This window comes from Streptomyces sp. NBC_00012 (assembly GCF_045040875.1).
Lineage (GTDB): Bacteria > Actinomycetota > Actinomycetes > Streptomycetales > Streptomycetaceae > Streptomyces.
This window is the reverse complement of record NZ_CP108309.1, coordinates 5,835,246-6,065,931: the sequence shown is the minus strand read 5'-3', so window position 1 is coordinate 6,065,931 and position 230,686 is coordinate 5,835,246. Positions and strand designations below refer to the sequence as shown.

At 70.5% G+C, this 230,686-nt stretch carries 194 protein-coding genes, 7 tRNA genes and 2 pseudogenes (2 of these 203 only partly in view); 73 read left to right on the top strand and 130 right to left on the bottom strand.

All coding sequences use genetic code 11. From position 1 onward, the window contains the following. The 4 genes from OHA19_RS27830 to OHA19_RS27815 form a co-directional block, all read left to right on the top strand. Positions 1-378, top strand: partial view of a DUF4429 domain-containing protein gene (locus tag OHA19_RS27830; protein ID WP_405712314.1) — the 3' portion only. Its footprint begins 591 nt before the window's first position; 378 of the gene's 969 nt are visible here — the last part of the coding sequence; the start codon falls outside the window, past its left edge; the stop codon is at positions 376-378. A 130-nt stretch (positions 379-508) separates the two neighbouring features. Further along, the gene (locus tag OHA19_RS27825) at positions 509-1,852 is read left to right on the top strand and encodes a sensor histidine kinase (RefSeq protein ID WP_405712316.1); all 1,344 of its coding nucleotides are present in this window, start codon (positions 509-511) and stop codon (positions 1,850-1,852) included. Then, the gene (locus tag OHA19_RS27820) at positions 1,849-2,532 is read left to right on the top strand and encodes a response regulator (RefSeq protein WP_405752058.1); all 684 of its coding nucleotides are present in this window, start codon (positions 1,849-1,851) and stop codon (positions 2,530-2,532) included. Before OHA19_RS27825 ends, OHA19_RS27820 begins: the two co-directional genes overlap by 4 nt. Before the next feature lie 157 nt (positions 2,533-2,689). After that, positions 2,690-3,736, top strand: coding sequence for an alpha/beta hydrolase (locus OHA19_RS27815; RefSeq protein WP_405712319.1), 1,047 nt, complete (start codon positions 2,690-2,692; stop codon positions 3,734-3,736). 19 nt (positions 3,737-3,755) lie between these two features. Here OHA19_RS27815 and OHA19_RS27810 read toward each other — a convergent pair whose 3' ends face one another. Next, positions 3,756-4,772, bottom strand: a complete 1,017-nt coding sequence (locus OHA19_RS27810; RefSeq protein WP_405752055.1) for an aldo/keto reductase — start codon at positions 4,770-4,772, stop codon at positions 3,756-3,758. Further along, on the bottom strand, positions 4,772-5,233 hold the full coding sequence (locus OHA19_RS27805; protein WP_405752052.1) for a MerR family transcriptional regulator: 462 nt from the start codon (positions 5,231-5,233) through the stop codon (positions 4,772-4,774). Before OHA19_RS27805 ends, OHA19_RS27810 begins: the two co-directional genes overlap by 1 nt. Before the next feature lie 327 nt (positions 5,234-5,560). On the opposite strand from OHA19_RS27805, the gene OHA19_RS27800 reads away from it, so the two are divergent. Then, the gene (locus tag OHA19_RS27800) at positions 5,561-6,163 is read left to right on the top strand and encodes a GNAT family N-acetyltransferase (protein ID WP_405721422.1); all 603 of its coding nucleotides are present in this window, start codon (positions 5,561-5,563) and stop codon (positions 6,161-6,163) included. A gap of 34 nt (positions 6,164-6,197) precedes the next feature. On the opposite strand, the gene OHA19_RS27795 is transcribed toward OHA19_RS27800, so the two are convergent. Together OHA19_RS27795 and OHA19_RS27790 are read right to left on the bottom strand one after the other, a co-directional pair. Further along, complete coding sequence (locus OHA19_RS27795; protein WP_405712325.1) at positions 6,198-6,368, bottom strand: hypothetical protein; 171 nt, start codon at positions 6,366-6,368, stop codon at positions 6,198-6,200. Positions 6,369-6,559: 191 nt separating this feature from the next. Further along, on the bottom strand, positions 6,560-7,405 hold the full coding sequence (locus OHA19_RS27790; RefSeq protein ID WP_405712327.1) for an SDR family oxidoreductase: 846 nt from the start codon (positions 7,403-7,405) through the stop codon (positions 6,560-6,562). Positions 7,406-7,492: 87 nt separating this feature from the next. On the opposite strand from OHA19_RS27790, the gene OHA19_RS27785 reads away from it, so the two are divergent. Both OHA19_RS27785 and OHA19_RS27780 read left to right on the top strand, forming a co-directional pair. Continuing rightward, positions 7,493-8,098: a TetR/AcrR family transcriptional regulator gene (locus OHA19_RS27785; protein WP_405712329.1), complete on the top strand. Its 606-nt coding sequence runs from the start codon at positions 7,493-7,495 to the stop codon at positions 8,096-8,098. Positions 8,099-8,239: 141 nt separating this feature from the next. Beyond that, complete coding sequence (locus OHA19_RS27780) at positions 8,240-9,061, top strand: serine hydrolase domain-containing protein (protein ID WP_405752050.1); 822 nt, start codon at positions 8,240-8,242, stop codon at positions 9,059-9,061. Here OHA19_RS27780 and OHA19_RS27775 read toward each other — a convergent pair. Next, positions 9,021-9,509: an ATP-binding protein gene (locus OHA19_RS27775; protein ID WP_405752047.1), complete on the bottom strand. Its 489-nt coding sequence runs from the start codon at positions 9,507-9,509 to the stop codon at positions 9,021-9,023. The genes OHA19_RS27780 and OHA19_RS27775 overlap by 41 nt on opposite strands. An 85-nt stretch (positions 9,510-9,594) precedes the next feature. On the opposite strand from OHA19_RS27775, the pseudogene OHA19_RS27770 reads away from it, so the two are divergent. From OHA19_RS27770 to OHA19_RS27745, 6 genes and pseudogenes are all read left to right on the top strand, one after another. Continuing rightward, positions 9,595-10,436: pseudogene (locus OHA19_RS27770) on the top strand (helix-turn-helix transcriptional regulator). Beyond that, positions 10,396-10,662 carry a DUF397 domain-containing protein gene (locus OHA19_RS27765; RefSeq protein ID WP_405712338.1) on the top strand — a complete coding sequence of 89 codons (267 nt, stop codon included), beginning with the start codon at positions 10,396-10,398 and terminating at the stop codon, positions 10,660-10,662. Before OHA19_RS27770 ends, OHA19_RS27765 begins: the two are co-directional and overlap by 41 nt. A 109-nt stretch (positions 10,663-10,771) precedes the next feature. After that, a complete protein-coding gene (locus OHA19_RS27760) occupies positions 10,772-11,380 on the top strand; it encodes a GNAT family N-acetyltransferase (protein WP_405752045.1) in 609 nt (202 codons plus the stop codon). A 200-nt stretch (positions 11,381-11,580) separates the two neighbouring features. Further along, entirely contained in the window at positions 11,581-12,081 is a 501-nt protein-coding gene (locus OHA19_RS27755) for a GNAT family N-acetyltransferase (protein ID WP_405712341.1), read from the top strand. Between the two features lie 135 nt (positions 12,082-12,216). After that, entirely contained in the window at positions 12,217-14,235 is a 2,019-nt protein-coding gene (locus OHA19_RS27750) for an alpha/beta fold hydrolase (RefSeq protein ID WP_405752042.1), read from the top strand. Between the two features lie 61 nt (positions 14,236-14,296). Beyond that, positions 14,297-14,698: a hypothetical protein gene (locus OHA19_RS27745; RefSeq protein WP_405712344.1), complete on the top strand. Its 402-nt coding sequence runs from the start codon at positions 14,297-14,299 to the stop codon at positions 14,696-14,698. Positions 14,699-14,719: 21 nt separating this feature from the next. Here the strand turns inward: OHA19_RS27745 and OHA19_RS27740 are convergent, their stop codons facing one another. Next, on the bottom strand, positions 14,720-15,376 hold the full coding sequence (locus tag OHA19_RS27740; RefSeq protein WP_405712346.1) for a pirin family protein: 657 nt from the start codon (positions 15,374-15,376) through the stop codon (positions 14,720-14,722). A gap of 116 nt (positions 15,377-15,492) precedes the next feature. Between OHA19_RS27740 and OHA19_RS27735 the strand changes: the two genes are divergently transcribed. From OHA19_RS27735 to fabF, 5 genes are all read left to right on the top strand, one after another. Next, on the top strand, positions 15,493-16,692 hold the full coding sequence (locus OHA19_RS27735; RefSeq protein ID WP_405712348.1) for a PucR family transcriptional regulator: 1,200 nt from the start codon (positions 15,493-15,495) through the stop codon (positions 16,690-16,692). An 89-nt stretch (positions 16,693-16,781) separates the two neighbouring features. Beyond that, positions 16,782-17,696 carry an ACP S-malonyltransferase gene (locus OHA19_RS27730; protein ID WP_405712350.1) on the top strand — a complete coding sequence of 305 codons (915 nt, stop codon included), beginning with the start codon at positions 16,782-16,784 and terminating at the stop codon, positions 17,694-17,696. Between the two features lie 11 nt (positions 17,697-17,707). After that, positions 17,708-18,709: a ketoacyl-ACP synthase III gene (locus OHA19_RS27725; RefSeq protein WP_405712352.1), complete on the top strand. Its 1,002-nt coding sequence runs from the start codon at positions 17,708-17,710 to the stop codon at positions 18,707-18,709. A gap of 63 nt (positions 18,710-18,772) precedes the next feature. Then, entirely contained in the window at positions 18,773-19,021 is a 249-nt protein-coding gene (locus OHA19_RS27720) for an acyl carrier protein (RefSeq protein ID WP_405712354.1), read from the top strand. Positions 19,022-19,098: 77 nt separating this feature from the next. Next, positions 19,099-20,361 (top strand): beta-ketoacyl-ACP synthase II, encoded by a 1,263-nt coding sequence (gene fabF, locus OHA19_RS27715; protein ID WP_405712356.1) that lies wholly within the window; start codon positions 19,099-19,101, stop codon positions 20,359-20,361. Between the two features lie 108 nt (positions 20,362-20,469). On the opposite strand, the gene OHA19_RS27710 is transcribed toward fabF, so the two are convergent. Beyond that, positions 20,470-20,964, bottom strand: a complete 495-nt coding sequence (locus tag OHA19_RS27710) for a DUF3145 domain-containing protein (RefSeq protein ID WP_405712358.1) — start codon at positions 20,962-20,964, stop codon at positions 20,470-20,472. Between the two features lie 351 nt (positions 20,965-21,315). On the opposite strand from OHA19_RS27710, the gene OHA19_RS27705 reads away from it, so the two are divergent. Continuing rightward, positions 21,316-22,224, top strand: coding sequence for an SGNH/GDSL hydrolase family protein (locus OHA19_RS27705; RefSeq protein WP_405752039.1), 909 nt, complete (start codon positions 21,316-21,318; stop codon positions 22,222-22,224). A gap of 11 nt (positions 22,225-22,235) precedes the next feature. Continuing rightward, positions 22,236-23,234: an aldose epimerase family protein gene (locus OHA19_RS27700; RefSeq protein WP_405752036.1), complete on the top strand. Its 999-nt coding sequence runs from the start codon at positions 22,236-22,238 to the stop codon at positions 23,232-23,234. 66 nt (positions 23,235-23,300) lie between these two features. Here OHA19_RS27700 and OHA19_RS27695 read toward each other — a convergent pair whose 3' ends face one another. After that, positions 23,301-25,772, bottom strand: a complete 2,472-nt coding sequence (locus OHA19_RS27695; protein WP_405752033.1) for a beta-glucosidase — start codon at positions 25,770-25,772, stop codon at positions 23,301-23,303. Positions 25,773-25,923: 151 nt separating this feature from the next. On the opposite strand from OHA19_RS27695, the gene OHA19_RS27690 reads away from it, so the two are divergent. Further along, a complete protein-coding gene (locus OHA19_RS27690) occupies positions 25,924-26,520 on the top strand; it encodes a TetR/AcrR family transcriptional regulator (protein ID WP_405752030.1) in 597 nt (198 codons plus the stop codon). 164 nt (positions 26,521-26,684) lie between these two features. Continuing rightward, positions 26,685-28,640: an FAD-dependent oxidoreductase gene (locus OHA19_RS27685; RefSeq protein ID WP_405752027.1), complete on the top strand. Its 1,956-nt coding sequence runs from the start codon at positions 26,685-26,687 to the stop codon at positions 28,638-28,640. Between the two features lie 21 nt (positions 28,641-28,661). On the opposite strand, the gene OHA19_RS27680 is transcribed toward OHA19_RS27685, so the two are convergent. The 4 genes from OHA19_RS27680 to OHA19_RS27665 form a co-directional block, all read right to left on the bottom strand. Continuing rightward, entirely contained in the window at positions 28,662-29,270 is a 609-nt protein-coding gene (locus OHA19_RS27680) for a LysE family translocator (RefSeq protein WP_405712368.1), read from the bottom strand. Positions 29,271-29,292: 22 nt separating this feature from the next. Then, positions 29,293-30,078, bottom strand: a complete 786-nt coding sequence (locus OHA19_RS27675; protein WP_405752024.1) for an EI24 domain-containing protein — start codon at positions 30,076-30,078, stop codon at positions 29,293-29,295. 117 nt (positions 30,079-30,195) lie between these two features. Next, positions 30,196-30,624 carry an organic hydroperoxide resistance protein gene (locus OHA19_RS27670; protein ID WP_405712372.1) on the bottom strand — a complete coding sequence of 143 codons (429 nt, stop codon included), beginning with the start codon at positions 30,622-30,624 and terminating at the stop codon, positions 30,196-30,198. A gap of 89 nt (positions 30,625-30,713) precedes the next feature. Next, positions 30,714-31,733 (bottom strand): NADP-dependent oxidoreductase, encoded by a 1,020-nt coding sequence (locus OHA19_RS27665; RefSeq protein WP_405752021.1) that lies wholly within the window; start codon positions 31,731-31,733, stop codon positions 30,714-30,716. A gap of 148 nt (positions 31,734-31,881) precedes the next feature. On the opposite strand from OHA19_RS27665, the gene OHA19_RS27660 reads away from it, so the two are divergent. From OHA19_RS27660 to OHA19_RS27645, 4 genes are all read left to right on the top strand, one after another. Further along, positions 31,882-32,325 (top strand): MarR family winged helix-turn-helix transcriptional regulator, encoded by a 444-nt coding sequence (locus OHA19_RS27660; RefSeq protein WP_405712376.1) that lies wholly within the window; start codon positions 31,882-31,884, stop codon positions 32,323-32,325. A gap of 67 nt (positions 32,326-32,392) precedes the next feature. After that, positions 32,393-32,959 (top strand): hypothetical protein, encoded by a 567-nt coding sequence (locus OHA19_RS27655; RefSeq protein WP_405712378.1) that lies wholly within the window; start codon positions 32,393-32,395, stop codon positions 32,957-32,959. Between the two features lie 148 nt (positions 32,960-33,107). Beyond that, positions 33,108-34,145, top strand: a complete 1,038-nt coding sequence (locus tag OHA19_RS27650) for a rod shape-determining protein (RefSeq protein ID WP_405712380.1) — start codon at positions 33,108-33,110, stop codon at positions 34,143-34,145. A 50-nt stretch (positions 34,146-34,195) separates the two neighbouring features. Continuing rightward, complete coding sequence (locus tag OHA19_RS27645) at positions 34,196-35,827, top strand: GAF domain-containing protein (protein ID WP_405752018.1); 1,632 nt, start codon at positions 34,196-34,198, stop codon at positions 35,825-35,827. On the opposite strand, the gene OHA19_RS27640 is transcribed toward OHA19_RS27645, so the two are convergent. Continuing rightward, positions 35,805-36,236 carry an Lrp/AsnC family transcriptional regulator gene (locus tag OHA19_RS27640; protein WP_124717831.1) on the bottom strand — a complete coding sequence of 144 codons (432 nt, stop codon included), beginning with the start codon at positions 36,234-36,236 and terminating at the stop codon, positions 35,805-35,807. The two genes, OHA19_RS27645 and OHA19_RS27640, sit on opposite strands and share 23 nt — an antisense overlap. 147 nt (positions 36,237-36,383) lie before the next feature. Between OHA19_RS27640 and OHA19_RS27635 the strand changes: the two genes are divergently transcribed. Next, positions 36,384-37,592: a nitrate/nitrite transporter gene (locus OHA19_RS27635; protein WP_405712383.1), complete on the top strand. Its 1,209-nt coding sequence runs from the start codon at positions 36,384-36,386 to the stop codon at positions 37,590-37,592. Between the two features lie 197 nt (positions 37,593-37,789). On the opposite strand, the gene OHA19_RS27630 is transcribed toward OHA19_RS27635, so the two are convergent. Further along, positions 37,790-39,028, bottom strand: coding sequence for an IS4 family transposase (locus OHA19_RS27630; protein ID WP_405752015.1), 1,239 nt, complete (start codon positions 39,026-39,028; stop codon positions 37,790-37,792). A 150-nt stretch (positions 39,029-39,178) separates the two neighbouring features. Here OHA19_RS27630 and OHA19_RS27625 point away from each other — a divergent pair, with 150 nt between their 5' ends. Continuing rightward, positions 39,179-40,642, top strand: a complete 1,464-nt coding sequence (locus OHA19_RS27625; protein WP_405712385.1) for an acyl-CoA synthetase — start codon at positions 39,179-39,181, stop codon at positions 40,640-40,642. After that, the gene (locus tag OHA19_RS27620; RefSeq protein WP_405712387.1) at positions 40,635-41,987 is read left to right on the top strand and encodes a carboxyl transferase domain-containing protein; all 1,353 of its coding nucleotides are present in this window, start codon (positions 40,635-40,637) and stop codon (positions 41,985-41,987) included. Before OHA19_RS27625 ends, OHA19_RS27620 begins: the two co-directional genes overlap by 8 nt. A gap of 100 nt (positions 41,988-42,087) precedes the next feature. Here OHA19_RS27620 and OHA19_RS27615 read toward each other — a convergent pair. From OHA19_RS27615 to OHA19_RS27600, 4 genes and pseudogenes are all read right to left on the bottom strand, one after another. Next, positions 42,088-42,575, bottom strand: a pseudogene (locus OHA19_RS27615) (MFS transporter); the annotation flags it as partial. A 106-nt stretch (positions 42,576-42,681) separates the two neighbouring features. Next, positions 42,682-44,565 (bottom strand): ABC transporter ATP-binding protein, encoded by a 1,884-nt coding sequence (locus OHA19_RS27610; RefSeq protein WP_405712388.1) that lies wholly within the window; start codon positions 44,563-44,565, stop codon positions 42,682-42,684. A gap of 130 nt (positions 44,566-44,695) precedes the next feature. Continuing rightward, positions 44,696-44,890, bottom strand: coding sequence for a hypothetical protein (locus OHA19_RS27605; RefSeq protein ID WP_405712390.1), 195 nt, complete (start codon positions 44,888-44,890; stop codon positions 44,696-44,698). 893 nt (positions 44,891-45,783) lie between these two features. Next, positions 45,784-46,416, bottom strand: a complete 633-nt coding sequence (locus OHA19_RS27600; protein WP_405712392.1) for a TetR/AcrR family transcriptional regulator — start codon at positions 46,414-46,416, stop codon at positions 45,784-45,786. A 152-nt stretch (positions 46,417-46,568) separates the two neighbouring features. Between OHA19_RS27600 and OHA19_RS27595 the strand changes: the two genes are divergently transcribed. From OHA19_RS27595 to OHA19_RS27585, 3 genes are all read left to right on the top strand, one after another. Continuing rightward, positions 46,569-48,125 carry an acyl-CoA synthetase gene (locus OHA19_RS27595; protein ID WP_405712394.1) on the top strand — a complete coding sequence of 519 codons (1,557 nt, stop codon included), beginning with the start codon at positions 46,569-46,571 and terminating at the stop codon, positions 48,123-48,125. Between the two features lie 69 nt (positions 48,126-48,194). After that, positions 48,195-49,364, top strand: coding sequence for an acyl-CoA dehydrogenase family protein (locus OHA19_RS27590; protein WP_405712396.1), 1,170 nt, complete (start codon positions 48,195-48,197; stop codon positions 49,362-49,364). Between the two features lie 45 nt (positions 49,365-49,409). Next, on the top strand, positions 49,410-50,765 hold the full coding sequence (locus tag OHA19_RS27585; protein ID WP_405712398.1) for an MFS transporter: 1,356 nt from the start codon (positions 49,410-49,412) through the stop codon (positions 50,763-50,765). Positions 50,766-51,202: 437 nt separating this feature from the next. Here OHA19_RS27585 and OHA19_RS27580 read toward each other — a convergent pair. The 3 genes from OHA19_RS27580 to OHA19_RS27570 all read right to left on the bottom strand — a co-directional run bounded on the left by OHA19_RS27580 (position 51,203) and on the right by OHA19_RS27570 (position 51,660). After that, positions 51,203-51,276 (bottom strand) — tRNA-Ile (locus tag OHA19_RS27580). A 233-nt stretch (positions 51,277-51,509) separates the two neighbouring features. After that, a tRNA-Asn gene (locus OHA19_RS27575) sits at positions 51,510-51,582 on the bottom strand. Between the two features lie 5 nt (positions 51,583-51,587). Continuing rightward, positions 51,588-51,660 (bottom strand) — tRNA-Asn (locus OHA19_RS27570). A 180-nt stretch (positions 51,661-51,840) separates the two neighbouring features. Here OHA19_RS27570 and OHA19_RS27565 point away from each other — a divergent pair. The 4 genes from OHA19_RS27565 (at position 51,841) to OHA19_RS27550 (ending at position 57,586) form a co-directional block, all read left to right on the top strand. After that, positions 51,841-52,140: a YtxH domain-containing protein gene (locus OHA19_RS27565; protein WP_405712400.1), complete on the top strand. Its 300-nt coding sequence runs from the start codon at positions 51,841-51,843 to the stop codon at positions 52,138-52,140. A gap of 113 nt (positions 52,141-52,253) precedes the next feature. Then, positions 52,254-53,699, top strand: coding sequence for an FGGY family carbohydrate kinase (locus OHA19_RS27560; RefSeq protein WP_405712402.1), 1,446 nt, complete (start codon positions 52,254-52,256; stop codon positions 53,697-53,699). A gap of 216 nt (positions 53,700-53,915) precedes the next feature. After that, positions 53,916-55,649: an ABC transporter ATP-binding protein gene (locus tag OHA19_RS27555; protein ID WP_405712404.1), complete on the top strand. Its 1,734-nt coding sequence runs from the start codon at positions 53,916-53,918 to the stop codon at positions 55,647-55,649. Then, positions 55,649-57,586 (top strand): ABC transporter ATP-binding protein, encoded by a 1,938-nt coding sequence (locus tag OHA19_RS27550; protein ID WP_405712406.1) that lies wholly within the window; start codon positions 55,649-55,651, stop codon positions 57,584-57,586. The genes OHA19_RS27555 and OHA19_RS27550 overlap by 1 nt, the downstream gene beginning before the upstream one ends. Before the next feature lie 67 nt (positions 57,587-57,653). Here the strand turns inward: OHA19_RS27550 and OHA19_RS27545 are convergent, their stop codons facing one another. The 5 genes from OHA19_RS27545 to OHA19_RS27525 all read right to left on the bottom strand — a co-directional run bounded on the left by OHA19_RS27545 (position 57,654) and on the right by OHA19_RS27525 (position 64,292). After that, positions 57,654-58,748: an RNA polymerase sigma factor gene (locus tag OHA19_RS27545; RefSeq protein WP_405712408.1), complete on the bottom strand. Its 1,095-nt coding sequence runs from the start codon at positions 58,746-58,748 to the stop codon at positions 57,654-57,656. A gap of 204 nt (positions 58,749-58,952) precedes the next feature. Further along, entirely contained in the window at positions 58,953-60,863 is a 1,911-nt protein-coding gene (dnaG, locus tag OHA19_RS27540; RefSeq protein ID WP_405712410.1) for a DNA primase, read from the bottom strand. A 301-nt stretch (positions 60,864-61,164) separates the two neighbouring features. After that, positions 61,165-62,424, bottom strand: coding sequence for an NAD(P)/FAD-dependent oxidoreductase (locus tag OHA19_RS27535; protein WP_405712412.1), 1,260 nt, complete (start codon positions 62,422-62,424; stop codon positions 61,165-61,167). Positions 62,425-62,624: 200 nt separating this feature from the next. Further along, positions 62,625-63,953 carry a deoxyguanosinetriphosphate triphosphohydrolase gene (locus tag OHA19_RS27530; RefSeq protein ID WP_405721425.1) on the bottom strand — a complete coding sequence of 443 codons (1,329 nt, stop codon included), beginning with the start codon at positions 63,951-63,953 and terminating at the stop codon, positions 62,625-62,627. Positions 63,954-64,079: 126 nt separating this feature from the next. Continuing rightward, on the bottom strand, positions 64,080-64,292 hold the full coding sequence (locus tag OHA19_RS27525; protein ID WP_405712414.1) for a hypothetical protein: 213 nt from the start codon (positions 64,290-64,292) through the stop codon (positions 64,080-64,082). Between the two features lie 213 nt (positions 64,293-64,505). Between OHA19_RS27525 and OHA19_RS27520 the strand changes: the two genes are divergently transcribed. Beyond that, positions 64,506-65,216 (top strand): vancomycin high temperature exclusion protein, encoded by a 711-nt coding sequence (locus OHA19_RS27520; RefSeq protein WP_405712416.1) that lies wholly within the window; start codon positions 64,506-64,508, stop codon positions 65,214-65,216. A 28-nt stretch (positions 65,217-65,244) separates the two neighbouring features. Here OHA19_RS27520 and cutA read toward each other — a convergent pair whose 3' ends face one another. Further along, positions 65,245-65,583: a divalent-cation tolerance protein CutA gene (gene cutA, locus OHA19_RS27515; RefSeq protein ID WP_405712418.1), complete on the bottom strand. Its 339-nt coding sequence runs from the start codon at positions 65,581-65,583 to the stop codon at positions 65,245-65,247. 84 nt (positions 65,584-65,667) lie between these two features. Then, positions 65,668-66,294, bottom strand: a complete 627-nt coding sequence (locus tag OHA19_RS27510) for an NADPH-dependent FMN reductase (RefSeq protein ID WP_405712419.1) — start codon at positions 66,292-66,294, stop codon at positions 65,668-65,670. Between the two features lie 134 nt (positions 66,295-66,428). Between OHA19_RS27510 and OHA19_RS27505 the strand changes: the two genes are divergently transcribed. The 3 genes from OHA19_RS27505 (at position 66,429) to OHA19_RS27495 (ending at position 69,303) form a co-directional block, all read left to right on the top strand. Next, a complete protein-coding gene (locus tag OHA19_RS27505) occupies positions 66,429-67,229 on the top strand; it encodes an aminotransferase class IV family protein (protein WP_405712421.1) in 801 nt (266 codons plus the stop codon). 601 nt (positions 67,230-67,830) lie between these two features. Beyond that, positions 67,831-68,580: a hypothetical protein gene (locus OHA19_RS27500; protein ID WP_405753382.1), complete on the top strand. Its 750-nt coding sequence runs from the start codon at positions 67,831-67,833 to the stop codon at positions 68,578-68,580. Positions 68,581-68,679: 99 nt separating this feature from the next. After that, positions 68,680-69,303 carry a class F sortase gene (locus OHA19_RS27495; RefSeq protein ID WP_405712423.1) on the top strand — a complete coding sequence of 208 codons (624 nt, stop codon included), beginning with the start codon at positions 68,680-68,682 and terminating at the stop codon, positions 69,301-69,303. Positions 69,304-69,367: 64 nt separating this feature from the next. Here the strand turns inward: OHA19_RS27495 and OHA19_RS27490 are convergent, their stop codons facing one another. Further along, the gene (locus OHA19_RS27490; RefSeq protein ID WP_405712425.1) at positions 69,368-70,156 is read right to left on the bottom strand and encodes a sulfite exporter TauE/SafE family protein; all 789 of its coding nucleotides are present in this window, start codon (positions 70,154-70,156) and stop codon (positions 69,368-69,370) included. 172 nt (positions 70,157-70,328) lie between these two features. Between OHA19_RS27490 and OHA19_RS27485 the strand changes: the two genes are divergently transcribed. Then, complete coding sequence (locus tag OHA19_RS27485; RefSeq protein WP_405712427.1) at positions 70,329-71,258, top strand: oxidoreductase; 930 nt, start codon at positions 70,329-70,331, stop codon at positions 71,256-71,258. Between the two features lie 46 nt (positions 71,259-71,304). On the opposite strand, the gene OHA19_RS27480 is transcribed toward OHA19_RS27485, so the two are convergent. The 4 genes from OHA19_RS27480 to dusB all read right to left on the bottom strand — a co-directional run bounded on the left by OHA19_RS27480 (position 71,305) and on the right by dusB (position 77,785). Further along, the gene (locus OHA19_RS27480) at positions 71,305-71,718 is read right to left on the bottom strand and encodes a VOC family protein (protein WP_405712429.1); all 414 of its coding nucleotides are present in this window, start codon (positions 71,716-71,718) and stop codon (positions 71,305-71,307) included. A gap of 134 nt (positions 71,719-71,852) precedes the next feature. Next, positions 71,853-72,827: an ArsR/SmtB family transcription factor gene (locus tag OHA19_RS27475; RefSeq protein WP_405712431.1), complete on the bottom strand. Its 975-nt coding sequence runs from the start codon at positions 72,825-72,827 to the stop codon at positions 71,853-71,855. Between the two features lie 458 nt (positions 72,828-73,285). Next, positions 73,286-76,033, bottom strand: coding sequence for a pyruvate, phosphate dikinase (gene ppdK / locus OHA19_RS27470; protein WP_405712433.1), 2,748 nt, complete (start codon positions 76,031-76,033; stop codon positions 73,286-73,288). Between the two features lie 603 nt (positions 76,034-76,636). Next, positions 76,637-77,785, bottom strand: coding sequence for a tRNA dihydrouridine synthase DusB (gene dusB / locus OHA19_RS27465; protein WP_405712435.1), 1,149 nt, complete (start codon positions 77,783-77,785; stop codon positions 76,637-76,639). A gap of 70 nt (positions 77,786-77,855) precedes the next feature. Here dusB and OHA19_RS27460 point away from each other — a divergent pair, with 70 nt between their 5' ends. Continuing rightward, positions 77,856-79,340 carry a DHA2 family efflux MFS transporter permease subunit gene (locus OHA19_RS27460; protein ID WP_405712437.1) on the top strand — a complete coding sequence of 495 codons (1,485 nt, stop codon included), beginning with the start codon at positions 77,856-77,858 and terminating at the stop codon, positions 79,338-79,340. On the opposite strand, the gene OHA19_RS27455 is transcribed toward OHA19_RS27460, so the two are convergent. After that, complete coding sequence (locus OHA19_RS27455; protein WP_405712439.1) at positions 79,313-80,230, bottom strand: helix-turn-helix domain-containing protein; 918 nt, start codon at positions 80,228-80,230, stop codon at positions 79,313-79,315. The genes OHA19_RS27460 and OHA19_RS27455 overlap by 28 nt on opposite strands. 101 nt (positions 80,231-80,331) lie before the next feature. On the opposite strand from OHA19_RS27455, the gene OHA19_RS27450 reads away from it, so the two are divergent. Further along, on the top strand, positions 80,332-81,801 hold the full coding sequence (locus OHA19_RS27450; protein WP_405752012.1) for an MFS transporter: 1,470 nt from the start codon (positions 80,332-80,334) through the stop codon (positions 81,799-81,801). 89 nt (positions 81,802-81,890) lie between these two features. On the opposite strand, the gene OHA19_RS27445 is transcribed toward OHA19_RS27450, so the two are convergent. Both OHA19_RS27445 and OHA19_RS27440 read right to left on the bottom strand, forming a co-directional pair. Then, positions 81,891-82,127, bottom strand: coding sequence for a DUF6243 family protein (locus OHA19_RS27445; RefSeq protein WP_405712443.1), 237 nt, complete (start codon positions 82,125-82,127; stop codon positions 81,891-81,893). 251 nt (positions 82,128-82,378) lie between these two features. Further along, positions 82,379-83,761 (bottom strand): glycine--tRNA ligase, encoded by a 1,383-nt coding sequence (locus OHA19_RS27440; RefSeq protein ID WP_266733155.1) that lies wholly within the window; start codon positions 83,759-83,761, stop codon positions 82,379-82,381. Between the two features lie 206 nt (positions 83,762-83,967). Here OHA19_RS27440 and OHA19_RS27435 point away from each other — a divergent pair, with 206 nt between their 5' ends. The 4 genes from OHA19_RS27435 to OHA19_RS27420 all read left to right on the top strand — a co-directional run bounded on the left by OHA19_RS27435 (position 83,968) and on the right by OHA19_RS27420 (position 87,138). Then, positions 83,968-84,921, top strand: a complete 954-nt coding sequence (locus tag OHA19_RS27435; RefSeq protein ID WP_405752009.1) for a metal ABC transporter substrate-binding protein — start codon at positions 83,968-83,970, stop codon at positions 84,919-84,921. Positions 84,922-84,959: 38 nt separating this feature from the next. Beyond that, entirely contained in the window at positions 84,960-85,742 is a 783-nt protein-coding gene (locus tag OHA19_RS27430; RefSeq protein ID WP_405712448.1) for a metal ABC transporter ATP-binding protein, read from the top strand. A gap of 2 nt (positions 85,743-85,744) precedes the next feature. Beyond that, positions 85,745-86,638, top strand: coding sequence for a metal ABC transporter permease (locus OHA19_RS27425; protein ID WP_405712450.1), 894 nt, complete (start codon positions 85,745-85,747; stop codon positions 86,636-86,638). A 65-nt stretch (positions 86,639-86,703) separates the two neighbouring features. Further along, positions 86,704-87,138 carry a Fur family transcriptional regulator gene (locus OHA19_RS27420; protein ID WP_405712452.1) on the top strand — a complete coding sequence of 145 codons (435 nt, stop codon included), beginning with the start codon at positions 86,704-86,706 and terminating at the stop codon, positions 87,136-87,138. 39 nt (positions 87,139-87,177) lie between these two features. Here OHA19_RS27420 and OHA19_RS27415 read toward each other — a convergent pair whose 3' ends face one another. The 5 genes from OHA19_RS27415 to leuA all read right to left on the bottom strand — a co-directional run bounded on the left by OHA19_RS27415 (position 87,178) and on the right by leuA (position 92,097). After that, entirely contained in the window at positions 87,178-87,711 is a 534-nt protein-coding gene (locus OHA19_RS27415; protein ID WP_405712454.1) for a YcxB family protein, read from the bottom strand. A 23-nt stretch (positions 87,712-87,734) separates the two neighbouring features. Beyond that, complete coding sequence (locus OHA19_RS27410) at positions 87,735-88,559, bottom strand: isoprenyl transferase (protein WP_405752006.1); 825 nt, start codon at positions 88,557-88,559, stop codon at positions 87,735-87,737. A 35-nt stretch (positions 88,560-88,594) separates the two neighbouring features. Beyond that, positions 88,595-89,341 (bottom strand): DNA repair protein RecO, encoded by a 747-nt coding sequence (gene recO / locus OHA19_RS27405; protein ID WP_405712456.1) that lies wholly within the window; start codon positions 89,339-89,341, stop codon positions 88,595-88,597. 45 nt (positions 89,342-89,386) lie between these two features. After that, a complete protein-coding gene (locus OHA19_RS27400; protein ID WP_405712458.1) occupies positions 89,387-90,064 on the bottom strand; it encodes a TerB family tellurite resistance protein in 678 nt (225 codons plus the stop codon). 239 nt (positions 90,065-90,303) lie between these two features. After that, positions 90,304-92,097, bottom strand: a complete 1,794-nt coding sequence (gene leuA, locus OHA19_RS27395; RefSeq protein ID WP_405752004.1) for a 2-isopropylmalate synthase — start codon at positions 92,095-92,097, stop codon at positions 90,304-90,306. Between the two features lie 294 nt (positions 92,098-92,391). Between leuA and OHA19_RS27390 the strand changes: the two genes are divergently transcribed. Then, a complete protein-coding gene (locus OHA19_RS27390) occupies positions 92,392-93,468 on the top strand; it encodes a M4 family metallopeptidase (protein WP_405712461.1) in 1,077 nt (358 codons plus the stop codon). Positions 93,469-93,499: 31 nt separating this feature from the next. Then, positions 93,500-93,766 (top strand): protealysin inhibitor emfourin, encoded by a 267-nt coding sequence (locus tag OHA19_RS27385; RefSeq protein ID WP_266733137.1) that lies wholly within the window; start codon positions 93,500-93,502, stop codon positions 93,764-93,766. Positions 93,767-93,789: 23 nt separating this feature from the next. On the opposite strand, the gene era is transcribed toward OHA19_RS27385, so the two are convergent. The 9 genes from era to OHA19_RS27340 form a co-directional block, all read right to left on the bottom strand. Beyond that, entirely contained in the window at positions 93,790-94,764 is a 975-nt protein-coding gene (era, locus tag OHA19_RS27380) for a GTPase Era (protein WP_266733136.1), read from the bottom strand. A gap of 62 nt (positions 94,765-94,826) precedes the next feature. Beyond that, positions 94,827-95,771: a WxL protein peptidoglycan domain-containing protein gene (locus OHA19_RS27375; protein WP_405712464.1), complete on the bottom strand. Its 945-nt coding sequence runs from the start codon at positions 95,769-95,771 to the stop codon at positions 94,827-94,829. An 83-nt stretch (positions 95,772-95,854) separates the two neighbouring features. Then, positions 95,855-97,210 (bottom strand): beta-xylosidase, encoded by a 1,356-nt coding sequence (locus OHA19_RS27370; protein WP_405721428.1) that lies wholly within the window; start codon positions 97,208-97,210, stop codon positions 95,855-95,857. A 210-nt stretch (positions 97,211-97,420) separates the two neighbouring features. Further along, the gene (locus tag OHA19_RS27365) at positions 97,421-97,774 is read right to left on the bottom strand and encodes a cytidine deaminase (RefSeq protein ID WP_326765522.1); all 354 of its coding nucleotides are present in this window, start codon (positions 97,772-97,774) and stop codon (positions 97,421-97,423) included. A gap of 41 nt (positions 97,775-97,815) precedes the next feature. Beyond that, the gene (locus OHA19_RS27360) at positions 97,816-98,169 is read right to left on the bottom strand and encodes an MmcQ/YjbR family DNA-binding protein (RefSeq protein WP_405712466.1); all 354 of its coding nucleotides are present in this window, start codon (positions 98,167-98,169) and stop codon (positions 97,816-97,818) included. Further along, positions 98,166-99,458: a hemolysin family protein gene (locus OHA19_RS27355; RefSeq protein WP_405712468.1), complete on the bottom strand. Its 1,293-nt coding sequence runs from the start codon at positions 99,456-99,458 to the stop codon at positions 98,166-98,168. Before OHA19_RS27355 ends, OHA19_RS27360 begins: the two co-directional genes overlap by 4 nt. After that, the gene (ybeY, locus tag OHA19_RS27350) at positions 99,455-99,952 is read right to left on the bottom strand and encodes an rRNA maturation RNase YbeY (protein ID WP_405712470.1); all 498 of its coding nucleotides are present in this window, start codon (positions 99,950-99,952) and stop codon (positions 99,455-99,457) included. The genes OHA19_RS27355 and ybeY overlap by 4 nt, the downstream gene beginning before the upstream one ends. A 9-nt stretch (positions 99,953-99,961) precedes the next feature. After that, on the bottom strand, positions 99,962-100,993 hold the full coding sequence (locus OHA19_RS27345; RefSeq protein WP_405712472.1) for a PhoH family protein: 1,032 nt from the start codon (positions 100,991-100,993) through the stop codon (positions 99,962-99,964). Positions 100,994-101,139: 146 nt separating this feature from the next. After that, positions 101,140-102,246 carry a carbohydrate kinase family protein gene (locus OHA19_RS27340; RefSeq protein WP_405752001.1) on the bottom strand — a complete coding sequence of 369 codons (1,107 nt, stop codon included), beginning with the start codon at positions 102,244-102,246 and terminating at the stop codon, positions 101,140-101,142. Between the two features lie 339 nt (positions 102,247-102,585). Between OHA19_RS27340 and OHA19_RS27335 the strand changes: the two genes are divergently transcribed. Further along, positions 102,586-103,941: an MFS transporter gene (locus OHA19_RS27335; protein ID WP_405751999.1), complete on the top strand. Its 1,356-nt coding sequence runs from the start codon at positions 102,586-102,588 to the stop codon at positions 103,939-103,941. Here the strand turns inward: OHA19_RS27335 and OHA19_RS27330 are convergent. The 9 genes from OHA19_RS27330 to hrcA all read right to left on the bottom strand — a co-directional run bounded on the left by OHA19_RS27330 (position 103,905) and on the right by hrcA (position 114,490). Beyond that, on the bottom strand, positions 103,905-104,897 hold the full coding sequence (locus tag OHA19_RS27330) for an adenosine deaminase (protein WP_405751996.1): 993 nt from the start codon (positions 104,895-104,897) through the stop codon (positions 103,905-103,907). The genes OHA19_RS27335 and OHA19_RS27330 overlap by 37 nt on opposite strands. A gap of 91 nt (positions 104,898-104,988) precedes the next feature. Continuing rightward, entirely contained in the window at positions 104,989-105,897 is a 909-nt protein-coding gene (locus OHA19_RS27325; RefSeq protein WP_405751993.1) for a ribonuclease Z, read from the bottom strand. Between the two features lie 15 nt (positions 105,898-105,912). Further along, positions 105,913-106,272 carry a histidine triad nucleotide-binding protein gene (locus OHA19_RS27320; RefSeq protein WP_405712482.1) on the bottom strand — a complete coding sequence of 120 codons (360 nt, stop codon included), beginning with the start codon at positions 106,270-106,272 and terminating at the stop codon, positions 105,913-105,915. A gap of 189 nt (positions 106,273-106,461) precedes the next feature. Next, entirely contained in the window at positions 106,462-109,698 is a 3,237-nt protein-coding gene (locus OHA19_RS27315; protein WP_405712484.1) for a S41 family peptidase, read from the bottom strand. 79 nt (positions 109,699-109,777) lie between these two features. Then, positions 109,778-110,311, bottom strand: a complete 534-nt coding sequence (locus OHA19_RS27310; RefSeq protein WP_405712486.1) for a hypothetical protein — start codon at positions 110,309-110,311, stop codon at positions 109,778-109,780. A gap of 84 nt (positions 110,312-110,395) precedes the next feature. Continuing rightward, a complete protein-coding gene (locus OHA19_RS27305; RefSeq protein ID WP_405712488.1) occupies positions 110,396-111,142 on the bottom strand; it encodes a 16S rRNA (uracil(1498)-N(3))-methyltransferase in 747 nt (248 codons plus the stop codon). After that, entirely contained in the window at positions 111,139-112,212 is a 1,074-nt protein-coding gene (locus OHA19_RS27300; RefSeq protein ID WP_405712490.1) for a nitronate monooxygenase, read from the bottom strand. The genes OHA19_RS27305 and OHA19_RS27300 overlap by 4 nt, the downstream gene beginning before the upstream one ends. Before the next feature lie 124 nt (positions 112,213-112,336). Further along, a complete protein-coding gene (dnaJ, locus tag OHA19_RS27295; RefSeq protein ID WP_405712492.1) occupies positions 112,337-113,473 on the bottom strand; it encodes a molecular chaperone DnaJ in 1,137 nt (378 codons plus the stop codon). Next, on the bottom strand, positions 113,474-114,490 hold the full coding sequence (gene hrcA / locus OHA19_RS27290; RefSeq protein ID WP_405712494.1) for a heat-inducible transcriptional repressor HrcA: 1,017 nt from the start codon (positions 114,488-114,490) through the stop codon (positions 113,474-113,476). A 199-nt stretch (positions 114,491-114,689) separates the two neighbouring features. Between hrcA and OHA19_RS27285 the strand changes: the two genes are divergently transcribed. Together OHA19_RS27285 and OHA19_RS27280 are read left to right on the top strand one after the other, a co-directional pair. Next, positions 114,690-115,412, top strand: coding sequence for an MBL fold metallo-hydrolase (locus OHA19_RS27285; RefSeq protein WP_405712496.1), 723 nt, complete (start codon positions 114,690-114,692; stop codon positions 115,410-115,412). A 119-nt stretch (positions 115,413-115,531) separates the two neighbouring features. Further along, the gene (locus OHA19_RS27280) at positions 115,532-116,398 is read left to right on the top strand and encodes a DUF3097 domain-containing protein (RefSeq protein ID WP_405712498.1); all 867 of its coding nucleotides are present in this window, start codon (positions 115,532-115,534) and stop codon (positions 116,396-116,398) included. Positions 116,399-116,434: 36 nt separating this feature from the next. Here the strand turns inward: OHA19_RS27280 and hemW are convergent, their stop codons facing one another. The 4 genes from hemW to lepA all read right to left on the bottom strand — a co-directional run bounded on the left by hemW (position 116,435) and on the right by lepA (position 124,067). Continuing rightward, positions 116,435-117,676, bottom strand: a complete 1,242-nt coding sequence (gene hemW, locus OHA19_RS27275) for a radical SAM family heme chaperone HemW (RefSeq protein WP_405712500.1) — start codon at positions 117,674-117,676, stop codon at positions 116,435-116,437. A gap of 72 nt (positions 117,677-117,748) precedes the next feature. Beyond that, entirely contained in the window at positions 117,749-119,674 is a 1,926-nt protein-coding gene (locus OHA19_RS27270) for a SpoIIE family protein phosphatase (RefSeq protein WP_405721431.1), read from the bottom strand. Between the two features lie 186 nt (positions 119,675-119,860). Next, on the bottom strand, positions 119,861-121,750 hold the full coding sequence (locus OHA19_RS27265) for an AMP-dependent synthetase/ligase (protein WP_405712502.1): 1,890 nt from the start codon (positions 121,748-121,750) through the stop codon (positions 119,861-119,863). Between the two features lie 442 nt (positions 121,751-122,192). Next, a complete protein-coding gene (gene lepA, locus OHA19_RS27260; protein WP_405712504.1) occupies positions 122,193-124,067 on the bottom strand; it encodes a translation elongation factor 4 in 1,875 nt (624 codons plus the stop codon). A 215-nt stretch (positions 124,068-124,282) separates the two neighbouring features. Here lepA and rpsT point away from each other — a divergent pair, with 215 nt between their 5' ends. Beyond that, positions 124,283-124,549: a 30S ribosomal protein S20 gene (gene rpsT / locus OHA19_RS27255; RefSeq protein WP_072483588.1), complete on the top strand. Its 267-nt coding sequence runs from the start codon at positions 124,283-124,285 to the stop codon at positions 124,547-124,549. Between the two features lie 253 nt (positions 124,550-124,802). Here rpsT and holA read toward each other — a convergent pair whose 3' ends face one another. Next, positions 124,803-125,789 (bottom strand): DNA polymerase III subunit delta, encoded by a 987-nt coding sequence (holA, locus tag OHA19_RS27250; protein ID WP_405712507.1) that lies wholly within the window; start codon positions 125,787-125,789, stop codon positions 124,803-124,805. A gap of 246 nt (positions 125,790-126,035) precedes the next feature. Here holA and OHA19_RS27245 point away from each other — a divergent pair, with 246 nt between their 5' ends. Together OHA19_RS27245 and OHA19_RS27240 are read left to right on the top strand one after the other, a co-directional pair. Beyond that, positions 126,036-127,019: an aldo/keto reductase gene (locus OHA19_RS27245; protein WP_405721434.1), complete on the top strand. Its 984-nt coding sequence runs from the start codon at positions 126,036-126,038 to the stop codon at positions 127,017-127,019. Between the two features lie 51 nt (positions 127,020-127,070). Beyond that, positions 127,071-127,316, top strand: coding sequence for a hypothetical protein (locus OHA19_RS27240; protein ID WP_405712509.1), 246 nt, complete (start codon positions 127,071-127,073; stop codon positions 127,314-127,316). Positions 127,317-127,424: 108 nt separating this feature from the next. Here OHA19_RS27240 and OHA19_RS27235 read toward each other — a convergent pair whose 3' ends face one another. The 9 genes from OHA19_RS27235 to OHA19_RS27195 form a co-directional block, all read right to left on the bottom strand. Further along, positions 127,425-128,309: a YceI family protein gene (locus OHA19_RS27235; RefSeq protein ID WP_405712511.1), complete on the bottom strand. Its 885-nt coding sequence runs from the start codon at positions 128,307-128,309 to the stop codon at positions 127,425-127,427. A 172-nt stretch (positions 128,310-128,481) separates the two neighbouring features. Continuing rightward, positions 128,482-131,112: a ComEC/Rec2 family competence protein gene (locus OHA19_RS27230; protein ID WP_405751991.1), complete on the bottom strand. Its 2,631-nt coding sequence runs from the start codon at positions 131,110-131,112 to the stop codon at positions 128,482-128,484. Beyond that, positions 131,109-131,783 carry a helix-hairpin-helix domain-containing protein gene (locus OHA19_RS27225; RefSeq protein ID WP_405751988.1) on the bottom strand — a complete coding sequence of 225 codons (675 nt, stop codon included), beginning with the start codon at positions 131,781-131,783 and terminating at the stop codon, positions 131,109-131,111. Before OHA19_RS27225 ends, OHA19_RS27230 begins: the two co-directional genes overlap by 4 nt. Before the next feature lie 765 nt (positions 131,784-132,548). Next, positions 132,549-133,394 (bottom strand): DegV family protein, encoded by an 846-nt coding sequence (locus tag OHA19_RS27220; RefSeq protein ID WP_405712516.1) that lies wholly within the window; start codon positions 133,392-133,394, stop codon positions 132,549-132,551. A 108-nt stretch (positions 133,395-133,502) separates the two neighbouring features. After that, positions 133,503-134,267, bottom strand: a complete 765-nt coding sequence (locus OHA19_RS27215) for a hypothetical protein (RefSeq protein WP_405712517.1) — start codon at positions 134,265-134,267, stop codon at positions 133,503-133,505. 163 nt (positions 134,268-134,430) lie between these two features. Beyond that, a complete protein-coding gene (gene leuS / locus OHA19_RS27210) occupies positions 134,431-137,304 on the bottom strand; it encodes a leucine--tRNA ligase (RefSeq protein WP_405751985.1) in 2,874 nt (957 codons plus the stop codon). 355 nt (positions 137,305-137,659) lie between these two features. Then, positions 137,660-137,732, bottom strand: a tRNA-Ala gene (locus tag OHA19_RS27205). A 140-nt stretch (positions 137,733-137,872) separates the two neighbouring features. Next, the gene (locus tag OHA19_RS27200) at positions 137,873-138,106 is read right to left on the bottom strand and encodes a hypothetical protein (RefSeq protein ID WP_093897076.1); all 234 of its coding nucleotides are present in this window, start codon (positions 138,104-138,106) and stop codon (positions 137,873-137,875) included. A 212-nt stretch (positions 138,107-138,318) separates the two neighbouring features. Further along, on the bottom strand, positions 138,319-139,770 hold the full coding sequence (locus OHA19_RS27195; RefSeq protein ID WP_405751983.1) for an MFS transporter: 1,452 nt from the start codon (positions 139,768-139,770) through the stop codon (positions 138,319-138,321). A 261-nt stretch (positions 139,771-140,031) separates the two neighbouring features. On the opposite strand from OHA19_RS27195, the gene OHA19_RS27190 reads away from it, so the two are divergent. Further along, positions 140,032-140,811, top strand: coding sequence for a helix-turn-helix transcriptional regulator (locus OHA19_RS27190; RefSeq protein ID WP_405751980.1), 780 nt, complete (start codon positions 140,032-140,034; stop codon positions 140,809-140,811). A gap of 60 nt (positions 140,812-140,871) precedes the next feature. Here the strand turns inward: OHA19_RS27190 and OHA19_RS27185 are convergent. The 7 genes from OHA19_RS27185 to OHA19_RS27155 form a co-directional block, all read right to left on the bottom strand. Then, a tRNA-Ala gene (locus tag OHA19_RS27185) sits at positions 140,872-140,944 on the bottom strand. Between the two features lie 105 nt (positions 140,945-141,049). After that, a complete protein-coding gene (locus tag OHA19_RS27180; RefSeq protein ID WP_405721437.1) occupies positions 141,050-141,703 on the bottom strand; it encodes a histidine phosphatase family protein in 654 nt (217 codons plus the stop codon). Continuing rightward, positions 141,700-142,131, bottom strand: coding sequence for a ribosome silencing factor (gene rsfS, locus OHA19_RS27175; protein WP_405712525.1), 432 nt, complete (start codon positions 142,129-142,131; stop codon positions 141,700-141,702). Before rsfS ends, OHA19_RS27180 begins: the two co-directional genes overlap by 4 nt. A gap of 114 nt (positions 142,132-142,245) precedes the next feature. Next, on the bottom strand, positions 142,246-144,021 hold the full coding sequence (locus OHA19_RS27170) for an LCP family protein (protein ID WP_405712527.1): 1,776 nt from the start codon (positions 144,019-144,021) through the stop codon (positions 142,246-142,248). 19 nt (positions 144,022-144,040) lie between these two features. After that, entirely contained in the window at positions 144,041-144,658 is a 618-nt protein-coding gene (gene nadD / locus OHA19_RS27165; RefSeq protein ID WP_405712528.1) for a nicotinate-nucleotide adenylyltransferase, read from the bottom strand. Between the two features lie 38 nt (positions 144,659-144,696). Next, a complete protein-coding gene (locus OHA19_RS27160) occupies positions 144,697-144,861 on the bottom strand; it encodes a hypothetical protein (protein ID WP_352275268.1) in 165 nt (54 codons plus the stop codon). Between the two features lie 84 nt (positions 144,862-144,945). After that, entirely contained in the window at positions 144,946-145,098 is a 153-nt protein-coding gene (locus tag OHA19_RS27155) for a hypothetical protein (protein ID WP_405712530.1), read from the bottom strand. 110 nt (positions 145,099-145,208) lie between these two features. Between OHA19_RS27155 and OHA19_RS27150 the strand changes: the two genes are divergently transcribed. After that, the gene (locus OHA19_RS27150; protein WP_405712532.1) at positions 145,209-146,354 is read left to right on the top strand and encodes a M48 family metallopeptidase; all 1,146 of its coding nucleotides are present in this window, start codon (positions 145,209-145,211) and stop codon (positions 146,352-146,354) included. Here OHA19_RS27150 and OHA19_RS27145 read toward each other — a convergent pair. The 5 genes from OHA19_RS27145 to proB form a co-directional block, all read right to left on the bottom strand. After that, complete coding sequence (locus OHA19_RS27145; protein ID WP_405712534.1) at positions 146,266-147,408, bottom strand: hypothetical protein; 1,143 nt, start codon at positions 147,406-147,408, stop codon at positions 146,266-146,268. The genes OHA19_RS27150 and OHA19_RS27145 overlap by 89 nt on opposite strands. 366 nt (positions 147,409-147,774) lie before the next feature. Continuing rightward, positions 147,775-148,374, bottom strand: a complete 600-nt coding sequence (locus OHA19_RS27140) for a hypothetical protein (RefSeq protein ID WP_405712536.1) — start codon at positions 148,372-148,374, stop codon at positions 147,775-147,777. 89 nt (positions 148,375-148,463) lie between these two features. Further along, on the bottom strand, positions 148,464-149,747 hold the full coding sequence (locus OHA19_RS27135; protein WP_405712538.1) for a glutamate-5-semialdehyde dehydrogenase: 1,284 nt from the start codon (positions 149,745-149,747) through the stop codon (positions 148,464-148,466). A gap of 96 nt (positions 149,748-149,843) precedes the next feature. Next, positions 149,844-150,344 carry a hypothetical protein gene (locus tag OHA19_RS27130; protein ID WP_405712540.1) on the bottom strand — a complete coding sequence of 167 codons (501 nt, stop codon included), beginning with the start codon at positions 150,342-150,344 and terminating at the stop codon, positions 149,844-149,846. A 143-nt stretch (positions 150,345-150,487) separates the two neighbouring features. Beyond that, positions 150,488-151,573 carry a glutamate 5-kinase gene (gene proB, locus OHA19_RS27125; protein ID WP_405721440.1) on the bottom strand — a complete coding sequence of 362 codons (1,086 nt, stop codon included), beginning with the start codon at positions 151,571-151,573 and terminating at the stop codon, positions 150,488-150,490. A gap of 430 nt (positions 151,574-152,003) precedes the next feature. Between proB and OHA19_RS27120 the strand changes: the two genes are divergently transcribed. Beyond that, a complete protein-coding gene (locus tag OHA19_RS27120; RefSeq protein WP_405751978.1) occupies positions 152,004-154,043 on the top strand; it encodes a glycosyltransferase family 2 protein in 2,040 nt (679 codons plus the stop codon). A gap of 86 nt (positions 154,044-154,129) precedes the next feature. Next, a complete protein-coding gene (gene rfbC, locus OHA19_RS27115; RefSeq protein ID WP_405712543.1) occupies positions 154,130-154,729 on the top strand; it encodes a dTDP-4-dehydrorhamnose 3,5-epimerase in 600 nt (199 codons plus the stop codon). Positions 154,730-154,805: 76 nt separating this feature from the next. Here rfbC and OHA19_RS27110 read toward each other — a convergent pair whose 3' ends face one another. The 10 genes from OHA19_RS27110 to rplU form a co-directional block, all read right to left on the bottom strand. Continuing rightward, positions 154,806-155,600 carry a class I SAM-dependent methyltransferase gene (locus tag OHA19_RS27110; RefSeq protein WP_405712545.1) on the bottom strand — a complete coding sequence of 265 codons (795 nt, stop codon included), beginning with the start codon at positions 155,598-155,600 and terminating at the stop codon, positions 154,806-154,808. Positions 155,601-155,756: 156 nt separating this feature from the next. After that, positions 155,757-156,605, bottom strand: a complete 849-nt coding sequence (gene rfbD, locus OHA19_RS27105) for a dTDP-4-dehydrorhamnose reductase (RefSeq protein ID WP_405721443.1) — start codon at positions 156,603-156,605, stop codon at positions 155,757-155,759. A gap of 32 nt (positions 156,606-156,637) precedes the next feature. Beyond that, positions 156,638-157,624, bottom strand: coding sequence for a dTDP-glucose 4,6-dehydratase (gene rfbB, locus OHA19_RS27100; RefSeq protein WP_405712547.1), 987 nt, complete (start codon positions 157,622-157,624; stop codon positions 156,638-156,640). Continuing rightward, a complete protein-coding gene (locus OHA19_RS27095) occupies positions 157,621-158,691 on the bottom strand; it encodes a glucose-1-phosphate thymidylyltransferase (RefSeq protein ID WP_405721446.1) in 1,071 nt (356 codons plus the stop codon). Before OHA19_RS27095 ends, rfbB begins: the two co-directional genes overlap by 4 nt. A 135-nt stretch (positions 158,692-158,826) precedes the next feature. Beyond that, a complete protein-coding gene (locus tag OHA19_RS27090) occupies positions 158,827-160,053 on the bottom strand; it encodes a glycosyltransferase family 2 protein (protein ID WP_405712549.1) in 1,227 nt (408 codons plus the stop codon). Positions 160,054-160,194: 141 nt separating this feature from the next. After that, a complete protein-coding gene (locus OHA19_RS27085) occupies positions 160,195-162,225 on the bottom strand; it encodes a hypothetical protein (RefSeq protein ID WP_405751975.1) in 2,031 nt (676 codons plus the stop codon). A gap of 146 nt (positions 162,226-162,371) precedes the next feature. After that, positions 162,372-163,871 carry a D-ribitol-5-phosphate cytidylyltransferase gene (locus tag OHA19_RS27080; protein WP_405712552.1) on the bottom strand — a complete coding sequence of 500 codons (1,500 nt, stop codon included), beginning with the start codon at positions 163,869-163,871 and terminating at the stop codon, positions 162,372-162,374. A gap of 349 nt (positions 163,872-164,220) precedes the next feature. Beyond that, positions 164,221-165,657: a GTPase ObgE gene (gene obgE, locus OHA19_RS27075; protein WP_405751973.1), complete on the bottom strand. Its 1,437-nt coding sequence runs from the start codon at positions 165,655-165,657 to the stop codon at positions 164,221-164,223. Between the two features lie 162 nt (positions 165,658-165,819). Beyond that, entirely contained in the window at positions 165,820-166,077 is a 258-nt protein-coding gene (rpmA, locus tag OHA19_RS27070; protein WP_018103204.1) for a 50S ribosomal protein L27, read from the bottom strand. Between the two features lie 14 nt (positions 166,078-166,091). After that, positions 166,092-166,412 (bottom strand): 50S ribosomal protein L21, encoded by a 321-nt coding sequence (rplU, locus tag OHA19_RS27065; RefSeq protein ID WP_030921216.1) that lies wholly within the window; start codon positions 166,410-166,412, stop codon positions 166,092-166,094. Positions 166,413-166,686: 274 nt separating this feature from the next. On the opposite strand from rplU, the gene OHA19_RS27060 reads away from it, so the two are divergent. From OHA19_RS27060 to OHA19_RS27045, 4 genes are all read left to right on the top strand, one after another. After that, positions 166,687-167,964 (top strand): hypothetical protein, encoded by a 1,278-nt coding sequence (locus tag OHA19_RS27060; protein WP_405751970.1) that lies wholly within the window; start codon positions 166,687-166,689, stop codon positions 167,962-167,964. Beyond that, entirely contained in the window at positions 167,939-169,531 is a 1,593-nt protein-coding gene (locus OHA19_RS27055) for a glycosyltransferase (RefSeq protein WP_405751967.1), read from the top strand. The genes OHA19_RS27060 and OHA19_RS27055 overlap by 26 nt, the downstream gene beginning before the upstream one ends. Positions 169,532-169,533: 2 nt before the next feature. Next, complete coding sequence (locus OHA19_RS27050; protein WP_405712560.1) at positions 169,534-170,136, top strand: acyltransferase; 603 nt, start codon at positions 169,534-169,536, stop codon at positions 170,134-170,136. Between the two features lie 164 nt (positions 170,137-170,300). Beyond that, positions 170,301-171,455, top strand: a complete 1,155-nt coding sequence (locus OHA19_RS27045; RefSeq protein WP_405712562.1) for an acyltransferase family protein — start codon at positions 170,301-170,303, stop codon at positions 171,453-171,455. Between the two features lie 112 nt (positions 171,456-171,567). On the opposite strand, the gene OHA19_RS27040 is transcribed toward OHA19_RS27045, so the two are convergent. The 20 genes from OHA19_RS27040 to OHA19_RS26945 all read right to left on the bottom strand — a co-directional run bounded on the left by OHA19_RS27040 (position 171,568) and on the right by OHA19_RS26945 (position 203,067). Next, positions 171,568-172,851, bottom strand: coding sequence for a nucleotide sugar dehydrogenase (locus OHA19_RS27040; protein ID WP_405712563.1), 1,284 nt, complete (start codon positions 172,849-172,851; stop codon positions 171,568-171,570). A gap of 2 nt (positions 172,852-172,853) precedes the next feature. Continuing rightward, positions 172,854-174,488: a glycosyltransferase family 2 protein gene (locus OHA19_RS27035; protein WP_405712565.1), complete on the bottom strand. Its 1,635-nt coding sequence runs from the start codon at positions 174,486-174,488 to the stop codon at positions 172,854-172,856. Then, on the bottom strand, positions 174,485-176,062 hold the full coding sequence (locus OHA19_RS27030) for a glycosyltransferase family 4 protein (protein ID WP_405712567.1): 1,578 nt from the start codon (positions 176,060-176,062) through the stop codon (positions 174,485-174,487). The genes OHA19_RS27035 and OHA19_RS27030 overlap by 4 nt, the downstream gene beginning before the upstream one ends. Positions 176,063-176,085: 23 nt before the next feature. Continuing rightward, the gene (locus OHA19_RS27025) at positions 176,086-178,674 is read right to left on the bottom strand and encodes a glycosyltransferase family 4 protein (protein WP_405712568.1); all 2,589 of its coding nucleotides are present in this window, start codon (positions 178,672-178,674) and stop codon (positions 176,086-176,088) included. Between the two features lie 104 nt (positions 178,675-178,778). Next, complete coding sequence (locus OHA19_RS27020) at positions 178,779-179,789, bottom strand: Gfo/Idh/MocA family protein (RefSeq protein ID WP_405712570.1); 1,011 nt, start codon at positions 179,787-179,789, stop codon at positions 178,779-178,781. Beyond that, entirely contained in the window at positions 179,786-180,904 is a 1,119-nt protein-coding gene (locus OHA19_RS27015) for a DegT/DnrJ/EryC1/StrS family aminotransferase (RefSeq protein ID WP_405712572.1), read from the bottom strand. The genes OHA19_RS27020 and OHA19_RS27015 overlap by 4 nt, the downstream gene beginning before the upstream one ends. A 386-nt stretch (positions 180,905-181,290) precedes the next feature. Then, entirely contained in the window at positions 181,291-185,277 is a 3,987-nt protein-coding gene (locus tag OHA19_RS27010; protein ID WP_405751964.1) for an Rne/Rng family ribonuclease, read from the bottom strand. Between the two features lie 231 nt (positions 185,278-185,508). Then, the gene (locus OHA19_RS27005; RefSeq protein ID WP_405712576.1) at positions 185,509-186,291 is read right to left on the bottom strand and encodes a TIGR03936 family radical SAM-associated protein; all 783 of its coding nucleotides are present in this window, start codon (positions 186,289-186,291) and stop codon (positions 185,509-185,511) included. A gap of 122 nt (positions 186,292-186,413) precedes the next feature. Then, complete coding sequence (locus tag OHA19_RS27000) at positions 186,414-187,436, bottom strand: hypothetical protein (RefSeq protein ID WP_405712578.1); 1,023 nt, start codon at positions 187,434-187,436, stop codon at positions 186,414-186,416. Positions 187,437-187,526: 90 nt separating this feature from the next. Beyond that, positions 187,527-189,452, bottom strand: a complete 1,926-nt coding sequence (locus OHA19_RS26995; RefSeq protein WP_405712580.1) for a TIGR03960 family B12-binding radical SAM protein — start codon at positions 189,450-189,452, stop codon at positions 187,527-187,529. 50 nt (positions 189,453-189,502) lie between these two features. Beyond that, entirely contained in the window at positions 189,503-191,101 is a 1,599-nt protein-coding gene (locus OHA19_RS26990; RefSeq protein WP_405712582.1) for a CHAD domain-containing protein, read from the bottom strand. A 51-nt stretch (positions 191,102-191,152) separates the two neighbouring features. Next, positions 191,153-192,343 carry a rod shape-determining protein RodA gene (gene rodA / locus OHA19_RS26985; RefSeq protein ID WP_405712584.1) on the bottom strand — a complete coding sequence of 397 codons (1,191 nt, stop codon included), beginning with the start codon at positions 192,341-192,343 and terminating at the stop codon, positions 191,153-191,155. Next, positions 192,343-194,508 carry a penicillin-binding protein 2 gene (gene mrdA / locus OHA19_RS26980; RefSeq protein ID WP_405712586.1) on the bottom strand — a complete coding sequence of 722 codons (2,166 nt, stop codon included), beginning with the start codon at positions 194,506-194,508 and terminating at the stop codon, positions 192,343-192,345. Before mrdA ends, rodA begins: the two co-directional genes overlap by 1 nt. 61 nt (positions 194,509-194,569) lie before the next feature. Beyond that, on the bottom strand, positions 194,570-195,232 hold the full coding sequence (gene mreD, locus OHA19_RS26975; RefSeq protein WP_405712587.1) for a rod shape-determining protein MreD: 663 nt from the start codon (positions 195,230-195,232) through the stop codon (positions 194,570-194,572). An 11-nt stretch (positions 195,233-195,243) separates the two neighbouring features. Beyond that, positions 195,244-196,296: a rod shape-determining protein MreC gene (gene mreC / locus OHA19_RS26970; RefSeq protein WP_405712589.1), complete on the bottom strand. Its 1,053-nt coding sequence runs from the start codon at positions 196,294-196,296 to the stop codon at positions 195,244-195,246. 101 nt (positions 196,297-196,397) lie between these two features. Continuing rightward, on the bottom strand, positions 196,398-197,417 hold the full coding sequence (locus OHA19_RS26965; protein WP_317860288.1) for a rod shape-determining protein: 1,020 nt from the start codon (positions 197,415-197,417) through the stop codon (positions 196,398-196,400). Between the two features lie 290 nt (positions 197,418-197,707). Continuing rightward, positions 197,708-198,121 (bottom strand): nucleoside-diphosphate kinase, encoded by a 414-nt coding sequence (gene ndk / locus OHA19_RS26960; RefSeq protein WP_388579522.1) that lies wholly within the window; start codon positions 198,119-198,121, stop codon positions 197,708-197,710. A 96-nt stretch (positions 198,122-198,217) separates the two neighbouring features. Then, positions 198,218-198,577: a DUF4233 domain-containing protein gene (locus OHA19_RS26955; protein WP_405751961.1), complete on the bottom strand. Its 360-nt coding sequence runs from the start codon at positions 198,575-198,577 to the stop codon at positions 198,218-198,220. 4 nt (positions 198,578-198,581) lie between these two features. After that, positions 198,582-200,114, bottom strand: a complete 1,533-nt coding sequence (locus OHA19_RS26950; protein ID WP_405712593.1) for a bifunctional folylpolyglutamate synthase/dihydrofolate synthase — start codon at positions 200,112-200,114, stop codon at positions 198,582-198,584. Positions 200,115-200,445: 331 nt separating this feature from the next. Next, positions 200,446-203,067 (bottom strand): valine--tRNA ligase, encoded by a 2,622-nt coding sequence (locus OHA19_RS26945; RefSeq protein ID WP_405712595.1) that lies wholly within the window; start codon positions 203,065-203,067, stop codon positions 200,446-200,448. Positions 203,068-203,207: 140 nt separating this feature from the next. On the opposite strand from OHA19_RS26945, the gene OHA19_RS26940 reads away from it, so the two are divergent. Continuing rightward, positions 203,208-204,254: a hypothetical protein gene (locus OHA19_RS26940; protein ID WP_405751959.1), complete on the top strand. Its 1,047-nt coding sequence runs from the start codon at positions 203,208-203,210 to the stop codon at positions 204,252-204,254. Positions 204,255-204,479: 225 nt separating this feature from the next. Continuing rightward, positions 204,480-204,731, top strand: coding sequence for a hypothetical protein (locus OHA19_RS26935; protein ID WP_405712599.1), 252 nt, complete (start codon positions 204,480-204,482; stop codon positions 204,729-204,731). 1,004 nt (positions 204,732-205,735) lie between these two features. Here the strand turns inward: OHA19_RS26935 and clpX are convergent. The 5 genes from clpX to OHA19_RS26910 all read right to left on the bottom strand — a co-directional run bounded on the left by clpX (position 205,736) and on the right by OHA19_RS26910 (position 210,519). Beyond that, positions 205,736-207,034 (bottom strand): ATP-dependent Clp protease ATP-binding subunit ClpX, encoded by a 1,299-nt coding sequence (gene clpX / locus OHA19_RS26930; protein ID WP_072483632.1) that lies wholly within the window; start codon positions 207,032-207,034, stop codon positions 205,736-205,738. A 157-nt stretch (positions 207,035-207,191) separates the two neighbouring features. Then, complete coding sequence (locus OHA19_RS26925) at positions 207,192-207,872, bottom strand: ATP-dependent Clp protease proteolytic subunit (RefSeq protein WP_093898221.1); 681 nt, start codon at positions 207,870-207,872, stop codon at positions 207,192-207,194. Between the two features lie 77 nt (positions 207,873-207,949). Further along, on the bottom strand, positions 207,950-208,555 hold the full coding sequence (locus tag OHA19_RS26920; protein ID WP_329202714.1) for an ATP-dependent Clp protease proteolytic subunit: 606 nt from the start codon (positions 208,553-208,555) through the stop codon (positions 207,950-207,952). Between the two features lie 265 nt (positions 208,556-208,820). After that, on the bottom strand, positions 208,821-210,230 hold the full coding sequence (gene tig, locus OHA19_RS26915) for a trigger factor (RefSeq protein ID WP_405712601.1): 1,410 nt from the start codon (positions 210,228-210,230) through the stop codon (positions 208,821-208,823). A gap of 212 nt (positions 210,231-210,442) precedes the next feature. Continuing rightward, positions 210,443-210,519, bottom strand: a tRNA-Pro gene (locus OHA19_RS26910). A 165-nt stretch (positions 210,520-210,684) separates the two neighbouring features. Between OHA19_RS26910 and OHA19_RS26905 the strand changes: the two genes are divergently transcribed. Beyond that, a tRNA-Gly gene (locus OHA19_RS26905) sits at positions 210,685-210,758 on the top strand. Between the two features lie 119 nt (positions 210,759-210,877). On the opposite strand, the gene OHA19_RS26900 is transcribed toward OHA19_RS26905, so the two are convergent. Beyond that, entirely contained in the window at positions 210,878-211,072 is a 195-nt protein-coding gene (locus OHA19_RS26900; RefSeq protein WP_266733056.1) for a hypothetical protein, read from the bottom strand. 501 nt (positions 211,073-211,573) lie between these two features. Here OHA19_RS26900 and OHA19_RS26895 point away from each other — a divergent pair. Continuing rightward, complete coding sequence (locus tag OHA19_RS26895) at positions 211,574-212,728, top strand: acyltransferase family protein (RefSeq protein WP_405712603.1); 1,155 nt, start codon at positions 211,574-211,576, stop codon at positions 212,726-212,728. 80 nt (positions 212,729-212,808) lie between these two features. On the opposite strand, the gene OHA19_RS26890 is transcribed toward OHA19_RS26895, so the two are convergent. The 3 genes from OHA19_RS26890 to OHA19_RS26880 are packed head-to-tail and all read right to left on the bottom strand — an operon-like array spanning position 212,809 to position 216,650. Next, the gene (locus OHA19_RS26890; protein WP_405712605.1) at positions 212,809-213,315 is read right to left on the bottom strand and encodes an HD domain-containing protein; all 507 of its coding nucleotides are present in this window, start codon (positions 213,313-213,315) and stop codon (positions 212,809-212,811) included. 9 nt (positions 213,316-213,324) lie between these two features. Then, positions 213,325-215,805 carry an ABC transporter permease gene (locus OHA19_RS26885; RefSeq protein ID WP_405712606.1) on the bottom strand — a complete coding sequence of 827 codons (2,481 nt, stop codon included), beginning with the start codon at positions 215,803-215,805 and terminating at the stop codon, positions 213,325-213,327. Further along, positions 215,805-216,650: an ABC transporter ATP-binding protein gene (locus OHA19_RS26880; RefSeq protein ID WP_405712608.1), complete on the bottom strand. Its 846-nt coding sequence runs from the start codon at positions 216,648-216,650 to the stop codon at positions 215,805-215,807. The genes OHA19_RS26885 and OHA19_RS26880 overlap by 1 nt, the downstream gene beginning before the upstream one ends. A 296-nt stretch (positions 216,651-216,946) precedes the next feature. Here OHA19_RS26880 and OHA19_RS26875 point away from each other — a divergent pair, with 296 nt between their 5' ends. Then, entirely contained in the window at positions 216,947-218,140 is a 1,194-nt protein-coding gene (locus OHA19_RS26875; RefSeq protein ID WP_405721450.1) for a cation:proton antiporter, read from the top strand. 78 nt (positions 218,141-218,218) lie between these two features. Here the strand turns inward: OHA19_RS26875 and OHA19_RS26870 are convergent, their stop codons facing one another. Next, on the bottom strand, positions 218,219-219,364 hold the full coding sequence (locus tag OHA19_RS26870) for a PP2C family protein-serine/threonine phosphatase (RefSeq protein WP_405712610.1): 1,146 nt from the start codon (positions 219,362-219,364) through the stop codon (positions 218,219-218,221). A gap of 105 nt (positions 219,365-219,469) precedes the next feature. Between OHA19_RS26870 and OHA19_RS26865 the strand changes: the two genes are divergently transcribed. After that, positions 219,470-220,702 carry a GNAT family N-acetyltransferase gene (locus OHA19_RS26865; protein WP_405751956.1) on the top strand — a complete coding sequence of 411 codons (1,233 nt, stop codon included), beginning with the start codon at positions 219,470-219,472 and terminating at the stop codon, positions 220,700-220,702. 19 nt (positions 220,703-220,721) lie between these two features. Here the strand turns inward: OHA19_RS26865 and OHA19_RS26860 are convergent, their stop codons facing one another. Next, positions 220,722-221,531 carry an Fpg/Nei family DNA glycosylase gene (locus OHA19_RS26860; protein WP_405751954.1) on the bottom strand — a complete coding sequence of 270 codons (810 nt, stop codon included), beginning with the start codon at positions 221,529-221,531 and terminating at the stop codon, positions 220,722-220,724. Between the two features lie 91 nt (positions 221,532-221,622). Further along, positions 221,623-222,111, bottom strand: coding sequence for a ribose-5-phosphate isomerase (locus OHA19_RS26855; RefSeq protein WP_405751951.1), 489 nt, complete (start codon positions 222,109-222,111; stop codon positions 221,623-221,625). Positions 222,112-222,380: 269 nt separating this feature from the next. Between OHA19_RS26855 and OHA19_RS26850 the strand changes: the two genes are divergently transcribed. Beyond that, positions 222,381-223,862, top strand: coding sequence for an amino acid permease (locus OHA19_RS26850; protein WP_405712617.1), 1,482 nt, complete (start codon positions 222,381-222,383; stop codon positions 223,860-223,862). A 72-nt stretch (positions 223,863-223,934) separates the two neighbouring features. Next, positions 223,935-225,239 (top strand): FAD-binding oxidoreductase, encoded by a 1,305-nt coding sequence (locus OHA19_RS26845; protein WP_405712619.1) that lies wholly within the window; start codon positions 223,935-223,937, stop codon positions 225,237-225,239. Here OHA19_RS26845 and OHA19_RS26840 read toward each other — a convergent pair. Then, positions 225,220-225,816, bottom strand: a complete 597-nt coding sequence (locus tag OHA19_RS26840; protein ID WP_405712620.1) for a biotin transporter BioY — start codon at positions 225,814-225,816, stop codon at positions 225,220-225,222. The two genes, OHA19_RS26845 and OHA19_RS26840, sit on opposite strands and share 20 nt — an antisense overlap. Before the next feature lie 508 nt (positions 225,817-226,324). Between OHA19_RS26840 and OHA19_RS26835 the strand changes: the two genes are divergently transcribed. Next, positions 226,325-227,743: an amino acid permease gene (locus tag OHA19_RS26835; RefSeq protein WP_405751948.1), complete on the top strand. Its 1,419-nt coding sequence runs from the start codon at positions 226,325-226,327 to the stop codon at positions 227,741-227,743. Here the strand turns inward: OHA19_RS26835 and OHA19_RS26830 are convergent. Further along, entirely contained in the window at positions 227,733-228,374 is a 642-nt protein-coding gene (locus OHA19_RS26830; protein WP_405751945.1) for a histidine phosphatase family protein, read from the bottom strand. The two genes, OHA19_RS26835 and OHA19_RS26830, sit on opposite strands and share 11 nt — an antisense overlap. 34 nt (positions 228,375-228,408) lie before the next feature. Beyond that, positions 228,409-229,836, bottom strand: a complete 1,428-nt coding sequence (locus OHA19_RS26825; protein ID WP_405721453.1) for an FGGY-family carbohydrate kinase — start codon at positions 229,834-229,836, stop codon at positions 228,409-228,411. Between the two features lie 157 nt (positions 229,837-229,993). Here OHA19_RS26825 and OHA19_RS26820 point away from each other — a divergent pair, with 157 nt between their 5' ends. Continuing rightward, positions 229,994-230,686: the 5' portion of an ABC transporter substrate-binding protein gene (locus OHA19_RS26820; protein ID WP_405712625.1), read on the top strand. It continues 729 nt past the right edge of the window; the window shows 693 of its 1,422 coding nt (coding positions 1-693); the start codon lies at positions 229,994-229,996; its stop codon lies off the right edge, out of view.

Below are 230,686 nucleotides of genomic sequence, written 5' to 3'. Positions count from 1 at the left end.
GTCCCGGGACCGGGCGCGGGCGCGTCTCCCGACCCGGGCGGTGCTTCGGGCCTGGTCGCGGATCCGGGTGCCGTGTACGGCCGGCAGCCGATGACGCCCCGCCCCACCCGCGCCGATCAGGACCCCGCCGCGGTGGTCTTCGGCCTCGGCTACGGCCCCGTGCACGAGTCGCTGCCGTTCGCCGCGGCCGTGCTGGAATCGGTGCGCAGGAACCATTCCTCAGCCGCCACGCCCGCGTCCGTCCTGGCGGGCGCGGGGCGGCGCGACCCGGCGGACATCGCGGAGCGGATACGGCACCTCGGGGAGCTGCACCTGGCCGGGCTGGTGACGGACGACGAGTTCAGCGCCAAGAAGGCCCAGCTGCTCGCCGAGCTGTAGGGCCTTTCCGCGAAGTCCTGCCCGGCTCGCGGATCGGGCCGGGTAGTACTCCCGTACGAGAAGCCCGGCCGCGGGCCGAAACCCGGGTACGACGCCACCGGGCCGGTCCGCTGCCTACGCTGATGCGGCCATGACCACTTCCCCGCCCCGCACTCCGGCCGAGACACCGCGCCCGCAGCCCGCCGCCGACGGCCTGGTGAGCGCCGCCCGCCGCAACCTGCGCAAGAGCGCCCACGGCCTCTCCCACCCGTCCCATCCCCCGGTCCCGCCGCTCGCGGGCGCGCGCAAGCGGTGGCGGAGGCTGGTGCCGTACGTGGTCGTCCTCGCCCTCACGGCGCTCTTCCTCCCGGTCACGCTCACGGTGCTGACCAACCAGTACGGAGTGGCCGACGCGCTGGCGGGCCTGCTGGCCGTCGCCCAGACGGCGCCGCTGCTGATGCTGGCGCACCGCCCGTTGCAGGCGTGGTGGATCATCTTCCCCGCCGACATCCTGGGCGCACTGGTACTGCTCGGGTACCCGTCCCAGCCGATGGGCATCTGGCCGTGGCCCCCGCCCACGCTGATCTGCTACTTCTTCGTGATGCTGGCGGTGGCCCTGCGCGAGACCCGGCGGACCGTGATCTCCGTCTGGGCGCTGACCGCCGCGGCGAGCCTGGTCCTGCACCTGAGCGCCACGGACCGCAGCAACGGCACCTCGGCACTGCTCCCGGCGTTCAGCGCGGTGTTCATGGTGATCGGTGCGGTGATACGGGAACGGGGCGTCGCACAGCGCCGGCTCGCCGAGCAGGAGACCATCAACGAGGCCGAGCGGGCGCAGCGCACGCTGCTGGAGGAGCGCACCAGGATCGCCCGTGAGCTGCACGACGTGGTCGCGCACCACATGTCCGTGATCACGGTCCAGGCCGACTCCGCGCCCTACCGGATCAGCGGGCTGCCGGAGCAGGCGCACGAGGAGTTCGCCGCGATCGCGGCGAGCGCACGGGAGTCGCTGACGGAGATGCGACGACTGCTGACGGTGCTGCGCAGCGACGGCACGGAGGGCGAGCGGGCACCGCAGCCCGGACTCGACCGGGTGCAGCAGTTGGTGGAGGCGACGGTGCGGGCGGGGCTGCCGGCCGAGCTGTCGCTCTCCGCCCGACTGCCTGACGTACCGCAGGCGGTGGACCTGTCCGCGTACCGGATCGTGCAGGAGGCCCTGGCCAACGTGCTCCGCCACGCGCCCGGTGCGCGGACCCGGATATCGATCACGTCCGACGGCGCGCATCTGACCGTCCTGGTGGTCAACGACCGGGCGGAGCAGCCCGATTCACCGCTGGAGGCGACCGGGACGGGGCACGGGCTGGTCGGTATGCGCGAACGCGTACGGTTGACCGGCGGCACGCTGGACACCGGACCGCTGCCCGACGGCGGCTTCCGGGTGGCGGCGCGGCTGCCCCTCGACCCTGCTACGCCCCCGGCCCCGGAGGACTCTTGACCATTCGCGTGATCATCGTCGACGACCAGGCCATGGTGCGGGCGGGGTTCGCGGCGCTTCTGGCGGCGCAGAGCGACATCGATGTGGCCGGTGAGGCAGCGGACGGGCGCCGGGGCATCGAGGTGAGCCGGAGCGTCCACCCCGACGTGGTCCTGATGGACGTCCGGATGCCCGAGATGGACGGCCTGGCGGCGGCCCGCGAGCTGCTGAACCCGCCGGCCGGGGTAGTGCACCGGCCGAAGGTCCTGATGCTCACCACGTTCGACGTGGACGACTACGTGTACGAGGCGCTGCGCGCCGGGGCGTCTGGTTTCCTGCTGAAGGACGCACCGCCGGCCGACCTGATCTCGGCGGTGCGGGTGGTCGCGGCGGGCGAGGCGCTGCTCGCGCCGTCCGTGACGCGCCGCCTGATCGCCGACTTCGCCCGGCAGGGCCCGACCGGGGCCACCCGCAGCGGCCAGTCGCTGCGGGTGAACGGGCTGACTCCGCGCGAGACGGAGGTGCTCGAACTGATCGCGCGGGGCCTGTCCAACCAGGAGATCGCGGGGAAGCTGGTGCTGGCCGAGCAGACGGTGAAGACCCACATTGGCCGGGTACTGGCCAAGCTGGACCTGCGGGACCGGGCACAGGCGGTGATCTTCGCGTACGAGGCGGGGGTCGTAGTGCCCGGCGAGGGGTGAGGGTCCGGTCCCACTCCGCCTACCCGGGTATGACTGCGCACTTGGCTCCCTGGTGTGACGCCCCCGCATCGTTCCTCTTCCTACCTTCCTCCTCGTCGCGCCGGACGGCGCACGGGAGCCGGGTCAACCGGATCAGCCGGAGAGGGAGGACGACGGGATGCGCCGTTACGCGAGGACGCTGGTCGCGTTCGCACTGGCCACCACCGTGGTGGCGGGCACGGCCGGATGGGCGTCCGGGAACGCGCAGCAGGCCCTCACCGGGCCGCCGCCGGGCACCGCGGCCTGGCGCGCCGATCACGTACTGGGGCGGGAGCTGCCCGATCCCGGGCGGAGCACACCGGCCGAAGTGGCCGCATTCTTCCGGGGGTTGACCGGAACGCAGCAACAGGCCCTGGCCGTACGCCATCCACTCGTCGTCGGCAACCTGGACGGCGCTCCGGTCGAGTTGCGCTACCGGGCCAACGCCCTTTCCCTGCGGGCGAGTCACGATCCCCGGTACGCGCACCTCAAGGGGGCCCAGGGGCGGCAGATCCTCGCGTTCGACCCGCGCGGACGCGGCCAGGTCGCCGAGGTCTTCGGGGACCTGAGCACCGCACGCCAGGTCGCGGTCGTGGTGCCGGGCTCGGACATCGACGCCGGGAACTCCGACCGTACGAACGATGTGTACGGAACTCCGTCCGGCATGGCGAAGGCCCTGTACGCGCGGACCGGGTCCGGCAGCGCCGTCGTCGCCTGGGCCGGGTACACCACCCCCGTGGGCCTCGGCGTCGACGCCGCGACGGGCTCGCTCGCCGAGGCGGGGGCCGGTCGGCTGACCCGGTTCACGGACGGGCTCGCGGCGGTGGGCGTGCCCGAGCCCGCCGTGTTCTGCCACAGCTACGGCTCCGTCGTGTGCGGGCTCGCCGCACCCCGGCTGCGCGCCCGGGACCTGGTGGTCCTCGGCTCGCCCGGGATGCGCGCGGACAACGTCGCCGATCTGCACACCGACGCCCGGGTCTGGGCCGCGAAGAACGCCACGGACTGGATCGACGACGTGCCGAACATCGCGGTGGCGGGGCTCGGCCACGGCCCCGACCCGGCCGCGCCGGAGTTCGGCGCACGCCGCGTCCCGGCCGACGACGCCCGCGGGCACACCGGTTACTTCGCCCCCGGCACGGACTCGCTCCGCGCCTTCGCCGCGATCACCGAGGAGCGGGCGCGATGAGCTCCGGGGCAGCGCGCGGCTACTCGCGCGCGGCGGACGTCGAGCTCATGTCCGGGTAGCGGTCCCCCGCCACCTGCCCCGCGATCGGCTCCAGCTGCGCCAGTTCCCCATCGGTCAGCGTGAGCCGGGTGGCGGCCACGTTCTCCAGCAGCCGGCTGCTCTTGCGGGTGCCCGGGATCGGCACCACGGTCAGCCCGTGCACCTGGGCCCGCTGCTGCACCCAGGCGAGCGCCACCTGCGCGGCCGACACCCCGTGCGCCGCCGCGATCTTGTGGACGGGCTCCAGCAGGGCGGCGTTCGTCTTCGCGTTCTCACCGGTGAAGCGGGGCTGGAACTTGCGGAAGTCGCCCTCCGACAGCTCCTTGGCCGCGTCCGTGAACGCCCCGGTCAGGAACCCCCGCCCGAGCGGCGAGTACGGCACGACGGTCACCCCGAGCTCGACGGCGGCCGTTACGGCGCTGCGCTCGACGTCCCGGCTGAAGAGCGACCACTCCGACTGGAGGGCGGCGATCGGGTGCACCGCGTGCGCCTCGCGCAGCTCCGCACCGGTCACCTCGCTCAGCCCGAGCTGCTTGACCTTGCCCTGCTGGACCAGCTCGGCCATCGCACCGACGGACTCGGCCAGCGGGACGGCCGGGTCGCGGCGGTGCATGTAGTAGAGGTCGATGACGTCGGTGTCCAGCCGTCGCAGGCTGTCCTCCACGGCCTTACGGATGTACGCGGGGTCGTTGCGCACGCCCCGGTAGTGCGGGTCGTCGTCCCTGCGCTCCATGGCGAACTTCGTGGCGAGGGTGATCTCGTCCCGGTGCGCCCCGACGAACGGGGCGAGGAAGGTCTCGTTGGCGCCGCTGCCGTAGATGTCGGCCGTGTCGAAGAGGGTGACGCCAGCCGCCAGCGCCGTCTCCAGCGTCTCGCGGGCGGCGGACTCGTCGGTGTCGCCGTAGAACTCGCTCATGCCCATGCAGCCGAGTCCCTGCACGCCGACCTGCGGGCCGCCGTTGCCGAGCTCCACGGCGGTGATCTTGTCGCCATTCATCAGGCACTGGGCCTTTCCGGCGCCCGTCGGGCGCCCGCATAGAAGTCGATCTTGTGGTCGAGCACGGCGAGGGTGTCCTGGAGCTCCGCGATCCGCGTCCTCACGTCGCGGCGGGTCGCCTCCAGCAGCTCCTGCCGTTCCTCGAAGGTGTGCTCGCCCTCGCGCAGCAGCTCCGCGTACCGCACCATGTCGGCGACCGGCATCCCGGTCAGCCGCAGCTTGCCGACGAAGGCCAGCCAGTCCAGGTCGCGGTTGGTGAAGCGGCGCTGGCCGGTGTGGGACCGGTCGACGTGCGGCATCAGCCCGATCCGCTCGTACCAGCGCAGGGTGTGCGCGGTGAGCCCGGTGAAGGCCGCGACCTCGCTGATGGTGTACCGGTCCTGACCCTCGGGACGCGGATGCGCCTGCGGGGCCGTGGCGCAGACGTCCACCTTCGCTGAAGTGCTCTCCATCACCGTCATGCCCTCCACGCTAGAACCTTGGAGTGCACTCGAAGCAAGCGCGATCGGGAACGGAATCGGCGTGCCGGCGCGAGAGCGGCCTCGAACTGCGGCCGGACGCGGACGCGGGTGCTGATCTTCTCGGAGAACACCTTGTCGCGCGGGATGCCGTGCTGGGCGAGGGCATCCGGCGCGAGGGCAAGCGGGACGGGAGTGCCGGGGCGCCACGGCCGGCCGAGCCCGCGGTCGGCGGGGGTCCCGGCGCTCCGGGCTGGGGCGTCTGGCACGCTCCCCTGGTCAAAACGCGTTGGCGAGGGATTCACCCGGTGTCAGGATGGCTCGGTGAACATGGCACAGAACCACAAGGCCCCTGTCGTACGTACCATCACCGACGCCGACATTCCCACCGCGGTCGATACCCTCGCCCGTGCCTTCGCCGACTACCCCTACACGCGGCACGTGATCGCAGCGGACGATCACGTGAAGCGGATCCGGCGGTTCCAGGAGCTGTGCCTGACCCGCATCGGCATGGTGTACGGCCGAGTCTGGGTCGCCGACGAAGGCCGCGCCGTGGCTGTCTGGGCCGTTCCCGGCCAGGATCCCTCGCCCGCCTTCGCCGAACTCGGGCCGATCCTCGGCGAACTCAGCGGCGACCGGGCCGCCGCGTCCGCGGCCGCGGACGCGGCCATTGCCCCGTACCGGCCCCAGGAGCCGGGATGGTTCCTGGAAACCGTGGGAACCGCCCCCGAGGCCCAGGGGCAGGGCCTCGGCAGTGCGGTGCTGATTCCCGGCGTCCAGGAGGCCGAGCGCGCTGGGCATCCAGCGTTCCTGGAGACCTCCAGCGAGGCGAACGTGCGATTCTACGAGCGCCTCGGCTTCAAGGTCACAGCCGATGTCCAGCTCCCCGACAACGGCCCCCGCACGTGGTGCATGCGCAGGGACCCGCGCTGAGAACCTGAAACCTCACCTTCGACGGGGGCCGTGCTCAGACCACCTCGTCGGCCTCGTCCGACTCCGGCGCATCCGGATCGCTTCCCGCTGCCTCGGCCTCCAAAAGACCCACCTGGAACACGTCTTCTCCGCCGTTGCGCTCAACCTCATCCGCCTCGATGCCTGGTGGAACGGCCAGCCGCTCGACCGCACCCGCGTCAGCCACCTTGCCCGCCTCGGCCTCCCCCTCGCCGCGTGACCGAATAAGCCGGCAGGATCGTCGTCAGCCGCAAACGGCGGTGTATCAGTCCTCTGAACTGGAGGGTCGGGGCAGTTCTGCCGTGTTGGTCGACCCTCCTGGATGGAGCGCCGGTCCGCCCTGAGCGGGCACCGTCTTCCGCGCGCCCAGGACGGGCTCTACTGGAAGGCCGGCAGATTGCGCGCGACCCATGCACCGAAGGGGCCGGCCGGACGGCGGAGGACGTTCTCCACGTCGGGGCTGATCTCCCGCTCGGCCGGCAGCGGGACGCCGAGGATGTCCAGGGTGCCGCCGATGACCTCCTCGGGCATGAACTGCGCCATGCGGGCATGGGCCTCCCCCCGGGAGAGTTCCACCAAGGCCACCTCCTCGCCCAGAGCCTCGGAGATCACCGCGGCCTGCCCGCTCGGGCTGATGGCCTCGGGGCCGGTCAGCTCGTACGTACGGCCCGCGTGGCCGTCCTCGCGCAGCGCGACAGAGGCGACCTCGGCGATGTCCGCCGGGTCGATGACGGGCAGTGCCACATCCGCGAACGGGGCGAAGACGGTGCGCTGGGTACGGACCGGCTCGGCCCAGGCGAAGGCGTTGGAGGCGAAACCACCCGGGCGCAGGATGGTGAAGTCCACTCCGGACGCGTGCACGGCGGCCTCGAACTCGCGCAGGCGGGCGTGCGAAAGGGCGTCGGGGCGGGTGGAGTTGATCTGGGAGGACAGCAGAACGACCCGCTTGACCCCGGCGGCCCCGGCCGCGTCCAGCAGGGCCTTCGGGCTCTCGCCGTGGCCGTTGAGCTCGCCGCCCAGCAGGATGAAGAACGCTTCGGCGCCATCGAGGACCGGCCGCATGCTCGCGGCGTTCCCGACGTCGGCCCGCGCGTGCCGGACGCCGGCCGGGAACCCGGCGGGCTGCGGCTGCCGCGAGACGGCCACGACCTCCTCGCCCACCTCGGTCAGCAGTGGCACCAGCGTCCGTCCGATGTTGCCGGTCGCCCCCGTCACAACGATCATCGCGATCCCCTGAGTTAGTTAGTTAGTTGGCTGACTCAGAAGGACCCTAGCACGGGCCTTCCGGGTGCTGTCTATATAGTTAGTCGGGTGACTGACTCAGTGAAGCCCCGGGCGGCACGGGCCAACGACAAGCGCCGACGGCTCACCGCCGCGGCAGCCCAGGTCCTGCACGAGCAGGGCGTCGAGCGGACCACCCTCGCCGACATCGCCCGCGTGGCCGACGTCCCGGTCGGAAACGTCTACTACTACTTCAAGACCAAGGACGAGCTGGTCCACGCCGCCCTGTCCGAGCACAGTGCACACCTGGACCAGCTCACCAGCCGGCTGGACCGGCTGCCCGACCCCCGCGACCGCCTCAAGGCCCTCGTCGAAGCCTGGGTCGGCCAGCGCGACATCGCCGCCCGCTACGGCTGCCCCACCGGCACCCTGGCCGTCGAGGTCGACAAGCGCGCGGACGGGACCCTGGACGCGGAAGCCGGCGCGGTGATCCGGCGGCTGCTCGACTGGGCCGGGCACCAGTTCCGCGCCCTGGGCCTACCCGACCCGGACGACCTCGCCGTCACCCTCATCTCCGGCTACCAGGGCATGTCGCTCCTCGCCAACGCACTGCGCGACCCGGACATCATGACCCGCCAGGGTGCCCGCCTCCTCCATTGGGTCGACTCCCTGAGGACTCCCGACCAGACCCCCTGACCCGGCGAGCAACCATTGGCCGGGCTCACGCGTCCGTACGCCCCCCGACCGGTTCCCGGCCGTCCGGCTCGTCCGAGGTGCGAAAGGAAGTGGCCGAGGCGGGGACCGAGGCGTTCGACCGTGCCCGTTACGCTCGTACGCATGCAGAGCCTGGCGATGATCGACAACTGGCCCGTCCCCACCGCGGCGGCTGCCGTCGTACGAGCGGACGGCACCGTCGTCGGTACGCACGGCCCGACCGCGCACCGCTTCCCGCTCGCCTCCGTCACCAAGCCGATCGCGGCCTACGCGGCGCTCGTGGCGTACGAGGAGGGCGCGGTCGAGCTGGACGAGCCGGCGGGGCCGGAGGGGTCCACCGTCCGGCACCTGCTCGCGCACACCAGCGGGCTCGCCTTCGACGAGCACCGTACGACGGCCGCGCCCGGCACCCGCCGCCTCTACTCCAACGCGGGCTTCGAGGTGCTCGGCGATCACATCGCCAAGGCCACCGGCATCCCGTTCCCGGAGTACGTGCGCCAGGGCGTACTGGAACCGCTCGGCATGACGGCGACGACGGTGGACGGCTCGCCCGCCAAGGACGGCGTCTCGACCGTCGACGACCTCGTGCGGTTCGCGGCGGAGGTGCAGGCGCCCCGCCTGCTCGACCCGCGTACGGTGCTGGCCGCACAGACCGTCGTACACCCCGGCCTGAAGGGCGTGCTGCCGGGCTACGGCCACCAGAACCCCAACGACTGGGGGCTCGGCTTCGAGATCCGGGACTCCAAGTCCCCGCACTGGACGGGCAGTTCCTCGTCCCCCGCGACCTTCGGGCACTTCGGGCAGTCGGGGACGTTCCTGTGGATCGACCCGGTCGCGGGCGCGGCGTGCATCGCGCTCACCGACCGGGCCTTCGGCCCGTGGGCGGCCGAGGTGTGGCCGCCGTTCACGGACGCGGTGCTCGCGGAGCTCCGTTCCGGTCACTGAGAGAGATCGCCTCGTCCGCCGCCCCGGCGGCGGCCAGGCACTCGAACCACACCGTCTTGCCACGGCCGTCCCGGCGCGGCTCCACGCCCCACTTGTCGGTAACGGCGTCGACCAGCACCAACCCGCGCCCGCCCTCGTCGAGTTCGTCCCCCACGGCCATCCTCGGCACGTCGGGGCAGCTGTCCGCGACCTCCACGCGCACGCCACCGGCCGCGAGCAGGAAGATGAACGTCTGACAGCGACGGCCGGGCACGTAGCGCACGACGTTCGCGATCAGCTCGGTCAACGCCAGCTCGGCCGCGTCGGCCACTTCGAGCAGGCCCCAGCCGGTGAGGTACAGGCGCAGGATGCGGCGCAGATGCCGGGCCGAGTGCTCGCCCATCGCGAAGTCGGCATGGTAGGTCGGCTCCACCACATCTCCGGCCCGTGGATCAAATACGTGATTCATGTCACCAGCGTGCAGTGGACTGATTACCCTCGGCTACGTGCGGAAACGAACGCTGCGAGGCGTTGAACGCCGGAGGTGCCCCGCCGTGGCCAACATCCAGACACTCGATCCCAACGCCTCCCCACTGGACTACTACGGCTGGGAGTTACGCCGTCAGCGCGAGGCCAACAACCTCAAGCAGGGCCAGCTCGGCGACATCATCTTCTGCACCGGCTCGCTGATCGGTCAGATCGAGACGACGAAGAAGATCCCCACCCGCGACTTCTCCGAGCGGGTGGACTCGGCACGGACGGCGTGTTCTCGCGACTGGTCGGCCTGGTCCTGCGCAGCCAGCTGCCCACCTGGTTCCAGCCGTACGCGGACATGGAGGCGAAGGCGACGTACATCTCCACGTACCAGGCGCAGTTGGTGTACGGGCTGTTGCAGACGGAGGAGTACGCGCGGGCGCTGCTCGGCGTCGATCACCCGGAGAAGACCGACGAAATGGCGGCGGCCCGCCTGGATCGCCAGAGGATTCTGCGGGGCGAGAATCCGCCCGCGCTGTGGGTCGTCCTGAGCGAGGCGGCGCTGCTCCAGGAGGTCGGCGGACGCGACGTCATGCGCGCCCAACTGGCACGGCTGTTGGGCTTCCGCGACGACCCCTGGGTCCAGATCCAGGTGCTTCCGTTCTCCGTCGGCCAGCACACGGGAATGATGGGCTCGTTCACCCTTCTCAGGTTCGAGGACGACCCCGACCTGTTCTACGTGGAGAGCTACGACCAAGGGCACATGACCGCCAATCCCCAGGTGATCAAGGAACGTTCGGTCGGCTACGCTCGATTGCAAGCCACAGCCCTCTCCCCCGAGGACTCGGCGACATTGATCGCTCGTGTGATGGAGGAACGCTATGGGGACCAGTCAGAATCTGACCGGAGCACAGTGGCGTAAGTCGTCGTACAGCGGCACCAACGGAGGCGAATGCGTCGAGTGCACCGTCACCGGTGGCGCGGCTTGGCGCAAGTCCAGTTACAGCGGCACCAACGGAGGCGACTGCGTCGAGGTGGTCGACGGCCTTCCCTGCGCCGTGCCCGTGCGCGACAGCAAGAACCCGGACGGCCCTGTCCTGGTCGTCGGGGCCGACGCCTGGCGGGCGTTCGTGGGCGGGCTCGTCTGACGTCACCGCGAAAAAGGCCGTACGGCGAAGGGGGTTCGGGGCGACCGACGGTCGTCCCGGACCCCCTTCGCAACACCGGCCGATGCGACACCCGCTACTCTCCTCGGCCATGGCCGACATAGTCCGCGCTACCGCGACCGACGTCCCCGCCCTCGCCGCCGTGCTCGCCAGTGCCTACGCCGAGGATCCCGTCTGGAGCTGGCTGATGCCGCACAACCGGGACCGGCGGCTGCGGCTGCTGTTCACCGCGCATCTGGCCCAGCAGGTCCCGGCCGGCCGGGTGTGGACCGATCCGGATCGCACGGTCGCGGCAGTGTGGGCGGAGCCCGGGAAGTGGAAGCTGCCAGTGACGTACCTGCTGCGCAACGCGGGTCCGCTCCTACGCGCGACGGGGGCCCGACTCCCGCGTACCGCAGGCCGGTTGTTCGCGATGGAGCACCGCCATCCGGCCGGTCCCGAGCACTGGTACGTCGAGTACATCGGCACCCGTGCGGACGCGCGGGGCACGGGGCGCGGGGCGCGAGTGCTCGGCGGGCTGCTGGAGCAGGCGGACGCGGACGGGCGGCCGGTCTTCCTGGAGTCCAGCAACCGCCGCAATCTCACCTTCTACCAGCGGCACGACTTCGCCGTGCACGAGGAGATGACGTTCCGCACCGGGCCGCCGATGTGGTCGATGTGGCGCCGGGACACCGGCCGCCAGGGCGTGTTTCGAGAGTAGCGCTGTCCGCCCGGAGGGCGGTCCCCGCAGCCTTCGAAACACGCCCTCGGCGCCCTTCCCCGCAGTGTTCGCCGCCGTCGCTCCCCCTCGCCGTTCAACGGCCGTTACGGATGCCGCGCGTTCAGGAGGGCGATGCCCATGTCCGTCCCAGGTGGTCTCAGTCGCCCCGGCTCGGGGAGCGGCGTCGATAGGGTGTCGCCATGCCGTATTCGCCGATGCCGCTCCAACTCGACACCGCTCGGCTGACGTTACGTCAGTGGACCGAGCCCGACATCGATGCCCACCGCGTGCTCGTCGCCGAACGGGGTGGCTGCATGCCGTCGATCGAGGACAACCATCGGATGATCGAGAATCAGCGGGCTGCGTCGGCGCTGACAGGGATTGCTCTGCTGCCTGTCATCCGTCGCGATGTGGGCGACTTCATCGGGTACTGCGGGCTCACTGTCGGTCGGGCTTCTGTCGACGAGCCGGAGATCGCCTATGAGCTGTTCCGGCGCGTGCACGGACAGGGCTATGCGACCGAGGCGGCTTCCGCGGTGCTCGATGCCGCGATCGCGACCGGACGGAAGCGGCTCTGGTCGACGGTGCGTTCCTGGAACGCGCCGTCCTTTCGCGTCCTCGACAAGCTTGGGTTCGAGCGCGACCACGTCTCGACCGATGACCGCGGCGAACTGGTGTGGCTCACCCGTTCTCTGCCGTAGGAGACGCGCTGCGGTCAGTTCGAAGTGGCTCCGCCACGTCAAAGGCACCACCGCCGAGCCGGTTCTCCTCGCCCTGGTCCCCTCAGGTTGTCGGACCCCTGTCACGGTTCGGGGACGGCGGGCAGGATGATCGTCATGATCCGCGCCTTGGATGATGCCGCCTCGTTCCACGACCTGTTCGCCACACACCCTCGCCTGACCGACTTGGTCCTGGCGCCCGACGGAACGCACTTGATCGCGTCCGTGCAGAGCATCAACGACCAGGGCACCAGGCGCGTTTCGAGGTTGTGGGAGGTGGACCCCTCAGGCGAGCGCGAGAGCCGTCCCGTGGCCCGGTCCGTGCAGGGTGACTTCGCTCCCGCTTTCGCCGCCGACGGCACACTGCTGTTCCTCCCCGGCCGCGCGAACACCGATTCCGCCGCTGAAAAGAACGAGAGCCAGGGCGTGGGCTTGTGGGCACTGCCGGACCGCGGCGAGGCCATGCAGATCGCCCACCACCCGGGAGGCATCACCGCCTTCGCCGTCGCCAAGGATGCCCGCACGGTCGCCTACACCGCTGATCTGCTGCCTGGCGCGGTGAGTGCCGAGGCATACGCCGGACTCCGCCGTGAGCGCGAGAGCGCCATGGTCAACGCGGTTCTGTACGAGGCGACCACAACGTATGGCTTTGGTGCAGGCCTCAGCCCTGACGAACCCCACACCTTCGTCCTGCACGCCGACGGGGCTCCGGTGAACGCCGGCAGCCAGGGCCTGACGGGGGCAGGAGATATGGCGCTGTCGCCGGACGGATCGCTGGTGGCCTACACGCGGGCCGCGACGGGCCGCGTTCCCGGGATGAATGTCGTGGTGGTCGCCGACGCTGCCACTGGATTCGAGCACCACACATTCTCGCGCACCGGTCAGCAGTACTACCGCCCGGCGTTCACGGCCGATGGCTCGGCGTTGGTCTGCCAGCGCCAGCGAGAGGAAACCTACGACAGTGAGTGGCGAGTCACGCTGGTCGCGTTCGACCTGGCGTCGGGTGAAGAGACCGACCTCCTGCCGGAGTTCGACAACTGGCCGTGGCCGGGACGGGCGGCCCTCTCGCCGGTCCATGGGAATGCCACGCTGTGGTTCACCGGTGACGAGCGGGGCCACTGCCCGGTCTTCCGCCGCGACGCGGACGGCACGATCACCCGCCTGACCGCATCCGGCGCCTACGCCGCGCTCTGCGTGTCGCCCGATGGGACCACCCTCTACGCACTGCGCAGCACAATCGACAGCCCGCCTCGAGTGGTCCGGCTGGATGCCGTCACAGCCGATCAAGAACCCGCCTTCCTCAGGGCCCCCGGCGACCTCGACCCGCTTCCCGGCACGCTGACCGAGGTGCACGTCGAGGCGGACGACGGTTTCCCGTTGCACGCCTGGCTCGCGCTGCCCGAGGGTGTCTCGGCCGAGCGCCCAGCGCCGCTGATCATCGCCCCGCACGGTGGACCACAGATGTCCTGGAACGCCTGGACCTGGTTGTGGAACCCATGGCCGTTCGCGGCCCGCGGCTACGCGGTGCTGCTACCGGATCCGGCGCTGTCCACCGGCTACGGGCGACGCATGCAGGAGCGCGGCCGGGGCCAGTACGGCGGTCGGCCCTACCGTGATCTCATCGCGCTGACGGACGCGGCGCTGGCACGTGACGACCTCGACGCGACCCGGACCGGCCTCGCCGGCTGGTCCTACGGCGGCTACCTGGCCAACCGGGCCGCGACCCTCACCGACCGCTTCAGGGCGATCGTCACCCACGCCGGGATGTGGAACCTGGAGGCGTTCCAGGTCGACACGGACATGCACGACTATTTCCGGAAGATCTTCGGCGACCCGCGGACGCAGCGCGAACGGTACGAAGCCAACTCGCCCCACTTCCACGCCGCGAAGGTGACGACGCCGATACTGCTCGTGCACGGCGGCAAGGATCACCGCGTCCCGATGGGCCAGGCACTGAGCCTGTACAGCGATCTGCAGAGGCTCGGGACGCCCGTCAGCTTCCTGCACTTTCCGGACGAGGGCCACGGGATCGGAGTGCCGAACCACATTCGCCTCATGTACGAGACGGTGCTGGACTTCCTCGACCACCATGTCCTCGGACAGAGTTGGGACGGCCCTCGCACGGGCACCACCTGAGCGGGGCTCGGGCCGACGAGGCACAGTGGGGCATCTGCGCGCGCTGCTAGATTCGGCCGCCATGCGATCACGTGAGTACGACCTCGACTTCCGCGACCGGGCCACCCGGATACGGGCCTGGGGCATCGGTCTGCTGTCTCTCGCCGCGCTGCTGTGGGCCTGGTGCGCCGTACTGCTGCTGACGCCGTACGAGGTGGACAGGAAGCCCGACGACAAGTACCCCGCAGAGTGTCAATCGCGGCTGTTCACCGAGTACGGCACGGCCAACCAGGGCGTGCAGCGCGGGGACTACTGCGCGGACGAGCGCGACTGGCCCGAGGCGGTGGCCGTGCTCGGGCTGTCCCTGCCGGTGTCCATCGTCGGTGTGGCGCTCTTCACCAGCGCCAGTCTGAGCCGCCGGATGAGCGCCCACTCCGAGGCGATGCGCGAGCTGGACAAATTCACCGACGCCCCGAGGGCGTAGCCCGCACCCGCACCCCTGCTCTCAGGCACCGAGTTCCCAGAGCAGCACCTCGGCCGCCCCCTCCGCGACCAGTTCCAGCCCCTTCTCGCCGGTGATCCGCACCGAGTCGCCCGGCCCCAGCTCCTCGTCGCCGAGCAGCACCGACCCGGCCACCACATGGACGTACACCCGCGCCGCGTCCGGCACCGCCACCCGCTCCCCCGCGCCCGGCCGCCGCACATGCAGCACCGCACCGGCCGCCGGGAGGGCGTACGGGGTCGAGTCGGCGATGCCGGGGACGGTCGTGTACGAGGGTTCGCCGCCCGGTTCGAGCGGGGCCAGCCACATCTGGATGAACGTCAACGGGGCGTCGCCGTCGTTGCGTTCGACGTGGCGCACGCCGGAGGCGGCGCCGAGGTGCTGGAGGTCACCGGGCCGTACGACCGTGGCGTGGCCGGTGGAGTCGCGGTGGGTCAGCTCGCCCTCGACGACCCAGGTGACGATCTCCGTGTGGCTGTGCGGGTGTTCGTCGAAGCCCGCACCGGGCTCCAGCCGCTCCGAGTTGCAGGCCATGATCGCGCCGAAGCGCAGATTGTCCGGGTCGTAGAAGCCGCCGAAGGAGAAGGCGTGCCGGGACAGGATGCCTGCGTCCTGGTCGCCGCCCTGGAAGCGGTCTTCGGCGCGGTGTACGGAAATCACCCGCCCACGGTAGCCGGGCCGGCGGACCGCCAGATCCCCCGGCCGCTACCCGTCGGTACGACCCGCGGTCGCCCCGGCCCTCCGTGCACGTCGCCCGATAAGGCAATCTTGTCTCCGTGCCCCGACCCGATCCTGAGCAGCCCGCTGCGAACGCCGCCCACCTGCATGCCGCGACCCTGAAACGGCTGGAGCAGTCCTCCGGCCGGCTCGCCGCGAACGCGATCGCCCGTATGGACGAGTCGCTGCCGTGGTACCGGGCGATGCCACCGGAGAACCGGTCCTGGATCGGACTGGTGGCCCAGGCCGGTATCGCGGCGTTCACCGAGTGGTTCCGGCACCCGGAGACCCCGCAGGCCATCTCCACCGATGTGTTCGGCACGGCTCCGCGTGAGCTGACCCGGGCGATCACCCTGCGGCAGACCGTCGAGATGGTGCGTACGACGATCGAGGTGATGGAGGCCGCGATCGAGGAGGTCGCCGCGCCCGGCGACGAGTCGGTGCTGCGCGAGGCGCTGCTCGTCTACGCCCGGGAGATCGCCTTCGCGACCGCCCAGGTGTACGCGCAGGCCGCCGAGGCGCGCGGCGCCTGGGACGCCCGGCTGGAATCGCTCGTCGTCAACGCGGTGCTGTCCGGCGAGGCCGACGAGGGCGCCGTGTCACGCGCCGCGGCGCTCGGCTGGAACTCCCCCGAACACGTCTGCGTGGTGCTCGGCACCGCCCCGGACGGCGACAGCGAGCTGACCGTGGAGGCGATCAGGCGGGCCGCCCGGCACGCCAAGCTCCAGGTCCTGACCGGGGTGCTCGGCAACCGCCTGGTGGTCATCGCGGGCGGCAGCGACAGCCCGCTCCACGTCGCGAAGGCGCTGATCGGCCCGTACGCGGCGGGTCCCGTCGTCGCCGGCCCGGTGGTGCCGGACCTGCTGGCGGCCACCCGGTCCGCGCAGGCCGCGGCCGCCGGGCTCAAGGCGTGCGGCGCCTGGCAGGACGCCCCCAGGCCGGTGCTCGCCGACGATCTGCTGCCGGAACGCGCGATGGCGGGCGACCCCGCCGCACGGGACCAGTTGGTGGAGGAGATCTACAGACCGCTGGAAGAAGCGGGCTCCGCGCTCCTGGAAACACTGAGTGTCTATCTGGAACAGGCAAGCAGTCTGGAAGGCGCGGCCAGGATGCTCTTCGTCCACCCGAACACCGTGCGCTACCGGCTCCGACGTGTGACAGACGTCACCGGATGGTCACCGTCCGATGTCCGCTCGGCGTTCACGCTGCGGATCGCCCTGATCCTGGGGCGCTTGGCCGCGAGAGATCCTCAATCCTAGACTTTTGTCGGACATCAACAATTCCCCATACGGTTCTTCGTCCCTGTCCCCACGGGTGTTCGGGACCGTTCACAAGAGAGAGTGTGAGGGTGCTCGTACTCGTCGCTCCCGGCCAAGGCGCTCAGACGCCCGGCTTCCTGACTCCCTGGCTCGACCTCCCCGGTGCTGCCGACCGCATCGCGGCCTGGTCCGATGCCATCGGGCTCGACCTCGTCCACTACGGCACCAAGGCCGACGCGGACGAAATCCGTGACACCTCGGTGGCGCAGCCGCTGCTGGTGGCCGCCGGTCTGCTCTCCGCCGCCGCGCTCGACGCGTCGCCGGACGTCGTCGCAGGTCACAGCGTTGGCGAGATCACCGCTGCGGTCTTCGCCGGAGTCATCGGCGAAGAGGCCGCGCTGCGTCTCGTACGTACCCGCGGGCTCGCCATGGCCGAGGCCGCCGCAGTCACCGAGACCGGTATGGCGGCGCTGCTGGGCGGCGACCCCGACGTGTCGATCGCGCACCTGGAGAAGCTCGGGCTGACCCCGGCGAACGTCAACGGGGCCGGCCAGATCGTCGCCGCGGGCACCGCCGAGCAGATCGCCGCGCTGACCGAGGACATGCCCGAGGGTGTGCGCCGCGTGGTGACCCTCAAGGTCGCCGGAGCCTTCCACACGCACCACATGGCCCCCGCCGTCGACCGGCTGCGCGAGGCCGCCGCGGAGCTGAAGCCCGCCGACCCGGCCGTGACATATGTCTCGAACGCCGACGGGAAGGCCGTCGCCACCGGCGACGAGGTCATCTCCCGGCTGGTAGGCCAGGTGGCCAACCCGGTCCGCTGGGACCTGTGCATGGAGACCTTCAAGGAGCTGGGCGTCACGGCTCTCATCGAGGCATGCCCCGGCGGAACCCTCACGGGCCTCGCCAAGCGCGCGCTGCCCGGTGTGAAGACGCTCGCGCTCAAGACCCCCGACGACCTCGACGCGGCACGCGCGCTCATCTCCGAGCACGCGGGCGTCTAAGGAGCCCGAGAATGTCGAAGATCAAGCCCAGCCAGGGCGCCCCGTACGCACGGATCATGGGCGTCGGCGGCTACCGCCCGACCCGTGTCGTGCCCAACGAGGTGATCCTCGAGACGATCGACTCGTCCGACGAGTGGATCCGTTCGCGCTCCGGCATCGCCACCCGCCACTGGGCCTCCGAGGAGGAGACCGTGGCCGCGATGTCCGTGGAGGCGGCCGGCAAGGCCGTCGCGGACGCCGGGATCACGCCCGAGCAGATCGGCGCCGTGATCGTCTCCACCGTCTCGCACTTCAAGCAGACCCCGGCCATCGCGACCGAGATCGCCCACAAGGTCGGCGCGGGCAGGCCCGCCGCCTTCGACATCTCGGCCGGCTGCGCGGGCTTCGGCTACGGGCTGACCCTCGCCAAGGGCATGATCGTCGAGGGTTCGGCGGAGTACGTGCTGGTCATCGGCGTGGAGCGGCTCAGCGACCTCACCGACAAGGAGGACCGCGCGACGGCCTTCCTGTTCGGTGACGGCGCCGGTGCGGTCATCGTCGGCCCCTCCAAGGTGCCGGCCATCGGGCCGACCGTCTGGGGCTCCGAGGGCGACAAGTCCGAGACCATCAAGCAGACGGTGGCGTGGGACGAGTTCCACGCCGAGCGCCCGGAGAAGTTCCCGGCCATCACCCAGGAGGGCCAGGCGGTGTTCCGCTGGGCCGTCTTCGAGATGGCGAAGGTCGCCCAGCAGGCGCTGGACGCGGCCGGGATCTCCCCGGAAGACCTGGACGTCTTCATTCCGCACCAGGCCAACATGCGGATCATCGACTCGATGGTGAAGACCCTGAAGCTGCCGGAGAACGTCACCGTCGCCCGCGACGTGGAGACCACCGGCAACACCTCCGCCGCCTCGATTCCGCTCGCTATGGAGCGGCTCCTGGCGACCGGTCAGGCGAAGAGCGGCGACACCGCGCTCGTCATCGGCTTCGGGGCGGGTCTCGTCTACGCCGCGACGGTCGTTACCCTCCCCTAGGCACACCGGGCCATTTCGGCCCGCACGCCCCAACCTGCAGATAAACATCGAAGGAGCGCCAACATGGCCGCCACTCAGGAAGAGATCGTCAAGGGTCTCGCCGAGATCGTCAACGAGATCGCCGGTATCCCGGTCGAGGACGTCCAGCTGGACAAGTCCTTCACCGACGACCTGGACGTCGACTCGCTGTCCATGGTCGAGGTCGTCGTCGCCGCCGAGGAGCGCTTCGACGTCAAGATCCCCGACGAGGACGTCAAGAACCTCAAGACGGTCGGCGACGCCGCCGGCTACATCCTCAAGCACCAGGGCTGATCAGGCCTGTACCTGTGTCGCCACCCGGCGGTGGCGCCGCTGATTCACGACCCCCTACACGTGGAGAAGATTTTCCAGTGAACTCGACCAATCGCACCGTGGTCGTCACCGGTATCGGCGCAACCACTCCGCTGGGTGGCGACTCGGCGTCGACCTGGGAAGGTCTGATGGCCGGTCGTTCCGGCGTCAAGCCTCTCGAGGGCGAACGTTTCGCCGAACTGCCCGTCCGGATCGCCGCCCTCGCGGCCGTCGACCCGGGCGACGTCCTGCCCCGCCCGCTCGCCCGCAAGCTGGACCGCTCGGCGCAGTTCGCGCTGATCGCTGCCCGTGAGGCCTGGTCCGACGCCGGTTTCACCGGCAAGGCCGGCGAGGACGAGAAGATCCGGCCCGAGCGGCTGGGCTCGGTCATCGCCTCCGGCATCGGTGGCGTGATCACCCTGCTCGACCAGTACGACGTGCTGAAGGAGAAGGGCGTACGCCGCGTCTCCCCGCACACCGTGCCCATGCTCATGCCCAACGGCCCGGCGGCCAACGTCGGCCTCGAGGTCAATGCCCAGGCCGGGGTCCACACTCCGGTCTCCGCCTGCGCCTCGGGCGCCGAGGCGATCGGGTACGCCGTCGAGATGATCCGCACCGGCCGTGCCGATGTGGTCCTCGCCGGTGGCACCGAGGCGGCGATCCACCCGCTGCCGATCGCCGCGTTCGCCAACATGATGGCGATGTCCAAGAACAACGACGATCCCCAGAAGGCTTCGCGTCCGTACGACACCGGCCGTGACGGCTTCGTGCTCGGCGAGGGCGCCGGGGTAGTCGTCCTGGAGTCCGCGGAGCACGCCGCGAAGCGTGGCGCCAGGGTCTACTGCGAGGTGCTGGGTCAGGGGCTGTCCGCGGACGCCCACCACATCGCGCAGCCCGAGCCGACCGGGCGCGGCATCGCAGCCGCGATGCAGAACCTGCTGGACCAGACGGACCTCAAGCCGTCCGAGGTCGTGCACCTCAACGCGCACGCCACGTCGACGCCGCAGGGCGACGTCGCGGAGCTGAAGGCGCTGCGCAAGGTCCTGGGTGACGACCTCGACCATGTCGCGATCTCCGCGACGAAGTCGATGACCGGTCACCTCCTCGGTGGCGCCGGCGGCATCGAGACCGTCGCGACGGTCCTGGCGCTGCACCACCGGATGGCTCCGCCGACGATCAACGTGGAGCACCTCGACGAGGCGGTGGAGGCGGACATCGTGCGCGATGCGCCCCGTCCGCTGCCGGAGGGTTCGATCGCCGCGATCAACAACTCGTTCGGGTTCGGCGGGCACAACGTGGTCCTGGCGTTCCGCAGCGTCTGACCCGCGGTCCGCGGCCCCGGTACGGCGATGCCGCCTTCCCTTCGGGGGAGGCGGCATCGTGCGTTGCGCGGGGCGCTCCCCCGCTTCCCGGGCCGGGGCCGGAATTCGTCACACCACCTGGTGCAGCCACCGCACCGGCGCGCCCTCGCCCGCGTGGCGGAAGGACTCCAGCTCGTCGTCCCAGGGCTTGCCGAGCAGTTTGGCGATCTCGGCCTCCAGGTCGCTCTCGCCGCGCGCGGACCGTGCCAGCGCGGCCCGCAGCCGGTCCTCGGGCACCAGGATGTCGCCGTGCATGCCGGTGACGGCGTGGAAGATGCCGAGGCCGGGCGTGGAGCTGTAGCGCTCGCCCTCCGACGTGGGGCTCGGCTCCGCCGTCACCTCGAAGCGCAGCAGGTCCCAGCCCCGCAGCGCAGAGGCGAGCTTGGACGCCGTGCCGGGGCGGGCCTGCCAGGAGAACTCCGAGCGCCAGGTGCCGGGCGCGGCGGGCTGTCTGATCCAGTCCAGTTGGACCCGCACACCGAGGACACCGCCCATCGCCCATTCGACATGGGGGCAGAGCGCGCGCGGTGCGGAGTGAACGTACAGAACTCCACGTGTCGTCACCGGGACCTCCAGTGTGGGACGAGGTTCGCCTTCCCCAGCGGCTTCGCGACCGTACCGTCTCTTCTCGGCCGGATCCCGAGGTTGTCATCAGTAAACAGCATCGGGGTGAAACTCCTGAAAAGGGACAGTATGTGACGTGATGTGATTTACGGAAAGCCACCCGAGTGGAGCCGGGCGGGGGAAACGCGCCGCTGGTTCGACGAGGAAAAGCTACCGCGCGGCGGAGGCCCAGGTGTGACGTACGGTCGGTCCCGGGCCCTTCATTCGCTCAGCTTTCACCCGCCGGGGCGGCCGGGCCTTCCGACCGGTGCCACCAGGGGTTGCCGGGGGCATAACCGAGGGGACCAAGGGATGCAGGATCGTTTCGCCCGCCGCCGTTCGCGTACTGCGGCCACCGTCCTGGCGGCGCTCTCATTGCTCGGCACGGCCGTTCTGGCCGGCTGTGACTCCGGCCCGGAAGGGACCACGAAGGGGGCGGCCGCGCAGCCGTCGGCCAGGCCGGGCCCGGTCTGGGACCGCGAGCCGGGCTCGGTGGCCGCCGTCGGCGACTCCATCACCCGCGGTTTCGACGCCTGTTCGGTGCTGGCGGACTGCCCGGAGGTCTCCTGGGCGACCGGCACCGACAGCGGGGTGCGCAGCCTCGCCGTGCGGCTGCTCGGTGCGTCGGGGGCCGCCGCGCGCAGCTGGAACCACGCCGAGACGGGGGCCCGGATCGCGCAGCTGCCGGAGCAGATGGCGTCGGCCGCGAAGGAGAGGCCGGATCTGGTGACGGTGATGATCGGCGCGAATGACGCCTGCCGGGACTCGGCGCGGTACATGACCCCGGTGGCCGATTTTCGTGCGTCGTTCGAGGCCTCGATGCGTCAACTGCGTGCCGGGGCGCCCAAGGCGCAGGTGTACGTGTCGAGCGTGCCGGATCTCCAGCGGCTCTGGTCGACGGGGCGCGGCAACGCACTGGGCAAGCAGATCTGGAAGCTGGGGATCTGCCGGTCGATGCTGGGCGACGCGGACGACATGGGCGCGCCCGCGACGGCCCGGCGGGCATCGGTGCGGGAGCGGGTCGTGGCGTACAACGAGGTGCTCCGGGAGGTCTGCGCGAAGGACCTGCGCTGCCGGTACGACGGCGGGGCGGTCTTCGACTACCCGTTCACCGGCAAGCAGCTCAGCCAGTGGGACTGGTTCCATCCGGGGCGCGACGGGCAGGCACGGCTGGCGGAGATCGCCTACCGCAATGTCACCGCGACCCGGCCCCCCGCGTAGGCTCCGTGATCATGATCACTGGTCCGGGCACGGCGATGCGTACGGAAGAGTTCGGCACCCTCGCGGACGGCACCCGGGTGCATCGCTGGACGCTGGAGCGGGACGGTACGCGGGTGCGGGTGCTGACGTACGGCGGCATCGTGCAGTCGGTCGAGGTGCCGGACCGGGACGGGGCGCGGGCGGGGATCGCACTCGGGCTGCCGGATCTCGCCGGGTACCAGGAGTTCTCCGGCCCGTACTTCGGCGCGCTGGTCGGGCGGTACGCGAACCGGATCGGCGGGGCCCGCTTCGAGCTGGACGGGCGAACGCACCGGTTGACGGCCAACGAGGGCCGCAACCAGGTGCACGGCGGGACCGTGGGCTTCGACAAGCGCGTGTGGCGGGCGCGGGAGGTGACGGACGGTGTCGAGCTGTCGCTGGTCTCCGAGGACGGCGAGGAGGGCTTCCCGGGCCGTCTGGCGGTGTCGGCGGCCTACACCCTGGACGAGGGCGGGGCGCTGCGGATCACGTACCGGGCGACGACCGACGCCCCGACGGTGCTGAACCTGACGCACCACACGTACTGGAGCCTCGCGGGCGACGACAGCGGCAGCGCGCTCGGGCAGCTGCTGCGGATCGCGGCCGGGCGGATCACTCCGGCCGACGCCGAATCACTGCCCACGGGCGAGTTCCTGCCGGTGGAAGGAACCCGGTTCGACTTCCGTGCGCCGGCGCCGGTCGGCGCGGGCTACGACCACAACTTCGTGCTGGACGGGGCGGGCACGGGCCCGGCGGCCGAGCTGTACGACGCGGCCTCGGGGCGCGTGCTGACGGTGACCACGACGGAGCCGGGGCTCCAGCTGTACACGGCGGACCACTTCGACGGCCGGCCGTTCGGACCGTGCGCCGGGATCGCCCTGGAGACCCAGCACTTCCCCGACTCCCCGAACCGGCCCGCGTTCCCGAGCACGGTGCTGCGGCCGGGCGAGGAGTTCGTCTCGACGACCGTGTACGGATTCTCGGTGCGCTGACGGGGTGGCGGGGGGACGAGGGCTGCCCCGTCCCCCCGGACCTGGGGACGGGGGTGCCCCCAGGGTCTAGTTCTTGATCTCGACGGCCTCCGTCCGGCGTACGTCACCGAGCGAGTGGGCCGCCTGCACCTCGTACGTGCCGGGGACGACGACCCAGTCGTACGCCTCCTCGTCCCAGATCTCGTAGGCGCGCCGGTCCAGCGCGACCACGGCCTCGGCGCTCTCGCCGGGCGCCGCCTCGACCCGTGCGAAGCCGGCCAGCCTGCGGGCCGGGCGGTCGGCGGTGTCGTCCCGGGGCGCGACGTAGATCTGGACGGTCTCGGCGCCGGGGCAGGTACCGGTGTTGCGGACGCGGACGGTGGCGGAGTCCGGGCCGGTCTCCAGGCTCTCGTACTCCCAGGTGGTGTAGCCGAGTCCGTGGCCGAAGGGGTAGGCGGGCGCGGTGCCGGCCTTCTCCCAGGCCCGGTAGCCGACGAATACGCCCTCGTCGTAGTGGAGTTCGCCGTCGGTGGGGACGGTGTTCGAGACCGGGACGTCGGCGAGCGTGGCCGGCCAGGTGGTGGGGAGGCGGCCGCCCGGTTCGTCCGCGCCGAGCAGGACGTCCGCCAGCGCGTGGCCCGCCTCCTGGCCGGGGAACCAGCCGAGCAGTACTGCGGCGACCTCGTCGCGCCACGGGAGCTCCACCGGGGAGCCGGAGTTGACGATCACGACGGTGTCCGGGTTGACCGCGGCGACGGCCCTGACCAGGTCGTCCTGGTGGCCGGGGAGCCTGAGATCGGTGCGGTCGAAGCCCTCGGACTCGACGCGTTCGGTGGTGCCGACGACCACGATCGCGGTGTCGGCGGAGCGGGCCGCCTCGACGGCCTCCGCGATCAGCTCCTGGGGGTCGCGACGCGGGCCGAGGTGGCAGAGCGAGAACGAGACGCCGAGGACCGGCTGGTCGTCGCCCAGGGTCTCGGGGACCTGCCGCAGCGAGACCTCGACGGGTTCGCCCGCGGTGAGGGTGATCCGGCCGCGCTCCAGCGGGTTGCCGAAGAAGGCCTCGCCGGGGTCGGCGGAGCCGGTGACCCGGTGGATCTCGTCGTACAGGGTCTCGCCCGCGACGGTGAGGGTGAGCGCGCCGGTCCCGCGGGTGCCGAAGACGTGCTCGCCGCCGTCGCGCGGGACGAAGGTGCCGGTGATCTCGACGCTGTGCAGCGTGGCGCGGGTGACGCCCTCGGGGAGGTCGTCGCCGATCCACTGGACGGTGCCGCCGCGCAGCGGCGCGGTGCCGATGACGGTGCCGGCCTCGTCGTAGCAGACGGCCCTGAGGTCGAAGCCCTTCTCGGCGGGGACGAGTTCGGTGTTGGGGTCGGCGCCGACGCGGTAGTCGACGACGCCCTCGGGGAGGGCGGCGACGAGGCCGTCGAGCGGGGAGACGATGTGGTGCGGGAAGACCTGGGCGGAGCCGCCGCCGAGGACCCGGGCGTCCCGGGCGAGGGCGCCGCTGACCGCGACCTTGCGGACGGCCGCCGGGCCGATGGGGAGGGCGGCGCGTTCATTGCGTACGAGGACGAAGGAGCGGCGGGCGATCTCGCGGGCCAGGGCCTCGCCGTCGACGGCCGCGGGGCGGGCGGCCTCGTCGACGACGGGCGGGGCGCCGTCCAGGATGCCGACGCGGGCGGCCAGCCGCAGCACATTGCGTACGGCGCCGTCGACGACGGACTCCTCGACCTCACCGGCCCGTACGGCGTCGGCGAGCGCCTTGCCGTACACCGTCTTCGGGCCGGGCATCGCGACGTCGAGGCCGCCGTTGGCGGCGGCGACGGTGGAGCGGGCGGCCAGCCAGTCGGAGACGATGTAGCCGTCGAAGCCCCATTCGCCGCGCAGCACCGCGTTCTGCAGGTAGCGGTGCTCGGTCATGGTGGCGCCGTTGACCCTGTTGTAGGCGGCCATGATGCCCCAGGGGTGGGCGTTCTTGACGATCCGTTCGAACGGGGCGAGGTAGATCTCGCGCAGGGTGCGCGGGGCGACGATGTTGTCGACGGTGAAGCGGTCGGTCTCGGCGTCGTTGGCGACGAAGTGCTTGACGGTCGTGCCGACCCCGCCGTCCTGCACCCCGAGCACATAGCCGGTGCCGATCTCGCCGGTGAGGTACGGGTCCTCGCTGTACGTCTCGAAGTGGCGCCCGCCGAGCGGGGACCGGTGGAGGTTCACGGTCGGGGCGAGGAGGACGTGCACCCCCTTGCGGTGTGCTTCCTGGGCCAGCAGCCGGCCGGCCCGGCGGGCCAGCGCCGGGTCCCAGGTCGCGGCCAGCGCGGTGGGCGAGGGCAGTGCGACGGACGGGTCGTCGGCGCTCCAGGCGACGCCCCGGACCCCGATCGGTCCGTCGGACATCACCAGGGAGCCCAGCCCGACGGCGGGGAGCGCGGGCAGCGACCACATGTCCTGGCCGGCCAGCAGCCGTGCCTTGTCGTCGAGCCCCAGTGCGGCGAGCGCCGCGTCGACCACGGCCTCGCGGGCCGCATCGGGATTGGTGGGTGTGGACGCGTCTGCCACGGCCGTTCCTCCTCGTCGGATCTGGACTGAATGCCTCCATACTGGCCCCATCACAGGTAGAGCAGTAGGTTTCGTTATCGTTCCGTGATATTCGGGGATGCCGTACGGTCCCCAGTGCGGGACCGATGAAGCACCGAAAGGGGCCGGGGCGATGGTGCGGGCCAGAAGTACGGAACGCCGGGCGGAGATCGTCCGGGCCACGCTCGAAGTGATCGCCGAGCGCGGCTATCGCGGCGCCTCGCTGAGTGCCGTCGCCGAGCGGGTCGGCCTCAGCCAGCAGGGGCTGCTGCACTACTTCCCGACCAAGGAGGCTCTGCTCGTCGCCGTGCTGGAGGAGCGCGACCAGTGGGACACCGGGGGCGGCACCAGGAGCGACGGCGTCTGGCGGATCGAGCTGCTGGCCTCGCTGGTGGAGTACAACGCGATGCGGCCCGGCATCGTCCAGACGTTCTCGGCGCTGCTCGGCGAGAGCGTGACGGAGGGGCACCCCGCGCGGGAGTTCTTCACCCGCCGCTACACCCAGGTCCGGTCGAGCATGGCGGCGATACTGCGCGCGGAGTACGGCGAACGGCTGCCGGGCGGGCTGACCCCGGAGCGCGCGGCGCCGCTGCTCGTGGCGGTGCTGGACGGGCTCCAGTACCAGTGGCTGCTGGACCCGGACTCTGTGGACATGCCCGCGGCGTTCGGGGACTTCCTGGCGCTGTTGCAGCCGGCCGGGCCCGGGGCTCCGGAGAGCCCCCAACCATGAGCCGTCCCAAGGCAGCAAGGGCTTCGGAAAACCCGCAATCATGACATGACCTGCGCCTGAGCAGGCGTGAACCTGATCATTCAGGGTCTCCTGCGGGTGATTTCGGGACGGTCTACGCGCGTCCGGGCACAGGGCACCCTCCGGCGCGGCCCAGGGTTGGCCGCATGACTTCCAAGCCCGCCGGGTCTTCCTCCGGCCTGCCCTCCCGCCGCACCCTGATCACGAGCGCCACCGCCGGTGCCGCGGCCCTGGCCGTCTCCGCCGCCGGAGCCGCGAGCGCCGCCGCGCCCGGCACCGCCGGATCCGCCGCCACGTCGGGCACCGCGCTCGCCCCCGCGGCCACCGGCTCGGACTGGAACGCCTGCCTGACCGTCGCCCGCGCCATCCTCGTACGCGACGAACAGGACCAGCCGCTGGTCCCCGGCTACCGCGACATCCTGCTGTCCAAGGGCCTGCCGCGCAGCCGCAAGCCCCCCAAGAAGGTGCTGATCGTCGGCGCCGGGCCGGCCGGGCTCACCGCCGCCCATCTGCTCCGCGAGGCCGGGCACACCGTCACCGTCATCGAGGCCAACGGCAACCGCGTCGGCGGCCGGATCAAGACCTTCCGCCAGGGCGGTCATGAGAACGCGAAGGCGCCGTTCGCCGACCCGAAGCAGAACGCCGAGGCCGGCGCGATGCGCATCCCCGATAGCCATCCGCTGGTCACCGGCCTGATGGACAGCTTCGACCTGAAGCGTCGCCCCTTCTACCTGGTGGACGTCGACGCCGAGGGCAATCCCGTCAACCACACCTGGATCCACGTCAACGGCGTCCGGATGCGCAAGGCCGACTACGCGGAGAAGCCCCGGGCGATCAACCGCTCGTTCGGGGTGCCGGCCGAGTTCGAGAACAAGACCGCCGCGTCGATCGTGCGCGAGGCGTTCGCGCCGGTGCGCAAGGAGTTCGAGGGCAAGGAGGGCCGGGAGCTCGTCGAGGGCTGGGCGCGGGTGATCCAGCGGTACGGGCACTGGTCGATGTTCCGCTTCCTGACCGAGGCGGCCAAGCTCGACGAGCGCACCATCGACCTCATCGGCACGGTCGAGAACCTCACCTCCCGGCTCCATCTCGCCTTTGTGCACAGCTTCATCGGGGCCTCCCTGATCAGCCCGGACACCGCGTTCTTCGAGCTGCCGGGCGGCACGGGCGTCCTCGCCGACGCGATGTACAAGCGGGTCAAGGACCTGGTGCGGCTGGACCGCCGGGCCACCAGGATCAGTCACGGCACCGACGGCGTCGAGGTCGAGACGATCTCCGAGGGCCGCGACGGCAAGCCGCTGGTGCGTCAGACCTTCCGCGGCGAACGGGCGATCATCACCGTGCCGTTCTCCGGGCTGCGCCACATCCCGGTCACGCCCGCGCTCTCGTACGGCAAGCGCCGGGCCATCACCGAGATCCACTACGACGCGGCGACGAAGGTGCTGCTCGAATTCAGCCGCCGCTGGTGGGAGTTCGAGGAGAAGGACTGGAAGACCGAGCTGGAGAGGATCAAGCCCGGTCTGTACGACGCCTACCAGCTGGGCAAGGCGCCGGCCGACGGTTCGCTGCTGGGCTCCCACCCCTCCGTACCGGCCGGCCACCTCCCGCCCAACCAGCGGGTGCACTACGCGGCGTACCGGGCCACCGCCCGCAACCAGCCCGAGGCCGCACACGTCATCGGCGGCGGATCGGTCACCGACAACCCCAACCGCTTCATGTTCCAGCCCTCGCACCCGATCAAGGGCAGCGCGGGCGGCGTCGTCCTCGCCTCGTACAGCTGGTCCGACGACGCGCTGAAGTGGGACTCGCTGAACGACGACGAGCGCTACCCGCACGCCCTGGGCGGGGTGCAGGACGTGTACGGGCAGCGCGTCGAGGTGTTCTACACGGGCGTCGGCGCCACCCAGTCGTGGATGCGCGACCCGTACGCGTACGGCGAGGCGTCGGTGCTGCTGCCGGGCCAGCACACCGAACTCTTCGCCGATGTGCGCTCGGTCGAGGGGCCGCTGCACTTCGCCGGCGACCACACCTCGATCAAGCCGGCCTGGATCGAGGGGGCACTGGAGTCGGCGGTCAGGTCGGCGCTGGAGGTGCACACCGGCTGACCCGGGTCCGGCGGGCGTCGCTCAGCGGGCCAGACCCAGGGTGACGCCCAGTCCGACGAGCACCGACCCGATGCCCCGGTTGAGGGCCTTCTGCCACTTCAGCATCGAGGTGCGCAGGCGCGAGTTCGAGAAGAACAGCGCGACCAGGGCGAACCAGCCGAAGTGTGCGGCGGACATGAACAGCCCGTAACCGGCCTGCTGCCACACACTCGTTCCGGGCCCGACGACCTGGGTGAAGGTGGACACGACGAAGAGCGTGGTCTTGGGGTTCAGCGCGTTGGTGAGGAAGCCGGTGCGCAGGGCCCCGAACCGCGTCAGCTGCGGCTTGGACTCCAGGTCGACGTCGAGATCGCCGCGGGCGAAGAAGGTCCGCAGCCCGATATAGACGAGATAGGCCGCGCCGACCAGCTTGATCGCGGTGAACAGGGCGGTGGACGAGGCGATCAGCAGCCCGACACCGAGCATCGTGTACGTGACGTGGACGAGCACGCCCGCGGCGACTCCGACGGCGGCCATGAGTCCCGTCGTGCGGCCGTAGAGGTAGCTGTTGCGGATGACCATCGCGAAGTCCGCGCCCGGACTGATGACGGCCAGGACGGTGATGACTGCGACAGCGATGAGCTCGGTCATGGGCGGATGATCTCCTCGGTCCTCAGTCCTTGTCGAGGGTGTACGGAGTGGGGGCGTCGTCCTCGTCCCCGCCCGACGGCACCAGATCGCGCGCCAGCAGAGTGGCTCCGGCGACGGCACCCGGCATCAGGAACACGGCGACGAACGGGATCAGGAAGGCGAGCCCCAGCGGCACGCCGAAGCCGAGGGTCAGCAGCCGGCGGCCGCGCAGCAGCGCGAGCCGGTTCTTCAGCGCCATGCCGCGGCGCTGGAGCGCGACGGCGGTGAGCTCCTCGGCGAGGAAGTAGCCGGTGACGCAGAAGCCGATCACCGGGACGACGGTCTGGCCGACGACCGGGATGAATCCGAGGGCGAAGAGCAGCACCGAGTAGAGCCCCACCCGCACCAGGATGCGGACGCTGTCGCGGGCGGAGATCCACAGCTCCCGCCAGAGCGGCAGCCCGGACTCGGGGACCTCACCGCCCTCGGTGCGGTCGACCTGCTCGGAGAGCGACTCGTAGAAGGGCTGGCCGACCAGCAGCGTCACGGCGGTGAACGTGATCACGGCGAGGAAGAGCCCGAGGCCGAAGACCAGCACGGTCAGGGTGTTGCGGAGCAGGGCTAGCCAGGGCGAGGACCAGTCGTCGGCGAACGGGGTCGCCCAGTCCACGAAGTCGTCGGCGCCGTAGCCGAGACCGGTGAGCGCCGCCGCGTACAGGACGAGTGTGACGAGTCCGGGCAGCAGCCCGAAGCCGAACCAGCGTCCGTGCCGGCCGACCCAGCGCTGTCCCTTTATCAAGTAGCCGAAGCCCGCCCCTAGATCACGCATGGCGTCAGCGTACTGGTGGGGAAGGGGTGCCGTCGGGCGGGTGGTTGTCGCGGACACGGCGGAGGGCCGCACCCCTTCGGGAGTGCGGCCCTCGACCTGTCGCGGGTGGGCGGACGGTCAGGCGACCGACAGCTCCACCTTGATGTTTCCCCGAGTGGCGTTCGAGTACGGGCACACCTGGTGGGCCTTCTCGACCAGCGACTGCGCGGTGGCCTTGTCGACGTTCGGGATGGTGGCGCTGATCGCCACCTCCAGGCCGAAGCCGCCCTCGGCCGTCTTGCCGATGGAGACCTCGGCGGTCACCGTGGAGCCGGTGATGTCCGCCTTCTCCTGGCGGGCCACCACGCCGAGCGCGCCCTGGAAGCAGGCGCTGTAGCCGGCCGCGAAGAGCTGCTCCGGGTTGGTGCCCGTGCCGCTTCCGCCCATGGCCTTCGGCGGGTTGACGATGACGTCGAGGTTGCCGTCGTCGGACGAGACTCGGCCGTCACGGCCGTTCTCGGCGGTGGCGACGGCGGTGTAGGCAACGGTTATGTCCTGAATGGTCATGCTGGGTGTTCCTCCTGCTGTGCGCCGCGACTCGCGCCCACGATCGCGACGGCCTGTGGGTGAGCCTAACCGGTCCGCCGGAGCAGCCGTCAGGCGAGGGAGACGATCATCTTTCCGGTGTTCTCGCCGCGCAGCAGACCGAGGAAGGCGTCGAAGCCGTTCTCGATGCCCTCGACGAAGGTCTCGCGGTACTTCAGCTCGCCCGAGGCCAGCCAGCCGGCGACGTCCTGGACGAACTGCGGCTGGAGGTCGGCGTGGTCGCCGACGAGCATGCCCTGGATGCGCAGCCGCTTGCCGATGACCAGGGCGAGGTTGCGCGGGCCGGGGGTCGGCTCGGTCGCGTTGTACTGGGCGATCATTCCGCAGACGGTGACGCGGCCGTGCAGGTTGAGCGAGGAGATCGCCGCTTCGAGGTGCTCGCCGCCGACGTTGTCGAAGTAGACGTCGATGCCGTCGGGGGCGGCCTCGCGCAGCTGGTCGGCGACCGGGCCGTTCTTGTAGTTGAAGGCGGCGTCGAAGCCGTACTCCTCGACGAGGAGCTTGACCTTCTCGTCGGAGCCGGCCGAGCCGATGACCCGCGAGGCGCCCTTGAGCTTCGCCATCTGGCCGACCTGGCTGCCGACCGCGCCGGCCGCGCCGGAGACGAAGACGGCGTCGCCCGCCTTGAAGGAGGCGACGTCGAAGAGGCCCGCGTAGGCGGTGAGCCCGGTCATGCCGAGCACGCCGAGGTAGGCGGAGAGCGGGGCGAGCGAGGCGTCGACCTTCACGGCGTGCTTGGCCGGGACGTCGGCGTACTCGCGCCAGCCGAGACCGTGCAAAACGTGGTCGCCGACCGCGAAGCCGTCGGCGTTCGAGGCGATGACCTCGCCGACCGCGCCGCCGTCCATGGGGTGGTCGAGCTTGAAGGGCGGGGTGTACGACTTCACGTCGTTCATCCGGCCCCGCATGTACGGGTCGACCGAGAAGTGCAGATTGCGGACGAGGACACGGCCCTCGCCGGGAGCGGCGACCGGGACCTCACGCAGCGCGAAGTCCTCGGCCTTCGGCCAGCCGTGGGGGCGGGCGACGAGGTGCCATTCACGGCCGGACGTGGGAAGTGCTGCTGACATGGGCTCGGGTTCTCCTCAATGTCCTACGAGGTGGGGGAAGCTCCGGCCGGGCGGTGGGGGCCGCACCGGGAGCGAAATACTTCAGGTGGTGAAACAACCATGCTCCTGAATATTTCATGTTGTCAAGCAACCGGCTATCCTGAGTGTCATGGCCACTTCCCGCACAGACCCTCTGACCCTCGAAGTCGTCGAGCTCATCGGTACCGTCGTGGCGCGCTACTACGAGGAGTACGACGAGGCGGCGGCAGCCCACTCGCTCACCGGTGCGCAGGCGCGGGTGCTGGGGCTGCTCTCGCTGGAGCCGATGCCGATGCGCAGGATCGCCCAGAAGCTGAAGTGCGAGCCGTCGAACGTCACCGGCATCGTCGACCGGCTGGAGATCCGCGGCCTGGTGGAGCGCAGGCCGGATCCGGCCGACCGGCGGGTCAAGCTGGCCGCTCCCACGGAGCTGGGCGCGCGGACCGCGCACCAGCTGCGCGATTCGCTCACCTTCGCCCGGGAGCCGCTGGCCGAGCTGTCGGACGAGGACCGGACGATGCTGCGGGACCTGCTGCGCCGGATGCTGGGCGAGCCGGGTTCCGCGGCCGGGTGAGGACCGGGCCCCGCCTGCCGGGAGGTGAGCCGGGCCCCTCGGGCCGCGGTGTGGAACCGTTGCACCCATGACCGCGCCCGCGCCCTTCGGCCCCCGTGAGTTCCAGCTGGTCCTGCTGCGCCGGATGGCCGACCACCAGCCCGGCCTCGTCGAGGACGCCCGGCACGAGCTGAGCGCCTCGGCCGCCGAGATGCGCGAGGCCAACCGCCGCTGGCAGGCCATGGTGCGGGCGCCCGGCGGACGGGGCGCGCTGCGCCGCTACCGTTCGGTGCTCGGCGAACCCGTGTCGTCCGTCCGCCGCGCCGTCGGTGACCTGGAGTGCGACGCGCTGCGCTGGCGGACGGTGCTGTGGCCGGACCTGTGGTTCGAGGTGATGGTCGCGCCGGGCGGCGCGGTGTGGAACGAGTGGCTGGTCCGGGCGCCGGGGGCGCCGGGCCCCGAGCTGCGCACGGTCGAGGATCTGCGGCCCTGGTCGGGCACGGTCGACGAGGTCGCGCGGGCCTTCGCGCCGGCCCGCCCGATGGAGGGCGGCGCCCCGGCCCGGTGGGCGCTCGCGATCACCGCTCCGGGGACGGGCGAGCCGTACGTCGCCGAGTTCACCTGGGGGCTCCTCCAGCGGCTGCTGCCCGGCTGATTCCCGCGTACCGGGCCTTCTGCCGGCCCGTCAGCCCGGTCCCTCCTACAGCGCATCCCAGCGCGCGCCACGACTCCGAACGGCGCACGATTACGGGACGGCACCGGCTGCCGCCGGTGCCACCGTCCGCGCTCTCGGGAGACCTGCCGTGACCGTCAGTCTTGAGCAGTTGCGCCGCTGCCATGTCGCCGTCGACCTCGGGGCCGCCCGGACCCGGGTGTATGTCAAGGGCCTCGGGCTCGTCGTCGACGAGCCGAGCGTCGCCGCGGTGAACACCCGTACCGGGTCGCTCATCGCCGTCGGCGCGCTCGCCGAACAGATGACGGGCCGCACCCCCGACTACATCCGGGTGGCCCGGCCGGTCACCGGCGGGACCGTCGTCGACATCGAGATGGCCCAGCGCATGCTCCGCCATCTGCTCGGCGAGAAGCTCCGCCGCCAGCTGCGCCGCAAGCCGCGGCTGCGGGCCGCCGCCTGCACCCCGCACGACAGCGATCCGCTCGCCCAGCGGGCCGCCGTCGAGACGATGGTCGGGATCGGTGCCCGGCGGGTCGAGCTGGTCGACACCCTGATCGCGGCGGCCGTCGGCTGCGGACTGCCGGTCGAGCAGCCGACCGCCACCATGATCATGGTGTGCGGGGCGGCGACCACCCAGATCGCGGTGCTCTCGCTCGGTTCGATCGTGAGCGCCGTACGCATCCCCGTGGGCGGCGACGCCATCGACCACGCGGTGATCCAGCATCTGCGTCAGCACCATGAGCTGATGCTGCCGAGCCAGTCCGTGCGCCCGCTGCAACTGGCGCTCAGCGGCGGCGGCCTGACCTCGAAGGGGCCCGCCACGACCGAGATCCACGGCCGTGACGTGGCGACCGGCCTGGCCCGCTCGGTGCAGGTGGACACCACCGCGATGCGGCAGGCCATCCACGCCCCGCTCACCGCGGTGCTCGACGGGCTCGGCAAGATCCTGCGCGACTGCCCGCCCGATCTGGTGGCCGATCTGGCGGACTGCGGAATCATGATGGTCGGCGGCAGCGCGCTGCTGCCCGGTCTCGACCAGATGCTGAGGGACGCCACGGGGGTGCCGGTGCACATCGCGGAGCGGCCGGACATCTGCGCGGTGCTGGGGCTCGGCGCCATGCTGGACGGGCAGATCGAGCCGCTGGTCCTCGACCCCCTCGCCTGCTGAGCGCCGCGGGCGTACGGCGCATGAGGGACGAGACCGCAGACATACGGCACATGACCGACGAGACCGCGAACATACGGCGCACAACCGACGAGACCGCGGACGCCGGACCGTCCGGGGCGGCCCCGGCGGCGACTCCCGTCCCGGAGAAGCCGCCGCTGTCGGCCCTCCTGGAAGCCGTGCTCGGCATCGGCGCCGATCTCGAACTGCGGGTCATGCTCCAGCAGATCGTGGACACCACGACGACTCTGACCGGGGCCCGGTACGGTGCGCTCGGCGTGCTCGACCCGGAGCGCGGCACCATCGGCGAGCTGTACACCTCGGGGCTCGACGACACCGAGCGGCAACGCATCGGCCGGTTTCCGGACGGGCATTCGGGAATGCTCGGCGCTCTCGCCGACGAGCCGGGGCCGTTGCGCCGCGACGATCTGACCGCCGATCCGCGGGCCGGCGGGGTGCCGCCCGGCCATCCGGCGACGCGTTCCTTCCTCGGGACACCGATCCGCGTCCACGACCAGGTCTTCGGCAACCTCTACCTCACCGAGAAGCACACCGGCCGCTTCACCGATTCGGACGCGGCGGTGCTGAGGGCGCTGGCCGCCCAGGCCGGCATCGCCATCGCCAACGCCCGGCTGTACGCGGCGGCCCGGCAGCGGGAGCGCTGGATCGAGGGGGCCGCCGCCGTCACCACCGCGCTGCTCACCGGCGGGAGCGCGGCCGACGCGCTGATGACCGTCGCCGAAGGGGCCAGGACGCTCGCCGACGCCTGCGCCGGGGTCATCCTCCAGCCGAACGAGGAGGGCGGAATGGAGATCGTCACCGCGTCCACGCTCGACGACCCGGCCGGGATCGTCGGTACGGCCATCGCCCCCGGCTCGGCGGTGCTGGTCCAACTGCTGGGCGGGGAACCGGTGTTCATCGAGGACTCGGCGACCGATCCGCGGATGACGACGCATGTGCGGTCGCGGTTCGGGCCCAGCATGATGCTGCCGCTGCAGAGCGGCGGGCGGCTGATCGGCACCCTCGCCCTGCCCCGGCGGCGCGGCGACCGCCCGTACACGGCCGTGGACCGGCTGCTGGCCACGCAGTTCGCCTCGCAGGCCGCGCTGGCGCTGGTCCTGGCGGACGCCCGGCACGACCGGGAGCAGCTCGCGGTGTACGAGGACCGGGACCGGATCGCCCGTGATCTGCACGACCTCGTGGTCCAGCGGCTGTTCGCGACCGAGATGATGCTGGAGTCGACCCGCCGCAGGGCCGCCGCCCCGGACACCGACGAGCTGCTCGGCAGGGCCGTCGACGAGCTGGACTCCACCATTCAGGAGGTGCGGACGGCGATCTTCGCCCTCCAGCAGCCGCCGGCCGAGGCCCCCGCCACCTTCCGCGGCCGGGTGCTGCGGGAGACCGCGGGCGCCGCCGCCGCGCTCGGCTTCCCGCCGTCGGTGCACTTCACCGGGGCGGTCGACGCGCTGGTCCGGGATCCCGTGGACCGGCAGCTGCTCGCCGCGCTGCGGGGCGCGCTCGCCACCGCGCACCGGCGGGCCGGGGTGTCGGCGATCGAGGTGGCGGTGGACGCGACGGCCGAGCTGCCGGACGGTCGGGCCGCGGTCCGGCTGACGGTCGCCGACGACGGCCGCGAGGAGGACGGCTCGCGCTCGCCGACCGTCACCTGGCAGGCGCCGCTCTGAGCGCGACCCGGGTGTTGGAGTGGGCGACCCCGGCCTCCCGCTTCAGCCTGCGCAGCAGCCCGTCCAGGGCGGCGGTGTCGGCGACGGTGGCCCGTACGAGATAGTCGTGGCCGCCGGTCACGTGGACCACCTCGGTGATGCCTGGCAGGGCGAGCACCGCCCGCTCGAACACCTCGTTGGTCGTGTCGATCCGCAGCGTGACATCGATGAAGACGACGAGGCCGGTACGGGTGTCCGCGGCCGGGTCGATGATCACGGTGAAGCCGCGGATGACACCGTCGCGGCGCAGCCTGCGCACCCGGTCGGCCGCCGCGTTGGCGCTGAGCCCGACCCGTACACCCAGATCGCGGTACGAGATCCGGGCATCCTCCTGGAGGATGCCGAGGATTTCCCTGTCCAGACGGTCCATACTGCGATTGTCGCAGCTTTGCCCGGTTCGCGACTGTGCAAGTCACGCCCACCGGTACCCCGTCCCCGTATCCGGCCCCGGCCGGCGGGGGACCCGTATGGCGCATTCCGGCAGGCCCGGGCATCCCTCCCGCCCTTGACTGAAGGGGTGGATACAGCCGTCAAGCAGTCCCCCTCCACGATCGACGCGCCGTCCTCGGCCGCCTATCGCAACCTCGTGATGGCCACGATCGGCTTCGGGCTCACCTTCTGGGCCTGGAACCTGATCGCGCCGCTGTCGGGGGACTACAAGGAACGGCTGGGTCTGAGCTCGTTCGAGCAGTCGCTGCTGGTGGCGGTGCCGGTGCTGGTCGGTTCGCTGGGCCGGATCCCGGCGGGAGCGCTCACCGACAAGTACGGCGCCCGGCTGATGTTCCCGCTGGTCTCGGCGCTCACCATCGTGCCGGTGCTGCTGCTGATCCCGGCGCGGGACTCCTACGGCGCGATGCTCGCCGTGGGCTTTCTGCTGGGCCTGGGCGGCACCACGTTCGCGATCGGCATCCCGCTGGTCAACTCGTGGTTCCCGCCCGCCAAGCGGGGTCTGGCGCTCGGGATCTTCGGCATGGGGATGGGCGGAGTCGCGCTGTCCGGGTACTTCACCCCGAGGATCGCCGGGCACGGCGACAACCTGCCGTACCTGGTGGTCGCGGCGGCGCTCGTGGTGTACGCGGCGCTGGCCGCGGTGCTGGTCAGCGACCGGCCGAGCCGCCCGGTGCCGACCGACTCGCTCGGCCACCGGCTGGCCGACGCCGGACGGCTGAGGGTCACCTGGGAGCTGTCCGCGCTGTACGCGATCGGGTTCGGCGGAATCGTCGCGTTCGGCGTCTACCTCCCCACGTATCTGAAGACCTGGTACGACCTGTCACCCACCGACGCCGGCACGAAGGCCGCCGGGTTCGCCCTGGTCACGGTCGTCTTCCGGCCGATCGGCGGCTGGCTCTCGGACCGCGTCCACCCGGCCGTGGTCACGGCGGCGGCGCTCGGCCTGGCCGCCCTGATGGCGATCGTCCAGGCCTTCGACCCGCCACTGGCCCCGGGCGGCACGATCGCGCTGCTCTGCATGGCGGCGGGCCTGGGCACCGCGAGCGGCAGCGTCTTCGCCCTGGTCTCGCAGGTGACACCGCAGGCGAAGGTGGGCAGCGTGACCGGGATCGTCGGCGCGATGGGCGGCCTGGGCGGCTTCGTCCCGCCGCTGGTCATGGGCGCGATCTACAGCGCGAAGGGGTCGTACTCGATCGGCTTCATGCTGCTGTCGGACCTGGCGCTGGCGGGGTGCGTGTACGCGTACGGCCGCATGCGCGGGCTCAAGCGGGCCTAGGGCCAATACCGGTGCTTTAGTGCTTAATTCGTGGGTTTGGGGATGTTTTGGTGGGTTCGACGAGGGTGACGGCGGGGGTGGCCGGGCGAGGTGGGTTGTTGTGTTCGGTGCGTTTGAGTGCCCAGTTGGACATTTTGCGTTTGATCACACGCGGGTTGGACCGTAACCGCCGTGGTTCCAGGAGGCGTTCGGTGATTTCACGCAGGGTCTGCTTCAGTGCCCGGGTGAGCCGGGAGGGGGGAAAATCCCGCCTGGCTGGTGGTCTGCCGGCGGACGACGCGCAAGGTGCGGGTGAAGGACATCCGGTCCGGATCCTCCCTCTCCTGCCGGGCGGCCTGGTGCATGAGGTCGCGCAGGGCGTGGTGCACCAGGAGGAACCCGAAGATCTCCTGCTCGGCCCCGACCGGATACTGGGAGCGCAGGACGAATCCGGGTCCGCCCAGGTGGATCTTGATCTCGTCGAGGGTGGTCTCGATCTCCCAGCGCTCGGCGTAGAGCGCGGCGAGCTCCACGGCCGGTGCGGTGGCCGGGTCCAGGAGCGTGGTGACCAGCCGGTAAACGGCGCCCTCCCCACCTGGGCCCAAGGCGTATTCGATGACGCGAACCTGTGCCGGGTCGGCCCGCCGGTTCTTGTCCCGGGCGGCAACGATCTCCGACAGATACGAGCCATCGGGCAGCGCGGCCACCACGGGCAGGACCGCGTTGCTCCGGACCCGCCACAACAGGTCCGCGCCGGTCGACGCGGCGGCCCGCCACAGATCGAAGCCGAGGAAGCCCCGATCCGCCAGGAGCAGCATTCCTCTGGTCAGCGAGGGGAACAGACGGCGGGCCAGGGCCGTCTCATGCACCGCCAGTGGCGCGACGTCGGCGGCGAACACGGCGTGGGTACCGCACTCGACCAGGGCCACGGCCCTGGCCTGCGGATACGCGCTCCTGCCCTGGCCACGCCCCGTTCCCGGCCGTCCGAAGAAGGCGGCGTTGGCCTGCGTATCGGGAAGGTCGAAGGTCGTCCCGTCCACCGACACCAACCGCAGACCCCGAAACCACGCTCCCGTCGTCGCCGGGAGCGCCACGGGCCGACAGACTCTGGCGAACAACGTCTTCATCGGTTCCGCCCCCAGCCGCAACCGGGCCCGTCCGATCGCCCCGCTGGTGGGCACCCGCCACGTCTTCGACCAGCGGCGTTCGCGTTCCAGGCCCTGGGTGAGGAGCCGTCCGACCTCCTCATACCCCTGCCCCGAGAACAGGCACATCGCCAGCACGAAATACATCACCACCCGAGCGGGAAGCAGACGCTGACGTTCCTCGGTGCGTCCGCACTCCGCCACCACCTCATCCACCAACTCCGGCGGAAACGCACGCGTGAGCACTCCAAGGGCGATGCGATCCGAAAACCGATCGCCCTCAACTACCTTCAACTGTCCGGGCCTTGGCACACCAACTCAACGAGCCAGCATTACCAAAGTCACCGGTATTGGGCCTAGGGCCTCTCGTTCGGACCATGCCGGGCTCGCGTGCCCCGGTGCCTGATCCGCCCTGATCCAAACGAAAGACCCCAGGCCCCCTCTTCCGGATCAGCCCTTAGGGTGCGGTGGGTGACTCCTCTTCTGTTTGTGCCGGATGACGGTTCGACCCGGGAAGCCACCCGGTTCGGCGAACACACCATGACCTACGAGCGGTTGGCCACCGCCTCCGCCGCGCTCGCCGGGCGTCTCGCCGGCGCCGGGCGGGTCGCGGTCTGGGCCACCCCCACCCCCGAGACGGTGGTCGCCGTCGTGGCCGCGCTGCGTGCCGGGGTGCCGGCGGTTCCGCTCAACCCGAAGACGGGGACGCGCGAACTCGCCCACATCGTGGCCGACAGCGAACCGACCGCGGTGCTGGCCGGGGCGGGCGACACGCTCCCGCCGGTGCTGGAGGCGCTGGACCGCATCGACGTCGACACGGCCGCGGAGGGCACCCGCGCCACGCTCCCCGAGCCCTCCCCCGAGTACCCCGCGCTGATCGTCTACACCTCCGGCACCACGGGCCCGCCCAAGGGCGCGATCCTGCCGCGGCGGGCGATCGCCGCCTCGCTCGACGCGCTGGAGGACGCCTGGCAGTGGACCGGCGACGACGTGCTCGTACACGCCCTGCCGCTGTTCCATGTGCACGGCCTGATCCTGGGCGTGCTGGGGCCGCTGCGCCGGGGCGGATCGGTGCGCCACCTGGGCCGCTTCTCCACCGAGGGGGTGGCCCGGGAGCTGTCGTCCGGCGGCACCATGCTCTTCGGCGTGCCCACGATGTACCACCGGCTGGCCGAGGCCCTCGACGGCCCCGGGTCGCAGGGGCTGGCGAAGGCGCTGGCCGGCGCCCGGCTGCTGGTGTCCGGGTCGGCCGCGCTGCCGGTGCACGACCACGAGCGGATCGCCGCGGCCACCGGCCGCCGGGTCATCGAGCGGTACGGCATGACGGAGACCCTGATGAACACCGGCGTCCGGGCCGACGGCGAGCCGCGCCCCGGAACGGTCGGCGCGCCCCTGCGCGGCGTGGAGCTCCGCCTGGTCGAGGAGGACGGCACCGTCCTCACCGGGGACAGCACCAGCCCCGACGCGATCGGCGAGATCCAGGTCCGCGGCCCGAACCTCTTCACCGGCTATCTGAACCGCCCCGACGCCACGGCCGCCGCGCTCACCGGGGACGGCTGGTTCCGCACCGGGGACATGGCTACCCGGGACGCCGACGGCTACGTACGGATCGTCGGGCGCAAGGCCACCGACCTGATCAAGAGCGGCGGCTACAAGATCGGCGCCGGGGAGATCGAGAACGCGCTGCTGGACCACGCCGGTGTCCGCGAGGCCGCCGTCACCGGTGAGCCGGACCCGGACCTGGGCGAGCGGATCGTCGCCTGGGTGGTGCCGGCCGACCCGGCGGCACCGCCGTCCGAGCAGGAGCTCGCGGACCATGTGGCCGCCCAGTTGTCCCCGCACAAGCGCCCGCGCACGGTCCGCTACCTGGACGCGCTGCCCCGCAACGACCTCGGCAAGATCATGAAGCGGTCGCTCCATGGCTGACCGGATGGGCGCGAGGGCGGCGATCGCGGCCGTCACCGCCGAGTTCGAGGAGCTGACGGAGACCGCCGCGCCCGGCCCGGACAGCGCCGGGGACGGGCCGCTCTCCTGGGCCGGGTACGCGGACTCCAGGGGCCGTGCCGCCGCCCGGACCGGCGAGGACGAGTCCGTCGTGTACGGCCTCGCCCCGGTCGGCGGGCAGCGCTGTGTGCTGGTCTCGTTCGAGTTCGGGTTCCTGGGCGGTTCGCTGGGGCAGCGCACCGGGGACCGGCTGGAGGCCGCGTACGAGGCCGCCCGGATACGGGCGCTGCCGCTGGTCTCGCTCATCGCGACGGGCGGCAGCCGGATGCAGGAGGGCATGGTCGCCCTGACCCAGCTCCAGCGGGTGGCCCGTGCCTCGGCGCGGCTGCGGGCGGCGGGCCCGGCCCAGCTCGCGGTCCTGCGCGATCCGACGACGGGCGGCGGCTGGGCCACGCTGGGGGCGGGCGCCGATGTGATCCTGGGGCTGCCGGGCGCCCAGGTCGGGTTCGCCGGTTCCCGGGTACGGCCGCCGGACGCGGACCCCCACGCGTACACCGCCGAGGGCCAGCTGGCCGCGGGCCAGATCGACGCCGTCGTCCCGCCGGACGAACTCCCCGGGACGGTGGCCCGCTGGCTGCGGGCGCTGCACACCCCGGACTCCCCCGCGCCGCCCGCCCCGGTGCCGGACGCCCTGTCCGCCACCGGCCTCCCGGCGACCGGCTGGGACGCGGTGCGGCAGGCCCGCTCGGCCGCCAGGCCGCGCGCCGAGGCATATCTGGACGCGTACTTCGACCACCGCCTCCCGCTCGTCGGCGACCGCTGCGGGGGTACGGACCCGGGGCTGCTCTGCGGTTTCGGGCGGCGCGACGGGCGCTCGATCGCGTACGTGGCCCAGTGCGGCACCGCGACCCGCCCCAGCGGCTACCGCACGGCGGCACGGGTGATCCGGCTGGCCGGCCGGCTCGGCGTCCCCGTGCTCACCCTGATCGACACCCCGGGTGCCGCGAACGACGCGGCGGCGGAGCGGTCGGGCGCGGGCGCCGCGATCGCCGACGCCTTCGCGGCGATGGCCGAGGCCCCGGTCCCGGTCACCACCCTGGTGATCGGCGAGGGCGGTTCGGGCGGCGCACTGGCGCTCGCGGCGCCGGGGAACACCCATGTCACCCGGGACAGCTACTTCTCGGTCATCGCCCCGGAACTGGCGGCGGCGATCCTGAAGCGCGCCCCGGACGAGGTACGTGCCACGGCCGACCAGTTGCGGCTGCGCCCCCAGGACCTGGTGGAACTGGGCTTCGCCCGCTCGGTGGTGGGACCGGCGCGGGAGTGAGGCGGGGGCGGGAGTGAGGCGGGGCGTCCGGGCTGCGGGGGTCTCAGGGCTGCGGGTTCCGCGCGTCGTACCGGGCGAACCCGCGCCACCGCAGCCCCATCCCGGTGGTGCTGGTCATCGAGGTGAGGGCGTTGGCGGCGGGCAGCTGCCCGGCCGGCAGCAGCCGGGCGATCATCGAGCTGCGGGCCGGTGAGTTGACCGCGAAACAGGCCGCCTGGAGGGCGACGATCGCGTACAGCAGCTCCACCTGCTCCACCCCCGCGACGGTGCTGGCGACGAGGGCGACGGAGAGCACGAACGACCCGGCGGAGCCGGCCAGGCCGAGCTTCCGCCGGTCGATGGTGTCGGCGACGGCACCGCCGTACAGCCCGAAGACGACCAGCGGCAGGAACGAGCAGAACCCGATCAGCCCGACCGCGAAGGCGGACCCGGTGATGTCGTAGACCTGGAGCGACACGGCGAGCGATGTCATCCCTGCCCGATCCAGGAGACCGTGTTCCCGAACCAGAGCCGCCGGTAGTCGGGGGAGATCCGCAGGGGCGTCAGGTCGGCGAGTATGCGGGTGCGAGGGGCGGGTCCTTCGGTCACAGCGGATGGTAACCACCGGGTTCACCGGCGGTGCCGGGCCACCGTCGGGAACCGGCCGTCCCGGCGGCGCCGTGCGGTGTCCGTACCGCCGGCCGGCTGCCTCTGGCTACCTCCAGTGGATCCCTGACGGCCGGGCGGACTTGTACACCGTTCCGTTGTGCGGCTGCACGCGGCGCTCGAAGAGCGTGGCGTACAGGCCGCTCCTGCCGAGAAGTTGGGTGTGCGTGCCGGATTCCACCAGGCGCCCCTCGTCCAGTACGAGGATGCGGTCGGCGTCCGCGGCCAGGGCCAGGTCGTGGGTGATCACGATGGTGGTGCGGCCGCGGGCCAGCCGCCGCAGGGGCTCCAGGATGCGTTCCGCGGCCAGCCGGTCCAGTCCGGTGGTGGGCTCGTCGAGGAGGAGCACGGGTGCGTCGCGCAGCATGGCGCGGGCGATGGCGATGCGCTGCAACTGACCGCCGGAAAGCCGGGAGGTACCGGTGGATATGACGGTGTCATATCCCTCCGGGAGGACCTCGATGAAGGCGTGGGCGTCGGCGGCCCGCGCGGCCCGCACGACGTCGTCATGGTTCGCGCCGAGGCTGCCGCAGGCGATGTTCTGCTCGATGGTGTCGTGCAGGACGAGGGTGTCCTGCGGCAGCAGCGTGATGTTGCGGCGCAGATACGTCAGCGGCATCCCGTCCACGGACACACCGTCCAGCCGTACGCTGCCGGCGTCCGGGTCGTAGAACCTGAGCAGCAGCGCGGCCAGCGTCGACTTGCCCGCACCGCTGGGCCCGGTGATGACCAGCAGTTCGCCGGGACTTGCGGTGAACGAGAGGTCGCGGAGCACCTGCTCGCTGCTGCCGGGGTAGTGGAAGGACACCTGACGCGCCTCCACCTCGCCGAGTGCCCGGCCGCGCTCCGGCACCGGCACAAAGTCGCCGGGGTCGGTGACGGAGGGCTCGGAGTCGAGGATCTCCAGCAGTCGTTCGGCGCCCGCGGTCGCGGCGGTGGCCGTCAGACCGAGCTGGCCCAGCGAGCGGATCGGCGGGTAGAGGTAGCCGATGAAGGCGGCGAAGGCCAGCAGCTGCCCGAGGGTCATCCGGCCCGCCGAGATCTCCCACGCCCCCAGACCGATGATCGTGAGGACGCACAACGTTTCGAGGACTTCGATGAATTGCTCGTAGAACTCGGTGAGGCGGACGGCCTTCACCGCGGTCCTCAACCGGAGCCGCGCCTTGCTGCTGAGCCGTTTCTCCTCGTCCTGCTGCCTGTTGTACGCCTGGGTCATGACGACGTTGACCAGGGTCTCCTCGACCACGGCGGTGATGGCGCCGTCCGCCGCCCGACCGCGCCGGGACACCGCGCGCAGGGGCTTGGCGAACCCGCGGGTGACGACCACCAGGACCGGAACCATGAGGAAGGTGGCGAGGGCCAGGTCCCAGCGCAGCAACAGGGCCGCGCCGGCGTAGAAGATGGTGCCGAACAGTGCCGACGCCGTCCCCACGATGCCTGATACCACCAGCGCCTCGATGGCCTCCACGTCGCCGGTCAGCCGCTCCACCAGGTCGCCGCGGCGATTGCGCTGGAAGAAGTGCGGCGGGAGCTTCTGGAGATGGCTGAAGACGCGGGCCCGCAGCCGTAGTACGAAGCGTTCGGCGGTCCAGACCGCGAGCGAACTGCCCAGGTACCCCACTACGGCACCGGCGACCGCCACGGCGAGCCACTGCGTGGCGGGTTTCCAGAAGGCACTGACGTCGCCGGTCTGCAGCGCCTTGTCGGTGAGTTCGGCGAACAGCAGGACGGTGACGGTCTCGGCGAAGGCGGCCAGGACCGCACAGAGGAAGATGACGACGAGCCAGCGCCGGTCGCCTCTGGTCAATGGCCAGAAGCGCCGGAAGGACGCCAGGATGCTGACGGGGTCGGTACGGATCGGAACATCCGTCACCGGGTCCTCGGGCGGCTCTTCGGGACGGGCTGAACTCTGGAGCGGGCTGCGAAAGCGCATGGGCATCACGTCACAGAGGTGCTCGGGTCAGGGACCGTAGCCATGGAAATGGGCCCAAACGACGAGGCCGACCCGCGCGGTGTGCGCGAGCCTGCCTCGAGTTGGGGTCAAGGATCGGGGATGAGGGGTGTCAGCAGCCCCAGCCACGTCCACGCCCACGACCGCCATAGCCGTAGTCGTCGAAGTAGCCGCCGTAACCGCGTCCGCCGTAACCGCGTCCGCCGTATCCGCGTCCGCCGTAACCGCCACGGCCACCGTAACCGCCACGGCCACCGTATCCGCCGTGGCCCCTGTCCCTGTGGTCGAAGATGCTGCGAACCTTCATCTTCGCCTCCTCTGGAGGAGTTCACTGTGCCGCTCCTTGCTCTTGCTGCGGCACCTCCGACACTACGTCCGACCCCTGCGGCCAACAAGTCGTAGAAGCCGTAATCAAGGATTAAAAGTGACGAAATACCCCAATCCTTCGGAGCGTTGTCATAGGTGACTCTCCGGACATGACGCATCGACAAGAAACGGGCGGGCCCCGGGCCGCACTTCACCGGGACGACCCACCGGGCCGAGGCGCGGCCGTCTGATCGTGCGACGAGGCCGCGGCGAGGGCCCCACGGAATCCATGAGGGCCCTGATACCTACGTATGCGCAGGTCATGACGGGCCCGGGACCGGGGAGTGCCACTTCTCGCAGTTCAGCCGAGACCGACGGATCACGCATCTCGAAGGAGGCCGGACCGGACCCGCCGACCGGCTGGTCGCATGGCGATCGGCGTCAGCCCCGCATCGCCTCCCACTTCCCGGACTCAAGATCGAACTCAGCCCTGAAGGTGGGCGCCGATCTTGAGAAACGCCTGGTTGAGGGGTGGGTAGGGCGCCGCCGGGGAGACGATCCGGGAGGCGTAGTGGACGACGACCAGGTCGAGCGCGGGGAGACGAAGAGGCGCTGGCCGTGGATGCCGCCGGCCATGAAGGAGCCATAGGAGTCGTTCGGGATCCACCACAGGTCGTGGGAGGAGAGGGTGGCGGGCGTGTCGGGGGTGCCGCGGGGAAGCGGACACGGCGCCCGCAGCCGTCCGGCACGCCGGAGACGATCGTGGAGGCGGCGGCCTCGGGAACGATCTGCATGCATCCGCTGCGCTCGTGATCGATGTCCATCACCAAGCTCGATACCGTACACAGTGTCCGGTAAATCAGCCAGAGGGGGCGCGGGGCGATACGTGCGTCTTCATGGGGCGAGGTCGAGGGCTCCGGGGGCGTCGGACGGGGTCAGCCCGGTCGCCCAGACGCGGCCGTAGACGGACAGGTCGCGCAGGTGGGCGGTGATCTCGGCGGCGCTGTACCCGGTGTCGTTCTCGACCCACCAGGTGAGCAGGCCGATGAGTTCGCCGGTCCACGCCCGGGCGACGACATCGAGCGGGATCCTCGGCGCGACCCCGAGCTCTTCGGTGCGCGCACGGAACGCGGCCTCGGCGTGCGCACAGACGAGGCCGGTGAACTCGCGCAGGGCCCGTCCGTCCCCCTCGCCCCGCAGGACGACCCGGTAGACGGGTTTCTCCTGCTCGGCGTGTTCGAAGATGTACTTCACCGGCAGCCCGGTGAAGCCCTCGGTGCGCGCCTGCTGGAGTGCCGGCAGAAGGCGTTCGCGGTCCTCCGCGAGGTCCCGGACGATGCCGATCAGCAGGTCCTCCTTGTCGCGGTAGTGCGCGTAGAAGGTGGCGCGGCCGACGTCGGCGCGTTCGGCGATCTCCTCGACGGTGATCGCCTGGAACCCCCTGTCCAGGACCAGTTCGACCAGGGCCTGGCGCAGTGCGGCCCGCGTCCTGCGGACGCGGCGGTCTCCCGCGGGCTTCGTGTCCACTTCGCTTCCTTCTTGTCCGGTCTGTCCGGACCTCTTCGGCCCGTCCGACTCCTCCGGCCCTCCGGACCGTTGACCTGACCCTAACGCTGCCCTTACGTTGCCGCACACAAAGATTGTTACTGGACACAGTGTTCGGAAAGTTTGGAGACGCGATGAATCTCGGGCGGTACGTGCGCAGGACAGCCGACCATCAACCCGATGCCGAAGCCGTGGTGTGCGGCCCCGTCCGGCTGACCTACGCGGAACTCGACGACCACAGCGACCGCCTCGCTGCCGCACTGCGCCGCCTGGGCCTGGACCGGGGTGACCGCGTCGCCACCCTCGCCGCCAACCGCGCCGAGCTGGTCGTCACCGAAGTCGCCCTCTACAAGGCCGGTCTGACCCGCGCGCCGATCAACGCACGGCTGGGCACCGCGGAAGTCGGTCAACTGCTCACGGAGTCGGACGCCCGGGTCCTGCTCACCGACGCCGCCCACCTGGACGCCGCCCGCGCCGCGGTCCCCGGCACCGGGGTGAAGACCGTGCTCGGCTACGACGGGCCGAGCGATCTCGGCCCCGGCTACGCGGAAACGCTCGCGGCCACCGCACCCGAACCCGTGGAAGCGGACTGCTCCGAGACCGACATCGCGGTCCTGCACTTCACGTCCGGCTCCACCGGCAAGCTCAAGGCGGCAATCCAGACGTACGGCAACCGGCTGGCGCTGCTGCGCAAGTCGGTGATGAGCGCCGCCACCCGGGTCGGCCACGGCGACCGGCAGATCCTCGCGGGCCCCGTCACGCACGCCTCGGGCATGCCGCTCCTCGGCATCTTCTTCGCGGGGGGCTGCGCGGTCGTACTGCCGCGCTGGGACGCCGAGGAGTTCCTCGCGACCATCCAACGCGAGCGTGCCACGCACGCGTTCGTCGTCCCCACGATGGTCAATACCGTCCTCGCGCTGCCGACCGCGCGGGACTACGACATCTCCAGCCTGCGCCAGCTCACCTACGGCGCGGCACCCATGTCACCGGCCCGGATCCGGGCGGCATGGGACCTGTTCGGGCCCGTGCTCTCGCAGGGCTTCGGATGCGGTGAGACCACATCGGGCGTGCTCTTCCTCTCCACCGAGGACCACCGGCGGGCGATCGAGGACGGGGACGAGGAGCTGCTGCTTTCCTGCGGCCGCCCGCTCGCGGAGGCGGAGGTGCGGATCGTCGACGACAGCGGCGCACCCGTCGCCGACGGAGAGATCGGCGAGATCGCCGTCCGCGGGCCCGATGTCGTCCCCGGCTACCACAACGCACCGGACCTCACAGCCGAGTCCTTCCACGACGGCTGGTTCCACACCGGAGACCTCGCTCGCCGCCGTTCCGACGGATACGTCTTCATCGTCGACCGCAAGAAGGACATGATCATCTCCGGCGGGTTCAACATCTACGCCGTAGAGGTCGAATCCGTCCTGCACCAGCACCCCGGCGTGTACGAGGCCGCCGTCGTCGGCGTCCCCGACGAGCAATGGGGCGAAGCCGTCCACGCCGTCGTCGTGCCACGCGACGGCGCTCCCCTCGACGGCCCCGGGCTGATCGCCTTCTGCGCCGAACACCTCGCCCGGATGAAGAAGCCCCGCACCGTCGAGATCGTCGACGCCCTGCCCCACAACCCCAACGGCAAGATCGACCGCCGCGCGATCCGCGAGCGGTACTGGACGGGCATCGAGCGCCGCGTCCACTGACCCCCTGACCTCGGCCTCCGGTCCGAGCCGCAGGAACAGGAAGAGAAAGAGAGAAGAGGAACCCGAATCATGCCCTACACCCTCGAACCCTCCTACGACGACAACCCTCGCCTCAAGGAACTCGTCGGCCGGCTGCGTACGTACCTGACCGACGAACTCCTCCCCTACGAGCAGGCGAACGGCATCACCGCCGAGAGCGCACTCGACCGTCCCACGCTGGAGCACGTCTGGAAGCGCAGCGCGGAACTCGGCTTCTACGGCATCAGCCTGCCTCCCGAACTCGGCGGCCAGGGCCTGGACTTCACCGAGCTGTGCGCGCTGAAGGAGGAACTCACAGCCTCCGGGGCCGCCCTGTCCCACTCGGTACTGGGCGACCTGGGAGGGCCGCTGCGCGTCGGCGCGATCGTGAAGTACGCCACCGAGCACCAGCTCGAGAGGTATCTGATGCCCGTCGTCCGCGGCGAACTCGCCTGCTGTTTCTCGATCACCGAGCAGGACGCGGGCTCCGACGTCCGGAGTATGCGCACCACCGCGACGCCGGACGGCGACACCTACGTCCTCGACGGGCACAAGGTGTTCTCGTCCGCCGCGCCCTTCGCCGACTTCGCGATCGTCGTCGCGCGCATGGCCGGCACGGAGGAGGCGTACAGCGCGTTCCTCGTCGACCTCGACACTCCCGGCTGCCGGGTTCTCGAGGGCGAAGTGCCCATGTCCGGGCAGCGGATGGAAGGCGATCTGGTCTTCGAGAACTGCCGGATCCCCGCCGCGAACCTGCTCGGCGAGATCGGCCAGGGCCTGCGCATCGGCATCGGCCGCATCACTCTCAACCGGCTGTTGCACTGCCCCTCCCTGATCGGCGCCGCCCGCCGTGCCTGGGACCTGTCCGTCGCGTACTCCAAGGAACGCGTCGCCTTCGGGCAGCCGCTGCTCGCCCTCCAGGCCATCCAGCACAAGCTCGCCGACATGGCCACCGAGCTGTACGCCGCCCGCTCCATGGTCATGGCCACCGCCGCGCGCGCCGACCGGGGCGAGAACATCGCGGTCGAGGCCAACATGTGCAAGCTCTTCACCTCCGAGGCCTGCTTCCGCGTCGCCGACCAGGCCGTACAGATCCACGGCAAGGCCGGGCTGACCCGCGGCCACGAGGTCGAGCAGATCTTCCGCACGCTGCGCATGTTCCGGATCGTCACCGGCACCACCGAGATCCACAAGAACGCCATCGTCAAGGCCCTCGTCTGAGCCGGACCCCCGTACGGAGTCAGGCCCTACCCGCAGGAGTCACCCATGGCTTCCCAGCCTTCCGCGCCGCCCGCCGGTCTCCTCGGCGAAGAGGCAGTCGTCCCTCCACCGTACGACCGGGTCCGGGCCTGGCTCGTCACCGCGCTGATCGTCACCTTCATGGTCATCAACTTCGCCGACAAGGCCGTTCTCGGCCTCGCCGCCGTCCCGATCATGGATGAGCTGGAGATCAGTCACGGCACCTACGGACTGATCTCCAGCTCCTTCTTCCTGCTGTTCAGCCTCACCGGACTCGTCGTCGGCTTCGTCTCCTCCCGCGTCAGCAGCCGCACCCTGCTCTTCGTCATGACGCTGACGTGGGCCGTCGCCCAGCTGCCTGTACTCGTCGTGGCGGCCGTCCCCACACTGATCGCGGGCCGCGTCCTCCTCGGCGCCGCCGAAGGCCCGGCCGCGTCCATGTCCATGCACGCCCTCTACAAGTGGTTCCCTCCGCACCGGCGCGGGCTCCCCTCCGCCCTGCAGATCGGCGGCGCCGCCCTGGGGACCCTCGTCTCCGCGCCCGTACTCACCTGGCTCATCACGGACCACGGCTGGCGCTCCGCCTACGTCGCGCTCGCCGCCGCCAGCGCGGCCTGGGCGCTGATCTGGTGGCACGTCGGTCACGACGGTCCCTTCGACGACGCACCCGCGGCACACACGGGGAAGCGGGGGCAGCGCAGTCCCCGGGCAGCCGCCGCCCCACGCCTGCCCTACCGCAGACTGCTGCTGACCGGCACTGTCCTGGGCAGCATCTCCAGCGCCTTCGGCGCCTCTTGGGCACTGTCCCTCAGCCAGGCCTGGCTGCCGTCCTACCTCCGGACCGAGCTCGGCATGGCCCCCGGGGACGCCGCGAGCACCATCAGTGCCATCGCCGGCTTCAGCCTCGTCCTGCTCCTCACGGTGTCCCCGCTCATGGACATGCTGAAGGCCCGCGGCGTCACCAGCCGCTGGTCCAGCGGCGCCACGCAGGGCATCGCGGTCTGCCTGGCGGGCTGCGCCATGGCCATGCTTCCCTTCACCGACTCGGCCGTCCCCCGGCTCCTGCTGATCGGACTGGCCTTCGGTACCGGCGCCGTCGCCGTTCCCCTCCACTACATGACCACCGCCGAGGTCGTGCCCACCGCGCAGCGTGGTGCGCTCTTCGGCATCGTCGCCGCCACCGGCACCCTCCCCGGTCTCGTCGCCCCCGCCCTCACGGGCTACCTCATCGACGCGGCGGACTCGACGGCCTCCGGCTACACGACCGCCTTCCTCATCAGCGCCCTCGTCATGATCCTCACCGGGCTGCTCGCCGTCGCCTGCATCCGCCCGGAGCGCGACGCCGAACGCCTCGCGGCCGGCTTCTCGGGAATGAAGCCCTGACTGCGGGTAGTACCTCTCCGGTCATGAGGCCGCCGGCTCCCGCGTTTTCCGGGTCATCCGTCGGCTGAGGCCACCCCTGACGGTCGAACCCGCTGCCCGCCCTGCCGAGGCAGTGGAACGGCTGCGGATCGCGGAAGGCACCCTGACCCCGGTCCGGGACCGATCGAACGGTTCAACCTGGCCTTCGCCGCAGCCCCGTTGACGGATGCGGTGGGGTTGGGCGGAGTGCGACGTCTCTCTCAACGGCCGCGGGACCGTTCCACGGCGCTCCCCACGGCGGCATCGCTGCAAGGCCCCGGGTCGGAGCCGTACAGAACTCGCCTTCAATGTGCGAGGACTCGCGTTCGCCACACCCCCGCGAGGTGTCCGCAGCACGCGTAATGCCCCACAGAAACGCGTTTCCCCAGGCCGAAACGATTCTGCCTGGGGTCGCTCGGTGGGGCGGGTGGGACTCGAACCCACGGCCGACGGATTATGAGTCCGCTGCTCTAACCGGCTGAGCTACCGCCCCTTTTCGGCGTGGCGCGTACAAGTGTGCGCGCCGTCTGCCGCAGCATAGCCGGTCATACGATCTCTCGCTCCGGATGGTCGGCTTCGCATGACCATGAAGACCTCACCGCCGGTCGTCCGGTTCCGGATCGAGCGAAGTGCACGCGAAAGAGTCACATGCATCCCGCACGCACCACGGTGGCGACCGTCGGCGGGCATACGAAAAAGGACCCCTCGGGGTCCTCTTCCGTTCCGCTCCCCCGACTGGACTCGAACCAGTAACCCTCCGGTTAACAGCCGAATGCTCTGCCAATTGAGCTACAGGGGATCGCGCTCCCCCGACTGGACTCGAACCAGTAACCTGCCGGTTAACAGCCGGCTGCTCTGCCAATTGAGCTACAGGGGATTGCTGCGTGTGCACCGAACCCTACCTACCTGGCTGCTGCCGGGCGGCGCGCGTTCGCTGCGACACATACATTAGCGCAAGCAGGGGGGTGCTTTGCCAATCGGTATCCCCCGGGGTGATCTCAGGTGCCCGCGGGTAGGTCGGGCAGCACACGTCGCACTGCAAGGAAGGGTGGCAGCCATGCGGTACCGGCTCACGTTCATCGCCGGACTGGCCCTCGGATACGTGATCGGGACACGGGCCGGACGCGAGCGCTACGAGCAGCTCAAGAAGTCCGCACGCCAGTTCGCCCAGAATCCGGCCGTGCGCAACACCGCGGAGTCCGCGGCGCAGAGCGGCCGCGACCTGGCCGGCAAGGCGTACCACGCGGTGAGTGACAAGGTCGGTGAGAAGGTCCCGGCCTCGGTGACCGACCGGGTGCGCTCGCTGCGGGACCGCGGCCGGAACGGCGAGGACGACTGGGGCACCAGCAACACCTAGGGCCTCTCGTTTGGATCATGCCGGGCTGATCCAAACGAAAGACCCAAGGGCCGCCCCAGCCACTGCCGCTCCACCGGTACGGAAAGGTCCGGCGGTGCGGCAGAATCTTGGGCATGGGGATAGTCGCCGGCTTGGACAGTTCTTCCGCCTTCACACACATCGTCGTCTGCGATACGGACACGGGCGCGGTGCTGCGCCGGGGGTTCGCCGCACACCCCGTCGAAGCGAAGGCCACCGAGGTGGACCCGCAGGCGTGGCTGCTCTCGCTCGGCGAGGCCGCCGGTGGCGGGCTGCTCGAAGGGGTGCAGGCCATCGGTGTCTCCGCCCAGCAGCACGGGCTGGTACCCCTGGACCACCAGGGCAATCTCGTACGCCCGGCGCTGGTCGGCAACGACAAGCGGGCGCAGGCCGCCGCGGCCGATCTGGTCGACGGCCTCGGCGGGCGGCAGGCCTGGGCCGAGGCGGTCGGGGCGGTGCCGCAGGCCGCGCAGCCGGTGGCGAAGCTGCGCTGGCTGGCGCGGACCGAGCCGGAGGCGGCCCAGCGGGTGGCCGCGGTGCTCCAGCCGCACGACTGGTTGGTGTGGCAGCTGCTGGGGCGTCCCGCCCGGCGGACCACCGACCGGGGTGCCGCGTCCGGCACCGGCTACTGGTCGGCCGACACCGGCTCGTACCGGCCCGACCTGGTGGAGCTCGCACTCGGGCACCAGGCGGCGCTGCCCGAGGTGCTCGGTCCCGCCGACGCGGCCGGGAAGACGCCCGAGGGGCTGCTGATCTCCGCGGGGACCGGCGAGACGATGGCGGCGGCGTTCGGGCTCGGGGTCGGGGCCGGCGACGCGGTGGTCTCGCTGGGTGCGTCCGGCTCGGTCATGGCGGTGCACCACGAGGCGCTGTCCGATCCGGCCGGGATGATCACTTCGTTCGCGGACGCGACCGGAAAGCATCTGCCGGTGGTTCACACGTCCAACGCGGTACGAGCGCTGCGCGGGACCGCCGAGATGCTCGGCGTGGAGGGACTGGAGGAGCTCTCGGCGCTGGCGCTGAAGTCCACGCCGGGCTCGTCCGGGCTGGTGCTGCTGCCGTATCTGGAGGGCGAGCGGACACCGCGGCTGCCGCACGCCGCGGGGACGCTCTGCGGGCTGCGGCGCGAGTCGATGAAGCCGGAGCATCTGGCGCGGGCGGCGTTCGAGGGGATGCTGTGCTCGCTGGCCGACGCGCTCGATGTACTGCGCGGCCGGGGCGTCGAGGTGCGCCGGGTGTTCCTGCTGGGCGCGGCGGCCGAGCTGCCCGCCGTACAGGGACTGGCGCCCGCGCTCTTCGGTACGCAGGTGGTCGTGCCGCAGCCCGCCGAGTACGCGGCGCTGGGCGCGGCCCGGCAGGCGGCCTGGGCACTGGGGGTCTCGCAGGGGACCGGCGATCCGCTCACTCCCCCGGCCTGGCAGGGCGCCGCGGCGCAGGTGCTGGAGCCGGGCGAGGAGCTGGCCGTCGGACAGGCGGTGCGCCAGCAGTACATGGCGACGCGGGACCAGATCCACCCGGGCGCGTTCGACTCCGCGAGCTGAGATCCCGGTCGGGTGGCCTTCGGTCGGAGGCCACCCGACGGGCTCTCGGCCGTACGCCGGTGCGACAGGGCCGAGTACACCGAGCGAGGCGAACCCCTCCACTTGTGTACTCGGTCTGTTTTTTGACCTGGTCTTGAGTAAAATCGCTCGCAGTCACGGCCGCCGGTGCCGGAAAATGGGTCGACCCCTGCCTTCTGCCGACTCCGAGAGACACGCGTGCTCATAAAACTCCTGCGGGCCTATCTCGGTCCGTACAGAAAACCCATCCTGCTGCTGGTCCTCCTCCAACTGCTGCAGACCTGCGCCAGCCTCTACCTGCCCACACTGAACGCCGACATCATCGACAACGGTGTCGTGAAGGGTGACACGGGTTACATCCTGGAGTTCGGCGGCATCATGATCGCCGTCAGCATCGCCCAGGTGGTCTGCAACATGGGGGCCGTTTACTACGGCGCCCGTACCGCGTCCGCCCTCGGCCGTGATGTGCGGGCGTCGGTCTTCGACCGGGTGCAGTCGTTCTCGGCGCGCGAGGTGGGGCGCTTCGGGGCACCCTCGCTGATCACCCGTACGACCAATGACGTCCAGCAGGTCCAGATGCTGGTGCTGATGACGTTCACGCTGATGGTGTCGGCTCCGATCATGTGCGTCGGCGGCATCATCATGGCGCTCGGCCAGGATGTCCCGCTGTCCGCGGTGCTGCTCGCGGTGGTGCCGGTGCTCGGCATCGCGGTGAGCCTGATCGTGAGGCGGATGCGCCCGCTGTTCCGCACGATGCAGGAGCGGCTCGACACGGTGAACCGGGTGCTGCGCGAGCAGATCACCGGCAACCGCGTCATCCGCGCCTTCGTCCGGGACGGTTACGAGGAGGAGCGGTTCCGCGGCTCCAACCAGGGGCTGACGGACGTGGCGCTGTCCACGGGCCGGCTGATGGCGCTGATGTTCCCCACCGTTATGACGGTCGTGAACGTCTCGTCGATCGCGGTGATCTGGTTCGGTGCCCACCGCATCGACAGCGGGGGCATGGAGATCGGAGCGCTGACCGCGTTCCTGGCCTATCTGATGCAGATCGTCATGTCGGTGATGATGGCCACCTTCATGTTCATGATGGTGCCGCGCGCCGAGGTCTGTGCCGAGCGCATCCAGGAGGTCCTGGAGACCGAGTCCAGCGTGGTCCCGCCCGTCAAGCCGGTCCGCAAGCTGCTCGCCCGCGGTCATCTGGAGGTGCGCGGCGCGGACTTCCGCTACCCGGGCGCCGAGGAGCCGGTGCTGCGGTCGGTGGACCTGGTGGCCCGCCCCGGCGAGACCACCGCGATCATCGGGTCGACGGGCAGCGGGAAGTCGACCCTGCTCGGTCTCGTACCGCGGCTGTTCGATGTGACGGACGGCCAGGTGCTGGTGGACGGCACGGATGTGCGGACGCTGGAGCCGGGGCTGCTGGCGAAGACCGTGGGTCTCGTTCCGCAGAAGCCGTATCTGTTCTCCGGGACGGTCGCGACGAACCTGCGGTACGGAAACCCGGACGCGACCGACGAGGAACTGTGGCACGCGCTGGAGGTCGCACAGGCCAAGGAGTTCGTCACGGCGCTGGAGCACGGTCTGGACGCGCCGATCTCGCAGGGCGGCACCAATGTGTCGGGCGGGCAGCGGCAGCGTCTGGCCATCGCCAGGACGCTGGTGCAGCGCCCGGAGATCTATCTCTTCGACGACTCGTTCTCCGCCCTCGACTACGCCACCGACGCCGCGCTGCGCGGGGCGCTCTCGCACGAGACGGCCGAGGCGACCGTGGTGATCGTGGCGCAGCGGGTGTCCACCATCCGCGACGCGGACCGGATCCTGGTGCTGGACGAGGGCCGGGTGGTCGGCTCCGGCACCCATCACGAGCTGATGGACGGCAATGAAACGTACCGGGAGATCGTGCTCTCCCAGCTGACGGAAGCGGAGGCCGCGTAATGGCCGGGCCTGGCGGACGCATGATGGCGGGCGGGGCGCCGACCGACCGGTCCATGGACTTCAAGGGGTCATCGAAGCGGCTGCTGAAGCGCTTCGCGACGGAGAAGACCTCGCTGTACGTGATGCTGGTGGCCTGCGCCCTGAGCGTCGGCCTGTCGGTGGTCGGGCCGAAGATCCTCGGCCGGGCGACCGACCTGGTCTTCGCCGGGGTCATCGGCCGGAGCCCGGAGATACCGAAGGGGACGACCAAGGAGCAGGCCGTCGACGGCCTGCGCGAAAGCAACAGCGGCCTGGCCGACATGCTCTCCAAGGTGGACTTCGTCCCCGGTCACGGCATCGACTTCGGCGCGGTGGGCGACGTACTGCTGGTGGCGCTGGCGGTCTATGTCGGGGCCGGTCTGCTGATGCTGGTGTCGACCCGGCTGTCGATCCGGATCATCAACCGGGTCGTGTTCCAGCTGCGCGAGGACATCCAGACGAAGCTGTCGCGGCTGCCGCTGTCGTACTTCGACCGGGCCAAGCGCGGCGAGGTGCTCAGCCGGGCGACGAACGACATCGACAACATCTCGCAGACCATGCAGCAGACGATGGGCCAGCTCATCAACTCCCTGCTCACCATCGTCGGCGTGCTGATCATGATGTTCTGGGTGTCGCCGCTGCTGGCGCTCGTCGCGCTGGTGACGGTGCCGCTCTCGGTGGTCGTGGCCACCAAGGTCGGCAAGCGCTCGCAGCCGCAGTTCGTGCAGCAGTGGAAGGTGACGGGCAAGCTCAACGCCCACATCGAGGAGATGTACACCGGGCACACCCTGGTGAAGGTCTTCGGCCGGCAGGAGGAGTCCGCGCGAGACTTCGCCGAGCAGAACGAGGCGCTGTACGAGGCCGGTTTCAAGGCGCAGTTCAACAGCGGGATCATGCAGCCGCTGATGATGTTCATCTCCAACCTGAACTATGTGCTGATCGCCGTCGTGGGTGGTCTGCGGGTAGCTTCGGGCGCGCTGTCGATCGGTGATGTGCAGGCGTTCATCCAGTACTCGCGGCAGTTCTCGATGCCGCTGACGCAGGTCGCCTCGATGGCGAACCTGGTGCAGTCGGGCGTCGCCTCGGCCGAGCGGATCTTCGAGCTGCTGGACGCCGAGGAGCAGGGCGCCGACCCCGTGCCCGGCGAGCGGGAGCGTCCCGAGGAGCTGCGGGGCAGCGTCTCGCTGGAGAAGGTGTCGTTCCGTTACGACCCGGAGAAGCCGCTCATCGAGGATCTGTCGCTGAACGTCGAGCCGGGTCACACCGTCGCGATCGTCGGTCCGACCGGGGCCGGCAAGACCACGCTCGTCAATCTGCTGATGCGGTTCTACGAGGTGACGGGCGGCCGGATCACGCTGGACGGGGTCGACGTGACGAAGATGTCGCGCGACGAACTGCGCCAGGGCATCGGCATGGTCCTCCAGGACACCTGGCTGTTCGGCGGTTCGATCGCGGACAACATCGCGTACGGCGCTTCGCGCGAGGTCACCCGCGAGGAGATCGAGGAGGCGGCGAAGGCGGCCCATGCCGACCGGTTCATCCGCACCCTGCCGGACGGTTACGACACGGTGATCGACGACGAGGGCTCCGGCGTCAGCGCGGGCGAGAAGCAGCTGATCACCATCGCGCGGGCGTTCCTGTCCGACCCGGTGATCCTGGTGCTCGACGAGGCGACGAGCTCCGTCGACACCCGTACCGAGGTGCTGATCCAGAAGGCGATGGCGCGGCTGGCCCACGGCCGTACGAGCTTCGTGATCGCGCACCGGCTCTCCACCATCCGGGACGCCGACATCATCCTGGTGATGGAGAACGGCTCGATCGTCGAACAAGGCACCCACGAGGAGCTGTTGGCCGCCGAGGGCGCCTATGCCCGGCTGTATTCGGCGCAGTTCGCGCAGGCGGTCGCCGAAGTCGACTAGGAGTAAAGCTCGTTCGTACGTACGCGAGGGCCCGTACCGCTGTCCGGCGGTGCGGGCCCTCGCGGCGTCAGTCGAGGTAGCCGCGGAGCTGGTCGGCGAAGGCGTGGTCCCGCAGCTTGCTGAGGGTCTTGGACTCGATCTGGCGGATGCGTTCGCGGGTCACGCCGAAGATCCTGCCGATCTCCTCCAGGGTGCGGGGCCGCCCGTCGTCCAGCCCGTAGCGCAGCTGGACCACCTTGCGTTCGCGCTCGCCCAGGGTGGAGAGCACCGCTTCCAGGTGCTCGCGCAGCAGCAGGAACGCGGCGGACTCGACCGGGGACGCGGCGTCGCCGTCCTCGATCAGGTCGCCGAGGGCGACGTCGTCCTCCTCGCCCACCGGGGCGTGCAGCGAGACGGGCTCCTGGGCGAGCCGCAGGATCTCGCCGACCCGCTCGGGGGTGAGGTCGAGCTGGCCGGCGACCTCCTCCGCGGTCGGCTCGTAGCCGCGCTCCTGGAGCATCCGGCGCTGGACGCGTACGACGCGGTTGATCAGTTCGACGACATGCACCGGGACCCGTATGGTCCGCGCCTGGTCGGCGAGGGCGCGGGACATGGCCTGGCGGATCCACCAGGTCGCGTACGTGGAGAACTTGTAGCCCCGGGCGTAGTCGAACTTCTCCACGGCCCTGATCAGCCCGAGGTTTCCCTCCTGGACCAGGTCGAGCATGGTCAGCCCGCGGCCGACGTAGCGTTTGGCGACGGAGACGACGAGGCGGAGGTTGGCCTCGATGAGCCGGCGTTTGGCCATCCTCCCCATGACCACCAGCCGGTCGAGGTCGACGGCCAGCCGGGTGTCCGGGTCGGGGGTGCTCGCGAGCCGTTCCTCGGCGAAGAGCCCGGCCTCGACGCGGCGGGCGAGCTCCACCTCGTCGGCGGCGCTGAGCAGGGGGATCCGGCCGATCTCCCGCAGGTACTGGCGGAAGAGGTCGGAGGACGGACCGGCGGTCTCCGGGCGGCTCCGCGGCCCGGCTGCCCGGGTCGGCTCCTCCATGAGCACCTCGGGCGGGTCGGGCGGGTCGTTCGGTATCGGCGGCTCCACCTCGGCCTCCGGATGGCGCACGGCCCGGTTCTGCGCGGGGATGGCCGAGACGTGCTCGGTTTTGGTCAGGGTCCGGGTCTGCACGGGGGCGACCTCCAGGTGATCGCTGCCGGACCGCGGGGATGGAGGACCATCGTTCGATGGACCGGCCGCGCTCCGATGTCTCAGGCACCGCACCCCAGTGTGGGGTAAGACACATCGTCGCCACGAGGGGCGTGCGGGCACTTTCTGAGTCCGGTCCGTGACCGGGCGGTTACGCGGGGCCGCTCCCGCCGCCGGGCCGGCGCGTCAGAGCGCGTCGGCTCCGTTGTTGCGCAGGGACTGGGCGTACTGCTGGAGGACCCAGACCTCGTTCTGTGCCGCCGCCAGGTGGTCCGGGGCGACATTGCTGCCGAGGCGGGCGAGGCTGCCCTGTACGTCGTCGATCCGGCGGTCGACGGCGCGCAGCCGGACCTGAACGAGCTGCATGCCCGCGTAGGTCTCGTCGATGGTCTTGCCGTGGAAGACCTCGACGGCGAGCTCGGTGACCAGGTTGCGCACGGTGTCGTTGGGCGCCGCGTCCAGGACCTGGACCAGGTATTCGCGGGTTTCGGGGACGCCCAGCTCGGCGCCGCCGGCCTCCGCGATGCACTGCCGGACGGCGGCGTACGGCGGGGCGGTGAACTCGTCGGCCCCGTAGGCGTCGAACGCCGGGGAGACCAGGGCGGGCTTCTGCAGGGCGAGCTTCAGCAGCTCGCGCTCGGTGCGGTGGGCGGGGCTGCGGAGGTTGAGCGCGGGGCCGGAGGGGGCGGGGGCCGGTGCCTGGGCCTGCTGGTGTCGGGGGCCCCCGCGGGAGGGGGTCTGGCCGGGGCCTCGCTGGTCGCCCCGCTCGCGGGCCCATCGGGCGAGCTGGCCGACACGCTTGACGACGAACTGGGTGTCCAGGATGCCGAGCATGCCGGCCAGTTGGACGGCGACCTCGTGCTGCGAGGAGCTGTTCTTGATCCGGGCGACGACGGGTGCCGCCTCGTCGAGCGCGGCGCCCCGGCCGGCCGGGGTCTCCAGGTCGTACCGTGCGACGATCTGGCGGAGCGCGAACTCGAAGAGCGGGGTGCGGGGTTCGACCAGGTCACGGACCGCCTCGTCGCCCTTGACCAGGCGCAGATCGCAGGGGTCCATGCCGTCCGGGGCGATCGCGATGTAGGTCTCGGCGGCGAACTTCTGGTCGTCCTCGAAGGCGCGCAGGGCGGCCTTCTGTCCGGCCGCGTCACCGTCGAAGGTGAAGATCACCCGGGCGCTGCCGTTGTCCATCAGGAGCCGGCGGAGGATCTTGATGTGGTCGCCGCCGAAGGCCGTGCCGCAGGTGGCGATGGCGGTGGTGATCCCGGCGAGATGGCAGGCCATGACGTCGGTGTAGCCCTCGACGACCACGGCCCGGCTGGCCTTCGCGATGTCCTTCTTGGCGAGGTCGATGCCGTAGAGCACCTGGGACTTCTTGTAGATCGCGGTCTCGGGGGTGTTGAGGTACTTCGGTCCGTTGTCGTCGTCGCGCAGCTTGCGGGCGCCGAAGCCGACGACATCGCCGGAGGTGTCGCTGATCGGCCACATCAGACGGCCGCGGAAGCGGTCGATGGGGCCGCGCCTGCCGTCCTGGGAGAGGCCGGAGGCGATCAGCTCCTTGTCACTGAAGCCCTGACCGCGCAGATAGCGGGTGAGGTGGTCCCAGCCGGCCGGACTGTAGCCGACGCCGAAGTGGGCGGCGGCCGCCTGGTCGAAGCCGCGCTCGGCGAGGAACTTCCGGCCGATCTCGGCCTCGGGCCCGTCCAGCTGCTCGACGTAGAACCGGGCGGCCACCTTGTGCGCCTCGACCAGCCTGATGCGCTCGCCGCGCTGGTGGGAGGGGTTGTAGCCGCCCTCCTCGTACCGCAGGGTGATGCCCGCCTTGGCGGCGAGCCGCTCGACGACCTCCGCGAACGTCAGATGGTCGATCTTCTGCACGAAGGCGATCGTGTCGCCGCCCTCCTGGCAGCCGAAGCAGTGGAAGAGACCCTTGCTCGGGCTCACCTGGAAGGAGGGGGACTTCTCGTCGTGGAACGGGCAGAGTCCCTTGAGGTTGCCACCGCCCGCGTTGCGCAGCTGGAGGTACTCGGAAACGACGGCGTCGATCGGGACCGCGTCCCGTACCGCCTTCACATCGTCGTCATTGATCCTGCCAGCCACGGGTGAAGTCTACGGGTGGGCTACGACAGCCGTGGAGCGCGCCGATGTGATCCGTGGAACCGGTGGGGCGGTGCGGACCGGCCGGGTCGTCCCGTCCGGGAGCCCGGGGCGGGACGGCCGGGCCGGTCCGGGCACGGCTCAGAGCCTGTCGGGTGACGTCTGACCGGGCGGCCACGCCCTGGCACGCACGCTTCCGGCGTTGCCGAAATGCCCTGGTAGCTCCGTTACGAGGGCATCCCGGCGCCTTGGAACCGCAGCACCATGCCGCGTCCGCTCTCCGATCGAAGGTCACCCGACAGGCTCAGCCAAGGGATTCCAGCGGTACCGACGGGTCCGCCAGCGCGTCCGGGTCGATCTGCCGGCCGGACCGGATCAGCCCCTGCACGGTCTCGGTGACGTCCCACACGTTGACGTTCATCCCGGCCAGCACCCGGCGGTCCTTCAGCCAGAAGGCGATGAACTCCCGCTTCCCCGCATCGCCCCGGATGACCACCTGGTCGTAGCTGCCCGGCGGTGCCCAGCCCGAGTATTCGAGGCCGAGGTCGTACTGGTCGGAGAAGAAGTACGGCACCCGGTCGTAGCTGACCTCCTGGCCGAGCATGGCGCGGGCCGCGGCCGGGCCGCTGTTCAGCGCGTTCGCCCAGTGCTCCACGCGCAGCCGGGCGCCGAGCAGCGGGTGGTCCACGTTGGCGACGTCCCCGGCCGCGAAGATGTGCGGGTCGCTGGTGCGCAGGGAGGCGTCGACGGCGATGCCGCCGCCGTCGGCTCGGGGGGCCATGGCGAGCCCGGCGGTCTCGGCGAGGGCGGTGCGGGGCGCGGCGCCGATCGCGGCGAGCACGTCGTGGGCGGGGTGCTCCTCGCCGTCGTCGGTGCGGACGGCGAGGACCAGGCCGTCCTGGCCGATGATCTCGGTGAGGCGGACGCCGAAGTGGAAGCGCACCCCGTGTTCGCTGTGCAGATCGGTGAAGATCTGGCCGAGTTCGGGGCCGACGACCTGGTGCAGCGGGGTCGGCTCCGGTTCCACGACGGTGACCTCGGCGCCGTACCCGCGGGCCGCCGCCGCGACCTCCAGTCCGATCCAGCCGGCCCCGGCGATCACCAGGTGGCCGTTGTCGCGGCCGAGTGCGGCCAGCACGTTGCGCAGCCGGTCGGCGTGGGCGAGGCGGCGCAGATGGTGGACGCCGGCCAGGTCCGTGCCCGGGACGGGAAGGCGGCGCGGCTCGGCCCCGGTGGCGAGCAGCAGCTTGTCGTAGTGGACGACGGTGCCGTCGCCGAGCTGTACGGCGCGGGCCTCCCGGTCGAGCGAGGTGACGGGCTGCCCCAGGTGCAGCTCGATCTCGGCGCCCGCGTACCAAGCGGTCTCGTGGACGAAGACGCTGTCGCGCTCCTCCTTGCCGGTGAGGTAGCCCTTGGAGAGCGGAGGCCGTTCGTACGGATGGTCGCGTTCGTCGCCGAGCAGGATCACCCGGCCGCTGAAACCCTCCGTCCGGAGCGTCTCGGCCGCCTTCGCTCCAGCCAGTCCTCCGCCCACGATGACGAACGTCCGATGTGCGTCGACCACTTGATGCCTCCTCGGTGCTTGCTTCGCGGCGCCGCCAACTGCGAGCGTCCCGCACGCAGCGTGATGGCGAAAGAGGGTGTACCCCGATCAGGTCACACCCAGTGGCCGGGACCAGTCTGCGCGGCGCGGCCCGCGGCATGCGGCACGGCTCGCAGACGGGGTGGAAACGGGTCCGGCCGGACCCGTTCTCCCGCGGCCGGTCATCGGCGGCGTGCGGTGAGCGCCGCGTGCAGCGAGCGGGCCGAGGCGTCGGTCAGGGCGGCGATCTGGTCGACCAGGACCCGCTTGCGGGCCCTGTCGTCGCGGGCGGCGTCGAACAGCGCCCGGAACTGCGGCTCCAGTCCCTCCGGGGCACGCGCGGTCAGGGCGGCAGCCAGCTCGGCGATGACGATGCGCTGGTCGGCGCGGATCGCCTCCTGCTCGGCGCGCTGCATGACGTACCGGTCGGCGACGGCCTTGAGCACCGCGCATTCGTTGCGGGCCTCGCGTGGGACGACCAGCTCGGCGGCGTACCGGCCGAGGCGGCCGGTCCCGTACGCCTGCCGGGTGCTGGTCTCGGCAGCGAGGCAGAACCGGCCGATCAGCTGGCTCGTCGCGTCCTTCAGCCGGGCCTGGGCGACGGCGGATCCGTCGTAGCCGTGCGGCCACCAGTCCTGGGCGATGAGCCGGTCCAGCGCGTCGGCCAGCTCCTGGGGCTCGGTGTCCGCCGGTACGTAGCGGCCGATGGCGACCGCCCAGATCGCGTTCCGCTCCGGCTCGGCGCAGAGGCGGTCGGGGTCGATGTGCCCGGCGTGCAGCCCGTCCTCGAAGTCGTGCACGGAGTAGGCGACGTCGTCGGACCAGTCCATGACCTGGGCCTCGAAGCACTTGCGGTCCCTCGGTGCCCCCTTGCGGGCCCATTCGAAGACCGGCAGGTCGTCCTCGTACACCCCGAATTTCGGCGAGCCGGGGTCGGTGGGGTGCGCGCCGCGCGGCCACGGGTACTTGGTGGCGGCGTCCAGGGCGGCCCGGGTCAGGTTGAGTCCTACGCTGACCAGCTCGCCGGTGCGGGTGTCGGGCACGAACCGCTTCGGTTCGAGCCTGGTCAGCAGCCGCAGCGACTGGGCGTTGCCCTCGAAGCCCCCGCAGTCCGACGCGAAGTCGTTGAGCGCCTGCTCGCCGTTGTGGCCGAACGGCGGGTGGCCCAGGTCGTGGGCGAGGCAGGCGGTCTCGACGAGGTCGGGGTCGCAGCCGAGCGCGGCCCCGAGCTCGCGGCCGACCTGGGCGCATTCGAGGGAGTGGGTGAGCCTGGTCCGGGGGCTGGCGTCCCAGGCGTGGCTGCGGGTGCCCGGGGTGACGACCTGGGTCTTGCCGGCGAGCCGCCGCAGCGCGGCGGAGTGCAGCACCCGGGCGCGGTCGCGCTGGAACGCGGTGCGGCCCGGCCGTTTGTCCGGCTCGGTGTCCCAGCGCTCGGCGTCGGCCGCACCGTAGGGGCCGGTGCCGTGGTCCTGTGCGCCGTGCGTGCCGTGCGTGCCGTGCGTGCCGTTCATGCCGTTCATGCCGTTCATGCCGTCCATGGTTCCGACAGTAAACGGCCGGACCGACAGTACGGCTCAGGCAGCCGCCCGGAAATGTCCGTTCATCAGGTTTCTCCCGGCGACCGGGCGCGGCCCGGCTCACCGGGGCCGCCGGGCCGCCCGCTCCGCAGCCGCGTGCCACCACCCCGGGGGCGAGGGGGACGTGGGGCGGGAGGTGGGCTGGTCGGGGTGGAGGCCCAGGGGGCGCAGTGCCGAGGCTCGGACGCGGACGGTGATCCAGCCGTGCCAGCGGCCGTCCGGTCCCGGGCCGCACGCCAGGTCGCAGAGCAGTTCACCGGCGGGTATCGGCATCCAGTCGATGCCCCGGTCCCGCAGTCAGGCGCGGGCGGCGGCCGCCGGGTGCAGGGCGCCCTTCACGTTCTCATACGCGGCGATCGTCACCCAGTCGTCCTCTGATCCGGTTCGGTTCATGGCATTCATCCTGCCCGTTCGAGAACCCTTTCGGCCTGTGAATCGTCCGATCAAGTGGGACGACGGGGCACGGCACGGAAAGAGGGAGCTCCCATGCGGGTGAAGTGGCCGGGACGGCAGTCGCTCGGGCGGCTGCGGCCGCGGTGGCCGCGCACACGGCGCGGGCAGCGGCGGGCCGTGCAGGCGGTGATGCTCGCGTGCGTGGCCGGGCTGGCGCCCATGACCTGGATGTACTCCGTCGCCGACGCCCGGGTCAGGACGACCGCGGACGCGCCCGCGCAGCAGGTGGCCATGGTGTTCGGGGCGGGGCTCTGGCGGGGCAGACCGTCGCCGTATCTCGCCAACCGGCTGAAGGCCGCCGCCGAGCTGTACCGGGACGGGAAGGTGAAGGTCGTGCTCGTGACCGGTGACAACAGCCGGAAGGAGTACGACGAGCCGGAGGCCATGCGCACCTATCTCCGGGAGCAAGGGGTGCCGGACGAGCGGATCGTGAGCGACTTCGCGGGGTTCGACACCTGGGACTCGTGCGTGCGGGCCAAGAAGATCTTCGGGGTCGACCGCGCGGTGCTGGTGAGCCAGGGGTTCCACATCCGCCGGGCGATCGCCCTGTGCCGGTCCGCGGGGATCGACGCGTACGGGGTGGGCGTGGACGCCGTGCACGACGCGACCTGGTACTACGGCGGGACGCGGGAGGTGTTCGCGGCGGGGAAGGCGGCACTGGACGCCGTCTTCAAGCCCGATCCGCACTTCCTGGGGCCCCAGGAGCCCGGGATCGGGGAGGCGCTGGCGGCCCGGGAGCCGTAGGCCCCCGCAGTCCCGGAGAGGCCCGGGGCTACAGGGACGTGACCGGAGCGGTCTCGGCCGAGACCCAGGCGAGGTAGCCGGCGCTGCCCCCTACGACCGGGATCGCGATGATCTCCGGGGTCTCGTAGTCGTGCGCCGCCCGGAGATGGGCCTCCAGTTCGTCGTACCGCTCCGCTGTCGTCTTGAGGAGCAGCTGCCACTCCTCGGTGGTCTCGATGGCGTTCTGCCAGCGGTAGACCGAGGTGACGGGCGCGGAGATCTGTACGCAGGCGGCGAGCCGCGCCTCCACCGCGCCCTGCGCCAGGGCATGGGCCTTCTCCTCACTGTCCGTCGTGGTCAGTACGGTCAGCCATGCCTGCGTCGTCACCTTCGGCTCCTGCGGGGTCGGTTGCGGGGTGTCCCGTACCCGACGATTGTCGGGGACGTCGCGGCGCGGCGCAGCGCTCCCGGGTCAGACGCCGTACGGGCGGACCGCCTTGGCCTCGCGCAGGGCGTGCCCCCACCAGACCAGCTGGTCGAGCAGCACCTTGGCCGCCGCGTCGCAGCCCGCCGGGTCCCGGTGCCTTCCCTCGTCGTCGAACAGGGCGCCCGCGTTGTGGAAGGACACGGTCTCGCGGATGCCGACGGTGTGCAGCTCGGCGAAGACCTGCCGCAGGTGCTCCACGGCGCGCAGCCCGCCGGAGACCCCGCCGTACGAGACGAAGGCGACGGGTTTGGCCTGCCACTCGTCGCGGTGCCAGTCGATGAGGTTCTTCAGCGGGGCCGGGAACGAGTGGTTGTACTCGGGGGTGACGACGACGAAGGCGTCGGCCGCCGCCAGCCTGGACGCGACGGCCGCGAGCCGGGCCCGCGACTCGTCGTCGGGCCGGTAGGAGAGGGCGACCGGGAGGTCGAGCTCCGCGATGTCGATCACGTCGGTCTCGATGTCGGGGCGGTCGGCGGTATGGGAGAGGAACCAGCCGGAGATGACGGGGGCGAACCGCCCCTCGCGGTTGCTGGCAACGATGACCGCGACCTTCAGGGGCGCGGTGGAGCCGGTCGCGGAAACGGTGGTTACGGGTGCTGCGGTGAGTTCCATGCGAAGAGACTCGTATGTCAACCATGGTTGAGGTCAACCCCGTTCGAGCAGGGTCCACGAAATCCCCTCTCCCCGTCCCCGGCCCCTGTCCCCGGGGCCGTCGCGTCGTTCTTCGCCGGGCCTACGGTGGAGGCATGACGACTCCCCCGCACCAGCCCTTCCCGTACGCCGAGTTCGACGGGCGCCCGGCCACCGAGGAGGATCTGCGGATTCCGGCCTTCCTCGGCTACGGCCATTTCACCGCCATGCAGGTCAGGGACGGGAAGGTGCGCGGCCTCGCGCTGCATCTGGCCCGGCTGGACGCCGCGAACCTGGAGTTGTTCGAGCGTCCGCTGGACGGGGAGCGGGTCCGCGGGCTGGTCCGGCACGCGCTGGACGGTGCCGGGGTGCGGGACGCCTCGGTCCGGGTGCACGGCTTCCTGTCCCCGGGCGACGCGGAGACCACCGTCATGGTGACGGTGCGCGGACCGGCGCGGAAGTCCGCCGAACCGCACGCCCTGATGTCCGTCCCGTACGCCCGTACCGTGCCGCACATCAAGCGTCCCGGGGAGTTCGGCCAGACGTACTACGCACGGCTGGCCGCACGCGCCGGGTTCGACGAGGCCCTGCTGACCGCGCCGGACGGCACGGTGACGGAGGGTGCGATCACCAACATCGGCTTCTGGGACGGCACTTCGGTGGTCTGGCCCGACGCACCGTGCCTGATCGGCATCACCATGGCGCTGCTGGAGCGGGAACTGCCGGGCGCCGGACTCCGATCCGTACGGCGTCCGGTGACGCTGGACGGGCTGGGCGCGTTCCGGTCGGCGTTCCTCACCAACTCGCAGGGCATCGCGCCGGTCGGACGGATCGACGACACGCGATTCGCGGTGGACGAGGAGCTGATGCGGCGGATCGGGCGGGCGTACGACGGTGCGCGGTGGGACACCGTCTGACACCACGGCCCGGCAGTAGAAGTCGCACAGGTAGCGGGCGCCGAACGGGTCCATGGAGCGGTTGCCGGACAGGAAGGGGTCGAACCTGCGCTCGCTCGGAACTTCGAGAAGTCCGCCGCGTCGGCCTTCCTGGTGAGGACCTCGGAATACTGCCGCAGCATTCAGCCACCGAAGGTTACGGAGCGTGCGCGATCGGGCGCCGTCCGCTCCCACCCCGCACCCGCTCCCCCCTCTGCCCTCCGCGCGAATCCGCCCTCACCGGGCCCAGGGGGGGTGGGCCCGGTGAGGGCGGTGGCCGGGGGCGGCCTCGTGCACCGTCCCGTGGGGGGTGTCAGACGTGTGCCCGACACTCGCGAGGTCATGCGTGTGACGTACGCCACTCTCCCCCCGGGCGCCGTCACTCGATCGGCACCGGGCGGCGGGAGGCCGGCCGCACCCGTACCGATCACCGCGCTGACCTGCGCGATCACCCCTTGGCAAGGAGGACGCGCCGGTCCGTTCGAGTGAAAGCTGACTTTGCGTCAGCAGGCATGGGTGGCGGGCCGCCCGTTAGCTCAGGGGCAGGACACACCTACTCGCGCCATCGCCGGAGGAACCCCCCATGCGTCCTGTCCGCATAGTGACCGGTACCGCCGCATCCGCGGTCACCATAGCCACCCTCGGCTTCCTCACCGCCGGGCCCTCCGCGTACGCGGACGATGCCGGCGCGCAGCGGATCAGCTCGGCCGATGCCGTGTCGCGGACCGCCGGTGGCCTCGGTACGCGGGCCACCGACGACGAGGCCTCGGGGGACGGGGCCGGGTCGGGATCCGACTCCGGTTCGGGTACGGGCACCCCGTTCAGCCTGGACAACCTCTCCGGCCTCATCGCGCCCTCGCTGCTCGACTCCGCCTCCGCCTCCGCCTCCGCCTCCGCCTCCGCCTCCGGACGCGACACCACGGGCGGGGACGAGGACACGGACCGGGGCGAGAGCGCCGGCCGCGGCGAGGGCACGGACCGGGGCGACAGTTCGTCGTCCGGGAACGACAACTCGTCCTCGTCCGGACACGAAAGCTCCGGCGGACGCGAGAGCTGGAGCCCGTCCGAGAAGGGCTCGGGCAAGCACGACGGCTCGTCGTCCGGAGATGACAGCTCGTCCTCGTCGGGGCACGACAGCTCGTCCTCCGGGCGCCGCCCCTCGGACTCCGGTGGCCCCACCGGCCCCACCGGGCACGTGAAAACCGGAGTCGGCGGCAGCGTCCGGCCCGACACCACCCAGATCGCGGCGGGCGCCGGCGTTCTCGCCGCGACCGCCGTCGGCGGAGCCTGGCTCCTGCGTCGCCGGGCGAGCGGCACGCAGGGAGCCGGCTGACGGAGACGGATTCACGTCTCCGTACCGCCTGGTTTCCGTCCCGGTGGCCGCGCGCCACCGGGACGGGACCGTCCCCGTTCCGTCACCCGGAGGACGACCGTGACCCAGAAGGCCAAGGGCTGGCTGCTGGTCATCGCAGCGCTGGCCGGTGTCTGGCTGATCCGCAACGGCGCCGGCACCCAGCTGGTCCCGCCCCGGCCGGCCGCCGCCCAGGCGTTCACCGGCGGCCCGGAGCCCCAGCCGGGATCGCCGGTCGCCGAACCCCTGAAGCCTTCCGCCCCCGTGCGCATCCGCATCCCGAGCATCCGGGTGGACGCCCCGATGATGCGTCTGGGTCTGGGGGCCGACGGCAGTCTCGACGTGCCCCCGGCCGGCAATCGCAACGTCGTCGGCTGGTACCGGGACGGCACTCCCCCGGGCTCCAAGGGCAGCGCGATCGTCGCCGGCCACGTGGACAACGCGCAGGGGCGGTCGGTCTTCTACGACCTGGGCGCCCTGCAGAAGGGCAGCACGGTCGAGGTGGTCCGCCAGGACGGGCACACCGCCGTCTTCTCCCTGGACGCGATCGAGGTCTACGAGAACGAGAACTTCCCCGACGAGCGGGTGTACGGCGCCGCGCCCTTCCCCTCACTGCGGCTGATCACCTGCGGCGGCGGCTTCTCGAAGGGGACGGGGTACGAGGGCAACGTGGTGGCGTACGCGCACCTGACCTCCGTGCGGTGAACAGGGCCGCCGCGCATGAGTCACCTGGCCGCTGCCCCGAGCCACCTGGCCGCGCGTGGGCCGCTCAGGCCGTCCACTGGTCGAAGGCCAGCTTCGCGACCAGCGAGAAGACCACGACCAGCAGCACACCGCGGACGAACTCGCTGCCCTTGCGGAGCGCCATCCGCGCCCCGATGAGCCCGCCCGCCAGGTTGAACACCGCCATCAGCGCGGCCAGTTGCCACAGCACGCTGCCCTGGTAGGCGAACATCGCCAGCGCACCGCCGTTGGTGCAGACGTTGACGATCTTGGCGGTGGCGGACGCCGTCACCAGGTCGAGGTGGAGCACCGCGGTCAGCGCCAGCACCAGGAACGTGCCCGTGCCGGGGCCGAACAGCCCGTCGTAGAAGCCGATGCCGCCACCGACCAGCACGATCGCGGTGACGGTGCGGGCCCGGGTGACCTGCTGCCGCGCGCCGTCGCCCGTGTCCTTGCCGAACGAGGGCCGCAGCATCACGAACGCCGCGACGGCCAGCAGCACCACCATGATCACCGGTCGGAGCACCTCGCTGCTGATCCCGGCGGCGAAGAACGCACCGGCCATCGATCCGGCCAGCGCCGCCATCCCGATCCGCAACGCGGTCCCGATCTTCACCGGAGCCTTGCGCACGTACGCCACGGCGGCCCCCGACGTACCGACGATCGCGACCGCCTTGTTGGTGCCGAGCACCTGCGCGGCCGGGACGTGCGGCAGGCCCAGGAGCAGCGCGGGCAGCAGAAGCAGTCCGCCGCCGCCGACCACCGCGTCGATCCAGCCCGCCGCGGCCGCCGCGAGGCAGAGGATGATCAGGGTGGTGATTGCTATGTCCGGCATGATCACGACTTTATGGACGCGATCTCGGCGCCGTCCAACCTCTCCGGCCGGATCACGGAAAAGTTGAGCGACTTCTGAGGTTCGCGCGCCCCGCGCCGCCGGGGCTCACCGGTCCCGGATCCGGACCGGCCCGACCGGTCCGGGCTGCACACCGCGGTCGTACGCTGGGCGCATGAGCCACGGCTGGAACGCGAACGACATCCCGGACCAGAGCGGCCGCACGGCCGTGGTCACCGGAGCCAACAGCGGCCTCGGCCTGCACACCGCGCGGGAGTTGGCCCGGCACGGTGCGCGGGTCCTGCTCGCCTGCCGTGACGAGGCGCGCGGCAAGGAGGCCGAGTCCCGTATCCGGAAGGCGGTGACCGGCGCGGACGTGGCGTTCGTACCGCTCGATCTGGCCGATCTGGGCTCGGTGCGCGAGTTCGCCGCGGCCCGTGCGCCCGAGCGGATCGATCTGCTGATCAACAACGCGGGCGTGATGGCTCTCCCTTACGGGACGACGGCCGACGGCTTCGAGAGGCAGTTCGGCATCAACCACCTGGGGCACTTCGCCCTGACCGGGCTGCTGCTCCCCCGCCTCCTCGACACCCCCGGGGCACGTGTGGTGACCGTCTCCAGCGGGATGCACGCGCTGTCCGACATCGACATGGGGGATCTCAACAGCGAGCGCCACTACCGCCGCTGGATCGCCTACGGCCGCTCCAAGACCGCCAATCTGCTCTTCGTCCACGAGCTGGCGCGACGGCTCACGAAGGCGGGCTCCCGGCTGGTGGCCGCCGCCGCGCACCCGGGATACGCGGCGACCAACCTTCAGTCCGCCGCCGCCCGGATGGAGAACCGGCGGACGATGGAGCGGGTCTTCGAACTCGGCAACCGGATCGTCGCCCAGCCCGCGTCGTCCGGTGCGCTGCCCACCCTTTACGCCGCCACCGCGCCCGGCGTGCGCCCCGATTCGTTCGCCGGGCCGGGACTGCTGGGCTGGCGCGGCGCCCCCGCCCCGTCCTGGCGCGCGGGCTGGACCCGGGACGATGTCACGAGCGAGCGGCTCTGGGTGGCGTCCGAGCAGCTCACCGGTGTGACGTATCCGGGCCTCGCCCCTTGAGGTCCGGATACGTCACGGGCGGTCGACGGGCCGGCGGTCGACGGGCTCAGCCCTGCTGACCCTCCACGGCGGCCGGGTCCATCCACATGACCTCCCAGATGTGGTGGTTCGGGTCCTGGAAGGAACGGCCGTACATGTGGCCGTAGTCCACCGGCTCGTTGGCGGGCGATCCGCCGGAGGCGAGAGCGGTGTCGACCAGCTCGTCCACCTTCTCCCGGCTCTCGGCGCTCAGGGCGAGGATCACCTCGGTGGACTTCGAGGAGTCGGCGATCTCCTTCTTGGTGAACTCCTTGAAGCGCGGCTCGGTGAGGAGCATCGCGAAGATGGTGTCGCTGATGACGAGACAGGCGGTCTTCTCGTCGGAGAACTGCGGGTTGCACGAGAAGCCCAGCTTGCCGAAGAAGGCCTTGGTCGCTTCGAGGTCCTTGACCGGCAGGTTGACGAAGATCATCTGAGGCATGACCGCTTCGCTCTCTCTGTTGTTCGAACGTGTACGACAGGTAGACGACGGGGCCTGTGAGAACTCATCGCTCTGCGGGCGAAAAACTTTCGCCCGCCTCGCCGCCCGGCCCCTGGACCACCCTGCCCCAGCTCTCACGACAGGGCGAGCGGGGCGCCGCCCCGGAGCAGCGACCCGCCCAGCGGCGTCAGCGTGTGCAGGACCGAGCCACCGTGCCGCAGGGTGTGTATCAGGCCCGCCTCGCGCAGTACACAGGCATGCTGGCTCGCCGATGCGAGGGACACCCCGGCCCGCAGCGCGAGCTCGCTGGTCGTGCAGCCGTCCCCTATGGCGCTCAGGACCGTCGAGCGGGTGCTGCCGAGGAGTCGGCCGAGCCAGGGGCCCGGTTCGGCGAAGACCGGGGCGCAGGAGTGGGTGACCGGGTAGACGAGGACCGGCGGGAGCCTCGGGTCGCGGTAGACGACCGGGGTGACGCGGCAGAAGAACGACGGCTGGAGCAGCAGCCCCCGTCCGTCCAGGCGGATCTCCCGGTCGACGGGGTAGTCCGCCTCCAGCACGGGGGCCCGCCAGCGGATCATCGGCGGTAGGGAGGCCAGCAGTTCGTGCGCGCCGCCGTCCAGGAGGGCGCGGCCTCGTACGGCGCGGTCGGCCTCGACGCTGGCCCGGATGTGCGGCCAGTACGGCTCGATGGCGGCACGGTGGTAGCTGCGCAGCGCGTCGACGAGGCGGCCGAGCGGTTCGGCGCGGGCGTCCGGGGAACGGCACGCGTCCCGGCGTTCGGCACCGAGCAGGGCCAGTTCGGCCCTGACCCTGCCGGGCGGGGTCTCGCGCAATGCCTGCATTCCCGCGTCGATGCCGTACGGCTCGCCGCTTTCCTGAGAAGGCGTCAGGAAATCCGGGAAATAGCCGCGCGGTGGAATCACGGCGGACAGCAGGCGTACTTCGCCATTCAACCGAGGCCGGGTTTCCGTACGCCATTTCCCGAACACCGCGGAACCGCGCCGGTCCCGCAGCCGGTGGAAACTCAGAGCGGTTTCCCACAGCGCGTCGGGCCGGGTGGCCATCCGCACCTGGGAAAGGTCCACTCCGGACATATGGATACGCAGCACCGATCCCCCACCTGTTGCACCTGCAATTACCCCCACCCCAGGGTAGGTGATCCGTAACAGCACGTCACCACGGGGTTTCGGCCAGAGGTGAAACGCCTCGCACCCGCACACCGTGACCCGAAAAGCTGTACGGCGTCGGGTACGAATCCGGCGCCACCGGAAGGGTGAGTGAAGGCCGTGGGGGGTTTCGCTCGCCCGGCGACGGTGGACGACGGTGCGGCTCCGTGCCCGATGGGGGTAACCCGGGTGCGGCCCATGGATGGGGATCCATGGGCCGCATCCCGGTCCGTTCCAGGCCCGGTCTTTGCGTATTGAACGAACTTTGCGTAATGCGCGAAGGAAAGGCACAAGCCCGCACAACGATTTTCCCCAGAACAAAACCGGACGGCGGCACCCCCGCACAGGGTGCCGCCGTCTTCGGGTCGAAAGGTCACGGAGTCAGGCAGTCCGGTGCCGGGTCAGCGGCTGTCGCTACCGGTCGAACCCGCCGCCGCACGGCCCGCTTCGAGCCGGGCCACGGGGATGCGGAACGGGGAGCAGGAGACGTAGTCCAGACCCACCTCGTGGAAGAAGTGCACCGACTCCGGGTCTCCGCCGTGCTCGCCGCAGACGCCGAGCTTCAGGTCCGGGCGGGTGGCCCGGCCGGCCTCGACGGCGCTGCGGACCAGCGAGCCGACGCCGTCCTTGTCGATCGTCTCGAACGGCGACACACCGAAGATGCCCTTCTCCAGGTACGCGGTGAAGAAGGAGGCCTCCACGTCGTCACGGGAGAAGCCCCACACCGTCTGGGTCAGGTCGTTCGTACCGAAGGAGAAGAACTGCGCGGCCTCGGCGATCTGGCCGGCGGTCAGCGCGGCGCGCGGCAGCTCGATCATCGTGCCGATGGTGAGCTTCAGCCGGGTGCCGGTGGCGGCCTCGACCTCGGCGATGACCTGGTCGGCCTCCTCGCGGACGATCTCCAGCTCCTGGACCGTGCCGACGAGCGGAATCATGATCTCGGCGCGCGGGTCGCCCTTGGCGTTCTTGCGCTCGGCCGCGGCCTCGGCGATCGCCCGTACCTGCATGGCGAACAGGCCGGGGATGACGAGACCGAGGCGCACACCGCGCAGGCCGAGCATCGGGTTCTGCTCGTGCAGCTTGTGCACGGCCTGGAGCAGGCGCAGGTCGTTCTCGTTGGCGTCCTTGCGGGACTCGGCGAGCGCGACCCGTACCGAGAGCTCGGTGATGTCGGGCAGGAACTCGTGCAGCGGCGGGTCGAGCAGCCGTACGGTGACGGGCAGTCCGTCCATCGCCTCGAACAGCTCGATGAAGTCGGCCTTCTGGAGCGGGAGCAGCTCCTCCAGCGCGGTCTCGCGCTCGGTGTCGGTGTCCGCGAGGATCAGCTTCTCGACCATCTCGCGGCGCTCGCCGAGGAACATGTGCTCGGTGCGGCACAGGCCGATGCCCTGGGCGCCGAAGCGGCGGGCCCGCAGCGCGTCCTCGGCGTTGTCGGCGTTGGCCCGCACCCGCAGCCGGCGCACCCGGTCCGCGTACGCCATGATCCGGTGCACGGCGGCGACCAGCTCGTCGGCGTCGTCGGCGCCGGCGTGCATCCGGCCCTCGAAGTACTCGACGACCGGGGACGGCACGACGGGGACCTCACCGAGGTACACCTTGCCGGTGGAGCCGTCGATGGAGACGACGTCGCCCTCCTCGATGACCCGGCCGCCCACCGTCATCCGGCGTCGCTTGGTGTCGACCTCCAGGTCCTCGGCACCGCAGACACAGGTCTTGCCCATGCCTCGGGCGACGACGGCGGCGTGCGAGGTCTTGCCGCCGCGCGAGGTCAGGATGCCCTCGGCCGCGATCATGCCGTCGAGGTCGTCGGGGTTGGTCTCGCGGCGGATCAGGATGACCTTCTCGCCGGACCGGGACCACTTGACCGCGGTGTACGAGTCGAAGACGGCCTTGCCGACCGCGGCGCCCGGGGACGCGGCGATGCCACGGCCCAGCATCTCGGTCTTCGCGTCGTCGTCGAAGCGCGGGAACATCAGCTGCGCGAGCTGCGCGCCGTTGACGCGCTGAAGGGCCTCGGCCTCGTCGATGAGCCCCTGGTCGACGAGCTGGGTGGCGATCCGGAACGCCGCGCCCGCGGTGCGCTTGCCGACCCGGGTCTGGAGCATCCACAGCTGGCCGCGCTCGATGGTGAACTCGATGTCGCAGAGATCCTTGTAGTGGGTCTCCAGCGTCTCCATGATCTGCATCAGCTGGTCGTACGACTTCTTGTCGATCGACTCCAGCTCGGCGAGCGGCACCGTGTTGCGGATACCGGCGACGACGTCCTCGCCCTGCGCGTTCTGCAGGTAGTCGCCGTACACGCCCTGGTGACCGCTGGCCGGGTCGCGGGTGAACGCGACGCCCGTGCCGGAGTCGGGGCCGAGGTTGCCGAAGACCATCGAGCAGACGTTGACCGCGGTGCCCAGGTCGCCGGGGATGCGCTCCTGGCGGCGGTAGAGCTTGGCCCGGTCGGTGTTCCACGAGTCGAAGACGGCCTTTATGGCCAGGTCCATCTGCTCACGCGGGTCCTGCGGGAAGTCGCGTCCGGCGTCCCGCGCGACGATCTTCTTGAACTGCTTGACCAGCTTCTTCAGGTCGGCCGCGTCGAGGTCGACATCGACGGTGACGCCCTTGGCCTCCTTCGCCGCCTCCAGCGCCTCCTCGAAGAGGTCGCCGTCGACACCGAGGACGGTCTTGCCGAACATCTGGATGAGGCGGCGGTAGGAGTCCCACGCGAACCGCTCGTCGCCGGCCTGGGCGGTGAGACCGACCACGGACTCGTCGGAGAGGCCGATGTTGAGAACCGTGTCCATCATGCCGGGCATCGAGAACTTCGCACCGGAGCGGACCGAGACCAGCAGCGGATCGTCGGCCTGGCCGAGCTTCTTGCCCATCCGCGCCTCAAGGGCGTCGAGGTGCGCGCTGACTTCGGAACGGAGTGCGGCCGGCTCCTCGCCGCTCTCGAGGTAGACCTTGCACGCCTCGGTGGTGATGGTGAATCCCGGAGGGACAGGAAGCCCGAGGTTGGTCATCTCGGCGAGGTTCGCGCCCTTGCCGCCGAGGAGATCCTTCAGATCCTTGTTGCCCTCGGTGAAGTCATAAACGAACTTCTCGCCCTTGAGCTCCGGGGATTCCGGGGTGGCTACGTGGGGATCTTTGTTTTCCGACACGGGTCTCGACTCCTCGAGGACGCGGTGGCTGCCCTGACGGCGAGGAACATACCCAGATCGAAGGTGTCTGGGTACGTCCACTTGCGCGTCATGAGGCCTCAACCACCCGTCCGCCAGCAGATCGAAAGTGACGGGACCTTTGGCCCGAGGGGCAAGATTCGTTCATTTCTTGAACACATAAATACCGAGAGCTACAGACCTTCGCCTGTTTGATGACACTGCGCAACGGAAGCGTCGATCGATCAAAGTGGAGACCCTTGGCACCCAGTGCCACCATTTGAGAAATGCAGCCCTTGGAATTTCGCTCATCTGAGCGCATCGACTCTCAGGGTGGCGAGAATCACTCTACGGTCGGCGCTCAGATGTCACCATCCGGACGCCCGATCGGCGACTGCCCGTCACGCCTTGATCACCTAAGCGCACTCAAGGCGGGGTCGAGTTGCCGCGCGATGCCCGTTCCGACTCGTTCGAGCCACCAGCCGACCGAACCGCCACCGAATCCGACCGAATACGGCGCTCAGATGAGCAAGGCAAAAGAAGAGGCACGCGGTGCCTGTGGCGCCGCGTGCCCGTGCGAGCCCGGAGGACCGGGCCGACAGCCTCTCAGCCGCCCGAGGTGTCCAGCTCCGCGTCCGGGCTCACGCCCGCACAGTCGTACGGGTCCTTCAGCCAGCCGTCCGGCAGCACCACGCGGTTGTTGCCCGAGGTGCGCCCGCGCGGCCCGTCCGCGCCGTCCGGCCACGGCTGGTCCAGGTCCAGCTCCCGCAGCTGCCCGCCGAGCTCCTCCAGCGACGAGGTGATCGCGAGCTTCTTGCGCATCTCCGAGCCGACCGCGAAGCCCTTGAGGTACCAGGCGACGTGCTTGCGGAAATCGATCACGCCGCGCGTCTCGTCGCCGATCCACTCCCCCAGCAGCGTCGCGTGCCGCAGCATCACGTCGGCGACCTCCCGCAGCCCCGGCGCCTGCCGCGTCCCCGAGCCCTCGAACTCGCTCACCAGGTCACCGAAGAGCCAGGGACGGCCCAGGCAGCCGCGGCCCACGACCACACCGTCGCAGCCGGTCTCGCGCATCATCCGGCGGGCGTCGTCCGCGCACCAGATGTCGCCGTTGCCCAGGACGGGGATTTCCGGGACGTGCTCCTTGAGGCGGGCGATGGCATCCCAGTCGGCGGTGCCGCCGTAGTGCTGGGCGGCCGTCCGGCCGTGCAGGGCGACGGCCGTGACACCCTCCTCGACCGCTATCCGGCCCGCGTCGAGGTAGGTCATGTGGTCGTCGTCGATGCCCTTGCGCATCTTGATGGTGACCGGCAGATCGCCCGCGTTGGAGACCGCCTGGTTGAGGATCGCGCGCAGCAGCGGCCGCTTGTACGGGAGCGCCGAGCCGCCGCCCTTGCGGGTCACCTTGGGGACCGGGCAGCCGAAGTTGAGGTCGATGTGGTCGGCGAGGTCCTCGTCGACGATCATGCGGACGGCCTTGCCGACGGTGACCGGGTCCACTCCGTACAGCTGGATCGAGCGCGGGGTCTCGCTCGCGTCGAAGTGGATCAGCTGCATGGTCTTCTCGTTGCGCTCGACCAGCGCCCGCGTGGTGATCATCTCGCTGACGAACAGCCCCTTGCCGCCGGAGAACTCCCGGCACAGGGTGCGGAACGGGGCGTTGGTGATGCCGGCCATGGGGGCGAGCACCACCGGCGGCTGCACCGTGTGGGGGCCGATCCGGAGCAGTGGGAGCGAGGGGGCGAGCGTGGTCATTGCTCCATTGTCGCGTACCGGGCGGGGCTCCCCGGCAGCGGAGTTCGTTAGTTAACCGTACTATCCATGTATGCCCGAGCTCAGTCACCGCCGACGGCAGTTGGTACTGGCGATCTGCTGCATGAGTCTGCTGATCGTCAGTCTCGACAACACCGTGCTCAATGTCGCCCTTCCGTCCATCCAGAAGGAACTGCACGCCACTGTCGCGGGCATGCAGTGGACGATCGACGCGTACACCCTGGTCCTGGCCTCGCTGCTGATGCTCGCCGGCTCCACCGCCGACCGGATCGGGCGCCGGAAGGTCTTCAAGACCGGGCTCGTCCTGTTCACCCTCGGTTCGCTGCTCTGCTCCGTGGCGCCGAACCTGGAGTCGCTGGTGGCGTTCCGGATGGTGCAGGCGGTGGGCGGCTCGATGCTCAACCCGGTCGCGATGTCGATCATCACCAACACCTTCACCGACCCGCGCGAGCGGGCCCGCGCCATCGGGGTGTGGGGCGGTGTCGTCGGCATCTCCATGGCCGCCGGACCGGTGGTCGGCGGTCTGCTGGTGGACTCGGTGGGCTGGCGTTCGATCTTCTGGGTCAATCTGCCGGTGGGCCTCGCCGCCCTCCTTCTCACCTGGCGCTACGTGCCCGAGTCCCGCGCCCCGAAGCCGCGCCGCCCCGACCCGGTGGGGCAGCTGCTGGTGATCGGGCTGCTCGGTTCGCTGACGTACGCGATCATCGAGGCGCCCTCGGCCGGGTGGACCTCGGCGCGCATCCTGTCCTTCGCAGCGCTCGCCGCCTGCTCGCTCGCCGGCCTGCTGCTGTACGAGCGCCGGCGCACCGAGCCCCTCATCGATCTGCGCTTCTTCCGCAGCGCCCCGTTCAGCGGTGCCACGGTCATAGCGGTCTGCGCCTTCGCCGCACTGAGCGGGTTCCTCTTCCTCAACACCCTGTACCTGCAGAACGTGCGCGGGCTGAGCGCGCTGGACGCCGGTCTGTACATGCTGCCGATGGCGGCCCTCACCTTTGTCTGCGCGCCGCTGTCCGGGCGGCTCGTCGGCAGCCGGGGGCCCCGGCTGTCGCTGCTCGTGGCGGGCGTGGCCATGACGGCGTGCGGGCTGCTGTTCGCCGCGTACGACGCGGAGACGGACAACGCCCTGCTGTTCACCGGCTATGTGCTCTTCGGCCTCGGCTTCGGCATGGTGAACGCGCCGATCACCAACACGGCCGTCTCCGGCATGCCGCGTTCGCAGGCCGGGGTGGCGGCCGCGGTGGCCTCGACCAGCCGGCAGATCGGCGGGACGCTCGGGGTCGCCGTGATCGGCGCGGTGCTGGCGGCCGGGGTGGCCGGCACCGGGTCGCCGCGCGGCGCCGCCTACGCCGAGGCCTTCGTGGACGCGAGCAAGCCCGCCTGGTGGATCCTCGCCGGGTGCGGGCTGTGCGTCCTGCTGGTGGGGGCGCTGACGAGCGGGCGCTGGGCGCGGGAGACCGCGCGCCGGACCGCCGAGCGGCTGGAGCGGCAGGCGGACGTCCCGGCCGGGGGTCAGGCGGCGGCGGGCTCCAGGGCCTGAAGACGCACCAGTCGCTCCCTGGTCTCCTCGTCGGCGGGGGCGTACGTCACCATGCGCGGCCCGCTCGACGGGCCCAGCCACAGGTCGGTGTGTTCGAGGCGGAGCAGTCCGACGTGGGCGTTGCGGAAGATCTTGGTCCGGCCGCCCGCGCCCACCACCTCGTGCCGGGCCCAGATCTCCCGGAACTCGGCGGACGACTCCTCCAGCCGCGCGAGGAGCGCCTTCCAGGCGGGCTCGGCCAGATGCTCGGCCATCGCCCTGCGGAACTTGGCGGCCATGAGCCGGTTCACCTCGGGGAGGTCGACCAAGGCGGAGCGCCACTGTGCGTTGGTGTAGGCGAGGATCATGCAGTTGCGGTCCTCGGGGGCGACCGTGTCCAGATCGCAGAGCAGCCTGCCGTAGGTCCGGTTGTACGCGAGGATGTCGTACCGGCTGTTCTGGATGCAGGCCGGGATGGGGTCCAGCTGCCGCAGCAACTCGCGCAGCCCCGGCGTCACGCTCGGGCAGTCCGCGTTCGGCGACGGGTCGACGGCGCCGGCGAGCGAGAAGAGGTGGCCGCGTTCGCTGCGGTCGAGCAGCAGGGCGCGGGCCAGCGCGTCGAGCACCTGGGGCGAGACCTGGATGTCGCGGGCCTGTTCGAGCCAGGTGTACCAGGTGACGCCCACGGCGGAGAGCTGGGCGACCTCCTCGCGGCGCAGGCCGGGGGTGCGCCTGCGGCGGCCCCGGGGCAGGCCGACCTGTTCGGGGGTGATCCGTTCGCGGCGGCTGCGCAGGAAGTCCGCGAGTTCGTGCCGCCGGACATCGGGCTCGGAGGGCTCCCGCCGCCCAGGAGCCGGCGGGACCCCGGGCACCACTCGTACCTCGGGCAGTTCGCTCGCCACAGTCGTCATGCCTCCAGCCTGCCGAGCCGCCCGGCGCTCTGCCAGGTGCTCCTTGTACCAGGATAAAGACACTCTGGTACCAGGCTGGGACGGCGGCGATTCTCGATGGCGTGAGTGAATCAACTGTACGGACGCAAGCGACCACCACCGCCGACGCCGTGGTGCGGCACGACCACCCCGCTCCGGTGCTCGGCGCTCTCGGGCTGTTCACGGTGCTGCTCGGGGCGGCGCTGCCGCTCATCGACTTCTTCATCGTGAACGTCGCCCTGCCGACGATCGACCACGACCTGGACGCGGGCCCCGCCCTGCTCGAACTGGTGGTCGCGGGTTATGGCCTCGCCTACGCCGTGCTGCTCGTCCTCGGCGGCCGGCTCGGCGACATGGCCGGGCGGCGCCGGCTCTTCCTGCTGGGCATGGCCGCCTTCGGGATCACCTCGCTCGCCTGCGGCCTCGCCCCGGACGCCTGGACGCTGGTGGGGGCGCGGGTGGCGCAGGGCGCGGCCGCCGCGCTGATGCTGCCGCAGGTGCTCGCGACCATCCAGGCGGCCACCTCGGGCCACCGGCGGGCCCGTGCGATGGGCCTGTACGGGGCGACGGCCGGGCTCTCCATGGTCGCGGGCCAGATCCTCGGCGGCGTCCTCGTCGCCGCCGCGCCGCTGTCGTCGGTGTTCGGCGAGAGCGCGGGCTGGCGTTCGGTGTTCCTGGTGAACGTTCCGGTGGCGGCGGCGGGGCTGGTGCTGGCCGCCCGCGTCGTGCCGGAGACCCGCTCGGAGCGGCCCGCGCCGATCGACGTACCGGGCACTCTGCTGCTGACCGTGTCGCTGGTGACGCTGCTCGCCCCGCTGACGGAGGGGCGCGCCGCGGGCTGGCCGGTGTGGACCTGGGTCTCGCTGGCCCTGTTCCCGTTCGCCGCGTACGCCTTCTACCGGGTCGAGCGCCGGGCCGACCGTCGCGGGCTGACCCCGCTGGTGCCGCCGAGCCTGCTGCGGCTGGAGTCGCTGCGTCGCGGGCTGGCGCTGGTGGTGCCGTTCTCGATCGGCTTCGGCGGCTTCATGTTCGTCATCGCGGTCGCCCTCCAGCAGGGGCTGGAGCTGGGTCCGGCCGCGGCCGGACTGTCGATGGCGCCGATGGCGGTGGCGTTCTTCGTGGCGTCGCTGGCCGGTCCGCGGCTGATCCTGCGGTACGGGAGCCGGGTCGTGACGGCCGGCGGGCTGATCCAGGCGGTGGGCGTGCTGGTGCTGGCGCTCACCGTATGGCGCGAGTGGTCCGGCCTCGGGCCGCTGGGGCTGCTGCCGGGCGTCGCGATCGCGGGGTTCGGGCAGGGGCTCCAGCTGCCCGTCCTGTTCCGGATCGTGCTCTCCGACGTACCGGCCGCGCGTGCCGGAGTGGGCGGCGGGGTGATGACGACGACTCAGCAGGCCGCGCTGGCCCTGGGGGTGGCCACGCTCGGCACGCTGTTCCTCTCCCTGGTCCCGGGCGCGGGCATGCGGGACGCGCTGGCCGTGACACTGCTGGTGCAGTTGGCCGCGGTGGCGCTGACGACGCTGCTCAGCCTGCGGCTGCCGCGCGGGGTGGCGTGAGCGCGGGACGGCGACGGGGCGCGGACATGGGCGTGGGCCCGGATCACGGGGTGATCCGGGCCCACGGCCGTACGGTGGGTGAGGAAGCGTCAGCTCTGTGCCGGGGCGTCCTGCTCGGGCGCGTCCGCGGCACCGTCGGCCGGGGCCGCCTCGGGGGTGGTGCCGGACTGCGCACGCTCACGCATCTTGCGCAGCAGCTCCTGCTTCTGGTCGGCCGCCGCCTTGCGGTCGGTGGTGCGGGCGGCGCCCACGCCCTGCTGATCGGCGCGGGACAGCTTCTTGCGCTGTCCGCCCACACCGAGAAGGTTGTTACGGCTCTTGGCCACGGCGTTCTCCCGTTCGTATTGCGAGGTGAGGTCTGAAGCGACCTGGGTCGGTCCGGTGGGCGGCGGGTGGTCGGACCCGCCGCGCTCTCACTCGTAGATCTGGAAGAACGAATACATGCCGGAACCGTACCCCGGCCCGGTCTGTCCCCGCACCCGATTTCGGGGCCGGCCCCCGCGCCCCGGCGCCGGGGCGCGGCGAGGCCCCCGGTTCCGTACGGTGAACCGGGGGCCTCGTCAGTACGAGCGATACGTCAGCAGCCGAGCAGGCGGGCGCCGAGGTAGGCCTGGATCTGGTCCAGGGAGACGCGCTCCTGCTTCATGGTGTCGCGCTCGCGCACGGTCACCGCGTTGTCGTCGAGGGTGTCGAAGTCGACGGTGACGCAGAACGGCGTGCCGATCTCGTCCTGACGGCGGTAGCGGCGGCCGATGGCGCCCGCGTCGTCGAACTCGATGTTCCAGTTCTTCCGCAGGTCGGTCGCGAGGCCCTTGGCCTTCGGCGACAGCTGCGGGTTCCGGGACAGCGGCAGGACGGCGACCTTGACCGGCGCGAGGCGCGGGTCGAGCCGCATCACGGTGCGCTTCTCCATGACGCCCTTGGCGTTGGGAGCCTCGTCCTCGATGTAGGCGTCGAGGAGGAAGGCGAGCATCGCGCGCCCGACACCGGCCGCCGGCTCGATGACGTACGGGGTCCAGCGCTCGCCGGCCTCCTGGTCGAAGAAGGACAGGTCGGTGCCCGAGGCCTTGGAGTGCGCCTTGAGGTCGTAGTCCGTGCGGTTGGCGACGCCCTCCAGCTCACCCCACTCGCTGCCGCCGAAGCGGAAGCGGTACTCGATGTCGGCGGTGCGCTTGGAGTAGTGGGAGAGCTTCTCCTTCGGGTGCTCGAACCAGCGCATGTTCTCCTCGCGCATGCCGAGCTCCGTGTACCAGTTCCAGCGCTGGTCCATCCAGTACTGCTGCCACTCCTCGTCCTCGCCCGGCTTGACGAAGAACTCCATCTCCATCTGCTCGAACTCGCGGGTGCGGAAGATGAAGTTGCCCGGAGTGATCTCGTTCCGGAAGGACTTGCCCATCTGGGCGATACCGAACGGCGGCTTCTTGCGCGAGGTCTGCAGCACCTGGCCGAAGTTGGTGAAGATGCCCTGGGCGGTCTCGGGACGCAGATAGGCGACCGAGCCGGAGTCCTGGGTCGGGCCGAGGTGGGTGGAGAGCAGACCCGAGAACTGCTTGGGCTCGGTGAAGGTGCCCTTGTTGCCGCAGTTGGGGCAGTTGAGCTCGGTCAGGCCGTTCGCGGGCGCGTGGCCGTGCTTCTCCTCGTACGCCTCCTCCAGGTGGTCGGCGCGGAAGCGCTTGTGGCAGGAGGTGCACTCGGTCAGCGGGTCGGTGAACGTGGCGACGTGACCGGAGGCGGACCAGACCTCGGGAGCGAGGATGACCGACGAGTCGAGACCGACCACGTCCTCGCGCGAGGTGACCATGTAGCGCCACCACTGGCGCTTGAGGTTCTCCTTCATCTCGACGCCCAACGGCCCGTAGTCCCAGGCGGCCCTCTGGCCACCGTAGATCTCACTGCACGGGTAGACGAAGCCACGGCGCTTGCTCAGGCTGACGATGGAGTCGATCTTGTCGGCGGCCACGGTGCTCTCTTCATTACGACGAAACTGGACAGGGGCGGCGCGAAGCGCCTCGGTGGGGGGACGGCAGTCGGGAGACGGGTGCGCGAATGCCTCAGATTACCGGCGGGCACGGCCCCTGGATCAAATCGGTATCGGCACGGTCGGCCGCGAAGTCATCTCATAAGCCTTGTTGACAATCGTTTCCAGTTTTGTTGAAAATGACTGTCATGAACGTCAGCCGCCTCATACCCACCGCCGCCGTCGCCGGAGCAGTCGCCCTCGGCCTCACCGCTCTCACCGCCTGCTCCTCCTCGGACGGCGCGGACCGCAAGAACGGCGACAAACTGGACGTGGTGGCCTCGTTCTACCCGATGCAGTTCCTGGCCGAGCAGATAGGCGGGAAGCACGTCTCCGTCACCACGCTGACCAAGCCGGGCCAGGAGCCGCACGACCTGGAGCTCAGCCCGCGGCAGATCGGCGGGCTCACGGACGCGGGCCTCGTCCTGTACCTCAAGGGCATCCAGCCCGCCGTGGACGACGCCATCGTGCAGTCCGGCGCGAAGCACGTCACCGACGCCTCGAAGCTCACCACGCTGGAGGACCACGGCACCGAGGCCGGCGCCGACGAGCACGGACACGAGCACCACGGCGACGAGGCCGGCGCCGACCCCCACGTCTGGCTGGACCCGGTGAAGTACGCCGAGGTCGCCAAGGGCGTGGGCGCGTCCCTGGAGAAGGCCGACCCCGGCCACGCCGCGGACTACCGGAAGAACACGGACGCGCTGGTCACCGAGCTCGACGGTCTGAACACGGCGTACGTGAACGGGCTGAAGAACACCGCCACCAAGACGTTCATCACCACCCACTCCGCCTTCGGGTACCTCGCCGAGCGCTACGGCCTCACCCAGGAGGGCATCGCCGGCGTCGACCCCGAGGCCGAGCCCAGCCCCGCCCGGATCAGCGAGATCCACACCATCGCGGAGAAGAACAAGGCCACCACCGTGTTCTTCGAGACGCTCGCCAGCGACAGGACCGCGAAGACCGTCGCCAAGGACACCGGACTGAAGACCGACGTCCTGGACCCGCTCGAAGGAATCACGCCCAAGTCCAAGGGCACCGACTACATCGAGGTCATGCGGTCCAATCTCGCCGCCCTCCAGAAGGCGCTCGGCGCGAAGTGACCCCCGTAACACCCGCCACAGCGACATCGGAGGCGCACATGCCCGAGACCGGGAGCACCACGACCGACCCCGTGATAGCCCTGCGGGGCGCCACGGCCACGCTCGGCGCGCGTCCGGTGCTGCGCGGCATCGACCTGACCGTGCACCGCGGCGAGGTCGCCGCCCTGCTCGGTGCCAACGGCTCGGGCAAGTCGACCGCCGTGCGCTCCGTCATCGGCCAGGTCCCGCTCACCGGCGGCTCCGTCGAACTGTTCGGCACCCCGCTGCGCCGCTTCCGCTCCTGGGCACGGATCGGATACGTGCCCCAGCGCACCACGGCGGCCGGCGGCGTCCCCGCCACGATCCGTGAGGTCGTCACCTCCGGCCGGCTGTCCCGGACCGGGCTGGGCCTGCTCCGCAGGGCCGACCGGGCCGCCGTCGACCGGGCCATCGAGCTCGTCGGCCTCGCCGACCGCGCCGGGGACCCGGTGGACGCGCTCTCCGGCGGACAGCACCAGCGGGTGCTGATCGCCCGCGCGCTGGCCGCCGAACCCGAGCTGCTGATCATGGACGAGCCGATGGCCGGCGTCGACCTGGCCAGCCAGGAGATCCTCGCCACGACCCTGCGCGAGCAGGTCGCGGCCGGCACCACGGTGCTGCTGGTACTGCACGAGCTCGGCCCGCTGGAGCCGCTGATCGACCGCGCGATCGTGCTGCGCGACGGCTGTGTGATGCACGACGGGCCGCCGCCGAAGGCGCTGGGCCAGCACGCCCTGCCCGGACACGACCACGTACACCCCCACGCGGCCTCCGAGCCCGTCCGGACGGGACTGCTGAGCTGACCATGGAATTCCTCAACCCTCCCTTCATGCAGCGGGCCCTGCTCGCCGCCGTGCTCGTCGGCGTCATCGCCCCCGCCGTCGGCATCTACCTGGTCCAGCGCCGCCAGGCCCTGATGGGCGACGGCATCGGCCACATCGCGATGACCGGTGTCGGGCTCGGTTTCCTGCTCTCCACCAGCCCGGTCTGGATGGCCACGGCGGTCGCCGTCGCCGGTGCAGTCGTGATGGAGCTGATCCGCTGGTACGGACGCACCCGCGGCGACATCGCACTGGCCATGCTGTTCTACGGCGGCATGGCGGGCGGTGTGCTGCTGATCAACCTCTCCGACACCGGCTCCAACGCCAACCTCACCTCGTACCTCTTCGGCTCCCTGTCCACGGTCTCCTCCGAGGACATCACCTCGATCTGCGTGCTGGCCGCCTTCGTGCTGCTGGTGACACTGGGGCTGCGCCGCCAGCTGTTCGCGGTCAGCCAGGACGAGGAGTTCGCCCGGGTCACCGGGCTGCCGGTGCGCGCGCTGAACCTGCTGGTCGCCGTGACCGCGGCGGTGACCGTCACCGTCGCGATGCGGGTCGTCGGGCTGCTGCTGGTCAGCGCCCTGATGGTGGTGCCCGTCGCGGCCGCGCAGCAGATCTCCCGGTCCTTCAAGGTCACGTTCGTGCTGTCGGTCGTCATCGGTACGGCGGTGACCCTGGCCGGCACCGTCACCTCGTACTACCAGGACGTCCCGCCCGGCGCGACGATCGTGCTGCTAGCCATCGCGGTCTTCGTCGCCCTGACGCTGCTGGCGACCCCGCTGGCCAGAAGCCGCGCCCGTCGCAGCGAAGCCGCGTCCGAGGAGTGCACCCTTGAGGTACCGGCCTCCCGCCCGGCCCCGGACGAGCTCCGGGTTTGACCGTGGCGCCGGGACGGGCTGGCACAATGGCCCGACACAAGTACGGGCGACACGAGGAGGCTGCTGTGGCGACGGCGCCGATCAGTGGAACGAACGCGGCCCCGGTACGTGGCCGGTCGACCCGGCAGCGGGCGGCGGTGGCGGCGGCGCTCGACGAGGTGGACGAGTTCCGCAGCGCCCAGGAGCTGCACGACGTGCTCAAGCACCGCGGCGACTCGGTCGGGCTCACCACCGTCTACCGCACCCTCCAGTCCCTGGCCGACGCCGGCGAGGTCGACGTGCTGCGCACCACGGACGGCGAGTCCGTGTACCGCCGCTGCTCGACCGGGGACCACCATCACCATCTGGTGTGCCGGATGTGCGGCAAGGCCGTGGAGGTCGAGGGGCCCGCGGTGGAGCAGTGGGCGGAGACCATCGCCGCCCAGCACGGGTATGCGAACGTGGCCCACACGGTGGAGATCTTCGGTACCTGCGCGGAGTGCGCGGACGCGAAGAAGTGACGGCCCGGGGGCGGCGCGCCCCCGGGCCTCACTCCCGTCTCAGAGCCTTTGTACGTTGCGGTCGAGCACGTCGCGCAGCCGGTCGAGATCGTCCGGCTGCCGCACGCCGCGCTTGGGCAGCATGGTGACCCCGGTCGCCTGCTTGTCGCCGCTGAACAGCACGAAGAGCTGCGGCGTCTCCCGGTAGCGGGGCACCATCGCCCAGTTGACGGTCGTGGTGCTGTGGTCAGTGGCCACCTCTATGCCGGTCTCGCGCACCACCGTGCGGCAGGTGCCCTGGCGCGCGGCGAACCGGTACAGCTGCCGGCCCTGCAGCCAGGGTGTCAGGACCACGCCCAGCATCACGAAGACGAGCCCCACCCAGACGGGCGCCCCCGGGCCGTGCCCACCGCGCGCGATCGTGATTCCCATCAGCACGGCCAGCGCCGGCATCAGGATCAGCAGCTTGCGCTGCCTGCGGCCGCTCGTACTGATCTTCGCGCGGGCGTTCAGCGCCTCCGCGAAATCGGCCGTGGTCGGCTGGTACTCCAGCTCGACCACGGCCCCCACTTCGTCCCACCCCTGAGTCGTCATGGGGCGGAATCGTAATGGCAGGGTCAGACGGCCGGTCCGGCGGTACCCGCCTCCACCGCGCCGCCGAAGCGCCGGTCGCGCTGGGCGAACTCCAGGCAGGCGCGCCACAGGTCACGGCGGTCGAAGTCCGGCCAGAGCACGTCCTGGAAGACCATCTCGGCATAGGCGCTCTGCCAGATCAGGTAGTTGGACGTGCGCTGCTCGCCGCTGGGGCGGACGAAGAGGTCCACATCCGGCATGTCCGGGTAGTAGATGTACTTCGCGAAGGTCTTCTCGTTGACCTTGGACGGGTCCAGCTTCCCGGCCGCGACGTCCTGGGCGATCCGCTGCGCGGCGTCGGCGATCTCGGCCCGGCCGCCGTAGTTGACGCAGAAGTACAGCGTCATCTTGTCGTTGTCCTTGGTCTGCTCCTGGGCGACCTGGAGCTCCTGGACGACGGACTTCCACAGCTTGGGCATGCGGCCGACCCAGCGGATCCGGATGCCGAGTTCGTCCATCTCGTCGCGTCGGCGGCGGATCACGTCCCGGTTGAAGTTCATCAGGAACTTCACCTCCTCCGGGGACCGCTTCCAGTTCTCGGTGGAAAACGCGTACAGCGAGAGGTTCTTGACGCCCATCTCGATGCAGCCCTTGAGGACGTCCATGACGACGCCCTCGCCGACCTTGTGGCCCTCGGTGCGCGGGAGGCCGCGTTCCTTGGCCCAGCGGCCGTTGCCGTCCATCACGACGGCCACGTGCTTGGGCACCAGCTCGCCGGGGATCTTCGGGGGCGTGGCACCGGAGGGGTGCGGCTCCGGGGTCTTGTAGTCGCGCCGGTTACGGCCGCCGAGGATTCCGCGTACTGCCATGAACTGTCTCGCTCCCTGTACCTGATCTGCCTGAGTCACTTCTCTACGTACCGCAGTGAGCGCAGCCCGCGCTCCAGATGCCAGTGCAGATAGGCGGACACCAGCCCGCTCCCCTCCCTGGCATGCCGCGCCTCGCACGCGTCCGCCGTCTCCCAGTCGCCGCTGAGCAGCGCGCTCAGCAGCGTGACGGCCTCAGCCGAGGGTACGACGCTGCCGGGCACCCGGCAGTCGCCGCATATGACGCCGCCCGCCGCGACCGAGAAGAACCGGTTGGGTCCGGACATTCCGCACTTGGCGCAGTCCTCGAAGCTGGGTGCGTAGCCGTTGACGGCGAGCGAGCGCAGCAGGAACGCGTCGAGGATGAGATGCGGCTCGTGTTCGCCGCGGGCGAGGGTGCGCAGCCCGCCGACGAGCAGCAGGTACTGCTGGACCGCGGGCTCGCCCTCGTGGTCGGTGAACCGCTCGGCGGTCTCCAGCATCGCGGTGCCGGCGGTGTAGCGGGCGTAGTCGGTGACGATGGAGCCGCCGTACGGGGCGATCGTCTCGCTCTGGGTGCAGAGCGGCAGCCCGCGGCCGACCAGTTCGCTGCCCCGGGCGAAGAACTGCACGTCGACGTGGGAGAAGGGTTCCAGCCGTGCCCCGAACTTGGACTTCGTGCGGCGCACCCCGCGCGCGACGGCGCGCACCCGGCCGTGGCCGCGGGTCAGGATCGTGATGATCCGGTCGGCCTCGCCCAGCTTCTGCGTGCGCAGCACCACGCCGTCGTCCCGGAACAAGCTCATACGGCCATTGTCCGGTACGGGGGCGGCGGGCGGGCCCCCGGCCGGTCAGGAAGGCGTGCGCGCGGCCTCGGCGAGCAGTCGGGCGGTGTCCTGGGCGCAGAGCTGGAGCGCGCCGCCGACCGTGGTCAGCACCTCGCGCTCCGACTGTCCGTACGGGCCGTCGGCGAGGGCGATCCGGGCACCCTGGAGCAGAATCGATTCGCGTCCGGCGGGGGCCAGGTGCGGGGCGAGGGGTTCCAGCGCCTCGTGCAGTTCGATGGCGAGGGCGGCTCCGCACGCCTCGGCCGCGGGGTCGAAGGCGGAGCCGTGCCCGGTATCGGCGGCGAGAACCTCGACGACGGTGCAGAGCTGTTCCTCGGTGCAGTCGTCGAACCCGGCGCCGCGCACGATGGCGGCCGCGGTCTCCAGCACCGTGCGGGAGGTGGTGCCGCCGGCCGCGAGGACGCCGAGCGCGACGGTGTGGACGGCGTCCCGGAGCATGGCGGAGAGCCGGGTGGTGGTGGGGTGGTCGAGCGCGTCGGTGCCGAAGTGCTCCCGGCAGGCGGCGCACTCGACGACGGGGCCCACGGTGCCGCGCCGCAGCATCGGCACGCCGAGCACCGCGAAGCGCCGACGTCCGGTGAGCCGGCGGTAGTTGCGGTCGCCGCCGCAGCCGGGGCAGAAGAACTCCCCGTCGCCGACGGCGTCCCAGACGGTGCGGATGCCGCAGATACGCAGCTTCATGGCGCGATGTCCCAGGGCTGACCGCACGTCGCACACCTCCGTAACTCCCCCGTGGCCCCAAGGGCACGGGAGGTGCCCCCTCCGGCAACACTGCCGTGTGAACGTGATGTTAACCACAGTCATGATGTGGCGTCAGTACCTCGCTCGTCACAACCGTCCGGAGATGGCCGAACCCCGCCCCCCGGAAGCGGGTGGACGGGGTCCGTGGCCGTGCGATCGGTGCCCTCGCGGGCGCCGGATCAGCGGGTGGCGCGGTTGACCGCGGAGACGACGGCCTTCAGCGAGGCCCGGGTGGTGTTGGCGTCGATGCCGATGCCCCACAGGACCTTTCCGTCGATCGCGCACTCGATGTACGAGGCGGCCTGGGAGCTGGCCCCCTCGCTCATGGTGTGCTCGGTGTAGTCCAGCAGCCGGGCGTCGATGCCGATGGCCTGCAGCGCTTCGAAGAACGCGGAGATCGGTCCGTTGCCGGTGCCGGTCAGCACGGTGTCCGTGCCGTCCACGGTCGCCTCGACGGTGATCGTGTCCTTGCCGTCGGAGCCGGTCGTGCTCTGGCCGGTGCGGATCTGTACGCGGCCCCAGGCGTTCTCCGGGTTCGGCAGGTACTCGTCGCGGAACGTGGACCAGATCTGCGTCGGCGTGACCTCGCCGCCCTCGGCATCCGTCTTGGCCTGAATGATCCGGGAGAATTCGATCTGCATCCGGCGGGGCAGGTCCAGCTTGTGGTCGTTCTTCAGGACATAGGCGATACCGCCCTTGCCGGACTGCGAGTTGACCCGGATGACGGCCTCGTAGCTGCGGCCGACGTCCTTCGGGTCGATCGGCAGATACGGCACCGCCCACTCGAGATCGTCTACGGTCACACCCCCGCCCTGGGCCGCCGCGTCGGCCTCCATGGCGTCGAAGCCCTTCTTGATGGCGTCCTGGTGGGAGCCGGAGAAGGCGGTGTAGACCAGGTCGCCCGCGTAGGGGTGGCGCGGGTGAACCTCCATCTGGTTGCAGTACTCGCTGGTGCGGCGGATCTCGTCGATCTGCGAGAAGTCGATCTGCGGGTCGACGCCCTGCGAGAACAGGTTCATGCCCAGGGTCACCAGGTCGACGTTGCCGGTGCGCTCGCCCTGGCCGAACAGGCAGCCCTCGATCCGGTCCGCACCGGCCATGACGGCCAGCTCGGCCGCGGCGACGGCGGTGCCGCGGTCGTTGTGCGGGTGGACCGACAGGCAGACGAACTCGCGGCGCGTCAGATTGCGCGACATCCACTCGAACCGGTCCGCGTGCGTGGACGGCGTCGAACGCTCCACGGTGGCGGGCAGGTTGAGGATGATCTCGCGGCCCTCCTCGGGCTGCCAGACGTCGCAGACCGCCTCGCAGACCTCCAGGGCGAAGTCCAGCTCGGTGTCGGTGAAGATCTCGGGGCTGTACTGGTAGCCGAAGATCGTCTCCGGGCCCAGCAGCTTCTCCGCGTACTCCATGACCAGCCGGGTGCCGTCCACGGCGATCTGCTTGATGTCGTCCTTGGAGCCGCGGAAGACGACCCGGCGGAAGGTGGGCGCCGTCGCGTTGTACAGGTGCACGGTGGCGCGGCGGGCGCCGACGATGGACTCGACGGTCCGCTCGATCAGGTCCTCGCGGGCCTGCGTCAGGACGGAGATCGTCACGTCCTCGGGGATCGCGCCCTCTTCGATGATGGAGCGGACGAACGCGAAGTCGGTCTCGCCGGAGGACGGGAAGCCGACCTCGATCTCCTTGTAGCCCATGCGTACGAGCAGATCGAACATCTCGCGCTTGCGGGCCGGCGACATCGGGTCGATCAGGGCCTGGTTGCCGTCGCGCAGGTCGGTGGAGAGCCAGCGGGGCGCGACGGTGATCCGGTTGTCCGGCCACGTGCGGTCCGGAATGTCGACGGCCTCGTAGCTGCCGTACTTGTGGATCGGCATCCCGGACGGCTTCTGCAGCTGAGTCGCGTTGGTGATCGGCGTCGGACGGCCGACAGCGGTTTCAGCGGGGAACTGCGCGGGATTTGCGGCGGTCATGACGTACGGCTCCTCGGGGTCCAACCAGGGGGACGGCCGACTGTGTCACTGCAACACCAGACTCCGCGGGGAGGGGGTCGGCCTACGACTACAGGCCCTCGCCGCGGCAGCTAAGAAGAAGCAGCCCGAAACGCATGATGCGACGAGACTAACCGAGGGGCGCCTGATACGTCGGTCCCGTATCAGTATGCGGGACCGGGCGCAGGAAACGCCCAACCGTGATCGATCACTCCATTTCGTCAATCCCGATCGCAACCAGTGACATCGCGATTACCTGCTGCCACAGTCGGCGGTATGCACCCTCAGTCACAGCACGGATTCCAGCCCGTCCACTGCACGATCGTGCCGCCTCATGTCCTCGACAAGCTGTCTCAGTCCGACAACCCCGATCTCGCCGGGCCCTCCCGTCGCACCCTGGAGGGCGACGCGGCCCGCCGCACCCGCCGGCAGATGGCCACGGTCGTCACCGTGCCCGTCGCCCCGGCGTCCGACGGGGAAGTCTCCGACAAGCCCGAGCGCGTCCTGTACGACTGCCGCAACGGCACCCGGCTGCCCGGCACCAAGGTCCGCTCCGAGGGCCAGGACCCGACGAAGGACTCGAGCGTCAACCGCGCGTACGCGGGACTCGGCGCCACCTTCGAACTGCTGCTCAAGGCGTACGGCCGCCGTTCGATCGACGGCAACGGACTGCCGCTGGTCGGTTCCGTCCACTACGACGAGAAGTACAACAACGCCTTCTTCGACGGTGAGCAGATGGTCTTCGGCGACGGGGACGGCGAGATCTTCCTCGACTTCACCGTCGCCATCGACGTGATCGGCCACGAGCTGACCCACGGCCTGACCCAGTACACCGCCAATCTGAGCTACTACGGCCAGTCCGGAGCGCTCAACGAATCCATGTCCGACGTCTTCGGCTCCCTGGTCAAGCAGTACTCGCTGGGCCAGAGCGCCGACCAGGCCGACTGGCTGATCGGCGCCGGGCTGCTCGCACCCCGCGTCCAGGGTGTCGCGCTGCGCTCGATGAAGGCTCCGGGCACGGCGTACGACGACGACGTGCTGGGCAAGGACCCGCAGCCCGCGAAGATGGAGGACTACGTCCACACCAGCGAGGACAACGGCGGGGTGCACCTCAACTCGGGCATCCCGAACCGCGCGTTCTATCTGCTGGCGACGGCGCTCGGCGGCAATGCGTGGGAGCGGGCCGGCCAGCTCTGGTTCGATGTGCTCACAGGTGGTCAACTGGCCGTGGACGCGGACTTCGCGTCCTTCGCCCGGCTGACGGTCGCCGCGGCCCGCAGCCGCTTCGGCGAGGGCGACGAGGCGGAGGCCGTCCTGAAGGCGTGGTCGGAAGTGGGCGTACCGACCGCGTAGGGGCACGGACGTCCGGCGTTGGAGGCATCGCATGCGGATTCAGGTCAGCAGGACCGGCGGCTTCGCCGGCATCGCACGCCACAGCGAGGTCGACACCGCCGGGCGGGACGACGCCCCGGAGTGGGAGGCGCTGGCCGAGTCCGCGCTGGCCGCGGGCCACGACACCCCGCCCAAGGGGGTGCCGGACGGCTTCCGGTACCGGATCACGGTCGGCGACCGCACGGTCCACTGCGCGGACCCGAGGCTGACCGACGCCCAGCGGGCACTGGTCTCACGCGTCCTGAAGGAGGGCGCGTGAGACCGGTCGCCCGGTGACCCGCCTCAGAAGCCCAGCTTGCGCAGCTGCTTGGGATCGCGCTGCCAGTCCTTCGCGACCTTCACATGGAGGTCCAGGAAGACCGGTGTGCCGAGCAGGGCCTCGATGTGCTTGCGGGACTTGGTGCCGACGTCCTTCAGCCGCTTGCCCTTCGGGCCGATGATGATGCCCTTCTGGCTCGGGCGCTCGATGTAGACGTTGGCGTGGATGTCGAGCAACGGCTTGTCCGCCGGGCGGCCCTCGCGCGGGAGCATCTCCTCGACGACGACCGCGATCGAGTGCGGCAGCTCGTCGCGTACGCCTTCGAGCGCGGCCTCGCGGATCAGCTCCGCGACCATGACCATCTCGGGCTCGTCGGTGAGGTCGCCCTCCGGGTAGAGCGGCGGGCTCTCCGGCAGCAGCGGGGCGATCAGGTCGCCCAGCAGATCGACCTGCGTGTCCTTGACCGCGGAGACCGGAATGATCTCCGCCCACTCGAAGCCGAGCTCCTCGCCGAGGCGGGAGACGGCCAGCAGCTGTTCGGCGAGCTGCTTGGAGTCGACCAGGTCGGTCTTGGTGATGATGGCGATCTTCGGGGTCTTCTTGATACCCGCGAGTTCCTTGACGATGTACTTGTCGCCGGGGCCGAGCTTCTGGTCGGCCGGCAGGCAGAAGCCGATGACGTCGACCTCGGCCCAGGTGGTCCGCACGACGTCGTTGAGCCGCTCGCCCAGCAGCGTGCGCGGCTTGTGGAGGCCGGGCGTGTCGACCAGGATCAGCTGCGCGTCGTCGCGGTGCACGATGCCGCGCACGGTGTGCCGGGTGGTCTGCGGCCGGTTGGAGGTGATCGCCACCTTCTGGCCGACCAGAGCGTTCGTGAGGGTGGACTTGCCCGCGTTGGGGCGGCCCACGAAGCAGGCGAAACCGGCCCGGTGGGGGGCTTTGCCCGCGGCCTGCTGCGCGGCGGCATCTGTGTCAGGTCGAACGCTCATGGCGCCCATTGTCCCCGATCCCGGCGGCCCCGCCGCACCAAGGGCCGCGGCGGGGCCTGTCGGATGTCGCCTCAGGCGGTGCGGGTACGGCCGCGGCGGGCCCGAATCCACATCCCCGTACCCCCGCCGACGATCACCAGCAGGATCCCGGCCACCAGCCAGGGCAGGGCGAAGAACGAGGCGGTCGCGGACTCGCGGGTCTCGCGGGCGCTCGCGGTCAGCCGGATCTCGCCCCATTCCAGCTGGGGCGCGCCGGCCCACTGCTCGGTCAGCCGGACCTGCTGGCGGGGCAGCAGCTCGGAGGGGATCTTCTTCAGGTCGCGGGCGAGCAGGGTGCGGCCGAAGAGTCCCTCGGCCTTGAGGGCGACCTTGGGGCTGAGGGTGACATTGCCCCGGTTGTGGAGCGTGTACGAGATGACGGCCCGGCTCTTCCCGGTGCCGGGGACCAGCGGCTGGGTGTGCTCGACGCGAATGTCGTCCACGGAGAGGGCGGGCATGGTCGGACCGTTCACCCGCAGATAGATCCGGGCGCCGACCGCCTTCTGGATGCCGACGGCGACGGCACCGGCGTCGGCGGGGTCGATGCGCTCGTCGAGCGCGACGAGCGCGCCGGGGTGGTCGCCCGGCTCGGCGTTCTCGGGGACGGTGATGGTGACCGGGACGGTGACCGAGCCGTGCGGCTTCACGGTGACCCGGTCGCGGCCGGTCCTCGCCCAGGCGCCGACCGAGCGCTGCTTCTCGTCGCGGGTCCGTACGGCGAAGCCCCCGTCGCGGGCGGTGTTGTAGGCGTCGGCGGCGTACAGCCGGAAGGTCTGCGGCCGGTCCGTCTTGTTGGTGACGGTGACCTTGTCGCGGAGCGTGGCGCCCGGGTCGGCCGAGAGGTAGAAGTACGGGCGCTGACCGGCCCGTTCGGTGGCCGGGTAGACCGACCAGCTGCCGTTGTCCGCGGCGCCGGCGACGGGCGCGCCGATCAGCAGGAGGACGCCGGCCAGGAGCAGTACGTAGATGTTGCGCACGGTGCGGAACCCCCGGGTGGTGGTCGGGACGGACGGTCCGGGCGGGTGCGCGCCCGGTCCGCCGGTTGCTCGGGAGCGCTCGGTCAGGTGAGGGTGAGGGTGAGCACGCCGGAGTACGCGCCGGGGGCGGTGTACGCCGGTACGTTCAGTGCGAGCCGGGCGTCGACGGTGAACTCGCCGCCGGTGACGGTCCCGTTCGGCGTGGACGCCAGCGTGGCGCCCGCGCTGCCGACCGACCCCTCGGAACCCGCCGCGCAGGTGCTCGGGCTGCCGGGCTTCGTCGCGCAGACCGGAGTCCAGCCGAGTGCGGACGCGCCGATCGTCGCGCCGCCGGGGCCCTGGAAGTCGGTGACCTTTCCGGTCAGGGACCAGCCCGCGGGGCCACCGCGGTAGTCCTCGACCGTCACCGTCTGCAGGGAGCCGCGGGAGGCGCCGCCCCGCCCGAAGTCGACCGCCGACATCTCGACGGTGTCCCCGGCCTGGAGCATGGAGAGCGTGCCCGCCTTGATGGAGGTGTTGAGCTTCTGGCTGCCGTCCGGGGTCTCGCCGCCGCCACCGGTGACGGTGTAGGCCTGCGGGCCCGCACCCTTGGCCGGGTCCCAGGCGCCGCCCTCGTAGGCGACGATGCCGGTGGTCGCCGGGTCGGCGACGGTGAGCCGGCCGCTGAAGCCGCCCGAGCCGTCCGCCTTCACGGTGGCCGTGTCGGCGGTCTGGGTGTCACCGGCCCGGCCGGCGAGGGTGATGTCCGCGCCCGGGGTGAACTTCGACCCGGTGACGGCGACCTCGTCGCCCGCCTTGCCGGACGCGGCCCCGAGCTGAATGGCACGCTCGTTGACCTGGCCGCCGCCGTCCGTCGCGATGATCGTCTCGGAGACGGGGGCGGGCGGGTCCGTCACGGTGCAGGGCGTGTCCAGCTCCATGATGTAGCTGGTGTGGATGTTGTAGTCGCCGGGCGACAGGGTGATCGAGCCGGGCGCCGTGACCGTGAAGGTGCCGGTCATCGAGAACGACGGGAAGGCGCCCTTGCCGGGTACCGGGTCGTTCTTCTTCGGGCCCGCGACGGTGACGCTCGCGGTCTGCGCACCGCCGACGGTGACCTTGCCGGTCGGTGTCATGATGTCGGCGGGCAGCGCCAGATCGACCGGGTTGCCCGCGGCCGGCTCGACGACGGTGTACGTGACCGTGACCGTGTCGCCCACCTTCGGGGCCGCGTTGTCGACGGTGATCTCGGCCTTCGTCGTCCCGTCGATCGGCGGGATGCCCGCGATGGCCGGCGGGATGCAGTGGGTGGGGAAGTCCACCGGCACCGAGGCGGTGACCATGGCCTGCGCGGGGCCCGCGAGCCCCGCTCCCCCGGCCACGACGAGCGCGCCGACGCCCAGCGCGGCGGCCCAGCGGTGGCGGTGTCCGTGCTGTCTTCGGGCGCCGGATCTTCGCATGCTGATTCTTCGGACGGTCGGACGCATGGAGCCCCCTCCTGCGGATGCGGCGCAGCGGCTCTCCGCGCCGACGGGGGCCCATTGACGGCTCCGGCCCCGAAGAAGTCAATGGGAGCGGAACGCATCGGCTGATGACCCATCAGATGCTGTCAAGATCCGCACCCGGCGTACGGACGCCGGGTGCGGATCCTGCTGCGGGGCCGGGGCGGGTCAGCCCGCCGTCACGCTGACCCGCAGGGTGCCGTCGGGCCCGGCGAGCAGGACGGGGGTGTCCGGGCCGCCCAGGTCCCGAACCGCGGCACGGTCCTCGTCCGACGGGGTCTCGGCCTCGGAGACGACCGCGGCCGCCTCCAGGGAAGTGGCCCCGCTGGCCACGGCCATCGCCACGGCGGTCTGCAGCGCGCTGAGCTTCAGCGACTCCAGCCGTACGGTGCCCGCGACGTACGTACGTCCGGTCTCGTCCCTCACGGCCGCGCCCTCCGGCACGCCGTTGCGGGCGCGGGCGCTGCGCGCCAGCGTGACGATCTTGCGGTCCTCGGGGCCGAGGTCGGTGCTCTCAGTCATGTGCCGAGCATACGAACCGGGCCCGTCCGCCCGCGCACCGCCTACAGCCGGTCGAGCCGGAGCCGGTCCGCCTTCGGCAGCCCCGCCACCACCAGGTCGTAGGAGTCCTCGATCAGCTCGCGGAGCACCCGGTCCGGCACCCCGGACACGGTCACCGTGTTCCAGTGCCGCTTGTTCATGTGCCAGCCGGGCACCACCGCGTCGTACTTCTCCCGCAGCCGCACCGCCTCGTCCGGATCGCACTTCAGGTTCACCGTCAGCGGCCGGGCGTCCAGCGCGCTGAGTGCGAACATCTTGCCGAGCACCTTGAAGACGGAGGTCTCGGGGCCGAACGGGAACTCCTCGGCGCTCGCGTTGAACTCCAGGCAGAACGCCCTCAGCTGCTGCGGTGTCATCCCTCGTCCTCCCCCGGTGCCGCCACGGGCTCCACCAGCACCGTGACGATCTTGTTGCGGCGGCCCGCCGGGGACTCCGCGGTCAGCCGCAGCCGACGGCCGTCCGGCAGTTCGATGACGGCCGACGCCCCGGCGATCGGGACCCGCCCCAGCGCCTTGGCCAGCAGTCCGCCGACGGTCTCCACGTCCTCGTCGTCGTACTCGTCGAGGCCGAACAGCTCCCCGAGGTCGCCGATGTCGAGGCGCGCGGTCACCCGGAAGCAGTCGTTCTCCAACTCCTGGACGGGCGGGAGTTCGCGGTCGTACTCGTCGGTGATCTCGCCGACGATCTCTTCGAGGATGTCCTCGATGGTGACGATGCCCGCCGTGCCGCCGTACTCGTCGATCACGACGGCGACATGGTTGCGTTCCTGCTGCATCTCGCGCAGCAGGTCGCCGGCGTTCTTGGTGTCGGGCACGAAGGAGGCCGGCCGCATCGCGGTGGAGACCAGATCGGCCTCCGATTCGCGGTTGATGTGGGTCTTGCGGACCAGGTCCTTCAGATACACGATGCCGACGATGTCGTCCTCGTTCTCCCCGGTGACCGGGATCCGCGAGAAGCCGGAGCGCAGGGCCAGCGTCAGCGCCTGCCGGATCGTCTTGTAGCGCTCGATGCAGACCAGGTCCGTCCGCGGCACCATGACCTCGCGCACGAGCGTGTCACCGAGCTCGAAGACGGAGTGCACCATGCGGCGCTCCTCGTCCTCGATCAGCGACTCCGCCTCGGCGAGGTCGACCATCGCGCGCAGTTCGGCCTCGCTGGCGAACGGGCCCTTGCGGAACCCCTTGCCCGGGGTCAGCGCGTTGCCGATGAGGATCAGCAGCTGCGGGATCGGGCCCATGACCCGGGCCAGCGGCAGCAGGACGTACGCCGCGGCCGTGGCCGTGTTCAGCGGGTGCTGGCGGCCGATGGTGCGCGGCGACACCCCGATGGCGACGTAGGAGACGAGGACCATCACGCCCATGGCGACGGCCAGCGCCTGCCAGGTCTCCGGGAACTCCTTCAGACAGGCGTACGTGACGAGCACCGCGGCCGACATCTCGCAGGCGACCCGCACCAGCAGGGCGACGTTGAGATAGCGGGTCGGGTCCGCCGCGACCTGTTCCAGCTTCCCGCTGCCGCGCCGCCCGGAGCGGACCGCCTCGGCGGCCCGGAAGCTGGAGACCCGGGCGATGCCCGCCTCCGCGCAGGCCGCCAGCCAGCCGACGACGACCAGCAGCACGGCCCCCAGGACGAGAGGAACGCTCACGAGACGGTGGGAGCAGGCGACGGGCCGGTCAGTCCGTGCTCGGCGCGCCAGCCGTCGACGATCGCGGCCTGGAGCCCGAACATCTCGGCCTTCTCGTCCGGCTCCTCGTGGTCGTACCCGAGGAGATGCAGCACTCCGTGGACCGTGAGGAGCTGGAGCTCCTCGTCCATGGAGTGCCGCGTCTCCGCGTCCTCGCCCTGCTTCTTGGCGACCTCCGGGCAGAGCACGATGTCACCGAGGAGCCCCTGCGGGGGCTCCTCGTCGTCCTTGGCCGGCGGACGCAGCTCGTCCATGGGGAAGGACATGACATCGGTCGGGCCCTCGAGGTCCATCCACTGGATGTGGAGCTGCTCCATGGCGTCGGTGTCCACCACGATCACCGAGAGTTCGGAGAGCGGGTGGATCCGCATCCGCGCGAGCGCGTAGCGGGCGATGTCGAGGATCGCCTGCTCGTCGACCTCGGTTCCGGACTCGTTGTTGACGTCGATCGACATGGTGCGCTGCTACTGCTTCCCGTTGTGGCTGTCTCGGTTGTCGTACTTCTCGTACGCGTCGACGATACGGCCGACGAGCTTGTGCCGGACGACATCCTGGGAGGTGAGCCGGGAGAAGTGCACGTCCTCGACGCCGTCCAGGATCTCCTGGACCTGGCGCAGACCGCTCTTGGTGCCGTTCGGCAGGTCGACCTGGGTGACGTCACCGGTGATGACGATCTTCGAGTCGAAGCCGAGCCGGGTCAGGAACATCTTCATCTGCTCGGCGCTGGTGTTCTGCGCCTCGTCGAGGATGATGAAGGCGTCATTGAGGGTCCTGCCCCTCATGTACGCCAGCGGCGCCACCTCGATCGTGCCCGCCGCCATCAGCCGCGGGATCGAGTCGGGGTCGAGCATGTCGTGCAGCGCGTCGTAGAGCGGGCGCAGGTACGGGTCGATCTTCTCGTAGAGCGTGCCGGGCAGGAAGCCGAGCCGCTCGCCCGCCTCGACGGCGGGCCGGGTCAGGATGATCCGGTTGACCTGCTTGGACTGCAGGGCCTGGACGGCCTTCGCCATGGCGAGATAGGTCTTGCCGGTACCGGCGGGGCCGATGCCGAAGACGATCGTGTGCTTGTCGATCGCGTCGACGTACCGCTTCTGGTTGAGCGTCTTGGGGCGGATCGTGCGACCGCGGCTGGAGAGGATGTTCTGCGTGAGCACCTCGGCCGGGGTCTCCTGGCCGTCCCCCTCGCCGCTCTCCGCCGCCTTGAGCATGGCGATCGAGCGTTCCACTGCGTCCTCCGTCATCGGCTGACCGGTGCGGAGCACCAGCATCATCTGGTCGAACAGGCGCTGGATCAGCGCGACTTCGGTCGCGTCTCCGGCGGCGCTGACCTCGTTTCCCCGGACGTGGATGTCGGCCGCCGGGAAGGCCGTCTCGATCACGCGCAACAAGGAGTCGCTCGAGCCCAGAACGGTCACCATCGGATGGTTGGCAGGGACGGTGAAGTGGGCTCGCGCCTGCCTCGGCGCAGGGGTCTGGGCTGTGGGTGTCTGAGTCATGGGCCGGCTCTGTGGCCTGCACATACCTCCCGTTGCAAGGTCCTCGCCGATCGACAACCTCTCGGATTACCAAGCCTACGACTCCGCACCGACAACACCGAGGTTTTTTTCGCACAGGCTCACGAGCGGGCGGGCGGGCCCGCCGGTCAGGCGGGGTGGCGGAAGCCGATCGTCGGGACCGCCCGGCGCAGCGGCCAGGGCCGGGATGCGGCGGGCAGCAGTTCGTCCAGGAAGGCGTACCGCTGGAGCGCGGCGGGGTCCTGGTCGGTGAGGGTGCGGATCTGCTGCCACCAGGCGGCGATCTCCGCCCAGCCCGGCGCCGACAGCGATCCGCCGAACTCCTGGACCGAGAGCGCCGCGGTCAGTCCGGCGAAGGCCAGCCGGTCGGCCAGCGGCCAGTCCGCGAGGGTTCCGGTGACGAATCCGGCGACGAAGACGTCGCCCGCGCCGGTCGGGTCGAGCGCCTCTACCTCGATCGCGGGCACCTCGGCGCTCTCCCCGGTCGCCGAGTCCACCGCGTAGGCGCCCTCCGCGCCCAGGGTGACCACGGCGAGCGGCACGCGCTCGGCCAGGGCGTGGGCGGCGGCGCGCGGGCAGTCGGTGCGGGTGTAGCGCATCGCCTCCTCGGCGTTGGGCAGGAAGGCCTGGCAGTGCTCCAGGTCGGTGAGGGCGTCCAGGTCCCAGCGGCCGGTCTCGTCCCAGCCGACGTCGGCGAAGATCCGGGCGCCGTTGCGGGCCGCGGTGGCGACCCAGGCATCGCTGCGGCCGGGGGCGAGCGAGGCGACGGCGGCCCGGGCGCGGGGCGGGCAGCACGGGAACGCGGGTTCCCCGGCGGGGACCGCGGGGCCGGGGGCCTCGTGGCCGTGCGAGACCATCGTCCGCTCGCCCTCGTACGCCATCGAGACGGTCACCGGCGAGTGCCAGCCGGGGACGGTGTGCGACATGGACAGGTCGATGCCCTCGCCCTGTTCCAGGGCGTCCCAGCAGTACTCCCCGTAGTGGTCGTCCCCGAACGCGGCGGCCAGCGAGGTGTGCAGCCCCAGTCTCGCCAGGGCGGTCGCCATGTTGGCGACCCCGCCGGGGCTGGAGCCCATGCCGCGCGCCCAGGACTCGGTGCCGCGCACCGGGGCGCTGTCGAGGCCGGTGAAGATGATGTCGAGGAAGACCGTGCCGGTGAGGAAGACGTCGCAGGCCGGGTCCTGCGGGGCGCGCAGCCCGTCCAGTGGGTCGATGCCTGGAATGTCCGTACTCACCTTGCACTCCCCGGTCGTGGCAGATCTGGCCAGTGTGCCCGATTCGCCGCCGTATCCGGAGAGTGCGCGCCGCCTGTCAACCAGGGCCCGTTCCGACGCCTCATACATGTGCTCCGACCTGCACAAACATGCGCTGCTACCCGGACCCTCGGAAGGTAAACCAACATGTGACCCAGATCACATCGAGGCGGCTTTCGGTCGACTGGCCGCAGTTGATACAAATTGGCCCGCGAGCCCCGTCGGTGACAGTTGCCGAAGAGTGGCGCGAATTCCCCGTATTTCCCGCATTGCCCTCCCCTGCCTTCTCTGCCTGTCTCAGGCATGTCTTCAGGAACGCCCATGTCCTCGCGCCCTCGCGCCGCGTGGCCCCTGGTCGCCGTGTTCACCGCCGGTTACCTCGCCGCCTATCTGCTCCCCACCATCGTCGGGCGGCTCTCCGTCCATCTCGGCCTCAGTACGGCGCAGGCCGGCCTGGTCGGCAGTGCCCTGCTGCTGAGTTCGGCGACCGCCGGATTCACGCTGGCGGGCCGGGTCGAGACGTACGGGCCGCGGCGGCCGGCCCGGATCGGGCTGGTGCTGGCCATGGTGGGGTACGGCTGCGCCGCCCTGGCCGGGTCGGTGCCGCTGGTGGTCATGGGCACGGTGATCGGCGGCTTCGGCTCCGGTACGGCGACCGCGGTGGCCGCCGCGGGCATCGCCGCCCAGCGCGATCCGCACCGGACCTCGTCGCTCGGGCTGCTCAGCGTCTCGGCGACGGCGGGCGCCCTCTATCTGACGATCCCGCACCTCGGCGGCGGCCACCGGCTGCCGTTCGCCTCGATCGCCCTGGTCGCCCTGCTCGTCTGGCCCGCCACCGCACGGCTCGGCGGCGTCACGCCCACCGGCCCCGCCACCCCGGCAGCCGGCCGGCTGCCGCACCGCCGTTCCGGTCTGGTGCTCGCGGGCGGCATGCTCGTCTGGTCGATGGCGCAGAACGCGCTGTGGGGTGTCAGCAGCCGGATCGGGGTGGACCGGGTCGGGCTCTCCGAGGTCACCATCGGCGCGGTGTTCGCCGCCGCGCTCGGTGCGGGTCTGCTCGGGGTGATGGGCGCCGGGATGCTGGGCGCCAGGCTCGGCCGGGCGGTGCCGATCGGTCTGGGCACCGTGATCATCTCGGCGAGCATCGTGCTCAGCTCGTCGGCCGGGAACCTCGGCTCGTTCGCGACCGGCGAGATCCTTTGGAACACCGTCTACCCGGTGGTCCTTTCGTACCTGATCGGCCTCGCCGCCTCACTGGACGTACGCGGCCGCTGGGCGGTCCTCGCGGGCTCCGCCTCGTCCGTCGGGGTGGCCTGCGGACCGGTCCTGGGCAGCGTGCTGTCCGAGCAGGCCGGCTACCCGGCCATGGGCCTGATCCTGGGCGCCGTCACGCTCCTGGTCGCGGCCCCGGTCACGGCCGTCGCCCTGCACACCGGCGGCCGTCCGCTGGTGCCGGGATCGGTGCGCCGCAGGGGCGGCGCCCCGGCCGCGCTGCTCGCCGTCACCACCGGAGCGGTGCCCGGCGCCGTACCCAGGCTGGGCTCGCCCGAGCAGGCCGTCGCGGAGATCAGCCTGCCGGTGCGCCGCAGGCGCCCGGTCAGGGCCGCGTTCCGGACGGCCGGCCCGGCGGGCGGGGCCGGTCAGTCGAACGCGTACGCCTCGACCTCGGACAGATAGCGCGCCCTGCGCTCCTCGTCGTGGTCGAGGAAGGCCGCCTCGAAGGAGTTGCGGGCCAGGGTGCGCAGCCGCTCCTGGTCCAGGGCGAGTGCCTCGCGGACGGCGTGGAAGGTGTCCCCGACGTATCCGCCGAAGTAGGCCGGGTCGTCGGAGTTCACCGTGCAGAGCAGTCCGGCGTCCATCATGGCCCGCAGCGGATGCTCCTCCAGGGTGTCGATGGCGCGCAGCCGTACGTTGGACAGCGGGCAGAGGGTGAGCGGCACCCGGTCCGCGACCAGCCGCTCCACCAGCTCAGGGTCCTCCATGCAGCGCAGTCCGTGGTCGATGCGCTCGACCCCGAGGACGTCCAGCGCCTCCCGGATGTACGCGGGCGGGCCCTCCTCGCCGGCGTGGGCGACCTTGCGGAGCCCGAGGGCCCCGGCAGCCTCGTACACCTCGCGGAACTTGACGGGCGGGTGGCCGACCTCCGCCGAGTCCAGGCCGACCGCGCTGATCCGGTGCAGATACGGCTTCGCCGCCTCCAGCGTCTCCAGCGCCGACTCGGCGGACTCGTCGCGCAGGAAGCACATGATCAGCTGGGTGGAGATGCCGTGCTTCTCCTCGCTGCGGTCCAGCGCCCGGCCGAGCCCCTCGACGACGGTGCCGATCGGGACGCCGCGGGCGGTGTGCGCCTGCGGGTCGAAGAAGATCTCCGCGTGCCGGACGCCCTGCGCCGCGGCGCGGGCGAGGTAGGCGTCGGCGAGCTCCTCGAAGTCCTGCTCGGTCCGCAGCACCGCCATCAGCGCGTAGTACAGGTCGAGGAAGCTCTGCAGGTCGTCGAAGAGGTAGGCGGTGCGCAGCGCCTCGGTGTCCGCGTACGGCAGCTGAACGCCGTTGCGTGCGGCGAGCGCGAAGGCCAGCTCGGGTTCGAGGGTGCCTTCGATGTGGAGGTGGAGTTCGGCTTTGGGGAGGGGCACGGGTTTTTCACGCTCACAGACGGTGGTACTGATGTGTTCCGGCGGTGCGGGGTGGTGCTTCGGTGGCGCCGGGCGATGCTCCGGCGGTGCTTCAGAGGTGCCTGCTGGGCACCGGGACCCGGCCGAGGTCCTGGGCGACGGTCAGTTCGCCCTCGAACCCCGCGGCGCGGGCCTGGGCCTCGAAGGCGGCCGGGTCGTCGTACCGCTGCGAGAAGTGCGTCAGCACGAGGTGCCGCACGCCCGCGTCCCGGGCCACCCGGGCCGCCTGTCCGGCGGTCAGATGGCCGTGGTCGGTGGCGAGCCGTTCGTCCTCGTCGAGGAAGGTCGACTCGATGACCAGCAGGTCGCAGCCCTCGGCGAGCACCAGCACGCCGTCGCAGAGCCTCGTGTCCATGATGAACGCGAACCGCTGGCCGCGCCTGCGCTCGGAGACGTCGTCCAGCGTGACGGAGCCGATGGCGCCCTCGCGCTGGATCCGGCCGACGTCGGGCCCCTTGATGCCGTGCTCGGCCAGTTTCGCGGGCAGTATGCGCCGCCCGTCGGGTTCGACGAGCCGGTAGCCGTACGACTCGACGGGGTGCGAGAGCCGGTGGGTGCTGAGCGTGTACGCGTCGGTGGTGGCGAGCACCCCGTCGGCGGCGACCGGGGCCTCGGTCAGCTCGACGGACTCGCGGTAGGCGGTGGCGTACCGCAGCCGCTCGAAGAAGTGCTGCCCGCTCGCCGGGTAGTGCGCGGTGACCGGGTGCGGGACCTGGTCGAGGTTGATCCGCTGGATCACCCCGGCCAGGCCCAGCGAGTGGTCGCCGTGGAAGTGCGTGACGCAGATCCGGTCGATGTCGTGCGCGGCGACGCCGGCCCGCAGCATCTGGCGCTGGGTGCCCTCACCGGGGTCGAAGAGGATGCCCTCGCCGTCCCAGCGCAGCAGATAGCCGTTGTGGTTGCGGTGTCGGGTCGGGACCTGGCTGGCGGTGCCGAGGACCACGAGTTCGCGTACGGACACGGTGTGCGGGCCGCTCTAGCCGGGGGGCCACTGCAGTCCGCGGCCGCCCAGGACGTGGGCGTGCGCGTGGAAGACGGTCTGGCCGGCGCCGGAGCCGGTGTTGAAGACGACCCGGTAGCCGGTGTCCACGATCTTCTCGTCGATGGCGATCTGCCCGGCCTCGCGCAGTATGTCGGCGGCGACGGCCGGCTCGGCGGCGGCGAGCGCGGCGGCGTCCGGGTGGTGGAGGCGGGGGATGACGAGCACGTGGGTGGGGGCCTGCGGGTTGATGTCCCGGAAGGTGACGGTGGTCTCGGTCTCGCGGACGATCGTTGCCGGGATCTCACCCGAGACGATCTTGCAGAACAGGCAGTCGGGCTGCGGTTCTCCCGCCATGGGGTGGCTCCTCGGTAGGTGGTGACCGTTGTGTTGATCGTTGTACGGCATGGTATCGGGCCGACGATCCAGCCCCTCCGGCGATTGAGGAGCGGGGGTCCGGGGGCGGAGCCCCCGGTTACGGGAAGGGGCGGGCAGGGGCAAGAAGCCCGCCGCAGGCGCACTCCACCCGCACTCCGCCCCGCTCCCCTACGCCTCCGGCAGCCCCGGCAGCTCCGGCGCCCGCTTCGCCGGCGTCCCGGCCAGTGACTCCAGCGCGATCCGGATCGCCTCGTCCAGCTGCGGATCCCGGCCCGCCGCATGGTCCTGCGGCGTCACCACGACCTCGACGTCGGGATCGACCCCATGGTTCTCCACGCCCCAGCCGTAACCCTCGAACCAGAACGCGAACTTGGGCTGGGTGACCGACGTGCCGTCCACCAGCCGGTACTTGCTGTCGATACCGACCACGCCGCCCCAGGTCCGGGTGCCGACGACCGGCCCGATGCGCAGCGCCTTGATCGCGGCGTTCACGATGTCGCCGTCCGAGCCGGAGAACTCGTCGGCCACGGCGACCACGGGGCCGCGCGGCGCGTCCTGCGGGTAGCTGAAGGGCCGCCTGCCGCGCGGCATGTCCCAGCCGACGACGCGGCGGGCGAGCTTCTCCACTATCAGCTGCGAGGTGTGGCCGCCGCGGTTCTCCCGGACGTCCACGACCAGCCCCTCGCGGGCCACCTCGATCCGCAGGTCCCGGTGGAGCTGCGCCCAGCCCGAGCCGACCATGTCGGGGACGTGGAGGTAGCCGAGACGACCGCCGGAGTGCTCGTGCACATAGGCCCGCCGGTCGGCGACCCAGTCGTGGTAGCGCAGCGCCTCCTCGTCGGCGATCGGTACGACGACGACATGGCGGGGGTCACCGCCGTCCACCGGCGAGACGGTCAGCTCGACCGGCTTGTCCGCCGAGCCGGTGAGCAGCGGTCCGGGCCCGGTCACCGGGTCGACCGGGCGGCCGTCGACGGCGATGATCGCGTCCCCGGCGCGCACCGCCACACCGGGCGCGGCGAGCGGGGAGCGGGCCTCCGGGTCGGAGGTCTCGGACGGCAGGATCCGGTCGATCCGCCAACTGCCCTCATCCGTACGGGAGATGTCCGCACCGAGCAGCCCCTGCCGGGTCGAGTCGTCGCCCCATCCGCCGGACGGCCTCACATAGGCGTGCGAGGTGCCGAGCTCCCCCTGCACCTCCCAGAGCAGGTCCATCAGGTCGTCGTGGGTGGCGACCCGCTCCAGCACCGGGCGGTAGCGGTCCAGGACCCCGTCCCAGTCGAGACCGCCCATGTCGGGGCGCCAGTAGTTGTCCCGCATGATGCGCCCGGCCTCGTTGTACATCTGGCGCCATTCGGCGGCCGGTTCGAGGGTCCGCCGGATCCGGGAGAGGTCGACGGTGACGCCGCCGTCGCTGCCGCCGTCGTCGTCATCGGCCGCGACACGGCTGTCGGACGGTACGACGCGCAACTTGCCCCGGGTCTGCATGACCACCCGCTTGCCGTCCCCGCTGACCGCGAAGTCCCTGACACCGGAGGCCAGTTCCTCGCAGCGCAGCTTCTCCAGGTCGTACCGCTCCAGGACCGTCTCGGGCCGCCGGGAGTCGGGGGTGGGTCCGCTCGTACCGAGCACGCCGGTCACCGGGTGGCTCAGCCACAGCAGCCCGTCCTTCACGGCGCGCAGGGTGGAGTAGCTGGCGGCCTCGACGGGCAGCGGCACGATCCGGTCGGCGAGTCCTTCGAGGTCGATCCGGGTGACGGGGAGCGCGGTCGGGTTGTCCTGGTCGCCCTCGCCGCCGCTCCTGTCGGTCGGGCGGCCGTGGCGCTGCGGCCCGAACGGGGAGGGCGTGGTGGCGGCGAGCGTCAGCAGGTGCGGGCGGCAGGCGCCGATGAACGCCAGGTCGAAGACATGGGCGTCGTAGACCGGGTCGAAGGAGCGCTCGGAGAGGAAGGCCAGGTGTTTGCCGTCGCCGGTGAACGCGGGGGCGAAGTCGCGGAAGCGCAGCGGGGTGGCCTCGGTGACCGATAGGTCGGCGAGGTGTGCGAGCTTGAGCTGGCTGAGCGGCTCGGGCCCGGGGTGGGACCAGGCGAGCCAGGAGGAGTCGGGCGAGAAGACGAGGCCGGAGGCTTCGCCGTGCTCGCTGCGGTCCACCTCGTGGACCTCGCCGCTCTCCCGCTCGACGATCAGGATGCGCCCGTCGTGCGCGGCGACGGCGAACCGGCTGCCGTCGGGGGCCGGGGCCAGGTCGAGGACCCGGCCGATACGGCCTGCGGCGAGGCGGCGCGGTACGGCGCCCGGGGCGGTTCCGGTGGCGGGTGCGCACTCCAGGGCATCGTCGCCCTCGGCATCGGTGACCCAGACGGCCTGCTGGTCGCCGTCGGCCTGGAAGGCGCGGGGCAGCCTGGCCCGTACACCCGGTTCGACGGCGAGCGCGCGGGCCGGGCCCTCGCTGTGGGTGACCCAGTGGACGGCGCCGCGCGTCCCGACGGCGCTGCCGCGGCCGGTACGGTCCGGGGACGCGGAGTCGAGATGGCTGCCGGCGTGCACGGGGTGCGGCTGGAGGTCGGCGCGCTGGCCGCCGAGCCGGATGTCGATGCGGCGGGGCGCGTCGCCCCCGAGGCCGTCCAGCAGCCAGAGCTCACCGGCCGAGGCGTAGACGACGCGGGTGCCGTCGGTGGACGCGTGACGGGCGTAGAAGCCCTCGATGCCGGTGTGGCGGCGCAGATCGGAGCCGTCGGGGAGCGAGGAGTAGAGCGCGCCGACGCCTTCGTGGTCGGAGAGGAAGGCGACGCGCTCGCCCACCCACATCGGGCATTCGATGTTCCCGTCGAGGTCGGCGTGCAGCCGTACGAACTCCGCCGGGCCGTCCGCCGGGGACTCCTGCTCGATCCACAACTTGCCCGCCGTGCCGCCCCGGTAGCGCTTCCAGGCGGCGGCCTCGCGCCCCATGGTGACCGAGAGCAGCAGGACCCGGCCGCCGGGCCCGTACGCGAGCGAGCCGACCGGCCCGTACGGCAGGGTCCGGGCGGGTCCGCCGTCGGCCGGGACGGCCCTGGCCCAGGTGCGCCGGAGCGAGGCCTGCCCCTGGGAGCTGATGACCAGCACCTCGCCCTCGGGCGTCCAGCCGTGCACGGCGGTCCGTGCGTCGCCCCAGTGGGTGAGCCGCTGGGAGGGGCCGCCGTCGGCCGGTGCGATGTGCACTTCGGGGGCCCCGTCCCGGGTGGTGGTCCAGGCGACCAGGGTTCCGTCGGGCGATATCCGGGAGCCGGCGACCGGCCGGTTGTCGGCACTGACGCGCCAGGCTCGGCCGCCGTCCAGCGGCGCCAGCCAGACATCGTCCTCGGCGGTGAAGGCGATCGAATCGCCCTGGACATGGGGGTATCGGAGGTAGGCAGACTGCGTCACACCGGTCACCCTAGGTCGCGGTCCAGCTCCGCGTAAGCGGGTTGGCCGGAGTTCGACGGGCCACCGCGGGCGGCCCCGTTCACTTGCCCGCAGGTGTCTCGGTCACCGTCACGGTGACGGTGACCACCGGTCGGACATCCTGGCCGCCGCCGGCCGGCAACGGATTCACCACGTCGGCCGTCGCGGCGGCGTCGCAGTTGCCGAGCACATCCGCCCGGAAGACGGCCTTCCCACCCGTCCTCGCGGTCAGGTCGCCCCGCACGCAGCGCCCGCCGAGCTCCTGGGTCACCTTTCCGGTGAGGGTGATGGGCTCGCCCTTCCCCGACTTGCCGGTGCAGTCGACCTCCGCGATCCGGCGCGCGGAGGCGGCCGGCGAGGCGGCCCCGATCCTCTCCCCGTCGACACCGGCGGTACAGCTCAGCCACCGCACGTCGACCCCGTTGCGTTCCAGTGCGCCGGTGCCGACCCGGTCGGTGGTCACGGCGATGGACGCGGAGTTCAGCCCGCCCTGGGGGTCACAGGCGGAAGCTCCCGCGACCGCCGCGACCACGAGTGCGGACGCGGCCAGAAAGCGCCGTTCTCTTCCCTGACCCCATGCCCTTGATGTCCCCATACGGGCAGCTTCCCACCGTTGCCCCACCGGGCGGTAGACGGCGTGCGGGCCCGGTGCGGATGGCGCCGGAGCGCGCGAGGGGGCTCACGACCAACGACCAGTACGCCCCAGCAGCAGTGCGGCAGCTGCCGTGCCCGCCGTGGAGGTGCGCAGCACGCTCGCGCCGAGCCGGCAGGTCCGGGCGCCCGCCGCGGCGAACGCCGCCAGCTCCTGCGGCGACACCCCGCCCTCGGGACCCACGACGAGCACGATCTCGCCCCGTACGGGGAGCTGGACGGTGGCCAGCGGTTCGCTGTCGTGCCCCCGGTCCTCGTGCAGGACGGCGGCGAAGTCCGCCGCGGCGACAAGGGCGGCCGCCTGCTTGGTCGTCATCGCGTCGGCCACCTCGGGGAAGCGCACCCGGCGGGACTGCTTGCCCGCCTCCCGAGCGGTGTTGCGCCATTTCGCGAGGGACTTCAGGCCGCGGTCGCCCTTCCACTGCGTGATGCAGCGCGACGCCTGCCAGGGCACGATCGCGTCGACGCCGGTCTCCGTCATCGTCTCCACGGCGACCTCGCCTCGGTCGCCCTTGGGCAGGGCCTGGACGACTGTGATGCGGGGAGCGGGCGGGGGCTCCTCCCGGATCCCGGTCAGATCGGTGAGGACGAGCCGGTCCTTGCCCTCGGCGGCCAGGACGACGCCTTCCGCCCAGTGGCCGCACCCGTCGGTGAGCACGACGTCCTCACCGGCGCGCAGCCGCTTCACCGACACGGCGTGCCGGCCCTCGGACCCCTCCAGGACGAACTGGGGCCCGCCGGGGACCTGTTCGACGACGAAGACCGGTGCGGTCACTGCGTACTCCCTGTGCTCACTGCCGTCCGTGCGGCGTCCAGCTCTTCGGCGAGCAGCCTGACCAGCCGGCCGGCCGGCAGCTCGCGTGCCATCCGGTGTCCCTGGCCCGCCCACAGCGCCATGCCCTGCGCGTCCCCGGCCTTCGCCGCCGCCTTGCGCAGCCCGGCGGTCAGATAGTGGACCTGCGGATAGGCGGCGGGGGCGTACGGTCCGTGCTCGCGCATGAACCGGTTGACCAGACCCCGGGCCGGGCGGCCGGAGAACACCCGGGTCAGGGCGGTCCGTACGAACAGCGGGTTGGTCAGCGCCTGCTTGTGCAGCGGGCTCGCCCCCGACTCGGGGCAGACGAGGAACGCCGTACCGAGCTGCGCCGCCTCCGCGCCCGCGGCGAGGACCGCGGCGATCTGGGAGCCGCGCATCAGCCCACCCGTGGCGACGATCGGTATCTGCACGGTCTCGCGGACCTGGGACACCAGTGAGAGCAGCCCGATCCCGGTGCCGTCGGTCTGCGGGTCGTCGCGGTGGGTGGACTGGTGGCCGCCCGCCTCGATGCCCTGGACACAGAGCGCGTCGGCGCCCGCCCACTGGGCGGTCTGGGCCTCCTCGGGCGTGGTGACCGTCACGACGGTGTACGTGCCGACGCCGGCGAACGCGTCCAGGGTGTCGCGGGTCGGGCAGCCGAAGGTGAACGAGACGGCCGGGACCGGGTCGTCCAGGAGGACGGCGAGTTTGGCGTCGTAGTTGTCGTCGCCGCCGGTGTCCGGGTCGCCGAGCGGGGTCTCGTACCAGGCGGCCTCGCCCGCGAGCTGGTGCCGGTACACCTCGACGGCGCTGGGGTCGGCGAGCGCCGGCTGCGGCATGAAGAGGTTGACGCCGAAGGGCTGCCCGGTCAGCCCGCGCAGCTGCTTGATCTCGTTGTACATGCCGTCCGCCGTCTTGTACCCGGCGGCGAGGAAACCGAGCCCGCCCGCTTCGGAGACGGCCGCGACGAGCTGTGGACAGGATGCGCCCCCCGCCATCGGGGCCTGCACGATCGGATACCGGCAGAGATCGGTCAACGCGGATGACATGACCGCATCGTGTCACGTCCGGCGCGGCGCGGGGCGCGCGGGACGGGGTCCGCTTTGTACTCAAACGCCGGACGGGCCCGCCGAGCGGGTCCGTCCGGCGTCCGGAAACGGTGTGCAGGACCGGTCAGCGGCCGTTGAAGGCGTCCTTCAGCCGGGAGAACAGCCCCTGCTGGCCGGGCTGGAACTGGCCGGTGGGCCGCTCCTCGCCACGCATCTTCGCCAGGTCGCGCAGCAGTCGCTCCTGCTCCGGGTCCATCTTCGTCGGGGTCATCACCTCGACGTGCACGATCAGGTCACCGCGCCCGCCGCCCCGCAGATGCGTGATGCCGCGGCCGTGCAGCGGCACCGACTGGCCGGACTGGGTGCCCGGCCGGATGTCGACCTCTTCCAGGCCGTCGAGCGTCTCCAGCGGCACCTTGGTGCCGAGCGCGCCCGCCGTCATGGGGATGGTGACCGTGCAGTGCAGGTCGTCGCCGCGGCGCTGGAACACCGCGTGCGACAGCTCGTGGATCTCCACGTACAGATCGCCGGCCGGGCCGCCGCCGGGGCCGACCTCGCCCTCGCCCGCGAGCTGGATGCGGGTGCCGTTGTCGACACCGGCGGGGATCTTCACGGTGAGCGTGCGCCGCGACCGGATGCGGCCGTCACCGGCGCACTCCGGGCAGGGGGTCGGCACGACTGTGCCGAAGCCCTGGCACTGCGGGCAGGGCCGCGAGGTCATGACCTGGCCGAGGAAGGACCGGGTGACCTGGGACACCTCGCCGCGGCCGCGGCACATGTCACAGGTCTGGGCGGAGGTGCCGGGTGCGGCACCCTCGCCACTGCAGGTCGTACAGACGACGGCCGTGTCGACCTGGATGTCCTTGGTGGTGCCGAACGCCGCCTCGGCGAGATCGATCTCCAGACGGATCATCGCGTCCTGGCCGCGCCGGGTGCGCGAACGGGGTCCGCGCTGCGACGACGTGCCGAAGAACGCGTCCATGATGTCGGAGAAGTTGCCGAAGCCACCTTGTCCGAATCCGCCCGCGCCACCGCCGCCGGAAGCGGACAGCGGGTCGCCGCCGAGGTCATAGACCTGCTTCTTCTGCGGGTCCGAAAGCACCTCGTAGGCGGCGTTGATCTCCTTGAACCGCTCTTGGGTCTTCGGATCGGGGTTCACATCCGGGTGCAGCTCGCGGGCGAGCCGCCGGAATGCCTTCTTGATCTCGTCCTGGGATGCGTCGCGGCGCACGCCGAGTACGGCGTAGTAGTCCGTGGCCACTTACGACTCCGCCAGGATCTGTCCGACGTAACGTGCCACTGCGCGTACCGCTCCCATCGTTCCGGGGTAGTCCATGCGGGTCGGTCCGACCACGCCGAGTTTGGCGACTGCCTCGTCGCCCGAACCGTAGCCGACCGCGACGACGGACGTGGAGTTGAGCCCCTCGTGGGCGTTCTCGTGCCCGATACGTACGGTCATGCCCGAGTCCTTGGCCTCGCCGAGCAGCTTCAGCAGCACGACCTGCTCCTCCAGTGCCTCCAGCACCGGCCGGATCATCACCGGGAAGTCGTGCCCGAAGCGGGTGAGGTTGGAGGTGCCGCCGATCATCAGCCGCTCCTCCGTCTCCTCGACGAGGGTTTCGAGCAGGGTGGAGAGCACGGTGGACACGGTCCCCCGGTCCTCGCTCTCGAAGGATTCCGGCAGGTCCTGCACCAGCTGCGGGACGTCCGCGAAGCGGCGTCCGACGACCCGGCTGTTGAGCCGGGCCCGCAGATCGGCGAGAGAGGTCTCGCCGAACGGGGCGGGGCAGTCGATCATGCGCTGTTCGACCCGGCCGGTGTCCGTGATGAGCACGAGCATCAGCCGGGCGGCTGCCAGCGACAGCAGTTCCACATGCCGCACCGTCGACCGGGTCAGCGAGGGGTACTGCACGATGGCGACCTGCCGGGTCAGCTGCGCGAGCAGCCGTACGGTGCGGCCCACGACGTCGTCGAGATCGACCGCGCCGTCGAGGAAATTGTGAATGGCGCGACGTTCCGGCGACGAGAGGGGCTTGACCCCCGCGAGCTTGTCGACGAAGAGCCGGTAGCCCTTGTCCGTCGGGATGCGTCCCGCACTGGTGTGGGGCTGGGCGATGAAGCCCTCGTCCTCCAGTACCGCCATGTCGTTGCGGACGGTCGCCGGGGAGACCCCCAGCTTGTGCCGCTCGGTGAGCGCCTTGGAGCCGACTGGCTCCTCCGTGCCGACATAGTCCTGGACGATGGCGCGAAGCACTTCGAGTCTGCGTTCGCCGAGCATCGCGCACACCTCCAGCTGTGTTTCCTCGTTGGTTCTCGGGTCGTTCTTGTTTCTCTGCCCAGGAATCCGCCTGGCACTCTGTCATCGCGAGTGCCAGCAACCCCCCGGCCAGTGTACGGCGGCCGAGTGGGGACCTAGCAAGGGCGACCGGCCACGCTACCGCGAGACCTCGCAGGTGGTTTGCCGATAGCGTCACGATATGGATGCCTCTTGGGAAGAGTTCGGCTGGGAACGACTCGGTCACGGAGTGGGCCGGCGGCGCCTTCCCGGGTGGGACGCGACGGTGGCGCTGGTGGCCGGGACGGACGGAGTGCTGCTCTACGACACCGGATCGACGCTCCTCGAGGGCGCCGAGGTGCGGGCCCAGGCGCAGGCTCTGCTCGGCCGGAGGGTGACGCATATCGCACTCAGCCATCCCCATTTCGACCACGTGCTGGGCACCGCCGCGTTCTCCGGCGCCCAGGTGTACGGGGCGGTCGGCATGACCGGGCTGCTGAAGAACGGGGCGGACGATCTGCACACCTCGGCCGTGCGCCACGGGGTCGGCGAGCACGACGCGGCGGAGGCCGTCGACGCGCTGGTCGCACCGCACCACGAGGTGTGCGGCGAGTGGACGCTCGATCTGGGCGGCGGACGCGAGGTGCTGCTGGCCGACGTGGGCCCCGCGCACAGCGGCCACGACCTGGTGGCGGTCGTCCCCGGCTCCCCCGCGATCGTGCTCTGCGGCGACCTGGTCGAGGAGTCCGGCGTACCGCAGGCGGGCCGGGACGCGTTCCCCGCCCGCTGGCCGGCCGCGCTGGACCGGCTGCTGGCACTGGGCGGCGAGGACGCGGTGTACGTACCGGGGCACGGGGCGGTGGTGGACGCGGCGTTCGTACACGATCAGCGCGAACAACTGGCCGTGCGCTTCGGCGTGTCGTGACCCGCAGGACCTGCCCGGCGGATCCTGGCCGGGGTCACGACGCCTGGTGCGGCACCGGACGCCGCGCCCTGTCCGACCCTGATCCGCCGGACAGGCCCTGGTCGTCCTATCGTCGTCCGATGCGCAGCTACCAGCCGGACCTGACCCCGCCGTGGAAGAGGTCCGCCCCCGTTCCCGAGGTCCCCGCCGAAGCCGATCTGGTCGTGGAGGAGGTCTCCACCGGATTCTGCGGCGCGGTGATCCGCTGCGAGAAGACGGCCCAGGGGCCGACGGTGACCCTGGAGGACCGCTTCGGCAAGCACCGGGTGTTCCCGATGGAGCCGCGCGGCTTCCTGCTGGAGGGCCGGGTGGTCACCCTCGTACGTCCCTCGGCCGCCGCTCCGGTGCGGCCCGCACGGACGGCCTCGGGTTCGGTCGCGGTGCCCGGGGCGCGCGCCCGGGTCGCGCGGGCGGGCCGGATCTACGTGGAGGGCCGGCACGACGCGGAGCTGGTCGAGCGGGTCTGGGGCGACGACCTGCGGATCGAGGGCGTGGTCGTCGAATATCTGGAGGGCATCGACGACCTCCCCGCCATCGTGCGCGAGTTCTCCCCCGGCCCGGACGCCAGGCTGGGCGTCCTGGTCGACCACCTGGTCCCCGGCTCCAAGGAGTCCCGGATCGCCGACCGGGTCACGGACGAGAACGTGCTGGTGGTCGGCCACCCCTACATCGACGTGTGGGAGGCGGTGAAACCGTCGTCCGTGGGCATCACGGCCTGGCCGGTGGTACCGCGCGGCCAGGACTGGAAGACGGGCGTGTGCCGGGCCCTGGGCTGGCCGGAGAACACCGGCGCGGCCTGGCAGCACATCCTGTCCAAGGTCCACTCGTACCGCGACCTGGAACCGGCCCTGCTGGGCTCGGTGGAGCACCTGATCGACTTCGTGACGGCGCCCGAGCAGCCCGCCGCCAGCCACTCCGGCGGACTCTCAAGCCCCTCCGGCGATTGAGGAACGGGGGTTCGGGGGCGAAGCCCCCGCCCACCCTCAGTCCACCAGATCCCGCACCACCGCATCCGCCAGCAACCGCCCCCGCAGGGTGAGCACCGCCCGCCCCCGCTCGTACGGCGCCGCCTCCAGGAGCCCGTCCGCCAGAGCGCGGCGGGACGCGGCCAGCCCGGCCGGGGCCAGGATGCCGAGCGGGCAGCCGTCCACGAGCCGGAGCTCCAGCAGGATCCGCTCCACCCGCCGGTCCTCCTCGGAGAGGATCTCGCGCCCGGCCCCCGGCGACCGCCCCTCGGCCAGCGCCTGCGCGTACGCGCCCGGGTGCTTCACGTTCCACCAGCGCACCCCGCCGACATGGCTGTGCGCCCCGGGCCCGGCACCCCACCAGTCGGCTCCGCGCCAGTACAGCTCGTTGTGCAGGCAGCGGCCTTCCGGCGTACGGGCCCAGTTCGACACCTCGTACCAGGAGAAGCCCGCCGCGGCCATCGCCTCGTCCGCGATCAGGTACCGGTCCGCGTGGGCGTCGTCGTCGGTCATCGGGATCTCGCCGCGCCGGATCCGGCGGGCCAGCTGCGTGCCCTCCTCGACGATCAGCGCGTACGCCGACACATGGTCCGGCCCCGCGCCGATCGCCGCGTCCAGCGAGGCCCGCCAGTCGTCGTCGGACTCCCCCGGCGTGCCGTAGATCAGGTCGAGGTTGACGTGCTCGAAGCCCGCCTCCCGGGCCTCGGCGACACACGCCTCGGGCCGCCCCGGTGTGTGCGTACGGTCGAGGATCTTCAGGACGTGCTGCCGGGCGCTCTGCATCCCGAAGGAGATCCGGTTGAAGCCGCCCTCCCGAAGTTCGGCGAGGTACGCCGGAGAGACGGACTCCGGATTGGCCTCGGTGGTGATCTCGGCACCGTCCGCGAGCCCGAACTCCTCGCGGATCGCCCCCAGCATCCGGACCAGGTCCGCGGCGGCCAGCAGGGTCGGCGTACCGCCGCCGACGAAGACCGTGCGGACCGGGCGCGGATCGTCCCCGAGGACCTTGCGGGCCTGGCGGACCTCGCCGATCAGATGCTCGGCGTAGTTGTCCCGGGAGGCCAGCGCCCCGCCGGAACCGCGCAGCTCGGTCGCGGTGTAGGTGTTGAAGTCGCAGTAGCCGCAGCGGGTCGCGCAGTACGGCACGTGCAGGTAGAAGCCGAGCGGCCGGCCGGCCGCGCCTTCCAGGGCGTGGCGGGGCAGCGCCCCGTCGTCGGGTACGGGTTCACCATCGGGCAGTACGGAAGGCATACCGCCCATTGTCGCTCGCCGCCGGGGAACCCCCGGCCAGGCCCATGATCGCGGGGGCCGCCCGTGCCCCGACGCGGGTCCTCATCCGGCCTGGAGCACCAGCAGCGCGAGGTCGTCGTCGGGCGGCCGCTCGGCGAATTCGTGCACCGCCCGCTTGATCCGGTCCGCGATCCCGTCCGCCGACAGCCCGGTGCAGCCGGCCAGCGCCTGGGACAGCCCGTCCCCGTCGTCGAACATCAGCGGCCCGCAGCGCCGCTCCGTCACACCGTCCGTGACGCACAGCAGGCTGTCGCCGGGCGCCAGCTCGAAGCTCTGGCTCTCGTAGGCGACGTCGTCGAAGATCCCGAGCAGTATCTGCGGCTCGGCGGCCGGGCGCACCTCGCCGTCGGGCCGCAGCAGCAGCGGCAGCGGGTGGCCGGCGCTGGCCAGGGTGCAGCGCACGCCGCCGCCGGGCAGCGGTACGAGTTCTCCGTACAGCAGGGACAGGAAGCGGGACTGCCCGGTGTCCGGGGTCTGCTGGCCGCCGGCCGCGGCCACCATGAGCGCGGCCGCCTCGGCGGCCTCCATCGCGTCGTCGAGGAGCAGCCGGTTCAGCCGGTCCAGCACCTCGCCGACGCCGAAGCCCTCGCGGGCCAGCAGCCGCAGCCAGGGGCGGGCGAGGCCGGTGACGACGGCGGCTTCGGGGCCGCTGCCCTGCACATCGCCCAGTACGAAGCACCAGCGGTCGCCGGGGCAGGGGAAGATGTCGTAGAAGTCACCGCCGACGACGCCGTCGTCGCTGGGTTCGTACACCAGTGAGCTGGTGACCCCCGGTATGTCGGCGACCTTGCCGGGCAGCAGGGCGCGCTGCAGGATGCGGCTGATGGTGGCCTGCCGGGTGTACTCGCGGGCGGCTCCCACGGCCAGACCGACCCGGCGTACGAAGTCCTCGATGAGCGCGGTCACCTCGTCGGGGACGCGGGCGAGGCCCTCCCGGCCGAGGAGTACGGCGCCGAGGGTCCGGCCGCCGGAGGTGATCCGGTAGGCGAGGGCGGACGCGGCGGGCTCGTCGGCCTTCGCGCCCTCCTCCTCGCCCCCGGGCCACGGCATGGAGACGGGCCCGGTCCCGACCCGCTCGGGGAGCCGGATCGGGTCCTGTTCCAGCAGGGTGCGCAGTTGCCCGGTCTCCGCCTCGTCCCGATGCCAGACGCTGGCGAGCCGGGGTACGGCGGAGGGGCCGCCGTTCTCGGGTTCCAGCCAGATCGCGCACCAGTCGGCGAGTCTGGGCACCAGTAACTGCCCGGAGAGCGCCGCCACGATGTCCTCGTCGAGCTGGCCGGCGAGCAGGTCCGAGGCCTCGGCGAGGAAGGAGAGCGCGCCGCGGCCGGCCCAGTCCGCGTCGTCGCGCAGCGCGCGCCGGGCGGAGGGGGCGAGCAGCTCGGCGGCGCGCAGGCCCTGCTGGAACCCGGGCTCGGCCGCCGGTTCCGGGAAGGGGTTCCAGTCGTCCACGGGGAGCCTGGCCCAGACGGTCTTGAGGCCGGTGCGGTAGGTGATGCCCCAGCGTTCGGCGAGGGTGCCGACGAGCTGGAGCCCGCGACCGTACTCGGCGGGCTCGTCGGGGCCGACGAGGCTGGTGCCCTCCGCGGCGTCGGCGGCGCTTCCGGACTCCGGACGGTCGCTGCGCACGGCGCGGGCCGGGTGGTGGTCCGAGACCTCCAGCACCAGGGCCGCGACCTCGTCCTCGGCGGCCTCCTCCAGCCGGGCGAGCACCTCCACATTGGTCCCGGCGTGCACGACCGCGTTGGTGACCAGCTCGCTGACGACGATTTCCGCGTCCTCGGCCACGCGCTCGCTGAAACCCACGGCCGCGGGCAGCCCGAGCCCGGCCCACTCGCCGAGCGCGGCCCGGACGAACCGGCGGGCGGCGGAGGGTGCGAGGAGGTTCCCGGGCAGGGACGTATGGGCGGCCGGCCGCGCATCCGCACGGCCTGCTGGATCACCGGGACGCTGAACTACGTCCCGCTGCAAGGGAATGGGCCCCACGGTGCAGCTCCTGACCTGTTCTCGCTCTGTCTGTTCTCGTTGCTGTCTGTCTGTTCTCGTTGGGCGGCGCTGACGACACCGACAGAGTGACAGATGGACCATGCCCATAAGCAACGAGTTGCCGAAGTGAGCAGAGAAAATGAGCGGGGAGGAACACCGTGGGGACAGGCCCTATGCCTCGCGTGTGCCCGCGTACATGTCGTCGATGAGGCCCTTGTACGCGCGCTCGACGACCGGCCGCTTCAGCTTGAGACTGGGCGTCAGTTCGCCGTGCTCGATGTCCAGGTCGCGGGGCAGCAGCCGGAACTTCTTGATGGTCTGCCAGCGTTGCAGGCCCTCGTTGAGCCGCTTCACGTAGCCCTCGATGAGCTCGACGGCCTGCGGGGAGGCCACCACTTCGGCGTACGGCTTCCCGCCCAGGCCGTTCTCGGCGGCCCAGCCGAGGATGGTCGGCTCGTCGAGTGCGATCAGGGCGGTGCAGAAGTTACGGTCCGCGCCGTGCACCAGGATGTTGGAGACGAACGGGCAGACCGCCTTGAACTGTCCCTCGACCTCCGCCGGGGCGATGTACTTGCCGCCGGAGGTCTTGATCAGGTCCTTCTTGCGGTCGGTGATCCGGAGATAGCCGTCCACGGACAGCTCGCCGATGTCGCCGGTGTGGAACCAGCCGTCCGACTCCAGCACCTCGGCGGTCTTCTCCGGCTGTCCGTGGTAGCCCTCCATGATCCCGGGGCCGCGCAGCAGGATCTCGCCGTCGTCGGCGATCCGTACCTCGGTGCCGGGGAGCGGCTTGCCGACGGTGCCGGTGCGGTAGGCCTCGCCCGGGTTGACGAAGGACGCGGCGCTGGACTCGGTGAGTCCGTAGCCCTCCAGGATGTGGATGCCGACGCCCGCGAAGAAGAGGCCGATGTCGGGGGCGAGCGCGGCGGAGCCGGAGACACAGGCGCGCAGCCGGCCGCCGAAGGCCTCGCGGATCTTGGCGAAGACGAGGGTGTCGGCGACCTTGTGCTTGGCACCGAGCGCGAACGGGACCGAGGCCCTACCGGTGCGCCGGAAGTTGTCCTGCGAGACCGTCGCGTACTCGCGGGCGACCCCGGCCGCCCACTGGAAGATCTTGTACTTGGCCCCGCCGCCGGCCCGCGCCTTGGCGGCGACACCGTTGTAGACCTTCTCGAAGATGCGGGGCACGGCGGCCATGTACGTCGGCTGGACCACCGGCAGGTTCTCGATGATCTTGTCGACCCGGCCGTCGACGGCGGTGACGTGGCCGACCTCGATCTGGCCGGAGGTGAGGACCTTGCCGAAGACGTGCGCGAGCGGCAGCCAGAGGTACTGGACGTCGTCGGAGTTGATGAGGCCGGTCGCCACGGTGGCCTTGGCCATGTACGACCAGTTGTCGTGCGGCAGGCGAACGCCCTTGGGACGGCCGGTGGTGCCCGAGGTGTAGATCAGGGTGGCCAGCTGGTCGGCCGTGATGGCGGCGACCCGCTCCTTGATCGCCTCGGGGTGCTGTGCCAGGTACTCGGTGCCGCGGGCCTCCAGCTCGGCGAGGGTGAGCACCCAGCCCTCGGGGTCGCCCTCGGCGGGGCCGGCGCCCTCGGGGTCGATGACGACGACATGGGCGAGGTCCGGCAGCTCCGCGCGGCGTTCGCGGGCCTTGGCCAGCTGGGCGGCGTCCTCGGCGATGAGCACCCGGCTCTCGGAGTCGGAGAGGATGAACGCCGACTCCTCAACATTGGTCGACGGGTAGATCGTGGTGGTGGCGGCACCCGCGCACATCACACCGAGGTCGACGAGGATCCATTCCACCCGCGTGCCGGCGGCGAGCGCGATCCGCTCCTCCGGCCGCACGCCCAGACCGATGAGCCCGGCCGCGACGGCGTAGACCCGCTCGGCGGCCTGCGCCCAGCTCAGCGACTTCCACTCATCGGGACCCTGACCGGCGGCCGAGGGTACGGGGTAGCGGTAGGCCTCCCCGTCCGGGGTGGCCGCCACGCGGTCGATGAAGAGGTTCGCCACGGAGGGCGGTCGGTTCTCGATCAAGGTCAGTGTGTCGCTCACGACGTCCTCCGGGCCTGCGGCAGTGCTTCACGACCGGCTGCTGGTTGCTGCTTGTTCCTGCGGGTGTCTGCGTGCTTGATCCTGCGGCGCTCGTCCTGCGGGGCTGGTTCCGCTGTCCTGCGGGCTTGCTCCGCGCGGGGCTTGTTTAACTGGCGAGTAACTACGAAGCCGTGATCAGGGTAGAGCGCCCGCGTCCACCGCGTAAGAGGCAACGGGCCGCCGCTTCATAACAAACGGGCCCCTGCGTCGCGAGGTACTGCGACACAGGGGCCCGTTCGGACTACCACCGGGCGGGGGCGGACTGAACCCGGCTTCGGTTCCACGGCGGCTGCCGGGTCCGGGGTCACCGCGGCGGCCGGGGTCAGGGTCACGGCCGGGACCCCGGTCACGGCCTCGGCCGGGACCCAGGCTCGCGGCCCCGGCCGGGGCAGGCTCGGGCGGGCTACTTCTTGCCCTTGCCCTCGCCACCCGACTCGTCCGTGGACAGCACGGCGATGAAGGCCTCCTGCGGCACCTCCACGTTGCCGACCATCTTCATCCGCTTCTTGCCCTCCTTCTGCTTCTCCAGCAGCTTCCGCTTACGGGAGATGTCACCGCCGTAGCACTTGGCGAGGACGTCCTTGCGGATGGCGCGGACGGTCTCACGGGCGATGACCCGGGAGCCGATGGCGGCCTGGATCGGCACCTCGAAGTTCTGCCGCGGGATCAGCTCGCGCAGCTTGGCGACGAGCCGGACGCCGTACGCGTACGCCTTGTCCTTGTGGGTGACCGCGGAGAACGCGTCGACCTTGTCGCCGTGCAGCAGGATGTCGACCTTGACGAGCTGGGCGGTCTGCTCGCCGGTGGGCTCGTAGTCGAGCGAGGCGTAGCCCCGGGTCTTGGACTTCAGCTGGTCGAAGAAGTCGAAGACGATCTCGGCGAGCGGCAGGGTGTAGCGGATCTCGACGCGGTCCTCGGAGAGGTAGTCCATGCCGAGCAGGGTGCCGCGCCGCTGCTGGCAGAGCTCCATGATCGCGCCGATGAACTCGCTGGGGGCCAGGACCGTGGCGCGCACGACGGGCTCGTGCACCTTGTCGATCTTGCCCTCGGGGAACTCGCTCGGGTTGGTGACGGTGTGCTCGGTGCCGTCCTCCATGTCGACGCGGTAGACCACGTTGGGGGCGGTGGCGATGAGTTCGAGGCCGAACTCGCGCTCCAGCCGCTCCCGGATCACGTCGAGGTGGAGCAGTCCGAGGAAGCCGACGCGGAAGCCGAAGCCGAGGGCCGCGGAGGTCTCCGGCTCGTACACCAGGGCGGCGTCGTTGAGCTGGAGCTTGTCCAGCGCCTCGCGCAGGTCCGGGTAGTCCGATCCATCCAGCGGGTACAGACCCGAGAACACCATCGGCTTGGGGTCCTTGTAGCCGCCCAGCGCCTCGGTCGCGCCCTTGCTCAGGGAGGTGATGGTGTCACCGACCTTGGACTGCCGGACGTCCTTCACACCGGTGATGATGTAGCCGACCTCGCCCACGCCGAGGCCGTCGGCCGGGGTCATCTCCGGGGAGGAGACCCCGATCTCCAGGAGCTCGTGAGTGGCGCCGGTGGACATCATCTTGATGCGCTCGCGCTTGTTGAGCTGGCCGTCGACCACTCGGACGTACGTGACGACGCCGCGGTACGAGTCGTAGACCGAGTCGAAGATCATCGCGCGGGCCGGGGCGTCCGCCTGGCCGATCGGGGCCGGGACGTCCCTGACCACCCGGTCGAGCAGCGCGTCCACGCCGATGCCGGTCTTCGCGGAGACCTTGAGCACGTCCTCCGGCTGGCAGCCGATGAGGTTGGCCAGCTCCTCGGAGAACTTCTCGGGCTGCGCGGCCGGCAGGTCGATCTTGTTGAGCACCGGGACGATGGTGAGGTCGTTCTCCATCGCCAGGTAGAGGTTGGCCAGGGTCTGGGCCTCGATGCCCTGCGCGGCGTCGACCAGCAGGACCGTGCCCTCGCAGGCGGCGAGCGAACGGGAGACCTCGTAGGTGAAGTCCACGTGGCCCGGGGTGTCGATCATGTTGAGGACATGGGTGCGGCCCTGGCCTTCGCCCGTGGTGGGCGCCCAGGGCAGCCGCACCGCCTGGGACTTGATGGTGATGCCGCGCTCGCGCTCGATGTCCATCCGGTCGAGGTACTGAGCACGCATCTGCCGCTGGTCGACCACACCGGTCAGCTGGAGCATCCGGTCGGCAAGGGTCGACTTGCCGTGGTCGATGTGCGCGATGATGCAGAAGTTGCGGATCAGCGCCGGGTCGGTACGGCTCGGCTCGGGCACGTTGGTAGGAGTCGCGGGCACGCAGGGTCCTGATTCTTGAGACGCCGAACGCCGTGTCTCGGGTCGATGTCGGGTCGGTCGGATCGATACGTAGCCTCCATCGTCCCATGGTTGCGGGGCGGAGGCCGGTTTGGGCCGGTCGGAGTGGGGCTGGTACCGTTGACAGCTGTGCCTCGCGACTCTCTCAGGCCGTGGGGCGCACATCGAAGATCCAACGAACCTGAAAAGGCTCTTTCGTGGCGAACATCAAGTCCCAGATCAAGCGGAACAAGACGAACGAGAAGGCGCGCCTGCGCAACAAGGCCGTCAAGTCCTCGCTCAAGACCGCTATCCGCAAGGCCCGTGAGGCTGCCGCCGCCGGTGACGTCGAGAAGGCCACCTCGGCCGCTCGCGACGCCTCCCGCGCGCTCGACAAGGCCGTCTCGAAGGGTGTCATCCACAAGAACGCCGCCGCCAACAAGAAGTCGGCGCTGGCGTCCAAGGTTGCCTCCCTCCAGGGCTGAGCATTCTGATGTGATCGCCGGGACGGACCCAACGGGCCCTCTCTCCCGTTCCTGACCGGCACCCCGCGCCGCACACCGAACCTGCGTTCGCCACGCGGGTGCGGCGCACCAAGCGTGAACCGAAGGCCCCGCCCTCAGCTCTCCCCAGAGCGAGGACCGGGGCCTTCGGCGTACGCACGCGAGAGCGGGAGCGACGCGAGGGCCGGAACGGCCGTGGGGAGCGGCCGAGGGGAGCGGCTCGAACGGCCGAGGGCTACCGCCCCGCCCGTGCGGCCCGCGCCACCGCGACCACGGCCTTCTCAAGGGCGTACTCCGGATCGTCTCCGCCACCCTTGACCCCCGCGTCCGCGTCCGCGACCGCCCGCAGCGCGAGGGCCACCCCGTCGGGTGTCCAGCCACGCATCTGCTGCCGCACCCGGTCGATCTTCCACGGCGGCATGCCCAGCTCGCGGGCGAGGTCGGCGGGCCGCCCGCCGCGGGCCGAGGACAGCTTGCCGATCGCCCGTACGCCCTGCGCCAGCGCACTGGTGATCAGCACCGGCGCCACTCCGGTCGACAGCGACCAGCGCAGCGCCTCCAGCGCCTCCGCCGCCCGGCCCTCCACCGCGCGGTCGGCGACCGTGAAGCTCGACGCTTCGGCGCGGCCCGTGTAGTAACGGGCGACGACCGCCTCGTCGATGGTGCCCTCGACATCCGCGACGAGCTGAGAGACCGCGCTCGCCAGCTCCCGCAGATCGCTGCCGATGGAGTCGACCAGCGCCTGGCACGCCTCGGGCGTCGCCGAACGCCCCAGCGCCCGGAACTCGGACCGTACGAACGAGAGCCGCTCGGCCGGCTTGGTCGTCTTCGGGCACGCGACCTCCCGCGCACCCGCCTTGCGCGCCGCGTCCAGCAGGCCCTTGCCCTTGGCACCGCCCGCGTGCAGGAGGACAAGGGTGATCTCCTCGACCGGATCGCCGAGATACGCCTTGACGTCCTTGACCGTGTCGGCGGAGAGGTCCTGCGCATTGCGCACGATCACCACCTTGCGCTCGGCGAAGAGCGACGGACTCGTCAGCTCGGCGAGGGTGCCGGGTTGGAGCTGGTCGGAGGTGAGGTCGCGGACATCCGTATCGGGGTCGGAGGCGCGGGCCGCCGCCACCACCTGTTGCACGGCGCGGTCGAGGAGCAGGTCCTCCTGACCCACGGCGAGCGTGAGGGGGGCGAGCGGGTCGTCGGTGGAATTCCTTCTGGTGGCCATCGTCGTCCAGCATCCCACGCACCACTGACAGCCCCCGGCCTCCCTCCCCCGCCTCCCCTGCCCACCCGGCCTGCCACCCGTCCGCCCCTCCCGCCGCTCGCCCCTACTGCTCTCCCCTGCCGCCTGTCCCCTGCCCCTGCCCCTGCCCCTGCCCCTGCCGGGAAAATTCCGCACGTTGCTAGAGTTCCTGCCGACATAACGGATCCATCGCATTTCAGGGGAGAATCTGAATTGAATTCGTCAACGATTCCACGCCGTCGGCTCGGCGATACCGAGCTGGAAGTTTCCGCCCTCGGGCTGGGATGCATGGGAATGAGTCAGACATATGGAATTCCGGACGACACGGAATCCATCAGGACCATCCATCGCGCACTCGACCTCGGCTGCGATTTCTTCGACACGGCGGAGTCCTACGGCCCGTTCGTCAACGAGGAGCTCTTAGGCAGGGCGCTGCGCGGACGTCGGGACGACGCGGTCGTCGCGACGAAGTTCGGCTGGGAGTACGAGGGCACCGTGCGGGGTGCGCTCAACAGTCGGCCCGAGCACGTACGCGAGGCGGTCGACCGGAGTCTGAGCAGGCTGGGTACGGACCGGATCGATGTGCTGTATCAGCACCGGGTGGACCTGGAGGTGCCGATCGAGGACGTGGCCGGAGCAGTCGGCGAACTCATCGCGGCCGGAAAGGTGCTTCACTTCGGCCTCTCGGAAGCGGGAGCGAACACCGTCCACCGAGCTCACGAGGTCTGTCCCGTATCGGTTCTCCAGACCGAGTACTCCCTGCGGGAACGGCACCTGGAGCAGGAGATTCTACCGGTGATCCGAGACCTGGGTATCGGTCTCGTTCCTTATTCTCCACTGGGTCGCGGATTCCTGACCGGCACAGCGCTCCGCGCGGAGGAGTGCCTGGAGAACGACTATCGCAGGCACGATCCACGACTCCAGAGCGATAATTTCAGAATCAATTCCGCGGCTGCCGACGTGGTCCGGGACGTCGCGCGCGGGTGCGGGGCGACCCCGGCGCAGGTGTCGCTCGCCTGGCTGCTGCACCAGGGCGACGACATCGTGCCGATCCCCGGCACGAAGCGCAGGTCGACGCTGGAGGAGAACCTTGCGGCGGCGGAACTCACGCTCGGCCCGGACGAGCTGCGGCGCCTGGACGCGGCGCTGCCGCCGTCGGTGGTCGCCGGTAGCCGGTACCCCGAGAGCGTCATGCACATGAACGGCCGTTAGAGACCGGCTCCATCCGACCACGCGGCGCACCCGGTACGGGAGAATGGGCAGGTGAGCGATGTGAGACATGTGCTGGTGCTGCCCGACCGGGATGCCGCGGAGGAGGTGGCCGGGGAACTCGGCGACCGCTTCGGGATCACCGAGGAGCCCCAGCTCGTACGCGATGCACTGGCCGGTGAGGACGATGCCGAGGACGCCCAGTGGCTGGTGGTCGTGGCGGACCCGTCCGGGCGGCTGGACTCCTCGGCACTGGATGCCTTCGCCGCGGAGTACGAGGGATGGCTCGAAGCGCCTTAGGCCCGGTCGTCATCCTGCCGTCTGCCGCTGAGAGGACTGTCCCGAAACCCTGGCGGGCGTGCGGCGTCAGACGCAGGACGCTGATCCACCAGGGATCACGCGACAACCTCAGCCCTTGGGGACGATCTGGATGTCCATGTCGATGGAGATGCTGGAGCCGACGGCCGCGATGCCGCGGGCCAGCATGGTCTGCCAGGTGAGGGTGAAATCCTCGCGGTGCAGCTCCGTGGTGGCCCGGCAGGCGGCACGGGTCTCGCCCTCCAGACCGTTGCCCAGCCCGAGGTACTGGGTGTCCAGGGTCACCGTGCGGCTGACGCCGTGCAGCGTGAGCGCACCGGTGACGCCCCAGCGGGTGCCACCCCGGTGGACGAAGCGTTCGCTGTAGAACTCCATCGTCGGGTAGCGTCCGACGTCGAGGAAGTCACTGGAGCGCAGATGGTCGTCCCGCATCTGGACGTTCGTATCGATCGACGCGGCGTCGATGATCACGTGCATGGCCGAGTCCTCCATGCGGTCGGCGATCCGCACGGCCCCCGCGAAGGTGTTGAACCGGCCGTGGATGCGCGCCAGCCCGATGTGCCGGGCGGTGAAGCCGATCTGTGAATGCATCGGCTCGACCTCCCACTCCCCCGGTGCGGGCAGCTGCGGAGGCGCGGACAACTGCAGGGTCACATCGCCCAGGCTCGCGTGACCGCCCTCGGTCACAGTGGCCGACGCGTGGAACGGGGTGAAGCCCTCGGCCGTGACGGCCAGCCGGTACTCACCGGCCGGGACGGTGGCGAGCACATTGCCGAACGGGTCGGTCTCACCGCCGAAGACCTTGCGGCCCGCGCCGTCCGTGACCGCGAACTCGGCCTGCGGCACGATCTCGTTGACGGGGTCGAGCACCCGGCAACTGAGCAGTCCGGCGGTACGCGGCACCTCAAGTCCGGCAAGGGCATTGCCCTGCGCGGCCCCCGCCGCCCGCCTGCCATTCAGCCAACGACCGAACATGTTCCACCTTCCCCCGGGTCGATTCACCTTGGGGCCCGGCGGCTGGACGTCTCTGTCGGAGCAGCGGCCCACCGACGAGCATGCATTCGATCACCATTGTGGTGTTCGAGGCAAACAGAGCAGCTCGCAGGGGCTTGGGTGGAGGTGTTACCGAAGGTCCGAATTGATCGTGTCATGACCGGCCCACCGCCCGCAGCCCCGGACCGGCACCCGTCAGGGCGATCGCGCCGTCGGTGTCCGTACGCAGCACCACGGCGCCGCCCGCTCGGAGCGCGTCGACGGTTCGCGCGGCCGGGTGACCGTACGGGTTGTCCCTGCCCACGCTCACCAGGGCGAACCGGGGGTGCGCACTGCGCAGCAGCGCGGGGTCCTGATGCGCGGAGCCGTGATGCGCGACCTTGAGCACGTCCACCCTCGGCAGTGCGGGGTATATGCGCAACACCCCCTGCTGGGACTGCGGTTCGAGATCTCCCAGAAGCAGCAGGGTCAGCCCGCCGGTCCGGACGTAGAGGGTGACACTGGCGTTGTTCGGCTCCAGCGGTACGGGACCGGCGCCCGGCCCTGTCGTCATGCCGCCGGCCCCCGTGACGCTCGCCGGCCAGAGAACCCGCCAGTCGAGCGCCCCAATCCGGCGTCGTTCCCCCGGCGCGGCCCGGACCAGGGGCACGTGCGATTCGGCCGCCGTTCTCCGTACGAACGCGACCTGGTCCGGCGGTTCGTCCAGGCTCGTCGTCTCGATCGCGCCCACCGCCCGGCCCCGCAGCACCCCGGGCAGGCCCCGCACATGGTCGGCGTGAAAATGCGTGAGGACCAGGAACGGCACCTCGGTGATGCCCAGGTCGCGAAGGCACCGATCGACGAGTGACGGATCGGGTCCCGCGTCGACGACCACCCCCGCACCGTCCCCCGCCGCCAGCACCAGGGCGTCCCCCTGCCCCACGTCGCACATCGCGAACGCCCAGCCGGGCGGCGGCCATCCGGTCAGTACCCGGGTGAGCGGCACCGGGCGCAGTACCGCGAGGACCAACAGCAGGGCGGCAGCCGAACAGACCCAGGGGTGCCGCACGATTCGACGGGCGAAGAGCACCACCAGAGCGGTCAGCACGGTGAGCAGCACCGCCCCCTTCGCGCCGTCGGGCCAGCCGATCTCCGCCCCGGGCAGGGCCGCCCCGGTACGGGCCACCGTGGCGATCCAGCCGGTCGGCCACCCCGCGACCCGGGCGAGCAGCTCCGCCACTGGCATGGCCACCGGCGCCAGGGCGAGCGCGGCGAACCCGAGGACCGTGGCCGGTGCCACCGCCAGCTCCGCCAGCAGATTACATGGGATCGCCACCAGGCTGACCCGGGAGGCGAGCAGCACGACCACTGGCGCGCACACCGCCTGCGCAGCGGCTGCCGCGGCCAGCGCCTCTGCGAGCCGGGCCGGGACTCCGCGCCGTTGCAGCGCATCGCTCCATTTCGGGGCGATGGTCAGCAGGGCACCGGTGGCCAGCACGGAGAGGACGAAACCGTAACTGCGCGCCATCCACGGGTCGTGGAGCACCAGCAACAGGACCGCGGCGGCCAGCGCGGGAATCAGTGATCTGCGCCGCCCCGTGCCGATGGCGAGCAGGGTGATCGACCCGCAGGCCGCCGCCCGCAGAACGCTCGGCTCGGGCCGGCAGACGATGACGAAGGCAAGCGTGAGCCCACCGCCGAGCAGTGCCGTGAGCCGCAGCGGGATCCCCAACCGGGGTGCCAGCCCACGGCGTTCGGCCAGGAGCGCCGTGCCCGGCGGTCCGATGAGGAGGACCAGCAGGATCGCCAGGTTGGCACCGGAGACCGCCATCAGGTGGGTCAGGTCGGCGGCCTTGAACGCCTCGTGCAGTTCGGGGGTGATCCGTGACGTGTCGCCGACCACCAGGCCCGGCAGAAGGGCCTTCGCATCGGGATCGAGCCGTGCGGTGGCCTGCCTCAGTCCGCCGCGCAGCGCGCCTGCCGTGCGCTGGAGGGCGGAAGGGGGTCCGATGACGCGAGGCGGCCCCTTGCCCTCGGGGCGCAATGCTGCGGCGTTGCGCTCCCCGCCGTGCAGTGGCGGCGAGAGCCGTCCGCCGACACGCAGGTGCGTGGAGGGGAGCAACTGCTGCCACTGCCCCGTCGATCCGCCGGGCGAGACGATCAGCAGCACCGGCGTACTCAGCCTGGTGACCGCGCCGTCGGGCCCGGTCAGCCGGGTGATCTCGGCGTCCACGAGGAGGGCGGCGGGCGTGCTGTGGTCGCCCCGCACCCGCGGCGTGGTCCGTCGGGCATCGGACGTCACCGTCACCTCCGCCTCGACCCTCGCGAACCGCTGGGCCAGCACGTGGACCGGCCCCTGCCGTACGTCCGCGCTGTGCAAGCCGGCCGCCGCTGCCCCGGCCGCCGCACAGAGCAACGCCGCAGCGGTGGCAGTGGCGGTCGCCGTGGCCCGTGGCCGCCCGCCTGCCGCAGCCTCGCCCCCACCCCTGCCCCTGCCCCTGCCCCTGACGTCGGCATCGGCATCGGCATCGGCGGGTGTCATGTCCGTCGCGGTGTGTGCCATCACCCCCCTGCGCAGTGCACGGGCCGCAGAGGCTCCCGACATGGCCAGGAGCACCATGGCCGTGCCCACGCAGAGCATCACCCCCGCCGTGGTCCACTGCCCCGGCGCACTCAGCGCCAGCGCCGCTCCGGCCCAGGTCGCCAGCGCGGGCGGGACCAGACGGAGATCGGCCGGGCCCTCCTGCCTCGGTTCGGAGACTCCCAGCCGGCGGCCCGACACAGCATGGACGTCCAGGTGGCTCATGGCCCCACCAGTGGTTGGAGGTCGGCGAACCGGCGGTCACCGATCCCGTTGACCTCACGCAGTTCATCGTTGGACCGGAAACCACCGTGCTGCGTGCGGTAGTCGACGATGTGCTGGGCGAGAACGGGGCCAACACCGGGCAGCGTGTCCAGTTGTTCGACGGTCGCGGTGTTGAGGCTGACCGGGCCAGCCGCTGAAATCCCGCCGCCGCCCGCGGCAACTCCTCCCGTACCGCCGACAGTTGAAGGGCCGGGCGGGGCGCCCACCACGATCTGCTCTCCGTCCATGAGCACCCTCGCCCGGTTGAGCCCCGTGATGTCAGCTCCGGCCCGGACTCCGCCGGCCGCGCGTAACGCATCAGCGACCCTTGAGCCGGACGGCAGTTGCCGGATACCGGGCCTTCGCACCTTGCCGCTCACGTCGACGACGATGTGCCCGCTCGGCCCCGTCGCGGGTGGCGGTCCCGGTGAGGGCTCCGGCACTCCGACGCCGTCCGACGCGGGGGACGACGTCCGGGCGTGCGCGGCTTCGTCGACCGGATCGGGCGCGCGCACGGAGTGAGGGCGCGCGGACCAGAAATGCACTGCGGCAAAGACTCCGGCCGCGACCAGGACAACAGCCAACGCGGCAAGGGTCTTTGGCTCCAAGCCGCATCTGAGCTGAAGCCACATCGGAATCCGTTCCCGCAGCGCGGGACCCAGCCGCGCCCGCCACCGCCCTGACTCTCCGGAGACCGGCTCCGGAACCATGACCGAGGTCGAGTCCGACTCCGAAACCGATGTCGAGACCGATGCCGATGCCGATGCCGGAGCCGAGACGGAAGCCGGGGCCGGAGCCGAGACCGATACCGGAGCCGAGACGGAAGCCGAGGCCGGAGCCGAGACCGATACCGATGCCGGAGCCGAGACGGAAGCCGGAGTCGAGACCGAAGCCGGGGCGATCCCCAGCACTGGCCGCGCGACCCGTCCACCGTACGCACCCGTCATGAGCGCGTCCGCCCGACGGCGCGAAGCCACGGCTACGGCGGTCGCACCTCCGCGCGCCGCCCGTCGCCGACCGGGCCCGAGGCCGAGCCCCACGCATGGTCCGGCCCCGGCGCCGCCACCTGGTCCGGTGCCGGGGCCGCTACGGACACGGCCGTCCGAGGCCGGGGACCGTCCGGGGCCGCTGCCGCTGGTTGCACGATGTGATCGGGGAGCCATGCCTCATGACGGTAGGCACATCTGCCCGAATCCGCTGGACAGGTTAAATTCCGGTGGACAACCAACTAGTTGTGGATATCTCGGCCACTCAGGAGGGTGACACCCAAGACACGCAGAACACTCAGAGCACGCAGGACACGCACGGCACGCACCGCACGCAGGACGCCGCCAGACACGACCGACAGGCGCGACCGGCAGGAGCGACCGGCAGGAGCGACCGGCAGACCGACCAGGTCAGCGCGGCGAGACCACTGCCCCGAGCAGACCAGGCCCGGTGTGCGCACCGATCACCGCGCCCACCTCGCTCACATGCAGATCGACCAGACCCGGGACCCGCTCGCGAAGCCGCTCCGCGAGCCGCTCCGCCCGTTCGGGGGCCGCGAGGTGGTGCACGGCGATGTCCACGTGGCCGCTGCCCGCCCGTTCCGCGACGATCTCCTCAAGGCGCGCGATCGCCTTCGAGGCCGTCCGTACCTTCTCCAGCAGTTCGATACGGCCGCCGTCGAGCTGGAGCAGCGGCTTCACAGCGAGTGCCGACCCCAGCAGGGCCTGTGCGGCACCGATGCGGCCGCCGCGACGCAGATAGTCCAGCGTGTCGACGTAGAAGTACGCGGAGGTGCCCGCCGCCCGCTTCTCCGCGGCCGCGACCGCCTCGTCCAGGCTTCCGCCCGCCTCCGCCGTCTCCGCCGAGGCCAGAGCGCAGAATCCGAGGGCCATGGCGACCATCCCGGTGTCCACCACCCGAACCGGAACCGGCGCCTCCTTCGCCGCGAGCAGCGCGGCATCGTACGTACCCGAGATCTCGGCCGAGAGGTGCAGCGAGACGATGCCGGTGGCTCCGGCCTCGGCCGCCGCCCGGTACGCGGCGGCGAACACCTCGGGACTCGGCCGGGACGTGGTCACGGGACGACGCTTCTGGAGCGCCACGGCGAGGGAACGGGCCGAGATCTCGGTGCCGTCCTCCAGAGCCTGATCACCGAGGACGACGGTCAGCGGCACCGCGGTGATGCCGTGCCGCTCCATCGTCTCGGGCGGCAGGTAGGCCGTGGAATCGGTGACGATCGCGACATGGCGGGACATGAGCGGGAGGTTACCTGGCGAGTCCGTGTCCTGGCAGTCCGACCCCGGCCGAATGATCTCTCCTGATCGCTTCGGACCGCATCCGGTCACCGCCGGTCATCGAACGTGTCAGTTCGTCGTTTCGGGCCGGGCCGCCTTCTGCCATGAGTATCCGGTCTGCCGTCGCGGGTCGGGGGCCGTGATCGCCCGCGCCTCGCCGTCGGCCGGCCCGCTCCCCTGCCCCGGCCGCTGCCCCTGCCCCGGCCGCTGTTCCTGCTCCGGTCCCCGGCTCTGCCCGCTCGCGTCACCCTGCGGCCGGCCGCCCTGTCCCTGGACCGGTTCGTCCGTCTCCACAGTCCAGTGCCGAAGCGCCCCCGCCTCCACGTCGATCTGTGCGTTCAGCGCGTCCAGCGAGTCGTCCGAGAAGCGCCGCGCCCGGTCACGCGCGGCCCATCGCAGCGAATCCGCGGAGTGCGTGATCCGCTCCGTACGCTGCTTCAGGCTCGGCAGCAGCGCGGCGACGGTCGCCCGGTCGGGCTCGCGTTCCAGTTTCTTCAGCTCGTCGTCCAGCTCGCGGCCGTGCACGCTCAGCCGCTGGAACAGGCCCAGCGACTCCGAGAGCGAGGCGTCCTCGGCGACTCCGGCCCGCAACGCCTCCTGCGTGGCCCGCATGGATGTGCGCAGCGCCAGCCTCAGCTGCGCCAGCTCGCCGCCCACACCTGTCTGCCCGTAGCTCTTCGCCCGCAGCGTGGTCTCCTCGACCGTGCGGCGCGCCTGGCTGATTGTTCGGTCCACACCGCGCTTCGCCGCGCCCACCGCTTTGACGCCCGCGTACACGCCCAGGGCCACGAACGCGAAGAAGAGCAACCCCAGAATCAGGATCACGGATTCCATGAGTGCCCCTCGGATGTCGTTTCGGCTGCCGGGTGCCGGCCCCTCCACCGTAAACGGAAAGGGCAGGCCGAGGGTTCCAGCGGAACCCTCAACCTGCCCGTAGGGGGACACCCCCACACCGCCGTGCGGGCGCGGTCAGCGCCTCACGCGGGATGCCTCGTCATCACGCCGGGACGATGTTGACCAGCTTCGGCGCCCGCACGATCACCTTGCGGATGCCCGCGCCGTCCAGCGCCGCCACCACGGCCGGGTCGGCCAGAGCCAGCGCCTCCAGCTCCTCGTCCGAGATCGACGGGGAGATCTCCAGGCGCGCCTTGACCTTGCCCTTGATCTGCACCACGCAGGTCACGGTCTCGTCCACGACGTACGCCGGGTCGGCGACCGGGAAGTCCTGGTGCACGACCGACTCGGTGTGGCCCAGCCGGCGCCACAGCTCCTCGGCGATGTGCGGTGCCAGCGGCGCCACCAGCAGCACCAGCGACTCGGCGACGGTGCGGGACAGCGGCCCGCCCGCCTTGGTCAGGTGGTTGTTCAGCTCGGTGACCTTGGCGATCGCCGTGTTGAAGCGCATCCCGGCCATGTCCTGGCCGACCCCGTCGATCGCCTTGTGCAGCGCACGCAGCGTCTCCTCGCCCGGCTCCGTGTCGACGACGGTGACCTCACCGGTCTCCTCGTCGACGACATTGCGCCACAGCCGCTGCAGCAGCCGGTACTGGCCGACGACTGCGCGCGTGTCCCACGGCCGCGACACGTCCAGCGGGCCCATCGCCATCTCGTACAGGCGCAGCGTGTCCGCCCCGTACTCGGTGCAGATCTCGTCCGGCGTGACGGCGTTCTTCAGGGACTTGCCCATCTTGCCCAGGACGCGGCTGACCTTCTCGCCCTGGTAGTAGAACTGTCCGTCGCGCTCCTCGACCTCGGCCGCCGGGACCGCGATGCCGCGGCTGTCCCGGTAGACGAACGCCTGGATCATGCCCTGGTTGTACAGCTTGTGGAACGGCTCGACGGACGAGATGTGCCCCAGGTCGTGCAGCACCTTCGACCAGAAGCGGGCGTACAGCAGGTGCAGGACGGCGTGCTCGGCGCCGCCGACGTACAGATCGACACCGCCGGTCGGCTGCCCCTCGCTCGGGCCCATCCAGTACTGCTCGATCGCCGGGTCGACCAGCTTCGAGTCGTTGTCCGGGTCCAGATAGCGCAGCTCGTACCAGCAGGAGCCCGCCCAGTTGGGCATGGTGTTGGTCTCGCGGCGGTACTTCTTCGGACCGTTGCCGTCGCCCAGGTCCAGGGTGACGTTGACCCAGTCGGCGTTCCGGGACAGCGGAGTCTCGGGCTGGGTGTCGGCGTCGTCGGGGTCGAAGGTGCGCGGCGAGTAGTCGTCGACCTCCGGCAGCTCCAGGGGCAGCATCGACTCGGGCAGCGGGTGGGCGATGCCGTCCTCGTCGTAGACGATCGGGAAGGGCTCGCCCCAGTAGCGCTGGCGGCTGAACAGCCAGTCACGCAGCCGGAAGTTGACGGTGCCCTCGCCGACGCCGTGCGCCGTCAGCCACTCGGTGATCCGTGCCTTGGCGTCGACGACACCCAGGCCGTCCAGCGAGATCTCGTCGTTGGCGGAGTTGACCAGCTTCGCGTCGTACGAGCCGAAGGCTTCCTCCCACGTCGAGGGGTCCGTGCCGCGGTCGTCCGAAGGCTCGACGACACAGCGCATCGGCAGCTCGAAGGCGCGCGCGAAGGCGAAGTCGCGCGCATCGTGCGCCGGTACGGCCATGATCGCGCCGGTGCCATAGCCCATCAGGACGTAGTCGGCGATGAAGACGGGGACCTTCTCGCCGCTGACCGGGTTGGTCGCGTACGCACCGGTGAAGACACCGGTCTTGTCCTTGGCCTCGGCCTGCCGCTCCACGTCGGACTTGGCGGCGGCCAGCTTGCGGTAGGCGGCGACCGCCTCGGCCGGGGACGCGTATCCGCCGGTCCACACCGCGTGGGTGCCCTCGGGCCAGGCGGCCGGAGTGATCTCTTCGACCAGCTCGTGTTCGGGCGCCAGCACCATGTAGGTAGCGCCGAACAGGGTGTCCTGGCGGGTGGTGAAGACGGTGATGCTGTCGGCGCCGTCGACCGGGAAGTCGACGCGCGCGCCTTCGGAACGCCCGATCCAGTTGCGCTGCTGCAGCTTGATCGCCTCGGGCCAGTCCAGCCCGTCCAGGTCGTTCAGCAGCCGGTCGGCGTAGGCGGTGATGCGCATGTTCCACTGGCGCAGCTTGGCCTTGAAGACGGGGAAGTTGCCGCGCTCGGAGCGGCCGTCGGCCGTCACCTCTTCGTTGGCCAGGACGGTGCCCAGGCCGGGCGCCCAGTTGACGGGCGCGTCGGAGGCGTACGCCAGGCGGTACCCGCTCAGGACGTCCGCGCGCTCGGTGGCGCTCAGCGCGCTCCAGTCACGGCCGTCCGGGGTGGGGCGCGCACCGCTCTCGAACTGCTCGACCAGCTCGGCGATCGGACGGGCGCGGTCGGCCTCGGTGTCGTACCAGGAGTTGAAGATCTGCAGGAAGATCCACTGGGTCCACTTGTAGTACTCCGACTCGATCGTGGCGAACGAGCGGCGCTTGTCATGGCCCAGGCCCAGCCGGCGCAGCTGGGCGGTCATGTTCTCGATGTTGGCCTGGGTGGAGACCCGCGGGTGCGTGCCGGTCTGCACCGCGTACTGCTCCGCGGGCAGGCCGAATGCGTCGAAGCCCAGGGTGTGCAGCACGTTGTGCCCGGTCATGCGCTGGTGGCGGGCGAAGACATCGGTGGCGATGTAGCCCAGCGGGTGGCCGACGTGCAGGCCCGCACCCGAGGGGTACGGGAACATGTCCATGATGAACTTCTTCGGCCTGGCGGCCAGCTCCGGATCGGTTGCCAGGTCACCGGTCGGATTCGGCGCCTCGTACGTGCCCTCGGCGTCCCAGAAGTCCTGCCAGCGTGCCTCGATGTCGGCGGCCATCGCCGCCGTGTAGCGGTGCGGCGCAGCCGTCTCGGCTGCGGAAGTCGTCTCGCTCATGATCCTCAAAGCTCCATCGATCGTCATCTGCCGGCGCCCATGTCTACGGACACGCGTCTACGGAAACGAAAAAACCCCTCGCACAGGAGGGGACGCCGCGCCGATTCCGACCAGGCATTCTCACCGGTCGGGACTGATCAGCGCGGCTCGCTAAGCAGAAGGCGTACGGCACGCATGGCGTCAGGGTACCGCACGGGCCCGGAGCCGGGCCGGGCGTGACCGAACCATGGACAGGGCGGCGGGAGCAGCCATGCGGCGGAACTCCGGCCTCCGGCATCGCTTCCGGCATCGGCGCACGCACATATGCGAGAAGCGGGCCACCCTGTATGGGCGACCCGCTTCCTGTACTTCACTGTGGAGCTAAGGAGAATTGAACTCCTGACCTCCTGCATGCCATGCAGGCGCTCTACCAACTGAGCTATAGCCCCGCGCTGTTTTCCGCCCGGTCTCCCTGGCGACATCGAGAACATTACCGGTGACCCCGCCAGTCCGCCAAATCGATTCCCGGCCGCTCCGATTTGACTGATTTGCGATGCCTGGGCCGAGGTCGACGGCGCCGGAAGGAGAGTCAGGCCGTGGCGAAGGAGTAGAAGCGCTTGAGCGTGCAGTGCTCCTCCAGCAGCCGACCGTAGATCGGTTCCCCCTCCAGCTCCCGATAGGTCTCGATCGGGTCGCCCTTTATGACCAGCGCCCGCGCGCACTCCTCGCACCAGTACTGGTACTCCGGATTGATCGGGTCCATGTCCCTGACGATGGGCGTACCGCTGCCGCACCAGTCGCATTTCCGCCTGTGTGCACCCATGGGTCAGCTCCGGCTTTGGCCGCGGGCGGTGCACACGAAAAGGGTCCCGCCATTCTCGGGGGCTGGTGGGAAACCAAGAACAAGGGGCAGGTCCGGGACCTCGTGGCGGCTCGCAGGCATCGCGCTCCCTCCCGTTCGGTCCGTCGCCCCCTCCGGCGCTCCGATTCTGCCATGAGCCCGCAAGAGGGGCAGCCCACCGGAGTTCCGGCACCTCACCGACGCCGTACGAGCCCCACCGCCGCACCCGCCACAGCGGCCACCGAGAGCGCGAGGGCGCACACCCACAACGCCTGCCCCGACCCCTGCGCCCCTTGCGTATCAAGGCGGTTGAGATAGAGCGTGCCGAATGCCGCGACCCCGGTCAGCTGTCCCAACTGGGTGACCGTCACCAGCACGCCGCTCGCATCGGCCGCGTCCTTGGGACTCACGTCCGCCAGCGCCCTCGTGAGTGTGGGACTGAAGCCCAGCGCCAGACCAATGCCCATCAGCGCAAAGGCCGCATACAGTGCGGGCCCGCCGTCGCCGCCACCACGCATCAGCAGCCCGACGGCCGCGGAGGCGGCGGCCACGAGCACGAACCCGCCGGGTACCAGGGCCCCTTGGAGACCGGCGGGCCAGCGCCGCCAGGTCAGTCCGGTCACACCGAATACCAGCGCGGTCGGTGCGAACATCAGCCCCGCGCGCAACGGCGAGTAGCCCAGACCCCCCTGGACGTGCAGCGTCATGGCGAAGAGGAAGCCCGCGTTGATCGCCATCACCAGGAGGATGCGCAGCGCCGCTCGGGCGATGCCGGGAATCCGCAGCACCCTGGGCGCGATCAGGGGCGCACCGCCGCGCGCGGCCAGCCGCGACTCGTATCCGACGAAGCCGGCGAAGAGCCCCACGGCGGCGGCCAGGCAGACCCTGGACCAGACCGGCCAGTCCAGCTCCTGCCCGAGCACCAGGGGCACGGTGAGCAGCGTAACGGCGGCCGCGAGCAGTACCAGCCCCGGCAGATCGAGGCCGCGGGCGCGCGCCTGGACCCTGCCGGGCGCGGTGCGCGGCTCGCGCGGCAGCACACGGATGCCGAGCACCAGCAGAACGAGCCCGATCGGCACGTTGACCAGGAAGACCGGCCGCCAGCCCGCACCGAACAGATCGGCGCTGACCAGCACCCCGCCGACCACCTGCCCGGCGGCCGCCCCGGTGGCGAGCACCGCGCTGTAGGCGCCGAGCGCCCGGATCCGCGCCTCGCCGGTGAAGTGCCTTTGAATGAGGCTGAGCACCTGCGGAATCATCACCGCGGCGGCCGCGCCCTGCACCAGCCGGAAGGCGATCAGCTGCCCGGTTCCCGCGGCGAGGCCGCAGGCGAGCGAGGCCGCGGTGAAGACACCGAGCCCGGCCAGATGGGCCCGGCCGTGCCCCAGCAGGTCGCCGAGCCTGGCGCCGGTGATGAGCAGCACCGCGTACGTGATGGTGTAGCCGGCCACGATGAGCTGCAACCCGGCGCCGGATGCCCCGAGTTCGCTCCGGATCGTCGGGGCGGCGACGTTGACGATGAAGATGTCGAGCAGCGCCATGAACTGGGCCGCGAGCACCAGGGCGAGCACTCTCCCGGAGCGGTTGTCAGTGGTGGAGTCTTTACTGGTTACGGAATGTGGAGTTGCCTCGGATGCCGTCGTCATGACATCGATCCTGGCCCCGGCCGAATACGGGTAACGAGAGCCCGCTGATGCTGGTACCGACAGCACCTGGCAACTCCCCTGCGGGTCACCGAACATGGGGGTGTGGCAACGGTGACGACACATCAGGCGAGGGATCGGGCGGGGGATCGGACGACACAACAGGCGGCGGACCGGGCGGAAGATCGGACGACACCTCGGGCGTCGGACCGGCACCGGCGGCGTCCGGAGCTCGCGGCGTTCCTGCGCAATCGCCGGGCCCGGGTGACACCCGCCGATGTGGGCATGGCGCCGGGTCTGCGCCGCCGCACCCCGGGCCTGCGCCGCGAGGAGGTCGCGCAGCTCTCCGGCGTCGGCATCACCTGGTACACCTGGCTGGAGCAGGGCCGTCCCATCAACGCGTCACCGCAGGTGCTGGACGCCGTGGCGCGCACGCTCCGGCTGGACGCATCGGAGCGCGAACACCTCTACCACCTGGCGGAGGTGGCCTGCGCACCCGGCAGGCAGTCCGACGCCATCGAGGTGGGGCCGGAGATCCAGGGCATCATCGACGCGCTCGATCCGCATCCCGCAGTGGTCTACAACACGAGATACGACATCCTGGCCACCAATCCCGCCTACCGCGACCTGTTCGCCGTCCCCGAGATCGCGGGAACGGGGATGCACAACGTGCTGTGGGCGCTGTTCACGGTGTCCGAGGCCGCCTGTCCCGTCGTCCACCGGGCGCAGGAGCTGCCGATCATGGTGGCCACGCTGCGGGGCGCGTACGGGCGCCACACGGGCGAGCCCGCCTGGGAGTCGTTCGTCGAAGGGCTCTCGGCCGCCAGCCCTTACTTCGCCGAGTTGTGGCGCAGCGGGGACGTGGCCCTGCCCGGGCCACGGGTGAAGACCTTCCGGCACCGGACTGTGGACGGGGATATACGGATGACCTCGGTGTCGCTGTCCGTCAATGGACTGCCGGAGTGCCGGATCGTGGCGTACACCCCGGCCGACGAGGAGAGCGGGGAACGGGTCGCCGCGTTGCGACGGCGCCGGGAGAGCTGAAGGCCGCAGGAGGCGGAACGCAAAGATCCCGCCCCCTGCCGGGGACGGGAATCCTGATTGTGGAGCTAAGGAGAATTGAACTCCTGACCTCCTGCATGCCATGCAGGCGCTCTACCAACTGAGCTATAGCCCCGCTGTCCGCTGTGTTTCTCTGCGTTTCCGCGCTGCGAACAAGAAGAACTTTAGCCTGTGACCTGCCGGAAAGTGAAATCCGGCCGGTACCGAGGTCGGGACGGCCTCAGGTGTCGTCGCCGAGCACCGGTTCGGGCAGCGTGCCGGCGTTGTGCTCCAGCAGACGCCAGCCTCGCGCGCCCTCGCCCAGCACCGACCAGCAGCAGTTGGAGAGCCCGCCGAGACCTTCCCAGTGGTGCGCCTCCAGGCCCAGCAGCCGGCCGATGGTGGTGCGGATGGTGCCGCCGTGGCTGACCACGACGAGCGTGCCGTTCTCGGGCAGCTTGTCGGCATGTCCGAGCACGACCGGGGCGGCCCGGTCGGCGACCTCGGTCTCCAGCTCACCGCCGCCGCGGCGCACGGGCTCGCCCCGCTTCCAGGCGGCGTACTGCTCGCCGTACTGCCCGACGATCTCCTCGTGGGTGAGGCCCTGCCAGGCACCCGCGTAGGTCTCGCGCAGCCCCGCTTCGTGTGCGACTTCGATGCTGGTGATCGCGGCGAGCTCGGCGGCGGTGGCCGCCGCCCGCTGCAGATCGGAGGCGACGATCGCGTCCGGCTTCAGCGAGGCCAGCAGCCGGGCGGCCCGCTGGGCCTGCCCGACTCCGGCGTCGGTGAGTGCGATGTCCGTGGAGCCCTGGAACCTGCGCTCCAGATTCCAGGCCGTCTGGCCGTGGCGCCAGAGGACGATCCTGCGGCCTCTGCCGCTTGCGCCGCCGTTCAGCTCTGCTCACCTTCCGTGCCGCCGGTGAGCCGGGAGTGCTCCTCGGCCTTCCCGCGGGTCTTGACGGCGTCCTCGGGAAGCGCGATCTCGGGGCAGTCCTTCCAGAGGCGCTCCAGCGCGTAGAAGACCCGCTCCTCGCTGTGCTGGACGTGGATGACGATGTCGACGTAGTCGAGGAGGATCCAGCGCGCGTCGCGGTCGCCCTCGCGGCGTACCGGTTTGGCGCCGAGCTCCTTCTGGAGCCGCTCCTCGATCTCGTCGACGATCGACTTGACCTGGCGGTCGTTGGGGGCCGAGGCCAGCAGGAAGGCGTCCGTGATCGACAGCACGTCGCTGACGTCGTACGCGATGATGTCGTGCGCGAGCCGGTCGGCGGCCGCCTGGGCGGCGGCGTTGATGAGCTCGATGGAGCGGTCCGTGGCGGTCACAAGCAGGCTTTCGTCGGCGGTCAGAGAGACCTCTAGGGTCTCACGGACCGCCGACAGCCCACGCAGCGATTGTTCGAAGATCGAATCGACGTCATCCGGACGGCCGGACGCCGGTCATTTGATCTTGTAGTCCTGGCCGAGCAGGACGGACACATCCGCGTTCGCGGCGGGCTTACCCTGCTTCGCCGCGCCGGTCGGCAGCCCCAGGGTCTTGGCGACCTGCGTCGCCTTCTCCTTGTCCGCCGCGGTTCTGTAGACGACCTCGGACAGCGCCACGGTCTCGGCCGTTCCGCCGCCGACGAAGGCGTAGCCGCCGTTGACCAGCTTGACCTGCGCGGATCCCGTGCCTTCCTTGTCCCCGGTGGCATTCTTGACGCCGACCCGCACCGGTGCGTCCGCGTCGGCGCCCGGAGCCTTGACCGAGCCGCCCAGGATGTCCTTGACGACGTTCTCGGTGGCCTCGTCGGTCAGTGATCCGTCGGCCTGCACCGGCAGCACCGCCGTCTTGTAGTCGCCGACCTTGGCGTGCTGGGCGAGCTTCGCCAGAGAGGCTCCCAGGTCCTTCTCGGGAAGCGACGGGTCGAGGATCTGCGCCAGCGTCTGCACGGTGACCGTGGCGGCCTTCGGGTCGTCCGAGATCTTCCGCAGCACGGCGCGCATGACCTCCCCGAACCGTGTGAGCTGCTTCGTCTCGGCCTCGCCCGGCCCCTGGTAGGTGGCGTACGCGACGGCCATCTGGCCGCTCAGGGTCTGCGCCTCGCCCTTCTTCACCAGGGGGGAGGCACCCTTCTTCTGGTCCGGCACATCGGTGTCGGTGTCGACCTCGATGTTGCCGACCAGATCGACCAGGGTCTCCAGGTACGGGGTGTCGAGCCGCCATGTGCCGCTGATGTCGGTGCCGAGCAGCGTGCCGATGGACTCGCGCGTTCCGGTGGTGCCGTCGTCCTTGACGGACTTGCCGAGGGTGGTCGCGTTGCCGTCCTCGTCGGCGACCGTGAGCGAGTTGGGGAGCAGGACCGTGGTGCCCTGCTTGGTCGTCACATTGTCGACGAGCAGCGCCGTGGAGGTGCCGCCCTTCTTGGTGTTGCGCAGATGGACCACGATGACGTCCCGCTTCTGCGGGCCCGTCGATGCCGTGCTGTCCTTGTCCGAGCCGGACAGACCCGGAATCATTCCGGCGGACCAGAGGTAGCCGACACCGCCGACCACGACCAGGGCCACCACGACTATGAGCGCGACCATGCGGTTGCGGCCGCGGCGCCGCGCCTCCTCGCGCCGCTCGCTGCGGCTCTCGGTGAACTTCAGCCAGTCGATGACGTCTTCGGAGTCCTCGTCGGGCTCCTCGATGAAGGAGAACTGCTCGGTGCGGTAGTCGCGGTCGGCGCGGCGCTGCCCGGGGACGGCCGCGTCCGGCTCCGCGCCGGGCTCGGGTCCGGGATCCGGCGGGATCGGAGCGGCGGGTGCGGGCGGGGCGGGCTGAGGGGCCGCCTGCTGCGGGATGTTCCACTGCTGGGTCGTGTCGACCGTGGCGGCCTGCTGGCCCGTGTCGTAGCCGTAGCCGTCATAGCCGCCGTACGCCTGCTGTTGCGGCTCCTGGGGCTGTTGCGACTGCGGGGGCTGCTGCGGCTGGGAGGCATACGGGTCGTAGGCCTGCGGCTGCACCTGCTGCTGGGACTGCGGGGGCTGCTGCGGCTGGGCGTACGGGTCGTATCCGTACGCCTGACCGGCCTGTTGCGGCTGCTGCTGGTTCTGCTGCTGGGACGCGTACGGGTCGTACGGCTGCTGCTGGACGTGCTGCGGCTGCTGGTACACCGGCTGGCCGTACTCGTCGTAGCCGATGATCTGCGGCTGCTGGTAGTACGGGTCGTACGCGTTCTGTCGGTCGTTCACCGGTGCCCCTCTGCGTCGCTCATTCACCGCGGTACAGCTGGCGCTTGTCGATGTAGCGGACCACGCCGTCCGGGACCAAGTACCAGACCGGATCCCCCTGCGCGACCCTCTCACGGCAGTCCGTGGACGAGATAGCGAGCGCGGGAACCTCCACGAGGGAGACCCCGCCCTCCGGCAGTCCGGCGTCCGTGAGCACGTGCCCCGGCCGCGTCACGCCGATGAAGTGGGAGAGCGAGAACAGTTCGTCCGCGTCCCGCCAGGTGAGGATCTGGGAAAGCGCGTCGGCACCGGTGATGAAGAAGAGGTCCGCGTCGCCGTGGATCGTGCGCAGGTCCCGCAGGGTATCGATGGTGTACGTGGGCCCGCTGCGGTCGATGTCGCTCCGGCTGACCGAGAACTGCGGGTTGGACGCTGTCGCGATGACCGTCATCAGATAACGGTCCTCGGCCGGGGAGACGTGCTTGTGGCTCTTCTGCCACGGCTGCCCGGTCGGAACGAAGATCACCTCGTCGAGGTGGAACTGGGCGGCCACTTCGCTGGCCGCCACCAGGTGTCCATGATGGATCGGGTCAAACGTCCCGCCCATCACGCCGAGTCGGCGCTTTCCGCGGCCGGTAGGCACTTCCTGCTCTCCCATGCGTGCAGAGCCTACTGGCACAGCTGTACGCCTTTGCCTCAGCGGTCGCGGTTGAAGCGGGTGGTGATCCACAGCAGGAGCAGCAGCGCGACGAACGCACCGCCCCCGGTGAGAAGCGGGTTGAGGCTTTCGTGGTTGCCACCGTGCTCGCCGCCCTCGGAGGCGAGGGTGACCAGCTGGTGTGCGGTGCTCGTGAGGCTCATCTTCGGCAGGACCTATCGATCGGGAGTCGGAAGGAAGACGTCGCGCACATCGTATGCGGGAGCCCCGGGCACGCTCACGCCGACTCAGTCGTTGTTGTCGTCGTTGCGGTATCCGCGGAGCAGGAACCAGCCGAGCAGCACGGCTCCGACGAGCGAGGCGAGCAGCACGATACGAAGCGTGTTGCCGGGCCCCTGGGCCCCGGATGCGGCGGCGAACAGAGCAACGGTGTGTGGCATGTCGGGCGTCTCCTCAGTTATCCACAGCCCCCCGCACACCGTAGCCCCAGCACCTACGCTGGGATTTGTCAGGGGGCGAGCGACATCTCGTACGAACAGGGGGCCCATTCATGACCGAACGCAGCCACGAGAGCCACGAGAACGTGCCGAGCAGGCAGCGCAGGCGTTTCACAGGGATCTCGTCCCGGGCCTACGAACACCCGGCGGACCGCTCGGCCCTGGTGGCCCTGCGCAAGCTGAGCGGTTTCGACACCGTGTTCAAGACGCTGAGCGGTCTGCTGCCCGAGCGCAGTCTGCGACTGCTCTTCCTCTCCGACTCCGTCCGGGTGAGCGACGCGCAGTTCGCCCATCTCAACGACATGCTTCGCGATGCCTGTTACATCCTGGACCTGGAGAAGGTCCCGCCGATGTACGTCAACCAGGACCCTCAGCCCAATGCCATGTGCATCGGCCTCGACGAGCCGATCATCGTGGTGACGACGGGGCTGGTGGAGCTGCTCGACGAGGAGGAGATGCGGGCGGTCGTCGGCCACGAGGTGGGGCATGCCCTCTCCGGCCACGCGGTGTACCGCACGATCCTTCTCTTCCTCACCAATATCGCGCTGAAAGTCGCGTGGATCCCGCTCGGCAACGTCGCGATCATGGCAATCGTCACGGCGCTGCGCGAGTGGTTCCGCAAGTCCGAGCTGTCGGCCGACCGGGCCGGGCTGCTCGTCGGCCAGGATCTGCAGGCGTCGATGCGCGGTCTGATGAAGATCGCGGGCGGCAACCACCTGCACGAGATGAACGTGGACGCCTTCCTCGCCCAGGCCGACGAGTACGAGAAGGGCGGCGACCTGCGGGACTCGGTGCTCAAGATCCTCAACCTGCTGCCCCGCTCGCACCCGTTCACCACGGTGCGCGCGGCCGAGCTGAAGAAGTGGTCCGAGACCCGCGACTACCAGCGGATCATGGACGGTCACTACCCGCGGCGCGACGAGGACAAGGACACCTCGGTGACCGACTCCTTCCGGGAGTCCGCGGCCCACTACGCGGACACGGTGCGCACCAGCAAGGATCCGCTGATGAAGCTGGTCGGCGACATAGCGGGCGGCGCCGGGGACCTGGGCGGCAAGCTCCGTGACAAGTTCACCGGCCAGGGCGGCGGCTCGGCGGGCAAGGGCGGCGCTACGGACGGCTCGGCGGACTCTGCGGGGCCGGAGGAGCCCCGGAACCCTGATGGGCCGGGGACCGGGTCGGGGCCTGCGGGGAGCTGACCGCCAGGGTTCCGCACAGCGCCGCCGTGGGCCGGCCCGTCGCGTACGGGTCGGTGCCTGCGGGGCCGCGGGAGACGGCGTGCTGCCCGGCGAGCAGCGGACGCAGCGCACCGGTGATGTCCGCCGGGCACGACTGCGGTCCGGCCTGGACGTAGCTGGTGCGCAGCTCCAGCCGGTGCAGCCGCAGGTCCTCCCGGTCGAAGCGGAAGTGCAGCTCGCGCCGTACGGTGAAGAGCGAAGCGCCACCCGCCGGTTGGGGCCCTTCGACGGCCGGGCGGAGCGTGTAGGTGAAGGTGTGGTCCGACACCACCTCCAGCGTGTCGGACCCCTCCTCGGTGTAGCTCAGAGTGCCCCGGACCCGGATGTCCGGACCGGCCAGGGCCACCTTCGCCGGGTCGAACCGCACCAGCCACCCGGTCGCGGCATGCTGACCGTCGTCCTGCGGATGGTTCATGCTGCGCTCGAACTGGGCCGTCTGATCCGGGTCGAGCAGCATTTCCACCGGGCGCGCGGCGGCGCCGGTGAGCACGTCGGGGTCGAGCGAGGAGGCCACCAGATAGTCCTTGACCGTGGTCAGAGCCGTGGCCACCTGGCTGTCCGTGAAATTGTCGGTCCGCCTGACCGCGGGCAGATTGATGCCGTCGGCACCCGTTCCGAAGTGGGCGGCGGGGCTCCTGACCAGGAGGGCGGCAGTGGTTCCGCCCGGCACGGTGCCCTGCGGTGCCAGGGGCACGACGGTCGACCTCAGCGGCTCGGCCCGTCTGCCGACGGGCGCCTCGTAGGGGTGGCGGAGGCCCATGTACACGGCCAGTCCGAAGGCCAGGGCGATCAGGAGGACCAGGGCGATGGCGGCACGGGGTCCGTTGCGCAGGCGCCGGGCCGGCAGGCTCCGTACGGCGGGGGCGTGGTCCTCCATGCGCTCCTGGGCGGAGAATTCCTGCAGCCGGGCAGCGCGCACGAACGACTCGTCGAAGACGAGTGACCGGTACTCGTCCTCACCGCCGCCCGTCGGACTCTCGGGCGGCCCTTCCGGTGGTTCTCCGCGGCCTGCCATGACTTCTCCCGACTCCACGTCATCGACCGGGGCCGAAACGCTTCGCTCTGCTTCGGCCGAACGGCTTCGGCAGGGCCTGCCCGTCATGAGTTCGTATGACGTCGCACGACTGCGCATGTACGGACGAGTGAGAAGCCCCCTCGGAGAGAGGGGTCACACCTTCAGGGTAGGTCGATTGCGGCCGCGATAAACGCCGAGCCGCGGGCGAACCACGGGAGAAGCGGAGAAACGGCCGACCCGCTGCCCGCCCTCCTTCGGCGCGCGCCCCGGCCGACGCATACTTCGGTCACGCACCTCGGCCGCGTACCCCGGCCAGCGCATGTCTCGGCCACGCGCCCCGGTCGGCGCGTACCCCGGTCGTGTGCCTCAGCCCGTGCGGGGGATCGCGGAGACGGTAGGGCGCAGATAGCCCGTGGGGGCCGGTGGGGTGGCGTCGGGTGCGGAGCCCGGCGCACTGTCCACGCCGGTCGTGGCGGGCGGCGGGGCGGGCTCCTGTCGACTGCCCGAGGTGTTCCGGTAGACGGCGCTGAAGGCCATCGCGACCATTCCGATGCCCATCAGCACGGCAAGCAGCCAGGCCACCGGCCGGTGCCAGCGGGCCTCACCCCGGTAGGGCCGCAGGACGCCGCCGTGGCGCCCGTAGGGCCCGCCGCCGTGGCCGTCGTCGTCGGGGTCCAGCGGGTCGTCGTAGGCGCCCTCACGGCTGTACGCGCCGGGGCCGTACCCCTCGTCGTAGAGCTCGTCGTCCATGGGGCCGCCGCCCGCCCGTGCCCGGGAGGCCTCGGCCTCGGCGCGCGCCTGGGCCGCCGCCAGCAACCGCTCCACGGCGGTCGGCTCATGGATCTCGGCGGCCTGTACGAAGTCCTCGTCGAACACCACGGAGGCGAAGTCCTCGTCCGCGCCCCCGCGGTCGTCGTCGGGCTCCCAGCCGTCCGGGAACGGCCTGCCCCCCACGTCGTCCGGCACGGTTCCAGACTAGCCCCGACGGGACGTTCTGGGCAGGGAGCCCGCAACATTCACCGGCCCCCGGAGGTCAGCCGGAGGTCAGCCGGAAGTCACCGCACGTGACCGTCACCCGTGACGATGTACTTCGTCGAGGTGAGTTCCGGCAGACCCATCGGGCCCCTGGCGTGCAGCTTCTGCGTGGAGATGCCGATCTCGGCGCCGAAGCCGAACTGACCGCCGTCGGTGAAGCGGGTGGACGCGTTCACGGCCACCGTCGTGGAGTCCACCAGCTGGGTGAAGCGGCGGGCCGCGGCCTGGGAGGTGGTCACGATCGCCTCGGTGTGGCCGGAGGACCAGAGCCGGATGTGCGCGACGGCCGCGTCCAGGGACTCCACGACGGCCGCGGCGATGTCGTAGGAGAGGTACTCGGTCTCCCAGTCCTCCGGCGTCGCCTCGACCACGGTGGCCTTGGATCCCTCGGCGTACCCGAGCACCCGCTCGTCGCCGTGGACGGTCACGCCCGCGTCGGCCAGCGCGTCCAGGGCGCGCGGCAGGAACTGCGCGGCGACGTCCTTGTGGACCAGCAGCGTCTCGGCGGCGTTGCAGACGCTGGGGCGCTGTGCCTTGGAGTTGACCAGGATGTCCACGGCCATGTCGAGGTCGGTCTGCGCGTCCACGTACACATGGCAGTTGCCGGTGCCGGTCTCGATGACCGGCACCGTGGACTCCTCGACCACCGTGCGGATCAGCGAGGCGCCGCCCCGCGGGATGAGGACGTCGACCAGGCCGCGGGCCCGCATCAGTTCCCGTACCGAGTCGCGGCTCTCGCCCGGGACCAGCTGCACCGCGTCGGCCGGGAGTCCGGAGCCGCCGACCGCGTCGCGCAGCACCCGTACGAGCGCGGCGTTGGAGGAGTAAGCGGAGGAAGATCCGCGCAGCAGGACGGCGTTGCCGGACTTCAGGCAGAGGGCCGCGGCGTCGACCGTCACGTTGGGCCGGGCCTCGTAGATGATCCCGACCACGCCGAGCGGCACCCGGACCTGTCGCAGGTCGATGCCGTTGGGCAGGGTCGAGCCGCGGACGACCTCGCCGACCGGGTCGGGCAGCGCCGCCACGTCCCGCACATCGGCGGCGATGGCGCGGATCCGCTCCGGGGTGAGGGTGAGCCGGTCGATGATCGACTCGCTGGTCCCGGCCTCGCGCGCGCGGGCGACGTCCTCGGCGTTGGCCGTGACGATCTCACTCGTCCGCACCTCGAGGGCGTCCGCGATCGCCAGCAGGGCGTCGTCCTTCGCCGCTCGCGGCAGAGGCGCGATGTCGGCCGCGGCGGAGCGTGCCCGGTAGGCGGCCTGGGCGACCGGGGACATGTTGTCGTACGGCGAGAGCGTGGTCATGCCCGCAGGGTAGTGCGCACACTGCGGGCATCCGTCACTTATCCCGTGATGCGAGACGACCCCGCTCGGGACGGCCGCTCCGAGAGGGGTGCCCGCTCAGTACGGGTGCACCCCCACCGGAGCGGCCGGAGGTGGCCCGTACCCCTCGGCGACGCGCTGGTGGTACGTCTCCCGGTCGATGACCTCCAGACCGACGATCTCCCAGGGCGGGAGTTTGGCGGTGGAGCGGTGTTCGCCCCACAGCCGCAGCGCGACGGCTGCCGCGTCGTGCAGGTCGCGGGCCTCTTCCCAGTAGCGGATCTCCGCGTGGTCGTCGGCGTACCGGCTGGTCAGCAGGAAGGGATGGTCGTGCGCGAGCTGTTCGAGTCCGCGTCTGATCTCCGTCAGAGGGGTGGCGGCCCCCGAGACGCTGAGCGTGATGTGCCACAGCCTCGACGGGGTGCGTTCCTCCTTCACCGCCGTCTGCTCGGACCCGATGGTCCGGTCGTCCCCTCGCTCCTTGGTCCGGCTCCCGTCAAAGCCGGCGCCTGCTCCGACGCTGGTCAGGGCCCGGCCACCCGTTCCTCGGGGCGGCGCCCCCGGGCGCGCTCGTCTCACCGGCGGCCTCCTGTGAATGCGTTTGCTGTGCTGTACCCCGCTGTTTCCCCGTTACAAAGTTGACCAGCCCGCGGCCGGGGATGGGGCGGTTTTCGTGAAGGTCTCTGCCCCGAGGCTGGACTTTCAGTCGTTTCAGGGGTGTGTCAGGAGTGCAGTACGACCAGATCGTCCCTGTGTACGACCTCGCGCTCGTAGGCCGGACCGAGCTCCCGTGCCAGGTCGCGGGTGGAGCGGCCGAGCAGCTGCGGGATCTCCTTGGCGTCGAAGTTGACGAGCCCGCGGGCCACCGGGCGGCCTGCGAGATCACGCAGTTCCACCGGGTCACCGGCGGTGAACTCGCCCTCGACCGAGGCGATTCCGGCGGGCAGCAGCGAGCTGTGGCGGTCGACGACCGCCCGCACGGCGCCGTCGTCGAGGGTCAGTGAGCCCTGCGGGGTAGAGGCATGGGCGAGCCAGAGCAGCCGGTCCGCGGAGCGGCGTCCGGTGCGGTGGAAGTACGTGCCGGTGTCGCGGCCGGCCAGGGCGTCGGCGGCCCGGCTGGCCGAGGTGAGGACGACGGGGACTCCGGCGGCCGTGGCGATCCGGGCGGCCTCGACCTTGGTGACCATGCCACCGGTGCCGACGCCCGCCTTTCCGGCGCTGCCGATGGTGACGCCCGCCAGGTCCTCGGGACCGGTCACCTCGGCGATCCGTGAGGTGCCCGGGATGCTGGGGTCGCCGTCGTACAGGCCGTCCACGTCGGAGAGGAGGACCAGCAGATCCGCGCGGACGAGATGGGCGACGAGCGCGGCCAGCCGGTCGTTGTCGCCGAACCTGATCTCGTCGGTGGCGACGGTGTCGTTCTCGTTGACGACCGGGAGCGCGCCCATGTCCAGGAGCTGGTCGAGGGTGCGGTAGGCGTTGCGGTAGTGGGCGCGGCGGCTGGTGTCGTTGCTGGTGAGCAGCACCTGGCCGACGCGTACGCCGTACCGCGCGAAGGAGGCGGTGTAGCGGGCGACGAGCAGTCCCTGGCCGACGCTGGCGGCGGCCTGCTGCCGGGCAAGGTCCTTGGGGCGGCGCAGCAGTCCGAGCGGGGCGAGCCCGGCCGCGATGGCGCCGCTGGAGACGAGCACGATCTCGCGCTCCCCGCCGCTGCGCACCTTCGCCAGTACGTCGACGAGCGCGTCGACACGGTCGGCGTCGAGGCCGCCGGCCGCAGTGGTGAGGGATGAGGAACCGACCTTGACCACGATCCTGCGGGCCTCTGTGACGCCCTGCCTTGCCCCTGACACGTACATCCCCAATGGTTCGGCCTAGCCCAGCCCCCGCAATCTACGCGAGCGGCGGATCCGGCGCCCGCCCGTTCCGCCCTCTGGACCCCCGCCGGACCCGCGATCCGGGCCGGGGAGGCAATGGCGTCCTGGAAAAGCGCTGCTCAACGGCTTCCTCACGGCGTGCGCCCGCGCACATATACCGAATTGCCTTCGGATCTTCGGGCGTTATCCGTGCACTGTCGGCAGGATCACGCAGGGTTGGCATGAGCAACCATCGGGGCACCTCGACCATCTAACAGCCGATAGGGTGCACGGCGGGGTGGCTTCCTCGTACCCGTATTCAGCAGCGCAGGCCTCGAATCCGCCGCCGGCCAGAGGGACTTCCAACAGACATGGGACAGCAGCGATGCCAGTCAAAGTAAGTGTCGTCATTCCTGTATACAACCCGGGCAAGTACATCGACCCCTGCATCGACTCGCTGCTGCGACAGACCCTTCCCGCGAGAGAATTCGAAGTTCTTTTCGTCAACGACGGCTCGACGGACGACACTCGCGAGCGGCTCGAGAAGCTGGCCGGGGAGCATCCGCATTTCCGTGTCATCACCATCCCGAATTCCGGCTGGCCGGGGAAGCCCCGCAACATCGGTGTGGACGAGGCGAAGGGCGAGTACGTCCAGTTCGTCGACCAGGACGACCACCTCGCCTCCGACGCCCTGCGGCGGCTGTACGAGATGGGGCGGCGCAACGGCTCGGACATCGTCATCGGCAAGGTGGCCAGCAACTTCCGCGGAGTCCCGCACGGGGTGTTCAAGAAGAACCGCGAGAAGTGCACGCTGCGTGACGCCCCGCTGTACGACAGCCTCACCCCGCACAAGATGTTCCGTACGGAGTTCCTCCGGAAGAACGGCATCGCCTACCCCGAGGGCAAGCGCCGCCTGGAAGACCAGCTCTACATGATGGAGGCCTACTTCCCGGCGGAAGTTGTCTCCATCCTGGGCGATTACACCTGCTACTTCTACTCACGCCGCGACGACGGCAAGAACGCGGGTTCCGCCAAGATCGTCCCGGCCGAATACTACGGAAACCTGCGCGAAGTCCTGAACGTCGTGGTGGCCAACACCGAGCCGGGTGAGTTCCGGGACCTGTTGCTGCGCCGGTTCTACCGCGTCGAGATGCTCAGCCGACTCAGCGAACCCGCGGTCGTCAAATATCAGCCTGACTTCTTCGACAAGATGTGCGATGCGATCAGGCCATTGGGCGTCGACTTCATGGGCGACGGGGTGCACGACGGTCTCGGCCCGCTGTTGCGGATCCGCTCCGCTCTCCTGCGCGGGGACGACCGGGAGGGGCTGCTCCGGATCGCCCGGTTCGCCGGGTCCGTCAAGGCGGCGGCCCGACTGGAGGAGTTCGCCTGGCAGCCGGACGGCCGGGTCGCCGTCACCGTCACCGCCCGGCTGGTCCAGGGCGACGACGAATCCCCGGTGAAGCTGTTGCGCCGGGACGACCGCTACTTCCTGCATCCGGACAACGCCGACGGGCTGCTGGCCGAGGACGAACTCCTCGATGTCACCGACGACCTCGACGGCTTCTCCGCCGAGCTGTCCCTGCGCAATCGCGAGACGGCTGTCGAGTGGCCCTGCCCGGCGAAGTTCGACAGGCGGATCGAGGAACTCGGCGACGGAGCCTGCGAGGTGGTCCTGCACGGCAGCGGCCACGTGTCCGCGGAGGCGGTCAAGGGACGCGGCCGGGTCTCCCGCGGCTTCTGGGACATCTGGGTGCCGCTGCGCGGCCTGGGCCTGGTCCGCAAGGCACGGCTCGGCGCCGACCGCGCCCCCGGCGTGGACGCCGACTGTCTGCCGGCCTCGCTCGGCTCGCCCGCCCGCGCCGTCATCCCGTACTTCACCGACCCGTTCGGCAACCTCACGCTCGATGTCGCCCGGCGGAGCAAGAAGCTCGCGGACTACCTGGCCGACCGGCCCGTTCTGCGGACCCCGACCGGCCGGACCGAGCTCCGGCTGGAGCTCTTCACCACCACCACGACCTCCGCCTCCGACGTCCAACTGGTCCTGAGCCCCGCCGACGGGACCGGCTCGGCCGGGCACACGCTGCGCACCTCGCTGCACCCGACGGGCGGCCTGGCCCACATCACCGTGCCCTCTCGCGCCCCCGGCGTGGCACCGGGCGCCTGGAAGCTCGCCGTCCGGCTGGACGGTGAGAAGGGCCCGGCTCTCGGCCTCTGCGACGTCACCATCGGCGCGGGCGGCCGGATCGAGGTGGACCCGTATCTGCCCCGGATCCCGGTGGAGCTCATGGCCGATGTGGCCAGGAAGCGCCGGAAGGCGGCCCTGCGCCGTGCGCTGCGCGCGGTCGGCGGTCCGATCGTGCGCAGGCTCCCGCCGGAGGGCCGGAAGCGCGCGCGTCGTCTGGCGGCCCGGATCAGCGGCTGACCCGCGCTCGCGAATCCGCCGTCCTCCGCGAGGAGACGGCCCCGCAAGAACCAGAACCAGACACCTCGGAACAAGGACGTGATCGCATGCGGCAGCTCTCCATCGCAGGGGCCTGGGTGCATGAGCCCAAGGTCTTCCCGGACAGCCGCGGCAGCTTCCACGAGTGGTTCAAGGCGTCGGAGCTCAGCGAGGCCGTCGGGCACACGCTGCGGCTGGCACAGGCCAACTTCTCCGTCTCCAGCCGGGGGACGCTGCGCGGGGTGCACTACGCCGACGTACCGCCGAGCCAGGCGAAGTACGTCAAGTGCGTGCGGGGCGCGGTGCTCGACGTCATCGTCGACATCCGGGTCGGCTCCCCCACGTACAAGCGGTGGGAGGCCGTCCGCCTCGACGACGCCGACCACCACGCGGTCTACCTCGCCGAGGGCCTCGGCCACGCCTTCATGGCGCTGACGGACGACGCCTCGGTCAGCTATCTCTGCTCCGAGGGCTACGCGCCCGGCCGCGAGCACGGCGTCAACCCGCTCGACCCCGAACTGGGCATCGAGTGGCCGCAGGGGATCACCCCGCTGCTGTCCGACAAGGACGCCGCGGCGCCCTCGCTGGCCGAGGCCGAGGAGCAGGGCCTGCTGCCCACGTACGAGGCGTGCCAGGCGTACTACGCGCAGCTGCGGGCCCGCGGCTGAGCCGCCTGCGGGCCGATACGCCGAAGCCCCCGTGATCCGTACGGATCACGGGGGCTTCGGCGTCGTCCGGGTGCGGTCAGCCCGTCGCTGCCTCGATGCGCGAGCGCAGCGGCGCGAACGCCGAGCGCGGGCGGCGCAGGTTGCGGGCGCGTGCCAGGGCCGGCCAGAAGTCTGCGCGGAGCAGCGCCTCGGGCCGGACCGCGTTCTTGCGGACGAGCACCTCTTCGGGCACGTCCTGCGGGTCGGGTACGACGAACTCTTCGATGATCTTGTCGTACTCGTTCTTCAGGACGTTGTTCTCCGGGTCTGCGCCGAACACGGCGACCACGCCGGTCGGTGCGGTGTCCACCTCGACGACCAGCAGGTCGGGGCGGTAGCGGCGCAGCACCTGAACCACCTTGTACACATCGCCGGTCCAGAACTTGGTGTGCCGGTCGCGGGCCGCCTCGTCGACGTCGCGCGGCAGCATGTCGTCGAGCACGATCACGCTCGACCAGCGGGAGTGCTTCTCCACGTTCATGAAGTCGCGCAGGGCGTACTCGAAGAGGTGCATCCCGTCGATGAAGGAGAGCTCCAGCTTCGGGTCTCCCCCGAGGACGTTGAGCGCGTCGCGGCGGGCGAGGGCGCGGAACGGGTTCCGGCCGTTGCGCAGGTGCAGCAGCGGGTCCTTGCGGGCGAAGAAGGCGTCGCTCGTGGCCCTGACCAGGTGGACGTCACAGCTGATGTCCGTCACGACCCGGAAAGCGGGGTCGACGGCGACGGAAGGGACCCGCGAAAGGGCCAGGCTTCTGCCGTCGTTGACCCCGATCTCCAGATAGTTACGAGGTCGGTAGACGCGGTGCAGATGGCGCAGGAAGTCGTGGCGGTTCACGTGGAGCTGCCCTTCGGAGGAAACCAACTGGTCTGGTTCTCGGCGAAGTTACCTCATGACCGCACTGTGATGTAAGCGTTCTCCCTGATGTAAACCTTCGTTGTGAATATCTTTGAAATTCGACGAGATTCGACCATCTATACGATCAATTGATGATCACGGGCGCTCTGCCTCGACAAGTGCCGGAAATGCTTCCTCAAGTGCCGCCCGCCAGTCCCGGATCGGTTCGATCCCGGCCTCGGACCAGCGGTCGTGGCCGAGCACGCTGAACGCGGGCCGCGGGGCCGGCCGTACAAAAGCCTCGCTGGTCGTGGGGCTGACCCGCTCCGGGTCGGTGCCGAGCAGCCGGAAGATCTCCCGGGTGAAGCCGAACCAGGTCGTCTCGCCGCCGCTGGTGCCGTGGTAGACACCCGCCGGAGCGGTGCCCGCGAGGGCGGCCCGCCCGAGCCGGACCAGCCGGTCGGCCAGATCGACGGTCCAGGTGGGCTGACCGCGCTGGTCGTCCACCACGTCGAGGGTGTCCTTGACGCCCTCCAGCTTGATCATCGTCCGGACGAAGTTGCCGCCGCCCACCCCGTACAACCAGGCGGTGCGGACCACGTAACCGGTCTCCGGCAGGGTGCTCAGCACGACCTGCTCGCCGGCCAGCTTGGTGCGGCCGTAGGCGCTGCGCGGCCCGGTCGGGCCGTCCTCGGCGTACGGCTTCTCGCCGTCGCCGGCGAAGACGTAGTCGGTGGAGACCTGGAGGAGCACGGCGCCGTGCTCGCGGCAGGCCTCGGCGAGGACGCCGGGGCCCGTGCCGTTGACCCGCAGCGCGGCGTCCTCCTGGGACTCCGCGTCGTCGACCGCGGTCCAGGCGGCGCAGTTCACCACGACGGCCGGGCGGTGCTCCTCGAAGGCCGCCCGCACGGACGCGGGGTCTGCGATGTCCACGGCCGCCCGGTCCGCGGCGACCGCGGTGACGTCCTCACCGGCGAGCCGGGCCAGGACGTCCCGGCCCAGCATCCCGGCGGCTCCGGTGACCAGCCAGACGGCGCTCACAGGGCGGCCCTCTCCTTCAGCGGCTCCCACCAGGCGCGGTTGTCGCGGTACCACTGGACGGTCTCGGCGAGGCCGGTGCGGAAGTCCTTGCGGGGCTCGTAGCCGAGCTCCTCGCGGATCTTGGTGCAGTCGACGGAGTAGCGGCGGTCGTGGCCCTTGCGGTCCTCGACGTAGGTGACGCTGGTGTCCCAGTCGGCGCCGCAGGCTTCCAGCAGCAGGCCGGTGAGCTCCTTGTTGGAGAGCTCGGTGCCGCCGCCGATGTTGTAGACCTCGCCGGCCCGGCCCTTGGTGCGGACCAGCTCGATGCCCTGGACGTGGTCGTCGATGTGCAGCCAATCGCGGACGTTGGCGCCGTCGCCGTAGAGCGGGACCGTCCTGCCATCCAGCAGGTTGGTGACGAAGAGCGGGATGACCTTCTCGGGGAAGTGGTGGTGCCCGTAGTTGTTGGAGCAGCGGGTCACCCGCACGTCGAGGCCGTGGGTGCGGTGGTACGAGAGGGCGATCAGGTCGCTGGACGCCTTGGCCGCGGAGTACGGCGAGTTGGGCGCGAGCGGGTGGGTCTCGGGCCAGGAGCCCTCGTCGATCGAGCCGTAGACCTCGTCGGTGGAGATGTGCACGAAGGTCTTGATGCCCGCCAGGTGCGCGGCGTGGATCAGCGTGTGGGTGCCCACCACGTTGGTACGGACGAACTCGGCGCCGCCGTCGATGGAACGGTCGACGTGGGACTCGGCGGCGAAGTGCACCACCTGGTCGTGCTCGGCCATCAGCCCGGCGACCAGCTCCGGGTCGCAGATGTCACCCTGCACGAACCGGAAACCGGGGTGGTCGCGCACCTCGTCGAGGTTGGCCGGGTTGCCCGCGTAGGTGAGCTTGTCGAGCACGGTGACAGCGATGTCGCCGGGGCCCTGGGGGCCGAGCACCGTACGGACGTAGTGCGAGCCGATGAAGCCGGCACCGCCGGTCACCAGAATGTCGGTGGTCATGAAGAGATCTGCACCTTGCTGTGGTCGCCGAGCACGAGTCGGTGGGCGGACGGGGAACGGGGGGCGGGGGTCACTTCGACGTCACGGCCGATGAGCGACGCCTCGACGCGGCGGACACCGGCGATGGAGGCGCCCCGCAGGACGATGGAGTACTCGATCTCGCTGTCCTCGATGCGGACGTCCTCCGAGACCGAGGTGAACGGCCCCACGTACGCGCCGCTGATCACCGAACGGGCTCCGATGATCGCGGGCCCGACGATGCGGCTGCCGCTGACCCTGGCGCCCGGCTCGATCCGGACCCGGCCGATGATCTCGCTGTCCGCGTCGACCTCGGCGCCCTCCTGGGACGGCTCGACGGCCTCCAGGACGCTCCGGTTGACCTCCAGCATGTCGGTGACGTTGCCGGTGTCCTTCCAGTAGCCGCGGATCGTGGTGGAGCGCACGTCGCGCTTCTGGTCGATCAGCCACTGGATGGCGTGCGTGATCTCCAGCTCGCCGCGCCAGGACGGCTCGATCGAGCGGACCGCCTCGTGGATGGCGGGGGTGAAGAGGTAGACGCCGACGAGCGCCAGATCGCTCTTGGGCTCCTTCGGCTTCTCCTCCAGCGCCGCCACCCGGCCTTCGGCGTCGAGCTCCGCGACACCGAAGGAGGTCGGATCGGGCACCTGCGTCAGCAGGATCTGCGCGTCCGGCCTGTCCGCGCGGAACTCGTCCACCAGACCGGTGATCCCGCCGACGATGAAGTTGTCGCCGAGGTACATGACGAAGTCGTCGTCGCCCAGGAAGTCGCGGGCGATCAGCACCGCGTGGGCGAGGCCGAGCGGCTCGTCCTGCGGGATGTAGGTGACCTCGATGCCGAGCGCGGAACCGTCCCCGACCGCCTCGCGGATCTCGGGGGCGGTGTCGCCCACGATGATGCCGACCTCGGTGATGCCGGCTTCCGCGATGGCTTCGAGCCCGTAGAACAGCACGGGCTTGTTCGCCACCGGCACCAGCTGTTTGGCCGAAGTGTGTGTGATGGGACGCAGGCGGGTGCCGGCCCCTCCGGACAGTACGAGAGCCTTCACGTGACCAGTCCCCATGATGTAGTCGGTCCTGCCGCGGGCGCGATGTCCCAACGACCCTACTGAGCTTCTCGATGGGATTTCGGGTGAATCCGTACGGTCGACGCATTCGTGGTACGTCCGGCGGACGAGCCGATGTCACGCGGCGTTCAGACGCTTCTTCCACCGGCGCACGTCACGGCGCATCCTGCGGACCACCCGCCGGGACAGCGAGGCCCGGCGGGCGGCGACCTTCGGCCGGTCGATGCGCTTGCCGTCGTGCCAGTCCGGCACGGTGACCTCGTAGTTCGAGTCGGCCAGACGGGCCGAGCGGTCGCGGAAGTGCGGGTACGCGAGGTAGAGCTTCCGGCCGTCGCGCGAACGGACCACGTCCGGGACCGTCTTCGCCTGGACGTACCGCACCATCTCGATGAGCAGGTCCATCCTGCCCCGTGCCACACAGGCCAGACGCAGCCTTTCGGCCACCTTGATCTGCCGGGCCACGCCGTCGTCCCAGTACTCGCCCATGAGCGGAGCCGCGAGTTCCATCTTGTGCCGGCGGACTTCCTCCGAATCCTTCAGCACGATCGGACCGAACTGCTGGAGCATCCCCACCGTGAAGGGCCGGACCATGAGGAAATCCCTTTTGGGGCCCGCGGGCTCGATCCGGTGAATGAGCGCCATCATGGCGCGCATCGAGTCGAAGCGCCATTCATAGGTGCCGCTCTTCGTTACGTGCTTCCCGTCGTCACGGCCCACCAGGTAATAGCAGACATAATTGGAGATCACCGAGACACCGGCGCCGCGCAGATACGTCTCCATCGTGAAGAGGGCGTCCTCACCCGTCTTGAGATTCTCGTCGAATCTCAGCGCGAGCCGTTCCAGGAGTTCACGCCGGAAGAGCTTCTGGGCGCTCAGGGTGTAAATGACCTTGGAGTTGTAGACGTCGACCCGTTCCTTGGTGGCCCCCCACATCGACCGGGGCGCCCCCCGGTTCACGCCGACCACCTTGCCGAGCACCACATCGGTGCCCGCCCGGTCGGCCATGGCCACCATCCGCTCCAGGGCCTCGTCACCGAAGTAGTCGTCCGCGTCCAGGAAGAACACGTAGCGGCCGCGGGCCAGACCGAGACCCACGTTGCGCGGCCCGCTGGGACCGCCGGAGTTCTTCTGCCGCACCACCCTGGTCGGGACCTGCGACCTCGCCGCGAATTCCTCCAGGTACTCACCCGTGCCGTCGGTGGAACCGTCGTCGACCGCGACGATTTCGATCCGCCCGGCACCGATGGTCTGCGCCTCCACCGATTCGAGGCACCGTATGAGATACGGCATCGCCTCATATGCACCGACAACAACAGTTACGTCAGGAATTTGCGTCTCGTTCACACAAACAGAAGACAGTCGGCCCGGCCTGTTGGTTGTCTTGCGCCACACTGTCAAAAGGTGACACTCATCACAAAGGCCCGGCACAACCCTTGGAGGGGTATGCCGGGCCTTGCTCGATCATGTAGTGCAAACGGTTGACTTTCAGCCACCCACGGGTTCGCCGAGACTCTTCGCCACTCCGGTGTTCCGCGCGTCGGACTTGGCCGCGAGCGCCTTCACGGCCGTGTCGAACTGCACGATCGAGGTGGGCTCGTCCGGCCCGAGGAGGTACTGCTTGAGCTCGCGCCTGGCGTCCGCCCGGGCGTCCGTGGCCGGAGCCGTCACCGCGGCGAGCAGCTCGTCCAGCTCGGCCGCCGAGTTGGACAGGATCACCGCGGCGCGTACCGCGGTGTTCTGCCGGCGGAACTCGTCCTCGCCCAGCTCGGCCGAGTCCGTGACCGCGTACGGCTTGCCGCTCGCGATGAAGTCGGACACCACGCTGGAGATGTCCGAGACCATGGCGTCGGACTCGTTGAAGCAGTCGTACAGCCGCATTTCGGCGCCGGTGATGACCCGGTGCTCCCACCAGCCCTGCGCACGCCAGGACGCCGCGTTCCACTCGTCCTTGAGCCGCGCCGTCTCGGCCTCGCGCGCCGGGTCGGCCAGCGAGTCCCGGGACTGCTCCGCCTCGTCCCGGGCGATGCCGCCGCCGTCGGCCAGCTCGGCCAGCCGTGCCTCGATACGGACCAGCTCGGCCCGAGCCTCGGCCTGCTCGCCCCGGAGCGCGGCCGCCTGCTCCGCCCAGCGGGGATCGGTGGCGCGCTCGGCGGCGGCCTGCTCGATCATCTCGGTGATGCGCAGGTGTACGGCCTTGGCCTTGGCGCTGCGGGTGCCGGTGAAGGGGTGCGGCTTGTACAGCAGCCGGACCGGCTGCTGGGCCTTCAGCAGCCGCCTGACGATGTTCTCGCCGGCCAGCAGCAGGGAGGTGTTGCCCGGGTTGTCGTCCCAGCCCTCCCAGGTGGGGGCGTACAGCACGGTCGGGATCGGGTTCTTCTGCACGCCGGACCAGGGCTGGATGGTGGCCAGCTGCGGGCGGCCCACCTCGACGATGTCCTCGTCGCGGACCCCGACGTCGGCCAGCGCGTAGCGGTCGCGGCCGGCCCGGCCCGCGGTCCACACCTCGTCGTACACCTTGCTGTACGGGTTGACGCTGGCGATCTTGTCGCTGTCGCCGTGGCCGATGAAGACGTGCTTCATCGTCGGCACCCGGAGCATGTGGATGTTCTTGCCGACGTTGGCCGCGTAGAGCGCGACCCGTACCGACGAGAGGTCCAGGTTCATCAGGTGCACGCCACCGGGCACGCAGAGCACCGGCACCGAGGTCGTGGCGAGCTGGGGCAGGATGTTGCGCTCGCGCAGCAGGATCATCGGCCGGCCGCCGAGCTGGGCCATCGTCTCCAGCCACATGTTGGCCTGGTAGGCCGACTCCTTGGACCCCGAGAAGTAGAGGACCACGTCCGGCTTGTACTCGCGCAGCCAGGTGCTCACCGCGCCCAGCACCTTGTCCGCCGGCGCCACGAGCCGCTTCGGCCGGATGTACGGGAGCAGCAGCAGCAGGTAGCCGAGTGCCAGTACGAGCGTCAGGCCGAGACCTGCGTAGGCGATGCCGTACACACGGGTCTCGGCGGCGATCAGGACACCGGCCATCGCGAAGACGTCCAGGTGGAGCATCTTCTCCGCAGGGCGGTTCATCAGCAGCAGCGAGGGGGCGTCGGGGATCCGCACCCGCTCCAGATCGATGTTGCGGGTGATCACCGGCAGCTTGCGGCGCAGTCGGATCAGCGTGACGATCGCGCTCTGCGGCGCCTGGAGCCCGTAGAACGCCAGGAGGCAGGCGACCGTCACGTAGAAGAGGGTCTCCTCGCCGTATCCCAAGCGGGAGAGCAGCAGGACCAGCAGCAGTTGCCGGACCAGGAAGCGGATCGAAAGCCCTGCCCGGACCGCGGCGAGCCGATTGATCAGGTAGCTACCGCAATGGTGCAGGTACCGGTCCGCGAGATAGGTGGCCGCCGCGGCCACGGCGAAGAACCAGAGATTGGGGATTATTGCCGCGAGCATTATGCACGGGAACCCCAGAGCCACCAGGAACGCGGCGGCCAGCTCCGAACCGCTGCCCACCCGAGCCAAACGCATGGCTTTCGAAATCACGAAGTACCGCTCCCGAGGGTGCCGACTTTTACGTTACGTGGGGAATGTGAAGGCAGAGCTTCACGAATTCGGACCCCTGCAGTTCGCACATGGCGACTGCAGGGGTCCGAATAGTCGATTGTCAAGCAGTATTACACATCGGCCTGTCGGTCCAGGACAGCGGCAAGCGCCTGCTCGAACCCGGACGCCTCGGAGGCACCCCGGGTCGGGTCCTGCTGGCGTACGTCGATGACGTGGCCGGTCATCTCCGAGAGCAGCACATCGAGCGAGGTCCGGGCGACCGCCTCGGAGGAGAGCAGCGTGCCCGCGGGCTCGTCGCCGAACGCCTTGGTGCGCATCGGAGTGGCGGTGCGCTCGGGGTTCACGCAGTTCACCCGCACGCCGTCGGCCGCCCACTCGTCCGAGAGCGCCTGGGTCAGGTTCACCATGGCGGCCTTGGTGGACGAGTAGAGGCTGTACTCCGCGCGGCCCCGGGTGTAGCTGCTGGAGGTGTAGAGCAGCAGCTGGCCCTTGGTCTCGGCGAGGTACTTGTACGAGGCGCGGGCGATCTGCACCGGTGCCAGGTAGTTGACGTTCAGCGCCTCCTGGATGACCGCGCTGTCCGTCTCGGCGAGCTTGCCGATGCGGAGCACGCCCGCGGTGTTGATCACGTAGTCGACGCGGCCGGTGTCGGCGTACGCCTTGGAGAGCGCCTCGTCGATGTGCTCGGGGTTCTCCACGTGCGTACCGGTGGTGGAGCGGCCCAGGGCGTAGACGGTGGCGCCGTAGGACTCGGCGAGCGTCGCGATGTCCGCGCCGATGCCGTACGAGCCGCCGAAGACGACGAGGGTCTTGCCGGTGAGCAGCTCGCGGTAGGCGGCGTCGTCGGTCGGCTGCGGAACGGCCGTGGAGGCCAGCTGGAAGAGCTTGTCCGCGATGAAGACGTCGACCGGCTGGGTGACCTTCATGTTGTACTCGTCGCCCGCCACGACGTAGATCGGTACGTCGGGAAGGTACTTGAGCACGACCGAGCAGTCGTCGGTGGCCTGGAAGTTCGGGTCGCCGGCGGCGACCTCGTAGGCGTGGCGGATCGTGGAGAGCTTGAAGGCCTGCGGCGTCTGGCCGCGGCGCAGCCGGGAGCGGTCGGGCACATCGGTGATGAACTCGCCGTCGCCGCCGTGGGTGCGGGTCACGATGATCGTGTCCGCGGACGGGATGGCGACGTCGACCGCCTGGTAGCGGTCCAGTGCGTCGACGCAGTCCTTGATCACACGCTGCGAGAGCAGCGGGCGCACGGCGTCGTGGAAGAGGACGTTGCGGTCCTCGCCCTCGGCCAGGCCCTCGCCGAGCGCCGCGATGGCGCGCTCGGTGGTCTCGTTGCGCGTGGAGCCGCCCTCGATCACCCTGGTGACCTTGGTGAGGCCGGCCTTGGCGACAATCTTCTCCACGTCGGGCACGTAGCCCGGAGCCATCAGCACGATGACGTCGTCGATGGAGTCGGCCTGCTGGAAGATCGACAGCGTGTGCTCGATGACAGCCTTGCCTGCGATCTTCAGCAGCTGCTTGGGAATGGACAGACCCACGCGCTGACCGGTACCGCCGGCGAGCACGACTGCTGTGGTTCGGGCTTTGGCTATGTGCTGAGCAGACACAGACGACCTACCTTGCGAGGGCTGGGAGATACCGCGATGGTTGCACTCTCCGTTACCGTCTCGCAAGGTGGACGTCGGCCGCCGCATGCCGTATCGAAACCTTTCGTTGCCCTGCGATCAGGGCGAATACCGGAACTGACGCTTCCCCACCAGGTGATCGATGCCACAGGGACGAGCGGCATGATTCACCCTTGCGCGGGTTCGGTTCCCTCGGTCGTGTGACACACAGAACGTGCGCCGACCGTCCGTCCGGGCCGGTTCCGGAGGTCCGCACGGACGGCTGAGGGCTGTCCCGCAATCCCTGATGGACGGGACTACGGGGCAGCCCTCAGGACCGGATCGGCCCGCCCTAGAAGGGGTTGAACTCGTCGAACTCGCGCTGGGCATCGTCGCGTTCCGACTCGCGGTCGCGCCGGCGCTGCGCCGCCGGGCGCGGCGCTTCGAGCCGGTGGTCCTCGCCACGACGGCCGAGCATCTCCGCGCCGGCCGCCAGGGTCGGCTCCCAGTCGAAGACGACCGCGTTGTCCTCGGCGCCGATGGCGACGCCGTCGCCCGCGCGGGCTCCGGCCTTCACCAGTGCGTCCTCGACACCGAGACGGTTGAGCCGGTCCGCCAGGTAACCGACGGCCTCGTCGTTGTTGAAGTCGGTCTGGCGCACCCAGCGCTCCGGCTTCTCGCCGCGCACCCGGTAGATGCCGTCCTCCTCCAGCGTGACGGTGAAGCCCGCGTCGTCGACGGCCTTCGGGCGGATGACGATCCGGGTCGCCACCTCCACCGGCTTGGCCGCACGCGCCTCGGCGATGATGCCCGCGAGCGCGAAGGAGAGCTCCTTCAGACCGGTACGGGCGACCGCGGACACCTCGAAGACGCGGTAGCCGCGCTCCTCCAGGTCCGGGCGGATCATGTCGGCGAGGTCCTGGCCGTCCGGGATGTCGATCTTGTTGAGGACGACGATGCGGGGCCGGTCCTCGAGGCCGCCGTACTGCTTCAGCTCCTCCTCGATGATGTCGAGGTCGGAGACCGGGTCCCGGTCGGACTCCAGCGTCGCGGTGTCCAGCACGTGCACCAGCACCGAGCAGCGCTCCACGTGCCGCAGGAACTCCAGACCGAGGCCGCGCCCCTGGCTGGCGCCCGGGATCAGGCCCGGGACATCGGCGACGGTGTAGACGGTGCTGCCCGCGGTGACCACGCCGAGGTTCGGGACCAGGGTCGTGAAGGGGTAGTCGGCGATCTTCGGCTTGGCCGCCGACAGCACGGAGATCAGCGAGGACTTGCCGGCGCTCGGGTAGCCGACCAGTGCGACGTCGGCGACGGTCTTGAGCTCCAGGACGATGTCCCGGGCCTCACCGGGCTCGCCGAGCAGCGCGAAGCCGGGGGCCTTGCGCCGGGCGGAGGCCAGCGCGGCGTTGCCGAGGCCGCCGCGGCCGCCCTGGCCGGCGACGAACGTGGTGCCCTGGCCGACCAGGTCGGCGAGCACGTTGCCGTCCCTGTCGAGCACGACCGTGCCGTCGGGCACCGGCAGGACCAGGTCCTGGCCTTCCTTGCCGGAACGGTTGTCGCCCGCGCCGGGCTGGCCGTTGGTGGCCTTGCGGTGGGGGTGGTGGTGGTAGTCGAGGAGCGTGGTGATCGCCTGGTCGACTACCAGGGTCACATCGCCGCCGCGGCCGCCGTTGCCGCCGTCCGGTCCGCCGAGCGGCTTGAACTTCTCACGGTGAACGGAGGCACAGCCGTGGCCCCCGTTACCCGCGGCGACGTGCAGCTCGACGCGGTCCACGAAGGTGGTCATGGTTGAAACCTCCAGTTACATACATGCAGAAATGTCTCACTCGCGCTGTCCCCATGGAGGAGAAAGCCGTCTCTCATGGGAGAAACACGCGAAAGGCGGACCCGCTTCCCGTACGGGAAGTGAGGTCCGCCTCCGCAGAAACCGCTCGACGAGCGCCGAAAATCAGCCGGCGATCGGAACGATGTTCACGACCTTGCGGCCACGGTGCGTGCCGAACTCGACCGCACCGGCGGCGAGAGCGAACAGCGTGTCGTCGCCGCCACGGCCGACGCCCGTGCCCGGGTGGAAGTGGGTGCCGCGCTGGCGGACCAGGATCTCACCGGCGTTGACGGCCTGACCGCCGAAGCGCTTCACGCCGAGCCGCTGAGCATTGGAATCGCGCCCGTTCCGGGTGGACGATGCGCCCTTCTTGTGTGCCATGTCTCCTCAGTCCCTTACTTCGCAGCCGCGGGGATACCGGTGACCTTGATCGCCGTGTACTGCTGGCGGTGACCCTGGCGACGGCGGTAGCCGGTCTTGTTCTTGTAGCGAAGGATGTCGATCTTCGCGCCCTTGTGGTGGTCCACGACCTCGGCCTGGACCTTGATCCCGGCCAGCACCCACGGGTCGCTGGTCACGGCGTCGCCGTCGACCACGAGCAGGGTCGAGAGCTCGACCGTGTCGCCAACCTGGGCAGTGGAAATCTTGTCAACCTCAACGATGTCACCGACAGCAACCTTGTGCTGGCGGCCACCGCTGCGCACGATGGCGTACACGCGGATCTCTCTCTCGCTCGGAACGGAGCCCCTGATGCCAGCCTCTCGCGCAGGCCGAAGCCCGCGACGATCCGGAAGGATGAGCGGCCTCTCCTGACGAACGGGTCCGCCGGGAGGAATGTGCTCAGGGGTAGGCGCGCATGGAAAACACGCCGAGGGACAAGATTACGGGGCTGCCCCCGGGCGGTCAAACCGGGCCTCCGGGGACCGATCCACCGACTCCTGCGTGCTAGTTTTCCCCTTTCGTCACTCTCCGTACAACACGAGGCCTCCGATGCCGCGCTCCATCCCCCTCGGCCGTGCCTGGCTGTTGGGCCTCCTGGTGTCCGCCGTCTACGTGTTGGCGCAGCTGACAGCCGGTACCTCCTGGACGCTCTTCCCCGACTCCTACCGCTACGCCCGTGCCGCCGAGGAGTCCCTCGGAGCCGATCGGGACGAGGCCCACCGGATCGCCCTGTCCGCCTTCTGCGCGAGCCGGGCCGCCGAGGCCGCCCGGCACGAGAAGCTCGATCCGCTGGCCGCCGAGGACCGGCCGGACGCGACCGCGGCGAAGAGCGAGGCCGCCTGCCTGGAGCGCTGGTCCGACGCCCCCGACATCACCACCGGGGACTCCCGCTACCAGTCGATCTTCTCGTCCCGTCCCGGCTATCCCCTGCTCGCCGCTCCCTTTGTCGGCGCGCTCGGCGTGCTCGACGGCATGCGGGCCCTCGGGCTGCTTCTGGCCGTGGGCGGCTCCCTGACGGTCTGCGGGCTGCTGCGCGGGGCCGGGCTCTCCACCGCGGCCGCGGTGGCCGGCCAGATCGCCTTCCTCGTCTCACCCCTGGGCTGGTGGAGCCTCCAGGCGCTGAGCGAGGGTCTGGTCACGGTCTGTGCGCTCGGCGCGGTGTGGGGCGGGGTACTCATGGCGCGGGACGGACGGGCGGCGGGCGCGGCGTTGTTCGTCGGCTCCCTGGCCGTCTGTACGGTCACCCGCTACTCGACGGCACTGGTGCTGGCCGCCCTGATCGCGGCGGCGGCGTCCGTCTCCTGGCTCCTGCGGCGGTCCCGGGCGGATCTGTTGCTCGCCGGGGTGGCCACGGGATGCGCCGCCGCCGTGGCACTCACGATGAATCTGCTCGGGCTCCCTTCGTCCGAGGTCACCCTCCAGGACACCTTCACCCGCCATTTCCGCGCCCCCGAGGTCCCGGACCCCTGGGCCCGGCTCGTCGATCTCGATCTGACGTACTGGAGTCACTGGATCGGCGAGCAGGCCGCGATGCCGTTCTTCCTGGTGGCCACGGTGCTCGCGCTGTGGGTGCTGCTGCGTCGCGGCGGGGTGCTGGGTCCACTGGCCTGCGCCATGATGCTGACCGGCGCCGCCCAGATCGCGGCCCATCCCCTCGTCCAGGAGGCCGACCGGCTGGGGGTACTCATGTGGATCCCCGTGACGCTCGGAATTGCCTTGATTACAGAAGCAGTTCGGGACTTTCCCTCACTTCCGTTTGACCGTACGGTCCGAGTTCCTGCCTCAACAGTGGAGCCGTATCGTGCCAACACCACAGATCCCCGATGAACTCCTGGCAAATGTCGCCCGACGCGCGGTCGCCCGGATGGCCCGCACCGACCGGCCGGTCGTCGCCGCGCGGGTCCTGGGTGTCTGCGCGCAACACGTCCAGGACCGTCGGCTCAAGGCAGACCTGCTCGGCGAGGCGGCCGCCGCTCAGCTCGGACGGGGCCTGATACCCCGCCATCTCGTCCCGGCATACGCCGCTGAGCTGGCCTACGCGGACAGCCGGCTCAAGGCGGGCAGCAAGAAGGAGGCCGCGTCGGCCCTCTGCCGGGCCCTGCAGCTGGCCTTCCACCGGGTCCCGCACGTCGACCGGCTCCACTCCCCGCTCTCCGACGATCCGGCCGGTTTCACCGCTCGGCTGCGTACCAGCACCACCGCCCGCAAGGCGGCCGCGCCCCGCGGCCGGAAAACGCCCCCCGCCGCACCCCCGGCCGACCGGCCGCTGCGACTGCTGGTGGTGAACCTGGCCAACGCCAACTTCCTGGGCCTGGTCACCGAGCGTTACGCGAACCATCCCGGTGTCGAGCTGCGCACCCTGGACCTGGCGGCCGACCCCGTGACCGCGCCGCTGGCCAAGGGTCTGCAGCGGATGATCGAGCTGCCGCTCGGGGGCCAGGCCGCGTACGGAGCCGCGGTGGAAGCGGCGCTCCGCCCGCATCTGGACTGGGCGGACACGGTCTTCGTCGAATGGTGTGCCACGGCAGCCGCGTTCATGACCCTGGTCGACCCCGGCAGCACCCGGATCGTGGTCCGGCTCCACAAGTACGAGTCGTTCACCCCCTGGCCGCACATCATGGACTTCTCCAGGGTCGACGACATCGTCTTCATCGCGGAGCACATGCGGGAGATGACCACCGCGGCCGTCCCCCGGCTGCTCGCCCCCGACGCACCGCGTCTTCACTTCCTGCACAACGCGCTGGATCTGCGGCGCTTCGACCGTCCCAAGAAAGATGACGCGCGGTTCACCGTGGGCCTGGTGGGAATCGGGCAGATCGCCAAGGATCCGCGCTGGGCGCTGGAGGTGCTCAAGCTGCTTCGGGCCCGGGACGGGCGCTACCGCCTGCTGATGGTCGGCGGCGGCATCGATCCGGAGCCGAGCGCCGCGGCCGCCGCCTATCACTCGGCCCTGGAGAAGGAACTCGCCGAGCTGGAGCCCTCGGGCGCCGTGCGCAGGCTCGGGCCGAGCGACGACGTGGCAGGTGTGCTCGCCGGAGTGGGAGTGATCCTCAGCAGTTCGGTGCGTGAGGGCTGCCATGTCGGCCTGATGGAGGGAGCGGCATCCGGTGCCGTGCCGGTCGTCCGGGACTGGCCCTTCGTGGCCGGACGCCCGCACAGCACGCGCACCCTCTTCCCCGAGGACTGGGTCGTCACCACCCCGCAGCAGGCCGCTGAGCGCATCCTCGCCGCAACCGTGTCCGAGGACGTACGGGCCGAGGCCGGGCGCGAGGCGTCCTCGTACGCCCTCACGACCTGGGACTGGGAGACCGTCCGGAGTGACTACGACCGCCTGCTGCTGGGCGAGGACCAGGACGTATGCTCACCGGGCGAAGACGCCCTCCGGAAGGCATAGATGTGAGTTACAGAGTCCAGCCCACCGCCCAGGTCGACGAGACCGCAGAGATCGGTTCCGGCAGCAGTGTCTGGGAGCTCGCGCAGATCCGCGAGCAGGCCCGGCTCGGCGAGGGTTGTGTGGTCGGACGCGGCGCCTACGTCGGCACGGGTGTCCGGATCGGCGACAACGTCAAGATCCAGAACTACGCGCTCGTGTACGAACCCGCCGAGCTCGCCGACGGTGTCTTCATCGGCCCGTCGGTGGTCCTCACCAACGACCACAACCCGCGCTCCGTCGACCCCGACGGCAAGCAGAAGCGCGGCGGTGACTGGGAGGCCGTGGGGGTGAAGATCGCCGAGGGGGCGTCCCTGGGCGCCCGTTCGGTCGCGGTCGCCCCGGTCCGGATCGGCCGCTGGGCCATGGTCGCGGCCGGCGCGGTGGTCACCAAGGACGTCCCCGACTTCGCGCTGGTCGTCGGCGTCCCGGCCCGGCAGGTCGGCTGGGTCGGTCACGCCGGTGTGAAGCTGGTGGAGAGCGCGGGCGAGCCGGGGGTGTGGGAGTGCCCGCAGACGGGGGCGGTGTACGAGGAGAAGGCCGGGGTGCTGACCGAGCGCACCTCGTAGTCCCAGGACCGAACCAGGGGAAGCGCCGCGGGAATCGCCCTCCGCCAGGGGGCAGGCAGATCCCGCGGCGCTTCCTTTTCCTTCACGGTCCCCGCCCTGTCCGGCACATCGAGCCGGACACATAGGATGACCGGATTTACCGGCGCCCTACAAGTAAGGCCGACATGTCCCAGACCGATGTCCAGGTCTCCGGCCGACCGGACGCGCTCGACGCGCACGGAACGCAGTCGCCCAAGAAGGAGGCCGTACCCCGGCTCTACGCACTGGACGCCCTGCGCGTCCTCGCGGCGCTGTCCGTCCTGCTCTTCCATTTCACCGGCGTCGACGCGGCGACCAGGGCCAACTGGGGCGTGCATCCCAAGGAGCTGTTTCCCTGGCTCTTCCCGGTCACGTCGTACGGTTCGTACGGCGTCCAGCTGTTCTTCATCATCAGTGGCTTCGTCATCTGTCTCTCGGCCTGGAACCGCACCCCCGGGCAGTTCGTACGCGCCCGGTTCCTGCGGCTGTTCCCCGCCTACTGGTTCTCGGCTGTCGTCGCTTTCCTCGTCTGGCGCATGCTGCCGGACGGCCAGCGCACCGCGCCCAGTATCAGTGACTCGCTGACCAACCTCACGATGTTCCAGGTGCCGCTCTCCGCGCGGCATCTGGTGGGTGCCTACTGGACGCTCTGGGTCGAGCTCACCTTCTACCTGATATTCCTGGTGGTTCTCTGGAAGGGCGTCGACTACCGGCGCGTCTCGGTCTTCTGCTGGGTGTGGCTGCTGGCGAGCGTCCTCGTCCAGCAGGACAAGGACGTGCCGCTGCTCGGGATCTTCGCCCAGCCACTGAACACCGCGCTGTTCGTGGCCGGCATCGCCATGTATCTGATGTACCGCTTCGGACCCGATCTGAAGCTGTGGGGACTGCTGGGTGCGAGCTGGCTGGTGATGCAGAGCGACCTGGTCGAGCACGCCGACAACCTGCGCCACAACAAGGGCATGGACCGGGACCCCTATCTCGCACTGGCCCTGGTCACCGTCTTCTACCTGCTGGTGCTGGCCGTGGCACTGCGCAAGGTGAACTGGATCGACTGGAAGTGGCTGCCCGCCGCGGGTGCCCTGGTCTACCCGCTCTACCTCCTCCACGAGGAGCTGGGCTGGGCCATGATCCGAGAGCTGTACGGGCACGTGGGCGCCTGGCCCACGCTGGGAATCACCACGGCCGCACTGATCGCGCTGGCCTGGCTGGTGCACCGGTTCGTGGAGCGGCCCGCGCAGAACTGGCTGCGCGCGGCTCTGGCCCGGGAGTCCAGCAATCCGCCGACGCTGCCCCGTAGTTGATTGCGTGCCCGGCGTCCCTCCGGGCCGGGGTCCGGCAGACGACGAAGAAGGGGCCCTGCCGGCATTGCCGGCAGGGCCCCTTCGCGCTGTGGGCAGCGGATGCGTACGGTGATCAGCCGCCGATGACGACGCGGCGGACGCCTTCCCAGCGGGCCGGGTCCGTCGTACGCCGACCGTCGACCAGGACGCGGACGTCCGGGAGGTCGGCGGCGGCCAGCTCGCGGTACTCGGCGTGGTCGGCCTGGAGGATCGCGGCGGTGACGGTCTGGCCCTCGTGCGGGACGAGACCGTGCGCGGTCAGCTCCTCGGCCGTGTACATCGGGTCGGAGACGAACGGCACCGCGCCGCGCGCCCTGAGCGCCTCGACGGTCGGGAAGACGCCGGAGAAGGCCGTCTCCTTCACGCCGCCGCGGTAGGCCGCGCCCAGCACCAGCACGCCCACCCCGTCCAGGTCGCCGTAGGCGGCGGCGAGCAGGTCGACCGCGTACTCGGGCATGGCCGCGTTGGCCTCGCGCGCCGAACGCACCACGGTCGCCGACGGGTCGTTCCAGAGGTACATCCGCGGGTAGATCGGGATGCAGTGGCCGCCGACGGCGATGCCCGGCTGGTGGATGTGGCTGTACGGCTGGGAGTTGCAGGCCTCGATGACCTTGAGGACGTCGATGTTCTGCTGGTCGGCGAAGCGGGCGAACTGGTTCGCCAGGCCGATGTTGACGTCGCGGTAGGTCGTCTCGGCGAGCTTGGCCAGCTCGGACGCCTCAGCGGTGCCCAGGTCCCAGACGCCGTTGGGGCGCGGCAGATCCGTACGGTCGTCGAAGTCCAGGACCGACTCGTAGAACGAGACGCCGTGCTCGGCCGACGCCTCGTCGATCCCGCCGACCAGCTTCGGGTAGCGGCGCAGGTCGGCGAAGACCCGGCCGGTGAGCACCCGTTCCGGGGAGAACACCAGGTGGAAGTCCTCACCGGCCTTGAGACCGGAGCCCTCCTCGAGCATCGGCGCCCAGCGGGTACGGGTGGTGCCGACCGGCAGCGTGGTCTCGTAGCTGACGAGGGTGCCCGGCTTCAGACCGGCGGCGATCGCCTTGGTCGCGGCGTCCATCCAGCCGAAGTCCGGGGTGCCCTCGGCGTCCACGAAGAGCGGGACGACGACCACGACGGCCTCGGACTGCGCGACCGCGGACGCGGTGTCCGTCGTCGCGGTGAGCAGGCCCGCCTCGACGGTTTCCTTGAGCTTCACGTCGAGATCGTGTTCGCCGGGGAACGGCTCGACCCCGGCATTGACCAGCTCGACGACCTTCTCGTTGACGTCGGCGCCGATCACCCGGTGGCCCTTGGCGGCGAACTGCACGGCGAGCGGCAGGCCGATCTTGCCCAGGGCGACTACACAGATGTTCATGGTTACTTCCTCTTGGAGCGCTTGGCGCCGAGCAGTCGGGATCGCAGCCGCGAGCCCAGCGATATCTTGGGCGGGTGGAGCGGGCCGGTGCTGATCACCATGCGCCCCTTGGAGTTGAGCCGCGCCGCGACACGGTACGGGTCCGCCTCACCGTGCCACCTGCGGGCCAGCGGCATGGGCTGTCCGTCGCCGCGTACCGGGATCTCGTACGTTCCTCCGGCCACGTCGACGAAGACGCGTACCCCACGCTTGGCCTTGCCCACAGCGAGCGGGATCCGGGCGCGCAGCAGGGTGGCGTTGCCGTCGGCCGTGACCTCGCGGGTGAACTCCCCCTGCGCAGGGGGCAGATCGTGCCCGTCCGGCAGGCGCCTGGCGCGCGCCTTGTCCGCGCTCTTGGGCATGGCGCCCTCCACGAGGCGGACGACCGCGGAGCCGGTGTCGCCGACGACGCCGATCCGGACCGTCAGGGCCAGCGCCAGTTCCTCGCCGGTCTGCACCCAGTCCGACTCGACCAGCTCGGTCTTGTTGGCGAGCCGGCCGGGAACGATCTCCCCGACCAGTTCGAAGCAGCGGTCGGGGAGTTCCAGACCCGTGTCACGGAAACCGGGGTAGCGGGCGAAGGCCCTGCCGTCCTCCAGATGGAAGGGCGGCGCCCCGTGCGCGGCCTCCTCGGTGAGGGCACGGCAGAGTTCGTCGACGGCGCCACGCTGTGCGAGCCGGAGCCGCGCGCGCAGTTTGACGGGGAGCGAATCGCCCAGCGGGTCCGTCAGGTAGGTGTCGGCGAGATGGGTGATGCCCGCGCAGATGCTCCGCTTCGTCTCGTCGTCGAGCGCTACGAAGTCGTCCTGGATGAGCTTGGAGATCTCCCAGGTGAAGTGACGCTTGAAGACGGCGTCCCGCTTCGGGCCGGCCTCGATCAGCTCCGCTGCCCGGTCCATGATCGCGGCGACGCAGCGCAGCCGTGCCAGATGGTCGGCGCGGTAGGTGATGTTGCTCGCGTCGCCGCGCTTCACCGCGTAGTAGCAGGTGTAGTCGGCGACCACGGATATTTTGCGGGCGCGGACACACGCCTCGATGGTGAAGGGCTGGTCGCTGCCGACCGGCATGTCCTCGGGGAAGCGCAGCTTGTGCTGCTCCACGAGGTCGCGGCGGAAGAGCTTGGTGTTGGCCAGCGCGAACGGCAGCTCGGGCCCGTAGAGGCTGACGTCCGGGTCGTTGGCCTTGTAGAGCGACTGCCGGACGTAACGCCCGTTGGTGCCGACCATCTTGCCTATGACGACATCGGAGCCGTTGGTGTCCGCACAGGCCACCATCCGCTCCAGCGCTTCCTCGCCGAGGTAGTCGTCGGAGCCGATGAAATAGACGTATCTGCCGGTGGCGAGTTCCAGCGCCCGGTTGCTCGGCGTCGCGGGGCCGCCGGAGTTGGCCTGGTGCACGACCTTGACCGTGCCGGGGTAACGCTCGGCGAACCGGTCGAGCTCGGCACCGCTGTCATCCGTCGAACCGTCGTCGACCGCGACGACCTCCAGCCGGTCCAGTCCGATGGACTGCCCGACGAGAGAGTTCAGGCACTCCGTCAGGTAGGGCATCGTGTTGTAGACAGCAACAACCACACTGACGTCAGGAGCCGTCGTCATCGTCTGTTTTCCGCCTTCTTTGGGTCGGAGAGCAGGTTGGCGTAGAGACCGTCGAGAACCTCTGCCTGTGCTTCCCAGGTCCAGGTGTCCAGCAGCCCGGGCTTGTCGTAGGCGGCTCGGTAGCGATCCGGGTCGGCCAGCACCTGCTTGATCGCGCGGACCAGATCGGAAACGTCCTCGGCAGCGCACACCTCGCCCTGGCCGGTCGAACGGGTCATCTCGGACATGGTCTTCACATCGCTGACGACCAACGGCAGCCGAGCGTGCGAGTACTCGAAGAACTTGGTGATCAGGGCGATCTCGTGGTTCGGCCAATGATGGATCGGGATGCAGCCGGCATCCGCAGCGGACAGGAACGGGACAACCTGCCAGTGCGGTACGTACGGCACCGCGTGCAGCCGGTCCCCGACCCCCAGCTCGGTCGCCCTGTCCAGGAGGCCCTTGATGTAGCCGGCGGACGGATTGGGGACGACGAATGCCATGTGCACGCCTTCGAGACGCGGCAGCGCCTCCACCATGTCTCCGAGGCCGCGCTGGGGTCCGGGCGAGCCGCTGTACACGACCAGCGGAACGTCCTGCCCGATGCCGCACTGCTCCCGCAGATCGGGCATCGGTTCGGCGTCGTCCTTCTCGACCGGCCGGTCGGGTGCGTTGAGCACGACCGTGGGCTGCGCGGTCAGGGAGTGGCGCTCACGGAGCAGATCGGCGAGGCCCTCGGAGACGGTCACCACCGCGTCGGCGTACGGGGCGTACTCGCTCTCGTGTGCCGTATTGCCCGGGATCCAGTGCGCGTTGTCCTCCCACGGGCGGACTCCGGGCAGGAACTCGTGTGCGTCCCAGACCAGTTTGACCTGCCGGCCCGCGGCCCTGGCGCGGACGGTGGCGCGGGCGCCCACACCGAGCATCCGGAAGTCGTTGGCGTGGATCAGGTCCGGCTCGAGAGCGTCGATCTCCTTGCCGTACGTCAGCTCGTAGTCCCACAACGCGGGTTCGAGCCTGCGCCAGGCCCGCTTGCCTTTGGCGGCCTTCCAGGCCGCGGTGAACGTCCGGTCCAGCGGACCCCGCAGGCGTCGGCCGGCCTGCTGCGCTTCGGTGGACTGCCGGGAACGGAATTCGATCCAGCGCTGCATCACCTTCGATGCCGGCCCTGCCACCACGAGGCGGACCTGCTCCGCCTTCCGGAATCCCGGCGTGCCGACTGCCTGCGGTGCCACCTTGAGCGCGGCCCGACGGGTCGCGACATCGGCGCGCCACGCCTTTGCCCACTGCCGGCGGTACGCGGCCAGGGGGCCGGGCGGGTATGCCAGGGGCCGGCGCAGCAGCGAGCGGTGCCGCTCGGCATGCCGCTTCGCCAGTGGCGTCTTCAACGGCAGCAGCCGCACTTCGGCGTCGCCCAGCTTCCAGCTGCGGCCCTTGCCGGAGCGCACCAGGCCCAGCAGCGTCACGTCCCAGCCGGCTGCGGCCATGGACTCGGCGGCCTTCTGCACACGCGAGTCGCCCTCGACCTTGTTGTCGACCAGCATGACAACCCGGCCCCTGCCGGGCCGCTCGCTGCCGGATTCCTGCATCTCCATCAACACCCTCTCCCCCGGACGCGTCACTTCAGGAACCCGTTCAGTACCTGCGCGGTCCAGCGTCCATCGTGGTAAGTACGTGCGAATTCCACCGAAGCACGGCCGATGGCCGCTGTCCCCTCGCGATCGTCGATCAAGGAGCCCAGTACCTCACGCAGGGTGTCCGGGGTGGCGCTGACGAGGGGCAGCTCGCCGTTCGTCGTGGCCTTCACCGCATCGCTGATGTAACCGATCACGGGCTTGCCCGCAGCCATCGCCTCCACGGCGAACGTGCCGTAGCTGCCCGTGGTGAACTGGTCCAGGACCAGATCGCTCTCCTTGACCAGCGCCTGCATGTCGGCCCAGGGAATGCCCTCGGCCAGCCTGAAGTCGATCACGCCCTTGTCGTGCAGTTCGGTGAGTACGGGCATGATCCGGTCCGTACCCTTCGTCCAGCGCTTGGACGGAGCGTGCAGCACGATGGGCCTCTTGCGCTCCATCACAGGCCGCTCGGCCGCCCACGAGGCGACATCCACGACAAGCGGTGCCCACTTGGCCGCCGGCAGGTCGTCCAGCAGATCGGGAGTCGTGACGAAGAGCGGGAGGCCGCATTCGTCGGCGGTCCGCCGGTTGGTCTCGGCCCTGCTCTGGAGCTTCTCGGCGATGCCGTCGGGCGCGTCCCGGAACAGCGAGCACTCGTGGCGCTCCAGATGCCGGGCGGGGTTGCGGATGTCGCTCCCGTGCGAGAGGAGCGCCACCTTGATACGGGCCTTGCGCAGCGCGGCCAGGTCTCCGGCGATCGTGTCGCCGTTGAGCCGTCCGAAGACCGGCATGAAGGCGTCGACGATCAGATGGCTGTAGCGCCCGACGATTCGCTTCATCTGCTGCATCTGGATATCGAGCTCGCCGAGCCGGGAGGCGTCGACGTAGACGTCTGCGGGATAGCCGAAGCTGTCGGGCCGCCGGTTCATGACGACTTCGACGGACACATCCGGATTCGCCTGCGATACCGCCTGGGCGAAAGCCGCCCCCTGACCGGCATAGTTGGCAGGCCCGATACCCAGCTTGACCGGTGTGGAGCCGAGTGCGGTCCAGGTCGGCACCCCGGGTTCCCCGCTGCTCGCGGGGGTCCGCGTGACCCCGGGCGTCTCCTGCACGGTCCAGGGCACCTCGGTGACGGGCACCGGCGGCGTCTTCTTCGACAGGGTGCGGTACAGCCCGAGCAGTCCGGCACTCTGCTGCTCCCAGGAGAGCTCCTTGAGAACGTCCTCGGTGATGTTCGCGGCAAGCTCACCACGACGCTTCAGCGCGCGGGACGCAGCAGCCACGAAGGTGGTCGGGTCGTCCCAGGTGAAGACCTCGCCGAGCCCCTTCTCCTCCACGTACGCCTTGATCACGCGCACATCGCTGGTGACCAGCGGGAGCCCCGCCTGAAGGTACTCGGAGACCTTCGTCGGCAGGGAGACCTCGCAGTTGGGGACCCGCTTGAACGGGGTGAGGCCGACATCCGCCGAGGACAGATAATCCGCGACCTCGTGCTGTGCCACGTAGGGCACCAGGTGAATGCGGTCGCGGACACCGAGCGTCTCGGCGGTTGCCAGCAGCTGCTCCAGAAGCGGCGTCATCCGGCTGCAGACAAGCGCCAGGTGCACGCCGGGCAGCTCGGGGAGACCGTCGATCACGGCGTCCACACCGCGCTCGGGACCCAGCCACCCCGAATACACCATGAGCGGAACCTCGGGGCCCAGACCGCACACCTCACGGACGGACGACCGCACCGACCCGGATCCGATGACCTCGCGGACCGGGGAGTTGCCCACCACCAGAGGAAGCCCCGAGAGCTTGTGGTCGTTCCTGAGCAGCTCGGCCAGCTGCGGGGAAACGGTGACAACGGCGTCGGCCCGGCCGATGTACTCGGCTTCGGCCGCGGGAAGCGCGAAGGCCTGCCTCGGGTTCGGCCATTCGACACCGCGAATGTACTCATGTGCGTCGTAGAGCCAGACGCACCGGTGGCCGCTCGCCCGGAGCCGTGCGGCGCTGCGCGCGGCCGTCACGATCATGGTGGCATCGTTGGCGTGGATGACGTCCGGCTTGAGTTCCTCGATCACCGGACCGAACGCCAGATCCAGATCGACCAGCTGCGGCCAGTCCAGGCGCCAGTCACGTACCGGATCGGAGTCCTTCGGCGTCCGGCGCTGCTCCCACTTGAAGGCACGCACCCGCAGCTTGTAGACGGCACGGCGCGCACGCAGCACAGCCTTCAGCGACGTCCGCCGGGACCTGCCCGACCAGGTTGTCTCAGCGGACGTCTGGCGCACCCATGCCTGGTAGGAGGCACGGTAGCGGCTCAGCGCCCCCTGGTCGTGGATACGGAACTGGGTCATGGCACCACGCAGCGGATGCGCCTTGCGCGCCTTCACCGACCGCAGGTATTCCTTGGCCACGGGGACGCGGACCACCTCGATCGGCCCCAGCCTCGACCGCTGGACACGCTTGGTGTCGCTCCTGCCGATCAGCGTGACATCCCAGCCGTCGCGCGCAGCAGCCACAGCCGTCTTCTGGACCCGCGAGTCGCCCGTGATGCCATTGGCGACGATCACGGCAAGCCGCGGTCGACGGGCAGGGGATTTCATTCTGTACTTCCTTCGGTGCAAGACAAACGAGCCGGTACCCGCTCAGCGCTCCCAGGAGCGCCGAGCGGGATGGGGAGATGCGAGGTACGACCGCTGCCGAGGACTCAGCTCGCTGCGCTGTCGGCATCCAGGCGGACGGTCGCACCGCTCGCTGCCGACTCGAGAACCGCAGCCGCCACCTCGACGACCCGCAACCCCTGTCGCAATGTGCAGATGTCGCCCGACCTGCCCAGTACAGCGTCCCTGAAAAGCTCGTGCTCGACCAGCAGCGGCTCGCGCTTGGGGATGGCGTAGCGGATCATGTCGCCCTCGGAGACACCGCGGAAGGCCTGGAGTGCCTCCCACTCGGTGGTCACCGCGGCATTCGAGTGGAAGGTGAGGTCGGCGGTGAGGGTGTCGGCGATGAAGGTGCCGCGCTCGCCGGTGACGGAGGTGAACCGCTCCTTGAACGGACTCAGCCAGTTGACCAGGTGGTTGACCATGGTTCCGTCGGAGAGCCGGCCCACCGCGGAGACCATGTCCTCGTGCGGGCGGCCGGACTTCGACACGGTGTGGGCGGAGATCGAGGTGTAGGTCTGCCCCGTCACCCAGCCGGTCAGGTCGATGTCGTGGGTGGCGAGGTCCTTGACCACGCCGACATCGGCGATGCGGTGCGGGAACGGGCCCTGCCGACGGGTGACGACCTGGAAGACCTCGCCCAGCTCACCCGCCTCCAGCCGGGAACGCATCGACCGCAGCGCCGGGTTGCAGCGCTCGATGTGGCCGACGCCCGCGACCAGGCCGCGCGACTCGAAGGCGTCCACCAGCCGCTGGGCGCCTTCGACGGTGTCCGCGACCGGCTTCTCGATCAGCGCACAGACGCCGGCCTCGGCCAGACGGAGGCCGACTTCCTCGTGCAGGGCGGTGGGGCACGCCACGACCGCGTAGTCGACACCGAGCGAGATGAGCTCGTCGACCGTGGACAGCACGGGGGCGCCCTGCGCCCAGCCGTTCTTGTCGCCCATCGGGTCGACGACGCCGACCAGCTGCACGGCCTCCAGGCCGGCCAGCACACGGGCGTGGTGGCGGCCCATCGAGCCGAGGCCGATCAGGCCGGCTCTCAGTCCTGCGGTCACTGCATCTCTCCCAGCGAGTTCACGGCGTCGACGATGCGCTCGAGGTCCTGCGTGGTCAGCGAGGGGTGCACGGGCAGCGAGACGACCTCGGCTGCGGCACGCTCGGTCTGCGGCAGATCCCAGTTCCGGCCCGCCTTCTGGTCGGGCTCCCAGTACGGCTTGAGCCGGTGGATCGGGGTCGGGTAGTACACGGCGTTCCCGATGCCCGCCTCGCTCAGCCTGGCCATGGCGGCGTCACGGTCACCCTGCACCCGGATGGTGTACTGGTGGTAAACGTGGCGTGCACCCTCGGCGACGGGCGGAACGGTGACGTTGGGCGCGCTGATGTGCTGGTCGAGGTACGCGGCGTTGGCGCGCCGCTGCTCGGTCCAGCCGAGCACCTTCCCGAGCTGCACGCGTCCGACGGCGGCGGACACATCGGTCATGCGCATGTTGGCGCCGACGATCTCGTTGGCGTACCGCTGTTCCATGCCCTGGTTGCGCAGCAGCCTGAGGGTGCGCGCAATCTCGGCGTCGGCGGTGGTGACCATGCCCCCTTCGAGGGAGTGCATGTTCTTGGTGGGGTAGAAGCTGAAGGTGCCGCCGGAGCCGAAGGCACCGACCGGCGTCCCGCCGACTGCCGCGGTGTGCGCCTGGCAGGCGTCCTCGACGACCGCGAGCCCGTGCTTCCGCGCGATCGGCATCAGCGCGTCCATCGCGGCCGGGTGACCGTACAGGTGGACGGGCATGATCGCGGCCGTACGCGGCGTGATGGCGGCCTCGACGGCGGCCGGGTCCAGACCGAAGCTGTCCGGCTCGATGTCCGCGAAGACCACGTCGGCACCGGTCAGACGGACCGCGTTCGCGGAGGCCGCGAAGGAGAACGACGGGACGATCACCTCGTCGCCGGGGCCGATCCCCAGGGCGAGCAGCAGGAGGTGGAGAGCCGAGGTGCCCGAGTTGACGGCCACGCAGTGGCGTCCGTCGACCAGCTCCGAGAAGCCCTCCTCGAAGGCCGCGACCTCCGGGCCCTGCACGACACGGCCGCTGCGCAGTACGCGTACCACGGCCTCGATCTCTTCCTCGCCGATCACCGGTCGGGCAGCAGGAATCATTTCCCTGTTGTCGCTCGACATGGACACCCTCCTTGAACACCGCAAGAGCTTTGAGAGGCGATGACTCCAAGGGCCTGCGAATGTCGGATGTGGCACCGCCGCCCCGGCGCATGGCCGATTCTGTACCAAAACATTGTGCACAAATCGCCCTTTTACCCCCGGAAGCAGCGCACCCCGGGGCAATTAGGCTTTCTGATTCTGCCTGAAGTGGGCCGCCGCGCCGATCAGCTTCTCCCCATCAGCTTGTCAGGCGGCAGCCGCGTCACATTATCAGTCTTTTCACAGGCGGTTTCGTGGAGGTTAAGGGCAACGGGTTTTGGCCCAGCTGTTCCACGTCCGCCCACCGCACGCGAAGAGGTGCGGGCCCCGGGGGACCCGCACCTCTTGCGCAGCTGTCCGGCCGCCGGTCAGCTCTCGGCGTCGGCCGAGACTGCGGGCTTCGACGACTTCTCCGCGGCGACCGTCTTCTTGGCCGTCGTCTTCTTCGCGGCGGTCTTCTTGGCGGCCGTCTTCTTCGTGGCCGCCTTCTTGGCCGTGGCCTTCTTGGCGGTCTTGCGGGCCGCCTTCTTGACCGGCGCCTCCGCCTCGACGGTCTCGGCCTCGGCCTTCGCCTCGGCGTCGGCCTTCGGCTCGGCCGGGCCGGTCACCACGACGACCTCCGCCCCATCCGCACCGGCGGGCGAGCCCGCGGGAGCGGTGACCTTACGGGTCACCCGGCGACGCGCACGCGGCGGGGCGGCCTCGGGGGCCACCTCCTCGGGTGCGGCCTCGGGCTGCGCGGCCTCGACGACCGGCTCCGGCTGCTCGACCGGGACTGCGACCGGCTCGGCGGCCTGCTCCTCGACGACCGGCTCGACCGGGGCGGGCGAGCCCGCCGGGGCGGTCGCCTTCCGGGTCGCCCGACGGCGCGTACGGCCCTGGGGGGCCTCCACCGCGGGGGCCTCCTCGGCCACCGGGGCCGGGGCCTCGGCGACCGGCTCCGGCTCCGCGACCGGCTCCGGCTCGACGACGGCCGGGGCAGCCGCTGCCGCGGCCTTCGGGGCGCCGGCCGGTGCTGTGGCCTTACGGGTCGCTCGGCGACGGCCACGGCCGCGCGTGGCGGCCGCCTCGGCCTCGGCCGGGCTGCTGTACAGCTCCTCGTCCGGCACGAACTCCGGCTCGGGAAGCGCCACGGGGGCGGCCACCTCGGCAGCCACCTCGGCCTCGGTCTCGACCTCCGCACCGGTCTCGGCCTCCACCACGTGCTCGTGGTCGACGCCGCCCCGGCCGCGCTTCTTGGAACGCTTGCCGCCGCCACCGACCGAGGTCGGCTGCTCCATGTGCACGATCACGCCGCGCCCGTTGCAGTGGACACAGGTCTCGGAGAAGGACTCCAGCAGACCCTGGCCCACCCGCTTGCGGGTCATCTGGACCAGGCCCAGCGAGGTGACCTCGGCGACCTGGTGCTTCGTACGGTCGCGTCCCAGGCACTCCAGCAGGCGCCGCAGCACCAGGTCCCGGTTGGACTCCAGCACCATGTCGATGAAGTCGACGACGACGATGCCACCGAGGTCGCGCAGCCGCAGCTGGCGCACGATCTCCTCGGCCGCCTCCAGGTTGTTCTTGGTGACGGTCTCCTCGAGGTTGCCGCCCTGACCGGTGAACTTGCCGGTGTTGACGTCGACGACGACCATCGCCTCGGTCTTGTCGATCACCAGCGAGCCGCCGCTCGGCAGATAGACCTTGCGGTCCAGCGCCTTCATCAGCTGCTCGTCGATCCGGTACGTCGCGAAGATGTCGACCTCGGAGGTCCACCGCGACAGGCGGTCCGTCAGGTCGGGCGCCACCTGCGAGACGTATCCGTGGATGGTCTCCCACGCGTCGTCGCCGCTGACGATGACCTTGGAGAAGTCCTCGTTGAAGATGTCGCGGACGACCCGGACGGTCATGTCCGGCTCGCCGTAGAGCAGGGTCGGCGCGTTGGAGCTGCCGGTGCTCTTCGACTTCTTCTGGATGTCCTCCCACTGCTGCTGGAGCCGCTCGACGTCGCGGCGCAGCTCGTCCTCGCTCGCGCCCTCCGCGGCGGTACGGACGATGACGCCCGCGTCCTCGGGGACGATCTTCTTGAGGATGGTCTTCAGCCGGGCCCGCTCGGTGTCGGGCAGCTTGCGGCTGATGCCGGTCATCGAGCCCTCGGGCACGTAGACCAGGTAGCGGCCGGGCAGCGAGACCTGGCTGGTCAGGCGGGCGCCCTTGTGGCCGATCGGGTCCTTGGTCACCTGGACGAGGACGGACTGGCCGGACTTGAGCGCGGTCTCGATACGGCGCGGCCCGTGGGCCATGCCGAGCGCCTCGAAGTTCACCTCACCGGCGTAGAGCACGGCGTTGCGGCCCTTGCCGATGTCGACGAAGGCGGCCTCCATGGACGGCAGTACGTTCTGCACCTTGCCCAGGTAGACGTTGCCGACGTAGCTGGTCGCCTGCTCCTTGTTGACGTAGTGCTCGACGAGCACGTTGTCCTCGAGGACGCCGATCTGGGTGCGCTCGCCGTTCTGGCGGACGACCATGACCCGCTCCACGGCCTCGCGGCGGGCCAGGAACTCGGCCTCGGTGATGATCGGGACGCGACGGCGGCCCTGCTCACGGCCCTCGCGGCGGCGCTGCTTCTTGGCCTCCATACGGGTCGAGCCCTTGATGGACTGGACCTCGTCGAAGCCGGTGCCGGGCTCCCGCTCCTCCTTCTTGCGGGGCTCGCGGACCTTGACGACCGTGCGCTCCGGGTCGTCCGTGCCGCTGTCGGCTTCGGCGGAGACATCCCCGCTGCGACGACGACGGCGACGACGGCGACGGCTGCTGCTCGATCCGGCGCCGGACGCCTCGTGGTCCTCGTCCTCCTCCTCGGACTCCTGGGCACGCTCCTGGTCGTCCTCGGCGTGGTCGGCGGCCTCGTCGCCGTGCTGCTCCGCGGCCTCGTCACCCTCGACGGCCTCGCCACGACGGCGGCGGCGGCCACCACGACGGCGACGGCGCGAGGGCCGGTCCCCGTACTCGTCCGTCTCCTCTGCCTCGTGCTCGACGTCGACGTCGACGTCGACGTCGACGTCGGCCTCGGTCTCCGGCTCCTCCTCGACCGGCTCCTCCACGGGAGCCACGGCCTGCTCGGGCTCGGCGGCCTCACCACGACGGCGGCGACGGCGACGCGAACCGCCCTGCGGCGCGGGCTCGGCGGCCGGGGCCTCGACGGTGGCCGTCGGCTCCTCGACCGTCTCGGTCTCTTCCTCGGCCTCGACCTCGACCTCGACCTCTTCGTAGCGCGACGCCGCCGCTGCGGCGGCCGCCGTCTCCGGGGTCTGGAACATCGGCTCGGCGAAGACCGGCGCCTGGAACACGGCCACGGCGGGGCGCGCGGCACGACGGCTCTTGCGTACGGGCTCCTCGGCCTTGCCCGTGAACTCCGGCCGGCCGGCGGCGGCGGTAGCCCGGCGGCGCTGACGGCCGCGCGGCGCGGCTTCCTCCGCCTCGGCGGGCTCGGCCGCGGGCTTCTCGGCGGCGGCCTCGGACACGCTCTCGCCGGTCTCCTCGGTCGCTTCGGCGGCCTTCGGCGCACCCGCCGGGGAGGTCGCCTTGCGGACCGCACGACGACGGCCGCGCGGGGCCTCGACGGGCTCGGTGACCTCTTCGGCCTCGGCTACCGGCGCGGCGGTCTCCACGACCGGCTCGACGTGCTGCGGGGCACCGGCCGGGGCGGACGCCCTGCGCCGGGTGCGACCGCGCGGCGCGACGGGCTCCGGCTCGGCGATCTCGGCGGCCGGCTCGGGCTCGGCGACAACCGGCGCTTCCTCGACGATCTCCACGGCTTCGGCGGCCTGCGGCGCACCTGCCGGAGCGGTCGCCTTGCGGACCGCACGACGACGCGGACGCGCGGGCGGCGCCTCCACGACCTCGGCCTCGACCTCGGGCTCGGCAACCGGCGCAACGGCCTCGGTCACTTCGGCGGCCTGCGGCGCACCCGCCGGGGCCGTCGCCTTGCGGACCGCACGACGACGCGGACGCGCGGGCGGCGCCTCCACGACCTCGGCCTCGACCTCGGGCTCGGCAACCGGCGCAACGGCCTCGGTCACCTCGGCGGCCTGCGGCGCACCCGCCGGAGCGGTCGCCTTGCGGACCGCACGACGACGCGTGCGGGCGGGCGGCGCGGCTTCTGCCGGCGCGGCGCTCTCCGCGTCGGCGGACTCTTCGGACACTGCGGCGTCAACGGCCGGTATGGCCGGTGCGGCCGCACCCTTGGCGTCCGCCACCGGCGGACCGGCCGGGCGGGACGCTGCGCGGCGCCTGCGGCGCGGCGGCAGCTTGTCGCCGGGTGCGTTGTTCTCTTCGGCGTTCCCGGTCGTGCCGGGTTCGTTGGACTGGGGCATGCGGGCGGTTCTCCCGTCAGGCTCCCGGGCGCCGCGTCTGGTTCCGGTCCGGCACGGTCCGCGTGATGTACGCGGTTCCGCCGTCCGGGGCGCGGGCGCCGCACGGGAGCTCAATGTCTGGCTCGCCGGTTCCGTACGCGTGGTGCGTACGGCCTGGCGAAAGTCTTATGGGTCATCGCGCGGCCCGAACCGGATGGCTCCCGAGTCGGAGGCTGCGCTGCAACGACCGCCTTACGCGGAACCTGCACCTTCCGGCGCCGTCGCGACGGCGGTCCCGGTGGCCGTGGATGTAACGGCCGGGGCTGCCTCGCGGTCGGGCGCGAGCGGGTCGGTCACCGTGCCGGACTCCTCGTCGAAGAGCCCCTGCGCCAGCCTGGTCACCGCTGCGGGGACCGGCGGCGCCAGGTCGGCCACAACGCGGAGACCGGACAGGACGTCGTCAGGTCGCACGGCAGGTGTCACGTGCCGAACAACCAGCCGCAGTATCGCACAGGGCCTGTCCTCGGGCCTATCAGCCTGTGGATCAAGGGCCTGCAGGTCGACCACGGCGGCGCGGGCGTCGAAGGTGCGCATGCCGTTCTTGGCACGGCGCTGGACCTCGACGGTCTCCGCCTCGTTGAACGCGGCCACGGCCTCGGCCGCGTCCGCCACGGAGACACCGTCGAGACGGAGCTCCCAGACCGAGGCGGTCAGCCGGTCGGCGAGACCCGAGGTACGGGCCTCCACGGCATCGGTGATGTCGAGACCGTCCGGCAGCGAGTCGTTGAGCAGGTCCCGCAGGACGGCCGGATCGCGGGCCTCGGTGAGGGCGATCTCCAGGAACTCGGCCTCGCTGCCCGTGCCGGTCGGGGCGGCGTTGGCGTACGACACCTTCGGGTGCGGGGTGAAGCCGGCCGAGTAGGCCATGGGCACCTCGGAGCGGCGCAGTGCCCGCTCGAAGGCGCGCTGGAAGTCACGGTGACTGGTGAACCGGAGGCGGCCGCGCTTGGTGTAGCGCAAGCGGATGCGCTGCACTGCCGGTGCGGGCGGCGGGCCTTCGGGCTGTCGCTTGCCCAGTGGTTCTTCTCCTCGGTGCGGGGCGGACGCGGTGGGGCGCCGCCCTCGAAATACGGGTGGCCCGGGGTGTCCGGTCCGGCTCACCCCCGCTCGGCGTTCTTCTCTCCGGGCGAGGAGATCTCTGGTTCGGGCGCCACGCTGGGCACAGTCGATATTTGTTGCGTAGCACCCAGCCTACGCGCAAGGGGCCTCCCCGGTTCCCGGGGCTCGGGCTCCCGGCCACCGCCGACCAGGGCCCGCCAGGCGTCGCGGCGCGCCTGGCGTACGGTCTCGCCCGCCGCGCGCAGCGCCGACCGGGCCGCGCGTCCGGTCTCGACGGCGGCGCGCCTGGCCGGGGCCCAGATCTGATCGCGCAGGAAATGCCCCACCGGTGTGCACACGGTGCGGTAGGCCCAGGCCACCGGCACCCCGACCAGATGCCGGGCCAGCCAGGCGACGGCCCGGCCGACGGCCCGCGAGATGTGCCCCGCCACCTGCCAGGCGATGCCGAACGCGGCGGCGATCTCCCGGCCCAGCGGGGAAAGGAGCCGCCGGTGCAGCCAACGAAGCGGCGCGACCAGCAGTGTCCTGACCAGCCACACCGCCGCCGTCCACAGGCCGGTCCCGATGGCCGCGATCCCTCGCACCAGCTTGTCGAGCAGCCGGCCGATGCCGTGACCGAGCGGGGTGAGCACTTCCCGGTACAGCCACCGCAGCGGCCGTACGACCAGGTACTCGACCAGCCGGGCGGCGCCGTGCCCGAGGGGCACCAGGACGTACCGCCACAGTCCGGTCACCGGCAGGACGACGAGGACGAGGAGCATCCGGCCGACGGCACGGCGGATCCCGCGTCCGGCAGGTGCGAGCAGCTCCCGGTACGCCCACCGCAGCCCGTGCCCGACCGGGACGAGCACCGGCTCGTACAGCCGGACCAGGGCGCGGCCCAGCGGGCGCAGCAGGGTCCGGTGGGCGGCGCGGGCCGCCACCACCAGGGCGTCCCAGGCCATCCGTACGGGCAGGACGACGACCAGCACCACGATCCGTACCGGGATCCGGATCAGCAGGGTCAGACAGCCCTCACCGGCTTCGTACTCCGCCGGGGACCGGTGTTCGTCGTAGTCCATGCCGTGAACGACGCGAAGGCCCGGCCGGGAGTTTCCCGGACCGGGCCCTTCGTCACTCAGCTGTCACCTGCGGGGGCGCGCTCGCGGCGGCTACTTCACGACCGACAGCGGCAGCAGCTTCTTGCCGGTCGGGCCGATCTGGATGCTGGTGTCCATCTGCGGGCAGACGCCGCAGTCGAAGCACGGGGTCCAGCGGCAGTCCTCGACCTCGGTCTCGTCGAGCGAGTCCTGCCAGTCCTCCCAGAGCCAGTCCTTGTCGAGGCCGGAGTCCAGGTGGTCCCAGGGCAAGACCTCCTCGTAGCTCCGCTCGCGGGTGGTGTACCAGTCGACGTCCACGCCGTACTCGGGCAGCGTCTTCTCGGCGGCGGTCATCCAGCGCTCGTAGCTGAAGTGCTCGCGCCAGCCGTCGAAGCGGCCGCCGGACTCGTAGACCGCGCGGATGACGGAGCCGACGCGGCGGTCGCCGCGCGAGAGCAGGCCCTCGACGATGCCGGGCTTGCCGTCGTGGTAGCGGAAGCCGATGGAGCGGCCGTACTTCTTGTCGCCGCGGATCTTGTCGCGGAGCTTGGTCAGCCGGGCGTCGGTCTCCTCGGCGCTGAGCTGCGGGGCCCACTGGAACGGGGTGTGCGGCTTGGGCACGAATCCGCCGATGGAGACGGTGCAGCGGATGTCGTTCTGGCCGGAGACCTCGCGGCCCTTGGCGATGACATTGACCGCCATGTCGCCGATCTGGAGGACGTCCTCGTCGGTCTCGGTGGGCAGGCCGCACATGAAGTACAGCTTCACCTGGCGCCAGCCGTTGCCGTACGCGGTGGCGACGGTACGGATGAGGTCCTCTTCCGAGACCATCTTGTTGATGACCTTGCGCATCCGCTCGGAGCCGCCCTCGGGGGCGAAGGTGAGGCCGGAGCGGCGGCCGTTGCGGGTCAGCTCGTTGGCCAGGTCCACGTTGAACGCGTCGACGCGGGTGGACGGCAGCGAGAGGCCGATCTTGTCCTCGGTGTACCGGTCGGCAAGGCCCTTGGCGATCTCACCGATCTCGGTGTGGTCCGCCGAGGAGAGCGAGAGCAGGCCGACCTCCTCGAAGCCGGTCGCCTTGAGACCCTTCTCGACCATCTCGCCGATGCCGGTGATGCTTCGCTCCCGCACGGGGCGCGTGATCATGCCGGCCTGGCAGAAACGGCAGCCGCGGGTGCAGCCGCGGAAGATCTCGACGGACATCCGCTCGTGGACGGTCTCGGCGAGGGGGACGAGGGGCTGCTTGGGGTAGGGCCACTCGTCGAGGTCCATGACGGTGTGCTTGGACACCCGCCACGGCACGCCCGACTTGTTCGGCACGACGCGGCCGATGCGGCCGTCCGGGAGGTACTCGACGTCGTAGAAGCCCGGGACGTAGACGCCGCCGGTCCTCGCGAGGCGGAAGAGCACCTCCTCGCGGCCGCCGGGGCGGCCCTCGGCCTTCCAGGCGCGGATGATCTCGGTGATCTCCAGGACGGCCTGCTCGCCGTCGCCGATGACCGCGCAGTCGATGAACTCGGCGATCGGCTCGGGGTTGAACGCGGCGTGGCCGCCGGCCAGCACGATCGGGTCGTCGATCGTGCGGTCCTTGGCCTCCAGCGGGATGCCCGCGAGGTCCAGGGCGGTGAGCATGTTGGTGTAGCCGAGCTCGGTGGAGAAGCTCAGTCCGAAGACGTCGAACGCCTTGACCGGGCGGTGGCTGTCCACGGTGAACTGCGGGACCTTGTGCTCGCGCATCAGCTCCTCGAGGTCCGGCCACACGCTGTAGGTGCGCTCGGCGAGCACGCCCTGGCGCTCGTTGAGTACCTCGTAGAGGATCATGACGCCCTGGTTGGGGAGCCCGACCTCGTACGCGTCCGGGTACATCAGTGCCCAGCGGACGTCGCATTCGTCCCACGGCTTGACGGTGGAGTTCAGCTCACCGCCGACGTACTGGATGGGCTTCTGCACATGCGGGAGCAGAGCTTCGAGCTGTGGGAAGACCGAATCGACAGACATCGCGAACTTTCGAGAGCCGGCAAGGGTGACCATCAAGCGTACCCCGATGCTCAGCCTTCCAGAGCCGCCCGCAACCGGGGCCGTGACGCCCGCTTCCACACCTCGGGCAGCTCCCGTTCCTGGGCGGCGGCAATCGCCTCCTCCCGTCCGTACAGCAGCCCCCAGGTGAAAGCCGGCTCCCCCGCCGCGTGCGCCTGGACGGCCAGGGTGCGCAGGGCCTCGCGGGCCACCACGCTGTCCTGGTGGTCGCCGAGGAGGCTCTGGACGGCCTTCATCCGCTTGGCGAACCGCTTGGCGGGTTTCCCGAGCGCGGGCCGGGCCGCCTCCGCCGCGTAGCGGACGCGTTTGGCGGCCTTGCGGGCCTCGTGCACGGCCACGTCCCGGTCGTGGCCGGGCGGGAGCTCCAGTGCGCGGCCGGCCCGGGCCGCGAGGCGCCCGTACTCCTTCAGCACCGCGCGGGGCAGCGCCCGCCCGGGGGCGTGTGAGGCGTCGGGCAGCAGGGGCGGGTCGGCGAGCAGGGCGTCGAGGCTCTCCAGGAGGGCCAGGTACCGCTTCCCGTCGAGCACGGCGACGGTACGGCGGCGGGCACCATTGCGCCCGGACACCGACCAGATCCGGAGCCGGCCGCGGACCGGGCCGAGGACCAGGGTGCGGGGCAGGGCGTCGAGGCCGGAGCGCAGCCGGGCGTCGAGCACCTCCTGGTCGCGGTCGATGCCGAGCTCGGCGGCCAGCCACTTCAGCTCGGCGCCGACCGGGTCGGTGACGTCGCGGTCGAGGATCCTCCGGAACGTCCGCAGTGCGCTGCGCAGCCTGCGGGTGGCGACCCGCAGCTGGTGCACGGAGTCGGGCAGGTCGCGGCGCACGGCGGGGTCCAGGGCGACGATCGCCGCGCGCTGGTGACGGATGTAGGCGAGGACGTGATCGCCCGCCGTTGGCCGCCGGGTCCGGCCCGCGGGGCCTTTCCCGCTGCCCCCGGAGCTCTCCTCACGACCCGTCTTCTCGCTGCCCGCGGGGCCCTTCTCTCGCCCCGCCGGGCCCTTCTTCCGCTCCGGCTCGGTCTCGGCGAGTGCCCTGGAGAGCTTGGACGGGGACGCGGACGGGTGGATCCCGGCCTTGCGCAGCCGGTGCTCCACGGCATCGAGGAAGGCGGGGTCGCCGTCGTCCGCGAGTTCGGCCTCGATCTCGGTCCAGGCGGCCGTGGCTCCGCCGCCGGTCAGCCGTTCGGCCCGCACCCGGTCGACGCTGACCTCGGCGAGCAGGGCTCCGTCGGCGTCGAGGAGGTGGTGGACGTCGCGGGCCGAGACCAGCCGGACGACGGGGACGAGGCCGCTCTCGCGGACCCGGGAGCGCAGCATCCCCGCGAAGGAGCGCGGCAGGGTGTCGGAGAGCGGTTCCCGCAGCTCGTCCCGGATGCCGGAGGCGACCGGGAATTTGAGGTGCCAGCCGGCGTCGCTCCCGCCGGTGCGGCGGCGCAGGGTGAGGGAATCCGCCGCGAGCCGGAGGTCCTCGGTGTCGTAGTAGACGGCGTCCAGTTCGGTGACGCCCCGGTGGGCGACGGTGAAGACCCCGGCCACCCGGCTCAGGTCCGGGAGCCGGGTCTCCGTGGTGGTTTCGTACTTCCGCTCGATCTCGCGCTTCGAGTCCGCCATGACCCGAATCTAGACGCGTCCTGCGCGAATGGGCAGTGCTCCGGTACCGGCTCAGGCGCTTATCGGCCGTTGCACCCTGATCGACTGGAGCAGCCCGACGGCCACCCAGACGGCGAACATCGAGGAACCTCCATACGAAACGAACGGCAGCGGGAGCCCGGCGACCGGCATGATGCCGAGCGTCATCCCGATGTTCTCGAACGCCTGGAAGGCGAACCAGGCGATGATCCCGGCGGCGACGATCGTGCCGTACAGCTCGCTCGTCTCGCGGGCGATCCGGCAGGCGCGCCACAGGACGACGCCGAGCAGGACGAGGATCAGGCCGGCGCCGAGGAAGCCGAGCTCCTCGCCCGCGACGGTGAAGACGAAGTCGGTCTGCTGCTCGGGGACGAACTGGCCGGTGGTCTGGGTGCCGTGGAAGAGGCCCGTCCCGGAGAGGCCGCCGGAGCCGATCGCGATGCGGGCCTGGTTGGTGTTGTAACCGACGCCCGCCGGGTCGAGCGCCGGGTTGGCGAAGGCGGCGAAGCGGGCGATCTGGTACTCGTCGAGCAGGCCGAGCTGCCAGATCGCGATCGCGCCGGCCACGCCCGCGCCGAGCAGTCCGGCGATCCAGCGGTTGGAGGCGCCGGAGGCGAGGAGCACACCGAGCACGATGACGACCATGACCATCACGGAGCCGAGGTCCGGCATTCCCATGACGACGGCCATCGGGACGGCCGCCAGACCGAGGGCCTTGGCTACGGTCCGGTGGTCGGGGTGGAGCTGGTCGCCCGCGTCGACGCGCTCGGCGAGCAGCATCGCCATGATCAGGATGATGGTGATCTTGGTGAACTCGGACGGCTGGAGCGAGAAGCCGCCGCCGATGATGATCCAGGCGTGGGCGCCGTTGACGGTGGCGCCGAGCGGGGTGAGCACCGCGAGCACCAGGAGCACCGAGAGGCCGTAGAGGATCGGGACGGCGCCGCGCAGGGTGCGGTGGCCGAGCCAGATCGTGCCGACCATCAGGGCGAAGCCGATGCCGGTGTTGAGGGCGTGCCGGAAGAGGAAGTAGTACGGGTCGCCGTGGGTGAGCGAGTCGCGTCCCCGGGTCGCCGAGTAGACCAGCAGCGAGCCGATGAAGGAGAGCGCGATCGCGGAGCCGAGCAGCGGCCAGTCGAGTTTGCGTACGACGGAGTCGCGGGCGGTGAGTTTGCCCCAGGCGGACCGCTCGGGGGCGTACCGCTGGACGGAGAAGCCGGCCATCAGTCACGCCTCCCCAGCACCGCGGCGAGGGTCTGCTCCTGCGGGGTCTTCTGCGAGTCCGGGTTGTAGGGCTTGATCTCCGGGGCGTCGATCGAGCCGTCCTGCTGGATCTTCGGCAGGGACTTCTGCGGGGTGGGCAGCAGCGCCTTCTTCAGGTCCTGCTTGCCGGAGTCGTCGAGACCGTAGAGGGAGTCGTAGATGTTGCGCACGGCGGGCCCGGACGCACCGGAGCCCGTACCGCCCTGGGAGATCGTCATGACGATCGAGTAGTCCTTGGTGTACGTGGCGAACCAGGAGGTCGTCTGCTTGCCGTAGACCTCGGCCGTACCCGTCTTGGCGTGCATCGGGATCTTGTCCTGCGGCCAGCCGCCGAATCGCCAGGCGGCCGAACCACGGGTCGCGACTCCCGCGAGGGCACCGTCTATCTCGTTGCGGGTCTTGCGCGTGAAGGGCAGCTTGCCGTGCGACTTGGGCTCGATCTCCTGGACGGTCCTGCCGTCGCCGCTGACGATCGCCTTGCCGACGGTGGGGTCGTACAGGGTGCCGCCGTTGGAGATCGCGGCGTAGATGGTGGCCATCTGGATCGGGGTGACGAGCGTGTCGCCCTGGCCGATGGAGTAGTTGACGGAGTCACCGGCGCGCATCTTGTCGCCTTCGAGGCAGTTCTCGTACGCGATCTGCTCGACGTACGTGCCGCCCTTCTTGCCCTGCTCACACCAGGCGTCCTTGTTCGCCTTGTAGAAGTCCTGCTTCCACTTGCGGTCGGGAACCCGGCCGCTGACCTCGTTGGGGAGGTCGATGCCGGTCTCCTTGCCGAGACCGAACTGGTGGGCGGTCTTGTAGAACCAGTCCTTGGTGTGCTTCTTGGGGTTCATCCCGCCGTCCTTCAGCCACTCCTTGTGCGCGATGCCGTAGTACACGGTGTCGCAGGAGACTTCGAGCGCCCGGCCGATGGTGATGGAGCCGTAGCCCTGGGACTCGAAGTTCTTGAAGGTCTGCCCGCCGACGTTGTACGAGCTGGGGCAGGGGTAGTGCCCGTTGAAGGGGTACCCGGCGTTGACCGCGGCCGTCGAGGAGATGACCTTGAAGATCGAGCCGGGGGCGGCCTGGCCCTGGATGGCCCGGTTCAGCAGCGGGAAGTTGGACTTCTTGCCGGTGAGCTTGGCGTAGTCCTTGGCGGAGATGCCGCCGACCCAGGAGTTGGGGTCGTAATTCGGCAGCGAGGCCATCGCGACGACACGGCCGGTCTTCGCCTCCATGACGACGACGGCGCCGGAGTCGGCCTTGTAGTTCTCGCCGGTGTTCTTGTCGAAGGACTGGCGGGCCGTCTTCATGGCCTCGTTGAGCTCGTACTCGGCGACGGCCTGGACCCGGGCGTCGATGGAGGTGACGACGCTGGAGCCGGGTTCCGCCTTGTCGTTCTTCGCCTGGCCGATGACCCGGCCGAGGTTGTCGACCTCGTAGCGGGTGACGCCGGCCTTGCCGCGCAGCTCCTTGTCATAGGTGCGCTCCAGGCCGGAGCGCCCGACCTGGTCGGAGCGCAGGTACGGCGAGTCGGTGTCCTGGGCCTTGGTGATCTCGTCGTCGGTGACCGGCGAGAGATAGCCGAGGACCTGGGCGGTGTTGGACTTGCCGGGCGCTCCGTAACGGCGTACGGCGGTGGGCTCGGCGGTGATGCCGGGGAAGTCCTCGGCGCGTTCGCGGATCGTGAGGGCCTGCTGGGTGGTGGCCTCGTCGGTGACCGGGATCGGCTGGTACGGCGAGCCGTTCCAGCATGGCTGCGGCGTCTTGGAGTCGCAGAGCCGGACCTTGTCGAGGACTTCCTTGGGCTTCATGCCGAGGACACCGGCGAGCCGGGTCAGGACGCTCTTGCCGTCGTCGTCCATCTTCATCAGCTCGGTGCGGTTCGCGGAGACGACGAGACGGGTCTCGTTGTCGGCCAGCGGGACGCCGCGCGCGTCGAGGATGGAGCCGCGGACGGCTGGCTGGACGACCTGCTGGACGTGGTTGTTCTTCGCCTCGTCGCTGTACTCCTGGCCGTTGCGGATCTGGAGGTACCAGAGACGCCCGCCGAGGGTGAGCAGCAGGGAGAAGACGAGGACCTGGATGACGATGAGGCGGATCTGGACCCGCTGGGTCCGGCCGGTCTCGGGGATGTTGGTCACGGGGTGCCCCCGGTGGTGGTCGGGCCGGAGGTACGCGCGGTGTTCCGCCTGCGGTGCGGCCTCACAGTCGCTTGACCCCCTTGATCCGTCCGGCGCGGGCCGCGCGGTTGCGGGCGGCCTTGATGCGCAGTCCGCCGCGCTGGCTGCCGATCCGCAGTCCGGTGCCGGAGGCGAGCCAGCCCGCGGCCACGTCGCCGCCGCCGGAGGCGTCCACGAGCGGGTCGTTCACCGTGCGTCTGGCGATCGCCATGATCAGCGGTACGACGAAGGGGGCGAGGAGCAGGTCGTAGACGGCTGCGGTGAACAGCAGGCTGCCGAGGCCGACATGACGGGCCGCCGTGTCCCCGACGAGCGCGCCGACCATCGCGTACAGCAGGGTCGAGCCGATCGCCGCGGCGACGACCCCGATCATCGGGACCATCGCCGATTTCAGCTGCCCGTTCTCCGGCTTCACCAGCCCGGCGAGATAGCCGATGACGCACAGGACCAGTGCGTAGCGCCCGGCGGCGTGGTCGGCGGGCGGTGCCAGGTCGGCGAGGAGTCCCGCGCCGAAGCCGATGAGGGCGCCGCTGACGTGCCCGTACACGAAGGCGAGAGCCAGGACGACGAGGAGCAGCAGGTCCGGCACGGCGCCGGGGAGCTGGAGGCGGGCGAGCACGGAGACCTGGACGACGAGGGCGACGACGACCAGGGCGGCGGAGAGCAGAATCCGGTTCAGACGCATGGGGATCAGCTCTACCTCTGCTCGTTTACCGCGGTGTCGGCGTTCGGTGTGGTGTCCGGAGTGCCGTTCGGGTCCGGGCTGTTGCTGGGATCCGGGCTCTCGTGGATGTTGCCGACCACGTTTCCTTCGGTGTCGACGATGTCGCCGTTGGGCGAGATGGTCACGGTGACGGTGGGGGTGGGCTTCGGCTTGGCGGGCTTGGCCGGCTGCTTCGGCAGGACCATGTCACGCGGGTCCTCGCGCGGGGCCTGGACCACGACGCCGACGATGTCGAGCTTGGTGAAGCCGACGTACGGACGGACGTAGACGGTACGGGTCAGGCCGCCGCCGGACGGGTCGACCCGGACGACCTCGCCGACCGGGACGCCCGGCACGAAGGGCTTGTCCTTGCTGGAGCCGAAGGTGACGAGCCGGTCGCCCTTCTTCACCTTGGCCTTGCCGTTGAGGAACTGGACGGACAGCGGCTGGGAGCCCTGGCCGGTGGCGAAGCCGAGTTCGTCGGTCTTCTCCATGCGGGTGCCGACGGTGAAGTCGGGGTCGTTGGCCAGGAGCACCGTGGCGGTGTCCGGGCCGACGGTGGTGACCCGGCCGACCAGACCGTCGCCGTTGATGACCGTCATGTCGCGCTTGATTCCGTCGTCGGAACCCGCGTCGATGGTGACCGTCCAGGAGAAGCCCTGGGCCGCTCCTATGGCGATGACCTCGGCGCCCTTGATGCCGTACTGTCCGGCGGCCGACTTCTTCAGCATCCGGTCGAGCTCACGGACCCTGCTGCGGTTGCGGTCGTCGCTGCCGAGCTTCGTCTTGAGCGCGGCGTTCTGCTGTTCCAGCTGGGCGATCCGGTTGTGCCGTTCACCGGAGTCGCGTACCGCCCCTATGGCGTTGCCCACCGGGTCGACGGCTGCCGCGACGCCGTTCTCCACCGGCCCGAAGGCCGCTGCGGCGGCCCGCCGGGCGCCATCCACCGGCGACTCCTCGCCACCGCGGATGTCCACCGTGATCAATGCGAATGCGATGGCGATCAGCAGCACCAGGAGCAGCCGGCTCTCTCGTGTGTCCCTCACGTGCGGCGGCCGTGCCTTCCTCGTCGGAATGTTCGTGCCTGTATATCAACGATCGGCCGTACGGAACGGGAGTGTTCCGTACGGCGGACCGATTGTGTTGTTCACCTGCGGGGCTGGGCGTCCAGCACCTGCTGGAGCGCCTCGAACTCCTCGACACACTTGCCGGATCCGAGCGCCACCGAGTCCAGCGGGTCCTCCGCGATGTGGATCGGCATTCCGGTCTCGCGGCGCAGCCGCTCGTCCAGTCCGCGCAGCAGCGCGCCGCCGCCGGTGAGGACGATGCCGCGGTCCATGACGTCGCCGGAGAGCTCCGGCGGGCACTTGTCGAGCGTGGTCTTCACGGCGTCGACGATCGCGTTGACCGGCTCCTCGATGGCCTTGCGGACCTCGGCGGCCGAGATGACCACGGTCTTGGGCAGTCCGGAGACCAGGTCGCGGCCGCGGATCTCGGTGTGCTCGTCCTTGTCCATGTCGTACGCCGAGCCGATCGTGATCTTGATCTGCTCGGAGGTGCGCTCGCCGAGGAGGAGCGAGTACTCCTTCTTGACGTGCTGGATGATCGCGTTGTCCAGTTCGTCCCCGGCGACGCGGATCGACTGGGCGGTGACGATTCCGCCCAGCGAGATGACGGCGACCTCGGTGGTGCCGCCACCGATGTCGACGACCATGTTGCCGGTGGCCTCGTGGACCGGCAGGCCGGAGCCGATGGCCGCGGCCATGGGCTCCTCGATGATGTGCACCTGGCGCGCACCGGCCTGGGTCGACGCCTCGATGACGGCGCGTCGCTCGACTCCGGTGATGCCGGAGGGCACGCAGACGACGACCCGGGGGCGGGCCAGGTAGCGGCGCTTGTGGATCTTCAGGATGAAGTAGCGGAGCATCCGCTCGGTGATCTCGAAGTCGGCGATCACGCCGTCCTTCAGGGGCCGCACGGCAACGATGTTGCCCGGCGTGCGCCCGATCATCTTCTTGGCCTCGGAGCCGACCGCCAGGATGCCGCCGGTGTTGGTGTTGATGGCCACGACGGACGGCTCGTTCAGGACGATGCCGCGCCCCCTGACGTACACCAGCGTGTTGGCAGTCCCGAGGTCGATAGCCATGTCACGGCCGATGAACGACATTGATTTCCCCTTGTTCCCCATTGAGGATGCGTCGGGCCTTCCAAGAAAGCGATATGGCTTGTTCTGGATGGCAGGGTGAGCGCTGCGGGCGTGGAAGATTCCATCGTAGTGCCGTATTGACGGACACCGCGCGAGGGTCCTTCGCCATTGTGGGCGGAACGGGTGGCCGTTCCACTCATGGTGACGTCACGTCGGAGGGATGCGTTCCCGCGATCTGGGACCCTATACCGAAGGGCGACCGAATTAATTCGGTCGCCCCAGGTCCTGAGCGCTGTTCGGCTGATCGCGGATCAGACGAGTCCGGGGAAGAAGAGCTTCAGTTCCCGCTCCGCGGACTCCTCGGAGTCCGAGGCGTGGATGAGGTTCTCCCGGGTGATGGTGCCGAAGTCGCCGCGGATGGAGCCGGGCGCGGCGGCGATCGGGTCGGTGGGGCCGGCCAGCGTACGGACGCCCTCGATGACCCGCTCGCCCTCGGCGACCAGCGCCACGATCGGGCCGGACTGCATGAACTCGACGAGCGGCTCGTAGAACGGGCGGCCGACGTGCTCGGCGTAGTGCTGCTCCAGCGTGGCGCGGTCGAGGGTGCGCAGCTCCAGCGCGGTGATCCGCCAGTCGGCCTTGCGCTCGATCCGCCCGACGATCTCGCCGACCAGTCCGCGCCGGACCGCGTCGGGCTTGAGGAGAACGAGGGTGCGCTGGGTCATGGTGTGCGGCTCCTTGCAGGCATGCGGGTGCGGTGAACCGAGGCTACAGGGGTACGGGGACGGCCCGGCGGCCGGGTTTGGCCACCGGGCACCGGGTCAGCCGTCGGCCGCCGCCTCAGCCGCCTCCTGCGCGGCCGCCCAACGGGCCTTCGCCTCGTCGATCTTGCGGCCGTAGTACACCGAGGCCCACCACAGACCGGCGAAGACCACGCCGAGGATGAACATCATCGGGACGACGAAGCCGCTCAGTACCAGGGCGATCTGCAGCGCCCAGCCGAGCTGTATGCCGCCGGGGCGGGTGATCATCCCGCAGAGCAGCACGGAGAGCAGCATGCCGATGCCGCAGACCGTCCAGACCGTGGCACCGGTCAGGTCGTCGGACTTCATCGCGACGAGTCCGGCGAAGCCGATCACGAAGAACTCGCCGATCAGCGTGGATGCACAGAGCGTACGCACGCGGTCAGCCCCTTCCCAGAAGCAGCCGGGCCTCGCCGACCGTGATCACGGAACCGGTCACCAGCACCCCGGCGCCCGCGTACTCGTCCTCCTCCTCGGCGAGGGTGATCGCCGCCTCCAGGGCGTCGTCCAGGCGCGGCTCCACCTGGACGCGGTCCTCGCCGAAGACCTCGACCGCCACGGCGGCCAGCTCGTCGGCATCCATCGCGCGGGCGGTGGAGTTCTGTGTGACGACGACCTCGGCGAAGATCGGCTCGAAGGCTTCGAGGAGCCCCCTGACGTCCTTGTCGGAGCTGGTGCCGACCACACCGATCAGCCGGGAGAAGCCGAACGCCTCGGAGAGCCCGTCGGCGGTGGCACGGGCGCCCGCCGGGTTGTGCGCCGCGTCCAGGACGACGGTGGGGCTGGAACGGACGACTTCGAGGCGGCCCGGGGAGATCACCGAGGCGAACGCCCGGCGGACCGTGTCGGCGTCGAGCGAGCCCGGCTGCTCGGCGCCGATCCCGAAGAACGCCTCCACCGCGGCGAGCGCCACCGCGGCGTTGTGCGCCTGGTGGGCGCCGTAGAGCGGAAGGAAGATCTCTGTGTACTCGGTGGCCGCACCGCCCAGGCCGCGCAGCGTCAGCAGCTGGCCGCCGACGGCGATCTCGCGGTGGACGACGCCGAACTCCATGCCCTCGCGGGCGACCGTGGCGTCGACCTCGACGGCCTTCTTCAGCATGACCTGCGCGGCGTCGACCGGCTGCTGGGCCAGGACGACCGTGGCGCCCTGCTTGATGATCCCGGCCTTCTCACCGGCGATCTCGGCGGGCGTGGTGCCCAGACGGTCGGTGTGGTCCAGCGAGATGGGGGTGACGACGGCGACCGAGGAATCGATGACGTTGGTCGCGTCCCAGCTGCCGCCCATGCCGACCTCGACGACCGCGACGTCGACCGGCGCGTCGGCGAAGGCCGCGTAGGCCATGCCCGTCAGCACCTCGAAGAAGGAGAGCCGGTACGGCTGCTGGGCGTCGACCATCTCCACGTACGGCTTGACGTCCTGGTACGCCTCGATGAACCGCTCGGGGTCGATCGGGGAGCCGTCCAGGCTGATCCGCTCGGTGATCGACTGGACGTGCGGCGAGGTGTAGCGGCCGGTACGCAGGTCGAAGGCGCCGAGCAGCGCCTCGATCATGCGGGCCGTGCTGGTCTTGCCGTTGGTCCCGGTGATGTGGATCGAGGGGTACGCGCGCTGCGGCTCGCCGAGCACGTCCATCAGCGCGGCGATGCGCGTGACGGAGGGCTCCAGCTTGGTCTCGCCCCAGCGTCCTGCGAGCTCCTGCTCCACGGCGCGCAGCGCCTTGTCCACCTCGGGGTCGGCGGGGCGGGCGGGGACCTCGTCGCCCTGCGGCGGCCCGGAGCGGGTGCGCAGCGTGCGGCTCCCGGCCTCGATCACCGCCAGGTCGGGGTCGCGCTGGGTCTCTTCGTCGACGATCTCCGCGAAGGTGTCGTCGGAATCGGAGTCGTCGTGCCGGTCGGAAGGGCGGGGCTCACTCACGGGGCCAGTCTACGGATGGGCACGGACATCGCGCGCAGCGCCCGGTGGCCGGGACGAATCATCCCTCATCGGGACCGCTGTCGGCATGTCGCGCCGGCCGGGCACACGGGTGGGATGTGTGCGCCCCTGCCGGGCGCCGCCCCCGCTGCCGGCCTGCCACGGGCCCGTCCTCGGCACGGCGCGGAGCCGGTGACCGCGGGCCCGGTGGCGCTGGAGTCCTGCCGGTGGCGCTGGAGTCCTGAGGTACGCGGGCGGTTCAGCCGCACGCGGAAAGGGCGGAGCCCCCGTGCCCCTGGTCGGTCAGGGGTACGGGGGCTCCGTGCTCAGGTCATCAGCTCTGCGGCAGATTCGCCAGCTGACCGGAGATCCGCTCGATGTCGGCCTCGGCCTTGGCGAGCCGGCCGCGGATCTTGTCGACCACGTTGTCCGGGGCCTTGCCGAGGAACGCCTCGTTGGAGAGCTTGCCGAGGGCCTGGGCCTTCTCCTTCTCGGCGGCGCCCAGGTCCTTCGTCAGGCGCTTGCGCTCGGCCTCGACGTCGATGGTGCCGGAGAGGTCGAGCGCGACGGTGGCCCCCGCGACGGGCAGCGAGGCGGTGGCGTGGAAGCCCTCCTCGGCCGGCTGGAGCCGCAGCAGCTGGCGGATGGCCGCCTCGTGCGGGGCCAGCGGCGTGCCGGTCAGGGTGAGCTCGGCCGGAACCTTCTGGCCGGGCTGCAGGCCCTGGTCGGAGCGGAACCGGCGGACCTCGGTGACGACCTGCTGGACGAGCGCGATCTCCTGCTCGGCCGCGTCGTCGCGGAAGCCGGAGTCCTTCGGCCAGCCGGCGATGACCAGGGTCTCCTTGCCGGTGAGCGTGGTCCACAGCGTCTCGGTGACGAACGGGACGATCGGGTGCAGCACGCGCAGCATCACGTCCAGGACCTCGCCGAGGACCCGGCCTGAGACCTTGGCGCCCTCGCCGCCTGCGAAGAAGGTCGTCTTCGACAGCTCGACATACCAGTCGAAGACCTCGTCCCACGCGAAGTGGTAGAGGGCGTCGGAGAGCTTCGCGAACTGGAAGTCGTCGTAGAACGCGTCGACTTCGGCGACCGTCTTGTTCAGCCGTGACAGGATCCACCGGTCGGTCGCCGACAGCTGCTCAACGGGCGGCAGCTCGCCCTCCACGGTCGCGCCGTTCATCAGCGCGAAGCGGGTGGCGTTCCAGATCTTGTTGGCGAAGTTACGGGAGGCCTTGACCCAGTCCTCTCCGATCGGCACGTCCGCACCCGGGTTGGCACCCGTGGCGAGCGTGAACCTCACGGCATCCGATCCGTACGCGTCCATCCAGTCGATCGGGTCCACCGCGTTCGGGTTGGACTTCGACATCTTCTTGCCGAACTCGTCCCGGACCAGACCGGTAAGCGCGACGGTCTTGAAGGGGACCTCACCGTCCATCGCGTACAGACCGAACATCATCATCCGGACGACCCAGAAGAAGATGATGTCGTGCCCGGTGACCAGGACGTCGGTCGAGTAGAACTTCTCGAGGTCCGGGGTCTCCTCCGGCCAGCCGAGCGTCGAGAACGGCCAAAGACCGGACGAGAACCAGGTGTCGAGGACGTCCTCGTCCTGGACCCAGCCCTCGCCGGTGGGCGCCTCGTCGTCGGGGCCGACGCAGACCGTTTCGCCGTTCGGCCCGTACCAGACGGGAATCCGGTGGCCCCACCACAACTGCCGTGAGATGCACCAGTCGTTGAGGTTGTCGACCCAGTCGAAGTACCGCTTCTCCATTTCCTGCGGGTGGAGCGCGACCCGGTCGTCGCGGACCGCGTCGCCCGCGGCCTTGGCGAGCGTCTCGACCTTGACCCACCACTGGAGGGAGAGGCGGGGCTCGACGGTCGTCTTGCAGCGCGAGCAGTGCCCGACGGAGTGGACGTACGGGCGCTTCTCGGCGACAACGCGGCCCTGCTCGCGCATGGCGGCGACGATCGCGGAGCGCGCCTCGAAGCGGTCGAGTCCCTGGAAGGGGCCGTGCACGGTAATGACACCGCGCTCGTCCATGATCGTCATGAGCTCGAGGTCGTGGCGCTGGCCGATCGCGAAGTCGTTCGGGTCGTGAGCGGGCGTCACCTTGACGGCACCCGTGCCGAACTCGGGGTCGACGTGGGTGTCGGCGACGACCGGGATCGTCCGGTCCGTCAGCGGCAGCTTGATCCGCTTGCCGACGAGATGCGCGTACCGCTCGTCGTCGGGGTGAACGGCGACGGCCGTGTCACCGAGCATGGTCTCGACCCGGGTGGTGGCCACGACGACGGTCTCGTCGCCCTCGCCGTACTTCAGCGAGACGAGCTCGCCGTCGTCGTCCTGGTAGTCGACCTCGATGTCGGAGATCGCGGTCAGACAGCGCGGGCACCAGTTGATGATGCGCTCGGCGCGGTAGATCAGCTCGTCGTCATAGAGCTTCTTGAAGATCGTCTGGACGGCCTTGGAGAGCCCCTCGTCCATGGTGAACCGCTCGCGCGACCAGTCGAGCCCTGCGCCGAGGCGCTTCAGCTGGTCCAGGATCCGGCCGCCGTACTCGTCCTTCCACTGCCAGACGCGCTCGGTGAACGCCTCGCGGCCGAGATCCTGCCGCGACTTGCCTTCCTCGGCGAGCTGCTGTTCGACCTTGTTCTGGGTGGCGATGCCCGCATGGTCCATGCCCGGCAGCCACAGCGTCTCGAAGCCCTGCATGCGCTTGCGCCGCGTGAGGGCATCCATGAGCGTGACCTGGAAGGCATGGCCCAGGTGGAGAGCGCCGGTGACGTTCGGCGGCGGAATGACGATCGTGTACGGGGGCTTGTCGCTCTTCGCGTCGGCGGTGAAGTAACCCCGTTCTACCCAGCGCTCATACAGCTTCCCCTCTACCTCGGCCGGTGCGTACTGGGTCGGCAGTTCGGGGTTGCTGGCTGGCGTCTGCTGAGTGTTCTCGGTCACGGGGGACAGTTTAGGGCCGTCACAGTCATGCACTGAAACCGGTTTGTTCAGTAACGGTGTGACTCCCGGTGCTCCATCCGGGCGACCCGTCCGCCAGGATGTTCGGAACGCATAAGCATGACGAACAGGGGACACTGCAAATGAGCTACAACCAGCCGGGCCCGTACGGCGGCCAGCCGCCCCAGGGTCAGCCCGGACCCTACGGTGGCCCTCCGCAGGGCCAGCCCGGCCCGTACGGCCAGCAGCCCCCGCAGGGCCAGCCCGGCCCGTACGGCCAGCAGCCCCCGCAGGGCCAGCCGGGTCCGTACGGTCAGCAGCCCCCGCAGGGCCAGCCCGGTTACGGCTACCCCCAGCAGGCTCCCCAGGGCGTCCCGCCCCAGCAGCCCCAGCAGGGCTACGGCTACCCCCAGGCCCAGCAGCCCGGCCCCTACGGCCAGCAGCCCCCCACTCCCCCGTACGGCGGTCAGCCGGCGTACGGCACGATGCCGATGCCCCCGGCCACGCCGAAGAAGAAGACCGGCCTGGTCATCGGCGGCGTGGTCGTGGCGCTGGCGGTCATCGGGGGCGGGGTGTACTTCCTGGCGCCGGGCGGTGGCGGTCTCAGCGACGACGGGCCGCACACGCTGACGACTCCGAAGACAGTGCTGGGCGAGTACCACCGCTTCGGCGCAGACGGCGCGAACCAGAAGCAGGACGACAAGACCACGAAGGAACTGACGTCCAGCGGCATCGAGAACGGCAAGACCGTCACCGGGATCTACTCGACGGCGGATCTCAGCAAGGTCGACCCCAACGACCCGAGCACCATGCCGTCCGACGTGCTGACGGCGAAGGGCATCACCTATCTCGGTGCGTACGGCAAGATCAGCGATCCGGCCAAGGCACTGGACAAGTTCTTCGTCTCTCTGAAGAAGAGCGCGTCGGAGGACGAGGAGAAGAAGACCCAGCTCGTCGGCGAGCCGGAGGAGGTGTCTCCCTCCGGCTTCGAGAACGGCATCATGAAGTGCCAGGCCGCCACGGGCCAGGACATCAAGACCAAGAAGCCGAAGACTGACTGGTTCTGCGCATGGTCGGACTACAGCACCATGGCGATGGTGTCCCCCGGCGACGCCACGGGGAGCGTGGACAAGGACACCGCGGTCAAGATCACGACAGGTCTCCGCAACGAGATCCGGGTCAAGGAGTAGTCACCGAGCACCACAACACGGAAGGGGCGCCCGCCAGTTCGCCTGGTCGGCGCCCCTCGTTGCGAGTCCGTCCAGCCAAAAACGCATCGACGCAGAAGAATGCCGATCACTGCCACGCGCGACACCACTTGACAAAATCAGCCGAAAGATCCACATCAACTAGCGCATATTCCCTCTAAGTCCAGCCGCACGCCAAATGGGTCCGTTCTGGCCGCAGTATTCTGCATGGCGCTATTGACCGCGGCAACTCCGGCCTCAGCAACCAAAGCAGACCGCATCAAAAGCCTAATGAATCACGATGTCATCATCGGGCCGAAGATCAAAAGGGCATTCGACTCTCCGGCATACATGCTCGGCGCGCAATCCAGCAACGCATGCATGACACTTCTGCAGCAGGTAGGCGTTACAACCTTCTTCGCCCGCTTCAAAGCATGCATCGAGGCCTGGTCGCGCATGCAAGTCGCTGAACAGAGTTAGAGATCAGAGATAAATACGAGGGTGCCCCACCTCACGGGAGGGCACCCACATAACCCAGCGATGTCGCCTTCTACGAGGACTCCTCGCGCCGCCCGTCGTCGCTCGTGCCGACCGTCCGCAGCTCGCAGACTTGACCGCCCAGCCCTCTCGCCAGAGCCGCAGCCATCCAGACGCTCCCCGTGTTGCACATACCTAATTTATTCGCCATTCGAGACAAAGCTGCAGCCGTTAGCAACCCACGGGCTGTGCCACTCGGGGGCGCCCTGAAGGTTCAGTACGAATAACAAGCAGCGTGTGCGTGACTGCTCTTAACCTTAAGGACCAGTAGCTGGCTCTGGCACACGTTCCGAAGAACGCCACCCACAATGGGATCGGTCTCCGTACTGGCGTAGGAACAAGCCGCCTTTACCTTTGCCCCTACGACATACCCATTATTTTCAAGGAAATCTCGCATCGCTGCGGACTCGCATTCGCCACCCCTGCCGTCGCGACAGGGAGAATAATCGCCGCCGCAGTCACTCCAACCGCCGCAGCCACTCGCTGAATACTGAGCAATCTCATGCGAAAACCTCGAATCCCCTAGAGAAAGTATCTTCCCTCGAGAAGGAGATCACACAAGAGTTCCCTTAAACCAACAACCAGTAAAGAAATGGCTAGATCCCATCTTCCCTGCAGAGAATTGTCGCAAACACGACCATTCCGCGACTCCTCTCGACGCTTCAGTCGCTTCCAGGAGTGGCTGTCCAGCCTTTCGGTGGACCCTGACTCCTGATTGAGGTGTGCCCTTCGCGCGCTGACCACGGAGATGGCAGCGCGGTGTTCTGCGGGTGATGGCAAGTCGCGCGGAGCCAGCAGGGGCACAAGATCATCGAGGCCACATGGGAGTGGGACGGTCTTCGGAAGACCGTCCCACTCCCATTCCAGCCTGCTCAACTCTCCGCACCCAGGCCCTTGACCGGAAGAAATCTGGTTGGTGCACGGCGGGGCCCCCGCCCACGCAACCGCTACGCGGACTTCTCGTGCCGCCCGCCGTCACCCTTGCCGATCGTCCGCGGCTCGCGCGGGACCAGTGTCGGGTTCACGTTGTTGCGGACGACGTCGGCCGTGATGACGACGCGGGCGACGTCCTTGCGGGACGGCACCTCGTACATCACGGACTGGAGGACCTCCTCCATGATGGCCCGCAGGCCACGCGCTCCGGTGCCGCGCAGGATCGCCTGGTCGGCGATGGCCTCCAGGGCCGGGCGGTCGAAGTCCAGCTCGACGCCGTCAAGTTCGAAGAGGCGCTGGTACTGCTTCACCAGCGCGTTGCGCGGCTCGACGAGGATCTGCAGCAGCGCCTCGCGGTCCAGGTTGTGGACCGAGGTCAGGACGGGCAGACGGCCGATGAACTCCGGGATCATCCCGAACTTCACCAGGTCCTCCGGCATGACCTCCTGGAACTGGTCGCTCGCCTCGATCTCCCGCTTCGACCGGATCGTCGCGCCGAAGCCGATGCCCTTGGCACCCGCCCGGGACTCGATGATCCGCTCCAGACCGGAGAAGGCGCCGCCCACGATGAACAGCACGTTCGTCGTGTCGATCTGGATGAACTCCTGGTGCGGGTGCTTCCGGCCGCCCTGCGGCGGTACGGAGGCGGTGGTGCCTTCCAGGATCTTCAACAGCGCCTGCTGGACGCCCTCGCCGGAGACATCGCGGGTGATCGACGGGTTCTCGCTCTTGCGGGCGACCTTGTCGATCTCGTCGATGTAGATGATCCCGGTCTCGGCCTTCTTGACGTCGTAGTCCGCGGCCTGGATCAGCTTCAGCAGGATGTTCTCGACGTCCTCGCCGACATAGCCGGCCTCCGTCAGCGCCGTCGCGTCGGCGATGGCGAACGGGACGTTGAGCATGCGGGCCAGCGTCTGCGCGAGCAGCGTCTTGCCGGAGCCCGTGGGGCCCAGCAGCAGGATGTTGGACTTGGCCAGCTCGATGGCGTCGTCGCGGCCCTGCGCGCCGCCGTTCTCGCCCGCCTGGACCCGCTTGTAGTGGTTGTACACAGCGACCGAGAGGGCCTTCTTCGCGGGCTCCTGCCCGACGACGTACCCCTCGAGGAACTCGTAGATCTCGCGCGGCTTGGGGAGTTCCTCCCACCGCACCTCGGAGGTCTCCGCGAGCTCCTCCTCGATGATCTCGTTACAGAGATCGATGCACTCGTCGCAGATGTACACACCGGGTCCCGCGATGAGCTTCTTCACCTGCTTCTGGCTCTTTCCGCAGAACGAGCACTTGAGCAGATCGCCGCCATCACCGATGCGTGCCACGAGGTGCTTCCCCTTCGCCTGGGAGCAGCTTGGTTCAGCGGCTCCTGGTGCCTCTATCCGACGGTACCTTGCCTTGGCCCCCGTTCGGGCCCCCCTTGGCACGGTTCACACGGTAAGGACCGGGCGAACGTGGCGTGCCAAGGGGTGAAGGCCGACGTCAGACGGCCGTGGCCGCCTGCTTGCGGGTCGACACGATCTGGTCGACAAGACCGTAGGCGAGGGCATCCTCGGCGGTCAGGATCTTGTCGCGCTCGATGTCGTCGCGGATCTTGTCGATCGGCGTGGTGGAGTGCTTGGCCAGCATCTCCTCCAGCTGGGTGCGCATCCGCAGGATCTCGTTGGCCGCGATCTCCAGGTCGGAGAGCTGCTCACGGCCGGTCTGCGAGGACGGCTGGTGGATCAGCACGCGGGCGTTGGGCAGCGCCATCCGCTTGCCGGGCGTACCCGCGGCGAGCAGCACGGCCGCGGCGGAGGCCGCCTGGCCCATGCAGACCGTCTGGATGTCCGGCTTCACGAACTGCATCGTGTCGTAGATCGCGGTGAGCGCGGTGAACGAGCCGCCGGGGCTGTTGATGTAGATCGAGATGTCCCGGTCCGGGTCCATCGACTCCAGGCACAGCAGCTGCGCCATGACGTCGTTGGCGGAGGCGTCGTCGATCTGCACGCCGAGGAAGATCACGCGCTCCTCGAAGAGCTTCGCGTACGGGTCGTACTCACGCACGCCCTGAGAGGTGCGCTCCACGAAGCGCGGCACGATGTAGCGGTTGTCCACCTGCGGGCCGGTGTAGAGGCCGCTCGCGGAGGCGCCGGGGAAGTTGTTCATGTGGGTGTTCACCATCCTGGTGGCGTTCTGTGGCTGGGTGTCTCGGCGTACGAGAGGTGTGCGGGGCGGTGGTACCTGATCCGGTGACCGGATCAGGCGCCGGTGCCGCCGCCGCCCGGAACGCCCGATGCGATCGTGATGATCTCGTCGATGAGGCCGTACTCCTTGGCCTCCTCCGCGGTGTACCAGCGGTCGCGGTCGCCGTCGCGGATGATCGTCTCGACGGTCTGGCCGGAGTGACGGGCGGTGATCTCCGCCATCCGCTGCTTGGTGCGCAGCAGGTACTGGGCCTGGATCTTGATGTCCGAGGCCGTGCCGCCGATGCCGGCCGAACCCTGGTGCATGAGGATGTCGGTGTTCGGGAGCGCGAAGCGCTTGCCCGCGGTGCCGCCGGTGAGCAGGAACTGGCCCATCGAGGCCGCCATGCCCATTCCGATGGTGACCACGTCGTTCGGGATGTACTGCATGGTGTCGTAGACCGCCATGCCGGCCGTCACCGAACCGCCGGGGCTGTTGATGTAGAGGTAGATGTCCTTGTCCGGGTCGGCGGCAAGGAGAAGCAGCTGCGCCGTGATCTTGTTGGCGATCTCATCGTCGACCTGCTGACCGAGGAAGATGATGCGCTCGCCGAGCAGTCGGCTGTAGACCTGGTCACCGAGGCCTCCACCGAGGGACGGCTCTCCGGCGGCGTAGGGCATCAGATTCGTCACGTATCCACCTGCTCGTCTCTGACGGCTCCGGCCGTCTCAGCGTCTTCGTACCGGGTGGGCGGGGACTCCCCTGCCCTTCCTATTCATGGACCCTAACGCGCAGGTAGGACAACGCCATCCCGCTTCCGCAACTGTTCGCTGGGAGCGCAAGCTCCGCAGTCCGCACAAGGGTTGTGGGGCACCGTACGCCATACGGCGACGGGCTCCGGACGCATGTGCGTCCGGAGCCCGTCGTTCGGGTTCAGCGCGAGGCTCAGGCCTCGTTCTTCGCCTCGGCGGCGGCGTCGGCGACGGCCTCGGTGGTGCCCTCGGCGGCCTCGACGGCCTCGATGGCCTCCTCCGCCACGTCCTCGTCGTCTTCCAGGTCGATGACCTCGCCGTTGGTGTCGACGACCTTGGCGGCCTCGACGACCACGGCCAGCGCCTTGCCGCGGGCGACCTCCCCGACGAGCATCGGCACCTGGCCACCCTCGACGACGGCCTGGGCGAACTGGTCGGGGCTCATGCCGGAGGAAGCAGCGCGCCGCATGAGGTGCTCGGTGAGCTCCTCCTGGTTGACGTTCAGCTTCTCCTTGTTGACGATCTCGTCCAGGATGAACTGGGTCTTGATGCCCTTGATCGCCTGCTCGGACGTCTCGGCGTCGAACTCCTCGACCGTCTTGCCCTGGATCTCCAGGTACTTCTCGAGGGTCAGACCCATCTGGCCGAGCTGGTGGTGCTCCAGGTTGTGCTTGCGGGTCTGCACCTCGTCCGCGAGCAGCTTCTCCGGGATCGGGACCTCGGCGAGCTTGAGCAGCTCGTCCAGGACACGCTCCTGGGCCTGGGTGGCCTGGTCGTACTGCTTGGTGTTCTCCAGGCGCTTGCGGCTGTCGGCCTTCAGCTCGTCGAGGGTGTCGAACTCGCTGGCCATCTGGGCGAACTCGTCGTCCAGCTCGGGGAGCTCGCGGGCGGCGACGGAGGCGACCTTGACGGTGACCTCGGCCTCCTTACCCTCGGCGGAGCCGCCCTTCAGCTCGGAGGTGAAGGTGGCCTCGCCACCCGCCTCCAGGCCGGTGACGGCGGCGTCGATGCCTTCGAGGAGCTCTCCGGAACCGATGGTGTACGAGACACCCTCGGCCACGCCGTCCTCCAGGACCTCGCCGTCGACCTTGGCCTGCAGGTCGATCGTCACGACGTCGCCCTCGGCGGCGGCGCGCTCGACCGGGTTGGTGGAGGCGAAGCGCTCGCGGAGCTGCTCCACGGCCTTCTCGACGTCCTCGTCGCTGACCTCGAGGGCGTCGACGGTGACCTCGATGCCGGAGTAGTCCGGAATCTCGATCTCGGGGCGTACGTCAACCTCGGCGGTGAAGGCCAGCAGTTCGCCGTCCTTCAGCTCGGTGATGTCGACCTCGGGCTGGCCGAGGACGTTGAGCTCACCCTCGTTGACGGCCTCGGTGTAGAACTTCGGGAGGGCGTCGTTGACGGCCTCCTCCAGCACCGCACCGCGGCCGAAGCGCTGGTCGATGACCCGGGCAGGGATCTTGCCCTTGCGGAAGCCCTTCACCGTGACCTGCTGGTTGATCTTCTTGTACGCCGCGTCGAGGCTGTCCTTGAGCTCCTCGAAGGGCACCTCGACAGTGAGCCGAACCCGGGTCGGGTTCAGGGTCTCCACGGCGCTCTTCACGGTTCGGTCTCCTTGTGGCTGACTTCTTGGGGTTCTGCTCCACCGCACTGGATGCGGCTTCGCGGACCGAGCCCGGTACATCAGACACACGGGCACGCATTTTGCATAGTAACGGCAAGGAGTCGGACTCCCACAATGCGATCTTGCCCGTGGTCTGCGATCTTGCGGGTGGTCCCTGGATCCTGCTTGCGATGGTGCCTGGATCTTGCCGGTGGTCGGGGTGGCCGGATTCGAACCGACGACCTTCCGCTCCCAAAGCGGACGCGCTACCAAGCTGCGCCACACCCCGTCGGTGCGACACGTAGGGTACATGCAGTCGGGCAGCGCATCGGCCGCATTCCGCGGGCGGCGCCGAACACGACACCGGGCGGCCGCAATGGGGTGTGCGGGCAGCGCCCACGACCCGCTACGATGCTTCACGTGCCGCCGGTCCCCGGACCTGCGGTGCGGCTGTGCGGGCGTAGCTCAATGGTAGAGCCCTAGTCTTCCAAACTAGCTACGCGGGTTCGATTCCCGTCGCCCGCTCCATGCTTGGGCCCGGTCCGGCGAATTCCTCGCCGGACCGGGCCTTTTGCGTTCCGTATGCGCTCCGCCGGTCCGCGGTCCGCCGCCCGTGACCGGAGCGCGGACCGGCGGACCGGCCGGAGTCAGAAGGAGATCTGGTTGATGGTCTCCGCTATCGAGTTCATGAACCTGGTGATCGACGGCGCCATGCCGGTCGATGCCAGGAAGAAGCCGAAGAGCGCCGCGACGATCGCCGGCCCGGGCTTGATCGAGCCGCCCCGGATCAGGACCACCAGGATGATCGCCAACATCAGCACCACAGACAGTGAAATGGCCACGACTGATCACACCCTTGGTCGGTCCGCCTTGCCGGCCCGGAGGTGTGCGGCCGAGCACTCCTCCGTCCCGTCCATCGTGCCACCAACTCCCCTGTGGTCGCTGCCGGGTGACGGGTCGAAGTGGCGGGATCTCGCCATCCTTGCGCCCCCGCGTGCATCCGGGGCGCACGGCCGCACGAGGGGTCGCACAGGGTCCCGCCCATGCCCCGCAAGTCCGCCGGCGACGTCCCGTATTCCTGTGAGCAGACTGTGAATCAGGCAATCGAAATCGCTTGCGAATGTGACGGTTTCCATATCCACACACTTCATCCACATGCAATTCCCAGGCTTGAGTGCGATTAAATTCACGCCCCTCAACACACTGCCGATATGCACCATTTAAGGTGGATGAATCGGTGCATAGCGGGCGGTTGTCGGTGGTTTCACTTTCGATTGGAGAGGAACACTCGATATCCCCTAGCGGTTTTACGAATTGCAATCGGGGCGTCTAAGGTGCATGAGATGTTCCACGCTCCGAACGTATTTCAGAGGGCCCCGCTCCCATCGGCGACCCGGGAGTCGGAACCCAGACACCGAGGGACGACGACCGCCACCGCGACACCCCCCGCACCGGTGGCGAACAAGCCTCCGGCCTCCGCGCCGGCGAAGCGACGTGATGCCTACTTCGACAACGTCAAATATCTGGCCATCGTGCTCGTCGCGGTGGCGCACTCGTGGGAACCGGTGATGGACGGCAGCCGGACCGCCCGGGCGCTGTACATGGTGGCGTACACCTTCCACATGCCGGCGTTCATCATCGTCTCCGGCTACTTCTCCCGCTCCTTCGACATGTCCGCCGCGAAGGTGAAGCGCCTGGTCACCGGCGTCGCCGTGCCCTATGTGGTGTTCGAGACGGCGTATTCGCTGTTCAAGCGGTACGCGGACGACGCGGCCGATCAGTCGATCAGCCTGATGGACCCCTGGTACCTGACGTGGTTCCTGATCGCGCTGTTCATCTGGCGGATCACCACACCGCTCTGGCAGGCGCTGCGCCATCCGCTGCCCGTCGCGCTCGTCATCGCCATGCTCGCCTCCCTCTCCCCGTCGATCGGCGACGACCTCGATCTCCAGCGCGTCCTGCAGTTCCTGCCGTTCTTCGTGCTGGGACTGCGGCTGAGGCCCGAGCACTTCGAGCTGGTGCGCCGGCGTGAGGTGCGGATGCTCGCGGTGCCGCTGTTCGCCGGGGCCCTGCTGTTCGCGTACTGGGTGGCGCCCCGCATGCAGCTGGGCTGGTTCTACCGCAGCAACAGCGCGCAGGAGATGGGTGCCCCGTGGTGGTCCGGTGCTGTGATGACGCTGGCGATGTTCGGCTGCGCGCTGCTGCTCACCATCGGGTTCCTGGCCTGGGTGCCGCGCCGCCACATGTGGTTCACGGTGCTCGGCGCCGGAACGATCTGCGGCTATCTGCTGCACGGCTTCCTGATCAAGGGAGCCGGGTACGCCGGGGTGTTCGATGTCTACGACTGGCTCGCGGCCCCCGTCGGCCTGGTGCTCGTCTCGGTGGTCGCGGCCGTCGCCGTGACGCTGATGTGCACGCCTCCGGTGCGGCGGGTGCTGCGCCCGGTGACGGAGCCGGACATGGACTGGGCGTTCCGGCGGGCCTCGGCCCGGCTCTGATCCGCTTCCCGGCCCGGCCCCCGCTCCAATCCGTTTCTCGGCCCGGCCCGGGCCGGAGCCGGGCCGGGCCGAGAAGTGGATCAGTCCTTCGCCGTGTTGGCTTGAACCGATTGCTCGGCGGGCGATTCGCCCGGGGTGAGCCCCAGCAGCGCCCGTACCTGCGCATACTTCTCGGTCAGCCGGGTACGGGTCGCCGGTTCCAGTACGGCCAGGCGGGCCGGGTCCGCGTTGTGCGCCAGATCGGACTCCTTGACCAGCAGCGCGCCCGGGGTGTCCAGGATGCGCCGGGTGTACGAACGAAGGTCCTCGCCGTCACGTTTGGTGACGGCGAGGACCATGTCCTTCACCTGCTGCGGCAGCGCGGCATCGGCCAGCCACCGGGCCGGCAGCGCGTCGTCCTCGACCGCGTCGTGCAGCCAGGCCGCGGCGATCTGTTCCTCGCTGCCGCCCCGGATCCGTACCCCTTCGGCGACGGCGGCGAGGTGTTCGGTGTACGGGCGTCCCGCCTTGTCCCGCTGTTCGGCGTGGGCCTCGCGGGCGATCGCCTCGACTTCGGCCAGGGTCAGGTGTGTCTGCGGCTCGGGCATGGCCCGACTCTACGGACGGGCGGCCGTCGTGCGCAGGGCGGCCCGGGCCGGGATCAGTGCGGCGGCTAGGCCGAGGCCGACGGTCACGGCAACGAAGGTCCCGAGCAGGACCGGCGGGATGTACGGCGATTCGCCCGTCAAGCCCTTCATCATCGGGAAGAGCGTGGCCATGGCGATCCCGGTGCCGAGCGCGGCGCCGGCCACCGTGACCAGCAGCGCCTCCCAGCGGATCATGCCCATGACCTGACGGCGGGTGGAGCCGACCAGGCGCAGCACGGTCAGTTCGCGGCGGCGGTCGAGGACGGTCATCACCAGGGTGTTGACGGCGGCGATGGCGGCGAATCCGCCGAGCACCGCGGCCATGACGGTGTTGGCCCAGGCGTTGAGCTCGCGGTCCTTGTCCTGTGCGGCGGCGTAGCCGGAGCGGTCGGTGACGGTGCCGAGCGCGGTGAGCTTCCGTGCGGCGGCGGGGGTGGCCCGCACCAGGATGTCGGTGGCGTACGGCGAGGTCATATGGGCCTTCAGGTCGGCCGCGGGGAACGTGACGAGGCTGGTACCGAGGCCGCGTCCGTAGACGGCGACGATCTTCGGTGACGCCTTGGTGCCGTCCGGGAGGCGCAGGGTCAGCCGGTCACCGGTCCCGGCCTTCGTGGCGTCGGCGAGGGTGGTGTCGATGGCGACGGTGCCGGGCCGCAGGCCGGTGAGCGATCCGGTCCGGACGTCGAGGTCCTGGACCTCGGCGAGGTCGCCGCCGGAGCCGGTGATCCCCTGGGCGGAGGTGCTCTGGAGCCTTCGGTCCCCGCCCGATCCGACGGGCACCAGGACGGAGCCGCGGAGCAGCCCGACGGCGGTCGTGACACCGGGTGTGGCGGCGGCCCGTTCGGTCGCGTCGGAGGCGAGTCCACCCGGGGCGGAGACGATGTGGTCGGCGGTGATGGCGTCGCGCTGCTGGTGGGCGATCACCCGCTCCTCGCTGGTCTGCATGAAGACGAGCGTGGAGGAGAAGGCCATGGCGAGCACGATCGGGGTGATCGCGGAGGCCAGGCGGCGCGAGTTCGTCCGGGAGTTGGCAGCGGCCAGCGAGCCCGACGCGCCGGCCGCGCGCAGTGGGAGGCCGATGACGGCGGCACAGATCCGGGCGATCAGCGGGCCGAGCAGGCCGACCGCGAGCATGAAGAACATGACGACGCCGAGTGCGGCGTTCGCCGCGTCCTCGCCGCTCGTGGACGCGGCGAGGCCCGCGAAGAGTCCGCCGCCGACGAGGGCGGCGACACCGAGCGGGGTGCGGATCCAGCCGAACGGGGGGCTTTCCACGGCGGACTGCGCGAGGGCCTGTCCCGGTTTGCTCTTCGACGGCTTGCGGGCGGCGAAGTATCCGGCGCTCAGCGCGGTGAGCATCGTGGCGGCCGTGGCGATGGTCAACGGCAGCCAGGACACGTGCAGTTCGACGGGCCCGGGGATGGCTCCCCGGGCCTGGAGCTGCCCGAACCACCATTGGGCCAGGGCGATTCCGGGCAGGCAGCCGAGCGCTCCGGCGAGCGGGGCGATGAGCAGGGATTCGGTGGCGATGGAGCGGCGCAGCTGGCGCGGGGTGGCGCCGATGGCGCGCAGCAGGGCGAACTCACGGCTGCGCTGGCCGACGGAGAGGGCGACCGTGCCTGCGGCGGTGAAGACGGCGACCATGGTGGCGACGCCGCCGAAGGATCCGCCGAGGCCGACGAGGAGTTCGGTGGCACCCGCGAGTTCCGCGTCCTCGACGGCGCCCCGGCCGTCACCGGTGTGGACCTCGGCACGGCCGGTGTGGCCGACGGCCTCGCGCACCTGACCGGCGAGGGTGTCGGCGGTGGTGCCCCGGGCGGCGAGCACGGCGATGGCGTCGACCCGGCCGGGGTGCCCGGAGAGCTGTACGGCCTGCCGGTCGGTGAACCAGACGGTGTCGTCGGTGGCGGTGGTGCCCGCGACGCGGAACTCGTGTGCGCCCGCGGGGGTGTCGAGGGTGATCCGCTCGCCGGCCCGGGCCCCGGTGCCGGTGGGGACGACGACTTCACCGGTCCCGGGCGCCTCGCCGGTGAGCAGCCGCGTACCGGTGAGGGCGGTGGAGCCCCAGCCGTGCGCGGTGAGGGGGGTGCCGCCGTGTCGCACGGGGTAGCTCACGTCCCCGATCGCGGCCGCCGCGCCGGGGGCCGAGGCGGCCTCGCCCACCAGGGATTCGGGGAGCCGCACGGTGTCCGGTACGGGTTGGGCGGCGTCGTACGCGCCCTCGCCGCTGCCGACCGTCATGTGGACCCGCTGGTCGGCGGCGACCACCACGGGGGCCTTCGCGTAGCGGTCCGCGGGGACGGAGGCGCGCAGGCCGGTCTCCAGCAGGATGCCGCAGGCGGAGACGATGGCCGCGGCGAGCAGGAGCGCGACGAAGGTCCCGATGAACGACGAGGGTTTGAAGCGGACGGCCGCGCGGGCGAGGCCGTTCGGGGCGTGCGGGGTGAACATCAGGCTGCTGCTCCGGCGTGCGTGGGGGCGGTCCGTGCGGTCAGGGCGGCCATCCGCGCGGCGACCCGGTCGGCGCCGGCACGCGGCAGGCGGTCCACGATCGTGCCGTCGGCGAGGAAGAGCACCTCGTCGGCGTAGGCGGCGGCGGTCGGGTCGTGGGTGACCATGACGACGGTGGCGCCGAGGCCGTCCACCGCGTTGCGGAGCAGGGCGAGGATCTCGGCGGCGGTGGTGGTGTCGAGGGCGCCGGTCGGCTCGTCGGCGAAGATCACGTCGGGCCGGGTGACCAGGGCGCGGGCGACCGCGACGCGCTGCTGCTGGCCGCCGGAGAGCTGGCTGGGGCGGCGGCCGCCCTTGTCGCCGAGGCCGACCCGGTCGAGCATCTCTGCGGCTTCGCGGCGGCTGCGGGCGGAGCCGGCGCGCTGTCCGGCCAGCCGCATGGGCAGCACGACGTTCTGCTCGACCGTGAGGGACGGCAGCAGGTTGAAGGACTGGAAGACGAAACCGAGGCGGGTGCGGCGCAGTGCGGTCAGCCGGTTCTCGCTCATGCCGGTGATCTCGGTGCCGCCGAGGCGTACGGAGCCCTCGGTGGGGCGGTCGAGTCCGGCCGCGCACTGGAGGAAGGTCGACTTGCCGGAGCCGGAGGGGCCCATGACGGCGGTGAAGGTGGCGCGCGGGAGGGCGAGGTCGATGCCCCGCAGCGCGTGGACGGCAAAGCCGCCCCGGCCGTACTGCCTGCGGACACCGCGCAGTTCGACGGCGAGGTCCGCGGGAACGCGTCCCCGGTGGAGGTCCGCCGTGTACTGCCCGTCCTGCGCGCGCTGCCCGGTGCGTCGCAGCCCCATGATGTCCGCCTTCCGTTGCCTGACGGCCGCTTCTTCGACCGTGAATCGAACCTACGGATCGGAGGTGGGCCGGGAACATGGCGGCTGCTGGCGGATCGGGGGTGGGGAAAACCCCAGGTCTGCCCTGGGGAAGACGGATCCGGGCAGGTCACGGCAGGGGCTTCGGTGCGGGTGCCCGGAGGCGAAGCACAGTTGCAAGGTCAATCGTTCGGTAAACTAATTACTGACGCTTTCTTGACGCTCTCTTGACCAAACGAAGGACCGGGCTCATCGGACACGCAGACACGCTCATCGCCATGGGCGGCGCCTTCCTGGCCGCCGCCGTTCTCGCCCGCGTCGGCAGCCGCATCGGACTGCCGACCATCCCCCTGTTCATCCTGGCCGGAATCCTGCTCGGCCCGCACACCCCCGGGATCGTGCTCGTCGCCGACCCGCACGAGCTGGAGATGCTCTCCGCGCTCGGTCTGGTGCTGCTGCTCTTCTACCTCGGTCTCGAATTCCACCTCGACGACCTCAAGACCGGCGGCCGCAAGATGCTCATCGCGGGCTCCGTCTATCTGGCGCTGAACGTCGGCGCCGGGCTCTCCTTCGGTTTCGTGCTGGGATGGGGCACTTCGGAGGCCCTCGTCCTGGCCGGGGTCATCGGGATCTCGTCGTCCGCCATCGTGACCAAGATCCTGGTCGACACGAAGCGCCTGGCCAGCCCGGAGACCAAGACGATCCTCGGCATCATCGTCGTCGACGACATCTTCCTCGCCCTTTATCTCGCCGCCCTGCAGCCGATCCTGTCGCGCTCGGACAGCCTCGCCGCCGCGGTGCTCGACGGGGGCAAGGCGTTCGGCTTCCTGCTGCTGCTGGCGCTCACCGCCCGGTTCGGTACGAAGCTCATCAGCAAGCTGATCCACACCTCGGACGACGAACTGCTCGTCATCTCCTTCCTCGGCGCCGCCGTGTTCGTGGCGGGGGTCTCCGAGTGGTTCGGGGTCGCGGACGCGATCGGCGCCTTCATGGTGGGTCTGATGCTCGGCAGCACGACGTCGGGCGGGCGCATCCTCAAGCTGGTCCATCCGCTGCGCGACGCCTTCGGGGCGATCTTCTTCTTCGCCTTCGGACTCTCCATCAACCCCGGCGATCTGCCGGGAGTGATGTGGCCGGTGCTGGCCGCCGTCGCGTTGACCGTGGCGATGAACATCCTCTCCGGCATGGTCTCCGCACGGGTCTACGGCTTCGGTCCGCAGGCCGCGGCGAACATCTCCACCACCCTGACGGCCCGCGGCGAATTCGCGCTGATCCTCGCCACGATGGCGGCCGGCGCCGGGTTGGACGAGCGGCTCCCGCCGTTCATCGCCGGGTACGTGCTCGTCCTCGCGGTTCTCTCCCCGCTCGCGGCCGGGCGCTCGCACTGGCTGGCCCGCATCCTGCCGGGCGGGCGGGCCCGGGGTGGGAACAGCGGTGACAGCGAGTCCGGGAAGCTCCCGGTCCCGGCCTGAGCCGGAGAGCCCCGGCGTTCCGGGTACGGGGGACGGACCTCGTCGGCCCCGTACCCGGAGGCGCCGGTGCCCCGCGGTTCAGGACCTGCGCGACAGCAGCAGCAGCGCCCGGTCGTCGTTCACGTCCTTGGCGCACGCCTCGATCAGGTGCCAGGCCGCGCCCTCGAAGCCGGTGGCGACATAGCGGTCGGCCTCCCCGGTCAGCCGGTCGATGCCCTCCGCGATATCGCGGTCGGACGCCTCGACCAGGCCGTCCGTGAACAGCATCAGTACGTCGCCGGGGGCCAGCGAGCCCTTCACGGCGTCGAACTGCGCCCCGTCGTACACCCCCAGCAGCGGCCCCTCGGCCGCCTTCTCCTCCCACTGGCCGCTGCCCGAGTGGAGCTGGAGGGCGGGCGGGTGTCCGGCCGACAGGAGTTCGTAGTCGCCCGATTCGAGGTCCAGGACCAGATGGATCGAGGTGGCGAACCCCTCGTCCCAGTCCTGGCGCAGCAGATAGCCGTTGGCCGCCGGCAGGAAGCCGTGCGGGGGCAGCGAGCCGAGCAGCCCGCCGAAGGCCCCGGACAGCAGGAGGGCGCGGGAGCCCGCGTCCATGCCCTTGCCGGAGACATCGGTGAGCACGGCCTCCAGGGTCCGTCCGCCGTTGGTCCGGGCGGCGACCACGAAGTCCCCGGAGAAGGACTGCCCGCCCGCCGGGCGCAGCGCCATCTCCCGGTGCCAGCCCTGCGGCAGCCGGGGCAGCGCGCTCTGCACCCGGATGCGTTCGCGCAGGTCGAAGAGCATGGTGCCACCACGCCGCCACGGCACTCCGACCCTGGCCCGGAACTGGGCGAGGATCAGCCCGAAGAAGCCGCAGGCCGCGACCACCAGGACGATTCCGGGGGTCACCCGGGCCGGGCCGTCGCCGTACGGCCCCAGTGCGAGCGACTCCACGATCAGGGCCGTGGCGGCGGTCGCGTACAGGCCCAGCAGGCTGGCCGGGCGCAGCAGCAGGCCGCCCGCGACGATCGGCAGGACGAGTGCGGCCGGTGAGCACCACACGGCGTTGAACAGGGTGGCGCAGGTGATGGCCGGAATGGTGAGCAGCAGACCGGCCAGCGCGATCCAGTCCGAGCCGTCGCCGCGGAAGTAGTCGACCCCGGACTTGCGCAGCGCGACGCGTGCCCGGTGCGCCGATTTCCGCAATCGGGCCGGGTACGTGTCTGCTCCTGCGCGACGGGCCATTGCGGGGACCCTATCTACCCGGCCGCCCGAGGTGCAGGGGGACCCCGTGACAATGCGTTCGAAATCGGGTCGCCCCGCCGTCCTGCCCCCTGGTAGGCATGGCCCATGACTACTGAGCTTCGCGTACTGCGTCCGTCCGAATGGAACCAATGGTTCGAGTGTCTGGAGCTGGCGTTCGGCGGGGACCCGGAGACTCCCGAGGAGCGCGAGCTGTTCGAGCAGCTGACCGAGCCCGAACGGTCGCTCGGTATCTGGGACGGTGACGACGCGGTCGGCACGGCGGGGGCGTTCAGCTTCCGGGTCGCCGTGCCGGGCGGGGCGCTGGTGCCCGCCGCCGCGATCACGATGGTGAGCGTCGCCTCCACACACCGCAGGCGCGGGCTGCTGACCTCGATGATGCGCCGGCAGCTGGACGACATCCGCGCGCTGGGCGAGCCGTTCGCCGTACTGACGGCCTCGGAACCGGCGATCTACGGCCGGTTCGGCTACGGCGCCGCCTCGCGGCAGATGTCCCTGACGATCGACAAGGACCGGGTCCGGCTGGACGTGCCGCCGGGCACGGACGAGGTGCGGCTGCGCCACGCGAAGCCGGACGAAGCGATGGCGGCGTGCGAGAGCGTGTACGAGCGGCTGGTCTCCGGCCGTCCCGGCGTCCCGGTCCACGCGCCCGGCTGGGAGCGCAAGCCCATGGTCGACCCGGTCGCCAACCGGCAGGGCTCCTCGGCGCAGCAGTGCGTGCTGGCGGAGCGGGACGGGGAGATCGTCGGCAATGTGACGTACCACATCAAGCCGGAGTGGGAGCCGTCCGGTCCCAAGGGCACCATCGTGGTCAACGACCTGGCCGCCCTGGACCCGGCGGCGTACGCGGCGCTGTGGCGGTTCGTCTTCGACATCGACCTGATGACGACGATCGTGGCCCGGAACCGGCCGGTCGACGACGCGGTGCTGCACCTGGTGTCGGACGTGCGGCGGTGCAACATCCTGATCCGCGATGCGCTCCATGTGCGCATTGTGGAGCTGGGGGCGGCGCTGGAGGCCCGGTCGTACCGGGGCCCGCTGGACGTGGTGTTCGAGGTGGAGGACGCGTTCTGCCCGTGGAACGCGGGGCGTTGGCGGCTCACGGCCGACGCGAAGGGCGCCGCGACGTGCCGGCGGACCGAGGATGCGGCCGATCTGGCGCTCTCGGTACGGGAGTTGGGCTCGGCGTATCTGGGCGGCGAGTCGCTGAGCTCGCTGGGGCTGGCCGGGCGGGTACGGGAGCTGCGGGCGGGCGCGCTGGCGGAGGCGTCGTCGGCGTTCCTGTCGGACACGGCGCCGTGGCTGCCGCGGGGGTTCTAGGACAGACCCTGGGGGCCTTCTATGCCTTCTGGCACCCCGGGCACCAGAAGAGATTGCGGGCGGCGAGATCGGCGGTACGGATCTCGCCGCCGCAGATGTGGCAGGACTGGCGGGCCCGGCGGTAGACGTACACCTCGCCGCCGTGGTCGTCGACGCGTGGCGGGCGCCCCATCGCCTCCGGCATGTGCTCGGGGCGGACCGTGTCGATCCGGTTGTTCCGCACGCCCTCGCGCATCAGCGCCACCAGGTCCGCCCAGATCGCGTCCCACTCCGCGCGCGTGAGGTCCCTGCCGAGGCGGTACGGGTCGATCCCGTGCCGGAACAGCACCTCCGCGCGGTAGACGTTGCCGACCCCCGCGATGACCTTCTGGTCCATCAGCAGGGCCGCGACGGTGATCCGGCTGCGGGAGATCCGCATCCAGGCCCGCTCGCCGTCCTCGTCGGTGCGCAGCGGGTCGGGCCCGAGGCGGTCGTGTATCGCGCGCTTCTCCGGGTCGGTGATGAGCGCGCAGGTCGTCGGGCCGCGCAGATCCGCGTGGTGCTCGTCGTTCAGCAGCCGCAGCCGGACCGTGTCGGTGGGCGGCGGGGCCGGGACCGTACCGAATCCGAGCTTGCCGAACAGGCCCAGGTGGATGTGGACCCAGCCGGTGCCTTCGAAGCCGAGGAAGAGGTGCTTGCCGTGGACGTCCACGTCGGTGAGGGGCCGGCCGTCGAGCAGCGCGGCACCGGCGGAGAACTTGCCCTGCGGGCTGCTCACCCGCACCGGACGCCCGGCGAACCTGTCCCGGTGGTCCGCGGCCAGGCGGTGGATCGTGTGTCCCTCGGGCACGGTGGCGGCTCTCCTCGGTGGGACTCGGTGAGATACGGGGCGGACATGGCTGTGCCGCCGGGCGCACCGGCGGCACAGGGGTGGAGGCCGGTCAGCCCTGCTGCGGGTGGTGGGCCGGGATCGGGGGGAGCTCGCCGGTGCTCTCGTACGCCGTCAGCATCTCGATGCGACGGGTGTGACGCTCCTCGCCGGAGTACGGGGTGGCGAGGAAGACCTCGACGAACTTGGTGGACTCCTCCACCGAGTGCATTCGGCCGCCGATGGCGACCACGTTGGCGTTGTTGTGCTCGCGGCCCAGGGCGGCGGTCTGCTCGCTCCAGGCCAGTGCGGCGCGGACGCCCTTGACCTTGTTGGCGGCGATCTGCTCGCCGTTGCCGGAGCCGCCGATCACGATGCCGAGGCTGTCCGCGTCCGCGGCCGTCCGCTCGGCGGCACGCAGGCAGAACGGCGGGTAGTCGTCCTGGGCGTCATAGATGTGGGGGCCGCAGTCGACGGCCTCGTGGCCCTGGGCCGTGAGCCACTCGACGAGGTGGTTCTTGAGTTCATAGCCGGCATGGTCCGAGCCGAGGTACACGCGCATGTTCCGAGTGTGGCACGTGCGACACGGGGTGGCCGTCATCGGGGTCGGAACCCTCCGGCCGGTTCACCCGGGACCCCCGCGGACCTCGTGTGATCGCGAAGTGCGGGCCGCGTGTGAGCAGGGTCACTACGGCAACGATCCGGTCAACGATTCGGAGGAAGGGGTTCCGCTTCTGCCGTCCGGCGGGCTTCAATGCATCACTCGCTGCCGCGCCCCACTGCGGCGGCCGGGCACGCATCGCGTGATCCGAGAACGTAAGGATTCGATCCATGACGTCGCAGACGACCACGGCCGGGCCGGGCCGGCAGCCCGGTGAGCCGGGCCGGTCGAAGGGGCCGGGCGCCCCGGACTCCCCCCACTCCTCGGACGGTCTCCAGCCGGGACTCAAGAACCGCCATCTCTCGATGATCGCCATCGGGGGTGTGATCGGCGCGGGCCTCTTCGTGGGCTCCGGCGCCGGTATCGCCGCCGCCGGACCCGCCATCCTGCTGTCGTACGCCCTGGTCGGCCTGATGGTCGTCTTCGTGATGCGGATGCTCGGCGAGATGGCCGCGGCCCGCCCCAGCTCGGGCTCCTTCTCCGCCTACGCCGACCAGGCGCTGGGCCGCTGGGCCGGTTTCTCGATCGGCTGGCTGTACTGGTTCTTCTGGGTCGTGGTGCTCGCCGTCGAGGCCACCGCGGGTGCCAAGATCCTGGAGGGCTGGGTGCCGGGCGTCCCGCAGTGGGCGTGGGCGCTGATAGTGATGCTGGTGCTGACCGCGACCAACCTGGTCTCGGTCGGGTCGTACGGCGAGTTCGAGTTCTGGTTCGCCGGGATCAAGGTCGTGGCGATCGGCGCGTTCGTGGTCGTCGGACTGCTCGCCGTCTTCGGGCTGCTGCCCGGTTCGGACAACCCCGGCCCGGGTCTCGCGCATCTCACCGACACCGGCGGGTTCTTCCCCGAGGGGCCGGGCGCCATCCTCACCGGTGTGCTGATGGTCGTCTTCTCCTTCATGGGCAGCGAGATCGTCACCCTCGCCGCCGGTGAGTCGGAGAACCCGCAGCGCGCCGTGCAGAAGGCCACCAACAGCGTGATCTGGCGGATCGCCGTCTTCTACCTGGGCTCGATCTTCATCGTGCTCACCCTGCTGCCGTGGAACGACGCGTCGATCGTGAAGGACGGCAGCTATGTCGCCGCCCTCAACTCCATCGGCATCCCGCACGCCGGACAGGTCATGAACGTCATCGTCCTGACCGCCGTGCTGTCGTGCCTGAACTCCGGCCTCTACACCGCCTCACGGATGGCCTTCTCACTCGGCGGCCGCGGGGACGCGCCGAAGGCGTTCGCCCGGACGAACAAGCGGGGCGTGCCGCAGGCCGCCATCCTGTCCTCGGTGGTCTTCGGCTTCGTCGCCGTGTTCTTCAACTACAAGTGGCCCGACACCGTCTTCCAGTTCCTGCTGAACTCCTCCGGTGCGGTCGCCCTGTTCGTCTGGCTGGTCATCTGCTTCACCCAGCTGCGGATGCGCGGCATGATCCTGCGCGAGTCGCCCGAGAAGCTGGTCGTACGGATGTGGCTCTTCCCGTACCTGACCTGGGCGACCATCGCGATGATCTCGTTCGTCCTGGTCTACATGCTGACCGACGACAGCGGACGTGAGCAGGTGCTGCTCTCGCTGCTCGTCGCGGCGCTGGTGGTGACCGTCTCGCTGGTCCGTGAGGCCAGGAACCGCCGGAACGGCACGGCCGCCAAGGCACCCGCCAATACCTGACGGCCGTTGTCAGGTTTACCGGAAAGGCTCTCCCTCGCAACGCCACCGCGCGAGCGATCGGAGAGCCTTTCCATGACCACCACCGCCCCGTCCGGCTTCCAGACCGGTTTCGCCGTCCGCCCCGGCCTCGTCGTCGAGGCCGCCCACGCCCGCGACGTGTGCGACGCCGTGGCCGACGCCGCCGCGCGCGGCCTCCAGGTCCACGTCCACGCCACCGGCCACGGGCTGCCCGGAGCGATCGAGGGCGGGGTCCTGATCAGCACCCGCCGGATGGACTCCGTGGAGATCGACCCGGTCCGCCGCACCGCCAGGATCGGCGCGGGCGTCACCTGGGGGCAGGTGATCGAGGCCGCGGCACCGCACGGCCTCGCCCCGCTGAACGGATCGTCCCCCTCGGTCGGCGCGGTCTCCTACACCCTCGGCGGCGGGCTCTCCGTCCTGGCCAGGGAGTTCGGGTACGCGGCCGACCATGTGCACGCCCTCGACGTGGTGACGGCCGACGGGGTGCTGCGCCATGCCTCCCCGGACAGCGAACCCGATCTCTTCTGGGCGCTGCGCGGCGGGGGCCACCGGCTCGGCGTGGTGACCGCCATGGAGATCGGCCTGGTCGCGGCCGAGCGGCTGTACGGCGGCTCGATCGCCTTCCACGGGGACGGGGCAGGTGTCGCCGCCAGGGTGATCGGCGGCTACCTGGAGTGGGTACGGACCGTGCCCGACACCCTGACGTCCTCGCTGGCGGCGATCCGGTACCCCGACCTCCCACAGCTGCCGGAGCCGCTGCGGGGGCGGTACGTGATCTCGGTACGGGTCGCGTACACCGGCAGCGCGGCACAGGGCGAGCGGCTGGTCGCGCCGCTGCGGGCGATCGGACCGGCGGCGGCGGATTCGCTTCGGGAGATGCCGTACGCCGACAGCCACACCATCCACAGCGACCCGCCGTTCCCGCACGCGTACTACGGCGACAGCGTGGTGCTCGACGGCCTGGACTCCGGGCGCGCCGCGCGCGTGCTGGAGCTGACCGGGCCGAAGGCGCCGATGATGACCGTGGTCCAGCTCAACCACCTGGGCGGCGCGCTCGCCGCCCGGCCCGCCGTCGACAACGCGGTGCCCTACCGCGAGGCCGGGTTCCTGCTGCGGCTGCTCTCACCGCTCGACGGCACGGACGTGGCCTCGGTACGGGCCCTGTACGCGGAGGTGTCCGGGCTGCTCGCCCCTCTCGCCCTGGGCCGCTCGCTCGGCTTCTCCTTCGGCGGCGGGGACCGGACCGGGGGCTTCCACGACGCCCGGACACAGCGGAGGCTCGCCGGTCTGGTGTCGCACCACGACCCGGCGAGCCTCTTCGGGGGAAGTTACGGAATCAGCCCCGGCGGCCGATGAGCTTCCAGGCCGCGGGCAGCACGCCCATGGCCAGCGCGGCCTTCAGCGCGTCACCGATCAGGAACGGCACCAGGCCGGCCGCGATCGCGGCGCTCGCCGACATTCCGGTGGCCAGCGCCAGGTACGGGACGCCGACCGCGTAGATGATCGCGGAGCCCAGCACCATCGTGCCCGCGGTGCGCAGCACGGAGCGGTCGCCGCCGCGGCGGGCGAGGCCGCCGACCACGGAGGCGGCGAGCAGCATGCCGAGGATGTAGCCGAACGAGGGGAAGCCCATTCCGGAGGTGCCCTCGGAGAACCACGGCATGCCCGCCATGCCCACCAGCGCGTACACCGCGAGGGAGAGGAAGCCGCGGCGGGCGCCGAGGGCGGTGCCGACAAGGAGCGCGGCGAAGGTCTGGCCGGTGACCGGTACCGGGGAGCCGGGGACCGGTACGGCGATCTGGGCGGCGATGCCGGTGAGCGCGGCGCCACCGAGGACCAGGGCCGTGTCGACGGCGTAACGGTGCCTGGCGGCGGGCAGCAGGTCGGCGAGGACCGCTCCGGTGCGGGCAGGGGCGGCGGCAGCAGTGCTCATCGGGACTCCGCGGGGTGAGGACAGGTGGGGACAGACTGAGCCCGACGTTAGCCCACGGGTTAACGCTCGATCACCATCAGTGGCCCACAAAGCGTTGACCGGGGCATTGGTGGGGTTCGCACAATGGGCGGTACGCAATCGCGCGGCGGCGTGATGCTCGTCACTGAGGTGGGGGCGGAGTGGCCCCGATCCAGCCGGGCGGGGCCACCGGGAGGGACTGTAGGGTCCCGCCAATTCCACCCGGGGCGGACCGACGACCTTCACCCGGGGCGGACCAGCGGCACCCACCCGGGGTCGACCGGTGGCCGAGCGGGCGCCGGCGCGGCCGCGTCAGGACGGCCGCCCCGTGTCCGGGTGCGCACCTTGTGTGAGCATCGTGCCCGTATAGCGGACAGTGGTTCCCCATGAACGGGGTGCGTGCCCAGACTGTGCGCGCACGCCCCCCACATACCGCTCAGACCCCCCTCGCCCCACCCATCTCGTCTCACCTATCGAACAGAGCTTGTCCATGTCTCGGAATTCCGTGTCTCCCCCCACCGGTTCCCCGGCCGCCGTCTCCGACGCCGGGGCCGATTCGGCTCTCACCCACGGGCTCAAGCAGCGCCACCTGTCGATGATCGCGCTCGGCGGGGTCATCGGCGCCGGACTCTTCGTCGGCTCGGGCGCGGGCATCGCCGCCGCGGGCCCCTCGATCATCGTCGCGTACGCCGTCTCCGGGCTGCTGGTCATGCTCGTGATGCGCATGCTCGGCGAGATGTCGGCCGCGAACCCGGCCTCCGGTTCCTTCTCCGTCCACGCGGAGCGGGCGATCGGGCCGTGGGCGGGATTCACCGCCGGCTGGGCGTTCTGGGTGCTGCTCTGTGTCGCCGTCGGCCTGGAGGGCATCGGCGCGGCGAAGATCGTCACCGGCTGGCTGCCCGGCACCCCGGAGTGGGCCTGGGTCGCGCTGTTCATGGTGGTCTTCCTGGGCACCAACCTGGCCTCGGTGACGAAGTTCGGCGAGTTCGAGTTCTGGTTCGCCACCCTCAAGGTCGTGGCGATCACGCTCTTCCTGGTCCTGGGCGTGCTGGCGGTCCTGGGCCTGTTGCCCGGCACGGACGCCCCCGGCACCACCAACCTCAGCGGTGCGGGCGGCTTCATGCCGAACGGCACCGAGGGCCTGGTGATCGGGCTGCTCGCCTCCGTCTTCGCGTACGGCGGTCTGGAGACCGTCACCATCGCCGCGGCCGAGTCCGAGAACCCGGTGCAGGGTGTCGCCAAGGCCGTGCGGACGGCGATGTGGCGGATCGCGCTCTTCTACGTCGGCTCGATGGCGGTCGTCGTCACGCTGGTCCCGTGGGACGACCCGAAGGTCGTCGAGGTCGGCCCGTTCTACGCGGCCCTGGACCACCTCGGCATCAGTGGCGCTGCCGAGATCATGAACGTGGTCATCCTGGTCGCCCTGCTCTCCGCGATGAACGCCAACATCTACGGCGCCTCGCGCATGGCCTGCTCGCTGGTCGCCCGCGGCCAGGGCCCGAAGCGGCTCGGCAGGATCTCCTCGGGCGTCCCGCGCACCGCGGTCCTGGTCTCGTCCGTCTTCGGCTTCCTGTGCGTGCTGCTCAGCTACTGGCGTCCCGACGACGTGTTCCCGTGGCTGCTCAACATGATCGGCGCGGTGATCCTGGTCGTCTGGATCTTCATCGGCGTCTCCCAGCTGATCCTGCGCGTCCGGCTGGAGCGCACCGCCCCGGAGCTGCTCGTCGTACGGATGTGGTTCTTCCCCGTCCTGCCGGTGCTGGCGCTCCTGGCGATGGCCGGCATCTTCTTCCTGATGCTGCGCCAGCCGGGCACCCGTGACCAGCTGCTGGCGACCGGCGCCCTGACCGTGGTGCTCATCGCCATCGGTCTCGTACGGCAGCGGCGGGCGGCGGCCGTCAAGGGCTGACGCCCGGCACGTCCGGTACGCAGGGCACGTTGAGGGAGAGCAGCGCACCGCCCGCCTCCCCGATCCGCACCTCGCTCACCGCCGTGTTCCGCAGCTGCGGGAAGACCCGGCGGTAGGAGCCCAGCGGAATCGACAGCAGTTCGCACAGCACGAGCCGCAGCAGCGTGTTGTGCGCGACGACCAGCACCCGCTGCCCCGGGTGCCCGTCCGCGATCCGGCACAGCGCCGCCGTCCCCCGGGCCGCCGCGGCCCGGGGGTCCTCGGCCCCCGGAAAGGGATGGGCCACCGGGTCGGCGCGGTACTCCCGGGCCCGCTCCGGGTGCTCGGCCGCGAATTCCGCCAGGGTGCGCCCCTCCACCTCGCCGAAGTCGCATTCGCGCAGCTCGTGTTCGCGCCGGGGCGCCAGGCCGAGCGCCTCGCACGCGGGGCGCGCGGTCTCGATCGCGCGGATGACCGTAGAGGTCCAGACCGCGTCGACCTCGCTCCGGGCCGCCCACTCGCCCAGCTGCCGGGCCTGGCGGCGGCCCTCGTCGGTGAGGGCGATGTCGCTGACCCCGGCGTAGCGGTTCTCCGCGTGCCAGACGGTCTGACCGTGGCGGGTGAGCAGCAGGGTGGCCGGGCTCCCGGTCATGGCTTCTCCGTTCGGGTTCGGTGGTCGCGGACGGTCACGGCTGCTCCGCCCGGGTGCGGGCGTGGGCGGCGACCGGGCCGGGCAGCCAGCCGCGCCGCTCCAGTTCGTCCACCAGCGTGACGTACGGCTCGGTGTACCACGCCGTGCGCACCGGGTTCGGGTGCAGCACGTGGCGCAGCCGCACCATCCGGCCCGCCGCCCTGATCAGGGTGGGAGCGGCCCCCGCCCCGTACGCGGCCAGGACGGCCATGCCGAGGGCGGGTTCGCTGTACTGCGGGATGCACACGGGACGGCCCAGGATGTCGGCGCGCAGCCGGCTCCAGTAGCCGCTGCGGACCGCGCCCCCGGTGAAGGTGAGCCGGTCGTGCACCTGGGCGCCGAGCAGGTCGAGGTAGTCGAGGCAGAGCCGTTCGACCAGGCCCACGCCGGTCAGCAGGGCCAGCCAGTGCTCGGCGTCGGAAGCGGGCTCGCCGAGCAGGAACCCGGTGGCCTCCGGCGCGACGAAGGGGAACCGCTCCCCCGTCGCCACCAGCGGATACGCCACCACGCGCGCCGGTTCGTGATCGCGGGCCAGCGCGTCCATGCGGATCGGGTCCACGGCCGGGAAGGCCGCGGTCAGCGCCCCGCCGCCGACCCCGGATGCCCCGCCCGGCAGCCAGCTCCCGTCCGGCGCGCGGTGGTTGTAGACGACCCCGGCCGGGTCCTGCACCGGCGACGAGGTGACCCCCTTCAGGACCAGCGTCGTGCCGAGCACCGAGTTCCAGGAGCCGACGGTGAGCGAACCGGAGGCGAGCTGCGCCGCGCACCCGTCCGTCATCCCGGCCACGATGGCGGTGCCCGCCGGGATCCCGGTCTCCTCGGCCGCCGCCCGCCCCACCTCACCGATCCGGGTGCCCGGCCGCACCACGTCCGGGAAGAGCCCTTCGGGCAGGCCCAGTTTCCCGAACCTCCGCCGCGGCCACTCGTCCTTCGCCAGGTCGTAGCCGGTCTTCAGGGCGTGGCTGGAATCGGTGGGCAGCGGCGTCCCGGCCAGCCGGGCCAGCACCAGGTCGGCCTGGTGCATCACCCGTACGGCGCCGTCCGCCCCTCCCCCGTACTCCTTCAGCAGCCAGAGCACCTTGGGCAGGGCCCAGCTCGGCGGGGCCCCCGCCCCGGCCGCCTCCGCCACGGCCCGTCCGTCGTCGTACATCACCCCCGGCGTCAGCGGCCGGCCCGCCCGGTCGCCGAGCAGCACGGTGCCGGAGGTTGCGCAGACGGCCAGCGCACGCGGGGCCGGGCAGTCGCGCAGCGCCTGACGGCTGGCCGCGCACAGGGCCGTCCACCAGTCGAGGGGCCGCTGCTCATGCCGTACGCCGTCGCGTCTGCCCGTGAGCGGGGCCGAGCCGCTGCCGAGGATCTCACCGCGGTCTCCCGCCACCACCGCCCGGACGCTCTGCGTGCCGAGATCGACGCCCATCCACATATCGGTCCCCTCTGTGAACTTCTCACTCTGCACCGAGAATTTCCGTTGCGCGAGGGATTGACGGCCAACTTTCGTTGTTCCAAGCTCTGTTAACCAGTCGACTCAACATGTGAACGGGCACCCCCACTCATCTCCGGCCGGACCGTGGAGGTCACGGATGGACATGCACGCCCACGACCGGCGACGGTTCCTCGCCATCGGCGCGGCCGCGGCCGCCACCCCGCTGCTGACCGCCTGCGGCGCGGGCTTCGGCGGCGGCAAGGCCGACGGCGACGGTTCCGCGGCCGACGAAGTCACCGGCCCCTTCGACTGGAAGCGGGCCAAGGACAGGACCGTCAAGGCGCTGCTCAACAAGCACCCGTACACCGACGCGCTGATCGCCGACCTGAAGGCGTTCACCGAGAAGACCGGGATCAAGGTCGAGTACGACGTCTTCCCCGAGGACAACTACTTCGACAAGCTCACCGTCGACCTGTCCAGCGGACGCGCCTCCTACGACGTCTTCATGCTCGGCGCGTACATGGTGTGGCAGTACGGGCCGCCGGGCTGGCTGGAGGATCTCGACCCCTGGATTCGCAACTCCTCGGCCACCGGGGCCGAATGGGAACAGGACGACTTCTTCCCCAACCTCCTCGCGGCCGACCGGTGGTCGCTGAAGGCGGGCGCGCCGCTCGGGCAGGGCGGGCAGTACGCGCTGCCGTGGGGCTGGGAGACCAATGTCGTCGCGTACAACACCGAGGTGTTCAAGAAGCTCGGCCTGAAGCCCGCCGAGACCTTCGACGAGCTGCGCGAGAACGCCGCGGCGATCACCCGCCGGGCCCCGGGGGCGGGCTTCGACGGGATGTACGGG

Bases quoted from the DNA above. Each gene is read 5' to 3' on its own strand.
- OHA19_RS26880 (WP_405712608.1), bottom strand. From the start codon at position 216,650: ATGGGGCTGCGACGCACCGGGCAGCGCGCGCAGGACGGGCAGTACACG.
- OHA19_RS27235 (WP_405712511.1), bottom strand. From the start codon at position 128,309: ATGTTCGGTCGTTGGCTGAATGGCAGGCGGGCGGCGGGGGCCGCGCAG.
- OHA19_RS26855 (WP_405751951.1), bottom strand. From the start codon at position 222,111: ATGCGCGTGTACCTCGGCTCGGACCATGCCGGCTATGAACTCAAGAAC.
- OHA19_RS27460 (WP_405712437.1), top strand. From the start codon at position 77,856: ATGCCCGAGCTCAGTCACCGCCGACGGCAGTTGGTACTGGCGATCTGC.
- OHA19_RS27810 (WP_405752055.1), bottom strand. From the start codon at position 4,772: ATGAATGGCGACAAGATCACCGCCGTGGAGCTCGGCAACGGCGGCCCG.
- OHA19_RS27805 (WP_405752052.1), bottom strand. From the start codon at position 5,233: ATGACGGTGATGGAGAGCACTTCAGCGAAGGTGGACGTCTGCGCCACG.
- OHA19_RS27370 (WP_405721428.1), bottom strand. From the start codon at position 97,210: ATGCGAAGATCCGGCGCCCGAAGACAGCACGGACACCGCCACCGCTGG.
- OHA19_RS27800 (WP_405721422.1), top strand. From the start codon at position 5,561: ATGGCACAGAACCACAAGGCCCCTGTCGTACGTACCATCACCGACGCC.
- rodA (WP_405712584.1), bottom strand. From the start codon at position 192,343: ATGGCCGGCTTCTCCGTCCAGCGGTACGCCCCCGAGCGGTCCGCCTGG.
- OHA19_RS27750 (WP_405752042.1), top strand. From the start codon at position 12,217: ATGATCCGCGCCTTGGATGATGCCGCCTCGTTCCACGACCTGTTCGCC.
- OHA19_RS27670 (WP_405712372.1), bottom strand. From the start codon at position 30,624: ATGACCATTCAGGACATAACCGTTGCCTACACCGCCGTCGCCACCGCC.
- leuA (WP_405752004.1), bottom strand. From the start codon at position 92,097: ATGACCGCCGCAAATCCCGCGCAGTTCCCCGCTGAAACCGCTGTCGGC.
- holA (WP_405712507.1), bottom strand. From the start codon at position 125,789: ATGGCCACCAGAAGGAATTCCACCGACGACCCGCTCGCCCCCCTCACG.
- OHA19_RS27745 (WP_405712344.1), top strand. From the start codon at position 14,297: ATGCGATCACGTGAGTACGACCTCGACTTCCGCGACCGGGCCACCCGG.
- OHA19_RS27660 (WP_405712376.1), top strand. From the start codon at position 31,882: ATGGCCACTTCCCGCACAGACCCTCTGACCCTCGAAGTCGTCGAGCTC.
- OHA19_RS27585 (WP_405712398.1), top strand. From the start codon at position 49,410: ATGGCTTCCCAGCCTTCCGCGCCGCCCGCCGGTCTCCTCGGCGAAGAG.
- OHA19_RS27385 (WP_266733137.1), top strand. From the start codon at position 93,500: ATGCGGATTCAGGTCAGCAGGACCGGCGGCTTCGCCGGCATCGCACGC.
- OHA19_RS27620 (WP_405712387.1), top strand. From the start codon at position 40,635: ATGGCTGACCGGATGGGCGCGAGGGCGGCGATCGCGGCCGTCACCGCC.
- OHA19_RS27815 (WP_405712319.1), top strand. From the start codon at position 2,690: ATGCGCCGTTACGCGAGGACGCTGGTCGCGTTCGCACTGGCCACCACC.
- OHA19_RS27755 (WP_405712341.1), top strand. From the start codon at position 11,581: ATGCCGTATTCGCCGATGCCGCTCCAACTCGACACCGCTCGGCTGACG.
- OHA19_RS27605 (WP_405712390.1), bottom strand. From the start codon at position 44,890: ATGAAGGTTCGCAGCATCTTCGACCACAGGGACAGGGGCCACGGCGGA.
- OHA19_RS27590 (WP_405712396.1), top strand. From the start codon at position 48,195: ATGCCCTACACCCTCGAACCCTCCTACGACGACAACCCTCGCCTCAAG.
- hrcA (WP_405712494.1), bottom strand. From the start codon at position 114,490: ATGCTCGGCGAACGCAGACTCGAAGTGCTTCGCGCCATCGTCCAGGAC.
- OHA19_RS27155 (WP_405712530.1), bottom strand. From the start codon at position 145,098: ATGCCACACACCGTTGCTCTGTTCGCCGCCGCATCCGGGGCCCAGGGG.
- OHA19_RS26920 (WP_329202714.1), bottom strand. From the start codon at position 208,555: ATGCCCTACGCCGCCGGAGAGCCGTCCCTCGGTGGAGGCCTCGGTGAC.
- OHA19_RS27215 (WP_405712517.1), bottom strand. From the start codon at position 134,267: ATGGAATCCGTGATCCTGATTCTGGGGTTGCTCTTCTTCGCGTTCGTG.
- OHA19_RS27280 (WP_405712498.1), top strand. From the start codon at position 115,532: ATGCGCAGCTACCAGCCGGACCTGACCCCGCCGTGGAAGAGGTCCGCC.
- OHA19_RS27480 (WP_405712429.1), bottom strand. From the start codon at position 71,718: ATGCCTCAGATGATCTTCGTCAACCTGCCGGTCAAGGACCTCGAAGCG.
- OHA19_RS27220 (WP_405712516.1), bottom strand. From the start codon at position 133,394: ATGTCCCGCCATGTCGCGATCGTCACCGATTCCACGGCCTACCTGCCG.
- ndk (WP_388579522.1), bottom strand. From the start codon at position 198,121: ATGACCCAGCGCACCCTCGTTCTCCTCAAGCCCGACGCGGTCCGGCGC.
- OHA19_RS27765 (WP_405712338.1), top strand. From the start codon at position 10,396: ATGGGGACCAGTCAGAATCTGACCGGAGCACAGTGGCGTAAGTCGTCG.
- OHA19_RS27360 (WP_405712466.1), bottom strand. From the start codon at position 98,169: ATGACACCGCAGCAGCTGAGGGCGTTCTGCCTGGAGTTCAACGCGAGC.
- OHA19_RS26935 (WP_405712599.1), top strand. From the start codon at position 204,480: ATGGCGCTATTGACCGCGGCAACTCCGGCCTCAGCAACCAAAGCAGAC.
- OHA19_RS26890 (WP_405712605.1), bottom strand. From the start codon at position 213,315: ATGCCCGAGCCGCAGACACACCTGACCCTGGCCGAAGTCGAGGCGATC.
- OHA19_RS26850 (WP_405712617.1), top strand. From the start codon at position 222,381: ATGACGTCGCAGACGACCACGGCCGGGCCGGGCCGGCAGCCCGGTGAG.
- OHA19_RS26835 (WP_405751948.1), top strand. From the start codon at position 226,325: ATGTCTCGGAATTCCGTGTCTCCCCCCACCGGTTCCCCGGCCGCCGTC.
- rpmA (WP_018103204.1), bottom strand. From the start codon at position 166,077: ATGGCACACAAGAAGGGCGCATCGTCCACCCGGAACGGGCGCGATTCC.
- OHA19_RS27060 (WP_405751970.1), top strand. From the start codon at position 166,687: ATGCCGCGCTCCATCCCCCTCGGCCGTGCCTGGCTGTTGGGCCTCCTG.
- OHA19_RS27485 (WP_405712427.1), top strand. From the start codon at position 70,329: ATGAGCCACGGCTGGAACGCGAACGACATCCCGGACCAGAGCGGCCGC.
- OHA19_RS27455 (WP_405712439.1), bottom strand. From the start codon at position 80,230: ATGACGACTGTGGCGAGCGAACTGCCCGAGGTACGAGTGGTGCCCGGG.
- rfbB (WP_405712547.1), bottom strand. From the start codon at position 157,624: ATGACCACCGACATTCTGGTGACCGGCGGTGCCGGCTTCATCGGCTCG.
- OHA19_RS27490 (WP_405712425.1), bottom strand. From the start codon at position 70,156: ATGCCGGACATAGCAATCACCACCCTGATCATCCTCTGCCTCGCGGCG.
- OHA19_RS26990 (WP_405712582.1), bottom strand. From the start codon at position 191,101: ATGGCGGACTCGAAGCGCGAGATCGAGCGGAAGTACGAAACCACCACG.
- OHA19_RS26870 (WP_405712610.1), bottom strand. From the start codon at position 219,364: ATGGCCCGTCGCGCAGGAGCAGACACGTACCCGGCCCGATTGCGGAAA.
- OHA19_RS27775 (WP_405752047.1), bottom strand. From the start codon at position 9,509: ATGAATCACGTATTTGATCCACGGGCCGGAGATGTGGTGGAGCCGACC.
- OHA19_RS27025 (WP_405712568.1), bottom strand. From the start codon at position 178,674: ATGAAATCCCCTGCCCGTCGACCGCGGCTTGCCGTGATCGTCGCCAAT.
- OHA19_RS26925 (WP_093898221.1), bottom strand. From the start codon at position 207,872: ATGGTGAACACCCACATGAACAACTTCCCCGGCGCCTCCGCGAGCGGC.
- OHA19_RS27425 (WP_405712450.1), top strand. From the start codon at position 85,745: ATGGAATTCCTCAACCCTCCCTTCATGCAGCGGGCCCTGCTCGCCGCC.
- OHA19_RS27640 (WP_124717831.1), bottom strand. From the start codon at position 36,236: ATGGACCGTCTGGACAGGGAAATCCTCGGCATCCTCCAGGAGGATGCC.
- OHA19_RS27000 (WP_405712578.1), bottom strand. From the start codon at position 187,436: ATGGACTACGACGAACACCGGTCCCCGGCGGAGTACGAAGCCGGTGAG.
- OHA19_RS27560 (WP_405712402.1), top strand. From the start codon at position 52,254: ATGGGGATAGTCGCCGGCTTGGACAGTTCTTCCGCCTTCACACACATC.
- OHA19_RS27120 (WP_405751978.1), top strand. From the start codon at position 152,004: ATGCCAGTCAAAGTAAGTGTCGTCATTCCTGTATACAACCCGGGCAAG.
- OHA19_RS26875 (WP_405721450.1), top strand. From the start codon at position 216,947: ATGGGCGGCGCCTTCCTGGCCGCCGCCGTTCTCGCCCGCGTCGGCAGC.
- leuS (WP_405751985.1), bottom strand. From the start codon at position 137,304: ATGAGCGAGACGACTTCCGCAGCCGAGACGGCTGCGCCGCACCGCTAC.
- OHA19_RS27010 (WP_405751964.1), bottom strand. From the start codon at position 185,277: ATGCCCCAGTCCAACGAACCCGGCACGACCGGGAACGCCGAAGAGAAC.
- OHA19_RS27310 (WP_405712486.1), bottom strand. From the start codon at position 110,311: ATGGGGACATCAAGGGCATGGGGTCAGGGAAGAGAACGGCGCTTTCTG.
- hemW (WP_405712500.1), bottom strand. From the start codon at position 117,676: ATGGGCGGTATGCCTTCCGTACTGCCCGATGGTGAACCCGTACCCGAC.
- OHA19_RS27565 (WP_405712400.1), top strand. From the start codon at position 51,841: ATGCGGTACCGGCTCACGTTCATCGCCGGACTGGCCCTCGGATACGTG.
- OHA19_RS27645 (WP_405752018.1), top strand. From the start codon at position 34,196: ATGACCGACGAGACCGCGAACATACGGCGCACAACCGACGAGACCGCG.
- OHA19_RS27725 (WP_405712352.1), top strand. From the start codon at position 17,708: ATGTCGAAGATCAAGCCCAGCCAGGGCGCCCCGTACGCACGGATCATG.
- OHA19_RS27410 (WP_405752006.1), bottom strand. From the start codon at position 88,559: ATGGCAGTACGCGGAATCCTCGGCGGCCGTAACCGGCGCGACTACAAG.
- OHA19_RS27365 (WP_326765522.1), bottom strand. From the start codon at position 97,774: ATGACTGAGAGCACCGACCTCGGCCCCGAGGACCGCAAGATCGTCACG.
- OHA19_RS27530 (WP_405721425.1), bottom strand. From the start codon at position 63,953: ATGAACGGCACGCACGGCACGCACGGCACGCACGGCGCACAGGACCAC.
- OHA19_RS27510 (WP_405712419.1), bottom strand. From the start codon at position 66,294: ATGGAACTCACCGCAGCACCCGTAACCACCGTTTCCGCGACCGGCTCC.
- OHA19_RS27505 (WP_405712421.1), top strand. From the start codon at position 66,429: ATGACGACTCCCCCGCACCAGCCCTTCCCGTACGCCGAGTTCGACGGG.
- OHA19_RS27135 (WP_405712538.1), bottom strand. From the start codon at position 149,747: ATGACCACGCTCTCGCCGTACGACAACATGTCCCCGGTCGCCCAGGCC.
- era (WP_266733136.1), bottom strand. From the start codon at position 94,764: ATGGGCGCCATGAGCGTTCGACCTGACACAGATGCCGCCGCGCAGCAG.
- OHA19_RS27680 (WP_405712368.1), bottom strand. From the start codon at position 29,270: ATGACCGAGCTCATCGCTGTCGCAGTCATCACCGTCCTGGCCGTCATC.
- obgE (WP_405751973.1), bottom strand. From the start codon at position 165,657: ATGACCACCTTCGTGGACCGCGTCGAGCTGCACGTCGCCGCGGGTAAC.
- nadD (WP_405712528.1), bottom strand. From the start codon at position 144,658: ATGGGAGAGCAGGAAGTGCCTACCGGCCGCGGAAAGCGCCGACTCGGC.
- OHA19_RS27705 (WP_405752039.1), top strand. From the start codon at position 21,316: ATGCAGGATCGTTTCGCCCGCCGCCGTTCGCGTACTGCGGCCACCGTC.
- rfbC (WP_405712543.1), top strand. From the start codon at position 154,130: ATGCGGCAGCTCTCCATCGCAGGGGCCTGGGTGCATGAGCCCAAGGTC.
- OHA19_RS26825 (WP_405721453.1), bottom strand. From the start codon at position 229,836: ATGTGGATGGGCGTCGATCTCGGCACGCAGAGCGTCCGGGCGGTGGTG.
- OHA19_RS27150 (WP_405712532.1), top strand. From the start codon at position 145,209: ATGACCGAACGCAGCCACGAGAGCCACGAGAACGTGCCGAGCAGGCAG.
- OHA19_RS27700 (WP_405752036.1), top strand. From the start codon at position 22,236: ATGATCACTGGTCCGGGCACGGCGATGCGTACGGAAGAGTTCGGCACC.
- OHA19_RS27285 (WP_405712496.1), top strand. From the start codon at position 114,690: ATGGATGCCTCTTGGGAAGAGTTCGGCTGGGAACGACTCGGTCACGGA.
- OHA19_RS26840 (WP_405712620.1), bottom strand. From the start codon at position 225,816: ATGAGCACTGCTGCCGCCGCCCCTGCCCGCACCGGAGCGGTCCTCGCC.
- OHA19_RS27720 (WP_405712354.1), top strand. From the start codon at position 18,773: ATGGCCGCCACTCAGGAAGAGATCGTCAAGGGTCTCGCCGAGATCGTC.
- OHA19_RS26885 (WP_405712606.1), bottom strand. From the start codon at position 215,805: ATGTTCACCCCGCACGCCCCGAACGGCCTCGCCCGCGCGGCCGTCCGC.
- OHA19_RS27300 (WP_405712490.1), bottom strand. From the start codon at position 112,212: ATGTCATCCGCGTTGACCGATCTCTGCCGGTATCCGATCGTGCAGGCC.
- OHA19_RS27015 (WP_405712572.1), bottom strand. From the start codon at position 180,904: ATGTCGAGCGACAACAGGGAAATGATTCCTGCTGCCCGACCGGTGATC.
- OHA19_RS27035 (WP_405712565.1), bottom strand. From the start codon at position 174,488: ATGACGACGGCTCCTGACGTCAGTGTGGTTGTTGCTGTCTACAACACG.
- OHA19_RS27780 (WP_405752050.1), top strand. From the start codon at position 8,240: ATGCAGAGCCTGGCGATGATCGACAACTGGCCCGTCCCCACCGCGGCG.
- OHA19_RS26940 (WP_405751959.1), top strand. From the start codon at position 203,208: ATGAGCTACAACCAGCCGGGCCCGTACGGCGGCCAGCCGCCCCAGGGT.
- OHA19_RS27665 (WP_405752021.1), bottom strand. From the start codon at position 31,733: ATGTCAGCAGCACTTCCCACGTCCGGCCGTGAATGGCACCTCGTCGCC.
- OHA19_RS27435 (WP_405752009.1), top strand. From the start codon at position 83,968: ATGAACGTCAGCCGCCTCATACCCACCGCCGCCGTCGCCGGAGCAGTC.
- dusB (WP_405712435.1), bottom strand. From the start codon at position 77,785: ATGACCACGCTCGCCCCCTCGCTCCCACTGCTCCGGATCGGCCCCCAC.
- OHA19_RS27030 (WP_405712567.1), bottom strand. From the start codon at position 176,062: ATGGAGATGCAGGAATCCGGCAGCGAGCGGCCCGGCAGGGGCCGGGTT.
- OHA19_RS26845 (WP_405712619.1), top strand. From the start codon at position 223,935: ATGACCACCACCGCCCCGTCCGGCTTCCAGACCGGTTTCGCCGTCCGC.
- OHA19_RS27145 (WP_405712534.1), bottom strand. From the start codon at position 147,408: ATGGCAGGCCGCGGAGAACCACCGGAAGGGCCGCCCGAGAGTCCGACG.
- OHA19_RS27345 (WP_405712472.1), bottom strand. From the start codon at position 100,993: ATGACTCAGACACCCACAGCCCAGACCCCTGCGCCGAGGCAGGCGCGA.
- OHA19_RS27415 (WP_405712454.1), bottom strand. From the start codon at position 87,711: ATGACGACTCAGGGGTGGGACGAAGTGGGGGCCGTGGTCGAGCTGGAG.
- OHA19_RS27825 (WP_405712316.1), top strand. From the start codon at position 509: ATGACCACTTCCCCGCCCCGCACTCCGGCCGAGACACCGCGCCCGCAG.
- OHA19_RS27675 (WP_405752024.1), bottom strand. From the start codon at position 30,078: ATGCGTGATCTAGGGGCGGGCTTCGGCTACTTGATAAAGGGACAGCGC.
- mreD (WP_405712587.1), bottom strand. From the start codon at position 195,232: ATGCGTCTGAACCGGATTCTGCTCTCCGCCGCCCTGGTCGTCGTCGCC.
- OHA19_RS27550 (WP_405712406.1), top strand. From the start codon at position 55,649: ATGGCCGGGCCTGGCGGACGCATGATGGCGGGCGGGGCGCCGACCGAC.
- rfbD (WP_405721443.1), bottom strand. From the start codon at position 156,605: ATGCTGGGCCGGGACGTCCTGGCCCGGCTCGCCGGTGAGGACGTCACC.
- OHA19_RS26895 (WP_405712603.1), top strand. From the start codon at position 211,574: ATGTTCCACGCTCCGAACGTATTTCAGAGGGCCCCGCTCCCATCGGCG.
- recO (WP_405712456.1), bottom strand. From the start codon at position 89,341: ATGAGCTTGTTCCGGGACGACGGCGTGGTGCTGCGCACGCAGAAGCTG.
- OHA19_RS27430 (WP_405712448.1), top strand. From the start codon at position 84,960: ATGCCCGAGACCGGGAGCACCACGACCGACCCCGTGATAGCCCTGCGG.
- OHA19_RS26865 (WP_405751956.1), top strand. From the start codon at position 219,470: ATGACTACTGAGCTTCGCGTACTGCGTCCGTCCGAATGGAACCAATGG.
- OHA19_RS27195 (WP_405751983.1), bottom strand. From the start codon at position 139,770: ATGACGACGGCATCCGAGGCAACTCCACATTCCGTAACCAGTAAAGAC.
- OHA19_RS27655 (WP_405712378.1), top strand. From the start codon at position 32,393: ATGACCGCGCCCGCGCCCTTCGGCCCCCGTGAGTTCCAGCTGGTCCTG.
- OHA19_RS27760 (WP_405752045.1), top strand. From the start codon at position 10,772: ATGGCCGACATAGTCCGCGCTACCGCGACCGACGTCCCCGCCCTCGCC.
- OHA19_RS27085 (WP_405751975.1), bottom strand. From the start codon at position 162,225: ATGCGTTTGGCTCGGGTGGGCAGCGGTTCGGAGCTGGCCGCCGCGTTC.
- OHA19_RS27790 (WP_405712327.1), bottom strand. From the start codon at position 7,405: ATGATCGTTGTGACGGGGGCGACCGGCAACATCGGACGGACGCTGGTG.
- OHA19_RS27230 (WP_405751991.1), bottom strand. From the start codon at position 131,112: ATGAGCCACCTGGACGTCCATGCTGTGTCGGGCCGCCGGCTGGGAGTC.
- OHA19_RS27320 (WP_405712482.1), bottom strand. From the start codon at position 106,272: ATGGCGGGAGAACCGCAGCCCGACTGCCTGTTCTGCAAGATCGTCTCG.
- OHA19_RS27500 (WP_405753382.1), top strand. From the start codon at position 67,831: ATGCGTCCTGTCCGCATAGTGACCGGTACCGCCGCATCCGCGGTCACC.
- OHA19_RS27335 (WP_405751999.1), top strand. From the start codon at position 102,586: ATGTCCTCGCGCCCTCGCGCCGCGTGGCCCCTGGTCGCCGTGTTCACC.
- OHA19_RS26830 (WP_405751945.1), bottom strand. From the start codon at position 228,374: ATGACCGGGAGCCCGGCCACCCTGCTGCTCACCCGCCACGGTCAGACC.
- OHA19_RS27685 (WP_405752027.1), top strand. From the start codon at position 26,685: ATGACTTCCAAGCCCGCCGGGTCTTCCTCCGGCCTGCCCTCCCGCCGC.
- OHA19_RS27225 (WP_405751988.1), bottom strand. From the start codon at position 131,783: ATGTGGCTTCAGCTCAGATGCGGCTTGGAGCCAAAGACCCTTGCCGCG.
- OHA19_RS27160 (WP_352275268.1), bottom strand. From the start codon at position 144,861: ATGAGCCTCACGAGCACCGCACACCAGCTGGTCACCCTCGCCTCCGAG.
- OHA19_RS27200 (WP_093897076.1), bottom strand. From the start codon at position 138,106: ATGGGTGCACACAGGCGGAAATGCGACTGGTGCGGCAGCGGTACGCCC.
- OHA19_RS27400 (WP_405712458.1), bottom strand. From the start codon at position 90,064: ATGAAGCTGCGTATCTGCGGCATCCGCACCGTCTGGGACGCCGTCGGC.
- OHA19_RS27390 (WP_405712461.1), top strand. From the start codon at position 92,392: ATGCACCCTCAGTCACAGCACGGATTCCAGCCCGTCCACTGCACGATC.
- OHA19_RS27520 (WP_405712416.1), top strand. From the start codon at position 64,506: ATGCGGGTGAAGTGGCCGGGACGGCAGTCGCTCGGGCGGCTGCGGCCG.
- ybeY (WP_405712470.1), bottom strand. From the start codon at position 99,952: ATGTCGATCGACGTCAACAACGAGTCCGGAACCGAGGTCGACGAGCAG.
- OHA19_RS27045 (WP_405712562.1), top strand. From the start codon at position 170,301: ATGTCCCAGACCGATGTCCAGGTCTCCGGCCGACCGGACGCGCTCGAC.
- OHA19_RS27040 (WP_405712563.1), bottom strand. From the start codon at position 172,851: ATGAACATCTGTGTAGTCGCCCTGGGCAAGATCGGCCTGCCGCTCGCC.
- OHA19_RS27595 (WP_405712394.1), top strand. From the start codon at position 46,569: ATGAATCTCGGGCGGTACGTGCGCAGGACAGCCGACCATCAACCCGAT.
- OHA19_RS26995 (WP_405712580.1), bottom strand. From the start codon at position 189,452: ATGTCTGTCGATTCGGTCTTCCCACAGCTCGAAGCTCTGCTCCCGCAT.
- OHA19_RS27690 (WP_405752030.1), top strand. From the start codon at position 25,924: ATGGTGCGGGCCAGAAGTACGGAACGCCGGGCGGAGATCGTCCGGGCC.
- OHA19_RS27525 (WP_405712414.1), bottom strand. From the start codon at position 64,292: ATGCCGATACCCGCCGGTGAACTGCTCTGCGACCTGGCGTGCGGCCCG.
- OHA19_RS27610 (WP_405712388.1), bottom strand. From the start codon at position 44,565: ATGCGCTTTCGCAGCCCGCTCCAGAGTTCAGCCCGTCCCGAAGAGCCG.
- OHA19_RS26965 (WP_317860288.1), bottom strand. From the start codon at position 197,417: ATGTCGTTCATCGGCCGTGACATGGCTATCGACCTCGGGACTGCCAAC.